The organism is Nonomuraea sp. NPDC050310 (genome assembly GCF_040655795.1).
Classification (GTDB): Bacteria; Actinomycetota; Actinomycetes; order Streptosporangiales; family Streptosporangiaceae; genus Nonomuraea.
Window position 1 is genome coordinate 727,625 of the sequence record NZ_JBFAKP010000001.1, and the last position, 228,867, is coordinate 956,491.

The window sequence follows — 228,867 nt, forward strand, 5'->3', positions numbered from 1 at the left end:
GCCAAGCTCAAGGAGGGCGGGCTGACGATCGTGCCGCTGCAGCTCTACTTCAAGGACGGCCGGGCCAAGGTCGAGATCGGCCTGGGCCGCGGCAAGAAGGACTGGGACAAGCGGCAGACCCTGGCCGAGCAGCAGGCCAAGCGGGAGATGGCGCGAGCCGTACGCCAGCACAGCCGATGACCCGAGCCAAGCGCCTGCTGTCCGCGGCCGTCACGATGGTGGTCGCGGGCACGACGCTGTCCGGATGCCTGTCGGAGTCCTCGCCGCACGAGGCCATCCGCGACTTCCTGGTGGGCTGGAAAGAGGAGAACTACGACCTCGCGGCCGAGCGCACCAACGGCGACCCCAAGGCGGTGGCCAAGGCGCTGGCCGACACCAAGCTCGACCTCGACGCCATCTCCTTCCGCTTCCGCATCACCGGGGTGACCCGCACCGGCGACGACGCCAAGGCGTCCTTCAACGCCGAGGTCGACCTGGGGGAGAACAACCCGCTCTGGCACTACAAGAGCGAGATGCCGCTGCGGCTGATCGACGGGCAGTGGAAGGTGCTCTGGTCGCCCTCGGTGCTGCATCCGCAGCTCAAGGACGGGCAGCGCTTCGCCGTCCTGACCAGGTCGGTGGGGCGGCAGCCGATCGTCGACCGCGACGGCGCCTCGCTGCAGACCAACATGCCGCTGTACGTGGTCGGGGTGACGCCGGGGCAGCTCGGGGCCAACGCCGAGGCGGTCTGCCGGCAGCTCTCCCAGCTCACCGGCTACGCCGCCGACCGGCTGATCAGCCGGATCCGCTCGGCGCCGCCCAGCGAGTTCGTGCCGCTGATCACCCTCGGCCGCAAGCGCCACCAGCAGCTCAAGGACCAGCTCACCGGCATCCAGGGCATCAGGACCCAGGTGCAGGAGCAGCCGGTCGCCCCGGCCGACCCCAAGCAGATCGTCGGCCTGGTCAGCACGCTCACCGCCGAGGGCGAGCAGCAGCTCGGCGGGCCGCAGCGGGCGGGCGACTCGATGGGCCGCTCCGGGCTGCAGAAGGCCTACCAGGACCGGCTGACCGGCTCCACGGTCACCCAGGTGATCACGCTCGACCTCAAGACCGGCGAGAAGGCCGCGGAGCTCCAGGAGCTCCAGGGGCTTCGCGACGCGGCCGAGGTGCACACCACGATCGACTCCTCGATCCAGCGGGCCGCCCAGACCGCGGTCCAGGGCACCTCCGCCAGCATGCTGGTCGCCGTCGAGGCCTCCAGCGGCAACGTCCTGGCGGTCGGCTCCACCGGGCTCGACCAGATCAAGGACGGGCTGGCCGGCAAGTACCCCGGCGGCACGGCCATGTCGATCGTCGCGGCCAACGCCCTGCTGAAGTCGTCGGTGACGCCGAAGACGCGCGTGCCCTGCGTGGCCAGCCGCTCCGTCGGCGGCGCCCGCTTCGACTACACCGGGACCGTCACGCCCGGCACCACCTTCCAGCACACCTTCGCCCACGGCTGCGTGACCGGCCTGGCCGCGCTCGCCCGCCTCGTCGACGCCGACCAGCTCAAGCGCAGCGCCGAGGAGCTCGGCCTGGGCCTGCCCTGGAAGCTCCCGCTGGCCTCCTTCTCCGGCGCCTGGCCCGAGACCGACAGCGACGCCGGCAAGGCCATGGCCATCGCCGGGCAGAACGTCCAGGTCAGCCCGCTCTCGCTGGCGCTGGTCGCGGGCGCGCTGGCCTCCGGCACCTGGCATCCGCCCGTGCTGGTCACCAAGCCCGCCTCGCCCGACCCGGCCGGCGAGACCCTGCCCGACGAGCCCGTCCAGGCCCGGCCGATCGACCCCAAGGTCAAGGCCGCGCTGACCGCCATGATGCGCGCGGGCGTCGTCTCCGGTACGGCAGGCGCCGCCGGTACGGTCACCGGCGTCCACGGCATCCGCGCCGAGGTGCCCGGCAAGCCGATGACCTGGTTCGTGGGCTGGCAAGGTGATGTGGCGGTAGCCGTACTGGTGGAGAAGAGTGATCCCGCGGCCGTCGCGGGCCGCTTCTTCCAAGCCATCGGTAACGCTTCGTGAAACTCAGTGACCCAGAGCAACCGTTGCTGCGGGGCTGAGCGTCTTACCTCATGACTGAGCCGCTCGGGGGGTTGCGGTTCCAGTCACGGTGACGGGCCAGGGCATCATCTCGGGGGAAGCCCTGCCGTCAGGACCGGCTCGACCCTGCCGGTCGGCCCTCGGGGATGTGCGCGACTTGCCGCGTTCCCGGGGGCCTTCGGCCGTTTACCGGAATGCGAGCCGGGGTTCGCGTGTTGTAAGGTCAGGTGGAACACACACCCGGGGGTGATTGGTCTCGACTTTGACCTTGCAAGTCAGGAGAAGCGGGCCGAGGACGGCGGACATAACCTCGTAAATCCTGTGACCGCAAACAACAAGTGCCAACTCTAAGAGCACTGTGGCGGCGAAGTCCAACTTCGCCCTCGTTGCCTAACAGCAACCCACTGTCAGCCTGAGAATGCCTTCGGCTCAGGACCTGGCATCGCTAGAAGGCTCAACCGCTAGCCCCGGTCACGGGGGTTCGCGGAACATCTAACAGTGACTGAGCCCGTCGGTGATCCGCCTGCGGAAGCACCGGGGCCGAGAAAAGCGTCAAGCAGGCTGCGCCCGGAGAAGCCCTGGTTTGGGGTTGAAGGACGCGGGTTCGATTCCCGCCACCTCCACCAGACCAGACCGCCCTCTACCTGGAGAAACACTCCACGGTAGGGGGCGGTTTCGTGTCAGTGGGGGCACCAGGGGACCCCTGGGCCACGACCGCGCCCCGAATCCGAGCCGATCAGGCTCGGGGGTCGCCGCCGGCCACCCAGCCAGAGAACATAGCGGTCATGAGCCGCTTACCCGTGCGCTGGTCTCGCTCTCACGGATCGAGGCGGGCCGCCCGTCCTTCGGCCCGCTCAATCCGCAAAGCCGCCCAAAGGGCACGGTCCAGGCCGAGGGGCAGACTGCGGGATGTCCGCTGGAACGTTCAGTGGTGGGCGGCGCTCGCCACGGTTCTCGCCGGACTCATGTCCCTGCCCGCGCTCGCCATATCCGTGAACGCGCTCAGGGTCGCGGAGCAACAGAGGCTCGATTCACGCAGGGTCGCGGAGCAGCAGAGAAGCGATGCGCAACGTCAGAAAGCCGAGGAAGACGAGACGGTCAGGCGGGCGTTCGTCCAACGGATCATCTACGACGGTCACGACGGTGTGTTCTTCGACGGCGGCGACCTCGTCTTCACCAACGGCAACACCGCATTGGCCACCACGCGCATCCAGCTCAGGTTCACCCGCGACAAGGGCGCGGGCGAAGCCGCGAACTGGACCTACAGCCTCATGGAGTTCCGTGTGCCCGGCTGCACCGAGGCGACCTTCCGGATCACCAAGGGCCTCGAGGACGAGATTCAGACCGAGGGCATCACCTTCTCTGAGGTGGTGGCCGAGGATTATGCGTCGGTCCTCAATCCGCACGACAACCGTTGGTGGTACGTCCTAGGTTTTGCCGACCAGGTCCCCGAACCCCTCACGCCGGAAGACCATACATTCCAGCAAAATCAGTCCATGAGCGTCTTCACCGAGCCGGATCAGAGCCGGAAGCTCTCCGGATGCGCCTGACCGGCCGACCGCATCCACCGGTCGCCGGGAGCGGGCCCAACCGTGGATGGCTTGACTGCGCCGAGCGGCCGGCGACGAGGTCCATGAAGAACCTCGGTAGGTTCCGGAGGATCTTCAGCGCGCACGCCTCCGCCCCTTACCGCCACTGGCGGCGGTGGCTGAAGGCGATGAGGGCGACGACCAGATCGAGCGAGCCCATGCTGCGCGACCCCGCCGGCAGCCCACTGCCGGGCAGCCGGCGTGCCGGTGAGGTCAGGACACGGCTGGTGCGTAGTGGGCGTCCAGGGGCAGTCTCAGCCGCTCCTGGGCGGTCGTGCCGGAGGGGCGGCCCGGTGGAAAGGACCGCCCCCGCGTGTGATCAGTCCGCCTGGAGTTCGCCCAAGGTGACGGTGGCGGTGGCGGTGGTGCCGTCGGGCTTGGCGACTTCCACCTTGGCCTGGTCGCCCGGCTGGAGGCCGGCGAGGACCTCGGCGAGGGCGGCCATGGTCGGGGTGTCCGTGCCGTTGACCGAGACGATGACGTCGCCGGCGGCGATGCCCGCGGTGGCGGCGGCGCCGCCGGGGATGACGGAGTAGACCTGGACGCCGGCGGGCTGGCCGTCGGCGCCGAGGACGGTGGTGCCGCGGATGCCCAGGGCGGCCCGGTGGGTGTTGGTGACCTTGCCGTCCTTGATGATCTGCTGGGCGACGTCGGTGGCGGTGTTGCTGGGGATGGCGAAGCCGATGCCGGGGGCGGCGCTGTCGCCGAGGTCGGGGTTGGTGGCGGCCAGGGTGGGGATGCCGACGACCTCGCCGGAGAGGGAGACCAGGGCGCCACCGCTGTTGCCGGGGTTGATGGCGGCCGAGGTCTGGATGGCGTTGGCGATGGTGACGTTGGAGGGCTCCTGGACGGTACGGCCCAGGGCGGAGATGATGCCGTTCGTCACGCTGCCGGACAGGCCCAGCGGGTTGCCCATGGCGAGCACGATCTGGCCGACGCGGAGCTTGGAGGAGTCGGCGAAGCGGGCGGGCCGCAGGCCCCGGGGGTCGTCGACCTTGATGACCGCGAGGTCGCCGGCGCGGAAGGAGGCGACCAGCTTCGCGGCCCGGGCGGCTCCGCCGGTGGCGAGGGACACCTGCATCTCGGTGGCCTCGCCGACCACGTGGGCGTTGGTGATGATGTGCCCGGCGGTGTCGTAGACGATGCCCGAGCCCAGGCCCACGCGCGTGGTGATCTGCACGATCGACGGCAGGACCTGGGTGATCACCTGCTCGTAGGCCTTCTCGAGCGCGAGCGCGCTCTCCGGGGCCGGGGTGGCGCTCTCGGAGGGGGAGGCGGTGGCGGGGGTGGTGCTGGGGCTGGAGACGGGTGCGGGGGAGGAGCACCCGGCCAGCATCAGAGCGGCGGCAAGACCGGCGAGTATCGTCCTCATGCGCCGGTATCTTCCCTGATCAAGGGGAAAGATACGCCTCGCGGACGCTGCTGCGGCTGAGCTTGCCGGTGGGCGTGCGGGGGAGTTCGGCCCGGAACTCGATGACGCGGGGATGCTTGAGCCGGGCCAGGCGTCCGGCGCACAGGTCGAGCAGCGAGGCGGCGAGGTCGTCGCCGGGTGAGGCGCCCTCGACGGGCTGGACGAGGGCGACGACCTTGTGTCCCCATTCGGGGTCGGGGACGCCGATGACCGCGACGTCGGCCACGGCGGGGTGCTCGATCAGCACGGCCTCGATCTCGGCGGGGTAGATGTTGACGCCGCCCGAGATGATCAGGTCGGTCCTGCGGTCGAGCAGGAAGAGGTAGCCGTCGGCGTCGAGGTAGCCGACGTCGCCGGGGGTGTAGGCCTGGCCGCGCATGGAGGAGGCGGTCTTGGCCGGGTCGTTGTGGTACTCGAAGCGGTTGATCCCGCTGATGTAGACCAGGCCTGGCTCGCCGGGCGGCTGTTCGCGGCCGTCGTCGCCGAGGATGGTGAAGCGCAGGCCCTCGACCGCCCGCCCGACCGTGCCGGGGCGCTCCAGCCATTCCTGGGTGGACAGCATGGTGGCGACGGCCGCCTCGGTGGAGCCGTAGTACTCCCACACCACCGGGCCGACCCAGTCGATCATGGCTTTCTTGGTGGCCGGGGGGCAGGGCGCGGCGCCGTGGTAGAGGTGGGTGAGGCTGGACAGGTCGTAGCGGTCCCGGTCCGGTACGGCCAGCAGCCGGTGGAACATGGTGGGCACCATGAAGGCGTTGGTCACCCGGTGCCGCTCGATCGTCTCCAGGGTCTCGACGGCGTCGAACCGTTCCGGCACCACCAGCGAGTGCCCGTGGTGCAGGGCCATCATGGCCTGGCCGTACGGGGCGGAGTGGTAGAGCTGCGAGCAGACCAGGTGCACCCCGCCGAGCGGGAGGCCGAAGTGCCGCCAGCTCTTGCGCATCAGGATCGGGTGGAGGTCCTCGGGCGACAGCTCGAGCAGGCGGCGGCGCACGCCCTTGGGGCGGCCGGTGGTGCCGGAGGTGTAGAGCATCATGGATCCGGCCCAGCGCGGTTCCGGGGCGGTGTCGGGCCGGCCCTCGGCGAGGCCGGCGACGCTGTCGTGGCCGTCGCGGACGACGACCTTCGCCTGGCAGTCGCGGACCACGTAGTCGATCTCGTCCTCGGTGAAGTGCCAGTTCACCGGGACGTGGTAGGCGCCGATCTGGTAGGTCGCGAGCATGAGCGCGACCGCGTCGGGCCCGTTGCGCACCACGGTGACGACCGCGTCGCCCCGCCGTACCCCCCGGGCCAGCAGGCCGTGCGAGACGCGGTTGACCGTGGCCAGGAGGCGGCCGTAGGTCAGGTCGGCGTCGAGCAGGGCAGGTCGTCCAGGATCGGCTGCGGCGATCTCGTAGAAGCCCCTCATGGATCGGACCCTACAGAACAACGTTCTGTCGGCAAAAGGGTTCAAGGGGTGACGTAATCTCAAGCGCATGGGCGACCACGATCCCTACCACCCCTCGCACGAGGCCCCGACCACGCCGTTCCGCCGGATCGTGGTCCCTCAGGAGACCCCGCAGGCGCCCCCGCGGCCGGTCCCGGCGCCGCGGCCGCCGAAGCGGAAGCTCGGCGACGTCCCGATCCGGACGGTCTACCTGGTGGTGGCCGTCGTGGTGACGGTGCTCGCGGTCGTGGCCGTCTTCGCGCTCTTCTCCGGCGACCAGCCGGACAACCAGCCGATCACCACCGCCGCCGCGCCGCAGGCGACCGCCGCCGCGACGCCCGCGCCGACCGGGGTGGTCGCGGCCGAGCCGCCGGCGGAACTGGCGCTGCCGAAGCCCGAGGGCAAGGCCACCAAGGTCGTCGGCAGCTTCACCGACAAGAACACGTTGCTCACCTATCCGCGCCTGGGCAAGCCGTGGGACGCCAGGTCCTACAGCCCGTTCTCCATCGCCCAGCGGATCGGCGAGAAGGCCAGGCCGCACACGGTGATCGGCTCGGCGATGGTGCCGGTCGAGGTGAGCGCCAAGCCGAGCGGTGACGCCGACTACCGGGAGATCGCCTACCGGGCCACCCGCTGGGCCGCGCGCACGCACCTGCCCGACGGTGCGGTGATCGCCTGGACCGGTTCGCAGAAGCCGGCCAAGGGCAAGGGCTGGGTGCTCGGCTTCACCGCGACCTACCCCGGTGGCAGCTCGCAGGGCGTGGTCGCGGTCATCGAGGTCGGCAAGGCGAAGCCGGCGATGCTGCTGGCGACCGTACCGGACACCAGGCCCGATCAGCAGCCCGATCTGTACACGCTGGTCAAGGGGCTACGTAAAACATAGAAGCATCCTCTAGAATATCCTTCTAGGCTATGTCTGGGAGGACACGATGGCGATCGGGTTGAGCGAGGAGCACGAGGCGCTCCGCGAGTCGGTGGCGGGCTGGGCCGAGCGGCACATCACCCCGCGCGAGCAGGGGAGCGGCCGTCCCGGCTTCTGGGCGGGGCTGGCCGAGCAGGGCCTGCTCGGGCTGCACCTGCCGGAGGAGGCCGGCGGCTCCGGCTACGGCCTGCTGGAGACGGCCGTCGCCATCGAGGCGCTGGCCGAGCGGGTCGCCCCCGGCCCGTACGTGCCCACCGTGCTGGCCAGCGCCGTCATCCACGCCTCCAAGCGGCACGAGCTGCTGCCGGGCCTGGCCGACGGCACGCTGACCGGCGCCGTGGCGTTGCGCGGCGAGCTGACCGGCACCCGGGGCCAGGACGGCACCCTGGTGGTCTCCGGTACGGCGGAGCCGGTGCTGGGCGGTGACCTGGCCGACGTGCTCGTGCTCCCGGTGAGCACGCCGGAGGGCGAGGAGTGGGTCGCGCTCGACGCCGCCTCGGCCACCGTGACGCCGGTCAAGTCCCTGGACATCACCCGCGCCGTGGCCAAGGTGGAGCTGGCGGCGGTAGCCGTACCGGCCGAGCGGGTCCTGGACGGCGTCGAGGGGTCCGACGTCCTCAACCTGGCCGCGATCCTGCTGGGCGCCGAGGCGGCCGGGCTGGCCTCCTGGTGCGTCCGGGCCGCCGCCGACTACGCCAAGGTGCGCGAGCAGTTCGGCCGGCCGATCGGCCAGTTCCAGGGCATCAAGCACAAGCTCTCGCGCATGCTGGTCGCGCTGGAGCAGGCCCGCGCCACCGTGTGGGACGCCACCCGCGCGCAGGGCCGCGAGCTGGAGTTCGCCGCCGCGGTGGCCGGGGTCATGGCGCCGGACGCCGCCGTGCAGTGCGCCAAGGACGCGATCCAGACCTTCGGCGGCATCGGCTACACCTACGAGCACGACGCGCACCTCTACTTCCGCCGCGCGCTCACCATCCGCGCGCTGCTCGGCTCCTCCGCCGAGTGGTCGGCCTCGGTCGCCGAGCTCGCGCTCGACGGCGTCGCCCGCGAGATGGAGATCGACCTGCCGGAGGAGGCCGAGGAACTGCGCGAGTCGATCCGCGCCGAGCTGGCCGAGATCGCCGGGCTGAGCACCGAGCCGAGCGGCCACGGCAACCGCGGCAGCGACCAGAAGCGGGCGCTGGCCTCGCGCGGCTTCGTCATGCCGCACCTGCCCAAGCCGTGGGGCCGCGACGCCAAGCCGCTGGAGCAGGTGCTCATCCACCAGGAGCTGCGCGCCGCCAAGCTCAAGCTGCCGCAGATGATCATCGGCGCGTGGGTGGTCCCGTCCATCGCCGTGTACGGCACGCCGGAGCAGCAGGAGCGCTTCCTGCCCGGCACGCTGAGCGGCGAGATGATCTGGTGCCAGCTCTTCTCCGAGCCCGGCGCCGGCTCCGACCTGGCGAACGTGCAGATGAAGGCGGAGAAGGTCGAGGGCGGCTGGCGGCTCAACGGCCAGAAGATCTGGACGTCCGTGGCGCACGTCGCCGAGTGGGGCATCTGCATCGCCCGCACCGACACCTCCAAGCCCAAGCACGACGGCATCACCTACTTCCTGGTCGACATGAAGGCGCCCGGGGTCACCGTCCGGCCGCTGACCGAGATGACCGGCGAGAACCTGTTCAACGAGGTCTTCCTCGACGACGTCTTCGTGCCGGACGACCTGGTCGTGGGCGAGGTCAACGACGGCTGGCGGGTGGCGCGCAACACGCTGTCCAACGAGCGCGTGTCGCTGTCGTCCGGCTCCGGCGGGACCGGGTCGTCGGTGCCCGACCTGGTCGGCCTGGCCGGCCGGCTCGGACGCGAGCTCACCCCGGCCGAGCGGCAGGAGCTGGCCGCGGTGGTCTGCGAGGGGCACTCGATCAACGCGCTGTCGCTCCGGGTGACGCTCAAGCAGCTCGCCGGGACCGAGCCCGGGGCGGACGCCTCGGTGCGCAAGCTGCTGTCCACCTCGCACGCGCAGCACGTCTCCGAGTGCGCGGTGTCGCTGCTCGGCCCGGCGGCGACGATCGCGGCGGACATGCGGCTGGGCGACGCGGGCTACTGGAACCGCGCGGTCCTGGCCACCCGGGCGATGACCATCTACGGCGGGACCACCGAGGTGCAGCTCAACATCATCGGTGAGCGCATGCTCGGGCTGCCCCGCGACCCGGAGCCCGGCAAGTAACCGCGGGGAGCGGCTCCGGTGCTCGCCGGTCACCGGAGCCGCTACTCTGACCCGCTATGGGCAGGATTGTGCACGTCTGGGGGCCCGCGTTCCTGGGGCTCGCCCTGGGCGTCCTGGCCCTCTGGCCTGCCCTGGGTCCCGGCTTCGTGCTGCGCTACGACATGGTGTTCGTGCCGGACCCGCCGATCCTGCCCGACACCGGCGGCTTCCCCCGGGCGATGCCCAGCGACCTCGTCGTCGCGCTGCTGTCCGGGGTGCTGCCCGACCAGCTCGTGCAGAAGGGCATCCTCCTCGGGATCTTCGTCCTGGCCGCCTCCGGCGCCGCCGCGCTGGTCCCGGGCGAGCGGCTGCTGCCGCGCCTGGCGGCGGCGGCCTTCTACGCCTGGAACATCTACCTCGCCCAGCGCCTGCTCCTCGGGCAGTGGGCGCTCCTGCTCGGCTTCGCCGGCCTGCCGTGGGTCGTGCACGCGGCCGGCCGGCGCTGGTGGCACCTCGCCCTCGCCCTCCTGCCCGCCGCCGCGGGCGGCTTCCAGGCGATGCTCGTCACTGTGCTCACCCTGGTCGGGGTCGCCCCGCGCCGGCTCTGGCTGCCCGCCGTCCTCGCCCTGCCCTGGCTCGTCCCCGCGCTGGCCGCCGACGCCGCGACGGACCCGGCGGGCGTCGACGCCTTCGCGGCCCGCGCGGACGGCCCGTTCGGGACGCTCGGCAGCCTCCTGTCGCTCGGGGGCGTCTGGAACGCCGAGGCCGGCGTGCCCGGCCAGGACGGCTGGTGGCCGGCCAGCGCCCGGCTGCTGCTGGCCCTCGTGGGCCTGGCCGGTTTCGTACGGCTGCGCGGCAAGGTGACCTGGTGGCGCGGGCTGGCCCTGGCGGCGTCGGCGGGGCTGGTGATCGCCTGTGCTGGAGCCTTCGCGCCCGGCCTGGTCAAGGCGCTGATCGCCGGATGGCCCGGCTTCGGGCCGCTCCGTGACGGGCAGGCGTACCTCGCGCCTCTCGTGCTGGCGGCCGCCGTCGGGTTCGGCACGCTGGTGCCGCACTGGCTGGGGGTGCTCGCCCCGCTGCTGGTGCTGCCCACCTTCGCGCTGGGCGCCTTCGGGCGGCTGGCGGCGGTGGACTACCCGGCGGACTGGCTCGCCGTGCAGCGGATCGTCAACGCGGACCCGGCTCCCGGTGCGGTGCTGAGCCTGCCCTGGGGCGCGCACCGGGCTTTCGCGTGGAACGGGGGGCGGGTGGTGCTGGATCCGGCGACCAAGCTGTTCGAGCGGCGGGTGGTTTGGGACGACGGGCTGTCGGTGAAGTTGCCGGACGGCCTGCGGCTGCGGGTGCGCGGCGAGGACCTCGGCGAACGGCCGCCGATCCGCTACGTGCTGATCGCGGGGGATGAGAACAGGTTCCTCGCCCAGTACCCCGGGTGGGGTGTGGCTTACCGGGGTCAGGAGGTGGTTCTTCTGCGAGTTCCAGGGGGTACCCGAGGGTAACTTACTCTGTTACGGTTTGAGCAAGCCTATGGCGATGATTGGGAACACGTTCTAATCTCGGGCCCATCCCGCTTCCGATCTGGAGGGAGAACCAAGTGGTTCGCATCCTCGCGGCACTCATCATCGGGGCCGTTCTGGCGGTCGGAGCCTCGGCAGCGGTCGTCAATGTCGCCGCGCCGACGGCGGAACCGCCCAACCAGCCGTTGTACAACTACGGCTCCCGGTGATCTGAGCGCTCAGGCGACACCGGAACTCCCTGTTCGACACCCCACGGCGATGAGCTGTGTTCAGCCATGCCCGCATGCGCCCTACCCCCCGTGGAGCAGACGTGACGAGATCAGGCGGGCCCAATCTCGGAGACATCCGGGTCGCCGTGCTCAACTTCCGCGAGCCCCTGCAGAGCGTGGCGGGCGGCGCGGAGGAGTACGCCTGGCAGGTGGCCAGGTACCTCGCCGAGCAGGGCGCCGGCGTGCACTTCGTGACCAGCCGGGAGCGCGGCCAGGTGGCCGCCGAGCGGGTGGACGGCATCGAACTGCGCCGGATGGGCAACCGCTACCTGGTCTACCTGCTCGTCCCGCTGTGGCTGCTGCTGCGGCGCCGGCGCTTCGACCTGGTCGTCGACGCCATGAACGGCATCCCGTTCTTCGCGCCGCTCGTGGTGCGCCGCCGTACCAAGGTCATCTCGCTGGTGCACCACGTGCACCAGCGGCAGTTCTACGCCTTCCTGCCGAAGCTGGTCGCCCGCGTCTGCTGCTTCGTGGAGGGCCCGCTGGCCAGGCGGCTCTACCGGCGTTGCACCACGGTGACCGTCTCGGAGTCGTCCAGGCGGGGCCTGCGTGAACGGCTGGGCTGGATCGCGCCGATCCAGGTGATCCACAACGGGGTGCGGGTCGTCCCGTCCGGGGTCGAGCCCACCGGCGAGCCGGTCATCACCTACGTGGGCCGGCTGGTCGGGCACAAGCGGATCGAGCAGGTGGTCGAGCTGGCCGAGACCCTGCGGCCGCAGTGGCCCGACCTGCGGGTGCACGTGATCGGCCGGGGTCCGGAGTACGCGAATCTGGCCGATCTCGTCGCGCGGCGCTCGCTCGGCGACCGGGTGACCCTGCACGGCTTCGTGCCCGAGGAGGACAAGAACCGGCTGCTCGGGGAGTCCCTGCTGCACGTCATGCCCTCGGAGTGGGAGGGCTGGGGCCTGACCGTCATCGAGGCGGCCGGCCAGGGCGTGCCGACCGTGGCCTACGACGTCGGCGGGCTGCGCGACTCGGTGCGCGACGGGATCACCGGCTGGCTGGTGCGCGAGGACGACACCCTGGCCAACGTCGTCGACCGCTCGCTCAAGCGGCTCACCGACCCCGTGCTGCGGGAGGAGACCGCGCGGCAGTGCCGGCAGTGGGCCGACAGCTTCCACTGGGAGCGCACCGGCGAGGCCTTCGCCCACCTGATCGTCGCCGAGCTGGCGGAGGTGCGCGCCACCCGGCTGGCCAAGGTGTCGCGGCTCAGTGCTTCCTGAGCACGATCACCAGGTTCCAGGTGACCAGCTCGCGCAGTCCCGGGACGCCGACCACGAACTTGGCCCAGCGCGGCAGGTAGCGGGGGAGCGCGTCCACGACCACGGCGTCGGGACGGCTGCGCGCCCAGCGGAGCATCCGGGCCACGGAGACGGCGTAGAGGCTCTCGCCGAACACGTTCTTGGGACGCCTGCCCATCTTCCTGACATAGCGCCGGGCGGCCGTGTGCCCGCCGAGGTAGTGCCAGGGCGAGGTCTCGTGCCCGCCCCAGGGCGAGAGCCAGTTGGTGTAGGACAGGTACACCGTGCCGCCCGGCCGGGTCACGCGGAGCATCTCATCGGCCATCCGGATCGGGTCCGGCACGTGCTCCAGCACGTTGGAGGAGAAGCAGAGGTCCACCGAACCGGTGGCCAGGGGCAGGTCGAGCGCGCTGCCCAGGATCGAGTCCACCGGCATGCGGCCGTCGCGGGCGGTCATCTCGCCGGCGTCGCAGTCGACGCAGACCACCCGGGCCCCGCTGTCGCGCAGCGCGTCGGAGAAGTAGCCGGAACCGCCGCCCACGTCCACGATGAGCGTGCCCTTGAGCTCGGCGTAGGAGTCGAGCTGCGCGACGGTGTCCCGCGCGAGCAGGCCGTAGAAGAAGTCGGGATCGGTCTGTTCCTTGCGGAAGGCGCTGAACAGCCGGACCGAACGCGCCAGGGTCGCGCGGAAAGGGGTGGGCGAGGGCACGGCGAGAGCGTACTAGAACGTGTTGCGATTCAGCAGGCCCCCGCTTCTTTCCTGGCCAGTAACAATTGGAAGACGCGTCTGGTTCCGGCGGCGGAACGCGCTCTAGCCTCGGATCTGTCCAGATGAGGGGATATGACGACGTGGAACCGCGCTTCAGGCACTGGCTCAGGCTGTTCGCCGGATGCGTCGGGCTCCTCTGCGTCACCTTCTCCACCGCGCCCGAGCGGATCATCTCCGAGACCAAGCTCGACATGCCGGTCAACCCGCTGGGCTTCCTGGAACGGGCGCTGAGCCTGTGGGACCCGGCGCACTTCGGGCACCTGCAGAACCAGGCCTACGGCTACCTGTTCCCGATGGGCCCCTTCTACGCGGTGGCCGACTGGGCGGGGATGCCGGACTGGATGGCCCAGCGGCTGTGGATGGGGCTGGTGCTCTGCGCCGCGTTCGCCGGAATGATCTACCTCGGCCGGGCGCTGGGCATCGGCACGCCCGACACCCGGGCGCTGGGCGCCCTCGCCTACGCGCTGGCCCCGCACGCCCAGGCACTGATCGGGGTCAACTCCTCGGAGTTCCTGCCCAGCGCCATCGTCCCGTGGATGCTCATCCCGCTGGTGCGCGGCAGCCGGGAGGGCGCCGACGTCCGGCGCGCCGCCGCGCAGTCGGCCCTGATCTTCGTGCTGTGCGGCGGCATCAACGCCGCCGCCGAACTGGCCGTGCTGCTGATCCCGCTGCTCTACCTGCTCACCAGGAAGTCCGGGCCCCGGCGGCGCCGGCTGCTGGCCTGGTGGCTGGGCTGCATCGCCGCGGTCTCGTTCTGGTGGCTGGCCCCGCTGGTCATCCTGGGCCGCTACATCTTCTCCTTCATGCCGTTCACCGAGAACGCCGTCACCACGACCGGCGTCACCTCGCTGGCCAACACCCTGCGCGGCGCCGCCAACTGGCTGGGCTACCTGCCCGTCGACGGGCTGCCCTGGTGGCCGGCGGCCTTCGAGCACTCCACCCGCCCGTGGCTGATCCTGGCCACCGCCGCGGTGGCGGCGCTCGGGCTGGTCGGGCTGATGCGGCGCAGTATGCCGGAACGGACCTTTCTGGCGCTCCTGACCATCCTCGGCACCGCGATCATGGTCACCGGGCACGTGAGCGTGATCGCCAACCCGCTCGCGCCCGAGGTGCGCGACCTGTTCGACGGGGTGCTGTCGGCCTTCCGCAACATCCACAAGTTTGACGCGCTGGTCCGGCTGCCGCTCGCGCTCGGCCTGGCCCACCTGCCGGTGCTGATCGCCTGGCGGCTGCGCCGGCCGCTCACGTTCGTCGCGGCGGCGCTGGTGGGCGCCACGCTGATCCCCATCGCCACCGTGGGCCTGGCCGCCCGCGGCTCGATGCAGGAGATCCCGCCCTATTGGCGGGACGCGGCGGCCTGGCTCAACGCCAACACCGGGCGGCAGAGCGTGCTGGCCGCCCCGGGGTCCCGCTGGGGCGAGTACCTCTGGGGCCGGCCGATGGACGAGCCCATGCAGCCGCTGCTCAACGTGCGCTGGGTGAGCCGCACCATCGTGCCGTGGGGCTCGCCCGGCATGACGCGGCTGCTGGACGCCATCGACGAGCGGATCGCCACCGGGCGGGGCTCGCGCGGGCTGTCGCAGGTGCTCGCCCGGATCGGCGTGCGGTACGTGCTGGTGCGCAACGACCTCGACAAGTTCTCGATCCAGGGCGCCTGGCCGGCCCGCGTCCACCAGGCCATCGAGGACACCCCCGGGCTCAAGCTGGTCAAGGCGTTCGGCCCGGCGGTCGGCGACCCCAACGCGGGCAGCGCGTCCAACTGGTTCAACCAGCCCTACCACGCGCTGGAGATCTACGAGGTGGCCGAGGCCGCGCCCATCGCCGCCACCGTCCCGGCGGCCGAGCCGCTGCGCGTCACCGGCGGGCCCGAAGCGCTGCTGCACCTGGCCGACCAGGGCCTGCTCCAGAACGACCGGCCCATCCTCATCGGGGACGAGGGTACGGCGGAGCAGATCCCCATGGCCGACACGGTCGTCACCGACACCCTGCGCCGGCGCGAGGTGGCCTTCAGCGACCTGCGCTTCGCCGGGTCGCAGACGCTCGCCGCCGACGAGCCGTTCCGCCGCAAGGCGGCCCAGCACGACCTGCTCGACCCGGAGTGGAACAGCCACATGGCGGTGGCGGAGCTGGCCGGGCTGGCGAGCGTGACGGCCTCCTCCTCGGCCGCCGACATCACCTCGGTGCCCAGCGGGCGCGACCCGGCTCGCATGCCGTACGCCGCGGTGGACGGCGACAGCCGTACCGCCTGGTGGTCGGACGGGTGGAAGGGCGCGGTCGGCGAGTGGCTGGAGCTGAAGTTCACCCAGCCGATCATGCTGCCGCACGTCGAGGTGACCTTCAGCAAGCTGGTCGGCCCCGCGGTGACCGAGGTGGAGATCGAGCTGGACGGCGGCCAGAAGCTGCGCCACCCGGTGACGGCCACCACGGGCTCCCAGCTCATCCCGGTGCCGCCGGTGGTCACGCAGCGGATGCGCATCACGGTGACCAAGATCGCCTGGCCGCCGAGGAGCCCGGTCGGCACCCGGGTCGGCATCGTGGACCTGAAGGTGCCGAAGCTGCTGAGCTCGCGCTCCGTGGCCGTGCCGCTCCCGGCGACGAAGGACCGCGAGCTGCCGGACTACCTGCTGACCGGCGGCACCGGCTCGGCGCCCGGCTGCATGCGCGGCTCGTCGATCTGGACCTGCTCGCCCGAACTGCAGATCCGCGGCGAGGACGGTTACGGCTTCAGCCGGACGATCACCTCGCCCGCCGACAGCAGGCGCGAGGCCGAGGGGCTGGCCGTGCTCAGCGACCCGGCCGCCGCCGCCAAGGCCACCACCTTCCCGAACCTCTACCCGAAGATCAGGGCCTCCTCCACGCTGGTCGAGCACGGCGCCGCGCTCGGCGGCTCGGCGTTCGACGGCGACCTCAAGACCATCTGGTACGCGGGCGGCTTCGACACTCGGCCCAGCCTGACGATCGAGCTGGAGAAGCGGACCAAGCTCAACCGGATCCGGGTGCACTACGCCAACCTGCTGCTGGATCCGGCGCCCATGCGGGTGCTGCTGACCGCCGGCAACGAGACACGCACCGGCTACCTCGACGCCGAGGGCTTCTTCCGGTTCAAGGCGCTGGCCGCCAAGCAGTTCAGGGTGCAGTTCCTGCCCGCCCCCAGCCAGCGGGTCCAGATCGCCGAGCTGGAGATCCCGGGCGTCGTGCCCGTGGGAGCGCCCGACGAGCTGCCGATCCGGACGGTCTGCGGCGCCGGGCCGGTCCTGTCGGTGAACGGCGCGGAGATCCCGACCCGGATCGTCGGCGGGACCGTCGACGACATCCTGCAGGGCCGGCCGCTGACCTTCCGCACCTGCGCGAACTGGGGCCTGGCCGAAGGCAAGAACCACCTCGCCTTCTCCGTGCAGGACCCCTACCGCGTCACCGCGCTGCGCGTCCACGCGCCGATCGAGAAGCCCCGCCCGCCGGTCGTGCGCACCGAGGCGAAGGTCGAGAAGTGGACCCCGGACAGCCGCGTGCTGACCTACACCGCGGCGACCCGCTCCTACCTGGTGGTCAACGAGAACTACAACGCCGGCTGGATCGCGACGGTCGCGGGCAAGCGGCTGCAGCCGGTCCGGCTCGACGGCTGGCGGCAGGCGTGGCTGGTCGAGCCGGCCGACGCGGGCCGGGTCGTGATCACCTACGAGCCCGAGGTCGCCTACCGCGCGGCCCTGGCGGCGGGCGGCGCGCTGGTCCTGCTCGTGCTCCTGCTGGCCGCCTGGCGGGGCAGGCCGGCCGGCTCGCGGACCCTGCCGGCGATACCGCCCGCGAGCGTGCCGGGCAGGCTGGTGCCGCTCGTCGCGGTCGCGACCGGCCTGTGGGTGGGCGGGATCTTCGGCGTGATCGGCGTCGCGCTCAGCTACGCCCTGCTCGCCGGCATGCGGGCGGCGCCGGCCCGGAACCCCGACATGGCGCCGGGGGTGCGCCGCTGGGTGCACGCGATCTGCTCGCCCGTGACCGGCGGCGCCTTCCTGATCCTGGCCGGGTGCTCCATGGCCCTCGGCCACCTGCTGGCCGGCGGACAGCACCTCGACCTCGCCGCGGCGCTGCGCGACGCGGTGAGCCAGATGCTCTGCCTGCCGCTGCTCGGGCGGCTGGTGCTGGCCCTGCACGGCGAGCCCGAGCCGGCCGGACCACCCGATGACATGACGACGAAGCCCCTGGCCGCAGAGCTGGCCGAGCCGGTGAGGAGCCTTCGATGACCCTGGTCGTGACCACGCAGCCGCCCACCCTGCGCCGGGCCTCGGTGCCGGGCCGCTGGGTGTTCCCGCTGGCCCTGGTCCTGCTGGCCGGTCAGCTGGCCCTGCTGGGCTGGGTGGTCGGCGGCTCGTTCTTCAAGGAGGACGACTTCCACCTGATGGTCCGGGTCACCGAGCCGGGCGCTGGGGTGGGCATGCTCTTCGAGTCGCACGCCGGCCGGTTCATGCCCGCGGTCCTCGCGCTCGGGTGGCTGCTGGCCAAGATCGACGCCTACGGCTGGGTGCTGGTCACGGCCGTGGTCCAGGTGGTGCAGGCGGCGGCCTCGCTGGCGGTGCTGCGGATGCTGACGACCGCGTTCGGCCGGCGCCCGACGGTGTTGCTGCCGTTCGCGCTCTACCTGTTCTGGCCGCTCGCGCTGCCCGCCCTGACCGCGTGGGCCGCGGCGATGCAGACCGTGCTGGTCCATCTGGCGATCGCCTTGGCCGTCACGTCCTACCTGCTCCTGGTGCGCTGGGGCGGGCGCGGCCACGCGGCGGGCGTGGCCGGCTGGAGCCTGCTCGGCATGCTCGCCGACGGCTCCGCCCTGCTGATCCCGGTCCTGCTGCTCGCGCTGCACGCGATCTTCCTGGCCGGGGAGCGGGGGCGGGGCGCGCTGGTGGAAGCCGTCCGCTCGCGGCCGGTCTTCTGGGCCCTGTACGGCTCAGCCACCGCGGTCGTGGCCCTGCTGCACCTGACCTACCGGCTGGGAGCCCGGCCCGCCGGCCTGCCGTCGGGCTCGGACGCCTTCGCGTTCCTGGTGCGCGTGGCCGGGGAGACCTTCGGCGCCGGCCTGGCGGGCGGTCCGGTGCGCTGGCACTTCCTGCGCCCCGACTACGGCGTGGCCCTGCCCGAGCCGCCGGTGACCCTGGCCGCCTGGATCCTGGTCCTGCTCGTGGTCTGGGCTTCGATCCGCACCCGTGGCCGCCGCCCGGCCCTGGGGGCGTGGGCGATCCTCGCCGGATTCCTCCTGGTCTCGACGGTGGTGCCCGCGCTGCTGTGGACGGTGCCCGCCGCCGGTTCCTTCGCGGGCACCGAGACCCGGCTGGTGGCGCACCTCACGCCGGTGGCGGCGCTCTGCCTGGCGGCGGCCTTCCTGCCGTTCGCCGGCGAGCACCGCACGGGGGAGCGGCATCCGGCGGGACGGGTGCTGACCTCGACCGGCCTGGTCCTGGTCGCCGCGGTGACCGCGCTGTCGTGCTGGAGCGCCGCGGCGCTCGCCCGGGGGATGGACAGCTCCCAGGTGCGGACCTACCTGGCCACCGCGGAGGCGGAGCTGGCCAAGGTGTCGTCGGGCACGCAGATCTACGACGGCTACGTGCCCAGGTTCGTCATGTTCCCCTGGTTCGGGGAGGACCGGCTGACCTCGAAGGTGCTCGCTCCGCTGGCGCGGCCTGCCGTACAGGACGTCATGCGGGACCCGAAGCCGGCCGCCGCCCCGGTCGTCTTCGACGAGTCGGGACGCCTGCGGCCGATGACCGTCGCGCCGATCGTCGCCGTGCGCGCGCCCAAGCAGGGCTGCTACCGCTCGGTCAAGGGGCTGATCGACGTGCCGCTCGGCGCGGACCTGCCGCCCCGGACCTACACCGTGGCGATGTCCTACATCGCCAGCCGTCCCTCGCTGGCCGTGCTCTCCTTCGGCGGCCGGCAGGTGCGCATGAACCTGGAGCGCGGCGTGCGCCTGGTGCAGTTGCAGGTGCCCGAGGCGGGCGGCCCGCTGGTGCGGATCGGCGGGCTCACCGAGGGCACCACGCTATGCGTCAGCGGACTCAACCTGGGCAGCCCGATCCCGGTCCCGGGCCGCTGAGGGCCGGCCGAGGTAGCGCCCCAGCTTGTGGAAGGGCTCCTCCACGGCGTGGTAGGAGAGCACCGACAGCACGATCGTGCCGGCGGCGGCGATGCCCAGCACCTGCCAGAAGTCGCCGCCGAGGAAGAGCGTGTTCCCGATGACGAGGTAGTAGCCGTAGATCACGACGAACTGCCAGAGGAAGATCCCGTAGGAGATCTTGCCGAGGTAGCGCACGACCGGGTTGCCGAAGATCAGCGTGGCCAGGCCGCGGCGACCGGCGAAGGCCGAGGGCGCCACGAGGAACAGGCCGACCAGCGCCGACAGCAGGGCCTTGCCGGTGCCTTCCTGCGCGGGCGCGACGCCCAGGTGCAGCGGGCCGGTCATCGGGGTGCTGGCGACGGCGTAGGCGGCCACCGCCATCGTCCACGACAGCGGGGCGAGCCGGCTCACGCCCGAGCAGAAACGGGCGAGCCTGCCGTCCGGCTCCAGCTCGGCCCAGACCGCCAGCACCGCCAGCGCCATGCCGGGAGCGAACCACAGCAGGTAGCGCGGCAGGATCATGTTGATCTCCGGCGGCACGCCGGGCAGGTGCGCCACGAAGACCACGCCCATGGAGAGCGCCGCCATGACCAGGAGCGCGACCAGCAGCCGCACCGCCCGCGCGGCCACGCTCACCGCCCGGCCGGCCAGCCAGGTCAGGACCGCGCCGAGCAGGGGCAGCACCAGGTAGAAGGCGATCTCCACCGACAACGACCAGACCTGCTCGATGCCGCGGCCCTCGGCGCGCTGCCACCAGGAGTCCACGTCGTAGATCTGCAGGAGCAGCAGCCACTTGGCCCAGAACCACTGCGAGGCGCTGTGCGCCTGGTTGAACAGGGTCAGCGCGACGGCCGCCACCAGCCAGTAGGCCGGCACGATGCGGAACAGCCGGCGCAGCAGGTAGGCCCGCGTGTCCGGTGCGGCCGTGCCCGCCAGCGCCGCCCTGGCCCACGGCTTGTAGAGCAGCAGGCCGGACAGGGTGAAGAAGATGGCCACGCCGATGTCGCCCCGCGAGGCGAGCCAGGCGCCCCAGCCCTCGGTCAGGCCGGTCTTGGCGGCCACGTGGAAGACCAGGACGGCCAGGGCTGCGACGGCACGGACGCCGTCGAGGGCGTCGATGTGCTCACCGGCGGGCCGCTTCACCTTCGCCGGCTTCACCGGCTTCTCCGGCTTCTCTGGCCGCGTCGGTCGCGGCTCGGCGGCCTTCGGCGCCTCCGGCCGCTTCTCGGGCAGCGGCGCGAGCGGGACGCTCTCCCGCGCGGGCGCGGCGGCCTGCGCGGTCATGCTGCCCTGCACCCGGGAGAACGGCGCTTCCAGCAGGTAGTAGGTGAGCGTGGCGAGCAGGAGCGTGATCAGCAGGCTCAGCGGCAGCACGTACCAGAAGCCGCCGCTGAAGTAGGGGGTGCCGGTGAACCGGTAGATCGCCTCCAGGGCCACGAACTGCCACAGGAAGATGCCGTAGGAGATCTGCCCCAGGAACCGCATCACCGGCCCGCTGAGCCGGCGCGCGTACCCGGTCTGACCCGGCCGCGCGCAGACGAGCGGCGCGATCAGCAGGAAGGTGATGCAGGTGTGCAGGACCAGCCGCACCTCCTCGTGCAGCAGCGTCGTGTACGGATCACCGAAGCGGCCGACGATCGGTGTGGACAGCAGCAGGTAGCTCACCGCCGCCGCCACCAGGCACAGCGGGGTCGAGGCGGCGATGGTGTCCCGCAGCCGGCCGGCCCGCCGGGCGCCGGGCGAGTCGCCGTCCGCCCAGACCAGTAGCAACGCGATCCCCATGCCGACCGCGAAGAAGACGGCGTGGTGGGGCAGGAGCGCGTAGAGCCAGTAGATCCGCTCGGGATAGAACATGACGATCGCGAACAGGAACGACACCGCGCCCATCGCGAACAGCGCGGTCATCGCGCGGGCGGCCCGCCGGTCCCTGGTCTCGCCGCGCCGGGCGTAGCGGCCGATGAGCCAGGCGATGACCGGCAGCAGGAGGTAGAAGGCGACCTCGACGGCCAGGCTCCACATCTGGCCGAGCGCCGCGGGCCCCAGCCCGCCGTTGGGCCACTGCGCCGCCGGGTCGTAGATGTGCACCAGCAGCAACATCTGGACCCACTGCTTGACCGAGTAGCCGCCCGCCTCGGCGATCAGCGTCATCGCCACGATGACCGTCGCCCAGTAGCCGGGCAGGATGCGCAGGGCGCGGCGGCGCAGGTAGAGGCCCACGCCGGGCGCGGGGGTGCCGTCGACGATCCGCCGGGCCCAGGGCCGGAACAGCAGCAGCCCCGACAGGCCGAAGAAGACCGAGACCGCCAGGTCGCCGCGGGCCAGCAGGGCGCCGGTCACGCCGCTGACGCCGATGAAGCCGGTGATGCCGGCGGCGTGGTAGACGAGGATGGCCAGCGCCGCCACGGCCCGCAGGCCGGTGATGGCGTCGACGCGGGCTTCGAGCCGGGGCGCCGCCGGGGGCGCCGTCGTGGTCGCGGTCATCGCGGCTTCGCCCAGGCGCGTTCGATCCGCTTGCCGAGGATCCGGCCGGGGCGCTCCACGAGGTGGTAGGTCACCCACGCCATGGCCAGCGAGCCGATCAGGACCGGCAGCAGGACCGGGAAGAACGCCATGTCCAGGTAGGGCCGGCCGGTGAGGTCGTAGTACAGCCAGAGCAGCAGGATGTGCCAGGCGAACAGGCCGTAGGAGAGGTTGGCCAGCCAGACCATCGCCCGGTTGCCCAGCACCAGGTTGACCCGGGTGCGGCCGGGCGGCTGGAAGGCCACCGGGGCGATGAGCAGCAGGGCCATGAGCGTGTAGGCCAGCAGGCGGAAGGCGCTGTGCTGGATCTCCGGCCAGCCGCCCGGGACCTTCGGGCCGCCCAGCTCGGTGGCCGCCAGGCCGAAGATCAGGGCGGCGAGCGCGAAGCAGATGCCGGCGTTGCGCGCCAGCTCCGAGCAGGCACGGCCCACGCGCTCGGACAGCGGCGTGCCGGCTCGGGCCCAGACCCGCAGCACGCACAGCGCCATGCCCACGGCGAACCACGGGAAGTAGCGCGGCAGGATCCAGTCGAGCTGCATCGTGTAGCCCGGGAAGTGCACCACGAACAGGTAGCCGAACGAGGCGACGGAGAGCACGCCGAGCATGACCAGGACCCGGACCGCTCGCTGGTCCGGCGTGGGATCGCCGCGCCTGGCCAGCTTCGCCAGGCCCCACGCCAGCAGCGGCAGCACCAGGTAGAAGCTGAGGTCGACGGCGAGCGTCCACATCTGCTGCAGCCCGATCGGGCCGAGCTGGGCGCCCGGCCACCAGGGGCTGGGGTCGAAGAGGTGGACCAGCAGCAGCACCTTGACCCAGTCCCAGGCGTCCCGGATCTGCGGGAGGTTGTAGGCGACCAGGCAGGTGACCGCGACCAGCCAGTAGAGCGGGAAGATGCGCAGCAGGCGGCGGGTGAGGAAGGTCCGGGCGCTGGGCGGGCCGCCTTCGGTCAGCAGCGACCTGGCCCACGGCTGGTAGAGCAGAAGTCCCGAGATCGCGAAGAAGATCGCTACCCGCGCCTCGCCGCGGGCCATGAGCCAGGCCAGCGCACCGGTGCCGTACTGGAGCCCGACCACACCCGCCACGTGGAACACCAGCACGCCCAGCGCGGCCAGCACGCGCAATCCGTCGATGCCGTCCAGCCGTGCGGTGGAACGGGTATCAAGCTGGACCTGCATCAAGCTCCACCGGGGTGCGGGGGGAAGGTCGCATCAGGGTATCCCTAACCTAGAATCCGTTCCACTGTCGAGAAATAACAGGTGGGGCGCGGATGAGATCACCGGCGGGCATGGCCCTGATCGCTGCTGGCGCCTTCCTCGCGGGCCTCGCGCTCCTGCTGCCCGGCTACGTGGTGCGGGCGCTGACTGCGGCGCCGGCCGACCTGCGGACGACCTTCCTGATCCGGGCGGACGACGCCACCGTGCTCGACTCCGCCTACGGCCGGCTGCATCGCGGGGTCGAGGTGGAGGCGATCTCGGCGCTGGAGGGCGACGCCGACGCGGCCTCGGGCGACACGGTCGTCTGGAACAACGCCACGCTGCTGCGCCAGGGCGACCTGACCCTCGGCTACACCGAGCGGCGCTCGGCCTTCGACCGGTTCAGCGGCGAGTCGGTCAACTGCTGCGAGGCCCATGTCGGCGACCTGTCGGTGGTACGGCAGGCCGGACTGGCCTTCAAGTGGCCCGCCTTCACCCAGCCGCGCGCCTACCCGTTCTTCGACACCGTCACCCGCTCCGCGCTGCCCATGGAGTACGGGGGGAGCGAGGAGATCGACGGGCTGCTGGTCTACCGCTTCGTCCAGCAGGTGCCCGAGACCCGCACCGAGGCGGTGCCGGGCGGCGTGGCCGACACCAAGGGCCGCCGGCGCCCGGCGCACACGAGGGTGGAGCTGGAGCGGACCTTCTGGGTGGAGCCGGTGACCGGCACTCCGGTACGGCTGGCCGAACGCCGACGGCATACGATCGTCACCGACGACGGCGCGTTGCGGCAGCTCAGCCTGGAGGCCGACCTGGTCTCCGCGCCCGAGGAGGTCGCCGGGCGGGTGGCCGAGGTACGGGACAAGGTGGGCGTGCTGCGGCTGCTGGACCGGCCGGAGCTGCGCTGGTCGCTGACCGGCGCGGGCGTGCTGGCGATCGGGCTCGGGGTCGTGCTGGCGCTGCGCCGGAGGCGACCGGTCAGGTAGAACCTGTTTCGGTCACTATTTGGCATCCCCATCGTGACGCGGATCACTCTCGTGGATAACATTACCGGTCAGTAGAAACTCAGTTCCATTGCATCTCGGGCCCTCAGAACCCCCAGCAGGAGGATCCATGCGCCGGGTCGTGACAGTCGTACTCATCGGGATCGGGGCCTTTCTCATCGCACTCGCGGCCCTGATCAAGTTCTGGGCCGCGGATCAGCTCATCGCCTCCGGCGTCAAGGCCAACCAGTACGGCGTCTCCCAGCTCGAGGCCAAGGGCGCGCAGTACTTCTCCCGCCAGGACCTCAAGGTCCTCACCGCCGACCTCGACATCATCGTGACGACCCGCGGCGACGTGAAGGAGGCCACCGGCGAGCGGGTGGTCTGGGACGAGGCGATGGTCGTCAACGACCGCACCAACAACCGCCGCCTGATCGACCTGAGCGAGCGGCGCAGCGCCTTCGACAAGACGACCGGCGCCGGGATCAACTGCTGCGGCGTCAACGTCGGCAAGGAGCCGGTGCAACTGGAGGGGCAGATCTACAAGTGGCCCTTCAACGTGGAGAAGACCACCTACAAGGTCTTCAACAGCTCGGTGAAGAAGGCGCTGGACGCCAAGTTCGTCCGTGAGGACGTGGTCAACGGGCTGCCGGTGTACGTCTTCGAGATGACCGTCCCGGCGACCAAGACCGAGACGATGGTGGCGCCGGCCTCGGTGTTCAACGTCGAGGGCATCACCGGGGACATCCAGCTCGAGCGGTGGTACGAGGGCAAGAACACGTACTGGATCGAGCCGGTGACCGGGTCGCCGGTGCGCCAGGAGCAGCAGCGCCACGAGGTGCTCAAGGGCGTCGACGGGGTCGAGCGGGCCAAGGCCTTCGTGGCCGACGCCAAGATGACCGACGAGACGGTCAAGGGCCTGGTGGACAACGCTGCCAGCGGCAAGAGCCAGATCAACCTGCTGACCACCGTGATCCCGCTGTCGTTGCTGGGCGCGGGCATCGTGCTCCTGGCGGGTGGGATCCTGATCGGCCGGCGCCGCCGGGCCTAGCGGGCGCTTGGTCTGGGCCTAGCTAGAACGCGTTCCAGTTTGTATCGTCGGTCGCATGCGGACCCGTGTGACCGACCAGCTGGGCATCGAGTTTCCGATCTTCGCGTTCAGTCACTGCCGCGACGTCGTCGCGGCGGTGAGCCGGGCCGGGGGCATGGGCGTCCTGGGGGCGCTCTACTTCACCCCGGAGGAGCTCGAGACCGAGCTCGCCTGGATCGACGACCATGTGGACGGCCGGCCGTACGGCGTCGACGTGGTCATGCCGGCCTCCTACGAGGGGGCCGGGTTCGAGGCCGGGGAGCTGGTCGGCCGGCTCCAGGGCATGATCCCGGAGGGGCACCGGCGCTTCGTGGACGGCCTGCTGGCCGAGCACGGCGTGCCGGAGCTGTCCGGCGGCGAACCGGGCAAGGTCCTGCTCGGCTGGACAGACGCCACCGCCCGCCCCCAGGTCGAGGTGGCCCTGCGGCACCCGATCGCGCTGCTGGCCAACGCGCTCGGCCCCCCACCCGAAGACGTGGTACGGCAGGCGCACGAGCACGGCGTGCCGGTCGCCGCCCTGGCCTCCACCCCGCGGCACGCGATCAAGCAGGTCGAGGTGGGCGTGGACATCGTCGTCGCGCAGGGCACCGAGGCCGGCGGCCACACCGGGGAGATCACCACCATGGTGCTCATCCCGCAGGTCGTGGACGCGGTGGACGTGCCGGTGCTGGCCGCGGGCGGCATCGGCAACGGCCGCCAGATGGCCGCGGGCATGGCCCTGGGCGCCGAGGGCGTGTGGACCGGCTCGATCTGGCTGACCGTCGAGGAGGCCGACACCCCGGAGATGGCCCGGCGGCGCATCCTGGAGGCGACCTCGCGCGACACCGTGCGCTCGCGGTCGTGGACCGGCAAGCCGGCCCGGCTGCTGAAGAACGAGTGGACCGACGCGTGGGAGTCGGCCGGCTCGCCGGGCACGCTGCCGATGCCGCTGCAGTTCATGCTGGTCGCCGACGCGTTGCGGCGGATCGGCCGCTCCGACGCGGCCGAGCTCGCGACCTTCCCGGCCGGGCAGGTGATCGGGCAGATGAACCAGGTCAGGTCGGCCAAGGACGTGATCTTCGAGATGGTGTCGGAGTACGTCGAGACCATGGAGCGGCTGACCCGGCTCGGCGGCTAGCGGCCCTCGAAGCGCGCCGGGCGCTTCTCGGCGAACGCCCGCGAGCCCTCGCGGGCGTCCTCCGAACCGATCACCGGCCAGCCGAGCTCGTCGGACACCTTGAACGCCTCGGCCTCGGCCAGGCCCAGGGTGTCGCGGTAGGTGCGCAGGATGGCCTGGACGGCCAGCGGGCCGGAGGCGGCCACGTCCCCTGCCAGGTCGAGCGCGGCCGTCAGGGCCTGGCCGTCGGGCACGACCCGGTTGACCAGGCCCATCGCCAGCGCCTCGGCGGCGGTGATCGAGCGGCCGGTGAGCAGGAGGTCCATGGCGTGGCAGTAGGGGATCTGCCGCGGCAGCCGGATCGCCGCGCCGCCCATCGGGAACAGCGCGCGCTTGGCCTCGAACAGGCCGAGCGTGGCCGACTCGGCGACGACCCGCAGGTCGGTGCCGATGAGCAGTTCGGTGCCTCCGGCGACGGCGTAGCCCTCGACCGCGCAGACGATCGGCTTGGTCGGGACGTCCTGGCGCAGCAGGCCCTTCCAGTGGAAGTCGGGCAGGGCCGCGGCCCGGGCCTGGACCTCCGGGTCGGCGGAGGGCCGGCCCATGGCCTTGAGGTCGGCCCCGGCGCAGAAGGTGCCCTCGGCCCCGGTCAGCACGGCGACCCGGACCTCCGGCTCGGCCGAGACGTAGGCCCAGGCCGAGGCCAGGCCGACCAGCATGTCGGAGGACAGGGCGTTGCGGGCCTCGGGGCGGTTCATGGTGACGAGCACGACGTGGCCGTCGCGCTCGACTCGGCAGTGCGGGGTGCTGATCGGCAGGAGCTCCATGCGGCACAGCGTAAACAAGCGAGCGCTAGTTCACCAGCCGCCCGGGCTGAGCGTGGTCAGCTCACCAGGTGCGCATAGATGATGACGTTGTCCTCGTAGTGCCCGGTGGCCGGGTCGAACTCGCCGCCGCAGGTGATCAGCCGCAGCTCGGCCGCGTCGGCCGGGCCGTACACCTTCTGGGTGGGGAAGGCGTCCTTGTCCACCCGCTCCAGGCTGTCCACCGCGAACGTCGCGGTCGAGCCGTCGGCACGCGCGACCTCGATCGAGTCGCCCGGCTCCAGGGTGTGCGCCCGGTGGAAGACCGCGGGCTTGCCGTAGGCGTCCACGTGCCCGACCAGCACGGCCGCGCCCCGCTCGCCGGGGGTGGGCCGGTGCTTGTACCAGCCGACCAGGTCCGGCTCGCTCAGCGGCGGCACCTCGATCGTCTGGTCGGCGTTGAGCCCCACCGGGTCGATCGTCGCCGTCTTGACGCCGATCTTCGGGATGGAGATCGTGGCCGGCTCCGACTCGGGCAGCACCGCGGCCTCCTCGGTGAAGACCGCCGGCTCGGCCGCGGGACTGGCCGCCGCCACCGGCAGCTCGGCCGCGTGGGCCGGCTGGACGGGCGTGCCGCGCAGCGCCCCGGCCACCATCAGCAGCCCGCAGAAGACCAGCATCGCCGCGGCGACCTGGGTCAGTGTGCTCCTCATCTCGCTCCCCGTGGATGCCCCGAAAGGGGTACGGCTCGCGCGAGCCGTACCCCTTCCGAGTGAACTGCGGTGATCAGGCCTGCTCGGCCTTGCGGCGGCCGAACAGGGCCGAGCCGACGCCACCGGCGATCAGCAGACCGCCGAGCGCCACGCCGGCCAGCGGGCTGCCGGACAGGCCGCCACCGGTGGCGGCGCCACCCTGCGGCGTGAGGGCGAGCGACTGGGCGACGACCTTCGGCTTGACGGTCAGCTTCTCGGCGTCGGAGGCGCCGTTGACGTAGACCTTGAACCAGTACGTGCCCGGCTTGACGCTGGTGGGCACGTAGAACTTCTTGCCGCCGACGCCGTGGCCGTTGAGCTTGACGGTGAAGTGCTTGCCGTTCGGGTCCACGATGGTGGCGGTGCCCTTGCCGACGTGCTTGGTGAGCACGAGGGCGGAGAACTTGCCGCCGGCGTTGACCTTGTTGGTGCTCAGGACCAGGTCGACCTGGGCCTTGGGGGCCGGCTTGACGACGGTCAGGGTCGCGGTGCTGACCTTGCCGGCCACCGTGGCGAGCACGGTGTAGCGGCCCGGCTTGACGCTCTTCGGCGCGGTCAGCTTGACGCGGGCGGTGCCGTAGGCGTCGAGCTTGGCGTAGTGCTTCTTGCCGCCCGGGTCCTTGACGGTGACCCAGGTGCCCGGCTTGACGTTCTTCGTGGTCACGCCGGCGTAGTAGCTCTGGCCGGGGTGGACGAAGGGCGGCTCCAGGCGCAGCGTGACGCTGGCGACGGGGACCGGCGCGGCGACGACGGTGAGCGTGGCGGGCGCGCTGACCTGGCCCGAGGGCAGGACCGCGACGACCTTGCTCGCGCCCACGGCGGCGTCGGCGGGCACGTTGAGGACCGCGACGGCCTTGCCGTCCTTGACGGTGGCGGGGATCTCGCCGCCGGCCCACTTGACCTTCACCACGGTGCCGTCGGCGACGGCCTTGGTGGTGACGGAGGCGGTGGTGGACTTGCCCTGCACGACGGTGCTCGGGTCGAGCGTGAGGCCGACGCCCACGATCGGGGTGGCGCTCTCGCCGACGGTGATGCTGCCGACGGCCTTGCCCCAGCGGCCGAAGTCGGCGCGGACCTCGGAGTAGCCGAGCTTGGCGTCCTTGGCGATGGTCACGGTGACCTGGCCGCGGCCGACGCCGTTGCCCTGGTCCTTCAGCGGGACGTGGTAGACGCGCTCGAAGGCGTCGCCGCTCAGGATGGCGGTGCCCTCGCGCAGGTCGCCGGCGACGTCCACGACGACCTGCTCGCCGCGGACGACCTTGTCCTTCATGCCGATGCGCGGCTCGATCGAGGCCTTCTCGGAGACCTTGAGGTCACGCGAGTCCTTGCCGTAGCGGCCGGCGTCGGCGCGCACCGCGAAGGTGCCGCTGTCGGCCTGGGCCGGGACGGTGAAGGTGTACTCGGCGACCGCGTAGCCGTCGCTGTCGCCCTTGGCCTGCACCGGCTTGGCGCCGAACAGGTCGGAGCTGAAGATGACGTCGCCGGCGCGGGAGTCCACGTGGGCGCGGACGGTGACCTGGTCGCCGGCCTTCGCCTCGTAGGTGCTCAGGCCGAGCTTGAGCTCCTTGGCGACGTGGGTGACCTTCAGGTCGGCCGAGGCCGAGGTGTAGCGGGTGGCCGCGGTGACCTTGAAGGTGCCGCTGTCGGCCTGGGCCGGGACGGTGAAGGTGTACTCCGCGAAGCCGCGGTCGGTGGCGACGGTCTTCGTGCCGAACAGGTCGGAGCTGAAGGTGACCGTGCTGGCGAAGCGGCTGGTGTGGGCGCGGACGGTGACCTGGTCGCCGGCCTTAGCCTCGTAGGTGCTCAGGCCGATCTTGACTTCGGCGTGGCGCTCCTCGGCCGCCTGCTCGGAGGGCTTGTTCTCCGGGGTCTGGCCGTTGCCGGGCTTGCCGGTCTCGGGCTTGGACGTCTCAGGGGCCTTGGTCTCGGGCGCCTTCTTCTCGGCCGTCTCCGGCTTGGGCGTCTCGGGGGTGACCGAGGTCTGAGGGTCGGCCGGGACCGGCTCGGCCAGGGCGGGACCCGCGGTGAGGACGGCCAGGCCCAGGGCTCCGGCTACCGCGAGGGACTTGTTGAAGCGCATGTTCTCCCAATCGACGAGAACGGCGCGGGGTTCGTTGAGACCCCCGATCTCGGGAACACGCCGTCTCGCGGGGGCCATCCTCTCTCACAAATCACACCTTTAACGGCCAAAACGGACATAAGGTCAAGTTTCTTTGCCGTTTCATTACCTTTAGGGCACAAAGTGATCTCGTGGGTGATATCTAACCATGTGTCTGGGTCTATCAAGCGCTTGCTAGGGGAAGCGCCCCGGGGTTACGCTGCGACGGCGAACGAGAACGTGTTCTCGCTGTCGACGGACCGATGAGGGAGCTGCGATGGGCACGCTCGGATTCTGGAGACTCGCACAGGCCGACCCCGAGTGGGTCGCCGCAGTGGATCCCGACGGCGTCGAGCACCGCGCGGGCGACCTGCTGGCCAGGGCCAACCGGCTCGTCCACGGGTTGCGCGAGCTGGGCCTGCGGCCCGGCGACGGCTTCTGCGGGCTGGTGCCGAACGGGTCCGAGGGCCTGGTGCTCTACCTGGCCGCGCTGCAGGCCGGCTGGTACTACACCCCGGTCAACTGGCACCTGACCGGCCCCGAGATCGCCTACATCGTCGCCGACAGCGAGGCCAAGGCCTTCTTCGCCGACCAGCGCTTCGCCGCCGAGGCGGTCCGCGCGGCCGAGGTGATCGAGCCGCACCGGCGCTTCGCCTTCGGCGAGGTGCCGGGCTTCCGCCCGGCCGCCGAGCTCACCGCCGCCCAGCCCGCCACCCTGCCCGAGGACCGTACGGCAGGCGCGACCATGCACTACACCTCGGGCACCACCGGCAAGCCGAAGGGCGTGCGGCGCCGGCTCAGCGGCCTCGACCCCGACGACGGCGCCGAGCTGATGACCTTCCTGCTCTCGCTGTTCGGCATGACCCCCGGCAAGCCGAACGTGCACCTGGTGACCTCCCCCAACTACCACACCGCGGTCACCCAGTTCGGCGGCACCGCGCTGCACATGGGGCACACGCTGGTCTTCATGGACCGCTGGGAGGCCGAGGAGACGTTACGGCTGTGCGAGCGGCACCGGGTCACCAACTCGCACCTGGTCCCGACGCACTTCAAGCGGCTGCTCGCGCTGCCGCCTGCCGTACGGGACAAGTACGACCTGTCCTCGCTGCGCTGGATGATCCACGCGGCCGCCCCCTGTCCAGTGCCGGTGAAACAGGCGATGCTCGACTGGTGGGGCGACTGCGTCTACGAGTACTACGCGGCCACCGAGGGCGGCGGCACGCTGGCGACGCCGCAGGACTGGCGGGCGCATCCCGGCACGGTGGGCAAGGCGTGGCCGATCAGCGAGCTGCTCATCGTCGACGACGAACTGAAACCTGTTCCACCCGGCACCCCCGGCACCGTCTACATGAAGATGATGGGCGTCTCCTTCGAGTACAAGGGCGACGCGGCCAAGACCGAGGCCGGGCGGCTGGACGACTACTTCACCGTCGGTGACATCGGCTACCTCGACGAGGACGGCTTCCTGTTCCTCTGCGACCGCAAGGCGGACCTGATCATCTCCGGCGGGGCGAACATCTACCCGGCCGAGATCGAGAACGAGATCATGATCCACCCCAAGGTCGCCGACGTCGCCGTCTTCGGCGTGCCGGACGAGGAGTGGGGCGAGCAGATCAAGGCCGTCGTCGAGCCCGCGGCGGGCGTGGCCCCCGGGCCCGAGCTGGCCGCCGAGATCCTGGCCTCGCTGGACGGGCGGCTGGCCCGGATGAAGTGGCCGCGGACCATCGACTTCATCGCCGAGATGCCGCGCGAGCCCAACGGCAAGCTGCTCAAGCGCAAGCTGCGCGACCCCTACTGGGAGGGACACGGCCGTGCCATCTGAGGAGCCGCTGGTCGCCGAGCACGTCCTGGAGTTCCCCGGCGGCTACACCCGCAGCACCGGGCCGGTGATCGGGCGCTTCCTCACCGAGCTGCGCGAGCGGCGGCTGTACGGCGTGCGCACCCGCGAGGGCCGGGTGCTGGTGCCGCCGCTGGAGTACGACCCCGACACCGGCGAGGCGGTCACCGGCGACTGGACCGAGGTGGGACCCGCCGGAACGGTCACCGCCGCGTCCTGGGTCGCCGAGCCCCGCCCCGAGCACCCGCTCGACCGGCCCTTCGCCTGGGCGCTGATCAGGCTCGACGGCGCCGACACCGCCCTGGTGCACGCGCTCGACGCGGGCAGCCCCAAGGCGCTCAAGCCCGGCCTGCGGGTGCGGCCGGTCTGGCGCGAGCAGCGCACCGGCGACATCACCGACCTGGCGTGCTTCGTCCCCGAGGTCACGATGATCACCTCGGCGATCCCCGCGCGCTACCGCATCCGCGCGAGCGACTCGCTCACCCGCTTCCTGGAAGGCGTGCGCGACGGCTACTTCCTGGGCGCGCGCTGCGGCTCGTGCGCCAAGGTCTACGTGCCCTTCCGCACCTCCTGCCCGGAATGCGGTGTGGCCGTCGGCGAGGAGGTCCGCCTGCCGGACACCGGCACGATCACCACCTTCGCCATCAACAACCTGCCCGACCCGCGCGCCCCCGAGGTGCCGTTCGTCTCGGCCTACATCCTGCTCGACGGCGCCGACGTCCCGATGATCGCCCTGGTCGGCGGCCTGCCCGCGCACGAGGTACGGCAGGGCATGCGAGTGCGCGCCGAGTGGCTGCCGCCCGAGCAGCGCACCCTGTCGATGAGCAATGTCCGCTGGTTCGCCCCCACGGGCGAGGAAGACGTGGCCCTGTGATGCGAGAGGTAGCGATCGTCGCCTTCGCCCAGACCCGGCACACCCTCACCGACACCGGCCTGTCCGAGCCGGAGCTGCTGCTGCCGGTCCTCGACGAGGTGCGCGAGCGGACCGGGCTGCGGCGCTTCGGCTTCACCTGCTCCGGCTCCTGCGACTACCTGGCCGGGGCGCCCTTCTCCTTCGTCTCCGCGCTCGACGCGCTCGGCGCCTGGCCGCCGATCTCCGAGTCGCACGTCGAGATGGACGCCGCCTGGGCGCTGTACGAGGCGTGGGTCCGGCTGCAGCACGGCGACGTGGACACCGCCCTGGTCTACGGCTTCGGCAAGTCCACCCTCGGCGACCTGCGCTCGATCGCGACGCTCCAGCTCGACCCCTACTACCTGGCCCCCCTCGGCCTCGACCAGCTCTCGCTCGCCGGGCTCCAGGCCGCCGCGCTCGGTGCGCCGCAGGCCGAGCTCGACGAGATCGTCCGGCGGAGCCGTACCGACGGGCTGGCCAACCCGCACGCGCCCGACCTGCCGCTGGAGGGCGACGCCCCACCGGTCACCGACGGCGCGGCGGCGGTCGTGCTGGCCGCCGGGGAGGCGGCCAGGGAGCTGTGCGCGCGGCCCGCCTACCTCACCGGCCTGGCGCACCGCATCGAACCGCACTACCTGGGCATGCGGGATCTCGCCCGGTCGGCCTCCGCCGCCGACGCCGCCCGCGCGGCGGGGGTCGGCAAGGGCCACGTGGACGTGGCCGAACTGCACGCCTGCTTCGCCCACGAGGAGCTCATCCTGCGCCGCGCGCTCGACCTGCCGCCCGAGACCGTGGTCAACCCGTCCGGCGGGCCGCTGGCGGCCAACCCGGTGATGGCCACCGGCCTCATCCGGCTCGGCGAGGCCGCGCGGCGCATCCACGACGGCGACGCCACCCGCGTGGTCGGCCACGCCGCCGGCGGCCCCTGCCTGCAGCACAACCTCGTCGCGGTGATGGAGGCCGGCCATGGGTGAGCGGTGCGCGGTGATCGGCGTCGGGCAGACGCGGTACACCACCAAACGCCAGGACGTCTCGATGCCCGGCCTGGTGCGCGAGGCCGCGCTGGCCGCGCTGGAGGACGCCGGGCTGACCTTCAAGGACATCGACGCGGTCGTCATCGGCAAGGCGCCCGACCTGTTCGAGGGCGTGATGATGCCCGAGGCGTTCCTGGCCGACGCGCTCGGCGCGGCGGGCAAGCCGATGATGCGCGTGCACACCGCCGGCAGCGTCGGCGGCTCGACCGCGCTGGTCGGCGCCTCGCTGATCCAGGCCGGCGTGCACGAGCGGGTGCTGGTGGTCGCCTACGAGAAGCAGTCGGAGTCCAACGCCACCTGGGCGCTGTCCACGCACCTGCCGTTCAACGCCTCACTGGTGGTCGGTGCGGGCGGCTACTTCGCCCCGCACATCCGCGAGTACATCCGGCGCAGCGGCGCGCCCGAGCACATCGGCACCCTGGTCGCGGTCAAGGACCGGCTGAACGCGCTGAAGAACCCCTACGCCCACCTGCGCATCCCGGGGATCAACCGGCAGATGGTCGAGTCGACGCCGATGCTCTGGGAGCCGATCCGCTACCTGGAGACCTGCCCGTCCAGCGACGGCGCCTGCGCGATGGTGCTGGCCGCCGAGACCAAGGTGACCGGCACCCCGGCCTGGGTCCACGGCGCCGCGATGCGCTCGGAACCGATCTTCCGCGCCGGCCGCGACACGGTCAACCCGCAGGGCGGCAAGGACTGCGCGGCCGACGTCTACGCCCAGGCGGGCGTGAGCGACCCGCGCCGCGACCTCGACGTGGCCGAGGTGTACGTGCCCTTCTCCTGGTACGAGCCGATGTGGCTGGAGAACCTCGGCTTCGCCGCCGAGGGCGAGGGCTGGAAGCTGACCGAGTCGGGCGCGACCGCGCTCGACGGCGACATCCCGTGGAACGCCTCGGGCGGGGTGCTGTCCAGCAACCCGATCGGCGCCTCCGGCCTGATCCGGTTCGCCGAGGCGGCCCAGCAGGTGCGCGGGCAGGCGGGGGAGCACCAGGTGGACGGGGCACGGCTGGCGCTCGGCCACGCCTACGGCGGGGGCGCGCAGTTCTTCGCGATGTGGATCGTGGGGGGCAGGAAACCCTAGGCCCAAGGAGGAGCCGATGGAGTTCAACCACGCCGACCTGTTCGAGGGCCTGGCCGACACGATCGGCGACCGCGTGGCCGTGGTCTGCGGGATGGAGCGCCGGACCTACGCCGAACTCGACGCCGAGGCCAACCGGCTGGCGCACCACCTCCTGGCGCAGGGCGTCGGGCCGGGGCAGCACGTGGGGCTGCAGCTCTACAACGGCATCGAGTACATCGCCGGCATCCTGGCCGCGCTGAAGATCCGCGCGGTGCCGATCAACGTGAACTACCGCTACGTCGAGGCCGAGCTGAGCTACCTGTTCACCGACGCCGACCTGGTCGCGCTGCTCTACGACGCCGAGTTCGAGGAGCGGGTCTCCAAGGTCTCGGCGCCGCTGTTACGCCACCGGATCGTCGTCGGCGGCTCCTCCGCCACGGCCGTGCCGTACGGCGAGGCTCTGAAGGACCAGCCCTCGACCAGGGGCTTCCCCACCCGGTCCGGCCAGGACGTGTACATCATCTACACCGGCGGCACCACCGGCCTGCCCAAGGGCGCGATGTGGCACACCGAGGACCTGTTCATGGCCTTCGGCGGCGGCAACCCCTACGGCGAGCCGCGCGCCACCCCGCGAGAGGTGATCGACGAGGCGGTCAAGGCCACGCCGATGGTGATGATGGCGGCCCCGCCGCTGATGCACGGCGCGGCGCAGATGGCCACCTTCATCGCCTGGTGGATGGGCTCCACCATGGTCTACGTGCGCAAGTTCGACGCCGCCGAGGTCTGGCGGACGGTCGAGCGTGAGCGGGTCTTCACCATGAACATCACCGGCGACGCCATGGCCCGGCCGCTGGCCGAGGCACTGGCCGCCGGCTCCTACGACGTGTCGTCGTTGTTCGTGGTCAGCTCCACCGGGGCGATCCTGTCCGGCGCGGTGCGCGACCGGCTGCAGGAACTGCTGCCGAACGTGATGATCCTCGACAACTTCGGCTCGACCGAGTCGGGCTACACCGCCTCGGGCGTGGCGGGCTCCTCGCCGGAGAGCGGGCTGAAGTACCAGCCCAACTCGACCGCCCGGCTCGTGGTGCTCAACGAGAAGCTGGAACCGGTCGGGCCCGGCGAGATGGGCACCGTGGCCAAGTCGGGGCGGATCGCCTTCGGCTACTACAACGACCCGGCCAAGAGCGCGCAGACCTTCGTCACCGACCGCGACGGCACCCGCTGGCTGCTCACCGGCGACCTGGCCACCGTGCACGACGACGGCACGATCACCATCTACGGCCGGGGCTCGCAGTGCATCAACACCGGCGGGGAGAAGGTCTTCCCCGAGGAGGTCGAGGCCGTGCTCAAGGGCCATCCGGCGGTCTTCGACGCGGTGGTCACCGGGGTGCCGGACGAGACGTGGGGCACCAGGGTCGCCGCCGTCGTCGAGGCCAGGCCGGGCGCGGAACCCGGCGCGGCCGAGCTCGACGCGCACTGCCGGGAGCGGCTGTCCGGGTACAAGGTGCCGCGCAGCTACGCCTTCGTCCCCGAGATCGTCCGCTCGCCCGCGGGCAAGGCCGACTACCGCTGGGCGCGGAAGATCGTCGAAGCGTCAGCTCTTTGAGGCGGTGGCGAGGAAGGCGCCCATGCCCAGGTAGATGACGCCGCTGCCGATGTCGAGCCGGCGCCGGGCCCGCTGCGAGCTGCGCAGCCGCCCGGCCAGGCTGGACGACAACACCGCGAAGGCGCCGTCGGACAGCAGGCCGAGCCCGACCCAGAGCCCGCCGAAGACCAGCACCTGTGGCAGGATCGGCTCGGTGGTCGAGACGAACTGCGGCAGGAAGGCCAGGAAGAACAGGGCGGTCTTCGGGTTGAGCACGTTGACCACGAAGCCCTCCCAGAACAACCGCCGCTTGGAGTAGACCCGCAGCTCCGGGGTCTCGCCCGCGTCCTTGCGCAGCAGCGTGCGGACGCCGAGGTAGAGGAGGTAGGCGACGCCGAGGATCTTCACCACGGTGAAGGCGGTCGCCGAGGCGGCCAGGACCGCGCTGATGCCGAGCGCGGCGGCCACGATGTGCACCAGCGAACCGGCGTGCACGCCGGCCACCGAGACCAGCCCGGCCGCCCTGCCCTGCGTCACGCTCCTGGTCACGATGTAGACCACCGCGGGGCCGGGCACCAGCAGGATGCCCATCGTCATGGCGCTGAACAGCAGCAGGGTCGCGAAGTCCGGCATGCTCTCATGCTAGGGAGCCCGTCAACGGGTTATCGGCGGCCAGCGCCTCCAGCAGGGCGAGGGTGCCGGGCTGGTCGGGCGGCTCGCCGTACACCGCGGCCATGACGTGCCGGGTGGAGCCGGGTATGGCGGCGATGCCGACCTCCGGGTTGCGGTGCGCGCGCAGCGCCAGGCCGGGCAGCACGGTGACGCCCATGCCCGCGGCCACCAGCGCCTGCACCGCCACGATGTCGTCGCTGGTGAAGGAGATCGACGGCTCGAACCCGGCCTGCTCGCACAGGTCGAGCAGGTGGCTGCGGCAGCGGTCGCAGCCGGCGATCCAGGAGGCGCCGGCGTGCCGGGCCAGGTCCCCGGAGACCTCCAGGTCGGGGGAGACGAGGTAGCTGGGGTCGTCGAGGAGCGGGATGAGCCGCAGGTCGCCGGCCTCGGGCGCGGTGTCGTCGTAGCGGAAGATCACCGCGACGTCGACGCGGCCGGCTCTGAGCAGGCGCAGCGCCTCGGGCGGTTCGGTCTCGGTGAGTTCGAGGCGCAGGCCGGGGTGGGCGGTGGCCAGGCGGCGGGCGGCCTGCGGGACGAAGGTGCCCAGCGCGGAGGGGAAGGCGGCCAGCCGTACGCGGCCGGAGCGCAGGCCCACGTGCGCGGCGAGCTCCTCGGAGGCGGCGTCGAGGCGGGCGATGATCTCCGCGGCGCGCTCGGCGAGCAGGCGGCCGGCCTCGGTGAGCCGGATCCCGCGCCCGGCTCGCTGCACCAGCTTGGCCCCGGTCTCGGCCTCCAGCCTGGACAGGTGGTGGCTGACCGAGGGCTGGGAGTAGTGCAGGTCGCGGGCGGCGGCCGTGACCGAGCCGCGCCGGGCGACGGCGAGCAGGACGCGGAGCCGGATCACATCAAGCACATCTATATATAACCCCAAATACTTCTGTTGGACCTATGGGTGCGGCGCAGGGCACTGTAGGAGGGGAAGGAGAGTTGGCTCCATTCCCTAGGGGGAAACTATGAAAACCCTCGTGCGTCCCGGCCTCGACCACCTGGTCGACGGCATCCGCGAGATCGTCGCCCTCGGGCGGCCCCGGCGGGAGACCGCCTTCGCCGTGGCCGACCACCTGCGCGCCCACCTGCCCACGCCGGAGATCCTGACCGAGGACGAGCGGCAGGGGCGGGCCGACAGCTACCACTCCTTCCCGCTGCACACCGAGACGGACTTCTCCGTCGTCGCCGTCGTCTGGCGGCCCGGGCAGGGCACGGTGATCCACGACCACCTGTCGTGGTGCGCCTTCGGCGTGCTCAGCGGCAACGAGCACGAGACGCTCTACCGCGACCACGGCGACCACCTGGAGGAGATCGGCCGGGCCGACAACCGGCCTGGCGACGTCAGCGGCTTCGCGCCGCCCGGCGACATCCACTCGGTGCTCAACACCAGCGACGAGATCGGGATCTCCATCCACGTCTACGGCGCGGACGTCAGCGCCACCGGCAGCAGCGTACGCCGCGTCTACGACCTGCCCGTCCGCTGAGCCTCGACGCGGCGGCCGATCCGGTCCACGTCGCCGCGCTCGCCCGGCGCCAGCGGCGCGCCGACCGACTCCCGCAGCGCGCCGGCCTCCGCCAGCAGGCGGGCCGCCCGCTCGGTCTCCCCGGCCAGGGACCACGCCCCGGCCAGCCCTTCCTTCGCGAGGGCCACGGCTCGCGGATCGTTCGTCGCCTCGGCCGCGGCCAGGCCCTTGAGCTGCAGCTCCAGCGCCTGCTCGGCGTCCTCGCGCAGTTCGGCGACGAAACCCAGCTCGGCGAGGACGAACGCGGTGCCGGCCGTACCCCTGACCTGGTCGAGCCAGCCCAGCCACCGCCGCAGCCGCGTCTCCGCCTCGTCCAGCCGCCCCTGCCGCCGGGCCACCAGGCCCAGGCCGACCTCGGCGAACTCCAGCGCCGAGGCGTAGGACTGCTCGGTCGCCAGCCGCAACGCCCGCTCGTGCAGCTCGCGGGCCTTCGCGTACTCGCCGGTCAGCAGGGCGATCCGGCCCAGCCCGGCCAGCTTGAACGAGACGGTCGGCCACAACCCCAGCTCCTCCGCGTGCCGCAGCCCCTCCTCGCGCAGCTCCCAGGCCCTGGCGTAGTCCCCGGCGATCTCGGCCGGCATGCTCAGCGCGTCGGCCGCCTCCGCCTGCCCCCACCGGTCGCCCAGTTCGCGGAAGAGCGCCCGGCTCCGCTCCCCGTCGGTACGGCAGGCGCCCAGATCCCCCCGCGCCAGCGCCAGCCTGGCCCGGGTGGAGAGCGCCGCGGCCTCCGTCCAGGTGTCACCCGCCGCTCGAGCCCGCGCCAGCACGTCCTCCACCCGGCGCAGGGTGGCGGTGAAGTCGCCGTAGGCCCAGCGCACGTGCTCGACGAACCAGGCGGCCCGCGGCTCGGCGGTGGGCGCCTCGGCTCCGGGCGCGCCCAGCGCGACCGACAGGCCCATCAGCCACGCCGGGTCCCCGCCGGAAGCGGCCAGCGCGTCGCGGCCCTCGACCAGCCGGCCCCGCAGGTGCCGGTACCACGCCAGCGCGTCGGCCAGCCGCGGGTCGCGCACCAGCCGCAGGTTCGCCGCCTCCGCGTCCAGCCGCGCCAGCCACTCGCGCTGGTTCGGCCCGCGCAGCTCCGGCTCGGCCGTCACCGCGAGGCGGACGAAGTAGTCGTGGTGCCGCGCCCTGACCTTCTCCTCCTCGCCGGAGGCGGCCAGCTTCTCCCGCGCGTAGGCGGCGATCGACTCCAGCAGCAGGTAACGCGGCCCGGGCGCGACGCTCACCAGGGAACGCTCGACCAGCCTGGCGACCTGCTCGGCGCTCGCGCCCACCGCCTCGGCCGCCTCCAGGGTGCAGCCCCCGGCGAACACCGCCAGCCGGCGCAACGCGGCGCGCTCCGGCTCGGCGAGCAGGTCCCAGCTCCAGTCGATCACCGCCCGCAACGTGCGCTGGCGGCCCGGCAGCCCGCGGATCTCCGGAGCCAGCGTGGCGAACCGGTCGTCGAGCCGCCTGGCCAGCTCCGCCACCCCCAGCGCGCGCACCCTCGTCGCGGCCAGTTCGAGGGCCAGCGGCAGCCCGTCGAGCCGGCGGCAGATCTCGCTCACCTCCGGGCCGGGGCCGACGTTGGCCCGCGTGGTGAACAGCTCCACCGCGGCCTGCTCGGTGAGCGGAGGCAGGTCCACCAGCCGCTCGCCGGGCAGGCCGAGCGGCTGGCGGCTGGTGGCCAGGACGCGCAGGCCGGGCGCGGCGCCGAGCAGCGTTCCCGCCAGCTCGGCCGCCTCCTCGATCACCTGCTCGCAGTTGTCCAGCACGAGCAGCAGCTCCTTGCCGCGCACCGCCTCGGTCAGCGGGATGTCGTCGCGGATGCCGAGGGCGGCCGAGACCGCGCGGGCCAGATCGGCGGCCTCGCGGGCGGAGGCCAGCTCGACCAGCCAGACGCCGTCCGCCGCGCCGCCCGGCGGCAGGCCGGAGGCGGCGGCGAGCGCCAGCCGGGTCTTGCCCACGCCGCCGGGGCCGGTGACGGTGACCAGGCGGTCGCCGGCCAGCAGGGCCTGGACCCTGGCGACCGCCTCCGCCCGGCCGATCAGCGGGGTGAGCGGCGTGCTGAGGTTGGTGCGGGCGGGCTCGTGGCGGAGCATCTGCTGATGCAGCTCGGCCAGTTCGGGGCCGGGGTCGGTGCCGAGCTCGTCGGCCAGCCGTACCCGGAGGGACTCGAAGGCGGTGAGCGCCTCGTGCCGGCGGCCGGCGCGGTAGAGCGCCTTGAGGTGCGCGGCCTGCAGCCGCTCGCGGAAGGGGTGCAGCTCGGCCAGGTCGCCGAGCTCCACCGGCTCGCCGAGGGCCAGCCGTACCTCGGCCTGTTCCTCGACCAGGGTCAGCCGCAGCTCCTCCAGCCGGGCGGCGAAGGGCGCGGCGAAATCGAAGTCGGGCAGCACCGGGCCACGCCACAGCGCCAGCGCGTCGGCCAGCAGCCCGGCCCGGGTGGTCAGGTCGGCGGCCGAGCGCGCCTGCCGGGCCAGCCGCTCGAACTCGGTGCTGTCGAGCCACTCGGCGGCCACCCGGTAGCCGCCCGGCTCCCGGACCACCAGCTCGCGAGCGCCCAGCGCGCCCCGGAGCTGGGAGATGCGGGCCTGGAGCACCGAGGTGGCGTTGCGCGGCGGCTCGTGGCCCCACAGGTCCTCGATCAGCATCCCGGCGGGCACCGGCCGCGGCGCGTGCACGAGCAGGTCGGCCAGCAGGGCCCGGACCTTCGCGTCGGGGACGGCGAGCGGACGCCCCTCGGCCGTCCACACCGTCAACGCACCGAGCACCCCGAACCGCACCTCACCAGGCTAGCCGTAGGAAACCCGTAGCCCGTTCCTGGAGAGTCGCAGCATGACGAAGAAAGTGACGATCGCCGGTCTGGGCGCGATGGGTTCGACGATGGCCGCGGTCTACCTCGACCGGGGTTACGAGGTGTCGGTCTGGAACCGTACGGCGAGCAAGACCGAGCCGCTGGTGGCCAAGGGCGCCAAGGCGGCCGATTCGGCCGCCACCGGCGAGCTGATCGTGCTCAGCCAGGTGGACTACCAGTCGATGTACGACAGCCTGGGTGAGGCCGACCTGACCGGCAAGGTGCTGGTGAACCTGAGCTCGGACACCCCCGAGACGTTGCGCCGTGCGGCCGGCTGGGTGCGCGAGCGCGGCGGTGAGCTGATCACCGGCGGCATCATGGTCCCGCCGCAGGGCATCGGCCTGCCCGGCGCCTACGCCTTCTACAGCGGCCCCGAGCACCTCGTCGAGCAGCACCGGGCGGCGCTGGAGGAGCTGGGCGCGGTCAAGTTCATGGGGGAGGACCCCGGTCTGGCGATGGCCTACTACACGGCCAGCCTGCACATGTTCTTCTCCATCCTGGCCGCCTTCGCGCACGGCGCCGCGCTCGTGGGGGACATCCGCGCCTTCCTGCCCTTCGCCCAGGAGACCGCCACCGAGCTGGGCGGCGACGGCCCGATGGGCTATTTCAAGATCTTCGCCGACGAGATCGAGAAGGGCGTCTACCCGGGCGAGTTCAACAACATGCACATGATGGCCGTGAGCATGGAGCACATCGTCCAGGCCAGCAAGGACGCCGGCCTGGACCTGGCCACCCCGGCGGCGCTGAGCGACCTGATGAACCGCACCGTCGAGGCCGGTTACGCCGCGGACGGCCTGTCCAGCATCTACGAGGTGATCCGGCCGCGCAGCAGCTCCAGCACCATCGCGTGAACCTGCTCGATCGGGCGGTCGGGATGCAGCACCGACCGCTCGATCGACACGGTCAGCACCATGCCGAACAAGCCGGTCGCCGCCGTCTCCACCTGGCCCTCGGGCAGCTTGTCCCGCAGCTCGCGCACGTACACCCCGATCGCCTCGGCCCGCAGCCGGGCGATCGCCTCCTGCCAGGCCGACTGCCACATCTGGCCGAGCAGCACCCGGGCGAACGGGCCGTAGTCGGCGAAGAACCGGAGCTGCGCCATCACGGCGCCCTCCAGGTTCTCGGCCGCCGCCATCTCGGTGGCCAGCAGGCCGATGCCGTAGTCGAGGAGCTGCGCGAACAGCGCCTCCTTGCTGCCGAAGTTGTAGAAGACGGTGCCCTTGGCCACCCCCGCCCGCTCGGCGATGGCCTCGACGGTCGTGGCGTTGTAGCCCTGCTCGGCGATCAGGTCGATGGCCGCGGCGAACACCTTCAGCCGCGTCTCGGCCCGGCTCACAGAGCCAGCTCCGGATGCAGGCGCTTGAGCGACCAGGTGCGGCCCTTGTGCACGGCCAGGACCGTGAGCGCCAGGCCGAGGGCGAGGAAGGCGGAGAGCACCCCGCAAGCCTGCCACACCACGGTCAGCTCGCCGCCGCTGATCAACCGGCGCAGCGCGGCCACCAGCCAGCTCATCGGCAGCCACGGCGAGATGGTCTGGAAGAACCCGGGCGAGGTCTCGATCGGGTAGGTGCCCGCCGCCGAGGTGAGCTGCAACATCAGCAGCGCCAGCGCGGCCACCCGGCCGGGCGGCCCGAGCAGCGCGTTGACCGCCTGGACCAGCGCCAGGAAGGCCGCCGTCGCCAGCAGCAGGATGCCCACCACGCCCCACCAGTGCGCCGCCTCCAGCCCCAGCGCGAACTTCAGCACCGCGACCAGCACGCCGACCTGCGCGAACCCGAGCGCCACCGCCGGCGCCCAGCCCGCCAGCGCCACCCGGAGCGCCCCCGCGGTACCGGCCAGCAGCCGCGGGTTGAGCGGGCGCAGCACCATGTAGGCGATCATCGCGCCGACCCACAGCGCCAGCGGCACGAAGAACGGCGCGAACCCGGTGCCGTAGTTCGGCACCTCGTTCCGCACCGACTTGGCCAGCCGGACCGGGTCGCTCATCGTCTCGGTACGGCTGTCGCGCTCGGCCTGGTCGTAGTCGGGGATCTGCCCGGCACCGTCGCCGAGCCCCTCGGCCAGCTCCTTCGAGCCGCCGGCCAGCTTGTCCAGCCCCTTGTCGAGGCTGCTCGCGCCGTCGCCCAGCTTGCCCAGGCCGCCGCTCAGCTTGCCCACGCCGTCACCGAGCTGGTCGAGCCCGCCGGCCAGCTTGGCCGCCCCGGCCACCACCTTGCCCGCGCCCGCCTCCAGCTTGCCCGCCGCGGCGCCCACCTCGCCGACCTTGCCGTGCACGGTCGCCGCGCCCTCGGCCAGCTTGCCGAGCCCGTCGTCCAGGGTGTTGTACTGCTCGCGCAGCCCGTCCAGCTTGGGGCCGAGCTCCGGCGCGACCGCGGCGATGCGCCGGGCCTGCCGGGCCAGGTCCCGGGCGGCGGCGGGCAGGTCGCCCGAGCCGCTCAGCCGTTCCTCCAGCCTGGCGGCCTTGGCGGCGGCCCGCTCGGCCGAGTTCGCCGCGTCCCGCAGCAGGGACCGCACCTGCGGATCGGTCTCCGGGCCCAGCCCGTCCAGCGCGGCCCGGGCCGACTGCGCGGCCTCCTGGGCGCTGCCGCCCGCCTCGGCCGCCAGCCCGTCGAGCCCCGCCGCCAGCCGGTCGGCCAGCTCGGCCACCTGCTCGGCCGACTCGGCCGCCTGCGGGCCGTACTCGTTGAGGACCGGCACGTACTTGTCGGCGAGCTGGTTGACCTTGCCGCGCTGCGCGTGCACCTGCTCGTAGGCCTGACTGGTACCCGCCGCGAGCGCCCCCGTGCCCTCGCGGCGGAGCTTGTTGACGCCCTGCTCCAGCTCACCCAGCTTGTCCTGGAGCGTGGACAGTCCGCTGGTGAGCTGGCCGGCGCCGTTCTGCAGCTTGTTCACCCCGCTGGACAACTGCGCCGTCGCGCTGCTGGCCGACGCCAGGCCGACCTGCAGCCGGCCCGCGCCCTCCCCGGCCTTCACCGTGCCGTCCTGCAGCTTGCGCGCCCCGTCCGCCGCCTCCACGGTCTTGTCGTGGATGTCGCCGATGGAGATGAACACCTCGTCGAAGTAGCCCTGGATCGCCGTCCTGGCCGCCGCCGCGCGCACCTCGTTGAACACCGCGTCGGAGATCGACCCCATGATGTACGACCGGCCGGTGTCCACCGTCACCCCCAGCGACGCCGGGACCGCCCGGTCCGTGGACGGCGACTCCAGGCGGCTGCTGAAGTCCGCCGGGATGGTCAGGGACAGGTAGAAGCTGCCGTCCCTGACCCCGTCGGCCGCCTGCCGCGCGCTCACCTCGTGCCAGCCCAGCACCTCGCGCTCGCGCAACTCCTCGGCCAGTTCCTTGCCGTACTTGCCGGTGTCCTCCGTCACCAGCGCCACCGGCAGCCGGTCGAGGTGATCCTGCGGATCCCAGAACGACCACAGGTACAGGCCCGCGTACAGCAGGGGCAGCAACACCACCGCCGCCAGCGCCAGCCGCGTGATCCGCGCCCGGGTGAACCTGCGCAGCTCCCTCATGACAACTCCACCACCTGATCGGCCACACCCGCGACCTGCACACACGACACGACGACCATCAGGCCGCTTCCCTTTCGACCCAGCCCTCCGCGGGACCCCCGCTCGTCTTCGCCGGCGTCTCCCATTTCGGAGGCGGTTCCCTTGGCCACCCCTTGAGCCTTGGGGACGACACCCTGGACCTCGGGGGCCGCTCCGTGGGCTGCCGGCCCGTCTCCCGGCGCTGCCGCCGATCGTCCCCCTGAGGCCAGTTCCGTCAGCAGGGCCCACACCGCGGCCCGCCCACTCTCCGGCAGCCCCACGTCGACGTTGTCAGCCACGATCACCTTCGGCCGATCGAGCAAGGCCAGCGCCAGCCCCAGTCGCACCTGCCCCTCCCGATCCAGCTCCCCGACCGGCGTACGGTCACCCGCCGTGAACCCCACCCGCTCCAACACCTGCTGGTACGGCTGCCGCCCCCGCTCCCGCAGATGCTCCCGAACCGTCAACCGCCGATCGAAGTCAGTGACCCCATCCACCAGCGCCAGCGCCGCCACCTTCCGGATCGCCCGCCGCCGCTCCACCCCGGCCACCGACAACTGACCCGCCGACGGCCTCATCCGCCCGGCCAGCGTCAGCAACAGACTCGTCCGCCCGCTCCCACCCGGCCCCACCACCGCGGTGAGACTCCCGGGCTCCGCAACGAACGAGACCCCCTCATACACCCCAGCCACCGCCAGGTCCTTCGCGACGATCACTCCACGCACTCCTTTGAACTGACCAGTCAGTACAAAAGATAGCGCATAGGACACCACCGCTTCCCCGCCACCCCCTCCCAGTCGCCCGCCGCCGACGCCCCTGATCTCAGGGACGCCTCACGACGGCCTTGGGGAACCACGGCCCCCGCCTGCGCCTGGGGACCTCAGGCCACGGACCCCTACCTCCGTACGAGGCCTCAGCCTCCGTCTCGAGCCAGGGGCCAAATCTCGCCTCCGACCCGGGCCGCCCGTGCCGTCACCGCTGACCGACCCCCCAAAGGCCCCGCCGCCCCGGAAACAGCGAAACCCCCGGGGTCCGGGGCCGGAAGGCCCCGGCGGGGGTGTGGGGGGCTCGGCCCCCCACCGAGGGGAGCCCGAGCTCAAACGCGCGAAGCGCGCCTCAGACGAAGGCCGAAGTAGTTCAGGCGAGGGTCAGCGGAGTTCGCCCTCCAGCAACCCCATGAGCACCATGTCATGCCACTTCCCCGCCCGCCGGAAGGACTCCCGCGCAACGCCCTCCTGCACGAAGCCCACCTTCTCGTACACCCGCCGGGCAGCCACGTTCTCCGCCACCACCCACAGCGTGATCCGGTGCAGGCGCAGTTCGTCGAAGCCGTACCGGCACATGGTCCGCATGGTGTCGGTGGCGAAGCCGCGTCCCCAGTGGTCCTTCTCGCCGATCCAGATGTCCAGCTCCGCGTCGCCGATCTCGGGCTGGGCGTCGCGCAGCCGGACGGCGCCGATGAGCTTGCCGGTCTCGAGGGTCTCGGCCCCGAGCAGGGTGTTGCTGTAGGTGTTGGTCGGCCGTTCGAGGTGCCGCTTGGTGAGCTGGGCGAGGGATTCGGGCTGGCCTGCGCCCATGTACCGGATCACCTCGGGGTCGCTGCCCCAGCGCCAGAGGGCTTCGGCGTCGCCGGGTTCGAGGGGGCGCAGGCGGATCAGGTCTCCGGTCAGCATGGGGTTCTCCTCAGAGTCGGGTTGTCCCGGCATTCGTAGCAGGAGGGGATGCCGGGTTCCACCGAGTTTCCGTCCCGGCCCTCTGAACGCCGGAAGCCGAAGCGCTCGCCCTGGCCCCCCGAACCCCGGAAGCCGAAGCGCTCGGCCCGGGTCACCACGACCCGGGCCGAGCGCGACGACCGGAGGATCAGACGCCCAGCACCGAAGGCTGGCCGAGCTCGTGCAGGAAGAGCGCCTCGGCGGTAGCCGTACGACGGAGCTCTTCGAGGTCGACGCGCTCGTTCGGGGCGTGGATGTTCGCGCCCTCGTCCTCGGCGCCGAAGAGCAGGATCTCGGCCGCGGGGAACTGCTTGATCAGCGTGTTGACCAGCGGGATCGAGCCACCGGCGCCGACGTCGCGCGGGGTGCGGCCGAAGGCGCGCTCCATGGCGCGGTTGAGGGCGGAGCGGGCCTTGCCGCCGGAGTCGGCCTGGAAGCCGGAGCCGACGGTGAGGTCGCCGAAGGAGACCTGGACGCCCCAGGGCGCGACCTGCTGGAGGAAGCCCATCACGGTGTCGACCGTGGTCTTGGGGTCGCCGGACGGGGGGATGCGGACGGTGACGCGGGCACGGGCCAGCGGCTGGACGGCGTTGACCGCGCCGGAGACGGAGGGCACGTCGAGGCCGGTGACGGTGATCGCGTAGGAGGCCCACAGGCGGTCGGCCAGGGAGCCGGAGCCGACCAGGGAGACGCCGTCGAGGACGCCGGCGACCTGGCGGAACTCCTCCTCGGACGGGCCCTGCCCGAGGAAGGCGCCCCGGGGGAGGCCGGGCACGCGGATGTCGCCGTTCTCGTCATGGAGCGCGGTGAGCATGCGCATGAGCGCGGCGAGGGCGTCGGGGGCCGCACCGCCGAAGGAGCCGCTGTGCTGGGCGGTCTTGAGGGTGCGGACCTCGATGGTGAAGGCGGCCATGCCGCGCAGCGAGGTGGTGACCGAGGGGTCGCCGACCTTGGGGTTGCCGGTGTCGGCGACCACGATGGCGTCGGCGCGCAGGAGTTCGGGGTTCTTCTCGACGAAGGCTTCGAGGCGCTCGCCGGCGTACTCCTCCTGGCCCTCGATGATGACCTTGATGGTCACCGGGAACCGGCCCTGGAAGGCGCGCAGCGCGGCGACGTGCGAGATGATGCCGGACTTGTCGTCGGCGGCGCCGCGGCCGAAGAGCTGCCCGTCGATGAGGGTCGGCTCGAAGGGCGGGGTGTTCCAGGCGGCGGGGTCGCCGGCGGGCTGCACGTCGTAGTGGGCGTACAGCAGCACGGTGGGCGAGCCCGCGGGGCCGGGGGCCTCGCCGTACACGGCGGGGAAGCTGCCCTCGACCGGGATCTGCTGGACGTGGTGGAGCCCCACCGAACGCAGCAGCTCCTCCGTCACGGCCGCGGCGGCGAGGACGGGCTCCTCCGGGTGACCGGGAAAGGCCACGGAGGGGATGGCGACGAGGCGCTTGAGCTCCTCGACCGCCTGAGGCATCGCGGCGGCGACAGCGCTCTCGATCTGATCTGGTGTCACCGGACTACTCTCCCGGGGTCGTTGCGTGGGTACAGCTCATTGCATCACACACAGTTACCTGGCCTGCAAACCGGGCGTTGTACCCCGATAACCTACCTGCGGATTTCGTTGTTGTTACAAGTCGAAACTGCGAATACCTGACTTCTTGCAGAGTGTTGCCACGCTTTCGCTTGGCAATCCGCAGCTCAGCAGGCAAACTGTGAGCAGTCCGACACAAGGGAAGATACGTATGGACGTCCAGACGGCGGCCCAAGAGCATCTCTGGTTGCATTTCACGAGACACGGCGCGTACAGCAAGTCCGACATCCCGATGATCGTCCGGGGTGAAGGGGTGTACATCTACGACGATCGCGGCAAGCGATACCTGGACGGACTCGGCGGACTCTTCGTCGTGCAGGCCGGGCACGGCCGCACCGAACTGGCCGAGGCGGCCGCCAAGCAGGCGCAGGAACTGGCCTTCTTCCCCCTATGGTCCTACGCCCACCCCAAGGCGGCCGAGCTGGCCGCGCGCCTGGCGGAGCACACCCCGGGCGAGCTGAACCGGATCTTCTTCACCACCGGCGGCGGCGAGGCCGTCGAGAGCGCGTGGAAGCTGGCCAAGCAGTACTTCAAGATGACCGGCAAGCCGCTCAAGCACAAGGTCATCAGCCGCCAGGTCGCCTACCACGGCACCCCGCAGGGCGCGCTGTCGATCACCGGCGTCCCCGCCTTCAAGCAGATGTTCGAGCCGCTGGTCCCCGGCCGGGTCGCGGTGCCGAACACCAACCACTACCGCGCCGACGAGATCACCGGCGTGCCGGGGATGACGCCGGAGCAGTTCGGGATCTGGGCCGCCGACCGCGTCGCCCGCGCGATCGAGATGGAGGGCCCCGACACCGTGGCCGCCGTCTTCGTCGAGCCGGTGCAGAACGCCGGCGGCTGCTTCCCGCCCCCGCCCGGCTACTTCAAGCGGCTGCGCGAGATCTGCGACGAGTACGACGTGCTGCTCGTCTCCGACGAGGTCATCTGCGCCTTCGGCCGGCTGGGCACGATGTTCGGCGGGCAGAAGTTCGACTACGTGCCCGACATCATCACCTGCGCCAAGGGCATGACCAGCGGCTACTCGCCGATCGGCGCGATGATCGCGCACGAGCGGCTGTTCGAGCCGTTCAAGGCCGAGGGCGAGATGTTCGCGCACGGCTACACCTTCGGCGGTCACCCGGTGAGCGCCGCGGTCGCGCTGGCCAACCTCGACCTCTTCGAGCGCGAGGACCTGCTGGGCCACGTCACCCGCAACGAGCCGGCCTTCCGGCAGACGCTGGAGCGGCTGTACGACCTGCCGATCGTCGGCGACGTGCGCGGTTCGGGCTACTTCTGGGGCATCGAGCTGGTCAAGGACAAGACCACCAAGGAGACCTTCAGCGCGGAGGAGAGCGAGCGGCTGATCCGCGGCTTCCTCAGCCACGCGCTCTACGACGCCGGGCTCTACTGCCGGGCCGACGATCGCGGCGACCCGGTCATCCAGCTCTCGCCGCCGCTCATCGCGGGCCAGAAGGAGTTCGACGAGATCGAGTCCATCCTCCGAGGCGTGCTCACGGACGCCTGGAAGTTGTTGTAACCACCCCCCGCCCGGCACGACGGCGTGCCGGGCACGTCCAGGAAAGGACCCACACCAATGAAGATCGGTGTGCCCGCTGAGGTCAAGAACCACGAGTACCGCGTCGCGGCGACGCCCGCCGGTGTCCACGAGCTCGTCCGCCACGGCCACGAGGTGTTCGTCCAGCGCGGAGCCGGCCTCGGCTCGCACATCACCGACGAGGAGTACCTCGCCGCCGGCGCCAAGATCCTCGACACCGCGGACGCCACCTGGGGCGAGTCCGAGATGGTGCTGAAGGTCAAGGAGCCCATCGCCGAGGAGTTCCACCGCCTGCGCGGCGACCTCGTCCTCTTCACCTACCTTCACCTGGCCGCGGGCGCCGCCTGCGCCGACGCGCTGCTCAAGGCCGGCACCACCGGCATCGCCTACGAGACGGTCCAGGTCGGCAACGCCCTGCCGCTGCTCGCCCCGATGTCGGAGGTCGCCGGCCGGCTCGCGCCGCAGGTGGGCGCCTACAACCTGATGCGCTTCAACGGCGGCCGCGGCGTCCTGCCCGGCGGCGTGCCCGGCGTGGCCCCCGCCAAGGTCGTCGTCATCGGCGGCGGCGTCTCCGGCCTCAACGCCGCGCAGATCGCCGTCGGCATGGGCGCGGACGTCACCGTCCTCGACACCAACGTCGACCGCCTGCGCTTCATCGACGCCGTCTACCAGGGCCGGCTCAAGACGCTGGTGTCCAACTCCTACGCCATCGAGCAGGAGGTCCTCCAGGCCGACCTGGTCATCGGCGCGGTGCTCATCCCCGGCGCCAAGGCCCCGACGCTGGTCTCCAACGACCTGGTCTCCCGCATGAAGCCGGGCTCCGTGCTCGTCGACATCGCCATCGACCAGGGCGGCTGCTTCGAGGACTCCCGCCCGACCACGCACGCCGAGCCCACCTACAAGGTGCACAACTCGATCTTCTACTGCGTGGCCAACATGCCCGGCTCGGTGGCCAACACCTCCACCTACGCTCTCACCAACGCCACGCTGCCGTACGCGGTCAAGCTGGCCGACCTGGGCTGGAAGGAGGCCCTGCGCGCCGACACCGCGCTGGCGCTGGGGCTCAACACGCACGCCGGGCAGCTCACCAACGAGCCGGTCGCGGAGGCCCTCGGCCTGCCGTACGTGCCGGTTTCCGACGTGCTGGCCTAGCTTCCAGGCCAGGTACGGCAGGCCGTGGTTATATCCCCTTGGGGGGCGAAGACCACGAGGAGGCCGTCGATGGCTATCGGAATCAGCCAGATCACGCTGTACGTGAAGGACCAGGAGGCCGCGAGGCGCTTCTGGTCCGAGCAGATGGGGTTCGACGTCGTCATGGACCAGTCCTACGGCGACGAGCGCTGGGTCGAGGTGGCGCCGGCCGGCGGCGGCCCGCGCCTGGTCCTGTACAAGGAGAGCGCGGACTGGCCCTCGCTCTCCGGCGAGCAGCCGAACTACGTGCTGTTCGAGGCCGACGACCTGGTCAAGACGCACGAGGAGCTCGCCGGGCGCGGCGTGGAGTTCGTGACCGAGCCCAAGCAGGAGCCGTGGGGCTGGTCCTCGACGTTCAAGGACAACGAGGGCCACCTGTTCCACCTCGGCCAGCGCCGCTAGCCCGCCTCGCCGCGGGCTAGCGCACCAGCCGGGCGCGCAGCAGCCTGGCGGTGTCGAGCACGTGCTCGATCTCGGCCCGGCTCGGCCACGGCGCCGTGCCGGGCCGCAGCAGCGTGGCCCGTACCGAGGCGAGGTGCTCGACCGCGGCGGTGTGGACCCCGCTGCGCTCGGTCAGCCAGACCACCACGTCCGCGTGGTCGCGCAGGGGCCGGGTGAGCAGGTCCCAGGTGCCCAGGATCTCCGTCAGCTCGGGCACCGGCAGCGGCACCCCGTCGCGCCGGCCGGTCGCCGCCGAGGCCAGTTCGGCCCTGGCGCTCAGCTCCGGCTCCGCCAGCCGGTCCCAGGTGGGCGGCGGCGGATCGGCCAGCCACCGCTCGGCTTCGCCCGGGTGACCCGTCGCGCTCAGCAGCCCGCCCAGCTCCATCGCCGCCCGGTGGTGGCCCGACAGCGCCGCCTGTCGGAACCAGTGCTGGCCGCCGGCCAGGTCGCCGTTCTCCGCGATCAGCAGGAGGCCGAAGTTGAAGGCCGACTCGGCGTCGCCGCTGGCCGCCGCGCGGCCGAACCAGTGGCTGGCCCCGGCCGAGTCGCTCAGCTCCACGCACACGAACCCGGCCATGCGCTGGTCATCCAGCCGCCCGGCCGCCGCCGCGCGCTCGAACCACGCCAGCGCCGTGCGCAGGTCCCGGCGCGACAACGCGATCCCGCCGAGCTGCGAGGCCGCTCCCGGATGCTCGTGCTCGGCCGCCAGCCGGTAGTACCCCTCCGCGCCCTCCGGATCGCGGGTGGCCTGCAGGAACAGCCCCAGGTGGTAGGCCGCCTCCGGATGCCCGCCCCGGGCCGCGAACTCCCACCACCGCACCGTCTCGCCGCCGTCACCCGCCGCGTACGCCAGGAACCCCAGGTCGTGCGCCGAGGCCAGGTCGCCGTCGGCCGCCGCCCGCCGGTGCCACTCCCGGCCGATCGCCAGCTCCCCGGCGTCCTCGCAGATCAGCGCCAGCTTCCGCGCCGCCGTACGTGACCCGTTGTGGGCGGCCCGCTCGAACCAGATCCGCGCCGCCGCCAGATCGCCCCGCTGCTCCAGCAGCAAGGTGGCCAGGTTCAGCGCCGCCTCGATGTCGCCCATCCCCGCGGCCAGCTCGTACCACGTCACCGCCTCGTCGAGGCTGCCGTGCTTCTCGTGCCAGACGCCCAGGTTGAACGCGCTGTCCACCTGCCCGGCCGAGGCCGCCCGCTCCCACCAGTGCCGCGCCGCCGACCGATCCCCGCGCGCCGCGTAGAGCTTGCCCAGCCGATGCGCCGCGCCCGCATCACCCTGGTGCGCCGCCACCAGCAGATCGGGCTCGTCTCCGGACCGCGGCGCGGGCACCGCGGTCGCCTGCTCGAGTTGCCACCAGGACATGTCCCCTCCCGGGTGTGTAGGACAGGGTGACATGTAATCACTTCGTTGCGGAGGGTAATTGCGGTCTTTGCTGGGTCTGGCTTTCTGGTTGTCAGAGTTTCTTGTGGGCACCCTGTTATTTCTGACACCAGTGTTGACAGTTCCGGGAAAAGCCCGATATTGGCCGCAAATTGACTTTTCTCTGGAACGATCCCACCGAATGCACTCCTAAGGAAGGAATCCAGTGAGTCTCGCAGCACACGCGAGGCGCGGCATCGGGGGGCTCGTCCTAGTCCTGTCCGCCGTGCTCGCCGCCGGGGGCCTCGCCGCCCCCGCGAGCGCGGCCCCGGCACCTGTGGTGTTCGGTACGGCTGCCGCCTCGCCCAAGGTCCAGAGCGTGCCGTGCCCCGCCACCGTCAAACTCGCCACGGCGCTGAAGGTCAAGGCGCCGGCCACGCTGAAGTACCGCTGGCTCTTCAGCGACGGCGGCAAGAGCGTCGTCAAGACCTACCGCGTCGGCGGCAAGGGCATCAAGAGCATCCGGCTGACCACCACGCTGAAGGTCGCCGACAGCCTGCGCGGCTGGGGCGCGGTCGGTCTGGTCGCGCCGGTGAAGAAGGTTTCCAGGAAGGCGCACTTCGCGGTCACCTGCACCACCGGCGGAACCGGCACGCCCGACCCGATGACCGCCGTCGGCTACGGACAATGGACCGCTCCACCCGCCACGGGTCAGCCCCAGCAGGACAACCCGCCGGCCACTGACCCCAACCCGGTGCGCGGGATCACGCTGGAGGCCACGCCCAAGAGCTACGCCGGGCGCTGCCCGACGAAGATCGCGCTCAAGGCCGGCTTCACCTTCGCCGTCGCGCCCAAGCCGGGCGCCACCGTCACCTACCGGCTGATCGGTTCCGACGGCAAGGACTCCGACTGGAAGTCGCTCACCCTGCCGGCCGGCGCGAGCACCAGCCACCAGGCCGACCTCGGCCAGATCGAGGTCGCCAAGACCGGCTGGCAGCAGCTCGAAGTCGCCCAGCCCGACCAGATCAAGTCCAACCAGGCGCACTTCGCCCTGGTCTGCGGCGACCCCGAGGTCAGTGTCAGCAAGGCGGTCGCGCACCCGGGCGAGACGGTCACCGTCAGCGCCAAGTTCGTCGGCGCCGACGTGAAGAGCATCGCCTCCAAGGCCTTCGTCCCCGAGACCCACGCGGTCCCGGCGGGCAAGAAGGAGTACTCCTTCGAGGCCAAGGTCTCCACGCAGCTCGGCGAGCACGAGGTCAAGGCGCTCTTCGCGGACAACGACAGCGCCACCACCAAGATCAAGGTCGTCGAGGACCCGAACCCGGTGAAGGGCGTCAAGCTCGCCCTCGACCCGGCCGCCTACGAGGGCCGCTGCCCGGCCCCCGTCAAGGTCACCGCCACCTTCGACCTCGGCACCTATCCGGCCGCCCCGCTGACCATCGCCTACCGCGCGGTCGGCACCGAGGCCTGGAAGACGATCTCGGTGCCCGCCGGGCACAACGGCAGCCACACCGCCGAGCTCGAGCCCCTGCGCTTCGCCGAGAGCAAGAAGGGCGCCTACCAGATCGAGCTCAAGCAGGCCGACGGCGCCAAGTCCAACGCCGTCGCCTACGACATCGCCTGCGGCGAGCACTCCATCGTGCTGAGCAAGGCCTCGGGCCACCCCGGCGAGGAGGTCACCGTCACCGTCAAGGGCTTCGGCTCCGACGTCAAGACCGTCGTCTCCAAGGCGTTCACCCCCGAGACCCACCAGGCCCCGGCGGGCAAGCGCGAGTACACCTTCAAGGCGACGGTGTCCGCGGTCATCGGCGAGCACCCGGTCAAGGCCACCTTCGCCAACGGCGACGACGCCGGGACCGGCTTCACCGTCGAGGCGGTCAAGAACCCGGTCGCCCAGGTCGCCGTCGTCGTCGATCCCACGGGCTACCGGGGCGAGTGCCCGGTCACGCTCAAGGTGCGCGCGACCTTCAAGGGCATCCCGTCCTACGTCACGAGCATCCAGTACCGCCGCGTCGGCGCCGGCGCGTGGCAGACCCTCACCCTCCCAGCCGGCCACGGCGGGACCCACGTGGCGGACCTGCCCTCGCTCACCTTCACCTCGTCCGATGCGGGCAAGGTCCGGCTGGAGGTCAACCAGCCCGACGGCCTGAAGTCCAACGAGGCCGGCTATGAGGTCGTGTGCGGCAAGGCCGGCATCACCCTCGACAAGACCACCGCCCACCCCGGCGACAAGGTCGAGGTCAGGGTCGACGGCTTCCACTCCGACGTCAGGACGATCAGCTCCGAGGCCTTCGTCCCCAAGGACCACACCGTCTCGGGGACCAAGCGGGTGTACGAGTTCGACGCCACGGTGGGTGACAAGCTCGGCACCTTCACGGTGACGGCCAAGCTGGCCGACGGTTCCAGCGTCACCGCCTCGCTCAAGGTCGAGGCCGCTCCCATCAAGGTGACGGGTCTCAAGATCGAGTTCAAGGACGACGACGTGCGGGCCAGGTGCCCGGTGTCGCTGCCCATCTACGCGCTGTTCTCGGGGTTGCCGCGCGGATCGCAGACGCTGGAGTACCGCATCGTCGGCACCGCCACGTGGCAGTCCGTCACGGTGACCGGTGGACATGACGGCAAGGACCTCGTCTGGCTGGAGCCGCTCCAGGTGACCGCGAGCGGCAAGGGCAGCATCCAGATCGAGATCAAGGGCACCAGCGTGCGCTCCGACCAGGAGTCGTACGAGGTGACCTGCCTCGAGCGCTCGATCACGCTCAGCAAGTCCTCGGCCATGCCCGGCGAGAAGATCGAGGTCGAGGTGAACGGCGTCGACTCCAAGGTCGACAAGGTCGTCTCCCAGGCCCTGGACCCCTCGCCCAAGGACCCCACCTGGGAGGAGTACCGGTACTCCTACAACGCCGAGGTCAAGGAGATCGCCCCCGGCACTTACCCGGTGACCGCGTACCTGCGTGACGGCACCACGCTGGTCGCCCAGCTCACCGTGCTCAGCCCGGTCCACGTCAAGGGCGTCTCCTTGTCCGTCGCCCCGGACCTGCCGAGCAACGGCAAGGTCACCTGTGGGACCACCTTCCAGTTCAAGGCCACCTTCGACCTGACGGGCGCGCCCGCCGGCGCGTACACCATCCGCTACCGGTTCCCCGAGAACCACGCGGTCAGGGAGATCGCGGTCCCCGCCAACCACGGCACCTCTTTCACGGCGGTGGTCCACAGCATCACCATCCAGAGGAACGAGGGGTACAACACCCAACTGGAGCTCGTGGTCGACCAGCCCCGCCCCGTTTCTGACAGGTTCCATTTCAAGGCGCGGTGTGACTGATTGACGTGAAGGGTGGTCATTGACTCCGGTCAATGACCACCCTTCACTCTTTCCCCATAAATACCTCTAGTCACCTTTTGTCTGGAAGGATCGCTCCCCGGGGAGATGGGGAGATCTTCCGATGAGAGGGAAAGCAGTGAAACTCGCAAGTACGGCGAGGCGCGGCTTCACGGGATTCGCGATGGCTGTCGTCGCGCTCCTGGCCGCTGGGGGCCTCGCCGCCCCGGCGAGCGCGGCTCCGGCACCAGTGGTGTTCGGTACGGCTGCCGCCTCGCCCAAGACGCAGACCACGAAGTGCCCGGCCACGGTCAAGCTGTCGACCGCGGCCAAGGTGAAGGCCCCGGCGACGCTCAAGTACCAGTGGGTCTTCAGCAACGGTGACAAGAGCTCCGTGAAGACCTACCGCGTGGGCGGCAAGGGCATCAAGAACGTCCGTCTGCACACCGCCATCAAGGTTGGCGGCGACGCCCGCGGCTGGGGCGCGGTGCGCCTGCTCAGCCCGGTGAAGAAGGTCTCGAAGAAGGCCTACTTCGCGGTCACCTGCACCGGCGGCGGCGACAACGGCGGCGGCACCGGCCACGCGACGAGCGGCGGCTGGGTGCACCTGTCCTACGGCCACGTCGAGGAGCCCCCGGCCAACCCGGGCAACGGCGGCACCCCGCCGCCCGCCGAGCAGAACCACGTCAAGGCCGTGACCCTGCGGCTCGGCGCGGGCGGTGAGGAGAAGGCCGACCGCTGCCCGAAGGAGTTCGCCCTCGCGGCGAGCTTCGACATCACCGGCGCCCCGGCCACGGCGTTCACCATCAACTACCGCCTGCTGGCCTCCGACGGCACCGTCGGTGCGTGGGCGAGTACCTCCGTCCCCGCCAACCACGGCACGACGCACGAGGTCGACCTGGGCAAGATCAGCGTGAGCCAGAGCGGCTGGCGTCAGATCGAGGTCGCCCAGCCGAACGCGCTGAAGTCCAACCAGGCCGCGTACACCGTCGAGTGCGCCCAGCCGAGCATCACGCTCAGCAAGCCCGCCGGCAAGCCGGGTGAGACGGTGAAGGTCACCGTCAAGGGCATCGACGTCAACGTCAAGAGCATCACCTCCAACGCCTTCGAGCCGGCCGTGCACACCGTCGCGGGCAGCCACAAGGAGTACTCCTTCGACGCCAAGGTCGCCGTGCAGGCCGGAGCGCACGAGGTCAAGGCGGTCTTTGCCGACAACACCAGCGTGACCGCGACCTTCACCGTCGAGGTGGACGTCAACCCGATCAAGAGCCTCTCGATCGCGGTCGACCCGGTCAAGTACACCGGGCGTTGCCCCAAGCCGCTCGCCGTCACGGGCACCTTCGACGTCTCGGGCCTGCCGGCGGTGGAGTCCACCGTCCAGTACCGCCGCGTCGGCACGGAGGAGTGGCAGTCGCTGACCGTCCCCGCCAACCACGGCGCCACCTTCGTGGCCCAGCTCAAGCCGCTGACCATCCAGGCCACGGAGAAGGGCACGGTCAAGATCGAGGTCAGCCAGCAGAACAAGCTGGTCTCGAACGAGGTCGCCTACGACATCACCTGTGTCGGCCCGACCATCTCGCTGGAGCCGGACACCGTCCGTCCCGGTGAGCACGTGACGGTGACCGTGGACGGCGTCGACAGCGAGGTCAAGAAGATCGAGTCGAGCGCCTTCCGCGACTCGGACTTCCGCGGTGAGACCCGGGTGGTCTACCGGGTAGGGGTGTCGCTCGATGCCCGCAGCGGTGAGCATACGGTGACCGCGCGGCTGGCGAACGGCGAGGTGCTGACCGCCAAGCTGTCGGTCTACCGCTCGCCCGTGCGGAGCCTGTCGGTGGTCGCCGAGCCGGCCCCGTCCGGCACTCCCGTGGCCTGCCCGCACCGGGTGAACTACAAGGTGACCTTCAACCTCGCCGGGGCTCCGGCAGGGGCGTTGAAGATCAAATTCCGCGTCGCGATCTTCCCCGTCGACCTGGTGACGCCGTTCCGGGACCTGACCATCCCGGCGGGTCACGGTGACACCTACACCGCGGTGATCGACTCGGAGGACTTCTACTCCACGACCCAGCATGAGCAGTATCGGCGGGTCGAGGTGCCGGAGTTCCTCGGTGCCGAGCTGAGCAACGCGCTCAAGTTCAAGATCACCTGCAAGTGACGACCCGGGGGGACGGGTGGCGGTGCCGCCCGTCCCCTGCTGTTGACCGAACGGTTACCTGGGTCTGTCAGGATTCCGCCTTCAAGATCCGTTGGAAGAGGAATCCAGTGACCTTAGTGACCGCGGCCCGACGCCGGGCCGGGAGCGTTGCGGCCATCCTGGCCTTCGCCGCCGGCCTGCTCGCCGTACCGGCTCAGGCCGCCCCCACCCCGGTGGTGTTCGGTACGGCTGCCGCAAGCCCGAAGACACAGGCCGGGACCTGCCCCGCCACCGTACGGCTGGCCGTCTCGGCCAAGGTGAAGGCCCCCGCGACCCTGAAGTACGCCTGGACCTTCAGCGACGGCGACACCAGCGCCGTCAAGACCTACCGCGTCGGCGGCAAGGGCGTGAAGAAGGTCAGGCTCGCCACCACCCTCAAGGTGCACGGCGACGTCCGAGGCTGGGGCGCGGTGCGCCTGCTCGGCCCGGCGAAGAAGACCTCCGCCAAGGCCGCGTTCTCCGTCGACTGCCCCGAAGGCTCGGGCGGCTCGGGCGGCGGCGCCGACACGTGGGAGCCGGTGGGCTACACCGTCGAGGGCGCGACCAAGCCGGTCACCCCGCCGCCGGCCGGCCAGGGGCAGGAGCGTTCGCTCACGCTGAGCAAGTCCACCGCGAACCCCGGCGACAAGGTGACCGTGACGGTCACGAACACCGCCGCCGACGTCCGGACCATCACCTCGGCCGCCTTCACCCCGGCCGTGCACCCGGTCAGCGGGCAGAAGCGCGCCTACAGCTTCCAGGCCACCGTGGCGGAGGCGCCGGGTGAGCACGAGGTGCGGGCGGTCTTCGCCGACAACTCCTTCGCCACGGCGACCCTCAAGGTCGTCGCCCTGGAAGGGCCGGTGAAGAAGGCCACGATCGACGTCGAGCGGGTCACTGCGGCCAAGTGCCCGGTCACGTTCAAGATCCGGGGCACCTTTGAGGGGCTGCCGGCGGGAGCGCAGACCGTCCGCTACCGCTATGTGGGCACCGAGGCGTGGCAGAGCGTCGAGGTCCCGGCCGGCCACAAGGGCGCGCACACCGCCGTGCTGGAGCCGCTGGAGCTGACCGCGGAGACCAGCAAGGGCTTCGTCCAGGTGGAGATCGACCAGCCCGGCCGGCTGAAGTCGAACATCGTCTACTACCTCAAGTGCCACGGCTTCCAGGGTGGCCAGGTGATCGGCACCGCGACCGCCGACATCGCCCTCACGCCCACCGGTGGTCCCGTCGTGGAACTGGTCGCCGACGCGCTGCTGGAGTCGATCAAGTCCGTCTCCGGCGCCCAGATCGCGCTGGTCAGCCGCAGGTCCGTCGAGGCCGGGCTCAAGGCAGGACCGCTCACCATCGAGGACGCCCACGGCACGCAGCCGCGGGGCAACTCGCTCCAGGCTCTGAACCTGACCGGAGCCCAGCTCAAGAAGCTGCTCGGCGAGGCGACCGCGCAGACCGGGCCGCTGACCCCGTCGGCCGGAGTGCGGTACACGCTGACCGGCTCCACCGTCACCGAACTGACCATCAACGGGGTGGCGGTGACCGATGCCCAGGTGATCCGGGTGGCGGCCACGCACATCCTGATGTCCGGCTACGACGGCTTCCCGACCTTCCGGGAGGGCACGGACCGGTTCACCGGAGGCCTCGACGACGGCGGCGCGGTGGCGACCTACATCGCCCGCAACACCCCGGTCCAGCCGCCGAAGGGGGACCGCGTCACCCTCGTTCCGTGACGAAGCGGATGAACCCCTGGTACATCCCCATCGAGCACACATAGCGCAGGGTGCCCGCCCGCTGAGGCGGCAGCCGTACGGTCGCCGGGAGGGAGTGATCCGTCCCGGCGATCGTCACTGTCCGGGTGCAGCCCGGTTCGGCCACCTTGAACACCAGGTCCACCGGCTGCCCGGCCGGGGCGGTGACCAGGGCCGGACGGTAGCCGGTGGCGGTGGCCCAGACGACGATCGGGCCCCGCGCGGGCGGGGCGGCGGCGGCCGGGCGGGTCGAGCCGGGCCACCAGCCGCCGAGGCTGAGGCCGGAAGTGATGGTCCACAGGGCGACGGCGACCGCTGCCACGCCTGCCAGGAGGGCGAGGCGGGTCTGGGAGAGCTTGCGGAGGAGGAGGGCCAGGAGGGCGAAGGCGGGGGCGGTGCCCACGACGAAGCCGGTCATGACGGCGGCGCCGCCCACGGGGGAGGCGCTGGTGACGGCGACGAGTTCCATGCTCAGGGTGACGCCGCAGGGGATGAGGATGGTGGCGGCGCCCAGGAGGAAGGCGCCCCGGGTGCGGGTGGGTGTGGGGGTGCAGCCGGTGGGGTGGTGGTGCTTGGCGCGGTCATGGCGGATCAGGCGGAGGGCGAAGGCCAGGACGCTGAGGCCGGCGGCGACGAGCAGGACGGCGCGGGCGGTCGGGGGCAGGCGGATGGCGGAGCCGGCCCAGCCGAGCAGGGCGCCGGCCAGGAGGTGCGAGGTCAGGCGGCCGGTGAGGAAGCGGGCGATGACCTGGGGGGTGGCGGTGCTGGGTGAGTGGCGGTGGACGAGGCCGACGAGGAGGCCGCCCTGCAGGGCCGTACAGGAGGCTGTGCCGGCGACGAGGCCGGCGGCCAGGCCGCTGAGGAAGAGGGAGATCGGCTCCACCGGGCCTCAGTCCTGCGCGGGAGGGGGTACGGGGGGCTGCATCGGGTCCCTCGCTCTCGGGGGAGGTCTGGGCGGCGGTCTCGGGGGAGTTCGCAGTGGCGGTCTCGGTGGAGGTCTCGGTGAACGGGGAGGTCTCGGTGAACGGGGAGGTCTCGGTGGACCGGGAGGTCGCGGGCGAGGTCTCGGGGGAGTTGTCGATGGAGTCCTGGGGTGAACCTAACGCGATGCTCCGACAGCGGCCAGTAACACTTGTTTCACCCGCGGGGACGATTGATGATCAGCTCGTGATCGACAAAGAGACCGGCTGGTACTTCATGCACGCCTCGATCAAGGCCGTGGTGCTGCACGAGGGGCGGGTGTTGTTGTGCAGGAACCCGCGGGAGAAGTGGGAGCTGCCCGGCGGGTGGCCGGATCGGGAGGACGGCACGCTGGCCGAGGTGGTGCGGCGGGAGGTGCGGGAGGAGAGCGGGCTGGAGGTGCACGTCGGCCCGGTGGCGGGAGCGGAGATCTTCACCATCGGCCAGGGGAAGGTGTTGATCGTGGCGGTGCGGGCGACGGTCTCGGGCGCGGTGGAGCTCCGGCTGAGCGAGGAGCACAGCGCGGTGCGGTTCTTCCCGGTGGGGGAGCTGCCGGCGGACCTGGAGGACGGCTACCGGCCGCTGATCGAGGCGGCTACAGCCAGCCCGGCCTGACCAGGCCGGACTCGTAGGCGATCACCACGAGCTGCGCCCGGTCGCGGGCGTGGAGCTTCATCATCGTCCGGCTGACGTGCGTCTTGGCGGTGGCCGGTGACATGAACAGCTTGGCCGCGATCTCGTCGTTGGTCATCCCGGTGCCCACCAGGGCCAGGACCTCGCGTTCGCGGTCGGTGAGCTGGTCGAGGCCGTCGGTGGCGACGGGTTCCTTGGCCCGGGAGGCGTACTCGGCGATCAGGCGCCGGGTGACGCCGGGCGACAGGAGGGCGTCACCGGCGGCGACGACGCGGACCGCCTGGATGAGCTCGGTGGGCTCGGTGTCCTTGACGAGGAAGCCGCTGGCCCCGCCGCGCAACGCCTCGAAGACGTACTCGTCGAGCTCGAAGGTGGTCAGGATGACGATCCGCGGACCGGCGGGCATGAGGCGGGTGGCGGTGAGGCCGTCGACGCCCGGCATGCGGATGTCCATGAGCACCACGTCGGGGGTGTGCTCGGCGGCCAGCCGTACCGCTTCGGCGCCGTCGGCGGCCTCGGCGACGACGGTCATGTCGGGCTGGGCGTCGAGCAGCGCCTTGAACCCGGCGCGCACGAGCGCCTGGTCGTCGGCGAGCAGCAGTCTGATCATGTGTCCTCCAGGGGCGGCCGGGCGTCCACGCCGGACAGGGGCAGCCGCGCGTCGACGGCGAAGCCGGGTCCGGCGGGTCCGGCGGTGAAGTCGCCGCCGAGCGCGGTGACGCGTTCGCGCATGCCGGGGATGCCGTTGCCGCCGCCCTCGCCGGCGAGGACGGCGGGCGTGGTGCCGCCGGTGTCGGTGACGCGCACCCGCAGGGAGTCACCGTAGGTCAGGGTGACGGTGACCTTGGCACCGGGTGCGTGTTTGGTGACGTTGGTGAGCGCTTCCTGGACGATGCGGAAGGCGGCCCGGTCGACGCCGGGCGGCACGGGCCGGGCGCCTTCGCGCTCGAGGGTGACGTCGAGGCCGGAGCGGGCGATGAGCTCGTCGAGCCGGTCGAGCCCGGCGGTGGGGGAGCGGGGCGCGCCCTCGCGCAGCACGTTGAGGACCGAGCGCATCTCGCCGAGCACCTCCTTGGACGCGGTCTTGATCGTCGCCAGCGCGGTGCGCGCCTGCTCGGGGTGCTCGTCGATCAGGTGGAGCGCGGTCGAAGCCTGGACGTGGATGAGCGAGATGTTGTGCGCGAGCACGTCGTGGAGCTCCTGGGCCATGGTCAGCCGTTCCTCGCTGGCCTGCCGCCGGGCTTCCTCCTCCTCGACGCGGTGGAGCTCGCGGCGTTTCTCGCGGATGATGCGGGCGAGCTCGGAGGCGAGCATGACCAGCAGGATGAAGGCGGTGACGGCCAGGTTGTGGAACAGGTCGCGGCGGCCGATCACCCAGGCGTAGGTGAGGAAGGTGACCAGGGTGAGCCCGGCCAGGGCCCACGCCTGCAGCCGTTTGCGCTCGACCACGAGCAGGAAGGCGAACATCACGATCGGGCTCAGGAAGATCGGCCCGTACGGGTAGCCGCCCCACACGTAGGCGTAGGTCGCGGCCAGGGTGGCCAGCGTCGCGGTGATCGGGCAGTGCCGCCTCACCAGCAGCATGAGCGGCCCGACCAGCAGCAACGCGTAGGCGTAGGGGTCGAGCGGCTCGCGGAAATCCCTCTGTCCCCAGTAGGCGCCCTGGGAGGCCACCACCTGGACCACGGCGACGATCAGCGCCACCAGAGGGTCGTTCTTACGCACGGCCCCACGTTAGGCCACCGCTCCGACGAAAAGCATCCGCCCGGTGTGGGAGTGGGCCCTACCCCGGGGGGCGTACCTGAGTCATGGTGAGTGCATGATCCGACTCATCCTCGCCGGGACGCTGCTCGTCCCGATCCATCCCGTGGAGCAGGAAAAGGTCCCGGTTCAAGAGGGGTACGGCGGAGCCGTCGCCACCGTCGACCACGACGCGAGCAAGGCCGCCGTCGAGATCCTGCGCCGGGGCGGCAACGCGATCGACGCCGCGGTCGCCGCGGGCGCGGTGCTGGGCGTGACCGAGCCGTACTCGGCCGGCGCGGCCGGCGGCGGCTTCATGGTCATCTACCAGCGCGGCCGGGTGCACACCATCGACGGCCGCGAGACCGCCCCGGCGGCGATGACCTCGTCTTCGCTGGAGGGCATCCCGTTCGAGGAGGCCGTCACCAGCGGCCTGTCCGCGGGCGTCCCCGGCGCGGTGGCCCAGTGGGAGCTGGCGCTGCGGCGCTTCGGCACCATGAAGCTGCGCGACGCGCTGCGCCCGGCCATCGAGGTGGCCGAGAAGGGCTTCGTCGTCGACCAGACCTTCCACTCCCAGACCGCCGCGAACGCCGCGCGCTTCCGCGACATCGCCTCCACCGCCAAGCTCTACCTGCCCGGCGGCCAGCCGCCTCCGGTCGGCTCGGTCTTCCGCAACCCCGAGCTCGCCGACACCTACCGCCAGCTCGCGCGCCGCGGACCCCAGTGGCTGTACGGCGGGCAGCTCGGCCGCGAGATCGTCGCCACGGTCAAGAACCCGCCGGTCACCCCCGGCGCCACGCGCAACGTCCGCCCGGGCCTGATGGAGGTCGGCGACCTGCGCGACTACCGCGCCCTGCTGCGCGAGCCCACCCGCGTCGACTACAAGGGCCTTCAGGTGTACGGCATGGCCCCGCCCTCCTCCGGCGGCTCGACCGTCGGCGAGGCGCTCAACATCGTCGAGGCGCTGCCCAAGGTCGGCCTGCACGAGTACCTCGAAGCCTCCCGCCTGGCCTTCGCCGACCGCGGCAAGTACGTCGGCGACATCCCCGGCGTCCCGCTGCGCGAGCTGCTGTCCGACGGTTTCGCCAAGGAGCGCTCCTGCCTGATCGGCGAGCGGGCCATGGCCCACCCGGCCGCCCCGGGCTCGCCCGACGGCTCCTACTCCGGCTGCCCGGCCCCCGCCGAGACCGCCACGCCGGTCGCCGACGAGGGCCCGGAGACGACGCACCTGGTCGTCGCCGACCGCTGGGGCACGGTCGTGGCCTACAACCTCACCATCGAGTCCACCGGCGGCAACGGCATCGTGGTGCCCGGCCGCGGCCTGCTGCTCAACAACGAGCTGACCGACTTCACCTTCGGGCCCGCGCCGGGTGACCCCAACCTGCCCGGTCCCGGCAAGCGGCCCCGCTCGTCGATGGCGCCGACCATCGTGCTCGACGAGGGGCGGCCGGTGCTCGCGGTCGGTTCGCCGGGCGGGTCCACCATCATCACCACCGTGCTGCAGATCCTGCTCAACCGCTACGAGTTCGGGATGAGCCTGCCCGAGGCGCTCGCCGCGCCGCGCGCCACCCAGCGCAACACCGAGCAGACCCAGGCCGAGCAGGCCTTCCTCGACCAGCACCGGGCGTCGCTGGAGGCGCTGGGCCACAAGCTGGTCCTCAACCCGGAGATCGGCGCGGCCACCGCGCTGGAGTTCCTCGGCCGGGGCCGCGTCCAGGCGGTCGCCGAACCCACCCGGCGCGGCGGCGGCAGCGCCCTGGTCGTCCGGCCCGCCCGTCCCTGATCCCGCTCCCCGGTACGGCGGGGCGGCCCGCCGTACCGGGGTCAGCGGATCAGCTCGTAGGCCTCGCTCCTGACGCGCCGGGTGCGGGCCCAGTACTCGAAGGTGAAGCCCGGCCACAGGGTGCGGTTGACGCCGTGCTCGTCGAGGTACCAGGAGTCGCAGCCGCCCTCGGTCCAGACCCGGCGGCCGAGCCGGGCCTGCAGCCGCCGGTTGTACGCGCGCTGATGGCCGGGCCGCACGTCGAGCGCGCGGGCGCCGGTCCTGGCCAGCAGCCGCAGGCACTCCATGACGTACCGCACCTGAGCCTCGATCATGAAGACCACCGAGGTGTGGCCGAGCCCGGTGTTCGGCCCGAGCAGGAAGAACAGGTTGGGGAAGCCCGCGGTGCTGACCCCGTGGAACGCCTCGGCGCCCTCGCGCCAGGCGTCCTGGAGGCTGAGCCCGCCGCGCCCGGTGATGTGCTGCTCCCTGAGCTTCTCGACGACCTTGAACCCGGTGCCGTAGACGATCGCGTCCACCTCGATCCGCCCGCCGGTCCCGGTGCGCAGGGCCGTGGGGGTGATCTCGGTGATGCGCTCGGTGTGCAGGGTGACGTGCGGCCTGGTCAGCGTCGGGTAGTAGTCGCTGGACAGCAGGATGCGCTTGCAGCCGATGGTGTAGCCGGGGGTCAGCTTCGCGCGCAGCTCCGGGTCGGGCACCTGCGCCGCGAGGTGGTTGAGCGCCAGGCGCTCCTGCGCCTTCATCAGCCGGGGGTCGACCGTGAAACCGAGCGCGCGGGTCTCCAGTGCCCAGTAGAGCGTGTTGCGCAGGGCACGGGCGGCTCCGGGGAGGGCGAGAGTACGGCGGGCCCGCTCGGAGAAGGCGAAGTCGGGCTTGGGCTGGATCCACGGCGGGGTGCGCTGGAAGACGTGGAGCTCGGCGGCCTGGGCGGCCAGGCGCGGGACGAACTGGACGGCCGAGGCGCCGGTGCCGATGACCGCGACGCGGCGGCCGGCGAGGTCGGCGGTGTGGTCCCACTCGGCGGAGTGGAAGGCGGGGCCGGCGAACGACCCCCGCCCCACGATGTCCGGAAATTTCGGGATGTGGAGGGCGCCTAGGGCGGACACCACCGCCTTCGCGCGTAACGTCTCCCCGTCGGCGGTGCCGATCGACCACTCCCGGGCCGCGTCGTCCCAGTCGAGCGTGACGACCTGCTTGCCGTACCGCAGGTGGGGCTTGATGCCGTACTTGTCCACGCAGGCCCGCAGGTAGTCCCAGATCTCGGCCTGCGGGGAGAACATCCGCGACCACGAGCGGTTGAGCTCGAAGGAGAAGGAGTAGAGGTGCGAGGGGACGTCGCAGGCGCAGCCGGGATAGGTGTTGTCGCGCCAGGTGCCGCCCAGGTCGGCGGCCTTCTCCAGGATCAGGAAGTCGTGGAAGCCGGCTTCCTTGAGCTTGATCGCCATGCCGACGCCGGCGAAGCCGGACCCGATGATCACGATGCCCGGTCCCGCCACGTGCCCTCCCGCTATTGGACTTGCCGTCCAAGGTAATCGGCGGCCCGGGAGGGCTCAAGGGGTGCGGCTCAGCGCGCCACAGGCTGCCCGTGGCGCGACCGAGCGGTAGGTCACTTCAGCAGGAGGTAGGCCCCGACCGCGACGATCGCGATGAACAGGACGACCGCCAGGATCGGCAGCAGAGGGGATCGGCGCTTCGGCTGCTGGGCTGCTTCGTTCTCCACCCGGTGCGCGAACGCGCGGAACTGCTGGGTGTTGCCCGCGGGGTCGATGTGCTGGTCAGACATGCCCTGAACTCTAGCTGGGGGCCTTGGTTGATTTGTACCTTTTGATCGAATTTCGCGATCGGGGCTGGTGGGGAGACCGGTCCTGCCGGGAGATACCTTTGAGGCATGCTCCGAACCCTCCTGTCCCCCCGGCTCTGGGGTCTGCACCTGGTGGTCATCGGGGCTGTTGCCGCCTTCATCCTGCTCGGGCGCTGGCAGCTCGGCGTCTTCGAGGAGTCGGGCCGGCCGCACGCGAGCGCCGACCCCGCGCCGGTCGCGGTGGAGGAGCTGGTCAAGGCGGGCGCCACGTTCAGCGAGCCCGGCCGCCGCGTCGTCGCCTCGGGCGCCTACGACGCCGGACGGCAGCTCCTGGTGCCCGACCGCAAGCCGGACGTCGACGCCGTCGGCGGGCGGGCCGCCCGGGGCGCGGGTTTCTGGGTCGTGACCCCGCTGCGGCTGGCGGACGGCTCGCTCGTGCCGGTGGTGCGGAGCTGGGTCGCCCAGCCCGCCGCCGCGCCGCCCGTGCCCGCCGGGCCGGTCAAGGTCGAGGGGCGCACCCGGCCGCCGGAGCCCACCGACAGCGTGCAGCGCACCGCCAGCTCGCTGCCCGCCGGGCAGGTCTCCACGGTCACCCCGGCCGAGCTGATCAACCTGTGGCCGGGGGAGAGCGTGCGCAACGGGTTCGTGGTCGCCGTCGACTCGGGGATCAAGATCCCCTCGCCTCAGGTGGGCGGGAGCGTCACCTGGCGCAATCTGGCTTATGCCTTGAACTGGTGGATATTCGCAGTGTTCGCCGTGTTCATGTGGGTTCACTACGTACGCGAAGCCGTACGGACATCGAGAGGACAGCAGTGGAGTCAGCCCTCAAGCCCTTCCGAGTACTCGCCTACATCGTCGGCGTGATGCTCCTCGTGCTCTGCGTGGGCATGGTGCTGAGGTACATCGTCGGGGTGGACTGGTGGCCGTCGCTGATCATCGCGCAGGTGCACGGCTTCCTGTACATGATCTACCTGGTCGCGACGATGAATCTGGGCATGAAGGCCCGCTGGAGCTGGCCGAAGATCCTCGGCGTCATGCTCGGCGGCACCGTGCCGTTCCTGTCGTTCTACGTGGAGCGCAAGGTCACCGAGCAGGTGCTGGCCACCGCCTGAGCGGTGGACGGGCCGATGGTTGGACAGGACCTCCCGCGGACGGGAGGTCCTGTGTCAACGGCCGATGCCGCGGCGGCGAACTCGCTTGAGCCGCGCGCGCTGGGACGGGTCGAGCATGAAGTAACCGACCACGGGTGCGGCGATCACGCCCAGGAAGACGAGGGTGGTGATCCACCCCCAGCCGAAGACGATCAACGACAGCAGGACGGCGGCGCCGGCGCCGATGGCGTACTTCTGAACGGGCGACATCTCAACTCCTAGGGACGCGGGCCCTTCCCATTGTGCAACGCCGAACCGCTCATGGCGGTTCCAGGCCGCGATATATCTCATCCGGATCAGTTCGGGCGCCTTCGGCGAAGTCGGCCTCGAAGCCCGGCGGTATGGCGGCGGTGACCCGGTCGATGTCGAGCTGCTCGATCGGCGAGGCCGGAACCTCCCACTCGGCCTTGGCCTTCTGCGCCGTGCCCAGGCAGCGGGCCGCCTCGCCGTACCGCCCGGCCAGGGCCAGCGCGCCGGCGAGCCCGATGAGCGCTCCGGCCATGTCGCGCCGCGCCTCCAGCCGCCTGCCGTCCTCGTAGCCGGCCCGGTGCAACTCCAGCGACCGTACGGCGTCGCCGAGCTCCTCGGCGACGAAGCCGAGCTCGGTCAGCACCATGGGGTGGTGCACCGCGCCCGGTTCGAGCAGCTCGCCCAGCCGGCGCTCGGCCTCGGCGTGCCGGCCGCCGCGGCGGGCGGCGAAGGCCAGCACGACCTGCGCGAAGTCGTGGCCGAGCTGGAAGCCCTGCTCCACGGCCAGCGTCAGCGCCCGCTCGGCCAGCTCGACGGCCTCCTCGTGGGCGCCGCGCTGCAGGGCGATCCAGCCGAGCCAGCACTGCCGCTCGGCGACCTGGGGCCACAGCCCGAGCTCCTCGGCCAGGGCCACGCTCTCGTGCGTCAGCCGCATGGCCTCGGCGTAGTCGGCGGCGATCTCCGCCCGCGCCGCCTGCCATTCGACCGCCTGGAGCAGCCCCCACCGGTCGCCCAGCCGCGCGAACAGCTCGGCGGCCCGGGCGGCGGCGGCCTCCAGGGCGGGCAGGTCCACCCGCACGTGCGCGTCGCGCGCCTCCAGGATCAGCGCCGCCGCCTCACCCCACTCGTCCCCCAGCTCACGGAAGTCCGCGGCCGAGAGCGCGGCCGAGCCGGAGTCCTCGGCCGCGACCAGGTTGAAGCCGTTGAACGCGGTGAACCAGCGGGCCCGCAGCCGATCGCGCGGCCCCTCGATCTCCTCGTACGGCACAGCCGCCCCGGCCTCGCCCTGCGCGGCGGCGAACCCCGCCTGCCAGGCCAGCGCCCGCGCCACCGCGTCCGGCGTCCCGCCCCGCTCCAGCGCCGCCGCGATGGCCCGCCGGGCCTCCCCGAGCCGCCCGCGCAGGAACCAGTACCAGCCCAGCGCGTCCACCAGCCGCAACGCGTGCGGCCCGGCCAGCGCCACCCGCAGGTTGGCCGCCTCGGCGTCGAGCCGCGCCAGCCACTGCCGCTGCTCGCTCCCGCGCACCTCGGCGCGTTCGGCGAGCGCGGTGTAGTACTCGGCGTGGCGCTGCCGTACCTCCTCCAGCTCGCCCGCCTCGCGCAGCCGGTCGGCGCAGAAGGCGGCCACCGACTCCAGCAGCCGGTAGCGCGGCCCGGCGGGGCCGTGCACGACGGTCACCAGCGAGCGGTCGACCAGCCGGACGAGGTGGTCGAGCACGTCCACCCCGCACACCGCCTCGGCCGCCTCCAGCGTGCAGCCGTCCACGTGCACGGCCAGCCGGCGCAGCACGGCCTGCTCGGGCTCGCCGAGCAGGTCCCAGCTCCAGGCGATCATCGCGGTGAGCGTCTGCTGCCGGGGCGGCGCGCCGCGGTGCCCGGTGGCCAGCAGCCGGAAGCGGTCGTCGAGCCGCGCGACCAGGCCGTCCACGCCGAGCGCGCGGGCGCGGGTGGCGGCCAGTTCGAGCGCGAGGGGGATGCCGTCCAGGCGGCGGCAGAGCAGGGCGAGCGCCTCCGACTCCGGCACCCGCGCGCGGGCGGTGAACAGCCGCATCGCGTCCGGCAGGTCGAGCGGCGGCACGCTCCACACCGCCTCGCCGGGCAGGCCCAGCGGCTCGCGGCTGGTGGCCAGCACGGTGAGCCGGGGCGCGGCGCGCAGCAGGGCGCGGACCAGGTCGGCGGCCTCGTCCACGAGGTGCTCGCAGTTGTCCAGCACGAGCACCATGTCGCGCTCGCGCAGCGCGGTCTCCAGCGGCACGTCGTCGCGCAGCCCGAGCGTGGCGGCGACGTGCGCGGCGAGGTCCCAGGTGTGGTCGAGACCGGCCAGCTCGACCAGCCACGCCGCGCGGGCCGTGGCGCGGGCCGCCTCGATCGCGAGGGTGGTCTTGCCCACTCCTCCGGAGCCGGTCAGGGTGACCAGCCGGTCGCCGGCCAGCAGCTCGCCCACCTCCGCCAGGGCCGTCTCGCGGCCGACCAGCTCGACCAGCGGGGCGGGCAGGTTGGGCGTGGGGGCGGTGCGCGGCGCGGCCGGCGCGGGGGAGAGCGTGGGGTCCTGGCGCAGGATCGCCTGGTGCAGCGCGGCCAGCTCGGGGCCGGGGTCCAGTCCGAGCTCGTCGGCCAGCCTCTCGCGCAGGTCCTGGTAGGCGGCCAGTGCCTCGCCCTGCCGCCCCGCGCGGTAGAGCGCGGTGATCTGCACCGCCCGCAGCCGCTCGCGCAGCGGATGCGCCGCGACCAGCTCGCTCACCTCGACCGACAGGCCCAGCTCCAGCCGGGCCTCGGCGAGCGCCTCGTGGCAGCTCAGCCGCTGCTCCTCCAGCCGGGCGACCGCCGCCCGCGCGAACTCCTCGTCGGCGAAGTCGGCCAGCGCCGGGCCGCGCCACAACTCCAGCGCCCGCTCCAGCAGCTCGGCCCGCTCGCGCGGATCGGCGGCGGCCTCGGCCTTGGCCACCAGGTCGGCGAAGTCGGCGGTGTCGAGCGAGCCGCCGTCGACCAGGTAGCCGGGCGGCCGCGAGACGATCAGGCCCTTGTCGCCCAGCGCGGCACGCAACTGCGAGACCCGCACGTGCAGGCTGGCCCGGCTCAGCGCCAGATCCTCGGCCAGCCGGTCGGCCGAGACCACCCGGCCCGGCGTCAGCAGCAGGTCGGCCAGCAGGGCTCGCACCTTCTGCCCCGGAATGGCGACCGGCTCGCCGTCGTCACCCCAGACGGCGAGCGGACCCAGCAGCCCAAAGCGCATGTAGGCCACCTTAAGACTTCGGTAAGGGCACTCGGTCAGGGTGAAGACATGGAAGAGCTGCGGATCGCGGTCATCATCGCGAGCACCAGGCGCGGACGGTTCGGCCCCACGGTGGCCGGCTGGTTCGCCGCCAAGGCGCGCCGCCGGGTGACGGTCGACCTGATCGACCTGGCCGAGACGCGGCTCCCCGAGACGCTGGAGGACACGGCCCCGCCCGCGGTGGCCGAACTCGGGCTCCGGCTCGGCGAGGCCGACGGCTTCGTGATCGTCACCCCCGAGTACAACCACAGCTTTCCCGCGCCCCTGAAGACCGCGCTCGACTGGTACTTCGACGAGTGGCACGCCAAGCCGGTCACCTTCGTCTCCTACGGGAGGGAGACCGGCGGGCACCTCGCGGTGGCGCAGCTCCGGCAGATCTTCATCGAGCTGCGTGCCGTACCGATCAGGGAGACTGTCTCCCTGCCGAACTACTGGGACCTGTTCGCCCCCGACGGCGGCTGGCCCCGGGCGGGAGCCGACTGCGAGCTCGCCGCCAAGACGACCCTCGACCAGCTCATCTGGTGGGCCAAAGCCCTCCGCACCGGAAGGACGACCTCATGAGGAAGATCATCAACTCCACCTACGTCTCGCTCGACGGCGTGCAGAGCAACCCGCACGAGTGGTCGCTCAAGTACTTCAACGAGGAGGCCGGGGCCCTGGCCTACGAGCAGCTCTTCTCCAGCGACGCCATGCTCATGGGCCGGCTGACCTACGAGGGCTTCGCCGAGGCGTGGTCGGCCCGCGCCGGGCAGGACGAGTTCGCCGACCGGTTCAACTCGATGCCCAAGTACGTCGCCTCGACCACGATGGACAAGGCCGACTGGACCAACACGCAGGTCCTGGAGGGCGACCTCGTCGAGGCGGTGCGCGGGCTGGAGGGCACCATCCTGATGTACGGCTATGGGCCGGTCGCCCGCACGCTGCTGGAGAACGGGCTCCTCGACGAGCTGCGGCTGTGGGTGCACCCGGAGATCGTCGGGCGTGGTGGCCTCGACGGGCTCATCTACCACGAGGGCAGCGCCGGGCAGCTCGAGCTCGCCGAGGTCAAGACCTTCAGTAACGGGGTGGTCGTGCTGTGCCTGCGTCCGAAGGCTGAGAGCTGATCAGTCTCAGCTCCTCGCGCAGCGCCTCCGGAGCGGGGCGCTGCGCCGGGTCGCCGGCCAGCAGCCGGAACAGCAACGGCGCCAGGCCCTCCGCCCTGGTCAGCGGCGCACCGGGCGACGGCGGCCGGCCTTCCACGGCGGTGTACAACGTCGCGCCCAGCGACCACAGGTCCGAGGCCGGGCCCATCCGGCCCTCCGGCGGCGTGTACGGGCTGTTGCCCAACTGTGGCTGCGGGGGCGCGAGCGAGGCCCGGCCCTCGGCGTCCAGCAGCACGCTGGCCGGGCGGACGTCGCCGTGCTGGCCGCCCTGCGCGTGCAGGCCGGCCAGGTGCTCCAGCAGCGCCAGCCCCACCCCGGCCACCTCCGCGGGCGGCAAGGGGCCGTCGGCCCCGATCAACTGATCCAGCCGCACCTCCTGGGACTCCACCTCGGGTACGGCAGGCGGCTCGGGCATCGCCAGCGGCGCCGCGGGCGTCCCCAGCACCGGCGCGGGCGGGTCCATGACCGGCGCGGGCGGGCCCATGGCCGGGGCGGGCGCGCTCACCACAGGTGCCGGGGCGTCGTTCCGCTTGCGCCGGAACCTCCCGAGGAGCCCCCGCTTGGGCGGCTCGACCAGGTCCGTCCTCGGCCGCTGCTGCACCGCCGCCTCCTCCCATGCGGGCGGCGGCGGCCCGACCGGCCCGGGCAGTGGCGGCGGCGGGGGCGGCGGAGCAGGGGGCTGCGGCAGAGCCAGGTTGTTGAGCACCACCCCCACCGTCTCCGCCGGCACCTGCCCGTCCAGCATGTCCCGGATGAGCGTCCGCAGCGGATCCCCACCGGCGGCCGGCTCGTTACCGGGCGGCCGCCCTTCGAGCGCGAAGTGCAAGGTGGCCGCCAGCGACCAGAGGTCGGCCGACGCCGGGAGCCCGGGCCGCGGCCCGCACAGCCCGGTGAGCACGGCCCGCCCGGTGGTGGTGAGCAGCACGCTGCCCGGGTTGACCCGCCCGTGCACCAGCCCGGCCCCGTGCGCGGTGGCCAGCGCGTGGAAGACCTGCAACCCCATCCGCGCCGCCTGCGCGACGGGCAGCGGGTGCCGGGAGGCGACCGCCGCCTCCAGCGACCCGCCGGAGACGAACTCCATCACCACCCAGCCCTCGTCCAGCACCTCGTGCACGGGGACGAGCGAGGGGTGGCGCAACCCGGCGGCGGCACGCGCGTCGTGCACCGCGTTCTGTCGCAGTTCCGGCGGAACCCGCAGCTCTTTGACGGCCACGTCCCGATGCAGCGCCTCGTCGAAGGCCAGCCGTACGGCACTGTCCGTGTCGCCGAGGGGGTTCAGTAGCCGATAACGCCCGGCCAGCTTCATGAAAGTGAACGATATCTGGAGTTCGACCGGCATAGCCATCGAGTGTTGTGGTTTGCGAAGGTTGCCATTAGTGTCGATCTCCAGCTCGACCAGGACAAAAGCCCTTAGGAGGTGAGGACGCCGTGTTTTCCGCAGTCTCCCGGCGCTCCCGCCCCAGGGAGCGCTCCTAGCCTTCAGGAGCAAGTCCCGTGACCGATCTGGTCTTCCGCCCTCTGCGTGACGAGGGCGAGTTCAAGCTGTTCTCCGCGATCACCGCTCCGCTGCCCGTGACCGGCGTCGGCGTGCGCGCCAAACCGTTCGAGGACCTGCTGGAGGAGTACCGGCCCGACTGGCTGTGGCTCGCCCAGCGCGGCGACGAGGTGGTCGGCCGCGCCGCCTTCTGGGGTCCGGCCGGGGCCGAGCACCCGTGGGCGCTCGACCACTTCGACTTCGACACCGTCGAGACCGGCGCCGCGTTGCTCGTCGCCGCCTACGCCGCGCTGGTGGGGCCGGACTACGTGCATCCGTGGGGGTCCAAGCGTCCCGAGTACAGCCTGTTCCTGCCGCCCGACTGGCGCGAGCGGCCGGACGCGTTCGCCGAGGCGAGCGTCCGCATCGAGGCCGCCGAGCGGGCCGGCCTGACGCTGCTGGTCGAGCGGCTGGCCGAGCGCTGGGAACCGGAGTGGGGGCTGCCGCCCCGCTCCGCCCGGCTCACCTTCGAGCCGGTCGGCCCCGGCGACGAGCCGCTGCGCGGGCTGCTGGAGCAGATCGTCAGTGGCAGCCTCGACGCCTACGACCTGCGCGACGTGCGCGAGCTGGGCGTGGAGGGCGCGGCCGGGCACGCGCTGGAGTCGCTGAACGACATGGACCCCGGGCGGAGCCGCTGGCGGTACGGCTACGACGCCGCCGGGGACCTGGTCGGCATGGTCCTGCCGGTGGACAACGGCCGCTTCGCCACCATCGGGTACATCGGCGTCGACCGGCGCCACCGGGGCCGGGGCTACGCCTTCGACCTGCTGGCCGAGGCGCTGCACCTGTTCGCCGCCGAGGGCCGGCCGTACGTGCTGGACAACACCGACGTCGGCAACCACCCCATGGCCGCCACCTTCGCCCGCGCAGGCTACCGGGTCACCGGCCGCCGGATGATCTTCACGTGACCGCCGGGTCCGTGCCGTTCAGCCAGGCCTGGTGGGCGGCGTGGACCCGCTTCCACAGCAACGCCTTCTCCTCCTCGGTCGCGTCCTCCAGGGTGAGGCCGAAGACGTCGGCGAGGGCGGCGAAGTAGTCGGCGGCGGTCTCCAGCGTCGTGCGATGGGCGCCGTGGCCGAGCCGGGTCAGGACCAGCCCGCGCAGGTTGTCCACCCCGGCCCGGTCGCGGCGCTGGACCACGGCAGTGCGGACGAAGCCCGACTCGGGCGAGGTGGTGAGGTGCTCGTGCATGGCCGTGAAGGCCGACATCTCCGTCTCCTCCAGGGCGAAGTCCATGCCGGCGAAGCTGCCGCTCGGGTCGTGCTCCAGCCGCCAGCCGCCCGGCGCGACCACCGAGGGACGCATGCCGTACTCGAAGGGGCCCTGCCGGTAGCGGCCCTCCGCCAGCGGCAGCGGCTCGTGCAGCGCGTCGCCGAGCCCGAGGTCGGCCAGGTAGCGGCCCTCCGGCAGCTCGACGGTGAGCACGAGGTGGTTGCCGGTGATGGCGGGCGGGGCGTCGGCGGTGTGCACGCCGCCGACATGCCGGCCGACCCGGAAGCCCATGGCCGTGGCCAGCGCGGCGAAGGCGCCGTTGAGGTGGTAGCAGTAGCCGCCGCGCCCGCTCACGATGCGCGCGGCCGACTCGGCCGGGTCGATCCCGGTGGGGCGGCCCAGCCAGATGTCGAGCACTTCGTACGGCACGCGTTCCACGTGGGCGGCGTGCAGGGCGGTCAGGGTCTCCAGCGTCGCCGGAGCGCCGAGCAGGTCGGGGCGGCCGAGCCGGCGAAGGTACGAGGGGATGTCCACTGCCCCAAGTCTGCACGAGATGTGCACAACCGGGGCATGCCTTTCTGCACGCCCCGTCTCTACGCTCTAGACCTGTGAAACGGGTTCTGCTGGTCGAAGACGACGAGACGATCGCCCTGGCGGTACGCGACCGGCTCGCGGCCGAGGGGTTCGACGTGCGCGTCGCGGGGGACGGCGCGGAGGCCGTGGCGGAGTACGGCAGGTCCGACCCCGACCTGGTCATCCTCGATCGGCTGCTGCCCGGCCTGGACGGCCTGGAGGTGTGCCGCCGGATGCAGGCGGCCAGGCCGGTGCCCGTGCTGATGCTGACCGCGCTCGGCGAGGAGACCGACGTGCTCGTCGGCCTCGGGGTCGGCGCCGACGACTACCTCGCCAAGCCGTTCAGCATGCGCGAGCTGGTCGCCCGCATCCACGCGCTGCTGCGCCGGGTGGAACGGGCCGCGCAACTGGCCGTCGAGGACACGGTGATCCGGGTCGGCGAGGTCGAGATCGACACCGCCGCCCGCCGGGTCTTCGTGGCCGGGACGGAGGCGCAGCTCACCAGGACCGAGTTCGACCTGCTGCGCCGGCTGGCCGAGCGGCCCGGCCAGGTCTTCGAGCGCGACCGGCTGCTGTCGGACGTGTGGGGCTTCTCCGAGGCCGCCGCCACCCGCACGGTGGACAGCCACGTCCGGGCGCTGCGCCGCAAGCTCGGCCCCGACGTGGTCCGTACCGTCCACGGGGTCGGCTACGCGCTGGTGCGCCGGTGAGGCCGCTCGACTTCCTGGGCCGGATCAAGGTCAAGCTCGGCCTGCTCATCGTGGCCGCGCTGGCCGTGGCCTTCTTCGTCTACGAGGTGCTGCTCACCGACCTGGCGCGCGGCTGGCGCATCGCCGTCGCCGTCGCGCTCGGGCTGGCCATGGTCCAGGTGCTGGCCTGGGGGATGACCCGGCCGCTGCGCGAGATGGCCCGGGCCGCCCAGATCGTCGCCAAGGGCCGCTACGACCTGCGCGTGCGCGCGACCTCCCGCGACGAGGTCGGCGAGCTGGCCCGCGCCTTCAACGCGATGGCCGCCGACCTCGGCGCGGTCGACCGGCAACGCCGCGAACTGGTCGCCAACGCCAGCCACGAGCTGCGCACGCCCATCACCGGGCTGCGCGCCGTCCTGGAGAACGTGATCGACGGCATCTCGCCGCCGGAGGCCCTGCGCACCGCGCTCGCCCAGACCGAACGGCTCGGCCGGCTGGCCGCGCAACTCCTCGACCTGTCGCGCCTGGAGTCCGGGGCACGCCTGATCGAGGAGGACGAGGTCGAGCTGGCCGCCCTGGTCCGCCAGGCGGTCGAGGAGGCCGCACCGGCGCGCGAGGACGTCCGGGTCGAGATGGCGGTGCCGCGCGGGCTCGTGGTCCTCGCCGACCCCGACCTGCTCGCGCAGGTGCTGGCCAACCTGCTGGACAACGCCGTACGGCACAGCCCCGCGGGCGGGGTCGTGACCGTGCGCGCCGACGAGCGGGAGCTCGTGGTGGCCGACGAGGGGCGGGGGATCCCCGAGTCGGCCAGGGCCAGGGTGTTCGAGCGCTTCTCCCGGCTGGACGCCGCCCGCGCGGCCGACGCCGGGGGCGCGGGGCTCGGGCTGGCCATCGTCAAGGAGATCGTCGAACTGCACGGCGGCTCCATCCACATCGGCGACGGACCGGGGTGCCGGATGGTCGTCGCGTTACCGGGGAGGCTTGTGATGGCACTCGACGGACCGCAGGACGCGGAGCTGGGCAAGCAACCCTCGCCCACCGAACCCCCAGCAACCGACCCCGGCCCGGCATCCCCGGCCACCTCCCCTGCCGCGTCGGCGGCCGGGTCGTCGGCCGCGTCCCCAACCGTCTCGGCGGCCGCGTCGCCGGCCGGGGAACCGGTCGCGGCCGGGTTGCCCGCCGGGGCGGCCCCGACCACCCCCGCGGTCGCCCCTTCCGCCGCCCAGCCCGCCGATCCCTCCACCGGCCCCTCAGTCGGCCCCTCCACCGGCCCCTCCACTGAGCCGTCCACCGGCCCCGCCGTCGGCCCGGTCCCTGCCGGCTCTCCCACCGACCTGGTGACCGTCCCGGCGGGGGTCGGGGCGGCCACCGGGCCGGGGCCGGACGTGCGGCCGGCCGGGCCGGACGAGGCCGGGGCCGGGGCGGAACCGCGGGTCCCGGGGGTCCCTGGGGTCCCTGGGGGTCCTCGGGTCGCGGGGGTGCCGGGCGGGCCGGGCAGTCCGTCGGTTCCGGGTGTCCCGGCCGTGCCGCCGGTGCCGGTGTTGCGGGCGGGCGAGACGCCGGTGCCCGGGCTGGCGCGGGTGGTGTTCGGCGGGCTGCTCGGGTCGGTCGTCGGCTTCATCCTCGGCATGGTCGCCGCCGTCTTCGCCGTAGTCGCGATAGACGAGGAGGGCGCCGGCGCCGTGGCGCTGGTGCTGGTCACGCTGGGGGGCGCCGTGGTGGGCGCCGCGGCGGGAGCCTCCAGCAGGGCCAGGGTCTACCAGCAGGCCACCACCCCGCCCCCACCCCCCGGCCAGCCGCTCCCGCCGTACGTGCCGCCACCGCTGTTCCCCCGCCCCGACCTGCCGGACACCCCGCGCTGGCTGCTCCCGGCGGCGGCGGGGGCGGGCGTGTTCGGCGCGATCGCGCTGCCCGAGTCCCAGGCCGGCCTGGGCTTGGTGCTCACCTTCCTGGTCCTGGCCGGCGCGGCGGTCCCCGCGGCGCTCAAGCGCATGACCCCCTGGACCGCGGCACTGGGCGCGGTCGCGCTCGCCCTGGTCGCGGTGGCCGCCTGGCGGGACGCGACCTGGTACGTGCTGCCCGCGCTGGCGCTGGGCTGCGCGGTGGCCGCACTGGCGATCTCCGGCGCCGGGGCGGGCTGGCTCGGCGTGATCAGGGGCGCCGCCGCGGCGCTGCTGTCGCTGGCGCCCGCGCCCTGGTTCCTGGCCGAGCCTCTGCGCCGCCCCGCCACCCGCAAGCGGTTGCTGCCCGCGGTGGGCGCGGTCGGCATCACCACCGTGCTGCTGCTGGTGTTCGGCGCGTTGTTCGCCTCGGCGGACGCGGTCTTCGCCAGCTTCGTGGAGCGGGTGCTGGCCACGCCGGAGTGGGCGGAGTCGATCCCGGGCCGGCTGGTCGTGTTCGTGCTGATCGCGGTCCTGCTCGCCTCGGTGGTGCTGGTCGCGTTGCGGCCGATCAACGACCCGGCCAGCCCGTCGCTCAAGCTGAAGCTCAGCCCGAGCCTGTGGATGCTTCCGCTGACCGCGCTCAACCTGCTGTTCGGCGTCTTCGTGGTGCTGCAGATCGCGGTGCTGTTCGGCGGCGCGGAGCGGGTGGTGCGCACGGCGGGGCTGACCTACGCCGAGTACGCCCGGCAGGGCTTCTTCCAGCTCGCCGTGGTCAGCTTCATCGTGCTGGCCATCGTCACCGTGGCCAGCGTGGTGGTGCGGGCGCGCGGCCGGGCCCGGCTGGTGCTCGCCGCCGAGCTCGGCACGTTGTGCGCGCTCACCCTGGTGATCCTGTTCTCCGCGCTGCACCGCATGGACCTCTACACCGAGGCCTACGGCCTGTCGCGGCTGCGCATCTCGGTGCAGGCCGCGATCTGGTGGCTGGCCGCGATCTTCGCGCTGGTCCTGATCGCCGGCGCGGTACGGCTGGCCGGCCGCGGCACGGTCTGGCTGCCGCGCACGGTGGTGCTGGTCAGCGCCCTCGGCCTGGTCGGGTTCGCCGCGGTCGACCCCGAGGCCCGGGTGGCGGAGTCGCAGGTGGCCCGCGGCGTCGACCGGGTGGACTACGGCTACCTGCGCGACCTGGGCGCCGACGCGGTGCCGGCGCTCGACCGGCTGCCGGAGCCGCAACGCTCCTGCCTGCTGCGCGAGATCGCCACGGGGGTGCGCAAGGCGCCGGAGTGGAACTCCTGGAACCTCGCCCGGGTGCGGGCGCACGACGTGCTGGTCAAGCGCCCGATCGTGGAGTCGGCCAGTTGCCCGTCCCGGTGATCGCCGGGTCACAGGCCGGTGGGGGTGCCCTCCTCGGGGACCAGGACCTCGGTGTCGGCGGTGAGCGTGCGCCCGCGGAAGTAGGCGGGCTCACGCAGCCAGCAGAGCATCATCAGCACCACTCCCACCGCCAGCGAGCCGATGCCGATCACGAAGACGCCGCCGACGCCGAGCAGGGAGGTCTCGCCGTACTCCGGGTCCCACATGTCGATCGCGCTCCGCACGAAGGCGGCCAGCATGATGATGCCGCCGAGCAGCGGGAAGATCCCCTTGAACCACAGGTCGCGAGCCGACCTGCGCAGGTCGCGGCGGAAGAACCAGACGCAGGAGAAGGCCACGATGGAGTAGTAGAAGGCGACCGCGAGGGCGAGCGAGGCCACCGAGTCGTAGAGCACGTTCTGGCTGATCAGCGACAGGCCCACGTAGTAGCAGATCGCCACGATGCCCATGACCGTGGTGGAGGACGACGGCGTGCCGTACTTCGGGTTGACCTTGGCGAAGCGCTGCGGCAGCGCCCGGTAGGCGGCCATCGCCAGCAGGCCGCGGGCGGTGGGCAGGATGGTGGTCTGCGTGGAGGAGACCGCCGAGATCAGCACCGCGATGACCACGATGATCGCCAGCGGGCCGAGCACCGAGTCGCTGAGCGCGGCGAAGACGTCGTCGGCGATGTCCTCGTTGCCCAGGCCGGTCGGCCCGTCCCCGGCTCCGCCGTACGCCAGGAGAGCGACGGTGGTCAGCGTGTAGACGCCGAGCAGGATCACCGAGCACAGCAGCGCGGCGCGGCCCGGCGTGTGGTGGCGGTCGGTGGTCTCCTCGTTGACCGCCAGGCAGGAGTCCCAGCCCCAGTAGATGAAGAGCATCAGCAGGAAGGCCTGGGTGAAGCTGGAGACCGAGTCGAAGGCGAACGGGTTGAACCACTCCCAGCTCGGCCGCACCGAGGTGTCCAGGGCGTCGCCGGCGTAGACCCGCCACAGCGCGACCACGCTGAACAGGATCAGCGCGCCGATCTGGATCGCGGTCAGCCAGCGCTGCATCTTCGCGCCGAACTCCAGGCTGCGGGTGCTGACCCAGGTCATCACCGCGATGCTGGCCGCGCCGATCACCGTCAGCGCGACCCGATTCCCGGCCAGCTCGTCCTGGCCGATCAGCCGCAGGCCGTACTGCGCGGCCACCTCGGCGACGTTGGCCAGGGCCAGGGTGCCGGACATCGCCACGCCCCAGCCGCCCAGCCACCCGACGACCGGGCCGAAGGCCTTGGCGCCCCAGGTGAAGGCGGTCCCGCTGTCGGGCACCGCCCGGTTGAGCTCGCGGTAGGCGAAGGCGGTGAACAACATCGGCACGAACGCGACGATCGCCGCGGCGGGCGCCTGCAGGCCGACGGCGATGACGACATAGCCGATCGTGCAGGCGATGGAGTAGGCGGGGGAGGTGGACGCGATGCCGATGATCGCGTTGTCCCAGAGGCCGATCGCGTCGTGGCGCAGCCCCTTGTCCGCCAAGGCTCCCCGCAGCCCCTTGTCCTTCAATCAGTCTCCCGGGTGGTTCAATCCTTTGCGTGACTTTTGACGTGGTCATCACCGGCGGGCGCGTGCTGGACGGCACCGGAGCCCCGGCCTTCAGGGCCGACATCGGCATCAACGGCACGCGCGTCACCGCCGTGGGGCGGCTGGAGGGCGCGGCGGCGGGCGAGGTGATCGACGCCACCGGGCGCTTCGTGGCGCCGGGTTTCGTCGACTGCCACGCCCACGGAGATGCGGTGGTGTTCGACCCCGAGGTCCAGCTCGCCGCGCTGCGGCAGGGCGTGACCACGTTCGTGCTCGGCCAGGACGGATTGTCGTTCGCGCCCGGCTCGGCGACCACCGTAGCCTATGCGACCAGGTACTTCGCCGCGGTGAACGGGTCGTTGCCGCGCCCGGAAGGGCCGCTGTCGGTGGCGGAACTGCTCGACGCCTACGACCGGGCGACCGCGCTCAACACCGCCTACCTCCTGCCGCACGGCACGATCCGCTACGACGTCATGGGGGCCTCGCCCGAGGAGCCGTCGCGCGAGCAGCTCGCCGCGATGGTCCGGCACGTGGAGACCGGGCTGGCCGAAGGGGCGGCCGGGCTGTCCACGGGGCTGGAGTACCTGCCGGGCCGCTACGCCGGCACCGCCGAGCTGGCCGCGCTCTGCCGGCCGCTGGGCCGCCTGCCGTACGTGACGCACATGCGCGCGTACGGCGTGCGAGCCGGGGTCGGCATGGCGGAGGTGGCCGAGATCGCGAAGGCGTCGGGCGTCGCCGCGCACGTCTCCCACCTGCACGGCCCGGCCGACGTGCTGCTGCCGCTGGTCGAGCGGGCGCTCGGCGAGGGCGTCGACCTGAGCTTCGACAGCTACCCCTACCTGCGCGGCAGCACGATCCTGGCGATGGTGGTGCTGCCGCCGTCGGTGCCCGCCGCCGAGGTGGAGCGGGCGATCGAGGTGCTGGAGTCCGACGGGCTCGACGAGCACTGGGCCTCGCTGGCCGACACCTGGCCCCGGCTGACCGTCTCGCACGCGCCCGGCTCGGAGTGGGCCGAGGGGCTGACCGTCCCGGAGGCCGCCGAGCGGGCCGGGACCACCCCGGCGGAGTTCTGCCGGCGGCTGCTGATCGACACGCGGCTGGAGGCGGGCTGCGTCTCCGCCCGGCCGGACGAGGGTCCCGAGGGCGAGGAGTCGGTGCGGCGTGTGCTGCGGCATCCGGCGCAGACCGGCGGCTCCGACGGCATCTACGTGGGCGGCCACCCGCACCCGCGCGGCTTCGGCGCCTTCGCCCGCTTCCTCGGCCGGCACGTGCGCGAGCTGGGCGACTGGAGCTGGCCGGAGGCCGTGGTCCACCTGGCCTCGCACCCCGCCCGGCGCTTCGGCCTGGACGGGCGCGGGCTGGTACGGCCCGGCTTCGTGGCCGACCTCGTGCTGATCGACCCGCGCACGGTCGGCGACGTGGCGACCTACGCCCAGCCGCGGGCGGTGGCGACCGGCGTGGACGACGTGCTCGTGTCGGGCACCCGGGTGCTGGCCGGGGGAGCCCTGACCGGGGCGACCGCAGGCCGGGCCCTGCGTTGATAAGGTCGGACGCGGACAAAAGGGGGTTTCGGTGGGGTCTGTTTTCGACGGGTCGTATGAGTTCCCCCTGATGGTCGTGCACCGGGCCGCGCTGGAGCACAACATCGCGACCATGGCCGCCTTCACCCGCGACCACGGCCTCGCCTTCGCCCCGCACGCCAAGACGCACCTGTCGCCGGAGATCGCCCGGATGCAGCTCGACGCGGGCGCGTGGGGGCTGACCGTGGCCACGCCGGCGCAGGCCCGCATCGCCCGGGGCTTCGGGGCCCGGCGGCTGATCGTGGCCAACCAGCTCGTCGACCCGGCCGGGCTCGACTGGGCGCGCGCCGAGCTGGAGCGCGACCCCGGCTTCGAGCTGTACAGCTTCGTGGACTCGGCCGCGAGCGTCGAGCTGCTGGCCGCCCGCGCGGGCGGGCGGCCGTACCGGGTGCTGGTGGAGCTGGGGCACGCCGGCGGACGGGCCGGCTGCCGGACGCTGGAGCAGCTCCTGGAGCTGGCCGCGCTGGTGCAGCGGACGCCCGGGGTGGAGCTGGCCGGCGTGGCCGGCTACGAGGGCTCGCTCAAGGACGCCGCGGAGGTGCGCAAGTACCTGGGCGTGCTGCAGGACGCGGTGGAACACCTGCGCGTGCGCACCCCGATCCTGTCGGTCGGCGGCAGCCAGTGGTTCGACGTGATCGCCCGCGAGCTGGTCACCACCCAGGCCCGCGTGGTGCTGCGCAGCGGCGCCTACGTCTCGCACGACGACGGCTACTACCGCGAGCGCACCCCGTTCAACCGCGTCGAGGGCGAGCTGCGGCCCGCGCTGGAGGTGTGGGCGCACGTGCTGTCCACGCCCGAGCCCGGCCTGGCGATCGTCGGCATGGGCAAGCGCGACGCGCCCTACGACGAGGGGCTGCCGATCCCGCGCCGCCCCGGCGTCGAGGTGCTGAAGATGCAGGACCAGCACACCATGGTGGCCGGGACGCTCCAGGTGGGCGAACTGCTCGCCTTCGGCATCTCCCACCCGTGCACCGCCTTCGACAAGTGGCGCGAGCTGCCGCTGGTCGACGAGGACTACCAGGTTGTCGGAACGATAAGGAGCCTGTTGTGAAGAAGGAACTGAGGACGACCGAGGGCGCGGCGCCGGTCGGCGCCTACTCGCAGGGACTCGTGGTGGGCGACTTCGTCTACACCTCGGGCGCCGGGCCGCTCGACCCGGTCACCGGCGAGGTGGTCGGCGACGACATCGAGACGCAGACCCACCAGACGATGCGCAACCTCGGCGCCATCCTCGCCGCGCACGGGCTCGGCTTCGACGACGTGATCAAGGCGACCGTGCACCTGCAGCACCTCAAGCGGGACTTCCCTGCCTACAACGAGGTGTACAAGTCGTACTTCAGCCAGCCGTACCCGGTGCGGACCACGGTCGGCTCCGACCTCATGGACATCCTGGTCGAGATCGACTTCGTCGCGCACAAGAGCGCGTAAGGTTCGCCTGTGGACAGTTCGGTGTACGTCTTCGCCGAGGACCTGCGAGGCGAGGGCACGGAGCGGGTGCTCGACCGCATCCGTGGGTACGGCGTGGCCGGCGTGACGGTCGGCGCGGTGCACCACGGCTCGCGGGACGTGACGCCGCACGGGCTGTCCAAGCTGACCCTGCGCCACGACGGGGCGCACTTCCCGCTGCCCGGCGACCTGTTCGCGGGGCAGCGGCTCCGGCCGCCGGCCGGGTACGCCGACGTCTTCGACGGGCTCGGCGAGGCGTGCCGGGCTCGCGGGCTCAAGCTGCACGGCTGGACCGTCTTCCTGCGCAACGGCAGCCTCGGCGCCGAGCACCCCGACGTGACCGTGCGCAACTGCTTCGGCGACCGCGGCTACCCGACCGACCTGTGCCCGGCCCATCCCGACGTGCGGCAGTACGCCGTCTCGCTGGCCCGCGCGGTGGCCCGGCTCGGGGTGGACAGCGTCGTCGCCGAGTCGCTGCACTACCGGCCGCTCAAGGCCGAACGCTCCTTCGTGCCGCTCGGGCCGATGGACGCCTACCTGATGGCGTTGTGCTTCTGCGACTACTGCATGAGCCGCGCCGCCGACCTCGGGGTCAACGCCGAAGGCGCGCGCGAGGAGTGCGCGCGCATCGTCGGCGGCGTCCTGGGCGGTGACCCGGCCGCGCAGGGCGAGGTGACCCGCGCAGCGCTCACCGCCTACGCCGGGCCCGAGGTGGTCGCCTACGCGCGGGCCCGCTCCGAGACGGTGACCTCGCTGGTCGCCGAGGTCTCCCAGGCGGTCGCCGCCGAGGGCAGCCGGCTGGTCTTCGTCGACTCCACCGGCTCGGTCAAGGGCTACCAGGACGGCCTGCCCACCCCCGGCCTCGCCGCGCACGACGCCTGGCAGTTCGGGGTGGACCTGGTCGCGCTCGGCGACCTCGTGCCCTCCTTCGCCGTGCTCGCCTACGCGCGGGACGCGGCCCGCGTGGCCGACGACGTGGGCGCCTACCTGCGTTCGGTCGGCAAGGACCGCGAGGTCAGGGCGGTGCTGCGGCCCGGCTACCCGGACAGCGACTCCGCCGACCGGCTCGCGGCCAAGGTGCGCGGGGTCAAGGCGGCCGGCGCCTGGGCGGTGGACTTCTACGCCTACGGGCTGATGTCCTTCCCGGTGCTCGACCGCATCCCGGCCGCGCTCATCTGACCGCCTCGACCAGCATCGGCAGGGCCTTCTCCAGCTCCCGGGTCCAGTAGGGCCACGCGTGCGTGCCGGGGCCGTACAGGTTCACGGTGAGTCGCACGCCGGCCTTGCGGGCGGCCTCGACGAAGGTCCGGTTCCGGCGTTCGATGACCGCTTCGCCGTCGTCGCGGCTGGTCGTGCTGTCCAGCGGGCCGGGCTCGCCGTTGCCGCACGAGACGTAGACCGGCAGGCCCTTCAGCTTGGCGGCCAGGGCGGTCGGGTTGCGCCGGGCGATCTCGGCGTCGTCGGCCCACAGGTCGCGCGACTGCTCCTGGGCGATGTAGTCGGCGTCGGACCTGGAGGCGTCCAGCAGGCCGGAGAAGGAGGCGGCGGCGCGGAACAGGCCGGGATGGCGGGCGGCGTAGGACAGCGCGCCGAACCCGCCCATCGACAGGCCCGCCACCGCCCGGCGGTCGGTCGCGCCGTACTTGCGCTCGATCAGCGGGAGCAGCTCGGTGAGGTGGAAGCTCTCCCACTTCGGGCCCTTCGCCCAGTCGCTGTAGAACCCGGCGCGGCCCCCTTCCGGCACGACCACCACCAGGTCGAGGTCCTCGGTGAGATCGTCGGCGTGGCCGCGGGAGATCCAGTCGACGCCGGTGTGGCAGCAGCCCTCCAGCAGCAGCAGGAGCGGATGACGGCTGCCCTCCCGCCAGCCCTTCGGCAGGAGCACCTCCACCGTCGCCTCGCCGCCCAGCGCCGGGGACTCCACCGTGAGCGTGCGCTGTCGGCCGTCGGCCTCCTCGCCGACCACCTTCAGCGCAGCCGGCGGCCTTTGGTGCGGCTCCTTTTGGTACGGCTCCGCCGCCGGGGCGCACCCGGGCAGGAACAGGACGAGCGCCAGCAGCAGCCGCTTGATCACGCGAGGATTGTCGCCCGTGCGGTCACCGGCGTCCAGCGAGTGCGGTCACCGCGCCCAGCCCCAGGTACACCACGCCGCTGAACAACCGCAGCCCGCGCGCCTTGGCGGCCAGTTTCGTGCCCAGCGCCCCCGCGGCGAAGGCGTAGACCAGGTCGGAGATCAGGCCCAGGGTGAAGAGGATCACCCCGAACACCGCGATCTGCGCCGCCGGGGCGCCCCGGCCCGGGTCCACGAAGGCGGGCAGGAAGGCCAGGAAGAACAGCGCCACCTTCGGGTTCAGCACGTTGACCAGCACGCCCTCCAGGAACACCGCCCTGAGCGGCTGCGCTTTCACCGCCTGCTCGCCGCCGCCGTCCCTGCCCGTCAGCGCCCTGACGCCCAGGTACACCAGGTAGGCCACCCCCGCCCACCGGACCACCTCGAACAACGTCGCCGACTGCCGGACCAGCACCGACAAGCCCAACGCCGCCGCCGCGACGTGCACCAGCGTCCCGCACTCCACCCCCAGCGCGCTCGCCACCCCCGCCCGCCGCCCCTGCGCGAGCGCCCTGGTGGTGATGTACAGGTGGTTGGGGCCCGGGATCAGGACCAGGGCGAGCGAGGCGGTGGTGAAGACGACCAGCGTCGACCAGGCGAACATCTACCCGACGCTAGGCCGCCCGCCGCCCCGAGGACAGATCCATTCCCCCTGCCCGTCCCCGGACCATTCCTATGTGGGGGCCCGCCACCCCTTGGTCCTCTACGCGGTCCGCACCCCCACGGCGGATCATGCCGCGCACAAAGCCCCCACCCAGCCACAAAATCCAGGTTGTCACCGGCCCATGGCATAGTGGCAGCGTGACCAGGGTTTTGATCGGCCGTTCCACGGAGCTGGACGCGCTAGTCCAGGTGCTGGACGCCGCCGCGTCCGGCACCGCCGGCGTAGCGCTCGTCGGCGGCGACGCGGGCATCGGCAAGACCCGCCTGGTCACCGAGCTCGCCCAGGAGGCCCGCGACCGCGGCTTCCACGTCCTGGTCGGCCAGTGCGCCGAGCTGGGCGACGCCCTGCCGTACCTCCCGCTCCTCGACGCCCTGCGCGAGCCGTCCATCCGCGAGGCGGTCGAGGCCAGGCCGATCCTGCGCGGGGAGATGCTCGACGGCGGCGCCTCCTCCGGCCTGACCCAGCAGCGCCTGTTCGGCTCCCTGCTCGACCTGCTGGGCGAGGTCCAGCCGGTGCTGCTGGTCCTGGAGGACCTGCACTGGGCCGACCGCTCCACCCGCGACCTGCTGATCTTCCTCAGCCGCATGATCCAGTCCGGCCGCGTCTGCGTGGTCGGCACCTACCGCACCGACGACCTGCACCGCCGCCACCCGCTCCGCCCCGTGCTGGCCGAGCTGCAGCGCCTGCCCACGGTGACCGCCCTGGAGCTGCGCCCGCTCGCCGCCGACGACATGACCGACTTCCTGTCCACCCTGGGTGAGGTACGGCAGGCGGTGATCAGCCAGGTCGTCGCCCGCGCCGAGGGCAACCCCTTCTACGCCGAGGAGCTCTTCGCCGCCGCGGCCGACGGCGAGTCGATGCCCGACACCCTGGCCAGCCTGCTCATGTCCCGGGTCGAGGTGCTGTCGGAGGAGGCCCAGCGCGTGCTCCGGGCCGCCGCGGTCGCCGGGCGCAAGGTGAGCGACGGGGTGTTGCGCGAGGTCACCGGCCTCGGCATCGCCGAGTTCGAGGAGGCGGTCCGCGAGATCGTCTCGCGCGGCCTGCTCCGCGTCGACGGCTACGGCTACATCTTCCGTCACGCCCTGCTCCAGGAAGCCGTCTACACCGACCTGCTGCCCGGCGAGCGTACCCGCGTCCACGCCGCCTTCGCCCGCCTGCTCACCGACCCGGCCGAGCTCGCCCACCACCACCTCGCCGGGCACGACCTGGCCGGCGCGCTCAAGGCCTCCGCCGAGGCCGGCCGGCTGGCCGAGCGGTACGGCGCGCCCGCCGAGGCTCACCGCCACTACGACCAGGTGCTCAGCCTGTGGGACCGAGTCCCGGACGCCGAGACTCTCGCCGGCGAGGACCGCCTGGCCCTCGCCCTGCGCAGCGCCGTCATGGCCTCCGACAGCGGCGACAACCACCGCGCCGTCGCCCAGCTCCAGGCGCTGCCGGCAACCTCCGAGGTGGAGGAGCGGCTGGCCTACTACCTCTACGAGCTCAACCAGGACGAGTCCGCCACCGCCATCGCCGAGAACGCCGTCCGCACCGCCCCCGACGACGGCCGCCGCGCCCGCGCCCTGTCCACCCTCGCCCGCTGCCTGTGGTGGGGCCCGAGGCACAGCGAGGCCCGCCCGGCCGCCGTCGAAGCCCTCGAAGTCGCCCAGCGCAGCGGCGCCCGCGAGGCCGAGGTCAGCGCGCTCATCACCCTCGGCGTCTACGAGGAGCTCGAAGGCGACCTCGAACGCGGGCTCAAGTACCTCGACGCGGCCCTCGACTCCTCCTCCGGCGACCTGGCCACCGACCTGCGCGCCCTGTTCATCCGCAGCCGCGTCTCCTTCGACCACGGCGACCTGTCCGGCGCCGCCGAGTTCGCCTCGCGCGGCATCCGCCTGGCGCAGGAGACCGGGCTCACCTGGAGCACCTACGGCACCGACCTGCGCTTCCTCCGCTTCCTCGTGCACTACGCGGCGGGCGAGTGGGACCACGCCCAGACCGTCGCCGCCGGCTTCGGCGCCCGGGTCGGCACGGTCCAGGAGGCGTTGCTGTCGTCCTTCGCGCTCTTCATCGAGGTCGGCCGCGGGCTCGACGGCGTGGAGGAGCGGCTCGACCTGCTCCGGCCCTTCTGGACCGACGACCTGATCGCGTACATGTCCCGGGGCATGGCCGCCGAGCACGCCCTATGGAACCGCGACCCGGCCACGGCCATGGAGCACGTCGAGGCCGTCCTGTCCTCGCTCACCCCGGCCGACCCCGGCATCATCCGCGTCGCCGCCACCGGCCTGTGGGCGCTCGCCGACCTCGGCCGCACCGACGGCGCCGACGCCCTCATCGAGGCGGCACGGCACGGCTACACCACCGGCCCGTCCGGCCGCCGCAACGCCATGGGACCCGAAGGCCAGGCCTGGATGGCCCGGGCCGAGGCCGAATGGGCCCGCCTCCACGGCCGGGACACGCCCGACCAGTGGCGGGGCGTCGTGGCCGCCTTCGACTACGGCTTCACCTACGAGGTCGCCCGGGCCCGGTGGCGGCTCGCCGAATCCCTCGCCGCCGCCGGTGACCGGGACGCCGCCCAGGCCGAATGGACCCTCGCCCGTGACGCCGCCACCCAGCTCGGGGCCCGGCCTTTGGCGACCGCGCTGGAGGAGTTCGGGCGCCGTGCCCGCTTCGTCGAACGGCCCGCCGGGGTGCTCACCGCCCGTGAGCTGGAGGTCCTTCGGCTGGTCGCCGAAGGGTTGCCCAACCGGGAGATCGCGGGGCGGCTCTTCATCGCGCAGAAGACGGTCAGCGTGCACGTGTCCAACATCCTGGCCAAGCTCGGCGCCTCCACCCGCACCCACGCCGCCGCCGAAGGCCGCCGCCTCGGCCTCCTTTAACTACTCGGCCCTTCGTCCGGCGCGCTTCGCGCGTTTTGGCTCGGACTCCTCTCATGGGGGAGCCGAGCTCCCCCAAACCCCCTGGCCGGGGCCTCCCGGCCCCCGGACCCCCGAGTCTGAAGCGGTGGCACACAGGTCCATCAGGGCAAGGAGCCGGACAGGGATGAGGTGCTCCGGCGATCTCATGCGCCCTACGTGGTGGCGGGCTCGAGGCGCGGGGCCCCGAGGACGGCCAAGATCTGCGGCTGGTCTGTTCATCTGGGGATGGGGCGGGCGTGAGGCGGATGAGCTTCGGGGGGAGTCCCGGTGATGAGGAGATCAGCGCGCCTACAGCGGGCGGCGACCTCCACGAGGAAACGGTCGCTCTTCATCGCGGCCCTCGTGCCGAGCGTGGTCGGCGGCGAGGCGCCTGCACCACTGACCGGTCCCTCGGGCCAGAGGCGCTGACGAAGCCAGTCCTCGCGAGAGTGCGGTGAGTTTGAGGTCGGCCGGGAGTCGGTATCGGTGAGCACTGCCCAGGAACCGAGAGAAAGGCCAGTGGCATGGCGAAGTTCGTGACCATCGGGTACGGGGATCAGGACGGCTACGACCGCACCGACGTGGCGGTACGGGACGAGGCGCACGCCCATGACGCACGCCTGATTGAGGGAGGGGCCACGGCGGGGATCGCTGGGGTGCCGGTGCAGGTGCGGAACCACGACGGGGCCGGGGTGAGGGTGGAGCGGGGTGCGTTCATGTCCTCGGAGCTGCCGGTGGCGGGGTTCGGGATCATCGAGGCCGACAGCCTGGAGGAGGCGATCGAGCTGGTGTCGAAGACGCCGTGCGCGGTGGCTCAGGGAGTGGTCGAGGTGTGGCCGCTGCAGGAGGCGCCCTGAGCGTGTTTGTAGTCGCGGAGTGAGCGGCTGGTACGGGACGGGGCGAAGTCCGGTGGTCGTGCGCCTTTAGATCCCTTGGCCCGCCGGTCGGCGTAGTCCTGGCGGGCAAGTTGGACAGCCAGTATTGACCGGTTTGGGCTCATCGGTGGGGCCACCGCACGATCGGCCACCGTTCCGGGCAGGGGGCCGCCCGGCTCGTGGGCGACGCGGTGCCTGGCCCGACGCACCCCCGAGAGGCCCAACACATCCCCGAGAAGCCCGACGCACCCGCAAGAAGTCCCACGCACCCCCAAGAAGTCCCACGCACCCCAAGAAGCCGATGCGCCCGTGAGAAGGCGGCGCCGGGGTTAGCAGCCCGGCGCGGCAGGTTGGCTTCCGATGGGGGCGGAGGTTGACCGCCTCGCGGGTGATCAGTGTCTGGCGCTCGTGGAGTCGGGCGCGGGCCGTGGCTCGGCGGGTTCGTTCCTCGCGTGCAAGGCGCGGGTGATGAGGGTGTCGAGTTCATGAGCGTCCGGCATGCCCAGGTCGTAGAGCAGGCGGTAGTGCAGCGGCCCGTACAGCAGGTAGAGAGCGACCTCCGGGTCGGCGTCGGGCGGGAACTGCCCCTGCTGCTGGGCAAGGCGCAGCCGGGCTCGGAACAGTTCGAGCTGGGGTTCCAGCAGGAGTTCACGGAGTTGGCGGGCGACGTCGGGGTTCTGGAGCCCTTCGGCGATCACTCCGGCCAGGGGCGAGGTGCGGGGCGGGTGGATCGCGGCGATGAGACCCTGCATCTGGGTGCGGAGGTCGGCGGCGAAGTCGCCGGTGTCGGGGTAGCCGGTGGTCTGCTCGGCGATCTCGATGAGCAGCTCGATGGTCACCATGGCCTTGGAGGGCCACCAGCGGTAGATGGTGGGTTTGCCGACGCCGGCGCGGGCGGCGATGGCCTCGATGGTGACGTCCGCGTACCCCTTCTCGGCGATGAGCTGGGCGGTGGCGTCCAGGATCGCGCGGCGGGCGCGGACGCTGCGCCGGGCCGGGTCGGGCGGGGTGGGGGCGGTCGGTTCCATGTCCGGAGTCTACCGCAGACGTGACGTTACGTTTCGTTTTGACAGAAGTGGTCTGCGTGATCTAGCGTCCAGAGACGTTACGGAACGTTCCGTAACGTTGAGATCTGAGGAGCAAGAAAATGAAGCACGGACGCGTGACCGCCAACGGGATCGACTTCTCCTACGTCGAGGAAGGGGAGGGCCCGCTGGCTCTGCTCCTGCACGGCTTCCCCGAGTCGGGGGCGGCGACCTGGCGGCACCTGATCCCGGCGCTAGCCGAGGCCGGATACCGGGCCGTGGCCCCGAACATGCGGGGCTTCGCGCCGACCGCGCTGCCGGCCGACGGCCGCATGCTGATCGCTGACCTGGTCGCCGACGCCAACGCCCTGCACGAGGTGCTCGGCGGGGACGGCGACGCGGTCATCATCGGCCACGACTGGGGCGGCGGCACCACCTGGGCCACCGCGGTGGCGGCACCGGAGCGGTGGTCCAAGGTGGTCGTCAGCGACGTGCCGCCGCTGCAGTTCTTCGGCGCGTACGCCGGGACCTACGAGGGCATCGAGGCGCTCAACCACTTCTGGTTCTTCCAGATGGACATGGCCGAGGGCATCCTGGCGGCCGACGACATGGCCTACATGTTCCAACTCATGCAGAACAAGTGGACGGCGCCCGGCTACGACGCCACGGAGGACTTCCTGGCCACCCGCAGTGCCCTCGGCGAGCCCGAGCGCCTGCGGGCGGCGCTGGACCTGTACCGGCAGAACTTCGGAACCAAGATCATGGGCACCCCGCAGTGGCAGGCCGAGCAGGGCGCGCTCTGGGGGCCGCTGCCGACGCAGCCCACGCTCTACCTGCACGGGACCGAGGACAACAGCGTCGTCCTCGATCAGGCCGACCTCGACGCCATCGGCAGGCTGCTGTCCGAAGGCTCGCAGACGGCCTTCATCCAGGGTGCCGGGCACCTCGTCCCGGCGGAGAAGCCCGCCGAGTACAACGCGCGAGTCCTGGAGTTCCTGAAGAGGTGAGCCCCCGTCACCGGCCTGCGAAACCCGGGAGCAGGCCGGTGACCGGCTCGCGCGAGGCCGATGGCCGAACCCGACCTGGAGGGCCGGAGACGCCTGCCGTACAGGAACAGGAGAGGGTCCTAGAGGGCGGGAGACGCCTGCCGTACGTCAAGAGTCGGAAAGGAGCCGTCGCCGAAGAGGACGCGGGCGGCGAGGGCGCGGCCCGGCGGGGTGCGGAGGAGGGCGACGGCGGCCTCGGTGGCGGTGGGGGAGCCGAGGGCGGCGAAGGTACGGCGGAGCAGGAGCCGGCCACGGAAGCGGCGGCGCAGGGCCCGGCCGTCGTAGCGGCGGAGGATGGTCTCGTCGCCGGTACGCAGGTAGGCGAGGGTGATCGCGGCGGCCCAGGCGGACATGCGGCAGCAGGGGTCCAGCCCGCCGGCGGTGAGCGGGGAGACGGCGCCGGCGGCGTCGCCGACGAGCAGGCCGGTGGGGCAGGCCAGCCGGCGGAGGACGCCACCGACCGGGATGGGCCCGCCACGGCGCTCGATCGGGCCGGTCGGAGCCGCCAGGCCGGGCGCGGTGGCGGCGAAGGACTCCAGTAACGGCCGCAGCCCGGCGCGCATGGCGTGCGGGTAGCCGGCGATGCCGACGTGCGCGTGGTGGCCGTCGTCGATGACCCAGCCGAGGTAGCCGGGGGCGTATCGGGGGTCGAGGACGCAGTGGAAGGCCGGGGTGGTGGTGCCGGTGGCGATGGGGTGCAGGAGTTCGGCGCCGACGAGGAGGTGCCGGTTGACGTCCAGGCCCAGGTCGCGGGCGACGGCCGAGCGGGCGCCGTCCGCGCCGACGAGGAAGCGGGCCCGCACCGGCTCGGCGCCGTCGAGGTGGACGAGGGTGCGCGGGAGCCTGGCGTCGGCTCCGCGGGCACCGGCAGGTCTGCGGCGGGGCTCTCGCGTGCTGCCCGTGTAGCGGACGCCCAGCAGGACCCGCGCCCCGGCGGTCTCGGCCGCGCGGTGTTCGTGCCGGTAGATCCCGGCCATGTCGGCCACGCGGTACTCGTCGCGGTCGCTGGTGAGCCGGATGGGGGAGCGGCGCGAGGGCGGGTAGAGGAGCACGTCGCGGATGCCGGGGCCGAGCAGGTGGCCGGGCAGGTCGAAGTCGTCCAGGGTGCGGCGGACGAAGATGCCCGTGGTCCGGATGCCGGAGGCCAGGGAGCGGCGGCGGTCGACCACCAGGACGTCGAGGTTGCGTTGCGCGAGCAGGCGGGCCGTCCGCAGCCCGGCGAGGCCCGCGCCGACGACCAACACGTCCACTGTCTGCATGGTCAGGACGATAGGAGGGATGCCCCGGCGAAGGGGCCGATGCACCGGACCTGACCAGGAGTTTCACACCGCCGCCACATCCTCTGCATCGTTTCGGGCGGCGACGGCACCGGGCATGAGTGCCATGCGGCTGACCTAATGTTGACGCTGCACACATTCCGGCTAATATAAGCGGTGTAAACATCGATCGAGGGGAAGTCACATGAAGGCGATCACGATCAAGGAGCCGGGCGGCCCGGAGGTGCTGGAGTGGACCGAGGTCGACGACCCGGCGCCCGCACCCGGCGAGGTGATCGTCGACGTGGCCGCCACCGCGCTGAACGGCGCCGACGTCGCCCAGCGGCTGGGGCTCTACCTCGTGCCGCCGGGCGCCTCGCCGTACCCCGGGCTGGAGGTGTCCGGCCGGATCAGCGCCCTCGGCGAGGGGGTGAGCGGCTGGCAGGTGGGCCAGGAGGTGTGCGCGCTGCTGACCGGCGGCGGGTACGCGCAGAAGGTCGCCGTCCCCGCCGGGCAACTCCTGCCCGTGCCCAAGGGGGTCGGGCTGGTCGAGGCCGCGGGGCTGCCGGAGGCGACGGCGACGGTGTGGTCCAACGTGGTCATGACCGCGCGGCTGGCCGAGGGCGAGACCTTCCTCATGCACGGCGGGGCCGGCGGGGTCGGGACGATGGCGATCCAGATCGCCAAGGCGCTGGGCGCGCGCGTCGTCACCACCGTGAGCGGCGCCGGCAAGACCGCCCGGGTGCGGGAGCTCGGCGCCGACACGACGATCGACTACCGCACCGAGGACTTCGCCGACTTCGGCCCCTACGACGTGATCCTGGACGTCATCGGCGGGCAGTACCTGGAGCGCAACGTGCAGTCCCTGAACGTCGACGGGCGGCTGGTGATCATCGGCATGCAGGGCGGCTTCGAGGGCAAGCTCAATCTCGTCGAGCTGGTCTTCAAGCGCAAGTCCGTGTTCGGCACCACCCTGCGGTCGCGGTCGGGCGAGCAGAAGGCCGAGATCGTCGCGGCGCTGCGCGAGCACGTCTGGCCGATGATCGAGGCCGGTGCCGTGCGCCCGATCGTCGACCAGATCCTGCCGCTGTCGCAGGCCGCCCAGGCGCACCAGCTCATGGCTGACTCACAGCACGTCGGCAAGATCCTGCTGGTCAACGAGTAGGTCGAGCAGGCTGTCGATCAGTACGGCCCGGCGTTCTGTGTGGTCGTCGAGCGCGATGAGGACCAGGCACAGGTCCAGCTCCGGCACCCGCGCATGCAGCAGGCGCAGCCCCGGCCACCCGCCTCCGTGGCGGTAGACGCGATGCCCGGCATGCGACCGCACCCCGATGCCGCAGGCGTAGTCGAGAGGCGTCCCGTCGTCGAGGCGCCCCGGCGTCTCGAGGAGCGCCGAGACGCCGAGCTCGTCGCGATTGAGAGCATGCCCCCAGCGCAGCAGGTCGAGGGCGGTGCTCCACACCCCACCGTCCCCCAGCGACAGCGGAGCCGGACGCGGCCGGACCAGCGGGGCGGCTCCCGGCCCCTCCGAGAAGCGGGTATCGCCCATCCCCAACGGCACGAACAGCCGATCCCGCGCTAGATCCGGCAACGGCTGACCCGCCGCCCGCTCCAACGCAGCGGCCAGGCAGACATACCCGGCGTTCGAGTAGACGTGCTCGACGCCGGGCCGGCGATCGAGAGCCGGAAAACGGGCCAGGGCCTGGAGGACCCCCGGCGAGGTCCGGTCCGCGACCAGGAGCGCGTCGACGGCCGAGTCGGCCGGCAGGCCCGCCGTGTGGTGGACGAGATGCCGGAGCCGGACATCATCCGCCCACCCCGGCAACTCGGGCAGCCAGCGTGACAAGGCGGATTCCGGATCCAGCCCGCCCTCCTGGACGAGCAGCGCGACGCAGGCGGCGGTCATCTGCTTCGACAAGGAGGCCGCGTAGGCGAGCGTCGCCGCCCCTACCGGCTCGCCGCGAAGCGTCGCCCCCTGGCACAGCAGCACGGGCGGCCGGTCACCGTGCCCGATCCCCACCACAAGCGGCTCATCGGGCCGGTAACCGGCATTGCCCACCACAGCAGCGAAGGACCACACGGAAGTGATCCTTCCAGGACCGGTGCCGGCAAAGCGAAGTATTGGCCCATCCCGGGGCTCGCCATGGCCGGCGGGCGGGGATCCCTTCCGCCATGGGTGTCGTTTCGCGGGGCTTCTCCGGCAAGCACTTCCACCGCCCCGGACCCGAGCTCGCCGGCCGCGTGCCGCCGGGGCAGTACCTCGCGTCCGGCTTCCCGGTGCTGACCGCGGGCGCGACGCAGCACGTGAGCACCGGCCAGTGGAGCTTCACCATCCGCGGCGGCACCACGGAAGCCCGCTGGACCTGGGACGACCTGCTCGCCCTGCCCGCCGAGGAGATCACCACCGACATCCACTGCGTGACCCGCTGGACCAAGCTCGACACCCACTGGACCGGCGTCCCGCTCGACACCCTGCTCGCCGCGGCGGGCGAGGTGCCGGAGTTCGCGCTGCAGATCAGCCACGGCGGCTACGCCACGAACCTGCCGGTGAGCGAGCTGACCGGCGGCAAGGCCTGGCTGGTCTATCGGTACGAGGGTGAGCCGATCGCCGCCGAGCACGGCGGGCCGGTGCGCATGCTGGTGCCCGCCCACTACCTGTGGAAGAGCGCCAAGTGGATCCGCGAGCTCTGGCTCAGCGCCGAGGACCGACCGGGCTTCTGGGAGCAGTCCGGCTATCACCACTTTGGGGACCCATGGCGGGAACAGCGGTATTTCAACGACTGACCTGGCTGCCCGCCACCGTCGCCGACGTCGTGACCGAAACCCCGCGGGCGCGCACGTTGCTGCTGGCGGTGCCGGGCTGGCCGGGGCACCGGGCGGGCCAGCACGTCGACGTACGGCTGACCGCGCCCGACGGCTACCAGGCGTCGCGCGCCTACTCCCTGGCCTCCGCGCCTGGCGAGGGCCCCGCGCTCACCGTGGTGCGGGTGGAGGACGGGGAGGTCTCGCCGTACCTCGTGGACGTGGCCTCGCCGGGGGACCGGCTGGAGGTCCGCGGGCCGGTGGGCGGCTACTTCGTCTGGGAGCCTGCTCCGCCGTACCGGCCGGTTTTGCTGGTCGGCGGCGGGTCCGGGGTCGTGCCGCTGCGCGCCATGCTGCGCCACCGGGCGCGGCTCGGCGACACCACGCCCATGCGGCTGCTCTACTCCGTGCGCGACCCGGCGAGCGTGATCTACCGCGACGAGCTGGTACGGCAGGCGGACCTCGTCACCTTCCACTACACCCGCACCGCCCCGCCCGATGCGCCGCACGCACCGGGACGGATCGACCGCGCGACGCTCGAACGGACGAGCCGGCCGGCGGCCGAGGAGCCGATCGCCTACGTGTGCGGCCCCACCGGCTTCGTCGAGCACGTCGCCGCCCTGCTGCTCGACCTCGGCTACCCGGCCCCCGCCATCCGCACCGAACGTTTCGGCTGACCCAAAACACGAAAGGCCCACTCCTCATGACAGAGCTGGACGCCAACTCGGCCGCAGGACCGCTGACCCTGCTCTTCGGCCGCGACGTCACCCTCGCCGTCGGCATCTGCGCCATGTGCGGCACCACCGGCCCGCTCGGCGAGACCGTGATGTACGGCCCGGCACCGGGCACGGTCCTGCGCTGCCCGCAGTGCTCGAACGTCCTGATGACCATCGTCGAGGCCCCGGACCGGCTGCTGGCCACCATGCCCGGCCTGCGGCTGCTGAGCGTGCCGACCGGGGGGACGAGCTGACATGGGCATCGTCTCCAGCGGATTCACCGGCCGCCGCGAAGCCGACCACCGGCTCCCGCCCGGCCAGTACGAGACGCACGACTTCCCGGTGCTGTCCGCCGGGCCGACCCCGTTCATCTCGCTCGCCGAATGGACCTTCACCGTCGTCAGCGAGCTGGGCGCGCGGCAGCGGTGGAGCTGGGACGAGCTCATGCGGCTCCCGCAGTCGCACCCCGAGGTGGACATCCACTGTGTGACCCGCTGGTCGAAGTTCGGCACCCGATGGACCGGCGTCTCCCTCGACCTGCTCCTGGCCGACGTCGAGACCGGCGCCGACTACGCCGTGGCCTACAGCCACGGGGGCTACACCACGAACCTCCCGCTGGAGGACCTGCTGGACGGCAAGGCCTGGATCGTCCACGAGTTCGACGGCGAACCGCTCAGCCCGTCGCACGGCGGCCCGGCACGGCTGCTCGTCCCGCACCTGTACTTCTGGAAGTCGGCCAAGTGGATCCAGGGCCTGCGCCTGCACACCGTGGACGAGCCCGGCTTCTGGGAGACCGCCGGATACCACAACTACGGCGACCCCTGGCGCGAGCAGCGCTACTGGGGCGACTGACGCCGCTGAAGCCCGGCCGGGCCGATCAGCGCGCCTTCTGCCCGCGCCCCTGCCCGGCCGCCGCCAGCTCCCGCACGATCCTGATCAGCTCGGCCGGATCGAACGGCTTGGTGAGGTAGGCGTCCACCCCGATGCCCAGGCCCCGCTTCTTGTCGTCGTCCTGCGCCCGCGCGGTGATGAGCACGACCTTGATGTGCCGTGTCTCGTCATCCGTCCGCAGCCTCGTCGCGGTCACCCACCCGTCGAGGTACGGCATCATCACGTCCAGCGTGATCACGTCCGGCCTCACGTCGAGCACCCGCTCGAGGCAGTCCTGCCCGTCCGTCGCGGTCTCGACCTCGAACCCCTCCAAGGTCAGATTCACCGCGATCAACTGACGGATCACTTCGTCGTCGTCAACGACCAGTACCCTGCCCAATGCCTCACCCACGGCCGCCAAGCTAACTCCTCCCGAGGGGGTCACGCGCGGTTTTCGAGGGATGTGGGCGGAGCTGTTTCATGCGGTGCAGAGTGGTGCGGGAAAGCTGATAGCCTTGTCACGCATCGCTCCCGTAGCTCAGGGGATAGAGCACCGGCCTCCGGAGCCGGGTGCGCAGGTTCGAATCCTGCCGGGAGCACCGCCGAACAGCCGGGTCAGATCTCATCTGGCCCGGCTTTTTGCATGGCCGGCCGGAGGACGTCTCACCCGTCGGGCCGGCAGGGGATCGGCCCTCGCCCGAGTGATGACGCCGCGCAAAGCCGGAACCACTGGGGCCTTGGCGAACGTGCGTGACTTCAATGAATTGCCGATTCGAACGTTCTGCCGCCATTTTCGAAAGACTGAGAAAACCCGCTCGCAGAGTGCTGTGAATATGCCTTGACGGATTTCCTTGTCTCGGGTGAAGGTGAAACGCAGATGATATGACCCCTGGCCGTCAGGATGAGGGTTGTATGGCGACGGGAACCTCCGCAGACCTGTTGAACGATCTCGACCGTAACGCTCAGTCCCTGTTCAAGCACGCCATCCTGAGTCACTATCTGGAGCCGTTCATCGCGATGACCGGTTCCACCGCCCGTGGTAGACGCGTGGTGGTCATGGACGGATTCGCTGGTCGAGGCCGCTATGACGATGGAAGCCCCGGCTCCGCCGAGCATATCCTGCAAGCCATTCTCCGACTCAAGGCGAGGCGAAATGTCTCAGCCTTTTTCGTGGAAAAGGACCCGAATCATTTCGCCGTGCTCGCCGAGGTCGTCGATGAATACGCCGCGCAAGGACTGGCGGTCACCGCATGGAATGGTCGTGCGGAGAACCATCTGGCGACCGTGGTCGCCGCCGCATCCGGAGTGCCGCTTTTCCTGTTCCTGGACCCCACCGGCGCCGGAGTGTCTTTCGAGCCGCTCTCGGAAGTGCTGAGAGCGCGACCGCACAAGGGTCCTGCCACTGAGGTGCTGGTCAACTTCAGCGCCGACCTGTCACGCCGTGTGGTCGGCGCGGTGGAGAGCGGCCGGAGCAATCAGCGAGTCATGGACGACTTCTGCGGTGGCACGTGGTGGCGGCAGACTGCCAAGGACGTCCTGTCCGCCGCTTCCGGTGACAGGCGTTTCGAAGCGGTCGCTGACGCCCTCGCCGCGGAGTACGCGGCACGGCTCAGCGAGGCGGGGCAGATGACCCCGGTGTGCGTTCCGGTGCGCCGTCAGTTGAGCCATCAACCCATCTACCACCTGGTGTTCTTCACCAGAAGTCCCTACGGGTTGTGGGTGTTCGCCAACGCGGTGGGCATGGCACGGCGTCAATGGCTCGCGCACCTGGACCAGCAGGTTCAGCAGCAGGCTACGACCGAGCCGCTGTTCGAGTTGCATGATCATGTAGCGCAGGCCGAACAGTGCAGAGCGATCGAACGATTGCGCGCCAACCTGCTGGTTCCGCTCCAGGACGTGGCTGCCTACAGACTGGTCACTCGGACGACTCAGGTCTTTGACGGGGTGTACGGCATCGCCACCGACGACATGGTCCGCACGGCCATGACGGAGCTCGAGGCGGCAGGACGCGTGCGACTCGGCCCCGGAAAGTTCGTACGGGACTGGTACGTGCGCCGTCCTTAGGGAGGGCTCAGCGAGCGGCCGGCGCAGGCATCTGGTCCCAGACGACCCCTTCCAGCTGGCGCCCGCCGGCCTTGGGGGTGTGGCCTCCCCACTGTTTGAAGAAGAACGGCACACCCGCGTCCAGGCATCGGTCGCGCAGATCAGTGACCCAAGCCGGGTGGATCGGGCGACGCCCCGGCCCGGATTCTCCGCCGACGATGACCCAGCCGACTCCGGCGAGGTCCAGGGTGGGCAGAGGCCCGAGCAGGGGTTCGAGCGACAGGAACCGTAGGGCCGAGGGGACGGTGCGCAGATCGTCGATGCGGTGGGTTTGGGCGTGGTCTTCGACCGATACCCCCATCCACACGTTCGGCGGCCAGTCCAGGAGCGGCGCCAGGTGGCGCAGCCGGCGGCTGCGTTTGGTGAGGATCTGATAGGTGTGCTGCGGAGTGGCGGCCATCACGTCGAACACCTGCCGGAGGTAACCCAGAGGAACGCGGGCATGGAACAGGTCGCTCATGGAGTTGACGAACACCATCCGCGGGCTGCGCCAGCGCAGCGGTTGGAGGAGCGTGTCCGGGTGGGTGGTGAGAGCGAACCCGGGGCCGGAGGTCCGCGGGTCGCCGTCGGCCTGATATTTGGCCGCGCCCATCGCCTTCAGGCGGGCGGCGAGGGTCAGTGCGTAGCAGTTGTCGCAGCCGGCGGAGATCCGATCGCAGCCCGTGGTGGGGTTCCAGGTCAGCTCGGTCCACTCGATGGACGTCGTTTGAGCCATGCGGTGGTGACCTCGTTTCGGTCGCGGCTCAGCCGGTGCTGCGACGCTTTCAGGTCTACCGCCGGCGGACCACCGATGCCAGGCGGTCAGCGAAATCGGCCCAGGTTCCCGTCTGTCATGAGCCGGACGGGCTTTCAGGGACACTGCTGGGACAACACCGGAAACCTGAGGAAGGCGGGCGTCCCCCATGAAGACCGCGATCGTCACCGGCGTGAGTCGCCGCATCGGCATCGGTTACGCGATTGCCCGGCGGCTGGCTGCGGCCCCCATGAATGTGTTCGTCTGTTCGTGGGAGCCGCATGATGCGGGTCAGGACTGGGGTGCTGATCCGCTGGGGGCGGAGGGGGTGGTGGCGGCGCTGCGGGAGGAGCTGCCCGAGGGGGCGGGGCAGGTGGAGCATCTGGCGGTGGATCTGGCGGAGCCGGGGGCGCCGGGCAGGGTGGTGGCGGCGGCGCGGGAGCGGTTCGGGCGGGTGGAGGTGCTGGTGGCCAACCATGCGCGAAGTGCCGAAGGCGGGCTGGGGGAGCTGACGGCGGAGGAGCTGGATCTGTGCTGGGCGGTGAATGTACGGGCGACGTTGTTGCTGGTGCAGGAGTTCGCGGCGCAGGCGGATCTGGAGGGCGGGCGGGTGATCACCTTCACGTCGGGGCAGCATCTGGAGCCCATGCCGACGGAACTGCCCTACAGCGTGACGAAGGGGGCGATCGAGCAGATGACGCGGAGTCTTGCCGCGCCGCTGTCCACGCGGGGGATCACGGTGAACTGCGTGAATCCGGGGCCGGTGGACACGGGGTACGCGTCGCCGGAGGACGTGGTGGAGCTGGCTCGGCGGCATCCGCAGGGGCGGTGGGGGACGCCGGAGGACACGGCCCGGCTGGTGGGGTGGCTGGCTGGGGAGGAGAGCGGCTGGGTGACCGGGCAGACGCTGGTCAGCGACGGCGGGTGGTCGATACGGACCGGGGTGCCGCCGAGGGCCTGACGAGTCACCAGGGGTCTTCAGGTGAGGGGGCGCTTGCCGTACACGAAGGAGTGGATGCGGAGGCCCGCCCAGACCAGGGCGGCGAGCACGGCCACCAGCACATACTCGATGGCGGGGATGCGCACTGCGACCAGCAGGGCGCCCATGAGCAAGGCCGCGATGACGTACACGCCGCCCAGGCCCCAGCGGATGCCGGCGCCCAGGCCGAGGCCGTGCATCTGGGTGATGACGAAGATGCCGAGGAAGCCGAAGAGGAACATCGCCCAAGGCCCGTCGGTGCTGAGGTAGGCGACCAGGGTGCCGTGCACGGCGACCATGAGTTCGAGGGTGAGCGTCCACCAACGGTTGGTGTGCGCGCGGGTGAGGAACAGGCTGCCCTGCACCAGCAGCAGGAACATGTAGAAGAAGCCGACCAGGTGCCCGGGCGTGGCGACGGCGGGGTGGTACCAGAAGGTGTAGACGGCGGCCCAACTGAACAGGTAGCCGTGGTAGCGCCGCACGAAGGCGACGACCTCGGTGCCGAGCGGGGCGGGACGGCCGAAGAACAGGCCGCGCCGCCGGTTCTCCATGAGCAGGACGGCGACCAGGAGCAGGATCACCGAGCCCTGCGAGCTGAAGATGGAGACGTCCTGGGCCAGGCCGTCGTAGAACAGGTGGGTCTGGAGCAGGTGCAGGAGGATGAATCCGGCGTTGACCGCGAGGGCGGCGACGTTCACCCGGTGCAGGCCGGAGGTGTAGGTGCGCACGCGCGTCTGGGCGTAGTAGATCAGGCCCCAGAAGGCGAGCTGGTGCAGCGCGTATCCGGCCCAGGCCGTGAAGCGGGTCCAGAAGGTCGGGTCGGGGAGCTTCCAGTAGTACCAGGCCGCGCCCCGGTCCGGGAGGAGGGCGACCGCGTCGAGGCGCGCACCCAGCAGCCAGATCGCCGCCGTGAACAGCGCGCTGGCGGCTACGCCGTACAGGAGGGTTCTCGACGAATTGCTCAGCATGCTGAACATTATGACTCTGGAACAATGGGCGTGTGGTCGAGGACATTCACTCCTGGCCGACCGGACGCCTGCTCTCGGTCGCCGCCCGCCTGGTGGAGGGCCGCTTCCACGACTTCCTCGTCGAGCACGGCTTGACCCACGCCGGGCTGATCGCGCTGCACCACCTGGAGGGCGGCCCGCTGACCCAGCGCGAGCTGGCCAGGCTCTGCCGGGTGACCGACCAGACCATGAGCCGCACCGTCGAACATCTCCGGCGCGCGGCATACGTGCGCAAGGAGGCCGACCCGCAGGACCGGCGCCGCTTCCTGGTGAGCGTCACCGCCGACGGCGAGAGCGTGCTGGAGCGCGCCCGCGCCGCCGAGCGCGGCTCGGACCGGCTGCTGGGCGCGGTCGACGACTACGAGCAGTTCCGAGCCCAGCTCATCAAACTGATCACCTTCGACTAGCCGGTGGCGAGGACCTCGTCCAGCCGCGTGGCCGCGAGGCGGGCCGCCTTCTGGGTGAGGCTCGGCTGGAACGAGCCGAAGAAGCCGTTGTGCGTCAGCCCGATCAGCGTGTCGCCGCGCCGGATGACCACGACGTCCTCGCCCATCGACACCTCCGAGCTGATCTCCGGGATGCGGCTGATGAAGCGGAAGGCGTAGACCGCGTCGCCGAGCTTGCCCACCGAGAGCCGCTGGAAGGAGCGCTTGGAGGCGCCGTTGTCGATCGTGCCGCGGCACTCGCGGCTCATGACCTTGGCCGCGGCCTCCAGAGCGTCGATCTGCTTCGGCTTGCCGGCGAGGATGACCTCCTTCACGCCCTCCGGCCGCTCGTTGCGGGAGATCCAGGTGGCGGTCTTGGCACGGAAGAGCGGGGTGAGGGCCTTGAGCGCCGCTTTGCAGCCCTTGCTCTTGGAGTATCCGGCGCTCAGCACCTCGCGGTTGTGCGTCTCGTTGTAGCCGAAGTCGAAGCCGAAGTCCTCGGGGACGAGCAGCGCCGACTCCAGTTGCTCGGGGGTGGGTGGGGCGGCGAGCGCGGGAGCGGGTACGGCGAGCAGGCCGGCGCTCGCGACGAGGGCGGCCAAGGCCGCACGCTTGATGATCACCGGCTCAAGCTAGTGGAAACGTCACTTTTGTAGCTAGAGGTCCGCTCCCGCTAGGCGGAGGGCGTACGTGGCGTAGGTGTCCGCGATCTCCTCCGGGCTGTACGGCAAGCCGTCCTCGTACCAGCTGGCCACCCGCATCCCCATCCCGCTGATCGCGGTCACCGCGAGGAAGGCGTCGTCGAGGTCGAACACCCCCGCGGCGATGCCCCGGTTGAGGATGTCGGTGAGGAGTTGCCGCCCGTCGGCCCGCAGGAGCAAAGCCTGGGAGGCCATGTCGGGCGAAAGGGCGTGAAGCTCGTTGTTGGCGACGACGGCGAGCAGCGGGTAGCTGGCGTGGGACAACACGTGCGCCCGGACGACCGCGCGCAGGTGGCTGACGGGGTCGGGCCCGTGGGCGGCCATGAGCTGGGCGTGGTGCGCCTCGTGTCCGATCCGCACGAGCTCGGCGAGGATGTGCTCCTTGGTGGGGAAGTGCGCGTAGAGGGTGGCGGACCGGATCTCGCAGGCCAGCGCGAGTTCGCGGATGGAGGTGCCGTGGAAGCCGCGTTCGGCGAAGAGCAGCAGCGCCGCCCGCAGGATCCGGCCCGAGGTGCCTTCCAGCAGTACGTGCGGCGGCAGCCGTACCTCGGAGGCGGCGATCCGCCCCTCGGCTGCCGATCGATCGTTCGTCACGCCCTCATTCTGCCGTGAGGTCGGCCTGGTTCGTCTCGCGCAGGGCGAGGGCGGACACGAGCGAGACGAGCATCGACGCCGCGACGTAGGCGGCGACCGCCCAGGGTCCGGCCGCGGCGAGCAGGGCGGTGGCGATGAGCGGGGCCAGGCCGCCGCCGAGCACGGCGCCGATCTGGCCGGCCAGGGAGGCGCCGCTGAAGCGCACCGACGTCGGGAACTGCTCGGCGATGAAGGTGATCAGCGGCGAGTAGAGGATGGTGACGAAGCCGAACATCACCGCGAAGGCGGTGTAGATCAGGCCGGTGGAGCCCGTCCCGAGCAGCCAGAAGAACGGGAAGGCGAACAGGCCGGTGAGCGCGGAGCCGGTGACCACGAGCGGGCGGCGGCCGAGGCGGTCCGACAGCTTGCCGAACAGCGGTCCGAGCACGATCACCACGACCGAGCCGATGGCCACCGCGACCAGCGGCACCTGGGTGGGCAGCTTGAGCGTGGTGGTGAGGTAGGAGCCGGCGAAGACGAGCAGCACGTAGAAGACGACGTAGAAGCCGAAACCGGTGCCGGTGCCGAGCAGCACGGTGCGGGTGTGCCGGCGGAAGACCTCCAGGATGGGCGCGCGGTGCCGCACGGTCGAGCGGGTGAAGGCCGGGCTCTCCGGCGCGGTGGCGCGGATGGCCAGGCCGACCACGACGAGCAGCGCCGAGACCAGGAAGGGGATGCGCCAGCCGTACGAGAGGAAGTCGGCCTTGTCCATGCCGGCGACGATCATGATCGCGATGGTGGCGAGGAGCAGGCCGGCGGGCCCGGCGGCGGGGATGAAGCTGCCGACGTAGCCACGCCGGTGGCGCGGGGCGAACTCGGTGGTCATCAGGACGGCGCCGGTGACCTCGCCGCCGTAGGAGAAGCCCTGCACGATGCGGAGCGCGATGAGCAGGGCCGGCGCCCACAGGCCGATGCTCTGGTAGGTGGGCAGCAGGCCCATCGCGGTGGTGGCGACGCCCGCCACCAGGAGCGTCATGACCAGCATCGACTTGCGGCCGACGCGGTCGCCGTAGTGCCCGGCGACGATCGCGCCGATCGGCCGGGCGATGAAGCCGATGGCGAAGCCCGCGAAGGCGACCATGGTCCCGGCGACCGGATCCGAGCTGGGGAAGAACAGGGTGTTGAACACCAGGCCGGACATGAAGCCGTAGAGCAGGAAGTCGTACTGCTCGATGACGGTGCCCACGAAGCTGCCGGCGGTGACGCGGAGGAGGGCGGGTTGTGGGGGATTCTCGATGATCATTTTATTCCTATCGATCGATCGGTAGGCGCGACTCTACCGATCGATCGATCGGGTGAAAAGGGCCTCAGAAGCCCTTGATCCGGACATCGGAGAAGGTACGGCTGCGCAGGCTCACGTCGAACAGCCACGCCCGCGCCTCCGCATCACCCATGAGCTGGGCGCGGAACCATGCGGTGGTCGGCCCGGCGAACGGGCCGGGGTTGCCGACGATGGTGAAGTGGTCGGCGCCCCGCACCTCGCCGTAGATCGCCGGGATGTGGTCGGCGTCGTTGTAGAAGGCCTTGACCAGCCAGGGCATCACGATGCTGTCCCACTGCCCGGCCATCAGGAATGCCGGAACCCGCACGTCGTCGATGTCGGCCAGCGGTCCGGGCTGGATCGGCAGGATCGCGTCCACCCGCGGGTCGGCGCCCACGACGATCGCCGCCGCACCGCCCTGCGAGTGGCCGGCCGCGCCGATGTGCGCCAGGTCCACCTTGCCGTGGAAGGCGCTCGCCGGGTCGGCGTCCCGCCGGGTCAGCTCGTCGATGCCGGCGCGCATCGAGATGCCCAGGTTGGACATCGGGGTGTTGGCCGCCGAGACGATGAAGCCGTGGCTGGCCCAGCGCAGCAGCAGGTCGCGGTAGACCAGCGGGGCGCCGCCGGTGCCGTTGCCCCACACGATCACCGGGTGCCGGCGCGGGCTTTGTGCGATGTCCCGAGGGAAGTAGAGCGTGTTGACCGCGCCGATCTCCACGTCCGTGGCGTACGGCCCGGCCGCGCCGTAGTCGACGGCGGCGTGCGCCGGTGCGGGCGCCACCACCGCGGCCAGCACGATCGCGAGAGCGGGGAGCAGGTGTCTGAACATCTGGAGCCTCCAGGCGTTGGGGGGTTGCTCGCATCCTGGAGAATGCGGAGCCCGCCGTCTTTGCGCACTTGGGGCAATGATTGACGGCTCGGTTTGGGCGATGTGACGATCCGCGGATGGGCGACGACCTTCACACCCGGCTGGCCCCGCGAGTCAGAGAGCTCACCGCGGCCGTCGTGGCGCGGTGCGCCGCCGAGGTGCCCTTCTACCGTGACCTGCCCAGAGAGGCGCTCGACGGCGAGGTGACCCGGTCGGTCACGGCCGTCTTCGGGCTGCTGCTGCGCTCGGTGCGCGACCCCGGCTCGGTCGGCGCCGCCGACCTCACCCGGATCATCGAGTGGTCGGCGCGGCGGGCCGAGGAGAGCCTTCCGCTGGAGGCCGCGCTGACCGCGTACCTCATCGGGGCCGAGGTGTGGTGGGCCGCGCTCACCGAGGTCGCCGAGCCGGAGGAGCTGGCCGCCGCCGGGGCCGGGCTGCTGGGCTGCCTGCACACCGCGGTGCCCGCCGTCGCGCTGGCCCACGTGCAGGCGCAGGAGGACATCCGGGGCGAGGACCGGCGGGTACGGCGGGCCTTGCTGGACGCCCTGCTGGAGGGCCTGCCGTACGCCGGGCTCGCGGAGGCGGCGCGGGTGGAGGTCGGCGGCGAGCACGACGTGGTCGTGCTGGAGTTCGGGCGCGCGCCGCAGCCGCGGCTGGTGCAGTCGGCGCTCGACGCCTACGCGGGCACGCTCGTGCTCGCCGACCCCGCCGCGGGCCTGGCCCTCCTGCCCGTACGGCCCGGCGGCTCGCTGGAGGCGTTGCGCCGGGACTGCGGCGCGACCCTGGCCGCGGCGGCCCGCGCGACGGAGCCCGCGGCGATCCCCGCGGCGGCCGAGGAGGCCCGGCAGGTGCTCGACCTCGTGCGCCGCCTGGGCCGGCCGCCCGGCCTGTACCGCTTCGACGACGTGCTCCTGGAACACCAGCTCGCCCGGCCCGGCCCGGGCCTGACCCGGCTGGCGGCCAAGCTGGACGCGCTGGAGGAGCACCCGTACCTGCTGGAGACGCTGCGTGTCTTCGTCCACCACGGGCACAACCGGCGCAGGACCGCGCTCGACCTGCACGTGCACCGCAACACGCTCGACTACCGGCTGCACCGGGTCACCGCGCTGACCGGGCTGGACCTCGCCGTCCCGGCCGAGGCCCGGCTCCTGGAGGCAGCCCTCACCGCGCGCGAGCTGGCTCCGCCTAGAGCCAGACCTTGAGCTCCTCGGCCCGCGGGTCGTGCATCACCTCGCTCCGCCGGTCGAAGATCATCACCGGCCGCGAATCGTCCCACGCCGGCCAGCCCGGATCGCCGTCCCGCGCGAAGCCGACCCACGCCCGGTGCATCTCGTCGGCCAGGTGCTGCGGCGCGTCCGGGCCGGCGAGCTCGACGTTGTGCCGCAGGGTGTCGAAGACGAAGCCGATCTCCAGCCCGTGGCAGGCGCCCAGGTCGAGCACCGGCGAACGCCAGGCGAACTCGTACACGTGCGCCTTCGGCGAGCGGGAGGCCAGCTTGGCGAGCGGGCCGCGCAGCAGGAAGTCGTTGGCCATCTCACCCAGCAGCTCGCCGGGCAGCATGCCGGGCCGGGAGGAGCGGTAGAGCTTGGCCACCCGGCCGGGGATCTTGAGCTTGAGCATCGCCAGCCGCAGCGCCACCGCGCCGATCTTTTGGACCACCCCGGTCGGCACGAACCACAGCCGGTACTCCTCCCGGTTGTAGCCCAGCAGCAGCTCGACCTCGGGCATGACCACCTCGCCGGTGACCACCTCGCCGTCGGCCACAATGCTGAAGCCCGGCCCGCCGCCGATCGGGTTGGACTTCGAGGTCACCTCGACCTGCGCGTCCAGCAGCCGCTCCCGATCGACCGCGGCGAACGCCTCGGCCGTCGGCGCGACGCCCAGGACCTTGGCCATCAGCGCGACGATCCGCCCGCCCTCGGCGCGGCTGACCGTGTGCGGCGGCCCGCTCTGCAGCGCCGCCCGCCGGAACAGGCCCCTCGCCCGCGGGCTGGTCAGCAGCGCCGCGATGCTGATCGCGCCCGCCGACTCGCCGAAGACGGTCACGTTGGCCGGGTCGCCGCCGAAGGAGGCGATGTTGTCGCGCACCCACTCCAGCGCCGCGAGCTGGTCGAGCAGGCCGCGGTTGTCGGGGGCGTCGGGGAAGGAGCCGAAGCCCTCGATGCCCAGCCGGTAGTTGATCGACACCAGCACGACGCCGTCGCGGGCGAACGCCGAGCCGTCGTAGAGCGGCAGGCTGTTGGAGCCGTTGCGCAGCGAGCCGCCGTGGATCCACACCATGACCGGCCGCGCGCCGTCGTCGGCCGCCGGGGTCCAGACGTTGAGGTGCAGGCAGTCGTCGCCGGGGCGGTCGGGGTCGGGGATGATCTCGTCGAGCGGGGGACGATAGGGGCGCTTCGCGGCGGTCGCGCCGTACTCCAAGGCGTCCCGCACGCCGTCCCACGGCTCGACCGGCTCGGGCGCGCGGAAGCGACGCCTGCCGTACGGCGGGGCGGCGTAGGGGAGGCCGAGGAAGGTCGCGATCCCGTCCTCGCTCCGGCCACGGACCTTGCCCTGCCGGGTGATCGCGATGGTGTCCATGCCGCCGATCCTACCGATCGATCGATCGGTAGCCTAGAGGTCAGCCCGCGGCCAGGGTGGCTTCCAGCCGCGCCGCCAGCGCGGTGTTGCGCCGCCCGCCGATCCGCTCCACCGCCAGCTCCAGCGCCTTGCGCTGGCCCACCAGCACGACCCAGGACTTCGCCCGGGTCACCAGCGTGTAGAGCAGCCGCCGCCGCAACATGATCCCGCCCGCCTCCACCACCAGCGGCGCGACCACGAACGGGTACTCGCTGCCCTGCGCCCGGTGCACGCTGATCGCGTAGGCCTGGGTCAGGTCGTCGAGCTCGTCGAAGCCGTAGCTGACCGTCTCGCCGTCGTCGATGCGCACCTCGACCGTGCGCTCCTCGGCCGAGATCGCGGTCACGACCCCCGTCTCGCCGTTGAAGACGCCCTTGTCGTAGTTGTTGCGGATCGGCATGACCCGGTCGCCCACCCGGTAGACGTTGCTGCCCGCCCAGTGCTCGGCCTTGCCCTCGGCGGGCGGGTTGAGCCGTTCCTGCACCATCCGCCCGAGCTCCGCCGTCCCGGCCAGGCCCTTGCGCATCGGGCACAGCACCTGCACGCGGGCGGGGTCGACGCCCTGCTTGCGCGGGATCGCCTCGGTGGCCAGCTCCACCACCCGGTCCGCCGCCCGCGCCGGATCGTCCACCTCCTCGAACCAGAACCCGCCGCCGCCGGGAAGGTAGGGGAGCTGCCCGGCCCGGATGTCGTGCGCCGCCCGCACGATCGAGCTGCCCTCCGCCTGCCGGAAGACGTGCGTCAGCCGTACCCGCGGGACCTCGGCCACCCGCAGCAGGTCGGCGAGCACGCTGCCCGGGCCGATGCTCGGCAGCTGGTCGCTGTCGCCCACCAGCAGCAGGTGGCTGCCGGACGGGATCGCCGAGCACAGCCGGACCGCCAGCCCGAGGTCGAGCATCGACGCCTCGTCCACCACGACCAGATCGGCCTGCACCGGAAGCTGGTCGAACAGCGCCTCGGGGTCGGGTTCGAAGCCCAGCATGCGGTGGACGGTCATCGCCGGCAGCCCGGTCAGCTCTGACAGCCGCTTGGCCGCCTTGCCGGTCGGCGCGGCCAGCGTCACCGAGCCGCCCATCGCCCGCACGGTCGCGGCGATCATCCGCACGGTGTGGCTCTTGCCGCAGCCCGGCCCGCCGGTCAGCACCGACACCGTGCTGGTCAGCGCCATGTTCACCGCGGTCTGCTGGTCCTCGTGCAGGCTCGCGTCGTCCTCGAACAGGCGCAGCCGCAACGTCGAACGGGCCCGCAGCAGCCGGGTCAGCTCGGCGGCCAGCTTGACCTCCCGGCCGTGCAGCTCCTTCAGGAACACCGCGTCCGGCTCGGCGACCACGCGGTGCTCGGCGCGCAGCGCGTCGAGCTGCGCGCGCACGGCCTCCTCGTCCTGTTCGAGGAGCTCGACCGTCTGCGTGACCAGCGCGGTCGGCGACAGGTAGCAGTGCCCGCCGCCGCTGGCCGCCGACTCCAGCCGGTCGACCAGCGCCGCCTTGATCCGCTGCGGGCTGCTCTCCGGCACGCCCGAGCGCAACGCGATCCGGTCGGCGGTGGCGAACGCGATGCCCCGCACCCGGCCCACCAGCCGGTACGGGTCCTCTTTCAGCACGGTCTCGGCGTCGGCGCCGAACACCTGGAAGATCTTCGCGGCCAGCAGCGGGCTCACCCCGAAGCCCTGCAAGGTCACCATCAGCGCGGCGATCGAGCGCTGCTCGCGCCACGCCTCGACGATCTGCTGCTGCCGTACCGGACCGATGTTGACCACCTCGACCAGCCGCTGCGGCTGGGTGTCGATGACGGTCAGGCTGTCGGCGCCGAAATGGTCGACGATCGCGTGCGCCAGCCGCGGCCCGATGCCGCGGATCAGACCGGAACCCAGATAGAGCTGGATGGCACGGACCGTCGACGGCATGACCCGCTCACAGGCCGTCACGGTCAGCCGCTGTCCGAAGCGCGGGTGTTCCTCCCACTCGCCGGAAAGCTCCAGCCGCTCGCCCGGCTGCACCCCCGCCAGCGCCCGGCCCGCGGCGACGAACGACTGCTGCCCGTCGACGCTCACGCGGGCGACGGTGTACTCGTCCTCCCGCACGTAGACGAGCTGTTCGACGGAGGCCTCCACGGAAGAACAGTACGGCACGCGCCGGGTGTGAGCGCTCGCCTCCTGGGCATGAAGCGCGCATGAAAACGCGGTTAACCTGTGGGGCCCTGGCCCTGGGACTGCTGCTCACCGGATGCGCCAAAGGCACCGGCGGGCAGAACGCACCGCAGGCGGCCGGCAGCTTCGACCCCGCCGCCAAGCACACCGGCACGCTGACCGTCATGGGCTTCGGCGGCGTCGACGAGATCGCCACCACCCGCAAGGACCTCGCGCAGGCCGCGCTGGGCGGCGCGCAGGTCAAGCTGGTCGAGGGCGACCTCGACCTGCAGCAGTTCCTGTCGTCGGTCGCCTCCGGCACCCCGCCGGACCTGATCAACGCCAGCCGCGAGCAGATCGGCACCTTCGCCTCCCGCGGCGCGATCATCCCGCTGACCGCCTGCATCGCCGGCGAGAAGATCGACACCAGCATGTACGGCAAGGCGGCCCTGCAACAGGTCACGCTCGGCGGCCAGGTCTGGGCCATCCCCGAGTTCAACCAGCCGCAGCTCACCATGGCCCACGCCGGCCTGCTCAAGGAGGCGGGCCTGACCGTCGCCGACGTCAACGGCTCGAACTGGGAGGCCATCACCGCCGCGGCCGGCAAGCTGCACCAGGCGCCCGGCGGCAAGCTGAAGGTCATCGGCTTCGACAGCAAGCTGCCGGAGTTCCTGCCGCTCTGGGCCAAGGCCAACGGGGCCGACCTGCTGTCGGCCGACGGGCGCACCGCGCAGCTCAACCACCCCAAGGTCGTCGAAGCGCTCACCTTCGCGGCCGGCATCTACACCGCCCAGGGCGGCTTCGCCAAGGTCAAGGCGCTGCGCGACTCGGCCGACTTCTTCGGCAAGGGCAACCAGTTCGCCGAGAAGCAGCTCGGCGCGATGCCGATGGAGCACTGGTACCTCAACGTGCTCAACAACATGTCGCCCAAGGAACCGCTGGCCTTCGACGCCTTCCGCGACCGGCAGGGCAAGCCCCTGGCCTACACCAACGGCAACGCCTGGGCCATCCCCAAGGGCGCCAAGAACGCCGCGGCCGCCTGCCGCTTCGCCAAGACCATGACGCTCGTCGACACCTGGAAGGCCGCCGCCGACAAGCGCCTGGCCGCCCGCAAGGCCGAGAACAAGGCCTTCACCGGCCTGCTCACCGCCAACACCCGGGCCGACGAGGCGGTCAAGACCATGGTGACCAGCGCCGGCGAACCCTGGGACTCCGGCGTGCGCGCCATGTACGAGGCCAACGCCGCCAGCTTCAGCATGCCCGCCAACCCGGCCGGCGAGGAGTTCAAGAAGGCCTGGCAGGACGCGGCCAACCGGGTGCTCAACGGCCAGGAGACGCCCCAGCAGGCCCTCGACCGGGCGCAGCGGGAAGCGCAGACCGCGCTCGACCAGGCGTGGGCGAGCTGGGCGAAACGAACCGACTGAGATGCGCGAGACCAGAGCGGCGCTGCTCTTCATCAGCCCGTGGATCGCCGGCTTCCTCATCTTCACCTGCTGGCCCGTGCTCTACAGCGGCTACCTCTCGCTGACCGACTACGACGTGATCAACGACCCGAACTTCGTCGGGCTCGACAACTACCGGCAGCTCTTCGAGGACCCGAAGATCGGGCTCGCCTTCCGCAACACGCTGATCTTCGCCGCCCTGTCGGTGCCGGCCCAGCTCCTCGTCTCGGTGGCGCTGGCCCTGCTGCTCAACTCGGCCGTGCGCGCCTCCGGGCTCTTCCGCACGGTGTTCTTCCTGCCCAAGATGACGCCGCCGGTCGCGGTCGGCATCCTGCTGCTGATGCTCTTCAACGGGCAGAACGGGCTGATCAACAGCTTCCTCGGCGTCTTCGGCATCCAGGGGCCGGCCTGGACCACCGACCCGGCCTGGATCAAGCCGGGGCTGGTGCTGATGAGCCTGTGGACCGTGGGGGCCTCGGTCATCATCCTCTTCGCCGCGCTGCGGGCCGTACCCCAGGAGCTGTACGACTCCGCCCTGGTCGACGGGGCCGGCTGGTGGCGGCGGACCACCCGGATCACCCTGCCGATGATCAGCCCGACGCTCTTCTTCCTGGTCGTCGTGGACAGCATCAACGCGCTGCAGTCCTTCACCGAGGCCTACACCGCCTTCTTCGGCTCCGGGAACACCACCTACAGCAACGACGCCGCGCTGTTCTACGTGATCTACCTCTTCCAGCAGGCCTTCGAGTTCCTGCACATGGGGTACGCCTCGGCCATGGCCTGGGTGCTCTTCGTCGTGATCATGGCGATCACCGCGGTGCAGGTGCTGGTCAGCCGGCGGGTCGTGCACTACGAGGGGCCGCGGACATGAACGGCCGCGCGCTGCTCAAGACGCTGAAGTGGGGCCTGCTCACGCTGGTCTCCATCGCGTTCATCTACCCCTTCGTCTGGCTGCTCAGCGCCTCCTTCAAACCGCGCGGCGAGGTCTTCGACCACCGGATCATCCCCGAGACCTTCACCTTCGACAACTACCTCAAGGTGTGGCAGGAGGCGCCGATGGGGGTGTGGCTGCTCAACACCGCCTTCGTCACCGTCCTGGCCGCCGTCGCGGTCACCATCAGCAGCGCCATGGTCGCCTGGGGGTTCGCCTACTTCCGCTTCCCCGGGCGCAACCTGCTCTTCGGCATCGTGCTCGCGACCATGATGTTGCCCGGGGCGGTGACCATGATCCCGACCTACCTCATCTGGAACTCCCTGGACATGGTCGGCACCCTCACCCCGCTCTGGGCCCAGAACCTCTTCGGCAGTGCCTTCTACATCTTCCTTCTCCGGCAGTTCTTCCTCGGGCTGCCGCGTGACCCCTTCGAGGCCGCCAAGATCGACGGGGCCGGCAACTGGGTGATCTTCACTCGGCTGGCGTTGCCGCTCTGCCGGCCGGCGATCGTGGTCACCTGGCTCTTCGAGTTCCAGGCCGCCTGGACCGACCTCATGCGGCCGCTCATCTACCTCCGGGACTCCTCGACCTTCACCATCCCGCGGGGGTTGAAGTCCTTGCTGGACGCTTACGGCTTCGGCGGGGAGTGGCACTGGGAGATCGTCATGACCGCCAGCGTCATCGCCACGGTGCCCATGGTCGTGCTCTTCTTCCTGGGGCAACGGCACTTCATCCGCGGCATCGCCACCACCGGCAGCCGCAACTGACCCTTCTCGCGGTACGGCCCGCCACCGGCGACCACCACCGACCCGTCCGTCCCCCCGGCAGCCGCACGCAGTACGGCCCGCACCACCGGCGGCCGCCACCGACCCCGTCCGTCCCTACGGCAGCCGCACGCAGTACGGCCCGCACCACCGGCGGCCGCCGCCGACCCCGTCCGCCGGGATGGGACGGAATCTGCGGACATCTACCGACTCGCCCTACTATCTCCTTCCATGGAGCAAGCTGAACTGTTGGACCGGGTGCGCGAACTGCGGGCCGAGGGCAAGTCCCCCAAGCAGATCGCCCGGACCCTGGGCCTGGCCCCCGCCGCCGTCGCCCCGCTGGTGCGCGCCGTCGCCGCCGCCACCGCCCAGGAGACCGGGAGTACGGCCGGCGAACTCCTCGGCAGTTGGGCGAACGCCGGGTGGAGTGTCGGCCTCTCCTTCGACCCCGCCCTCGGCTGGACCGACGACCTGCCCGGCCACGAGGAGACCGGGGGCATGGTCAGCGTCCTCGTCGCCCGCCGCCACGGGTTCGACAAGGTCGCCGTCTGCGGCTACCTCGCCGACGTGTGGTGCCTGGGGGTCAAGGGCGCCATGGGGCCGCAGATCATGGACGAGCGTGAGTTCAGCCGCTTCCGTGAGTACTTCTTCGGCGAGTACGCCGCCTGGCAGACCGTTCCGCTCGACCTGGCCCGGCAGATCGTCCTGGGGTCGGTCGAGTACGCCAAGGGCTTCGGCTTCGAACCGCACGACGAGTTCACCCCGGAGGCCACGGCCCACCTCGGCGAGTGGGAGCCCCCGTCCGCCATCACCTTCGGCCGCGACGGCCGCCCGTTCTACGTGCCCGGCCCCCAGGACGAATCGCGCCGCATCGAACGCACCCTCGCCCAACACGGCTACGCCTGACCCAAGTCCACCCCGGCCGCGTAGCCCAGGAGCACCCGCACACCCCGGAGCACCCGCGCATCCCGGGGGACCCGCCACGGCCTGGAGGACCTGCCAAGGCCCAGACGACCGCGCACCCGTGGGAAGCCGCCACCCCTCCCCTGGAGGACCCGCACCCCTTCCCCGGAGGACCCGCACCCTTTCCCAGGAAGACCCGCACCCTTTGGGGCCCAACCAGCCCTCTGACCCGGTCAGCCCCGCCTCTGCTGCGGCCGACCGGGTCCGGTGAGCTAGAAGGGTCCTGTCAGGGCCGAAAGGCCAGCCCGTGCTCGGCCAGCGACTCCCGCAGAATACGGATCGCCTTGGGCCCAACCCCGTGCAAGGCCAGCAGATCCTTCTCGCTAACCCCGTTGAGCTGCTCGAGCTGGGTGTAACCGACAAGGGCAAGGGCCTGCGTGGCAGGGCGGCCGATCTTGGGCAGCGGCGTCATGGCCTCAGCGTGCCAGACCCCACCGACAGTCCGGCCGTCACGGAAGCCACCGCCGTTGAAAAGCCCGCGGCCCATGGGCAGCCTCCGCCAGCACCGTGGATACGGAAGCTCCCCACCGATAGGAAGCTCACCGCCGATACGGAAGCTCACCCCCGATCCCCAGCCGTGCCAACCGAGCCTCGATCGCCCACCGACTCCGCCCGAAAGCATCCATCAGCCCCGAAATACTGGCATCAGCAGCCGAGGCAAGCTCCCGCAAGCACTGCTCATCCTCCTCCGTCCACGGCTGGTTGGCGTTCGGGTGCCGGGCAGGACGACCACCCGCGGAGGCCGCCGCACCGAGCAGCCGCGAGAGAACACGCAACTCGCCCACAGGCACATGCCCGGACAGCGAGGCGATGGGCAGCCCGGCATCGTCAGAGCCGGTGACCTGGACCCGCAGGTCACCGCTGTCGGTGACATCGGCGCACAGGTCGTAACGACGTCCGTTCTCGGAGACGTGCAGGGCGAGAGCCTCGGCGGCCATGGGGACCTCCATCGGGTCGGGGGGTAGGAGCCACCACATCTATCAGCCGTCTGCGACAGAATCCGCACCCTGAGTAATCGCCGAGCCGCACCAGCGCCCTGAGTGATTGCCCGGCGGCATCCGCACCCTGCGTAGTCGCCCAACCGCACTTGCTACTGTTGTTGCGATCAAGTCGCAACAGGAAGAGAGGCGCAGGAGTGAGCGGTCCGCCCGTCACGGTCGAGGTGATCGTGCTGCGCGTGACCGAGGACGGCTGGGCCTACCGGCCGGAGTCCAAGCTCCTTAAAGACGGCGAATCGCCCTGCGACGTGGCCCGGGAGGTCGCGGAAGGCCCGGCGATCCTGCACTCGACGAGCTGGCGGCACGAGCCGGGCCGGGGCGTGATCCTGACCTATGCCGCCTACCCCGACCGGCGTCCGGGTGCCGGGGCGCGCGGGCTGGACGAGGCCGCGGTCGCCTTCGGGGAGAGCGCCGACACGCCGCGGCCTGCCGTACTGGCTCTGGGGAACGTGACCGCGCACGCCATCCGCCACCTGGCCTTCCTGGCCCGGACGGACCCGGCGGTCCGCGCGGCCGTCGCCGCCGACCCACCGCTGGCCGCCAGGCTGGCCGGGGCTCCCGCCGAGCCGGTCGCCCAGTTCTGAGCCCCCGCCCGACCGAGGGAGCGGTTTTGTCGGTGGGACCCGGCACACTGAGCGCCATGAATGTGGAGAGCATCAGGATCGTCGGCGCCCGCGAGCACAACCTCAAGGACGTCTCCCTGGAGATCCCGAAGAACAAGATCACCGTTTTCACGGGCGTCTCGGGCTCGGGCAAGTCCTCGATCGTGTTCGACACTCTGGCGGTCGAGGCGCAACGCCAGCTCAACAGCACCTTCAGTTGGTTCATCCGCAATCAGCTCCCCAAATACGAGCGCCCGCACGCGGACGTGGTGGAGAACCTGACGACCCCGGTGATCGTCGACCAGAAGCCGGTCGGCGGCAGCAGCCGCTCGACGGTGGGCACGATGACCGACATCCTGCCGGTGATCAGGGCGTTGTTCTCTCGCGCGAGCGGCCTGCCGGCGAACCTGTTCTCCTTCAACGACCCCACCGGTATGTGCCCGGAATGCGATGGTCTGGGGCGCAGCGTGGTGCCCAACGTCGAGCTGATGATCGACCGGGACAAGTCGCTCAACGAGGGCGCGATCCTGCTGCCCAACTACAAGGTGGGCGGTCCCGACTGGCAGGTGTACGGCCTGCGGTTCGACCCCGACAAGCCGCTGAGAGACTTCACCGAGGCGGAGCTGGCCGACTTCCTGCACGGCAGCGGCGGCAAGGTCGAGGTGTCGTTCAAGAACGGCAGCTTCGGGGTCAACTACGAGGGCTTGGTCACCAAGTTCACCAGGCAGGCACTCAAGCGCGACACGAGCCAGTTGAGCGAGCGCACCCGCGAGCAGATCCAGCGCTTCATCAAGGAGGGCGTCTGCCCGGCCTGCGAGGGCGCCCGGCTCGGCCCGGCGGCGCTGGAGGCGCGCATCGACGGGCGCACCATCGCCGACTGGTCGCGCCTGCAGATCGCCGACCTGCTGCCGCTCGTCCCGGAGGGCAACGCGGCGCGCACCGCGCTGGAGCGCGTGGCCGCGATCGGCCTCGGCTACCTCAGCCTCGACCGGCCCAGCGCCACTCTCTCCGGCGGCGAGGGACAGCGCCTCAAGCTGGTGCGGCACCTCGGCAACACGCTGACCGGGATGACGTACATCTTCGACGAGCCCAGCATCGGCCTGCACCCCCATGACGTCGGCCGCCTCAACGACCTGCTGCGCGAGCTGCGTGACAAGGGCAACACGGTCCTGGTCGTGGAGCACGACCCCGACGTCATCGTCATCGCCGACCACGTCGTCGACGTCGGCCCCGGCGCGGGCGTGCACGGTGGCGAGATCGTCTTCCAGGGCACCATCGACGAGCTGCGCCAGGCCGACACCAAGACCGGCCGGGGGCTCCGCCGTACAGTCGGGTTCAAGGAGCAGGTGCGCGTCGCGGACGGCAAGCTGCCGATCGTCGACGCCCGGCTGCACAACCTGCGCACCGTCTCGGTGGACATCCCCACCGGCGTGCTCACCGCGGTCACCGGCGTCGCCGGGGCGGGCAAGAGCAGCCTCATCGACGTCTTCGTCGAGACCTATCCCGACACCATCTTCGTCGACCAGTCCGCGATCGGCGCTTCGTCACGATCCACCCCGGCCACCTACCTCGGCCTGATGGACCCGATCCGTACCCTCTTCGCCAAGGCCAACGGCGTCGCGCCCGGGATGTTCAGCTTCAACTCCACCGGCGCGTGCGAGGAGTGCCAGGGCCGGGGCGTGATCATCACCGAGATGGCCTTCATGGACCCCATCACCACCCACTGCGCCTCCTGCGACGGCCGCCGCTTCAAGGAGTCCGTGCTCGCGCACACCCTGCGCGGCAAGTCCATCGCCGACGTGCTGGAGCTCTCGGTGGAGGAGGCGCTCGGGTTCTTCACCGAGAAGGCCCTGCTCACCAAGCTGCGGGCGCTCGCCGACGTCGGCCTCGACTACCTCAGCCTGGGCCAGTCCCTCAGCAGCCTGTCCGGGGGTGAGCGGCAGCGGATCAAACTCGCCGTCCAGCTCCACCGCACCGGCAGCGTCTACGTCCTCGACGAGCCCACCACCGGCCTGCACATGTCCGACGTCGACACTTTGCTCGGCCTGCTCAACCGCCTGGTCGACCGTGGCAACACCGTCGTCGTCATCGAGCACAACCTCGATGTCGTACGGCAGGCGGACTGGGTCATCGACCTCGGCCCCGGCGGCGGGAGGGACGGCGGCCAGGTCATCTTCACCGGCACCCCGGAAGACTTGCGCTCCTTCCCCGGCTCTCTCACGGGCCACCACCTCAAACTGGAGGCCTGACACAGCCGAAGCCCAGCCCCCCGGCCTCCCATCCACCCCGCCCATCCGGCTAGTCGGTCCCCCGGGCCGCCACCGCGCCGGCCCGCCACCACACCCGCTGGTCGGCCGCTCTAGCCAACGCCGCGGCCAGCCGAAGGCAGATGCGGTCGCTCGGCAACCACCCACCCGGCTGGCCCCCGGCCATCGTTGCGGCCAGCGGGAGGTGGGTTCGGTCGCTCGGTCACCGCTGCGGTCGGTGGGTGGGCGAGGCCGTGTCGCCAGGTCGAGCGGCTCGGCCACCTCCGCGCCCGGGCCCCGGCTCCCGGCGGTCACTCCACCGGGCCGCCACTGCACCAGTTAGTCGGCCCCCAGCCGTCGCCGCGGTCAGTCGGGACGCGGGTTCGGTCGCTCGGTCACCGCTGCGGTCGGCGGGTGGGCGAGGCCGTGTCGCCAGGTCGAGCGGCTCGGCCACCTCCGCCCCCGGCCCTCGACCCAGGGCCTCGACTCCCGGCCCCCCGACCCCGACCCCGACCCCGGCCCCGGCCCCTCGACCTCGGGCCGCGACGGCATCCGGCTAGCCGTCCCTCGGGCTGCAACGGCACCGGGCCGCCACCACAGCCGCTGGTCGGCAGCCCGGTCATCGCGTGGTCAGCCGTGGAGGTGGGACCGGTCGCTTGGCCACCACTGGCAGCGGGAAGGCGAGTTGGGTCGCCTGGTCGAGGGCTCGGCCGCTGCCCCACCCGGCTAGCCGGCCCCCGGCCATCGGTGCGGCCAGACGAGAGGTGGGGCCGATCGCTCGGGCACCGTCGCGGCCGGTGGGAAGGTGAGGCCGGTCGCCAGGTCAGGCACGTCGGTCGTCCCCGCGGGGTGACGCTGTCCACCGGGTGGAGCAGCTCCGTCATCCCGCGGGGTGACGCCGCCCTCCGGGTGGAGCAGCTCTGTCGCCCCTGCATGGTGATAGACCCCACCAGGTGGAGCAGCTCCGTTACCCCCGCGTGGTGACGCCGTCCACTAGGTGGAGCGGCGTGGCCACCTCTGGATCATGACGCCGCCCTCCAGGTCGAGCGGCTCGGCCACCCTTGCCGCGTGACATCGCCCGACAGGTGACGGAAGCGTAAGTGTCCGGTTAGTCCGGCGAGCCGATGACTTTTCGGCGACGTGAACGTCTACAAAGGCAAGGGGAGGTGAGGCCGATGCTCGGCGGGTACATCGGAACGCCGTGACGGGGGGACTCGCGCTACTGGAACGCGCGATCTCCTACACGCTTGGCAGTCTGGTGCTGGTGACGCCCGAGGCGTTCGGACGGGCGACACCGTGCCGGGGGTGGCGGCTGGTGGACCTGCTGGTGCACATGGACGACTCCCTGGCCGCGCTGAGCGAAGCCGCGGGGCTGGGGGAGATCGCCCTGGAGCCCCGCCCGGTGCATCGGGGCCGCCATCGTGCCCCTGAACCGCCCGCCGACCAGCTACCGCAAGGGGCCGGGGAGCCGTGGGACAACGGGTGGGTGCCGGATCCGGTGGCGAACATCAGGTTGCGGGCCTGCCGGCTGCTGGGGGAGTGGGCGTACGCGGGGGAGGAAGGCACGGTCACCGTCGGCGGGTGTCCGCTGACCGCGATGACCGTGGCGGCGGTGGGCGCGATCGAGATCGCGGTACACGGCTGGGACGTCGCCAGGGCGTGCGGGACGGATCGTCCACTGCCGGAAGGGCTGGCGGGCGAGCTGCTGGATCTGGCGCCGGTACTGATCGATGACGAGGATCGGCCGCTGCGGTTCGGGGCGAAGGTCGAGGTCAGCGTGGGGGCCGGCAAGAGCGAGGAGCTGCTCGCGTACCTCGGCCGACGATCCCGATTGCCTTGACAGAAAAATTTGTCGGTGGCATCGTGAGGGCATGTTCGACGTAGCGGTGATCGAGGATGCGCAGGCCGCGGAGGTCTCGCTGGACCCGGTGCGGGCACGACTGCTGGCCGAACTGGCCGGGGAGCCGGGGTCGGCGACGACCCTGGCCGCCAAGGTGGGCCTGCCGAGGCAGAAGGTCAACTACCACCTCCGGATCCTGGAGCAGCACGGGCTGGTGGAACTGGTCGAGGAGCGCCGGAAGGGCAACTGCACCGAACGGGTGCTCCGGGCCAGCGCCGCCTCGTACGTGATCTCGCCCTCGGCGCTGGCCGCGGTGGAGCCGGATCCGGACAAGGCGCCGGATCGGCTGTCGGCGCGGTGGTTGCTGGCGCTGGGCGCTCGGATGATCAAGGAGGTCGGGCTGCTGCTGACCGGGGCTCAGCGGGCCGGCAAGAAGGTCGGGACGTTCGCGCTCGATGCCGAGGTGCGGTTCGCGAGCGCCGGGGATCGGGCGGCGTTCGCGGAGGAGTTGGCGGCGGCTACGGCTGCGCTGATCAGCAAATATCACGACACGACGGCTGAAGGCGGGCGGCCTCACCGGCTACTGCTGGCCGTACATCCGCGAGCCGTACACCCGGCAGCGGAGCAGACAACAGCCGGGCGCGCGGCAGCCGGACCGCCGGAAGCCGAGTAGGCAACAGCCGGGCACGCGACAGCCGTACAGCCGGATGTTGTGCACACGACAGGCAAAGAGCCACAAGGCGGGAAATCCGCATGGAAGGAGCCAGCAGATGGCCAAGGAATTCGAGATCCGCAAGCAGGTGGAACTGCCCGCCAGCCCCGAGGAGGTGTGGGCGGCGATCGCCACCGGGCCGGGGCTGAGCTCCTGGTTGTTCCCGTTCGAGGTCGAGCCGGGCCAGGGCGGTGTGCTGCGCCTGGTGGTCCAGAACTACCGCGAGGAGTCGACGATCACCGCCTGGGAGCCGGGCGAGCGCCTGGTGGTCGAGGGCACGCCGGGCGAGGACGGCACGACGATGGCGTACGAGTACCTGATCGAGGGCCGCGACGGCGGGACGACCCTGCTGACCTTCGTGCACAGCGGCCACCTGGGCGACGGCTGGGGCGACGAGTACGAGGCCATGACCAGCCACGGCTGGGACCAGTACCTGCACACGCTCGACCAGTACCTCCGCTACTTCCCCGGCCGTCGCGCGGTCTACGTGCTGGCCGAGGGGCCCAAGGGCGGGGAGGACATCTGGCCGCGCTTCGCCGAGGCCCTCGGACTGAGCGAGATGCCGCAGCCGGGCGCGACGGTACGGCTGCCGCACGGGGAGGAGGGCGTCGTGGACTACGTCGTCCCGCCCGCTTTCTACGGGTTCTTCCTCGGTGTCCGCACCGGCGACGCGCTCTACCGCTTCCACGGCAAGCCCGACGGCGTGGACGTCGAGAACCGGTTGTTCGCCGCGGACGCCGATCAGAAGGAGGCCGAGCGGTACTGGACCGAGTGGCTCGGGCGCACGTACGCGTAACCGGCCAGCGCCGCCAGCGCGGTCAGGGCCAGCCCGTACGGCAGGGCGGCCCCGCCGACGCCGAAGCTGGCGGCGGCGCAGGGGAGCAGCACGGCCAGGGCGGTCTTGCGGTGTCCGAGCAGGAGCGCGACGACCGCCACCAGGCCGCTCAGGCCGGACCCGGTGAGGAGATCGGCCACCATCAGCGGGTCGAGCAGGCCGAGGCCGGCCAGGGTGCGCAGGGTCGAGTCGGGTAGCCAGGGGGTCCAGGCCCAGGGCATGGCCGGGTTCAGCAGGGGCGGGAGGGCGGCCAGTGCCGCCGCGCCCAGGACCAGGAACGGGCTGCGCTTCCCTAAGAACACCTTCAAAGGCTGACATGTCGCCACCGTGGCCCGCAGGCGAACGCCCGTTCTGGCCCGGCGGAGGCTCGGTGGCAGGGAACCACGGCCCCGGGTCGGGAACCGGGGACCTGCGGCGGGGGTTGGAGCCCGGAGCCGGGGGCCGGTCGGGGTGGTGGCGGGGTTGGTCAGGGGTGGTGGCGGTGGTAGGCGAGCAAGGTCAGCGTCCCGAGGAGGCAGGCTGCGGCCACCGCGCACATGACCACCGGGTAGCCCGCCGCCTGGGCGGTCGCCGCCGCCGCGAGCGGGGCGGTCGCCTTGGCGGCGAAGATGGGCAGCGCGGTGGCCCCGCTGATCGAGGCGTAGGCGGCGGTGCCGTACCGCTCGGCGAGCAGGGCCGGGCGGGCGATGGTGGCCACCCCGAAGCCCAGGCCGAACCCGACCACCGCACAGACCGCGCCCACCGGGCTCCGGCCGACCACCGGAAGGGCCAGTGCCGCCAAGCCCTGGACGGCGAAGACGGCGGCGGTGATGAGGGAGATCGGCCAGCGGCTCTGCAACCCGGTGGTCACCAGCCGCCCGGTGACCGACAGCACGCCGAGCAGGCCCGCGACGGTGGCCGCGAAGACAGGGGAGTGGCCGAGCGCGATCAGGTAGGTCACCAGGAGGACCGCCACGACCGCCACCGCGCCGGTCTGGGTGAGGAAGGCCGCGGTCAGCAACCAGAACGGCCGCCCCCGCACCGCCGCCCTCACCCCGACCTCCACGACACCGGCACCCGCCGAGCCACCCGCTTTCTCGTGGAGTCCGGGCGGTGGGGAGGGGGACGGCGGGTGACGGAGCAGAGGCCGGCGGGGAGTCGTGGGGAGGAGGGCGTGCAAGGGCACCGCGGTCACCCCGTAGCCAACGGCGAGCACGACCAACGCCTGCCGCCAGCCGTACCGCTCGACGAGCACCCCGGTGAGCGGCAGGAAGACGGTGGAGGCGAAGCCCGCCACGATGGTGACCGCGAGCAGGGCACGGGAACGACGGGCGGCGTCGAACCAGGCGATGACCACCGCGAAGGCCGCCTCGTACAGGACCATCGCCGAGGCGAGCCCCAGCACGACACACACCAGGTAGAGCTGAAGCGGGGACCGCACCTGCGACCAGGCGAGCAACGCGACGGTCCCCAGGAGCGCGCCGACGGTCATGACCCCCCGCCCACCACGCCGGTCGAGCAGCCGCCCGACGACCGGGGCGGCCAGGCCGGAGACCAGCACGGACAGGGTGAGCCCGACGGTGAGCTGGGCGACGCCGGTGCCCAGGTCACGAGCCATCGGGGTGAGAAAGACCGAAAAAGCGTAGTAAAGGACGCCGAAGCCGATGGTCTGGGTCACCGCCAGAGCGGCGACCAGCCTGACGTCGGTGGTCCGCACATGAAGGACCTCCCCCCGGAAATGCCGAAAAATCGTGACTATCGTCACGGTATGAGCAGCTCGTATGTCGTCACCGGAGGCGCCCAAGGAATCGGCCAGGCCATCGCCCGTCGCCTCCCAGGCACGGTCGTGGTCATCGACACCGTCCCGGCCGAGGGCCTGTCGGTGCTCGGGGACGCGGGCGACCCCCACATCGCCGAGCAAGCCGCCGACCTGGCCGAGAAGCACGCCCCCCTGGCCGGCTGGGTCAACAACGCGGCCGTCTTCAAGGACGCCAGCCTCCATCTCGCCCCGCCCGAGGAGGTGCTGGCGCTCATCTCCGCCAACCTGCGCCTGGCGGTGACCGGCTGTTCGGTCGCGGTCCGGCGCTTCCTGGCCGCCGGCCGGGGCGGGGCGATCGTCAACCTCAGCTCGCACCAGGCCGCCCGGCCCGTCCCCGGCGCCCTGCCGTACGCGACGGCCAAGGCCGGGATCGAGGGGCTGACCAGGGCGCTGGCCGTGGAGTACGGCAGGCGGAACATCCGGGTCAACGCGGTCGCCCCCGGCACCGTCGCGACCGAGCGGTACGCCGGCCTGCTGGACGAGCGGGGGACGGAGGCGGCCGCCGAGGTGGCCCGGCTGCAACCGCTGGGCCGTGCGGCGGAGCCGGGCGAGGTGGCCGACGTGGTGGCCTACCTGCTGTCGGAGGCGGCGAGCTTCGTCACCGGCGCCGTGCTCCCGGTGGACGGCGGCCGCGCCGCCCTCGGCCTGGACCCCGAGGCCCGTCCAGGCCCCTGAGCAGGTGGACAGCGGCATCGAAGAAAAGATGAAGGCCCGGCTCGCATGCACGAGCCGGGCCTTCGGAGCGCTTCAGCCGGTCAGAACCGGCCGGACGCGGTCAGGTCAGCGGTGGTGGTACCAGCGGACCACGCGGACGTAGTCGTAGTTGCTGGCGGAGCCGTTGAGCTCGTCGTCACCGTCGAACACGGCCTTGAAGGTGCCGCTGCGGTAAGCCTTCGTCTTGGCGTAGAACTTACCGTTCTCGTCGGTGTCGGTGGAGGTCACGTACTTCCAGCCGCTGTGCCCGTTGGCGCGGTAGTAGATCTCGACCTCGGCGTCCTCGACCCCGCCCCACGCGTCGTCATGCGCCTGGAGCCGGCCGGAGAAGTAGATCTTCTTGCCCTTCTTCACCGTGCCGGGGTCGGCCGAGAACCGCTTGAAGCGGGTGTCGAGCTTGCTCTTCGGGACCTCCAGGGCGAAGGTCGCCTTGTCGCTGTCCTTCTTGCCCGTCTCGTTGTCCGTGCCGACGGCGGTGGCCAGCCACTTGCCGGCCGGGTCGCCCGCGTTGAACGGAACGGAGAAGACCCACTTGTCCTGAGTGATGTTCCTCGCGGACAGGGTGCGAGCCTGCGCGTCCTTCGGCTTTACGGACACCTCGACCTTGTCGACATCGGGCGAGGTCTCGACGGTGATCTTGACTACGATCTCACCGGTCTTCGGGACGACGACCGGGTTCGGTGCGATGTCGACGATCTCCACGGAGGGATCGGTCGCGGCGTTGGCAGCTCCGCCCGTAACGAGCAGGGCGCCGCCCACCACGGCGGATGCCAGTGCGGCAGTCATCTTCTTCATGAGGGTGCTGATTCCTCTCCCCGTACTGCGGGCCGGCCGGGACTGCCGACCCTCTATCTACTTTGAGGCAGAAAATTGGGGAAAGGTTGACGGAAGTGACAGGAAGTTTTTGATCATTCGTCTGACCTGGGGGAAGATCTCAAAAATCCGTAACCCTCATTTCGGACGTCCGTAAGCAGGCCCACCGGCTTAAAGATCGTTCCCATCTGGGCTTTCCCCTGGTTGGCGCGCTCCAAGGCCCGCTCATGGCCCGCGCAGAGGCCGAATCGTGACCGCAAGCGAGTGCAAGAACTTGCGTGCACCGCCGTACCATTTGCGAGTGACCAGACGACTCGCAGAGGTGGCCAAGAAGGTCGGCGTGAGCGAGGCGACCGTGAGCCGGGTGCTCAACGGCAAGCCCGGCGTCTCCGAAGCCACCAGGGAGGCGGTGCTCACCGCCCTCGACGTGCTCGGCTACGAGCGGCCCACGCAACTGCGCGGCGACCGCGCCCGGCTGGTCGGCCTGGTGCTGCCCGAGCTGCAGAACCCGATCTTCCCCGCCTTCGCCGAGGTGGTCGGCGGCGCGCTGGCCCAGCAGGGCTTCACCTCGGTGCTGTGCACCCGCACGCTCGGCGGGGTGACCGAGGCCGAGTATGTCGACCTCCTCCTGCAGCAGCAGGTCTCCGGCGTGGTCTTCGCCGGCGGCCAGTTCGCCCAGGCCGACGCCGCGCACGCGCACTATGAGCTGCTGCAGGAGCGCCGGCTGCCGACCGTCCTGATCAACGCCGCCGTCGAGGAGCTGCGCTTCCCGCAGGTCTCCTGCGACGACGCGGTCGCCGCCGAGATCGCCCTCGCCCACCTGCGCGCCCTCGGCCACGAGCGGGTCGGCATGGTGCTCGGCCCGCGCGACCACATCCCCTCGCGCCGCAAGTACCGCGCGGTGCGCGACTCGGTCGACCCGGCCCTGGTCGAGCACTCGATGTTCTCCCTGGAGGGCGGGCACGCCGCCACCACGCGGCTGCTCCGGCGCGGTGTGAGCGCCGTCGTATGCGCCAGCGACGTGCTCGCGCTGGGCGCGGTCCGGTCGGTACGGCGAGCCGGCCTGTCGGTGCCCGGCGACGTCTCCGTGATCGGCTACGACGACTCGGCGATGATGAACTGCACCGACCCGCCGCTCACCACCGTGCGCCAGCCCATCGACGCCATGGGGCGGGCCGCCGTGGAGCTGCTCGTGGCCCAGATCGACAAGGCCGAGGTGCCCGCCGAGGAGCTGCTGTTCGACCCCGAGCTCGTGGTGCGTTCCTCCACCGCCCGCGCCCGCTGACCCCTGCTCCGCCAAGCGCCTGCCGGATTCCGGCAGGCGCTTTCGTCATGTCACGCAAACGGCTTGCGCGAGCCGTACTTCCGCAATGAAGTCGTTATTTTGCAGTGCACAGTCAAGATATTGCGTTCACCTGTCGCCAAGCCTATGGTGAGGGCTCCCCCTGCCAGAAAGGTCGCGCCAATGAACAGACCGTTGAGGTTCGTCCTCGTGGCCGGACTCGGGCTGAGCGCCGCCGCGTGCGGTTCCAGCAGCGAGCCGGCCAAGCCCGCCGCCCAGGGCTCGGCGGGCGCCGCCGCGCCGGTGTCGATCACGGTCGCCTGCCAGCCCGCCAAGACCGCCCCGGCGCAGCGCAAGGCCTGGGACGACGACGTGGCCGAGTTCCAGAAGATGTACCCGAACGTCACCGTGAAGAGCACCGACCAGCAGCCGTGCTTCGACCCCAAGACCTTCGGCCCGAAGCTGGCCGGCGGCCAGATGGAGACGGTCTTCGTGGTCCCGGTGACCACGTACCAGCAGGTCATCAGCCAGGGCCAGGCCCTGGACATCACCCCGTACACCGGCGAGATCAAGACGTGGGGCGACCTCCGCCAGGACGTCAAGGACCTGGTCACCAAGGACGGCAAGGTGTACGGCGTGCCGAACGTGCACTACAGCGTCGGCCTCGTCTACAACCGCAAGCTCTTCACCCAGGCCGGCCTCGACCCGAACAGCCCGCCCAAGACCTGGCAGGAGGTGCGCGACGCGGCCAAGAAGATCGCCGCGCTCGGCCCCGGCCACGTCGGCTACGGCGAGTACTCCGGCGGCAATACCGGCGGCTGGCACTTCAACCAGGCCATCTACGGCCGCGGCGGCGAGATGGTCAACGCCGACGGCAAGACCGTGGCGTTCAACTCGCCCGAGGGCAAGGCCACCCTGCAGTTCCTCAAGGAGCTGCGCTGGACCGACAACAGCACCGGCGCCAAGCTGCACAACGGCTGGGAGGCGCTGATGCAGGCGATGGGCGGCGGCAAGGTCGGCATGATGCTCGGCGCGCCCGACGTGGTGACCGATGTGGTCAATAAGTTCAAGGGCAGCAAGGAGGACTACGGCATCACCGGCTTCCCCGAGGCCAAGTACTCCCTGTCCGGCGGCGAAGCGTTCATGATCAACCCGAAGGCCACCCCCGAGGAGGCCAAGGCCGGCCTGGCGTGGGTGAACTTCCAGTACAACACCGTCGGCAAGGGCCGCTTCAACTTCGAGCGCGGCAAGGCGATGGGCAACCCGGTCGGTGTGCCGGACAACGACGTCTTCGGCGCCTCGCCCACCGGCCAGGCGATCCAGGCCGAGCGCAAGAAGTGGGCGACGCTCCCGGTCGAGAACTACCAGACGTACGTGGACGCCTCGGCGACCATCCAGCCCAAGATGGAGCCGCCGCACGCGCAGGAGCTCTACGCCATCCTCGACGTGGCGATGTCCGCGGTGCTGAGCCGCCAGGACGCCGACGTGGACCAGTTGCTGGCCGACGCCGAGACGAAGGCCAACGCGATGCTGGCCGCCAAGAGCTGATGCGGCTCAAGCAGAACCTGACGGCCTACGGCTTCCTGTGCGCGGCGCTGGCGTGCTTCGCGGTCTTCGCGTGGTGGCCGATCGTGCAGGAGTTCGTCCTCAGCTTCCAGAAGACCAACCTGGTCGATCCGCCGGAGTGGGTGGGCCTGGACAACTTCAGGACCGTCGTCCAGGATCCCGCCTTCGGCGAGGCGTGGCTGAACACGCTGAAGTTCACCGCCCTGGCGTTGCTGTGCGGGTATGTGGTCCCCTTCGTGGTGGCCCTCGTCCTCAACGAGCTGCGGCACGCCAGGGCCTACCTCCGGTTCGTGGTCTACCTGCCGGTCATGCTCCCGCCGATCGTGGCGGTGCTGCTGTTCCGGTGGTTCTTCGACCCGGGGCCCGGCCTGTTCAACCAGCTTCTCGACGGCGTGGGCCTGCCCGCCCTGGCCTGGCTCGACTCGGCCGACACCGCCCTGATCTCCCTGGTCATCGTCTCGACCTGGATGAACATGGGCAGCGCGACGCTGATCTACCTGGCCGCCCTGCAGAACATCCCCTCCGACCTGTACGAGGCGGCCGAGCTGGACGGGGCGGGCATCTTCCGCCGCATCCGGCACGTCACCATCCCGCAGACGCGGCTGATCCTGCTGCTCATGCTGATGTTGCAGATCGTCGCGACGATGCAGGTCTTCATCGAGCCGTACATGCTGACCGGCGGCGGTCCGGAGAACGCGACGCTCACCGTGGCGTACCTGATGTACCAGTACGCCTTCGTCTACGGCGGCAACTACGGCGCCGGCGGGGCGCTCGGGATGATGCTCATGATCGCTCTGCTCGCCTTCGCGGCGGTGCAACTGCGCCTGACGCGCGAGGAGAAGGTGTGACATGGCGGACCTAGCCGTCCCGCGGCGGGCGAGGCGCCGGCGGGTGAAGAGTCCTAAGAAGATCGAGGTGCAGTTCCGCACCATCGTCTCGCCGCACCAGCTCAACAGCCGGTGGGGCCGGCGGATCTACTGGGCGGTCCTGGCCGCCACCGTGGTGCTCTTCACCTTGGCCTTCGTCTTCCCGCTCTACTGGATGATCACCGGGGCGATGAAGACGCCGGAGGAGCTGGCGCAGATGCCGCCCACCCTCATCCCCGCAGATCCCGATTTTTCGGCATTCGCGGAGGCGTGGGAGCTCTTCGACATCGGCCTGCTGCTGAAGAACACCGCCTTCTACGCGCTGGGCGGCTGGCTCTTCACCATGGCGGTGGACGTCAGCGCCGCCTACGCCCTGTCCAAGCTGCGGCCCATGTTCGGCAACGTCATCCTCGGCGCCATGCTGGCGACGCTGATGATCCCGCCCATGGTCGTGCTCATCCCGACCTACGTGACGATCGAGAGCCTCGGCCTGCTCAACAACCCGTGGGGCCTGTGGTTCCCCGCGGCGGCCAACGGGTTCAACATCTTCCTGCTCAAGCGCTTCTTCGACTCGATCCCGCGCGAGCTGGTCGAGGCGGCCCAGATCGACGGCGCCGGGCCCGTGCGGGTGCTCCTGTCGGTGATCCTGCCCGTCTCGCGGCCCATCCTCGGCGTCGTCTCCATCTTCACCGTGGTCAACGCCTTCCGCGACTTCGTCCTGCCCTTGCTGGTCATGTCCGACAGCGAGAACATGACGCTCAGCGTGGGCCTGTCCCAGACCGCCGGCGCGGTCGGCCAGAACGCCGTGATGGCCGGGCTCGTCCTGGCCGGAATCCCGACGATCATCGTGTTCTTCATCTTCCAGCGACACATCATGGCGGGACTCACCGCCGGAAGCCTCAAGGGGTAGTCAATGCCGCAAACGTGGTGGCGGGGGGCCGCGATCTACCAGGTGTACCTGCGTAGCTTCGCCGACGGCAACGGCGACGGGATCGGCGACCTCGCCGGGCTCCGGGAACGCCTGCCGTACCTGAAGGAGCTGGGGGTCGACGCCGTCTGGCTGAACCCGTGGTACGCCTCGCCCATGGCCGACGGCGGATACGACGTGGCCGACTACCGCCGGATCGCCGCGGAGTTCGGGACGCTGGCGGAGGCCGAGGCGTTCATCGCCGAGGCCCACGCCCTCGACCTGCGCGTGATCATCGACATCGTGCCGAACCACGGCTCCACCGAGTCCGACTGGTTCAAGGAGGCGCTGGCCGACCCGGCCAAGCGCGACCGCTTCCACTTCGCCGACACGCCGCCGAACGACTGGCAGTCCATCTTCGGCGGCCCGGCCTGGACGCAGGTGGCCGACGGGCAGTGGTACCTCCACCTGTTCGCCGCCGAGCAGCCCGACTTCAACTGGGCCAACCCGGAGGTGCACCAGGAGTTCCTCGACGTGCTGCGCTTCTGGCTCGACCGCGGCGCCGACGGCATCCGCATCGACTCGGCGGCGTTGCTGGTCAAGTCGGAGGAGGCCTGGGAGGACGTCGACGGCGTGCACGACATCTACCGCTCCTGGCGCGAGCTGTCCGACAGCTATCCCGGCGACCGGGTGCTCATCGGCGAGGTCTGGCTGCCCGACCAGGAGCGTTTCGGCCGCTACCTGCGTGACGACGAGCTGCACACCGCCTTCAACTTCGACTTCCTGGCCTGCCCGTGGGACCCGGATGCGCTGCGCCGCTCCGTCGACGCCGCCCTCGCGCTCGGCGCGCCGGCGAGCTGGGTGTTGTCCAACCACGACGTCACCCGCCCGGTGACCAGGTACGGCAGGGCCGACACCTCCTTCGCGCACGGCGGCGCCCTGCACGGCGTGCCGTCCGACCTCGCCCTCGGCTACCGCCGGGCCCGGGCCGCCGCGCTGCTGGCCATGGCGTTGCCCGGCGGCGTGTACGTCTACCAGGGCGAGGAGCTGGGCCTGCCCGAGGTGGAGGACCTGCCGGAGGCCGCCCGCCAGGACCCGATGTGGTTCCGCTCCAAGGGCGCCAACCCCGGCCGGGACGGCTGCCGCGTTCCCTTGCCCTGGTCGGGGGACGAGCCGCCCTTCGGCTTCGGGACCGGCACGCCCTGGCTGCCGCAGCCGGAGGAGTGGCGCAAGCTCACCGTCGAGGCGCAGACCGAGGACCTCGGCTCCATGCTCACCCTCTACCGCACCGCGCTTCGCCTTCGCGCCGGCCTGCTCGGCGACGGCACGTTGAGCTGGCTCGACCTCGGCCCGCGGGTGCTGGCCTTCGCCCGGGAGTCGGGGGTGACCTGCGTGGTCAACTTCGGTCCCGATCCGGTACGGCTCCCGCCGCACAGCCGGCTCCTCCTGGCCAGCGGGCCGGTGGACGGCGGTGTGCTGCCTTCGGACACGACGGCCTGGCTTCTGGCGTAACCTTGTCTCTGTAGGAGACAATGTTTTTGGCTGGAAGGGGCGGCTCATGGCTGACCGCTATCTCGGCATGCTCGGACTCGCCGAAGCGCTGGGCGTGAGCCGCCACGCGGTCCACAAATGGCGTGCTCGCCACCCCGCGGGGTCCGAGCACGCCTTTCCCGAACCCGACATCGACCTCGACGGCGCGCCCGGCTGGCGGCCCTGGCGGCTGAGCGAGATCTCCGCCTGGCGTGCCAGCCTTCCCGGCCGTGGGGTCGGCGGCGGGCGGCCGACCCTTGCGCGGCAGGAGTACCTTCGGGAGGCCTACCACCGCGGCTTCGACCGCGAGGAGGCGCTCCGGGCGCTCGCCGTGTTCGCGGCGGACTTCCCGGAGATGAGCGAACCGGAACTGTGCGCCTGGATCGTCTCCAAGTGGCGCTGACCTTCCGCCTCCCAGTCCCCGCCGCCTGACCCAGGAGCCCCCGTGAGCCGCCTCAGCCCCCAGCCGCCGGACACCCCCGAAGCCCGCGCCCTCGTCGACCGGCTCACCACCGGCCCCCGCGGCACCTCCGTCTTCGCCCCGGACGGCAGTCTGGTCGGCCCCTTCCCGGCCATGCTGCTGAGCCCGCCCGTCGGCGACCCGCTCCAAGCCCTCGGCGCCGCTCTCCGCTACCACTCCAGCCTCCCCGACCGGGCCCGCGAACTGGCCACCCTGGCCATCGCCACCCACTGCCGCAGCCCCTTCGAGGCCGCCACCCACCGCCGCCTGGCCTCCGCCCTCGGCTGCACCACCGCCCAGCTCGACGCCGTCGAATCCGGCGGCCCGGTGGGCGACGAGTACGAGGACGCCGTCCTCACGGTCACCCGCGCCCTGCTCACCACCGGCGACCTGGACGACGAGCAGTACACCCTGCTCACCGAACGCGAGATCTTCGAACTCACCACCCTGGTCGGCTACTACAGCCTGCTCGCCCTCCAGATGCGCGTCTTCCGCGTCTGACCTCCTGGAGAAGCTGCGGGGTCGGAGGAGGGAGGAGCGCTCCTCTCCGAGACACCGGTAACGGCCGCAGGTTGCCGTGGGCAACCGCGGTGCCTCGGTGGGGCGAGCTGCCAGAGGACCCCAGCCACAGCAGGACCGGGGGCAGGCGGGGAGGGTCAGGCGGAGTCGCGGATGATGAGTTCGGTCGGGAGGATGACCGGTTCGGCGGTGCCGGTGTGGAAGAGGCCGAGCAGCAGGCGGACCATGGTGGAGGCCTGCTCGGCGACGGGGTGGCGGATGGTGGTGAGGGGCGGGTCGGTGTACTTGGCCGCCTCGATGTCGTCGAAGCCGACCACCGCGACGTCGTCCGGCACGCGGCGGCCGGCCTGGCGCAGGGCCTGGAGGGCGCCGACGGCCATGAGGTCGTTGGCGACGAAGACGGCGTCGAGCTGGGGGTCGTCCCGGAGGAGCTGCCGCATGGCGACCGCGCCGGACTCGCGGGTGAAGTCACCGACGGCGACGATCGAGCGGGCGTCGGAGTCGCCCACGACCCGGCGATAGCCGGCCAGCCGGTCCTGGCCGCCGATCATGTCGAGGGGCCCGGCGATGGTGGCGATGCGGCGCCGGCCCAGCGAGACGAGGTGGCGGACCGCCGCGGAGGCCCCGCCGATGTTGTCGTTGTCGACGTAGGGGATGTCGATCGGTACGGCAGGCCTGCCGTACGAGACGACGGGCACGCGCATGCGCGCGATGGCGGCCGGCAGGGGATCGGCGCCGTGCATGGAGATGAGCATGACCCCGTCGACATGCCCCCCGGCGATGTACCGCTCCACCCGGGCGTGCGACTTGGCCGACCCGGCCAGCATGAGCACGACCTGCTTGTCGGCGGCTTCGAGCTCGACGCTGGCCGAGCGGATGACGGTGGCGAAGAGCGGGTCTTCGGAGAAGACCCGGGTGGGCGGCTCGGAGACGACGAGCGCGACGGAGTCGGTGCGCTGGGTGACCAGGCTGCGCGCCGCCGAGTTGGGGACGTACCCGAGTTCTTCGACCGCGCGGAGCACGGTGTCACGGATGTGCGGGGCGACCGTGGTCTGCCCGTTGACGACGCGGGAGACGGTGGCGCGGGAGACGCCCGCCCGGGCGGCCACCGCCTCCAGGGTCGGCCGCTTCATCCCTTGATCCCTCCGGCGAGGAGTCCGCGGACGAAGTAGCGCTGCATCGAGAGGAAGACCACGAGAGGAATGATGACAGAGACGAAGGCGCCGGAGGTGAGCCGTTGCCATTCGTCGCCGCGGGTGCCGGCCATCTGCGCCAGCCGTACCGTCATGGGAGCGGATTCGGCGGTGCCGCCGGCGAAGATGAGCCCGACGAGCAGGTCGTTCCAGACCCAGAGGAACTGGAAGATCGCGAAGGTGGCCAGAGCGGGCGCGACCAGCGGCAGGACGACCCGGCGGATGATCGCGCCGTGCGTCGCGCCGTCGACCCGGGCGGCCTCGATGAGCTCGCCGGGCAGTTCGGCCATGAAGTTGTGCAGCAGGAAGACGGCGAACGGCAGGGCGAAGCAGGTGTGGGCGAACCAGACCTGGACGAAGCGTCCGCTGTCGCCGAGGTCCCAGGCGGGCAGCACCTGCAGCCCGAAGATCTCCACCCCCTGGGAGAAGAAGGACAGCAGCGGGACGAGCGCCATCTGGAGCGGCACGATCTGCAGGGCGAAGATGCCGATGTAGATCCAGTTGCGCCCGCGGAAGTTCAGCCACGACAGCGCGTAGGCGGCGAAGGCGGCCAGGGCCAGCGGGAAGAGCACCGAGGGCACGGTGATGACGATCGAGTTGATCAGGAAGCGGAACAGCTGCCCGGAGGAGGACGAGGTGCCGAAGAGCACGTCCTGGTAGTTCTCCAGGGTGAAGGACGGGCTGCCGAAGAAGGTCCACCAGCCGGTGGACTTGATCTCGTCCTCCGGCCGGAAGGACGACAGCAGCAGGCCGAAGGTGGGGGTGGTCCAGAGGACCGCGATCAGCAGGGCGGCCAGGCTCGCGGTCCTGGTGGCCAGGCGGCTGCGGACGCGGACGGTTGAGCTGCTCATCGGGTCCTCTGCAGTTTCCTCTGGTACCAGACGATCGGCATGACCAGCACGAACAGGAAGACGGCCAGGGCCGCGCCCTTGCCGGTCTCGCCGAAGCGGAAGGCGTTGTTGTACATGTCGACCGCGATCACGCTGGTGTCGAAGTTGCCGTTGGTCATCGTGCGCACGATGTCGAAGAGCTTGAGCGTGCCGATCGCCTGGGTGACCAGGACGACCAGGACCGCCGGGCGGATCGACGGCAGCGTGACGCGGAAGAACATGGCGAACGGGCCCGCGCCGTCCAGCCGGGCGGCCTCGATGATCTCGGACGGGATGCCCTTGATCGCCGCCGACAGCACCACGGTGGCGAAACCGGCCTGGATCCAGATCAGGACCACCATCAGGAAGAAGGTGTTCAGCGGCGGCTCCTGGAGCCACTGCCTCGGCTCCATGCCCAGCCAGACGACGATCTGGTTGAGCAGGCCGATCTGGTCGGCGTCCTCGGGGCGGTAGGTGTAGACGAACTTCCAGATGATGCCCGCGCCGACGAAGGAGATGGCCATGGGCATGAAGACCAGCGACTTGGCCAGCGCCTCGAAGCGCGAGCGGTCGACCAGCACGGCGTAGACCAGGCCGATGCTGGTGACCAGCACCGGCACGAGCACCACCCACAGCAGCGTGTTGCGCAGCGTGAGCAGGCCCTCGGGCTGGGTCAGCATCCAGAGGTAGTTGTCCACGCCGACGAAGCGCCGGCTGTCGCCGCTCATGAACGACAGCAGCGCGGTCCGCACGGTCGGTACGGCGAGGCCGATGGTCAGCAGCACCAGGGCGGGGGTCAGCAGGATCAGCCCGGGCCGGGAGGAGAACCGGTCGAGCAGCAGCAGGATCAGGCCGACCACGGCGAGGAAGGCGACGACGCCGAGCAGCAGCACTACCAGCTTGGGCTGCTCGGCGCCGAAGTCGAAATCGTGGTTCATCGACTAGTCGGTGGGCCAGGACTTGTCGATGGCGTCGAGCGCCGACTTGGTGTCCTTGCCGTTGATCCAGGCGGTCATTTCCTTCCAGAAGGTGCCCGCGCCCACGGCGGCCGGCATCAGGTCGGAGCCGTCGAAGCGGAAGACCGTCTGCGGGTCGGCCAGGATCTCCATCGACAGCTTGTCGATCGGGTTCTGGGCGTTGGCCAGGTCGACGCCCTTGCGGGCGGAGACGTAGGTGGCCAGCTTCATCCGGGCGTTGGCGAAGTCGGCGGTGGCGAGGTACTGCTGCATCGCCTTGACCTCGGGCCGGTCGGTGAAGGCGGCGACGAACTCGCCCGCGCCGAGGACCGGCTTGGAGCTGGTGTCGTTGCCGGGCAGGTAGAAGGCGAAGACGTCGCCGTCCTCGGCCACCTTGGTGCCCTCGGGCCAGAAGTTGGCGTAGAAGGAGGCCTGGCGGTGCAGGCCGCACTTGCCGGTGGTGATCGGGACGCCGCCCTCCTGGAAGGCGGTGGAGGCGATCGACTTGACCGGGCCGTAGCCGCCGTTGACGTACTTGTCGTTCTTCAGGATCGCGCCCACCTTGTCGACCGCCGCGACGACCTTGGGGTCGTTGAACGGCAGCTTGTGCGTGACCCACTGGTCGTAGGCGTCTGCGCCGAGGTCACGCAGGATGATGTCCTCGATCCAGTCGGTCGCCGGCCAGCCGGTGGCGTCGCCCGACTCGATGCCCGCGCACCAGGGCTTGATGCCCTTGGCGGCGATGGTGTCGGTCAGCGTCATGAGCTCGGCCCAGGTCTTGGGGACCTGCCAGCCGTTCTCGGTGAACATCTTGGGCGAGTACCAGACGAACGACTTCACGCTCGCGCCCAGCGGGGCGGCGTAGAAGGTGCCGTCGACGGTGCCGTACTTCTTCCAGTCGGGCGACCAGCCCTCGTCGGTGAGCTTGGTGACCTCGGGGGAGGCGGGCTTGAGCTTGCCGGCCTTGGCGAAGCGCTCCAGGAGGCCGGGCTGGGGGAAGAAGGCCAGGTCGGGCGGGTTGCCGCCGTCGACACGGACCTGGATCTGCGCCTCGAACTCGCCGGTGCCCTCATAGGTGACCTTGATGCCGGTGCACTCGGAGAACTGCTTCCAGGTCTCCTGGAACAGGTCGGCTTCCTTGTCGCGGATGGGGGAGTAGATGGTGACCTTGGTGCCCTCGTGCTTGCCGTACGTCTCGTAGGGCTTGCACTCGGCCGAGACCGGGGCGGGTGCGCCGCCGGTGGCGGCGGGCTTGTTCTCGGGGGTACTGCTGCCGCAGCCCGTCGCGACGAGGGCGAGGCCTATGGTTCCGACCAGGAGTGGGCGCTTCGACATGGGGTGAGCCTCCATAAATGTGGGAGCGCTCTCTAAGCTGTTAAACCCGTGTAACGATGTCAATACCGGGATGATTACGGAGAGCGCTCCCATGTGCTTACACTGCGTTGGCGCTGACGGCGTCCCTGTACCAGAGGGCGCTGTCTTTCGGGGTTCTGGTGAGCGTGCCGTAGTCCACGTGCACGATGCCGAAGCGTTTGCGATAGCCCTCCGCCCATTCGAAGTTGTCCAGCAGCGACCAGACGAGATAGCCGCGCACGTCCGCGCCCTCGCCGATGGCGTCGTGCACGGCCCGCAGGTGGGTGCGCAGGTAGTCGAGCCGGTCGGCGTCGTGCACGCGGCCGTCCTCGACGGTGTCGTCGAAGGCCGCGCCGTTCTCGGTGACCATGAGGCCGACCTCGGGGTAGTCGCGCCCCAGCCGGACCAGCAGCCGCGACAGGCCGCTGGGCACGATGGGCCAGCCCATCGCGGTGGCCGGCCCGTCGACCGGGCAGAAGCGCACGCCCTGCGAGCCCGGCCAGGCCGGGTCGGCGGGCGTGCCGGGAGCGGCCTCGACGACGGTCGGGTTGTAGTAGTTGATGCCGACGAGGTCGATCGGCTGGTTGATCAGCTCTAGGTCGCCGTCGCGGACGTGCGGGGCGTGCGCGGCGACCAGTTCCTCGGGGTAGCTCCCGCGGAGCGCCGGGTCGAGGAACTGCCTGGTGAGCAGCGCGTCGATCCGCGCGACCGCCTCCGCGTCGGCCTCGGACACCGGCGCGGCCGGGTCGTGCACCTGCGCGGGGGTGAACACCGGCGCGCTGTTGATCACCAGCATGATCCGCTCGGCGCCGGCCTCGCGCAGCACCTTCGTGCCGAGCCCGTGCGCGAGCAGCAGGTGGTGGGCCGCCCGTAGCGCGTCGGCGGGCTCGGCGCGCCCCGGCGCGTGCACGCCGTTGCCGTAACCGAGGAAGGCGGCCACCCACGGCTCGTTCAGCGTCGTCCACTCGCGCACCCGGTCGCCCAGCTTGTCGTGGACGGCCTGCGCGTACTCGGCGAAGCGGTAGGCGGTGTCCCGGTTCGCCCAGCCGCCGCGATCCTCCAGCGCCTGGGGCAGGTCCCAGTGGTAGAGGGTGACGTAGGGCGTGATGTCGCCGGCCAGCAGCTCGTCCACCAGCCGGTCGTAGAAGCCCAGCCCCAGCGGGTTGACCGCGCCTCCGCCGTCCGGCTGGACGCGCGGCCAGGCCACCGAGAACCGGTAGGCCCCCAGGCCGAGCGAGCGCATCAGCGCCACGTCCTCGCGGTAGCGGTGGTAGTGGCCGGTCGCGGTCTCGCCGGTGTCGCCGCCCGCGACCTTGCCCGGTGTGGCGGAGAAGGTGTCCCAGATCGACTGACCGCGCCCGTCCTCCTTGGCGGCCCCCTCGATCTGGTAGGCGGCCGTGGCGGCGCCCCAGACGAAACCGGCGGGAAAAGTCCTCATCGATGCAGCCCCCGAAATGATCAAGGAGAGAGCGCTCTCTCGCATGAGAGTGGCGCACCGGAGGAATCCTGTCAACGGTGGAGAATGCTACGGAAGCACGCGGCCGAGCAGCCGGGCGTACATCCGCTCCGGGCTCGGGTCCTCGGTCAGGAAACCGGGGAGCATCCCCAGGTCGACCGCGAACGGCTCTAACCGCGCGTACAGCGCGTCCATGTCGGCCGGCCGGTCCTCCGGCTTCTTCTCCAGCAACGCCCCCAGCAGCTCCGCGAGCTCACGGGAGATTCCGGGTACAGCCGGCGGCAGCTCCTTGACCTGCTTCTCGAAGACCACATAGTCGGTCGGGCCGGTGAAGATCGGCTCGCCGGTGAGCATCTCGTGCAGCACGCAGCCCAGCGAGTACAGGTCGCTGCGCGCGTCGGAGACGCCCTCCTGGATCTGCTCGGGCGCCATGTACGCGGGCGTGCCGAGGATCTGCCCGATCCGGGTGAGCTGCGGCTTGCCGGGCGGCAGGTTCATGTCGGCCTCGCGCAACATCGCCAGGCCGAAGTCGAGCACCTTGACGCTGCCGTCCGGGCAGAGCATGAGGTTGGTCGGCTTGAGGTCGCGATGCCAGATCGACAGCGCGTGCGCGGCGGCGAGGACGGCGGCGGCCTGGGCGGCGATCGCGCACGCCCACGGCACGGGCAGCGGTCCGTGCTCGCTCACCACGTCGGCGATGGTGACGCCCTCGATGAACTGCATCACCTGGAAGAGCCGCTGCTCGTGGGTGCCGAAGTCGTAGAGCACCGGCGCGCCCGGGTGTTCGAGCCGCGCCAGGATGCGGGCCTCGCGGATGAAGCGCCGCTCCAGCTCCTCGTCGGGGTCGCTGTGGAAGCGCAGCAGCTTCACCGCGACGCGGCGGTCGAGATGGCGGTCGTGGCCGGCGTAGACGGCGCCCATGCCGCCCTGGCCGAGGGGAAGGTCGTCGAGAACGTAGCGGTCTCCGATGACCATCTCTCCCCCTCCCCAGTCGTTCCCGGCAAAACTACACCGTCATGGGCGCAGGTGGCCTTCCGTCAACCCCTCGAAACCCAGGCGGACAAGTGTCTGCCCAAGAGAGGCGCTTTCACGCTGCGCGTCCTCCATCGCGACGAGCGCGCGGAAGGCTTCGCCGTAGCGGCGCTGCTCCTGGAGCGGCACCCGCGGCAGGCGGGTACGGCGGGCGTCGAAGCGGCTGGAGCCGGTGCTGGCGCGGCTCCCAGCGGCCCGCAGGAAGCCGGCGAGGAAGTCGGGGTCCACCCGGTCCGGATCGACCCGGTAGAGCGTCAGATGCGGCCCCAGGAAGGCGCCCGGCGCGGTGATCACGCGGACGCTGGAGTAGGAGGCGACCACGTCGCCCGGCTCGACCGCGACCAGTTCGGCGCCGGGGTCGACGCGGCCCGAGGGCGGCGTGCCGTACAGCAGGTCGTCGGCGGTCAGGACGGGCAGCTCGCCGCCGGTGAGCGCCAGTCGCGGCGGGGCGAGCAGGACGGTGACCAGCCCGGCCTTGACCAGGTCGCCGACAGTGGTGGACGGGTGCTCGTCCGGTCGGTCGAGCACTTCCAGGTCAGGCGGAGGCACGCTGGTGGCCAGGAAGCGCGCGCGGGTCTCGGCGAAGCGCCGGCCGACGTCGTCCTGGCGCCGGTGGCGGGCCGGGGTGAGGTCCACGTCGTCGGTGAGCAGGTCGATGATCCGCACGTTCTGCTCGTGCTTGGCCAGGGCCTCGGCGACGGTCGCGGCGTCGCCCTCGGTGAGCAGCACCTCCGACGGCGGCCGCTCGCCGGCCCGGGGGCGGCGCAGCACCCACAGATCGACCGCGCCCAGGCCGGCCACGGCGCGGAGCGCGCCGGCGCGCAGCAGGTTGGCGCGGATGCGGCGACCGGCCTTGCGGCTGGCCGCGGCGGGCGGCATGAGAATGGCGACCAGGCCGCCGGGCCGTACATGGGTGAGGCAGTGCTGGACCCACGCCAGCTCGGGCTCGCCGCGCGGCGGCACGCCGTACTCCCAGCGGGGGTCGCCGGTCAGCTCCTCGTAGCCCCAGAACCGCTCGCCGAAGGGCGGGTCGCAGATCACCCCGTCAGCGCGTTCGCCGGGGAAGCCGTCCTGGCGCATGGCGTCGCCGGCCACGATCTCGGCCTCGATCCCGCGCAACCGCAGCCGGGCGGCGGCGATCCGGGCGGAGGTGGGGCTGAGCTCCTGGCCCAGCGCGCGCTGCGGCGCGGCGGCCAGCAGCAGGGTGCCGACCCCGCAGGCCGGGTCGAGCAGCGTGCCCTCACCGACGACGCCGAGCATGAGCGCGGCGAGCTCCTCGCGGGTGACCGAGAGCTGGCGCGAGTGCGCCTCCAGGTAACGTTCGCAGAGCGTCTCGTAGGCCCGCGCGGCGCCCTGCTCGGCGGCGAGTTCGCTCACCAGGGCCGCCACGTCCGGCTGCAAAGCGTGATCTTGGCCGGTCAGGAGCGCCCCGGCCTCGGCGAGCACGTCGCCGAGGTGCAAATCTCCTGCCGCTTTCAGGCGTTGCCACACCCGGTCGGCGAGCGATACCTGGTAGGACTTGCCGTAACGGCGAAGCCATCCCTCGATCTGGCGCAGCGAGAACAGGGGCTGGCTGGCCGTCCCGCCGATGGGCTGGGGGAAGTCGTCGTGGCGACGCCGCCAGTTGCTGACCGCGGCCCGGCCGACACCGGCGAGCCTGGCGATGTCGCCGGCGTTCACGGTGTCGTAGGCGGGATCCTGGTCCATGAATCCACCGTAGCACGCTTGTGAAGTCTTTCAACCAATGATTTACTGGTGTCCATGAAGCACAACATCCGCTATGCCGCAGGATCAGACGTGGGCCGCCGCAGGGAGCAGAACGAGGACGCGGGCTACGCGAGCGCGCGCCTGCTCGCGGTGGCGGACGGCATGGGCGGCCACGCGGCGGGTGAACTGGCCAGTTCCGCGGCCATCGCGGTGATGCGCGAGCTCGACACGAAGCTGCCCGAGACCGGGGCCGACCTGGAGGCCGCGCTGGAAGGCGCGATCCACGAGGCCGGACGCCGGCTCGTCGAGCTGGCGGAGATCGACCCGGCCCGCCGCGGCATGGGGACCACTGTGACCGCTCTGCTGTGGGACGGCTACGCCTTCGCGCTGGCGCACCTCGGCGACTCGCGGGGCTACCTGCTGCGCGACGGCGCGCTCTACCAGATGACCAAGGACCACACCCTGGTGCAGTCGATGGTGGACGAGGGGCGGATCACCGAGGATCAGGCGGCGGTGCACCCGCGCCGGTCGATGGTGTTGCGCGTGCTCGGCAGCGAGGGCAGGGCGGAGCCCGACATGGCGCTTCGCGAGGCGCAGCCTGGAGATCGCTACCTCCTGTGCTCCGACGGGCTCACCAACGTGCTCGGACCGGAGACCCTGCACGAGGTGCTGACCACGTTGGCAGACCAGGCCGCCGCCGTCCAGCGGTTGATCGATCTGGCCAACGACGGCGGCTCGCCCGACAACGTGACCGTGATCGTGGCCGATGTGGTGGCGCCCGGGGAGGGCGACGAGACGGTCTTCCGGGTGGGCGCCGGCGCCTGATCCGTCACACCCGCGGTATTTCACCTCAGAGATTGACAACTTCGGGATGTCCGGCGCAGGTCGGCGAAGCGGCGATTACAGTCCATCGATAGCCGCTCGTTTCTCTTCTTCGCAAAGGGAGTCGTCCTGGATCCGATCGGTGAAGATCTCCTCGAAGTGGTGCGCCCCGAACTCGGTTACCGGGAGAAGGGCGGCCAGCACACCAAGTTCGGCGAGTGGTACGCGGATCGTCTCAACGACTCCCAGTACCGCAACGCGCCCTGGTGCGACATGTTTCTCGCCTGGGCCGCCGACAAGGCGGGGGTCGCGCAGTATGTCGGGCAGTTCGCCTGGACCCCCTCCCACGCCGCCTGGTTCATCAACCAGAACGCCTGGTCGGCCACCCCGGAGCCGGGCGCGCTGGTCTTCTTCGACTGGCAGGGCGGCAAGTCCTACAAGGGCATCGACCATGTCGGCATCGTCGAGCGGGTGGCGGGCAAGAAGATCCACACGATCGAGGCCAACGTCGACCGCGTCTGGCTCAAGCGCAAGACCCGCACCGACGAGAAGGTGGTCGGCTACGGCTTACCCCGCAAGGTCAAAGAGGCCCTCCAGGCCCCGCGTACGGTTCCCAGTGCCGACGCGCAGAGCCCGCTGGAGACGGTCAAGGTGCTGAGCGAGCGCGACGCGCCCGAGCCGTTCCTCGCCGGGCCGATCATCCCGCTGACGCTGCTGCTCGGCATGGTGCTCAGTATCGTGGTTGGAGCGTTCCGGTTCACCGGCCGCCGCGGCGTTCACCGCCGGCCGATCGCCGAGCCGGCACCCCTGCCGACACCGGTTCGACTGCACCCTTACGAGAAGCGGGAGAAGGCGGGAGCTGGGAAATAGTAGGACGTCCTAGTATCTTTCGTAGCGGCACCTCACGAAGGAGTGACAGGACGTGCACGTACTGGCCCACCCCGTACGGTTCGTGACCGCAGCGGCGCTGTTCGACGGCCACGACGCCGCGATCAACATCATGCGGCGCATTCTCCAGACCCAGGGCGCGGAGGTCGTGCACCTGGGGCACAACCGCTCAGTCCAGGACGTCGTGACCGCCGCCATCCAGGAGGACGTGCAGGGCATCGCGATCAGCTCCTACCAGGGCGGCCACGTCGAGTTCTTCAAGTACCTCGTCGACCTGCTGCGCGAGCGCGGCGCCGGGCACATCAAGGTGTACGGCGGCGGCGGCGGGGTGATCGTGGCCGAGGAGATCGCCGAGCTGCACGCGCACGGCGTCACCCGCATCTTCTCCCCGGAGGACGGCCAGCGTCTCGGCCTGCCCGGGATGATCAACCAGCTCATCGCCGAGTGCGACGAGCCCCTGGTCGAGCCGCCCGCGGTCGAGGCCGTGCTCTCCGGCGACCAGGCCGCCCTGGCCCGCGCGATCACCCTCATCGAGACCGGTATCGCCTCCGACGAGCTGCTGAGCGGCCTGCGCTCGGCCGGGCGCAGCGCCCCCGTGCTCGGCATCACCGGCACCGGCGGCTCCGGCAAGTCCTCGCTCACCGACGAGCTGCTGCGGCGCTTCCGGCTCGACCACGACGACAAGCTGCGCATCGCGGTCATCGCGATCGACCCCACCCGGCGCAAGGGCGGCGGCGCGCTGCTCGGCGACCGCATCCGGATGAACGCGCTCGGGCCGCAGACCTACTTCCGCTCCCTGGCCACGCGCGGCGCGGCGGCCGAGGTGCCGCCGCACCTCGACGACGTGATCACCGCCTGCCGGGCGGCCGGATACGACCTGATCATCGTCGAGACGCCGGGCATCGGCCAGGGCGACGCGGGCATCGTGCCGCACGTGGACGTGCCGATCTACGTGATGACCCCCGAGTTCGGCGCGGCCTCCCAGCTCGAGAAGATCGACATGCTCGACTTCGCCGAGGCCGTCGTGATCAACAAGTACGAGCGGCGCGGCGCCGAGGACGCCCTGCGCGACGTGCGCCGCCAGCTCGTCCGCAACCGCGGCGCCTTCGGCGTCAAGCCCGACGACATGCCGGTCTTCGGCACCATCGCCGCCCGCTACAACGACGCCGGGGTCACCGCGCTCTACCAGCACCTCCGCGGCCTGCTCGCCGAGCGGGGGCTGCCCGCCGGACCCGGCCTGCTGGCCCCCGTCGAGGGCCGCACCTCGCAGACCGCCGCCGCCATCGTGCCGCCCGCCCGGGTGCGCTACCTCGCCGAGATCGCCGAGACCGTGCGCGGCTACCATGACGAGACCGCCGCCCAGGCGGCCATCGCGCGCCGCCGCCAGCAGCTCGCCGCCGTCCGCGACCTGCTCGACGCCGGTACGGCAGGCGAGGTCGAGCGGCTGCACGGCGTGGCCGAGAACGAGCTGTCGGAGGAGAGCCGCCGCCTGCTCGCCGAATGGCCCGCGTTGCGCGAGCAGTACAGCGCCGAGGAACTGGTGGTGAAGGTCCGCGACCGGGAGATCCACACCCCGCTCTGGCGCGAGACCCTCAGCGGCAACCGCATCCCGCGCGTGGCCCTGCCGCGCTTCGAGGACCACGGCGACCTGCTGTCCTTCCTGCGCCGGGAGAACCTGCCGGGCCGCTTCCCGTTCACCGCGGGCGTCTTCCCGTTCAAGCGCGACGACGAGGACCCGACCCGGATGTTCGCCGGCGAGGGCGACCCGTTCCGCACCAACCGCCGCTTCAAGCTGCTGTCGGAGGGCCAGCCGGCCACCCGCCTGTCCACCGCCTTCGACTCGGTCACCCTCTACGGCAACGACCCCGACCTGCGCCCCGACATCTACGGCAAGGTCGGCACCAGCGGGGTGTCCATCGCGACCCTCGACGACATGAAGGTCCTCTACGACGGCTTCGACCTGAGCGCGCCCAACACCTCGGTGTCGATGACCATCAACGGGCCCGCTCCGACCATCCTGGCCTTCTTCCTCAACGCCGCCCTCGACCAGGCCGTCGAGCGCTTCCAGGCCGAGCACGGCCGCGCGCCCTCCGACGCCGAGGCCGCCGACCTGCGCGCCCGCACCCTGGCCACCGTCCGCGGCACCGTGCAGGCCGACATCCTCAAGGAGGACCAGGGCCAGAACACCTGCATCTTCTCCACCGAGTTCAGCCTGCGCATGATGGCCGACATCCAGGAATGGTTCATCGCCAACGGTGTGCGGAACTTCTACTCGGTCTCCATCTCCGGCTACCACATCGCCGAAGCCGGGGCCAACCCGATCAGCCAGCTCGCCTTCACCCTGGCCAACGGCTTCACCTACGTCGAGGCCTACCTCGCCCGCGGCATGAAGATCGACGACTTCGCGCCCAACCTGTCGTTCTTCTTCTCCAACGGCATGGACCCCGAGTACTCCGTCCTCGGCCGGGTGGCCCGCCGCATCTGGGCGGTGGCCATGCGCGAGAAGTACGGCGCCGCCGAACGCTCGCAGAAGCTGAAGTACCACATCCAGACCTCGGGCCGCTCGCTGCACGCCCAGGAGATGAACTTCAACGACATCCGCACCACGCTGCAGGCGCTCATCGCCATCTACGACAACTGCAACAGCCTGCACACCAACGCCTACGACGAGGCGGTCACCACCCCCTCGGCCGAGTCCGTACGGCGGGCCATGGCCATCCAGCTCATCATCAACCGGGAATGGGGCCTGGCCCGCAACGAGAACCCGCTCCAGGGCTCCTTCATCATCGACGAGCTCACCGACCTGGTCGAGGAGGCGGTCCTGCGCGAGTTCGAGCGCCTGTCCGACCGCGGCGGCGTGCTGGGCGCGATGGAGACCGGCTACCAGCGCGGCAAGATCCAGGACGAGTCGATGGTGTACGAGACGCGCAAGCACGACGGCTCGCTGCCGATCATCGGCGTCAACACCTTCCGCGGCGCGGCCGAGGAGGCGCCCCGCAAGCTCGAACTCGCCCGCGGCACCGAGCAGGAGAAGCAGTCGCAGCTCCAGCGGCTCACCGGCTTCCAGGAGCGCAACCGCAGCGAGGCCCCCGAGGCGCTGCGCCGGCTGCGCGAGGCGGCCATGTCCGACCGGAACGCCTTCGAGGTGCTGATGGAGACGGCCAGGGTCTGCTCACTCGGGCAGATCACCGACGCCCTCTTCGAGGCGGGCGGGCAGTACCGGCGGAACGTGTAGCTACTCCTCGCTCCACACCTGCCACGACCCGGTCGGGACACTCACCCCGATCGGGTCGGGCAGCACCACGGTCTCGCCCAGCTTCCACGCTTCGGTGTGCAGGTAGGCGCCGGCGGCTGCGTCGGGGATGGAGTGCAGGGTGACCTGCGCGACCTTCGGATCGAGGTCGATCAGCAGGTAGTAGGGGATCTCGGCCCGGGCGTAGCCGCACCACTTGCCGCGGCCCGACGTCTTGCCCGTCGGGGGCCGGTCCTGGACGGCCGTACTGGGCGAGGTCACCTCCACGACCAGTTCCACCTGGTCGGGCACCAGGTGGCGGAGGTTGGCGTTCCAGGCGTCCTCGTACAGGTCGACGTCCATGACGACGAGGTCGGGGATGTACCCGTTCTCCTCGGCCATGAAGGCCAGGCTGTTGTTCTGGACGCAGCGCCACCGGTAGCCGGGGTCCTTCACCAGCTCGCGGTCGAGCAGGTTGGAGAGCTGCTGGAGGATGCCGCCGTGCCGGAAGCGGGGGGCTGGGGACACGATGATCTTCCCATCGATGATCTCGACACGGGAACCGTCGTCGGGGATGTGAAGGTAGGCGTCGAGCTCGCCTGACAGCCACATCTGGAACGCCGTGTCGGGAAGCTGCACCCGGTGCGGCGAGACGTCGGCGATGGTCATCCTCTGTGACTCCTCCCTCACGCGATGCTCCCGTTCATCGTAGGGACCGGCCTTCCTCAGCGTACGCCGAACGCCGGAAGGCCCCTGGCCGCTAGGCTGGGCGATCCCGGCAAAGGAGGTCGAATCCGTGCTCCGGCGACTCGTGGTACTCCTCGCGCTTGCCGTACTGGCGGCCGGCTGCGGCGGCTCCTCGTCCGCGACGGGCGAGCAACTCGCCGCGGACGGCGAGAAGATCATGGCCTGGAAGGACTGGGTCGCCCCGAAGATCACCGCACGGGCCGACGCCGACCAGCCGTGCGACGGCGGTTCCAAGCGGGTGTTCGCCGCCACCGCCGGGATCGCCTACGCCGAGGCCGACCCGGACAACCGGCTCGACAGCCTGCAGACCCTGGTCAGCGACCGGTTCACCGAGGTGGGCTACACCCCGGCGACCGCCGCCGACCAGGCGGACAGGACCGACTCGCGCACCCTCACCTGGACCAAGGAGGGCCTGACCTTCACGGCGGTCCTCACCCCCGGCGCCGGGGACGAGGTCGCCGTGCAGGTCAAGGGCGAGACCGCCTGCGGCTAGGCCCGGCGGCTCACTTCTTCTTCTCGTACTTGGTCTTGGCCTCGGCCTCCGCCTCGCGGCTGCTGCCCGTGGCGGAGGCGATGTCCACCTTCTTGTCGAAGGTCGAGCCGTCGCCGTCCACGTCGTTCTTGTCCATCCAGTCGGAGATCTGGACCAGCTTGTCGGCGGCGTTCTTGTCCTTCATGAGCTCCTCGATGGGGATGGGCTTGCCGTCCTTCATCAGCTCGGGCGGGAACGGGTGCTCGGTGGGGTAGCCGGCCTCCAGCAGGATGTAGGCCAGCTCGTAGCGCTGGATCACCGTCGCCGCGTCCCGGCCGTTGTTGAGCTTGGCCACCCGGGTGGCGTCCTGGTCGCCCTCCACCCACGAGTCCAGGCCCTTGCCGGTGGCGAACTTCAGCGCCTCCCAGCCGACCAGCACGGCCCCGCGGCCGCCGGGGATGCGGTCGATCACGCCCACGGTGAGCAGGTCCTTCATCAGGCCGCGGAACTTCTTGTCGCTCTCGTCCATGTCGCCGCGGACCTTGGCGGTGGCCGCGTACTCCAGCCCGGCCAGGTTGCCCATGACGCGCGAGGCGAGCTGGAAGTAGCCGGGGTCCTTGCCGGTCCTGGCGATGGCGTCGGCGTCGGCCCGGGCGGCCTCGGTGAGCAGCTCCCTGCGGAAGGCGCCCATCTCCACGTCGAAGTCCTGGGTCGCCTGGTCGTGGTCGACGAAGGTCTTGAGGAAGTTGTAGGTGTCCTGCTGGCTCAGGTAGAAGCTGGGCGTCAGGCCGGGCACCTTGGAGAAGTTGGGCGGCTCCTGCCGGCTGGAGCCGCGGCCCAGGGCGTCGTCGAAGCGCGCCCCGGTGGCCAGCTCGTGCTTGTAGGAGACGCCGAGCTTCGACAGGGAGTCCTTGAGGCTCCAGTTGACCTCCGGGCCCTTGGCGCCGGCGGCGAGCATGAACTCGAAGGCGAACTGCGAGGCGCCGGGGGAGTGCTTGCCCGGCTGCTCGTCGTGCACGCCGGAGCCGGCCTCGACGGCGCGGCCGAGGGCGTCGCCGACGTCGTCGTTCATCCGCGAGTAGCCGAGCAGCGCGTCGAAGGTCTTGCGGTAGTCGCCCGGGTTCATGCCCCAGAGGGTGTCGCGGGCGGCGACGGGGTCCTTGCCGAGCAGGTTGAGGGCGAGCGCGACGTTGTCCTCCGAGACGGCTCCGCCGTACCCGCGGGAGGTGGCGAAGCCGCCGCGGAAGTCCTGGTCGGGGTTCTTGGCGAAGTCGTTGAGGGTGGCGCCGGCGACGGCCTTGACGACGTCGGTGGGGAACTTGCCGTACTGCAGGAGGGCGAGCTTGTTCCAGGCGTCGGCCTTGTTGCGCGGGTCGCCGGGGTCGGTGAGGAGCGTCTTGACCTTGTCCATGCCGGGCGTGGCGAGGTTCTGGGCGCTGAACGCGACGCCGAGGGCCTTGGAGAAGACCTCCAGGTCCTGGGCGGCGGTCTTGCTGCCGGTGGCGTAGAGCAGGCTCGGGAGCATGGTGAGCCGGTGGGGCGGGTCGAGGCTGGTGAAGAAGGCCGCCATGACCTCGGGGTCGGCGAGGTACTTCTCCAGCTCCTGGGCGACCTTGTGCATCTCCTCGGCGCTGGCGCCGTCGGTGCGGTTGAGGGCGTTGAGCCGGGCGGCCAGTTCCTTGCCCTTGGCCTGCGCCTCGGCGAGGGTCATCGGCGGCTCGGGCACGAAGGTCTTGCTCTCCGGCTGGGTGGCCCAGGGGTCGCGGCGTTGTTCGAGGGCGATGCCCAGGTCGAGGCGGCGCCGGGCCTCGGGGACGATCCTGGCGATGTCATCGCCGATGGTGGCGAGCTGGGTGAGCAGCGAGGTGTCGATCCCGAGGTCGCCGAAGTCGCGGGAGAAGCGGCCCTTGACCGCGCTCAGCGTGCTCGCGCCGGTGGACATGGCGCTCACGGTCATCTTGAATTGGCCGCAGTGCATGCCGCTGAAACCGGACATCAGATGTTCCCCTTGCGCATCCAGCGGAAGGTCTGCGCCTCCGATTCGGTGACCTCCGCGGGCTCCGCCGCGATGGCGGCGTCGATGGCGCCGAGCACGGACTCGGCCAGCTTGTTCACCCTGTCGCGCCGGCCGGTGACCTCGGGCGCCACCTTGTCACGCCACGGGCCGCTGATGACCTCGCCGCCGCCGAAGTCCTTGGCCGGCCGGTCCAGGGCGGTCTTGACCGATTCGTGCTGGGCCAGCCATTGGCCCCGAAGCTGTTTCAGCGCGGAGAGTTTGGGGTTGGGCACCATTTTGTCCCCCATGGTGGCTGCCTCCCTTCTGCATCCGGAGTGGCACCCGATCCTAGGGAGACATAAGTGCATCATTCCCGCGAATTGTGGATCCAGCGTGAAAGTGCCGTTCAACCGGCTCGCAACCGGCACCCGTCTCACTGGACCCGATAGGGGGTTACACCGATGGTGAGCGATGTGCGCCAGTCCGACGGGTGCCCGGACCTCGAGTTCACGCTCAAGGGCGGCGAGCACGCCCTGCACGCCGAAGGCGACCTGCGCGCCGGCCGGCGCTGGTTCGAGTCCGCCTACCGGGCGGCCGAACTCGGCGGTGACGGCGAGGGGCTGGCCCGCGCGGCACTCGGGCTGGGCGGCGTCTGGGTGCACGAGCACCGCACGGCCGCCGAGGCCGCGGCGGTCCGCGCCCGCCAGAAGCGCGCCCTGGCCGCCGTCGAGCCCGGATCGCCGCTGGCCCTGCGGTTACGCGCCCGGCTGTGCGCGGAGGAGGACTACCGCACCGGCCGGCACACCGCGATCCTGCACGTCCTGGCCCAGGCCCGGCTGGCCGGCGACATGGTCGCCGTCGCCGAGGCGCTCAGCCTCGCCCACCACTGCCTGCTCGGCCCCGCGTACGGCCCGCTCCGCCTGGAACTGGCCGAGGAGCTCATCGGCCAGGCCTCGCACACCGGACGGCACGGCGACCTGGTCATGGGCCTGGTCTGGCGGACCGTCGACCTCTTCCTCGCCGGCGAGCCGCACGCCACCCGCTCCCTGGCCGAACTCCGCGGCACGCTCAAGCGCCGCGAGCACCTGGCCGGCTCCTTCGTGGTCCGCGCCATCGACGTCATGCTCGCCATCCGCGCCGGCCGGCTGGCCGAGGCCGAGGAACTCGCCCTGGAATGCGCCGAGAGCGGCGCCGCCGCCGGCGACATCGACGCCACCATCTGGTACGGCGCGCAGATCCTGACCATCCGCTGGTTCCAGGGCCGGCTCGGCGAGCTCGTCCCCGCGCTGACCGAACTGGTCAACTCGCCCGACCTGTCCACCCTCGACTACTCCTACACGGCCGCCCTGGCGATGGCCGCCGCCGGCACCGGCAACCGCCGCCTCGCCTCCGGCCTGCTCGCCCGGCTGCGCGGCGGCGACCTGCCGAGCTCCAGCATCCTGCTCGTCTCTCTGTACGGCATGGCGGAGACGGCCTGCGAGATCGAGGACGCGGGGACCGCGGCACAGCTCTACGAGCGGCTGCTGCCGTACGCGAAGCTGCCCATGATCGTCAGCCTGGGTGCGACCTGCTTCGGCTCGGCGCAGCACGCCCTCGGGGTCGCCGCGCTGACCACGGGCGCGGTGGACCTGGCGATCCAGCACTTCCGGGCCGCGGTGCGCGACAACCTGGCGCTCGGGCACTGGCCGGCGGCGGTGCTGTCCCGCTGGCGGCTCGCCCAGGCGCTGGCCCGGCGGCACGGACCCGGCGACGAGAGCGCGCGACGCGAACGCGCCCAGGCCGAGGACGAGGCGGCCGAGCTCGCGATGGCGCTGCCGGCCGAGTCCACCCCGCGCGCGCACGTCGAACGGCGGGGCCGCCAGTGGCACGTCGAGCTCGGCGGGCGCGTCGCGCTGGTCGACCACAGCGTGGGGATGGGCTACCTGGCCACGCTGCTGGCCAACCCCGGACGCGAGATCCGCGCCGCCGACCTGGCCGGCGGGTCGGAGGACGGGGTGACCAACCAGCCCCTGCTCGACGGGCAGGCCGAACGCACCTACAAGGAGCGGCTCAACGAGCTGGAGAGCGACATCGAGGAACTGGAGGCGATGTACGACACCGAGCGGGCCACCGCGCTGCGGGCCGAGCGGGACTGGCTCATCGCCGAACTCGCCGCCGCCACCGGGCTGGGCGGGCGGGTGCGTAGCTTCACGGGCAGCGACGAGCGGGCTCGCATCGCGGTCGGCAAGGCCATCCGGCGGGCGCTGGCCCGCATCGCCGAGGCGGACCCCGTGATCGGGGCCGAGCTCAAGGCCGGCGTCCACACCGGCCTCCGCTGCAGCTACCGCCCCCGCTGACGCGCCTCGCGCCACCTTCGCCCCGCCTTCCACCCGTGGACTGTGCACGGCCCGCGCTCGCCTGCGGTTCCTGCCGCGTGGACGCCCGCCTCGCCTCCCGCACTCTGTCGCTTGGGCGGCTCGCCTCGGCTGCCGGTTTCTGTCGGCGGGGCGGCGTACGCTCGCCCTGATGATTACCACCCTGGCCGTCGAGAACTACCGCTCCATCCGCAGCCTGGTGCTCGAGCTCTCCCAGCTCACCGTGATCACCGGCGCCAACGGCAGCGGCAAGTCCAACCTCTACCGCGCCCTGCGCCTGCTCGCCGACGCCGGGCTCGGCGGGGCCGTGGGCGCGCTGGCCAGGGAAGGCGGCCTGGAGTCCACCCTGTGGGCCGGTCTGGAACACCCCGGCGGGGCGGTCCGCCGGGGCGAGCGCCCGGTCCAGGGCACCGTCCGCTCCGGGCGGATCAGCCTCAAGCTCGGCTTCGCCGGCGACGACCTCGGCTACGCCGTCGACTTCGGCATCCCGATCCCCGGCGAGAGCCTGTTCAACCACGATCCCGAGATCAAGGCCGAGTCCGCCTGGGGCGGCCCCATCCTCCGGCCCGCCACTCTCCTGGCCGAACGCCGCGGCCCTGTCGTCCGCCTGCGCGGCTCCGACGGCTGGGAGCACGTGCCGTACCGCCTCAGCCCCTTCGACAGCATGCTCACCGAGGTGATGGACCTCGACCTCGTCAGCGTCCGTGAGCGGCTGCGCTCGTGGCGGTTCTACGACCACCTGCGCACCGACGCCGCCGCCCCGGCCCGGCACGCCCAGATCGGCACCCGTACCCCCGTGCTCGGCCACGACGGCGCCGACCTGGCCGCCGCCCTCCAGACCATCAACGAGATCGGCGACGCCGACGCGCTCGCCAAGGCCGTCGAACACGCCTTCCCCGGCAGCCGGGTCGAGATCGTCCCGCTGGGTGGCGGCCGCCTCGAACTCGGCTGGCGCCAACACGGCCTCCTGCGCCCGTTGACCGCCGCCGAGCTTTCGGACGGCACCTTGCGTTACCTGCTCCTCGTCGCCGCCCTGCTCACCCCCCGGCCGCCCGCGCTCCTCGTCCTCAACGAGCCCGAGACCAGCCTCCACCCCGACCTCCTCACCCCCCTCGCCGACCTGGTGGCCACCGCTTCACGTACCACCCAGATCGTCTTGGTCAGCCACGCCCGCCCTCTCGTGGCCGCCTTGCGTGACCAGGGGGCACAGACGGTTGAGCTGGTGAAGGAGCTCGGCGAGACCACCATCTCCGGCCACGGCCCCCTCGACGGCCCCGCCTGGACCTGGCCCAAACGCTGACCCACCGCCTTCCAGCCCGGGGATGCCCCCTGTACGGCGAACACCCCGCACCCCCACCCCACCGATGCGGCGAGAGGCCGTGCGGGAGGGTGGTGATCCTGTGCGGCGGGCAGCCCGCCCGCCGCCCCACCGATGCGGCGAGAGGTCGTGCGGGAGGGTGGTGCTCCTGTGCGGCGGGACCCCGCCACCACCCCACCGATGCGGCGAGAAGCCGTGCGGGACGGTGGTGATCCTGTGCGGCGGGGACCTGGCCGCCGCCCCACCGATGCGGCGAGAGGCTGCGCGGGAGGGTGATGATCCTGTGCGGTCGCGAGCGGGGTGACTACAGAGTCCGGCTCAGCTCCGACGCTCGGGTCGGATCGCCGGTGTGCAGAGCGCGCAGTGCGGGCGGCGGGGGTGGACCCGCTGGTGGCGGCGAGGGCGGGGCGGCGATTCGGGAGGTGGGGTAGCCGGTGGCGGGCCACCGAGGGCAGAAGGCGACGCTGGGTGAGCAGGGGCGGGTGCAGGGGCGGACGCGGGGGTGTTGGCGGAGGCGGGATCGGGGTCAGTGGTGAGGCCGGGCGTTGCGGCGGCGCCCGGGTTAGCGCTGGGGCTGGGGGTCGCGGCGGGGTGGGCGGGGACGGGGTCAGAGGTGGGATTAGAGGTGGCGGGGCCGGCGGCGGGACTAAAGGGGGGCGTGGGGGCGGAGGCGGCAGGGTCGAGGGTGGGGCTGGAGGTGGCGGCGGGGCGGCGGGTGGGATCCGGGGTGTGACCGGGGTCGGGGGTGGTGGGGCTGGGGGTGAGGCCGGGGTTGGGAGTGGCGGTGGAACCGGAAGACGTGCGGGGGCCGGGGGCGGGACTCAGGGTGGGGGTGGAGCCGAAGGTTGAGGGAGCGCCGGTGGCGGGGCTGGAGTCGAAGGTTGAGGGAGCGCCGGTGGCGGGGGTGGAGTCGAAGGTTGAGGGAGCGCCGGTGGTGGAGGTGGAGCCGAAGGTTGGGGGAGGGCCGATATTGGGCGTCCCGAAGGTTGAGGGAGCGCCGACAGTGGGCGTGGAGACAACCAGGGGGGCAGGGAGGATGAGGGGTGGGCGGTCGGTGGGGTTGAGGGAGGAGTCGTTCGTGAGGATGGCCAGCTCCAACCGCCGAAGCTCCGCCGACGGTTCAAGCCCAAGCGCCTCGCAAAGGTGCCGCCGAGCGTCCCGGTACGAGGCGAGGGCCTCGGCCTGGCGGCCGGAGCGGTAGAGGGCAAGCATCAACTGCGCCCGGAACCGCTCCCGCAAGGGATGCTCCCGAACGAGCACGGACAGCTCCCCGATGAGCTCGGAGTGGCGGCCAAGGCGAAGGTCGGCGTCGATGCAGTCGCCATGAACCGCCAGCCGTTCCTCTTCCAGCCGGGTGGCCTCCTGATGAAGGACAGGGGTGGCGTCCAGGCCGGACAAGGCGGGGCCACGCCAGAGGCCGAGGGCGGCCCGGAGGAGGTCGCTGGCCCGGGCGAGCCGACCTGCCATGAGGGTCTGGCGCCCTTCGTGGGCGAGGCGTTCGAAGCGGCGGGCGTCGACGGCGTCGATCGGGGTGCGCAGGGCGTAGCCGTTGGTGCGGTGGACGATGACCTCGGCGGTGCCGAGGAGCCGGCGCAGGCGGTGGAGCTGGAGGCGGAGCCGCCGACCGCCCTGGTCGCCGGCGTCGGGGCCCCAGAGCGAGTCGATGAGCAGGTCACTGTGGACGACCGCGCCCGGGCGGCACAGGAAGAGCGCCAGCAGGGCCTGCTGCTTGCCTGATCGGACGGGCAGCACGCGGTCGCCTTCGCTGACTTCCAGAGCGCCCAAGATTCCGAATCGCAGCCCGAATTCCATGGTCGCTCCAGGAGGATGCGCAGTGATTTTTGACTAAAGGAGGATAAAGCCTGCCTGGGTGCCGCATTGGCTGATCGGCGAGAAACGGGCCTGGAACTCAAGTGAAACTCTCTGATCTCACACTGTCTTCATCATTCGGCTGCCTAGGTCGCTAATGGCGGCACGTAGGAGATAAATCCGTGAAAAAAGGCTATATAGCGTGGACCGCCCTCCCGATAGCACTCGGCCTCACGGCGTCGCCATTGCCGCAGAAGCCGCTTAAGCAAGAAAACGGGCAAACCCCAGCGCATGCCGCACCGGATCGGGGCGAGGTGGCCCGGCCCAAGGTGGAGAAGGGCAAGCCCCTGCCCAAGGCGACCGGCCTGGCCCCGGTGCCGGTCGACGGCCGGTTGAAGGCCGGGGCGGAGGCCGGGGCGGAGGCCGGGGCGGAGGGCGCGACCCGGTCTCTCGCCACCGCGGGCGAGGTCCAGGCGGCGCCGGTGACGTCGAAGGTGGGGCTGCGCGCCCTGGTGGTGGGGGTGGACGCCGACGACTTCGGGGTCGCGACGTGGAAGGCGGTCCTGGACCGGGTCGGCCTGCCGTACGACGTGGTCCTGACCAGGACCGAGGCGCTGCCCGAACTGCTGCGGGCGGACGGGGCGGGCCGGTACAACGCGATCCTGCTGACCAACAACGCGCTGCTCTACCACGACGGAAACGGTTACGTGAGCGGCCTGGACGCCCAGGAATGGAACGGTCTATGGGCCTACGAGCGTGACTTCAAGGTCCGCCAGGTCTCGCTCTACACCGCCTACGGCACCTACCCCGAGGACTACTGCCTGCGGCCGGGCAGCGAGGGCGGCAACCCGCTGACCGCGACGATGACCGGCCAGGGCGCGCCGATCTTCGACTACCTCAAGCCCACGGCGAGCATCCCGATCACCCTGTCGTACGTCTACAAGAGCACGATCCAGCCCGGCTGCGCCGCCGAGCCGATCCTGCAGTCGGGCTCGGACGTGCTGGGCGTCAAGAGCACGAGCGCCGACGGCCGCGAGCGCGCGGCGCTGACCTTCACCTCGAACCAGTACCTGCCGCAGGCCGACCTGCTCACCTACGGCCTGCTGCGCTGGGCGACGCGGGGCCTGATGCTGGGCGAGCGCAAGCACTACCTGAACGTCGACGTCGACGACTGGTTCTCCTACACCGACCACCTGCAGGCCAACGGCACGGTCAACAGCAACCCGGGCTTCCGGATCTCCCAGGCCGACGCGCAGAGCACGCTCAACCAGCAGAACGCCTTCCGCGGCGCCAACCCGCTGGCCGGCGCCTTCAAGCTGAACATCGCCTACAACGGCGAGGGCTCCAACCCCAACGGCCTGACGCTGTGCCTGCTCAACCTGGGCGGCGAGCCGCTGAGCAACTGGTCGAGGTGCAACCAGAGCGTGTTCACGTGGATCAACCACACCTTCACCCACCCGAAGATGAACACCACCGACTACGCGACCAGCCTGAACGAGATCAACCAGAACCTCGCCCGCGCCGGCCAGCTCGGCCTGGCGGTGGACAAGACGGTGCTGAAGACCGGCGAGTACTCCGGCCTGGGCGTTTACCACCCCGACCCGAACAACGACATCGACCCGCCCACCGACTACGGACTGAACGCCTCCAACCCGCACCTGCTCAAGGCGGCCAAGGACGCGGGCGTGAAGTACCTGCACGGGAACATGTCGTTCCCCAGCCACAGGCCGAGCTGCTTCAACTGCGGCACCTACCACCCGATGGAGCCCTCGCTCCTGGTCGTCCCGGACTGGCCGGTCAACATCGCCTACCACGTGACGACTCCGGCCGAGGAAACGCTCTTCTACAACTCCTATTACGGGCCTAACGGTAAATTCCCCTACTGGCCCACCGACCAGACGTATACCCAAATAGTCGGGCACGAGGCTGATGTCGCGCTTCAGCATGTGATGTCGGGATCTGTCTATGCGCACACCTTCCACCAGGGCAACCTGCGCAACTACGGCGGGAACAAGAACCTGACCTTCGACTGGCTCAACGCCGTCGCCGCCAAATACAAGAACTGGTACAACGTCCCCCTGCTCACCCCCGACTGGGGCGGCCTGGCCGGCTACGTCGCCGGCCGCAACGCGCACTTCACCGCCCTGTCCGCCGGCGCGGACGCCGTCCACGACCGCACCGCGGGCACGGTCACCTTCACCTCCCCGGTCAACGGCTCGGTCCTGGCCACCAACGCCGGCGGCACCGCCTACGGCACCGACAGGACCGCGACGATCACCCTCACCGCGAACACCCCTGTCACCGTCCCGGCGGGTGCGCGTCCGTGAAGGTGACCCTGGTCTCCGAAGGCACCTACCCCTTCGCGATGGGCGGCGTGAGCGTCTGGATGGACCAGCTCATCCGCGGCATGCCCGACCACCGGTGGGGCGTCGTGACGCTCACCGTGGACGGCGCCGAACGCCCGGTCTGGGAGCTCCCGGACAACCTCGACGAAGTCGTCTCGATGCCTTTGTGGCCGACCACCCCGCTCCGGCGCTCCACGCGGGCGCCGGAAACGGGGTTCCACGAGCCCTACGGCGAGTTCCTGCGCATGATCCTCACCCCGGCGGTGATGGGCGACGGCAGCAGGGAGTTCCTGGACATCCTGCGCCGCCTGTCCGCCTGCGAGGACCTGGTCGGCGCGCTGACCAGCGCGGAGGCGCTCACCCAGCTCATGGACTGCTGGTACTGGAACCGGCTCGACGGCATCAACCTGGCCGACGGCATCACCGCCTCGCACCTGCTGGGCCACATGCTGCGCCCGCTGGCCGCCGAGCCGATCCGCACCGACCTGACGCACGTGGCGATGAACGGCCTGAGCATGCTGGTCGCGATGGCCGCCAAGTGGCGGTACGGCACGCCGATCGTGCTCTCCGAGCACGGCGTCTACCTGCGTGAGCGTTACCTGCAGTACCTGACCGAGCCGGTGAGCCACCCGGTCCGCGTGCTGCTGCTGAGCTTCTTCCGCCGGCTGGCCGGCGCCTCCTACGCCATCGCCGACCGCATCGCGCCGCACTCCTCCTACAACAAGCGCTGGCAGGTGCACGGCGGCGCCGACCCCGAGCGCATCCACGTGATGTACAACGGCGTCGACCCGGCCGACTTCCCGCTCGCCACGAGCGAGCCGGAGCGCCCGACGCTGGTCTTCATGGGCCGGATCGACCCGCTCAAGGACCTGCACACGCTGATCCGCGCCTTCGCCATCGTCCGCGACAAGCTGCCCGACGCGGTGCTGCGCATCTTCGGCGGCACGCCCGAGGGCAACGAGACCTACCACGCGAGCTGCGTGGCGCTCATCGCCGAGCTCGGGCTGGAGGGCTCCGCCGTCCTGGAGGGCCGGGTGTCCACCCAGGTGGAGGCCTACCACGCCGGGCACGTCGTCGCGCTGACCAGCATCTCCGAGGGCTTCCCGTACACCGTGGTCGAGGCGATGGCGTGCGGGCGGCCGGTGGTCTGCACGAACGTCGGGGGAGTGGCCGAGGCGGTCGCCGACGCCGGGCTGGTCGTCGCGCCGCGCGACCACGTCGCGGTCGCCGAGGCGGCGATCCGCCTGCTGACCGACCACCACCTGCGCCACCGGCTGGGCGCGGCCTCGCGCGAGCGCGTCATGGAACGGTTCACCCTCCAGCAGTCGCTCGACGACTACCGACAGGTCTACGAGGAGCTCCTGCCATGAGCGAGGAGCTGGCCCGCCGGCTCAACCCGAAGCTGGTCCAGGCGGTCGAGCCGCTCCAGGTGGCCGCGGCCCTGGAGTCCGAGGGGCTGAACGACAAGATCGCCCGCGACCGGTACGGTCACCACGACGTCTTCTCCCTGGCCGAGGCGGTCTACGACCGCCTGGTGCGGGAGTCGGAGCCGCCACCGGGCGGCGTGCGGCGGCGCTCGCGGGCGTTCGCGCAGCTCAGCCACGGCCTGCTGTACGCGATGCCGGGCGCCCTGCTGCCGGCCGCCTCCGCGCTCGTCGGGGCGCGGTGGCTGATGCCCGGCCTGGTGCTCACCACCGGCGCGGGCTGGGTGCTGGGCGGCTGCCTGGCCAGATTCGGGTACGGCACGCCCGCCTCGGCCGGCACGGCGTTACGCCTCGGCCTGCTGCTGGGCGCCGGGATCGCCGCCGCGATCGGCCTGGCGTTGCAGGCCCCGCCCGCGCTGCTGGCGCTCTGTGTCGCCCAGATCACCTTCCAGCTCTGCTCCGGGATGTTGCTCATGCACCGGCGCGAGGGCGTCATGGCGGTGCTGATGGCGCCCGGCGTGCTGGCCGGGGCGCTGTACCTGGCGATCGGCGAGCCTGTGGCGGCCGTCCTGGCCGTGACCGTGGGCGCCGGGTGCATCGCCGCGGTGGCCTGCGCCGCCGTACTGCTCACCAGGGAGCAACGCGCACCGGTCCGGGTGCCGGCGGGACTGCCGGCCGGGCTGGCGCACACCGCGCTGACCGCGCTCTTCCTGCTCCAGGCGGAGGCGCGGTACGTGGTCGAACGGCCGGACCTGGCGGTGGCCGGGGCCGGGCTGGTGCTGGGCATGGGGGTGCTCGAGTACCGCGCGCACTGTTTCGAGGACGACGTCCGCGGGGTGACCAGGCAGGTCTGCTACCCCGTCGAGTTCACCAGGCAGGCCCAGCGCCTGCTGCTGCACGGGCTCGGCTGGTGCCTGGCCGCGCTGGTGGCGCTGTCGGCGCTGCCGTTCCTGTTCGTCGCCCTCACCCCGGAAGGGGTGGTGATGGCGCTCGCGCACGTCGTGCTCGGCGGCGCCTACTACCTGTCCTTCCTCCTGGCCAACCAGGGCCGGGTGGCCGAGCTGTGCCTGGCCCAGGGGGCGGCGCTGGTGCTGCATCCGGGCATCAGGCTGGCCGCGCCGCTGCCGGTGCTCTCCGACACCCTGCTCTTCCTGGCCGCCTGCCTGCTCTTCCTGTGCCTGCTGCTCGTCCTGACGGCCTCGCGGCTGCGGGACGTGTGGGCCTACCGATAAGGAGAACTTCCCCATGCACGTGGTCATCCTCGCGGGCGGAAAAGGCGTGCGCCTGCGCCCCTACACCTCGGCGCTGCCCAAGCCGCTGGTGCCGATCGGGGAGGAGTACGCCATCCTCGACATCATCCTGCGCCAGCTCACCGCGCAGGGCTTCAGCAGCGCGACGCTGGCCGTGGGCCACCTGTCGCCGCTGATCAGGGCCTTCGTGGGGGACGGCTCGCGGTGGGGGCTGCGGGTGGACTACACCGAGGAGGTCCAGCCGCTGTCCACCATCGGCCCGCTGTTCTCCATCCGCGACCAGTTGCCCGAGCACTTCCTCGTCATGAACGGCGACGTGCTCACCACGCTCAACTACGCCGAGCTGCTGGCCTCGCACAGCGGCTCCGGCGTGCCGCTGACGGTCGCGACCGCGCCCCGCGTCGTGAAGATCGACTTCGGCGTGCTGGAGGCCGGGGCCGGGTTCATCACCGGCTTCCGGGAGAAGCCGCTGCTGTCCTACCTGGTCAGCATGGGCGTCTACGCGCTGTCCAAGCAGTCGATCATGCATTACCCGGAGGGCATGGCCTTCGGCTTCGACGAGCTCGTCCTCGACCTGCTGGCCCGCGACACCCCGCCCGCGGTCTACGAGTTCGACGGCTACTGGCTCGACATCGGCCGCCCGGACGACTACGACGAGGCCAACGCGCGCTTCGACGAGTTCCGCGGCCTGCTGCTGCCGCAGGAGCCGGAGCCGGTCCGATGACCGCGATCCTGCTGCTCGGCGGCTCGGGTTTCATCGGCCGGCACGTTCGCGCGCTGCTGGAGGCCGACCCGCGGGTCACCTCCCTGACCTGCGCCGGCCGCGCCCGGCTCGACCTGCTGAACGCGGGCACCGCCGAGGTCGCGGAGCTGCTGCGGGAGAGCGGCGCCTCGGTGGTCCTCAGTTGCGTGGGCCGCCTGACCGGGCCCGCCGACCTGCTCCTGCGGGCCAACGCCGGGGTGGTCGCGCAGCTCATCGAGGCGATGGGCCAGGTCTGCCCGCGGGGCCGCCTGGTCCGGCTGGGCTCGGCGGCCGAGTACGGCGTGACGCCGCCCGGCACCACCGCCGGGGAGGACGACCCGGCCCGGCCGGTGAGCTTCTACGGCGTCAGCCACCTGGCCGGGACCGGCCTGGTCGGGAACGCCCCGGTCGAGGCGCTCTCGCTGCGCGTCTTCAACCCGGTCGGGCCGGGCGTCTCCGCCCAGAACGTGCTGGGCCGGGCCGCCGCGCTCTTCGCCGAGGCGGTCGCGACCGGCCAGCGTGCGGTCCGGATGGGCTCGCTCGGGGCGATGCGCGACTTCGTGGACGTGCGCGACGTGGCCGCCGCGGTGGTCGCCGCCGCCTTCGCCGGGCCCGCCGGGGTCTACAACGTCGGCAGCGGCCAGGCCGTGCCGGTGCGCCTGCCGGTGCGGCTGCTCGCCCAGGAGGCGGGCTTTTCCGGGGAGATCCTGGAGGAGGAGGACGAATCGGCCCGCTCGGCCGGCGTCACCTGGAGCCAGGCCGACATCGGCCGGGCCCGCCGCCTGCTCGGCTGGTCGCCGCAGATCCCGCTGACCGCCTCGGTGCGGGAGATGTGGCTGGAGCTGGAGGGCGCCCGGTGCGCGGCCTCCTCGCCCTGACCGTGGTCCTCGCCACGGCCTGCTCGCCGTCCGGCGCGGTTCCGGGCCCGGCCTCCGGTACGGCAGGCAAGCCGGTGCGCTCGTTCGCCTACCAGCTCCAGGGCTACCCCGGCGGCAGGCTCGACCACCTGGCGAAGGCGCCGCACGACCTGGCGATCATCGACCTGTCGCGGGACGCCACCGTCCCGGGCTACTTCGGCCGCGAGGAGATCGAGCGGCTTCGCCGTACCGGCAAGAAGGTCCTGGCCTACTTCGAGATCGGCTCGATCGAGGAGTTCAGGACCGAGTTCCCCGCCACCGACGGCCTGCGGCTCAACCGCTGGGACGAGTGGCCGGACGAGCACTTCGTCCGCTTCTGGGAGCCGGCGTGGTGGGACCGGGTGATCCGCCCGCGGGTGGACCAGGCGGTCCGGGCCGGGTTCGACGGCGTCTACCTCGACACCCCGCTGGCCTACGAGGAGATCGACCTGAAGCTGGTGCCGGGGGAGAGCCGGGCCTCGCTGGCCCGGCGGATGGCCGACCTGGTCATCCGGATCTCCCGGCACGCACCCGGCCTGCTGGTCTTCCCGCAGAACTCGCCGGAGCTGCGCGAGCAGCGCGGCTACACCGAGGCCATCGACGGCATCGGCATGGAGGACCTGTTCTTCCGCGACGACCGGCCCTGCACGGAGGACTGGTGCGCCGAGAACCTCGCCGGCGCGAAGGCCCTGCGCGAGCTCGGCAAGACCGTGCTCGCCACCGACTACGCGACCTCCCCGGCCAACGTCCGTGCCGCGTGCGCCAAGTACGCCGAGCACGGCTTCGCCGGCAACGTCACCACGCTCGATCTCGATCACATAGGGAGACCCTGCAATGCCTGAAGTCGTAGGTGTCGTCGGCCTGGGCTACGTGGGCCTGACGCTCACCGCCGCCCTGGCCCGCAAGGGCTACGTCGTCCACGGCGTGGACGCCAATCCGGCGGTCGTCGAGGCGCTCTCGCACGGCCGCATCCACCTGTTCGAGCCGGGCGTCGAGGAGGTCTTCGCCGAGCACCTGGGCAAGACCGTCTTCATCGGCTCGGCCCTGCCCGACGTGCCGCTGGACGCGGCGATCCTGTCGGTCTCCACCCCGGTGTCCGGCGGCTCGCCCGACCTGGCCAACCTGGAGGCCGCGGCGCGCTCGGTCGGCGCCGCGTGCGGCCCGGAGACCCTCGTGGTGGTGCGCAGCACCGTGCCGGTCGGCGCCAGCCGCGGCGTCGTGCTGCCCCACCTGGCCGAAGGCGCGCGGCTGGTCATGGCGCCCGAGCGCACCATCCAGGGCCAGGCGCTGCGCGAGCTGGTCGAGCTGCCGCAGGTGGTCGGCGGCCTCGACGAGGCGTCCCTGGCGGCGGGCGTCGCGCTGTTCGAGGGGCTGGCCGACCAGATCGTCCCGGTGTCCTCGCTGGAGGCGGCCGAGCTGGTCAAGCTCTCCAACAACTGCCACACCGACCTGATCTACGCCTACGGCAACGAGCTCGCCCTGGTCGCCGAGCGGCACGGGCTCGACCCGCTGGAGGTCATCCGCGCCTGCAACCTCGACTACCCGCGGCCCGACCTGGCCAAGCCCGGGTACGTGGGCGGCGGCTGCCTGTCCAAGGACCCGTACATCATGCTCGCCAGCGGGGGCTCCGACCTGGTCCGCGCCGCCCGCGCGCTGAACGAGCGGCTGCCCGTGCACGTCGCCGAGCGCCTGGTGGCGCAGGTGCGGGAGGTCTTCGGCAGCACGGAGGGCATCCGGCTGTCGGTGCTCGGCTGGGCCTACAAGGGCTGGCCGGCCACCGACGACATGCGCGGCACCCCGATCGAGGCGATGCTGCCGGTCTTCGCCGCCGCCGGGCTGATCGTCCAGGGCCACGATCCGCTCGTCCCCGAGGAGGTGATCAGGCAGTACGGCGGGCAGCCGATGAGCCTCGACAAGGCGATCTCCTCGGCCGACGCGCTGCTGGTGATCAACGACCATCCCGACTACCGGGAGCTGGCGGTGGACTGCTCGCGGATCCGCGTCGTCTTCGACTCCTGGCGCATCCTCGACGAGGCGGCGGTGCGCGCCCAGGGCGCCCGCTACGCCGGGATCGGATACGCGCGATGAGGGCCCTGCTGCTGGGCGGCGCCGGCTTCATCGGCCTGCACCTGGCCCGCCGGCTGCTGGCCGACGGGCACTCGGTCACCATCGCGGACGACTTCTCGCGCGGCAGGCACGACTTCACCGACTTCACCGACATCCGGTCCTGCGACCTGACGGATCCGGCGTCGTACGCCGACCTGGACCCGGCCGGGTGGGACCACGTCTACCTGCTGGCCGCCGTGGTCGGCGTGCGCAACGTCGAGGCCGACCCGTCCCGGGTGCTGCGGGTCAACTCGCTCGTCGCCCTCCACCTGCTCGACTGGATCCGGCCCGGCCAGCGGCTCTTCTTCGCCTCCACCAGCGAGGCCTACGCCGGAGGCGTCTCCACCGGGCTCGTGCCCGTCCCCACCGCGGAGGACGTGCCGCTGGTCATCGAGCAGGTCGCCGCGCCGCGCTTCAGCTACGCCATCAGCAAGACCTTTGGCGAGGCCGCGGTCCTGCACAGCAAGGCGAGCGCGGTGGTCGGGCGCTTCCACAACGTCTACGGGGCGCGGATGGGGGTGGACCACGTCATCCCGGAGCTGTCGCTGCGGGCGATGCGGGGCGAGGACCCGTTCGTGCTGTACGGGGCCGACCAGTCGCGGGCCTTCTGCCACGTCGACGACGCGGTCGAGGCGATGGTGCGGCTGATGGCCTCGCCGTACGAGGGGGTGGTGCACATCGGCAACCCCGAGGAGACGAACATCGGCGACCTGGCCAAGCTGATCCTGCGCATCGCGGGGGCGGACCCGGCCGTCCGGGAGGTGCCCGCGCCCGCGGGCTCGGTCGCGCGGCGCTGCCCGGACATCTCGCTGCTGCGCGAGGTCACCGGCTTCGTGCCCCGGGTCGGGCTGGAGGACGGGGTGGCGCGGACCTTCGCGTGGTATCGCGAGCACGTGTTCCAGGAGGTCTCGTGAGGGAACCGATCTGCTTCTACTACGGCGACGGCGAGCTCGACCGGCTCTCCCGCTTCGAGAAGGTCGTCCTCCAGGCCGACTTCTACAGCCCCGCCCAGCTCGGCCACCTGCGCGGGCGCGGCGTGCACACCCTGGGCTACCTGTCGCTCTCGGAGGACGTCGGCCCCTCGGCCCCCTGGCAACGGGCCGAGCGCAACCCCGACTGGGGCGGCGCGTTCGTGCACGTCGGCGACCCCGGCTGGATGGCGCATGTCGTCTCCCAGGCGCGGGACGCGATCGGCCGCGGCTTCGCCGGGCTCTTCCTCGACACGCTCAACCTGGAGCAGACCTACCCCGAGGACCTGCCCCACCTGCTCACCCTGATCGCGGCCATCCGGGAGGAGGCGCGGCCGGACTACCTGCTGGCCAACCGGGGGTTCGGGCTGTTGCCGCAGCTCGCGGCGCTGGTGGACGGCATCCTGTTCGAGTCGTTCTCGGCCCGGTGGGTGGACCTGGAGACCTACGCGCCCTGGCCGGACGACGTGCTGTCCTTCCACGGCGTGGTGGCCGAACAACTGCTGGAGTACGACCTCGACCTGTACGCCCTGGACTACGCGGACAACGAGGAGCTCACCCGGTTCGCCCACCAGCGGGCGCAGGAGTTCGGGATGCTCTGCTTCGTCAGCGACCGGGCGCTGTCGAGGGTGTGAACCGGCCGGTGGCGGACCCCGTCGGACTCCGCCACCGGCCTCCGTCCTACGGCTTGCGGCCGATCGCGCCGTGCGCGTCGATCGGCGTGACCTCCTCCGCGTCCTCCTCCAGCCGCCAGTGCGAGATCGGCGCGAGGCCCGGCTCGACCAGTTCCAGGCCGGTGAAGAACTCGCCCATCTCGGCGAGCGAGCGCAGGTGGTACGGCACGGCCCCGCTCTCGGCCAGCTTCTCGCTGCCCTCGGCCACCGCGTCGCCGGTCGCCGTGCCGTCCCACAGGACCAGGTGGCTGCCCGACGGCAGCGCGCCGACGACGCGGTCCACGATCGACCTGGCCGCCTGGTGGTCCTCGACGTAGCCGAGCACGCCCATGAACATCACCGCGATCGGCTTGGTGAAGTCGAGCACGTTGTGCGCGTCCTCGACGATCAGCTCGGGCTCGTTGTAGTCGCCGTCGAGGTAGGCGGTGACGCCCTCGGGCGTGGTGTTCTTCAGCAGCGCCCGCGCGTGCACCAGCACCAGCGGGTCGTTGTCGACGTAGACGATGCGCGAGTCCGGGGCGAGCCGCTGCGCGATCTCGTGCGTGTTCTGCATGGTCGGCAGGCCGGTGCCGATGTCCAGGAACTGCCGGATGCCCGCCTCGCCGGCCAGGTAGCTCACCGCGCGGGTCAGGAACTTGCGGGACTGCTGCGCCATCCGGACGATGTCGGGGTACACCGCGGCCACCGCGTCGCCGGCGGCGCGGTCGGCCTCGAAGTTGTCCTTCCCGCCCATCCAGTAGTTCCAGATCCGGGCGGCGTGCGGGATCTCGGGGTGGATCCTCGCTTCGAGGTCCAGGCGCTCGTTCGGCATGGTCGGTGGCTTTCTGGGTTGTTCGCGCAGGGATGTTACGAAGATCGTAAGCCGCGGCACCGTTTCGGACCGCCGAATCCATATAAATGCCCACAGAACGGTTTTGGAACGATCCATATGCGAGCTCGCGCGAAGCCGCCTAGCCTTCCCCGGGTCCGGGATCGCCGCCGCGAAAACCATGGCCACGGACGCGGTGGCGCTCCCTCTGTCCAGCCTCGAAAGCCCATGAGGAGAACCATGACGATCCTGGTGACGAGCGCGACCGGCACCGTGGGACGGCACGTCGTGACGGAACTGCTGAAGGCCGGGCAGCCCGTCCGCGCGCTCACCCGCCGTCCCGAGACCGCCGCCCTCCCGGCCGAGGCCGAGGTGCGCGGGGGCGACCTCGACCGGCCCGACACCCTCCGCGCCGCACTCGCCGGGGCGGAGCGGCTCTACCTGTTCCCGGTCCCGGAGACCGCGGCCGAGGTCGTGGCGCTCGCCGTCGAGTCCGGCGTGCGCCGCATCGTCCTGCTGTCCGGCGCGGGCGCGGACGACGACGCCTTCGACACCGGCTACCGCGTCGTCGAGGCGGCCGTCCAGTCCTCCGGCGTGGACTGGACCTGCCTCCGTCCGGGCGAGTTCGCCGCCAACTGGCTCGACTGGGCCCCGGCGATCCGCGCCACCCGCACTCTGTCCCGGCCCTACGCCCAGGCGGTCACCCAGCCGACCCACGAACGCGACATCGCCGCCGTGGCCGCCGCCGCCCTCCTCCAGGACGGCCACGAAGGACGCACCCACACCTTCGCCGGGCCCGAGGCCCTGACCGTCGCCGCCCAGCTCGACACCATCGCCAAGGCGCTCGGCGAGCCCATCCGTCTCGACGAGCTCGACCCCGCGGCGGCCCGGACCCAGTGGATCTCCGACGGCTACCCGCCCGAGGTCGTCGACTGGCTCTTCGGCCTCTGGGCCACGCCCGCCTCGCTCAACACCGAGTGGGCCGAGGTCGTCCCCGCCCTCACCGGCCGCCCGGCCCTGACCTTCGCCGACTGGGCGAACGAGCACGTGGCCGCGTTCAGATAGCCCGCGTCCTGACGCCGAGTGGCGCGGCCCGCCGGACCGCGCCGCTCCTTTCTCGGGGCCGCTTTCAGAACGTCAGCACCACCTTCCCGCTCAGCCCGCCCTGGTGGAACCGCTCGTGCGCGGCCCGCACCTGCTGCAGGCCGTACTGCGAGTCGACCCGGACCCGCAACCCACCGCCGTCCACCGCGGCCGCCAGCAGCGCGAGGCCCAATCCGTCCTCCCGAACCTGATGGACCGTGGTGCGCACCCCTCGATGCGACAGATCGGGCACCATCCCGGCCTGGGTGGCGATCGACGCATACCGCCCACCGTCGGCGACAGCATCCACCACGAAAGCCCCGAACGTATCGAAGACCGCGTCATACCCGCCCGCCCGCAGCTCGCTGACGTCGGTCGTGGCAGACCTGGCCCCCAACCCCTGCACCACCGCCACCTGCTCCGGCCTCGCCACCAGCCCGTCCACATGCGCCCCGCGCGCGGTCGCGAGCTGTACGGCCAGCCCGCCCACCGCCCCCGCCGCCCCGGCCACCAGCACCCTGTCGCCTGGCCCGACCTCCAGCCAGTCGAGGGTCTGCAACGCCGTCAGCCCCGGCAGCGGCAGCCCCGCCGCCTCCGCCAGACTGATCGACCCCGGTGCCCGCGCGATCGACCCCGCCGCAACCGCCACCAGGTCCGCCCATGTCCCCCGCCCGGTCTCGAGCTGGTGCACCATCCCGAACACCCGCTCGCCCACGGCCAGCCCGCTCGTCCCCGGCTCCACCACGACCCCGGCCAGTTCCCAGCCCAGCGTCATCGGCACCGGCGGCGTCCCCTCCCCGATGCCCCCGCTCCGGGTCTTGTCGTCCACGGGGTTGACGGCCGAGGCCACCACCCGCACCAGCACCTCCCCGTCCCCGGCGACCGGCTCCGGCACCTCCACCAGCCTGAGCTCGTCAAGCCCGCCGAAGCGGTCGATCTGTACGGCCCGCATGTCCAGCCCCCACTTGTTGGATGAGCATCCAACAATAACCCCGCCCCGCGATCACCTCCTCAGCGCCCACAGGGCGACCACCATGAGCAGGGCGACCAGCCCGCCGCACACCATCACGGCCGAGACGGAGAAGGCGTCGACCACCCGCCCCCCGAGGAACGCGCCGAGCGCGAAGGTCGCCTGGAAGGCCGAGGTGAAGACGACGGTGGCGGCTTCGGGCGCGTGCGGGGCGGCGGTCATGAACGACGCCTGCGAACACACCGGCACCCCGCCGTAGGCCACGCCCCAGACCATGAGCAACACCACGGCCCCGACGGCCGTGCCGCCGATCGAGGGCAGCAGCAGGGTGGCCGCCGCGATCAGGGCTCCCGCGGTCGCGTAGGCGGCTCGCAGGCGGGTGGCGGTGGCCTTGCCGGCCAGGAAGTTGCCGGCGATCCCGGCGACGCCGTACGCCAGCAGGACGGCACTGACCGCCGCCGGAGCCAGCCCGGTGACGTCCTGGAGGAAGGGCGTGACGTAGGTGTAGGTGCCGAAGTGGGCCAGCACGATGAGGAAGGTGGCCACCAGCGCGACGGCCGCACCCCGGCTGCGCAGCAGGTCGAGCAGCACGCGAAGGCTGGTGACCTGATGGGCCGGCAGGGGCGGCAGCAGCACCAGCAGCGCGACCAGGACCACGACCGCCAGCGCGGCCAGGACCCAGAAGGCGGTCCGCCAGCCCGCGAGGTCGCCGATGAACGTCCCGGCCGGAACCCCGAGCACCGACCCCAGCGGCACCGCGGAGAAGATCACCGCCGTGGCGGTCCCGACCGCGTGCGGCGGCACCAGGCGCCCGGCCAGTCCCGCCCCGATCGACCAGAACCCGCCGATGGTGAGGCCGACCAGCACCCGGGAGGCCAGCATGACCCAGTAGGACGTCGCCGTCGCGGCCAGTACGTCGGCCACGGCCAGCACCGCCATGAGCACGCACAACATCATCCGCCGGTCCAGCCGCGCGGTGGTTAGCGTGACGACCGGCGCGGCGACCGCCGCGACGATCCCGGGCAGGGACATGGTCAGCCCGGTCGTGCCGTCGGAGATGCCGAAGTCGGCGCCGATCGCGGTCAGCAGGCCGATGGGCAGGATCTCGCTGGTGACGATGGCGAAGATGCCGAGCATCAGCGCGGTGATCGCGAGCCAGTCGATCAGGGGCGAGCGGGTGCGGGCGAGCGTGGCGGTGGACATGGTTCCCGTTCAGGCTGGTGGGCGAGTGAGGCGGCACCCAGCCAAACAGCGATCGACCCCTCGCCACCGGCACGTTTCGGACGCGACCAGTGGCCGCCCTCGCCCGCTACCGGGAGCCGTCGGGCAGCCCGAGTGACCTGATCAGGTCCTTCATCTCGGCTCGGTACAGGTCGCCCGGCCGCAGGGCCTGCGGCCCGAGGTGCCCGTAGATCTCCAGCGCGACCAGCCCGTGCATGCGCCCCCACAGCCGCAACGCCAGGGCGAGCGCCGCCGGGGGCAGGTCGGGGAAGGCCTCCCGGACGGTGGCCACCAGTCCGGGGGCGAACGCCTCCCAGGCCACGTCGTCGTCCTGCACCGCCTCGGCGTACGGCCAGGCCGCGGCGGCCAGCCCGGTGAGCCCGAGGCAGGCCCGTTTGGCGGCCTTGGGCGCCGGCCCGCCCTCGGGCGGCTGGTAGCCGGCCACCGGATCGCCGTAGATCAGCCGGAAGCCCTGCGGGTTGGCCAGCGACCACTCGCGCAGTGCGGTGGCCCAGGCCAGGATCCGCCCGGCGACGTCCTCGTCCGGGAGCGCGTCGCGGGCGGCCTCCACATGGTCGACGAGCGCGCCGTACACGTCGTTGATCAGCTCGGTGATCAACGCGTCGCGGGTGTCGAAGTAGCTGTAGACGGCGCTTCCGCTCATCTCCAGGTCCCGGGCGATGGCCCGCAACGAGATCGCGTCCGGGCCTCCCTCGGCCAGGTGCCGCAGGGCCGTCGCCTTGATGTCGGCGGTCGTCTGCGCCCGCAACCGCGCCCGTCTCCCCAGAGTCTGCTGTCCCACGGTTGACATCGTACAGCGCTCCGATACAGTGCGGCGTATGAAAATTGTGCACTGCACGGAAATCGTTCGGTGCACAATGCTAGCTGTCTACCAGGGAGAATGACGTGGCGAACGTGGTGCTGTTCGATCGGCTGGGCGGTCCCGAAGTGCTCCGGCTCGCGGAACTGCCGCTGCCCGAGCCGGGCGAGGGCGAGGCGCTGGTCCGCATCGACGCGATCGGGCTGAACCGGGCCGAAGCGCTGTTCCGCTCCGGCGGGTACTACTACCAGCCCACCCTTCCCGCCTCCCGCCTGGGCAGCGAGGCGGCCGGCCTCGTGGAAGCGGTCGGCCCCGGGGTGACGGACTTCGCCCCGGGCGACCAGGTGAGCGTGCTGCTGGTCGGCATGGGGATGTCGGAACACGGCGTCTACGCCGACCGCGTGGTCGTGCGGGCGGAGGCCCTGCTGCCGCGGCCCGCGTGGGTGGACGCCCCCGTCGGGGCCGCGACCTGGCTGTCCCACCTGACCGCCTACGGCGCGCTGCTGGAGGTCGGCCGCCTCCAGCCCGGCGACCCCGTGCTCATCACCGCCGCCTCCAGCAGCGTCGGCACCGCGGCCATCCAGGTCGCCGGCCAGATCGGGGCCGTGCCGATCGCCGTGACCCGCAGCTCCGCCAAGACCGAGCGCCTGCTCCAGGTCGGGGCCGCGCACGTCATCGCCACCGATCGCGACGACCTGGCCGAGCGCGTCCGGGACCTCACCGGCGGCAAGGGAGCGCGCGTCGTGTTCGACTCGGTCGGCGGACCCGGCCTCACCGCCCTCGCGGAGAACGTCGCCGAGGACGGCGCGCTCATCGTGTACGGCTGGCTGGACCCGCGCCCGGCGCCCCTGCCCATGAACTGGCCGCTCAACGTGCACGGCTACGGGGCGCACCACGTCACCCGCGACCCCGCCCGGATGCGCCGGGCCACCGCCTTCATCACCGCCGGTCTGCGCACCGGCGCGCTCACCCCGGTGATCGACCGCACCTTCGACCTGCGCGACATCGCCGAGGCCCACCGTTACATGGAGACCAACGGCCAGACCGGCAAGATCGTCGTCACCGTCCAGCACTGAACCCGACCGTGCAGCACTGAACTCGGAGGAACCCCCTGATGAGCACCACGCCCGCGGACACCATCCAGCGCCTCATCGACGCCATCAACGAGCGCGAACCGGCCCGCCGCCGATCCCTGATCGAGCAGACCTTCACCCCCGACGGCGCCTACACCGACCCCGACGACGACGTCCAGGGCTACGACGCGCTCGACGCCCTCTTCGACCGGCTCCAGCACCAGGCACCACCCGAGCTGCGCTTCAGCCTGCTCGGCCAGGTCGACGCCCACCACCACCAGGCCCGCTTCACCTGGCAGTACGGGCCCGCCGACGCACCGGCCGCCCTGGCGACCGGCGGCGACGTCGCCGTCTTCCACGAGGGCCGCATCCACCGCCTGTACGCCTTCTTCGACCAGCCCTGATCCCTCGTCTGTGCGTGTTCCTTGCCACCAGGCGGGGCACCCGAGCAGCCGGCCCCTCCCCACATCCCACCTCGCTGCCTTGCGGAGATCACCCCACCCCTGGGGGTCCGGGGCCGGGAGGCCACCGGTGTGGGGGAGCTAGGCTCCCTCACGAGGGGAGCCCGAGCCCGAACGCGCGTAGCGCGCTGGAACGAAGGACCATGCCGGTGCAGGACGATCTGGGCAATGTCGTGAAAATTCCGGCCGAAGTCCGGCGGGTGGTCTCGCTGGTGCCGTCGCTCACCGAATCGGTGGCGGACACAGGACTGCTGGTCGGGGCAACGGAGTGGTGCACACATCCCCAAGGGCTGGACGTCACCCGGGTGAAAGGGACGAAGAACCCGGACGTGGCGAAGATCGTGGAGCTCCAGCCCGACGTGGTGCTGGCGAACTTCGAGGAGAACCGCGAGCCCGACCTGCAAGAGCTGAGGGAAGCCGGGATCGCGGTGTGGGTGACCCGCATCCGCACCGTGGAGGAGGCGTTCCAGTCGCTCGGCCGGATGTTCACCGACGCCTGCCGTACCGAAAAACCAAGGTGGCTGGGTGAGGCGGAAGCGGTGTGGGCGGAGGTCAGGCCGGAGCGGCGGCGGACGGCGGTGGTGCCGATCTGGCGCAGGCCGTGGATGGTGGTGGGAAGCGGCACGTTCACCGGTGACGTGCTGCGCCGGCTCGGGGTGGACAACCTGTTCGAGGAGCACGAGGAGCGGTACCCGAAGGTCCCGGTGGCCGAGATCGCGGCGATGCGGCCGGATCTGGTGGTGCTGCCGGACGAGCCGTACTTCTTCACCGCCGACGACGGACCCGAGTGTTTCCCCGGCCTGGACACCGCGCTGGTGAGCGGACGGTTGCTCACCTGGTACGGCCCGTCGCTGGTGCAGGCGCCGGCGACGCTGCGGGCGGCGCTCGGCACCTGAGCGGCACGTCGGACGGAGACGGGGGCACGCATGGCAGCCGGTTAGGCGGGTAGCCAGAGGCGGGTGCGGCTCGAAGACTGGTTCCTGACCGAAGAGGAGCGAGGCAACCCCGCGACCAAGCTGGACGCCTGGTCCACGGGGAATCTGGTACGCCCGCTCATCCACGGCGCGACCTACTTCAAGGAGCTGAAAGCCTGCATAGACGCCCTGGAGAAGGACGACCTGCTGCTGTTCTCCGACTGGCGAGGCGACCCCGACGAGCGGCTGACCGACGACGGGCCGGGCGTGGCCAAGGTCATGGCCGAGGCGTCGGAGCGCGGCGCGCTGGTACGGGGCCTGATCTGGCGCTCGCATCTGGACAAGCTGCGCTTCTCCGCCGAGGAGAACCGGCATCTGGGTGAGGAGCTGGAGGAGCACGGCGGCCAGGCTCTGCTGGACACGCGGGTGAGGCCGGGCGGCTCCCACCACCAGAAGTTCCTGATCATCAGGCACGATCGCCGCCCCGAGGACGACATCGCCTTCGTCGGCGGCATCGACCTGTGCCACAGCCGGCGCGACGACGCCGAGCACCACGGGGATCCGCAGGCCGCGCCGATGCCGAAGGTGTACGGCGAGCGTCCGCCCTGGCACGACGTGCAGGTGGCGATCAGGGGCCCGGCGGTGGCCGAGGTGGAGAAGGTGTTCTGCGAGCGCTGGGAGGACCCGGCGCCGGAGACCCGCCAGCCGATCAGGCGGCTGCGTGACCACCTGGCCCGCATGGACGACGTGCCGCCGCTGCCGAAGCCCGGGCCGCCGCCCGAGCCGGTGGGGACGCATGCCGTCCAGTTGCTGAGGACTTATCCCGCCAAACACCCGCCTTACCCCTTCGCGCCGGAGGGGGAGCGGAGTGTGGCGCGGGCTTACCACAAGGTGCTGCGGCGTGCCGAGTCGCTGGTCTACCTGGAGGACCAGTACCTGTGGTCGACGGAAGTGATCGAGCCGTTCGCGCGCGCGCTGGAACGGAACCCGGGGCTCAGGATGATCATCGTGGTGCCCCGCTATCCGGACCAGGACGGCTGGCTGGCGGGGATCGCCAGCGAGATCGGCCGGGCCGACGCGCTGGAGCGGCTTCTCAAGGCGGGAGGTGACCGGGTGGCCGTCTACGACCTGGAGAACCGGGCCGGGGTGCCGATCTACGTGCACGCGAAAGTGTGCGTGGTCGACGACACCTGGGCGACGGTGGGGTCGGACAACGTCAACCTGCGTTCGTGGACGCACGACTCGGAGCTGAGTTGTGCGGTGCTGGATCACGACTTCGCCCGAGGGCTGCGGCAGTTGCTGGCGGCCGAGCATCTGGAGGCCGACCGGCCGCCGGAGGAGATGTTCGAGGCGTTCGCCGAGTCGGCGGAGCGGCTGGAGGCGTGGCACCGGGGCGGGCGCAGGGGCGCGAGACCACCCGGACGGCTTCGGCCGCATCCGAAGGTCGAGCTGACGAGGTGGCGGCGGACGGTGGTGCTGCCGCTGTACAAGCTGGCGGTGGACCCCGACGGCCGGCCGCCGCGCCTGCGCCGGGCGGGTGAGTTCTGATGGCAGGACAGCAGACCGCCAAGAACCCGTGGGCCAACCTGGCCGTGGACCTGACCGTCGCCTCGCTCGTGGTCGCACTGGTCAGCGTGCCGTTCCTGCTGATCGCCGTCCTGGTCAAGGTGACCTTCGAGCCGTTGCACGGCCTGGACCAGACGGTGGCGGCGAACCTGCACGCCTACGCGCTGGCCAATCCGGACCGCACCGAGTTCGTGTGGTGGTGGAGCGAGATCTTCGGCCCCTGGCCGTGGCGCATCGCGGTCCTGCTGCTCGCGGCCTGGGCCGGGTGGCGCGGGGCGACGAGGGTGGCGTTGTGGGCGATCACCACGATCACCGTGGGCGGGCTGCTCGGCCTGCTGCTGAAGATCATCACCGATCGGGCCCGGCCCGAGTTCCCCGACCCCGTGGCGTTCGCGCCGGGGGAGTCGTTCCCCTCCGGGCACGCGTTGAGCGCGACCCTGGGCGCGGGGGTGATCGTCCTGATGCTGCTGCCCTTCATGTCACGGAAGATCAAGATCGTGGCCTGGGCGCTCGCCGCCTTCCTCGCCCTGTCCGTGGCCTACACCCGCATCGCGCTCGGCGTGCACTGGGTGAGTGACGCCGTCGGCGGGGTACTGCTGGGCATCGCCGTCATCGCGGCGACCACGATCGCCTTCGAGCGCTGGCGCCGGGAGCGGGGCCGCCCGCCCGCCGACCCGCACCTCGAAGGTGTCGAACCTGAGATGACCCGGAAGTGAGGCATGGCCACATATTTACGAGAATTCGGCAAGACTCTGCTCGCCCCGCTGATCGCCCTGGCCCTGGTCACCTTCGCCGTGGGCAAGGCCGTGCTCGCCCTGGGGCTGTCCTCCGCGGAGTCGGGCCTGATGCGCGATCTGGCCGCGGCGCGCAACGGCGACCTCAACGCCCTGTCCGACCTGGGCAGCAGCCTGTCGGACACGCCGTACATCGTGGCCGGGACGGCGATCCTGGCGATCGTCTTCCGGCTGGTGTTCAAGCGCTGGCTGGAGTCGCTCTTCCTGATCGCGGCGGTCTGGTCGCAGTCGCTGGTCTTCCTGGCCACGACGCAACTGGTCGGCCGCGACCGGCCGCCGGTCGAGCACCTCGACCCGGCGCCGCCCACGTCGAGCTGGCCCTCGGGCCACGTCAGCGCGGCGGTCTGCTTCTACGCGGGCGTGGCCATCGTGCTGACCCTGCACACGCGCCGCTCGCTGCACGCGCTGTGGTGGGTGCTCGCGGTCGCCGCGACGCTGGCGGTCGCGCTCTCGCGCCTGTACCGGGGCATGCACTTCTTCAGCGACGTGCTGGGCGGTGTCGTGCTGGGCACGGTCTGCCTGGTCGTCGCCACCCGGGCGGTGCTGCTCAGGAGAGAGCGAGCGCGGCGTCGACCGTCTCCGGTGCCAGCACGTGCTCCATCACCATGACGGCGGTGCCGATGATGCCGGCCCGATCGCCCAGCGCGCTGGTGACGATGTTGAGGTTACGGGTGGTGTACGGCAGGCTCCGCCGGTAGACGCTCTCGCGGATGCCGGTCAGGTAGTGCTCGCGCGTCTCGGCCATGTCGCCGGCCAGCACGAGCACGCCGGGGTTGAGCAGGCTGACCGCGGTGGCCAGCACCACGCCGAGGGTCCGGCCGGCTTCCTGGGTGCGCGCGATCGCCTCCGGGTCGCCGGCGTGGACCAGGCGGACCACGTCCCGGCTGGAGTCCAGCCCGAGGTCTCCGGCCAGGGCGTGGCCGGAGGCCAGGGAGGCCACGCAGCCGCGTGAGCCGCAGGTGCAGACCCGGTCGTCGGTCTCGCGCAGCCGTACGTGGCCGATGTTGCCCGCGCCCTCGTCGACGCCGCGGTAGATGCGGCCGTCGAGGATGAGGCCGGCGCCGATGCCGGTGGAGACCTTGATCAGCAGCAGCGAGCGCGTCTTGCGGTGCACCGACCACCACTCGCCCAGGGCCATCGCCTTGGCGTCGTTCTCCACCAGGATCGGCACGTCGAACTCGGTGCGCAGGGTGTCGCAGATCGGGTGGTCGTCCCAGCCGGGCATCAGGAAGGACCTGATCACCCGCCCGGAGGTGTGGTCCACCGAGCCGGGCAGGTCGAGACCGATCGCGCACACCCGCGACCGGTCACGGCCGGAACGGTCGAGGAGCCGCTGGAACGCCTGCCGTACCCAAGTCATCACCTGCTCGGGCCCTCGCTCGATGCGCATCTCGGTGAACTCCTCCGCCAAGGGCCGCGCGGCCAGGTCGGTCAGCGCGGCCCTGGCGTGGCTGGCGCCCAGGTCGGCGACGAGCGCCAGGTGGGTGCCCGCGTCCACGTCGAGCACGCTCGGCGGGCGCCCGCCTGCGGAGGAGGCCACTCCCGACTCGTGGATGTACCCGGCCTCGATGAGCCGGTCGACCCGGTCGGTGATGGTCGAGCGGGACAGCCCGCTGTACTCGATGAGCTCCTTGCGCGTACGGCAGGAGCCCTCCCGGATCAACTGGAGGACCTGGCCTGCCGTCAACATCTGAGGGTTATCCCTTCTCTGCTCCCGCGGTCAGCCCCTCGGTCAGGAGCCGCTCACTGGCGAAGAACACGATCACGATGGGCAGCGTCAGAACCACCGATCCTGCCATGAGAACGGTGGTCGGAATCTCGATACTGCCCGCAAGCTGAGAAAGACCCAGGCTGACCGTCCACCGGTCGCGCCGCTCGACGAGAAAGAGCAGGGCGAACAGGAACTCGTTCCAGGCGATCATGAAGGCGTAGAGCCCGGTCGCCATCAGCGCGGGTTTCGACAGCGGCAGCACCACCCGCCAGATGGTGGAGATGCGCCCGCAGCCGTCGATGGCGGCGGCCTCCTCCACGCTCGGCGGGACGGTCTCGAAGTAGTTGCGCAGCATGTAGACGGTCACCGGCACGGTCTGCGCGATGTAGACCAGGATCAGCCCCGGCAGCGAGCCGCGCAGCCCGATCATCGTGAAGAGCACGAAGAGCGGGATGGCCAGGATGATCGCCGGGAAGAGGTAGACCGCCAGGAAGAGGAAGTGCACCTGGCGGCGGCCGAAGAAGTTCAGCCGGGCCACCGCGTAGGCGCCGGGGATGGAGATCAGCAGGGTCACCGCGACCGAGGCGACCGCGACGATGGCGCTGTTGGCCATGAAGGTGAGGAAGCCCTGCCGGGTCAGCACGTCGTGGTAGGTGGCGAGGGTGAAGCTGCGCGGCAGGAGCGAGCCCGGGTCGAGGATCAGCTCCTGGATGTCGCGGATGGACAACATCACCATGTAGAAGAACGGGAAGGCCGTGGCCAGGAAGAGCACGGCGATGGTCAGCGGCTTCAGCACCCGCAGGACGCCGCGCTCGACGCTATCCCTGCTCATCGGCCCTCCCGAAGAAGCGCAGGTAGATGACGAGGAAGACGACCAGCACCACGGCCAGCACGATGGCCTGCGCGGCGGAGGCGCCGATGTCGTCGCGGGCGGTCAGGAAGTTGTAGACCCGCACGCTGACCACCTCGGTGCCCGCGCCGCCGCCGGTGAGCAGGTACACGTCGTCGAACTTGGTGAAGGTGAAGACGAAGCGCAGCACGCTGAGCAGCGCCACGATCCGCCAGAGCTGCGGCATGATCACGTATCGGAAGCGCTGGGTCGGCGTCGCCCCGTCCACGGTGGCCGCCTCCTCCAGCTCGTGCGGCATCGCCTGCAGCCGGGCCAGGATGAACAGGAAGGCGAACGGGAAGTACCGCCACGCCTCGAAGGCGATCACCGTGAGCAGCGCGACCGGCACCTCCAGCCCGAGGAAGGTGCCCTTGGCCTGGGTGAGGAAGGCGATCGGCTCGTCGAGCCAGCTGTTGACGATGCCGTACTGCGGGTTGAGCATGACCTCCCACAGGAAGGCCACCGCCACCACCGGCGCGACGTAGGGGATGAGGATGGCCGCGCGCACCGCCGTCCGGCCGGGGAACCGGTCGCGCAGGGCGAGCGCGGCGACCAGGCCGATCGCGATCGACAGCGCGGTGCCGGCCACGGTGTAGGCCAGCGTGTTGCCCAGCGCGCCCCAGAAGCCGGGCTCGGCCAGGACGTAGCTGAAGTTCTCCAGGGTGTAGTTGCCGAACAGCCCCGCCTGGCGGATGTTGATCAGCCGGACGTCCTGGAAGGCCAGCATGATCGCCCACAGCAGCGGGAGCACCACCACGACCAGCGTGATGATCAGCGTGGGCGAGATGAGGGCCAGGCCCGCCCGGCCCTCCTGCTCGCGCAGTGTCCGCCCCCGCCGCGGCGGGCGGGGACGGGCGGTGGTGGCGCCGGTCACTGGCGGATCCCGCGCTTGATCGTCTCGACGTCGGTCTTGGCCTGGTCGGCCGCGGCCTGGGCGGTCAGCGAACCTTCGACGATGCCGCTGAGCGCCTTCGGCACCGGGAGCTCGCCCATGGCCGCGCCGACGAGCTTGCCCTGGCCCTGCGGGATGCCCCAGCGGGCGATGGTGTCGGGCGCCTTGCGCAGCGCGTCGAGCACGTCGGCCGGGTAGATCTCCGACAGCGGCTTCTTGCTGTCCACCCCGGCGGGCAGCTTGTCCCACTTGGTGGCGAAGCTGGTGCGGGTCGGGAACTTGCCTTCCGGCGCCATGCCGAGCCAGCGCTCGTAACCCTCGTTCATCATGAACGCCACGAACTTCTGGGCGGCGTCCTTGGAGGCGTCCCGGGTGATCGCCCACGAGACGATCTCGCCGTACTGCGCGGGGGCCGCGCCGTCGGGGCCCTTCAGCGCGGTGACCACGCCGGTGTTCTTGGCCAGCCACTCCTTGTCCGAGCGGCACTCGGCGCACGAGGGCAACGCGTCGTTACGGAGCGAGGCGAGCTCGTCGAGGATGAAGGAGGACCAGATCGTCATCGCGGCCTTGCCGGAGAAGTAGGTCGCGCGGGTGGAGTCGACGTCCTGCTTGCCCTTGACCGAGTACTGCGTGCCGAGCTTGGAGTAGAAGTCGAAGGCCCGCACGCACGCCGGGCTGTTGAGCGCGACGTTCCCGGACTTGTCGACGAGCTCGCAGCCGTTGGCCAGCGCCACGTGCTCGAAGCTCTGCGCGGTGAAGGAGTCCTTGGGCGCCACCGCCAGCGTGATCCCCGCGACGCCGCCGGTGTTGAGCTTGGCCGCCGCCGCCTCCATCGCCTCGTAGGTCTCCGGCGGCTCCAGCCCGGCCTTCTCGAACAGGTCCTTGCGGTAGAGCACGAGCTGGGCCCACGCGTCGCTCGGCACGGCCAGCAGCTTGCCGTCGCTGGTGTTCAGCTCCAGCGCGCGGGCCGAGAAGTCGCCCCGGCCGAGCTGGTCGACGACCTTGCCGGGGGTCTCGGTGTCGAGCAGGTCGTTGGCCTCCAGCTCGCGCACCGCCGACAGCGGCAGGGCCCCGATGACGTCGGGGAGCTTCCCGGCCGCCGCGGCGGCGGTGATGGACTGGCTGAACTGGTCCTCGGCCATGCCGACCAGCTCCACCTTGATGCCGGTCTTCTGGGTGAACTCGTTGACGATCTGCTGCTGGACCGCGATGCGGTCGGCGAGGTTCTCCTCGGTCCAGACGGTGATCTGGCTGGCCTGCGACCCCTCGGGCTCCGCGTCGCCGCCGCACGCCGTGGCCGCGAGGGCCAGGAGTGCGGCGGAGAGGACGGCGGTCACCTTGTACGGCATGGCACGCTCCTCCGGTTGTGCAGACGGGAGCGCCCAGAGAGAGGGACGGGCCCTCCCGAATCAACGGATGAGCCCGGACCTACCCTCTGATGAGCGGCCGCAACGTGTGGTAGGCGATTCCGAGACCGGTTTGCACCCGACTCGTGCTCCCGCTCCACACCGGATCCTCATGTTCCACAGAGACCACACCGTCGTAGCCGCCCTCCTGGAGGGTGTCGATCAGCCGGGTCCAGTCGACGCTGCCCCGGCCGGGCACGCGGTAGCGGAACCAGCCCTTGGAGCCGTCGATCGGGCCGTAGAAGCCGTAACGATCGATCTTTCCGGGCAGTATTTCCGTGTCTTTCGCCTGGACGTGCGAAATATCCGAAATGTACGGCTTCGCCGCGGCGATCGGGTCGATCCCCAGCGCGACCAGATGCGACGGGTCGTAGTTCAGCTTGAGCCCGAGTCCGAACATCCATTCCCACAGTTCGGGGGAGTAGGCGAGGTTTCCCGGATAGCCGTCGGGGTGCCACGACTTCATCGGGCAGTTCTCGATGACGATCTCCACGCCGTGCCGCCGGGCGTACTCGGCGAGCGGGCCGAGGAGGTCGGTGCCGCGCTTGAGGTTCTCCGAGACCGGCAGCGCCGGATCGCGCCCGACGAAGGTCCCGACGGTGGGGCAGCCGAGCGCCGCCGCGGCCTCGACGCAGCGCTTCACATGCTCGTTGACCTGCGGATCGATGAGGTTGTTCTCGTAGTACGCGAGCGACGACAGGGTCAGTCCCGTGTCGTCGAAGATCTTCGCGACACGGGCTTGTTCCGCGTCGTCGAAGGCGTCTGCTCTGATGTGATTTCGGTCATCCGTTGCCGGCCATGCCGCCACTTCCAGGGCCTCGAAACCCTGGTCGACGGCCCACTGCGCGATGTCGGAAAGGTTGCTTTCCGGAAGACACGCGGTGAGGAACCCCAATTTCATTTGTCGCCTCCTATCTAAGCCGTAGACTTACGAGGGCCAATCACGCCACTATCGCATGCCAAGAAGCGCTAAATACTCAACTTTTGATTGATCAAAAAGCGTAAGTGTGGGGAATGCACGTCATCACGATTGAAGAGCCTGGCGTCGTCGGCCTCCGCGTGGAACGGTCCGGTGCGCTTCAGCCGGGCTGCGTGCGGGTCCGCACTCGCTATTCAGGCGTTTCGGCGGGGACAGAACTCACCGCCTACCGGGGCACCAACCCCTACCTCAGCCGGAAGTGGGACACCGAGCGACGGCTGTTCGTCGAAGGCCAGACCCACGCCTACCCGCTGGCCGGGTGGGGCTACCAGGAGGTCGGCGAGGTGGTCGAGGCCGCCCCCGACGTGACCGACCCGCCGGTCGGCAGCCTGGTGTGGGGCGTGTGGGGACATCGGGCCGAGGCGGTGCTGCCCGCCGACCGCCTGGCCGGGCACGTGCTGCCGCCCGGCGTCGACCCGCTCGTCGGGGTCTTCGCCCGCGTCGGCGCGATCGCGCTCAACGCGGTCCACGCCGCCGACATCCACCTGGGCGACCAGCTCGCCGTCTTCGGCCAGGGCGTCATCGGCCTGCTCGCCACCCGCCTGGCCCGGCTCAGCGGCGCCCGCGTCATCGCCGCCGAGGGCATCCCCGCCCGGCTGGAGCTGGCCAAGGCCTTCGGCGCGGTCGAGACCTTCGACGTGGCCACCGGAGCCTCCTGCGCGGAGTTCGTCCGCAAGCGGATCACCGGCTGCGACACCGCCATCGAGCTCAGCGGCAACGTGCGCGCCCTGCACGAGGCCATCCGCACCGTACGGCAGGGCGGCCGCGTGGTGGCGGCCGGCTTCTACCAGGGCGACGGGCTCGGCCTGCGGCTCGGCGAGGAGTTCCACCACAACCAGGTGCACCTGGTCTCCAGCCAGATCGGCGGCGTCGCCTCCTGGCTGTCCCACCGCTGGGACGTCGAGCGGCTCCAGCGCACCTTCATGGAGCTGGTCTACCGCGAGGAGGTGGACGTCGCCCGGCTGGTCACCCACGTCCTGCCCGCCACCCAGGCCGCCGAGGCCTACGAACTGCTCGACCATCATGCGGCCGACGTGCTGCAGCTCGTGTTCAGCTTCCCCGACCCCCCGGACGACGACTGCCCAGAAGAGTCCCAACACCAGGAGGTCACGTGAGGCTCGCCGTACAGGAACAACTGCTGCCCGGGCGGACGCTGCAGGAGAAGTTCGCCTTCGCCGTCGACGCCGGCTTCGACGCGATCGAGCTGAGGGGCAAGGGCGACTTCCACTTCGCCAGCCGGCTCACCGAGCTGAAGCGGGCGCTGGCCGACGGGGTGGTCATGCCCACGGTCTGCGTGGACATGCCGCACTTCATCGGCGACTTCGACCCGGCCAAGCGCAAGGACGCGGTGCAGCAACTGCGCTCGCAGCTCAGCGTGATCGGCGAGCTCGGCGGCATGGGCGTGATGACCCCGGCCTCCTGGGGACAGTTCTCCCGCCGCCTGCCGCCCTTCGAGCCGCCGCGCAGCGCGAGCGAGGACCGCGAGGTGCTGGCCGAGGCGCTGGCGGTGCTGGGCGAGCACGCCCAGCGCAACGGCGTGCTCATCATGCTGGAGCCGCTCAACCGCTACGAGAACCACATGGTCAACACGCTGGCCGAGGCGGTCTCCTACTGCGCGATGGACTCCATCCGGGTGGCCGGCGACACCTACCACATGAACATCGAGGAGGACGACCCCTGCCGCTCGCTGGTGGAGGCCGCGCCGTACCTCGCGCACATGCAGATCAGCGAGTCGAACCGGAACCAGCCCGGCACCGGTCACCTCGACTGGGCCGCGCAGCTCGCCACGCTCGACGCGGTCGGCTACGACGGCTACCTCGCCCTGGAGTGCCGCCTGCGCGGCGAGCCCGAGATCGTCCTTCCCCAGACAGCCTCCTTCATCAGGAAATTCCTATGATCTTGAGAGACGCGGTGCGCGTCCTGGTCGCCAACTGGGACGGCTCCTACACCGTCCCCTCGCGGCGCCTGTACCCCCACCAGTGGAGCTGGGACTCCGCCTTCATCGCCATCGGCAACGCGCGCTGGTCGCCGCGCCGGGCCCGGGTCGAGCTGCTCAGCCTGTTCGGCGCGCAGTGGCGCGACGGCCGGGTGCCGCACATCGTCTTCAACCCGGTCGTGCCCGAGGGCGCCTACTTCCCGGGTCCCGACTTCTGGCAGGTCCGGGCGCCTTCCGGGAGCGCCACCTCGGGGCTGGTGCAGCCGCCGGTGCACGCCCTGGCCGCCTGGCGGGTGCACCAGGCCGCGCCCGACGCCGCCTTCCTGCGCCGCATCTACCCGCGCCTGGTCGCGCAGCAGGAGTTCCTGCGCTCGGCGCGGCGTTCGGCCGACGGCCTCATCTCGATCGTCCACCCCTGGGAGTCGGGGATGGACAACAGCCCGGCCTGGGACCAGCCGCTGGCCGCGGTCGAGGCCGCACCGATCGGCTCGGCCCGCCGCGACCTGGCCCACGTCGACCCGGCCGAACGGCCCACCGACCGCGACTACGAGCGCTACGCCGCGCTCGCCCGCGCCTACCGCGACACCGGTTACCGCCGCGCGGGCGCCTTCGAGGTGGAAGACCCGCTCTTCACCACCGCGTACGGCGTAGCCGAGTCGTGCCTGGCGAGGATCGCCGCCGAGATCGGCGCCAACCCCGCCCCGCACGAGGCGGAGGCCGCCGCGACCACGCGGGCGATGGTCGAGCACCTCTACCACGACGGCCTGTTCCACGCCCGCTACGCCGGAACCGGGTGCCTGATCCGCTCGCACAGCGCCGCCGGCCTGGTGCCGCTCATGCTGGCCGATCTGCCCAAGGAGATCGCCGGCGCGCTGATCGGCACCGCGCTCGACCGCTTCGAGGTCAAGGGCGGCCTCATCCCGAGCTACGCGCCGGGGGCGCCGGAGTTCGACGCCGCCCGGTACTGGCGCGGGCCGAGCTGGATCAACCTGACCTGGCTGATCTGGCAGGGCCTGCGCGAGCGCCGTCCCGACCTGGCCGCGCTGGTCGCCGACGGCATGCTGCGCGCGGTCGCCCGGGCGGGCTTCCGCGAGTATTTCGACCCGTTCACCGCCGCCGGGCACGGCTGCCGCGACTTCAGCTGGTCAGCGGCCCTCGTCCTCGACGTCGCGGCTGAGCACGGCCTGGACGGTGTGGCGGCGCCGGGCGGCCAGGTCGAGCAGGAACTCGGGCGCCTGGCCGAAGCCGAGCACGTCGGTGACCACGTGCCGGCGTAGCTCCTCACCCCTGGACCGCAGCAGCTCCAGCGTCTCGGCCGAGAGCCGCTCGCGGTCCCAGGAGTGGGCCAGGCCGCGCGGCACCCGGCCGATCTGCGCGCAGCGGACGGCCAGGCCGTTGTGGTGGAACTCCTCGCCGAGCCGGACCTCGTCCGCGCCGCCGGGGTAGAAGGCCAGGTCGATCACGGTGCCCTGCGGGCGGAGCAGCTTCAGCGCCAGGGCCAGCGCCCTGGCCTGACCGCGGCACTGGAAGACCACGTCGGCGCCCCGGTCGTCCTTGGTGTGCCGCCAGCGCAGCTTGAGCGCGACCAGTTCCTCCTCCGTGACGGTCATGGTGGACAGGCCCAGCGCCCGCGCGACCGCCAGCCGCTCGGCGGTCTCGTCCACGACCACCACCTCGGCCGCGCCCTGCTGGACCGCGAACAGCGCGACCAGCAGGCCGACCACGCCGGCCCCGGTCACCGCGACCCGCCGGCCGCGCACCCCGTCGCCCAGCTCGCGCACGTCGGGCCCGTACAGGTCGTGCGCGGCGTGCAGCAGGCCGTTGGCGCAGATCGGCCCCATGTGCGCGACGTAGATGCCGAGCAGCGGATCGAGGTCGTCGGGCAGCTCGACGAACCGCTCGTCGGCGGCGCTGGCCAGGTGCTCGGTGCGGTGCCCGTAGGTCATGGCGACCAGGGCGCCCTCCTTGACCGCGTCGGTGGCGCTCTCCACCACCCGGCCCACCTGCATGTAGCCGAAACCGCGCACCGGGTACGGCGTCGCCGGCTCACCCGCCCGGAACAGGCCCTGGACCGGGTCCCAGGAGCCGAGCTGGAAGGGGTTGGTGCCCTTGACGAAGGTGAGCTCGGTGCCCGCGGAGATGCCGCTGTAGACCGTCTCGACCCGGAACTGGCCCGGCTCGGCCGGGGGCAGCTCGCGTTCGACCCAACTGATCACGCCCGGCCCGTCGACGCTCAGCGTCTCAGCCATCGAGCGCCCCCTTTCCGAAACCGTCCAGCGTCACCGGTTCACCCCGCCGGGCCGACTCGGCCACGGCCAGGGCCAGCCGGTGCGTCCGCAACGCCTCCTCGTACGGCACGCGGATGTCGGCGCGCTCGCCGCGCACCGCGTTGACGAACTCCCGGTCCACCGCCTGCTTGGCGGCGCCGGAGTCCTCGCGCACCACTTCGCCGTTGACCACCAGCCGGGTCTCGCCGATCTCCAGGGCGATGCCCTCGGCGTGCACCTCCAGGCCGGCGCGGTGCTTGTGCTCCAGCAGGCAGGTGGTGGCCAGCATCCCCGCCGCCCCGCTCTCGAAGCGCAGCACGGCCGCGGTGGCCCAGTCGACGCCTTCGCGCGCCGCCGGCACCGCGTGCACCATGGCCACCTCGCCGACCAGGACGCGGGCCAGGTCCAGTACGTGGACGGCCTGCTCGACGATCTGGCCGCCGGACAGCTCGGGGTCCAGCCACCAGCCCACCGGGGGCACCTTGTCGAGCCAGTGGCCGAGTGCCAGCCGTACCTCCCGGCCGGCCAGCCGGTCGGCGGCCTCGGCGAGGACGTCGAGGTAGCGCCAGTGGTGCCCGACCGCGGACGGCAGGCCGCGGCGGGCCAGCTCGGCGGCGATCTTCTCGCCGGTGGCCAGGTCAAGCGCCAGTGGCTTTTCCACAAATATCGGCAGATTGCACGACAGGGAGTCAAGTTCGGGGTTACCGTGCGCGAAAGGAGGCACACACACGTAAACCGCATCAAGACCGCCGGCATCCAGCAGGTCGGCATGGCCGCCATAGGCGGGGGCGCCATGTTTCGAGGCCAGAGCCTCGGCCTTGTGGGAATCGGGGTCGGCGATCCCCACGATGCGCACGTCGGGGAAGCCGGAGAGGACGTCTGCGTGGCGGGCGGCGACGTTTCCGGCACCGATGAGGCCGATTCGGGCTTTTTCGAGGGGCATGGTCGGCATATCCCACGCTGGGGGCCAAGCAAACGAGATGTTCTAAATGCGCAGGCTCGGGCAGGGAAAGGCGGCCATACACAGGAGGCTTCATGCAGACAGATTCCCTGGCGCGGGCCAGGCAGTGGCTGGAACCCCACACCAGCCGGGCCGCCGACTGGCCGGTCGAGACGCTGTGCAAGGCCAAGGGCTCCACCACGGTCAGCGTCGTCCTGCCCGCGCGTGATGAGGAACGCACCGTCGGCGAGATCGTCCGTACGATCCGCCGGGACCTCCCCGAGCTGGTGGACGAGGTGCTGGTGGTCGACTCCCGCTCCACCGACGCCACCGCGGCGGTCGCCGCGGCGGCCGGGGCGAAGGTGGTCCACCAGGACGCCGTCCTGCCCGCGCTGCCGCCCATGTCGGGCAAGGGCGAGGCGTTGTGGAAAGGCCTGGCCGCCTCCACCGGCGACCTGGTCGTGTTCATCGACGCCGACCTGCGCAACTTCGAGGCGCACTTCGTCTCGGGCCTGCTCGGCCCGCTGCTCACCGACCCGTCGGTGCACTTCGTGAAGGGCGCCTACGAGCGGCCGCTGCGGGGCCGGCGCGGCGAGGGCGGGCGGGTCACCGAACTGGTGGCCCGGCCGGTGCTCAACCTGTTCTGGCCCGAGCTGGCCGGCTTCATCCAGCCGCTGGGCGGGGAGTACGCCGCCCGGCGCGAGGTGCTGGAGCGGGTCCCGTTCGTCACCGAGTACGGGGTGGAGATCGGCCTGCTCATCGACCTGCTGGACCTGGTCGGTCTCGACGCGATGGCCCAGGTCGACCTGGGCAGCCGCGAGCACGGTCACCAGTCCACCGCCGCGCTGGGCCGCATGTCCGGGCAGATCCTGCTCACCGCCTGGTCGCGGCTGGAACGGGAGGGCCGCATCGTCGCCTCGGAGGCGCCCGCCTCCACGCTGTTGCAGTTCACTCCTTCCGGCAAGGAGCGCCCGGCCGAGGTGTCGGTCGCGGAACGCCCCTCGCTGGCCTCGGTGAGGACGGCCATATGAAGATCCTGATGAACGCCGGGCCGTGGCTGCCCGTGCCGCCCGCCGGATACGGCGGGATCGAGAACATCGTCGCGACCCTGGTCCCGGAGCTCCGGGCCAGAGGGGTCGAGGTCGTGCTGGCCACGGTCGGCGGCAGCACGATCGAGGTGGACGAGGTGCTGCACGTCTTCGACGAGGGGCAGTTCGCCCATCTGCAGAAGCCGTACAACCAGGTGATGGGCCTGGCGCACGCGCACCAGGCCGGCGTGGTGGCCGAACTGCGCCGCCGCGACGACATCGACCTGGTGCACGACCACCTCGAAGTGGTCGGCCCGGCGGTGCTGTCGGCGCTCGGCACCCACCGGGTGCTGCACACCCTGCACTGGGACCTGCACAAGCACCCCGACCTCTACGGGAACTGGCCGCGCGGCATCGCCGTCAACGGCGTCTCGCGCTCGCAGCTCGCGCGGGCGCCGCAGTCGCTGCAACGGGCCTCGCTGGGCGCGATCTACCTGGCCACCCCGCTCGCGGGAACGGTCCCGCCGATGGAGCGCAACGACCATCTGATCGTCATGGGCCGGGTCTGCGGGCTCAAGGGCCAGCACATCGCCGCCCGGCTCTGCCAGAAGCTGGGGCTCGGCCTGGTGCTGGCCGGGCCGGTGAGCGGGCTCAACGACGCCGCCGAGCTGGAGCAGGTGCTGGGCGACCCCGAGCATCCGCTGCACGGCCATCCGGACGTCCGCTACCACGCCGAGGAGGTGGCCCGCTATCTCGACGGCGACCTGGTGCGCTGGGTGGGCGGCGTCGCCGGCGAGGAACGCGACCGGCTGTACGGCTCGGCCCGCGCCGCGCTCTTCCCCATCCAGTGGGACGAGCCCGGCGGCACCGCGGTCGTCGAGGCGATGGCTCTGGGCGTGCCGCCGATCGGCCTGCGCCGCGGCTGCCTGCCCGAGCTGATCGACCACGGCCGGACCGGCTTCCTGGCCGACACCGAGGAGGAACTGGCCGAACTGGTGCTCCGGGCCGACGAGATCGACCCGGAGGAGTGCCGCCGCGAGGCCCGGGCCCGCTTCTCGCCCGGCGTGATGGCCGAGCACTACCTGGAGCTCTACGAGCGGCTCATCGGCCAGGCCCGGCCGCGCAGGAGCGGCCAGGAGTGAGCGCTCAGGTGTAACCACGCGGCAGCACGGCCACCGGGCAGACCGAGGCCCGCACCACCTTGGTCGCCGCCTCGCCGAGGAAGACCCGGTGGGCCTGGGCGTCCTCGCTGGCCGCGCAGACGAGGATCTCGCCCGGGAGCCAGTCGAGTGACTTCATCGCGGCGGGCACGTCGAAGCCCTCGGCGAGCTCCGCCTCGGCCTCGACGCCGGCGCTCTCCCAGGCCAGCCGTACGGCCAGGGCGAGGTCGTCGCGGAGCGGGCCGGGCTCGCCGGTGCGCAGGTCGAGGGTGACCAGCCGGAGCGGGACGCCCAGGCGCAGGGCCGCCTGGGCGACCCGCTCGACGGCCTCGTCGGCCTGGGGCCGGCGCACGTACATCAGGGTCAGCCGCTCGGGCTCACCGGGCGGCTCGTACCCCTCCGGGGCGAGCATGACCGCCTCCGGCGACAGGTGCAGCAGGTGGTCGGCGACGCTGCCGACGGTGATGCGCCCCTTCTGCCCGCCCGCCGCCGAGCCGATCACGATCAGGTCGGCCTTGATCCGGCTGGCCAGCACCGCCAGGCCGCGGCCGGTGCCGCGGCTCTCGAAGGTCAGGTACTCCGCCGGGACGTCGCCGAGCAGTTCGGCGGCGTGGGCGACGTTGGCCTGCGCCTCGACCGCCAGCCCGGGGCTGCCCGGCGGATAGATCGAGGCCACCGTGAGCTCGCCGCCGGTGACCAGCACGATCGCCGCGGCGAGGGCGAGGGCTTGCCGTCCCTCGGGGGTGTCGGCGTACCCGACGACGATGTGCGATCCGATCACAAACGCCTCCGTACCCCATCTGACCAGGGAATATTCGAAAAGAATCGGTGGTTTTCACTATACGGAGGCGTTAGACGTTGAAGATCACACTTGACACTCAGATCCCCGGTTCCCACGGTCTGACCACCCTTCGTGAGGCGGTCACCAACCTACGCACCCGCGACCTGGCGTGCCACGTCGACCCCGAGGTGCTCGACATCAAGCTCGCCCACTTCGCGCAGTGCGTCGAGTACGGCTTCACGCCGCTGCGCAGCGAGATCATGGCCGCGTACTACGTGGCCAGCCGCGACGAGGCCGAGGCGGCCTTCGAGCGCGGCCTCATCACCGAGAGCGAGCTCTGGCAGCGCCGGGCGGACGTGTCCCGCCTCGTCCTCGGCGCCTAGCCCGCCCGGCCGCCCGGCGGCGGATCGCATAGGCGGCCCGCCCGGCGGGCATGGACACGGCCATGCGTGTCCTCACCCTCAATCTCTACAGTCACCACGCGTCCTGGCCCGAGCGCCGCAAGGTGCTCACCGACGGGCTGGCCGACCTCAACCCCGATCTGGTGGCCTTCCAGGAGTCCTTCGTCGAGGACGACCTGCTCCCGCCCGGCTACCACTACTTCCACCAGAGCGCGCGCGAGAACGGCGTGGGCTGCACCATCGCCAGCCGCTGGCCGCTCGGCACCCCGCACGAGCTGGAGTTACCCGAGGCCGAGCCGGGCGAGTTCGCCGGCTGGGCCGGGCTCGTCGAGGTCCAGGGGCCCGAGCCGCTCTACTTCGTCAACCACAAACCGTCCTTCCGGCTGGCCGATGAGTGGCGCCGCGAGCGCCAGGCGGTGGCCACCGCGCGGCTGGTCGAGCGGGTCGCCGGTGACGCCCCGGTCGTGCTGGCCGGCGACTTCGACGCCGTCCCCGACTCGGCCGCCCTGCGCTTCTGGCGCGGGCTGCAGTCGCTGGACGGCATGAGCGTGGCCTACCGCGACACCTGGGAGTGGATCCGCGGCGCCGCGCCCGGCCACACCTTCACCCCGGTCAACCCGCTGGTCGTGCGCGGCAACTGGCCGCTGGAGCGCGGCCGGCGCATCGACTACGTGTTCGTGCGCTGCACCGGCAACGGGCCGTCGCTGCGCATCAAGGCCTGCCGCCGGGTGTTCACCGAGCCGGTCGGCGGCATCTGGGCCAGCGACCACTTCGGGGTGGTGGCCGACCTGCTCCCGCTCAGCTCCACGTGAAGCGCTCCAGGAAGCCCCGCTCGCCGCGGGCGTACTCGTCGAACGCCTGCCGTACCGCGTCGAGGTCGGCGACCTCGGTACGGCGCAGCAGCCCCTCCTTGTACTCAAGCTCGTACCCGGGCGAGACCTGCAGGAAGTGGCTGCCGAAGACGACCAGCGCGGTGAACGGGTTGCCGGCCGACAGCGTGCCGAGCACGTCGTGGACGAGGCCCAGGTCGGGATCGACCACGATCATGCCGTCCCCGGTGTGCAACTGGAGCTCCGGGTAGACGCCGCGCGGGGCGAGGTTGTGCACGAGGTCGCGTTGCGGGTCGTAGCAGACCAGCCCCGCCGAGCGCGCCTCGGCGAAGACCCGGTTGGAGATCTCGTCCATCTCCTCCGGCTCCATGGCGACGAGCACCGCGTCCGGGTAGGTGGTCGCGTGCTCGGGAAAGGCCTTGGCCAGCGCGAGCAGGCCGGGATCGGCCGGCTCGCCGGGGGTTCCGGCGAGGATGGTCCGGTAGGCGATCCTGGCCCGCTCGCGCGGGATCGGCTCTGCTTCGCGCCAGACGGTCAACTCAACGCTCATCGGCACATTGTTACAGGTCACGCGGGGGGTTTGTCGGATTCGGGAACCAGCTCGACCGTGCAGAAGGCGCATCGCCTGGCTTCCACGGGGATGTCGCTGCGACACTCCGGGCACTTCTTCTCGGTGGCCTCCTTGTTCCGGTCGAACAGCGAGACCAGCCGGGTCATCGGCATGACGATGAGCCAGTAGACGACCGCCGCGATGATCAGGAAGGTGATCAGGTGGTTGAGGAAGTCGCCGTACTTGAAGACGCTGCCGTTGACGGTGAAGGAGTACTGCGAGAAGTCCGGCTGGCGCCCGCCGGTGATCGCCCCGATCAGCGGCGTCACCAGGTCCCTGACCAGCGCCTGGACCAGCCCGCTGAAAGTCGCGCCGATGATGACCGCGATGGCCAGCTCGACGATGTTGCCGCGTAACAGGAATTTCTTGAAACCGCCCATGAGCATGCCTGATTGCCTCCAGCGGGATGGTCAAACCCGCGGTCGTGCGTAAACATGGGGCTGAGTGGCAAGGGAGCTCTGCATGATGGAGATCTGGCCGGGAGACCCCTACCCTCTCGGCGCCACGTATGACGGAGCGGGCACGAACTTCGCCCTTTACACCGAGGCGGCCGATCGGGTCGAGCTTTGCCTGTTCGACGAGCACGGGCAGGAGACCAAGGTCACGCTGACCGAGTGCGAGGGGTTCGTCTGGCACGGATACCTGCCGGGCGTCGGCGCGGGCCAGCGGTACGGCTACCGCGTCCACGGCCCCTACGACCCGGCGCGCGGCGTGCGCTGCAACCCGGCCAAGCTGCTGCTCGACCCCTACGCCAAGGCGATCGAGGGCGGGGTCGACTGGAACGAGGCGGTGTACGGCTACCGCTTCGGCGAGCCCGACAGCCGCAACGACGCCGACTCGGCGCCGTACGTGCCGCGCTCGATCGTGATCAATCCCTTCTTCGGCTGGGGCCACGACCGGCCGCCGGCCACGCCGTACCACGACACGGTGATCTACGAGGCGCACGTGCGCGGCCTGACCATCCAGCACCCGAAGATCCCCGAGCACATGCGCGGCACCTACGCCGCCCTGGGCCACCCGGAGATCGTCGAGCACCTGACCAAGCTGGGCGTCACCGCGCTGGAGCTGATGCCGGTGCACCAGTTCGTCACCGACCACCACCTGGAGCAGAAGGGGCTGAGCAACTACTGGGGCTACAACTCCCTCGGCTTCTTCGCCCCGCACAACCGCTACTCCAGCCAGGGGCAGCGCGGCGGCCAGGTGCTGGAGTTCAAGGCGATGGTCCGCAACCTGCACGAGGCCAACATCGAGGTCATCCTCGACGTGGTCTACAACCACACCGCCGAGGGCAACCACCTGGGGCCCACGCTGAGCTGGCGCGGCATCGACAACCAGAACTACTACCGGCTGGTCGACGACGACCCGCGCTACTACATGGACACCACAGGGACCGGCAACAGCCTGTTCATGCGCAGCCCGCACGCGCTGCAGATGATCATGGACTCGCTGCGGTACTGGGTGACCGAGATGCACGTCGACGGCTTCCGCTTCGACCTGGCCTCCACCCTGGCCCGCGAGCTGCACGCGGTCGACCGGCTGAGCGCCTTCTTCGACCTCGTCCAGCAGGACCCGGTGCTGTCGCAGGTCAAGCTGATCGCCGAGCCGTGGGACGTCGGCCCGGGCGGCTACCAGGTGGGCAACTTCCCCTCCCGGTGGACCGAGTGGAACGGCCGCTACCGCGACACCATCCGCGACCTGTGGCGCGGCGAGCCGCAGACGCTGCCGGAGTTCGCCTCCCGGCTGACCGGCTCCAGCGACCTCTACCAGGACGACAGCCGCCGCCCCGCCGCCTCGATCAACTTCGTCACCTGCCACGACGGCTTCACCCTCACCGACCTGGTCTCCTACGACCACAAGCACAACGAGGCCAACGGCGAGGACAACCGCGACGGCGCCGACGACAACCGCTCCTGGAACTGCGGCGAGGAAGGCCCCGCGGGCCCGGCCATCGAGGCCCTGCGCGAGCAGCAGAAGCGCAACCTGCTGGCCACGCTCTTCCTGTCGCAGGGCGTGCCCATGCTCAGCCACGGCGACGAGCTCAACCGCACCCAGGGCGGCAACAACAACGCCTACTGCCAGGACAACGAGATCAGCTGGGTGGACTGGTCCGACGTCCGGGACAACTGGCTGCTCATGGAGTTCACCCAGCGCCTGGCCAAGCTCCGCCGCGAGCACCCGGTCTTCCGCCGCCGCCGCTTCTTCTACGGCCGGCCGGTGCGGGGACTCAACGACATCGCCTGGCTGACGCCGGAGGGCGACCCCATGACCGACGCCGACTGGAACGTCGGATACGCGCGCTCGCTGGCGGTCTTCCTCAACGGCGAGGCCATCACCGAGCCCGACCGGCGAGGGCGGCGCATCATCGACGACTCCTTCCTGCTGCTGTTCAACGCCCACCACGACACGATCACCTTCACCGTGCCCAAGGACTACGGGGAGCTCTGGCTGACCGAGATCGACACGGCCATGCCGTACAGCGTGGAGTCGCGGATCTGCCGCGCGGGCGAGGGCGTGCCGGTCAACGGGCGCTCGCTGCGGGTGCTGCGTCGTGTCTAGGCCGCCGATCTCGACCTACCGGGTGCAGCTCACGCCCGACTTCGGCTTCGCCCAGGTCGCCGAGCTGGCGCCCTACCTGCGCGATCTCGGGGTGAGTCACGTCTACCTGTCGCCGGTGCTCCAGGCCACGCCCGGCTCGCGGCACGGCTACGACGTCACCGACCATTCACGGGTGCGGGAGGAGTTCGGCGGGCTCAAGGGGCTGCGCGAGCTGGCCGAGACGCTGGCGGCGCACGACCTGGCGATCGTGCTGGACATCGTGCCGAACCACATGACCGTGCCGGTGCCCGAGTCGGGCAACGCGGCGCTGTGGTCGGTACTGCGGGACGGGCCGGCCTCGCCGTACGCGAGCTGGTTCGACATCGACTGGAACGGCGGGAAGGTGGCGATGCCCGTGCTGGGCGACGCCACCGAGCCGCGGGTGGACGGCCCGGTGCTGCGCTACCACGACCACGAGTTCCCGCACCCGGGCCACTACCGGCTGGTCGACTGGCGGCAGGGGCCGGGCTACCGGCGCTTCTTCGACGTCTCCTCGCTGATCGGGCTGCGGGTGGAGGACCCGGCGGTCTTCCTGGCCACGCACGAGGTGATCCTCTGGCTGGTCGACGAGGGGCTGGTCGAGGGGCTGCGGGTGGACCACCCCGACGGCCTGGCCGACCCGGCGGGCTACCTGGCGCGGCTGCGGCGGCGCACCGGCGGCCTCTGGACGGTCGTGGAGAAGATCCTGGTCGGCGAGGAGCGGCTGCCCGGCGACTGGGCCTGCGACGGGACGACCGGCTACGAGGTGCTCAACCGCATCACGCGGCTGTTCGTGGACCCGGCCGGCGAGCGGCCCCTGGTCGAGCTCTTCCACGAGCTGACGGGCTGGCCTGACGGCTGCCGCGACACGATGATCCGCGCCAAACGCGAGGTCGTCGAGCTGTTCTTCCAGTCGGAGGTCTCACGGCTGGCCCGCGCCGCCGGCGCCGACCCGGCCGCGGTCGCCGAGCTCCTGGTCGCCATGCCGGTCTACCGCACCTACGTGGTGCCCGGCCACGAGCCGCCGCCCGAGGCGGTCGAGATCGTCCGGCGGGCCGCCGCGACCTGCTCACCCGCCGTCCGGCCCTTCGCCGAACAGGTCCTGTACGGCGACGCCGAGACGATCACCCGCTTCCAGCAGACCACCGGCCCGGTGATGGCCAAGGGCGTCGAGGACACCGCGCTCTACCGCTGGTTCCCGCTGGCCTGCCTCAACGAGGTGGGCGGCGAGCCCGACCACTTCGCCCTCGACCCGGCCGCCTTCCACGCCTTCTGCGGCGAGCTGCCGCCGCACACCATGACCACCCTGTCCACGCACGACACCAAACGCTCGGAGGACGTGCGCGCCCGGCTCGCGGTCCTGTCGGAGCTGCCGGACGAATGGGCCGAGGCGGTGCGCGGCTGGTCCGCCCAGGTCGGCTCGGGCGACCCGCATCTCGACTACCTCGGCTGGCAGAACCTCATGGCCGCCTGGCCGATCAGCGCAGAACGGCTGGCCGACTACCTGCTCAAGGCGGCCCGCGAGGCCAAGACCCGGACCTCCTGGGTCAAGCCCGACCCGGCCTACGAGGCGGCGCTGCGCGAGTTCGCCGCCCGCGCGGTGGAGCTGCCGGTGGGCGAGTTCACCGCGCGGATCGACGCCCACGCGATGGCCAACTCGCTCGGCCAGAAGCTGGTGCAGCTCATGCTGCCCGGCGTGCCCGACGTCTACCAGGGCAACGAGACCACCGACTTCTCGCTGGTCGATCCGGACAACCGGCGGCCGGTCGGCTATCCGCGGACGCCGGCGGGGGAGTGGGACGAGGCCAAGCTGCTGCTCACCACCCAGGCGCTGCGGCTGCGCCGCCGCTTCGAGGCGGTTCTGCCGTACACGCCGCTGGCGGCGGAGGGGGCGGCGGCCGAGCACGCGCTGGCCTTCGCCCGCGGCCGGCGCGCGGTCGCGGTCGCCACCCGCCTGCCGGTACGGCTCGCCAGGAACGGCGGCTGGGGCGCGACGAGCCTGCGCCTGCCGCCGGGCACCTGGCATGACCTGCTGACCGGCGGCACGCCGTACACCGGGAAGATCCCTCTGGCCCATCTGCTCCACAGGTATCCGGTCGCACTCCTGGAGAATCATGATCTTTGAGGTCTGGGCGCCACGCGCCACGACGGTCGAGATCGACCTCGGCTCCGGGCGGCGGGCGCTCGGCCCCGCCCGCCCCGGCTGGTGGGCGGTGGAGGCGCCCGAAGCCGGCCACGGCACGGACTACACCTACTGGGTGGACGGCGAGGGGCCCTTCCCCGACCCGCGCTCGCTCCGCCAGCCGGAGGGCATCTTCGGCCCCAGCCGGGTCTACGACCACGGCCGCTTCACCTGGGAGGACCACGACTGGAAGGGGCGCGACCTGCGCGGCTCGGTGATCTACGAGCTGCACATCGGCACCTTCACGCCGGAGGGGACCTTCGCCGCGGCGGCCGGCAAGCTGGCGCACCTGGTGGAGCTCTGCGTGGACTTCGTGGAGATCATGCCGGTCGCGCCGGTGCCGGGCTCGCGCAACTGGGGCTACGACGGCGTCGACCTGTACGCCGTCAACGAGACCTACGGCGGCCCCGACGGGCTGAAGACCTTCGTGGACGCCTGCCACCGCGCGGGCCTGGGCGTGCTCCTCGACGTCGTCTATAACCACCTCGGGCCGTCGGGCAACTTCCTGCACCCGTTCGGCCCCTACCTGACCGGCACCCAGGGCAGCTACTGGGGCGAGGCGGTCAACCTGGACGGCCCCGACTCCGACGAGGTGCGCCGCTACTTCATCGACAACGCGGTGCAGTGGCTGCGCGACTACCACCTCGACGGCCTGCGGCTGGACGCCGTGCACGCGTTGCACGACCGCCGCGCCACGCACTTCCTGACCGAGCTGGCCGGCGAGGTGGACGCGCTGGCCTGCCACCTGGGCCGGCCGCTGACGCTGATCGCCGAGTCGGACCTCAACGACCCGTTCATGGTGGACCCGGCCGGGCACGGCATGACCGCCCAGTGGAACGACGACCTGCACCACGCCATCCACGCGGCGGTCACCGGGGAGAGCCACGGCTACTACGCCGACTTCGCCCGCCCCGAGGCGCTGGTCAAGGCACTGACCAGCGGGTTCGTGCACGACGGCGGCTACTCCAGCTTCCGCGCGCGCTCGCACGGGCGGCCCTTCACCGGCCCGGCCTACCGCCTGGTGGGCAGCGCCCAGAACCACGACCAGATCGGCAACCGGCCGCGCGGCGACCGCATGACGCCCGCCCAGCTCCGGGTGGCGGCCGGGCTGCTGCTGACCTCGCCGTTCACGCCGATGTTGTTCATGGGCGAGGAGTGGGGCGCGAGCACGCCCTTCCTGTTCTTCACCGACCACGTCGAGCCCGCGTTGCGCGAGGGCGAGGGGGAGCGGCGGCGGCGCGAGTTCGTGGGCTTCGGCTACGACTGGGACGCGCCGGAGCCGGGGGACCTGGAGACCTTCGAGCGCTCGAAGCTCGACTGGACCGAGCTCAAGGAGGAGCACCACCGGTCGTTGCTGTGCTGGTACCGCGACCTGATCGCGCTCAGGAAGGCCCTGCCGGAGCTCACCGATCCGCGGCTGGGTCTCGCCCGGGCCGAATTGGGGGAGGGCGGCAAGTGGCTGCGGATCACGCGGGGTCGGATCGGTGTGTGGGTAGATCTTTGTCAGGATTCGATAACACCTCCGCTGCCCGACGGAGCGGTCGTTCTCCTCGATGACAGCGACGTTTCCGCAGGTCCGGAGGGGGATCCTCGCTCGGGTCCCAGCGTGGTGGTCTATCGTCTCGTGGGGTGAGACGGGTTATCTGCGACTTATGTCTAGATATGCTGCGCATGTCGTCATACGCAGGTAAACATGCTTTCTGAGCGTATTGGCGGCTTCTTCTCCCGGGGGCGGGTTCGATGGTTGATCGGCGTGCGCCCCTGCATGACCCCGAAGGAGCATGTACGTGTCTTTTTCACGCAGGGCGGGGGGCGCCCTTGCCGTCGCGGTCAGCGCCGCGCTGGTTCTGAGCGCCTGTGGCTCGACCTCCGGCACCCCCGAGGCCAAGCCGTCTGACGCGGGCAGCAAGCCCGCGGCGAGCAACGCCACGGTGACCTTTGCCTTTGACCAGGAGATCAGCTCCTACAACGGCAACACCCCCGAGGACTACTCCACGAAGAACCACATCATCACTCAGCTCGTGCAGAGTGACATGTGGAAGTACTCCAAGAGCGGCGGCGTCGAGCCGAACACCGACATGGGCTCGTACGAGAAGGTCTCCGACAGCCCGCTGACGGTGAAGTACACCTTCAACCCGAACGCCGCCTGGTCCGACGGCAAGGCCATCGGCTGCACCGACGTGCTGTTCAAGTGGGCCGTCGCCTCGGGTGAGTTCCCCGAGTTCTCCTACATCTCGACCGACCCGTGGGACAAGATCGAGATGCCGTCGTGCAAGCCCGGCGACAAGGAGATCACCCTCAAGTACTCCAAGACGTACGCCGACTGGGCCGGCACCTCCGTGGTGGACATGCCGCCGCACGTCGTCGCCGAGCAGGGCGGCCTGACCGTCGACGAGATGCTCGCGGCGATCCAGGCCAAGGACCACGCCAAGCTGAAGAAGGCCGCCGAGTTCTACAACAAGGGCTGGATCTTCAACGGCAAGCTGCCCGACGCCAAGCTGATCCCCAGCTCTGGACCGTTCCAGTTCGAGAGCTTCGCGGCCGGCCAGAACGTCACCCTGGTCCCGAACCCCAACTACTGGGGCGAGAAGGCCAAGATCGGCAAGCTGGTCGTCCGCCAGATCTCCGGCCCCGAGCAGGTCCAGGCGCTGCAGAACGGCGAAGTCAACATCATCGAGCCGCAGGCCAACGCCGACGTGCTCACCCAGGTCCAGGGCCTGCCGGGCGTGAAGGTGGAGACCGGGTCGCAGTTCCTCTACGACCACCTGGACTTCAACTTCAACAAGGGCGTCATGAAGGACGCGAAGGTCCGCCAGGCCTTCGCGCTCTGCGTGCCGCGCCAGCAGATCGTCGACAACCTGGTCAAGCCGCAGGACCCGAACGCGGTCGTCATGCAGGCCCGCAACGTCGCGCCGTTCCAGGAGAACTACGCCGACACCGTCGCCGGCATCGGCACCCACGGCTACGAGAACGTCGACCTGGAGAAGGCCAAGAGCCTGCTCGCCGAGGCCGGCCAGTCCGGCAAGGTCAAGGTCAAGGTCGGCTACATCCAGCCGAACCCGCGCCGCGCCCAGACCGTCGAGCTGATCAAGGCCTCCTGTGACCAGGCCGGCTTCGAGGTCGTCGACTCCGGCTCCGAGAAGTTCTTCGACCCGGCCGGCGCGCTGGCCACCGGCGACTTCGACGTGGCCCTGTTCGGCTGGGCCGGCTCCGCGCTGGTCTCCGGCTGGCCGGCCGCCTACAAGACGCCCACCGCCTGCACCGCGGAGAAGAAGTCCAACAACAAGGGCTGCTACTCCAACCCCGAGGTCGACAAGCTCCTGGACCAGATCGTCAGCGAGACCGACCTGGCCAAGCAGAAGCAGCTCACCATCGAGGTCGAGAAGCTCCTGTGGAAGGACGTCGCCACCATCCCGCTGTTCAGCCACCCGCGGATGACCGCGTGGAGCGAGAACATCACCGGCGTGACCCCGAACCCCACCCAGGCTTCGGTCACGCTCAGCGCTCCCCAGTGGGCCGTCAACTAGTCCGCTAACTCACGCCGCGGGGCCGGGATCGAACCCCGGCCCCGCCGCGTAGGTCAACTGCCCGCCGAACGTCCCAGGCCACCCCCTCCACGGCCGGCGGGAGCCGCACTCAGGAGGACGGTGACCCCTTGCTCGCCTTCATCGCGCGCCGGCTGGCCACAGCCACGCTGGTTCTGCTCGTCGCGACGTTCATCATGTACGTCCTGGTCGCCCTGTCCGGTGACCCGCTCGCCGACCTTCGCGAGCAGAACACCCCGGAAGCCCAGCAGAAGATGGCCTTCCGGACCAAGAACATGCAGCTCGACGTGCCCGTCCCGCTGCGCTACCTGTCCTGGCTGGCCGGCGTGTTCCGCGGCGACCTGGGCATTTCCAAGAACGGCGAGGACGTCGCCAGCATGGTCGGCTCGGCCATGACCGCGACCCTCCAGCTCGTCGTCATCGCGACCGTCCTGGGCGCGGTGATCGGCATCACCATCGGCATCGTCTCCGCGCTGCGTCAGTACAGCGCCTTCGACCACGCCATCACCTTCGCCGCCTTCGTCTGCTTCTCGCTGCCGCTGTTCTGGGTGGCCACGATGCTCAAGCAGTACGTCGCGATCGAGTTCAACACCTGGCTCAAGGACCCGACGATCCCGATCGGCGTCATCGCCGCCATCGCGGTGCTCGCCGGGCTGCTGTGGGCCGCCGTCTTCACCGGCTCGGCCAAGCTCCGCCTGTCGGCCTTCGCGATCGGCCTGGTCAGCACCGGCGCGGTGCTGTTCTTCCTGTCCGAGACGCACTGGTTCGCCGACCCCGGGCTCGGCCTGCCGTTCATCGCGATCGTCTCGCTCCTGGCCGCCGCCGGGCTCGCGCTGCTGATCTCCGGCTACGAGCACCCCCGCCCGCTGTACGCGGCCCTGGCCGCCGCCGCGGTCGGCATCCTGCTCTACCTGCCGCTGCAGAGCCTCCTGGCCGACCCCAGCGTGCTCGAACTGCTCGGCTTCGCCCTGCTGACCGTCGTGGTCTGCGCGGCCATCGGGTACGGCGTGGGCGGCCTGCTGCGCCGCCAGGCGATTCCGCTGGCCATCGCCAGCGGCCTGTTCACCGCCGCGCTGATCTTCGTCGACCGCCTGCTCCAGGCGTGGGACAGCTACTCCGCGTCGGTCAACGGCCGCCCGATCGCCACCATCGGCTCGGCCACGCCGAACTACACCGGCGACTTCTGGCACGTCTCCCTCGACGCCGCCACCCACCTGCTGCTGCCGACCCTGGCGCTGATCCTGGTGGGCCTGGCCAGCCACTCGCGCTACAGCCGCGCCTCGATGCTCGAGGTGATGAACCAGGACTACGTCCGTACGGCTCGCGCCAAGGGCCTGCCCGAGCGCACGGTCATCGTCAAGCACGCCTTCCGTAACGGCATGATCCCCATCACCACGATCCTGGCGCTCGACTTCGCCGGAGTCGTCGGCGGCGCGGTGGTCACCGAGTCCGTCTTCGGCTGGAAGGGCATGGGCTCGCTGTTCACCAAGGCGCTGCACGAGGTGGACCCGCTGCCCGTCATGGGCTTCTTCCTGGTCGTGGGCATCTCGATCGTGCTCTGGAACATGATCGCCGACGTCGCCTACGCCTACCTCGACCCGAGGATCCGTCTGTCATGAGCGCAACCACCGAGACCCCGCACACCAGCGAAGCCCAGGGCATGGCCATCAAGGCCAAGACCCAGCGCCAGCTCGTCGTCCGCCGGTTCTTCCGCCATCGCGGCGCGATGGTGGGCATGGTGCTGTTCGCGCTGGTCTTCGCGCTGGCCTTCAGCTCCATCGGCTTCGGGCCGCTGCCCGGCTGGTGGAAGCACAGCTACGACGTGACCGGCACCGTGATCGCCGGCGGCCGGCCGACGCTCACCGTGTGGCCGTTCAGCCTCGGCGAGCACCCCTTCGGCCAGGACAACCTGGGCAAGGACTACTTCGCCCTGGTGATGCGCGGCGCGCAGATCTCGATCATCGTCGCCGTCATGATCGGCCTGGTCTCGACGCTCATCGGCACGGTCATCGGCGCCCTGGCCGGCTACTTCCGCGGCCGGGTCGAGACGCTGCTCATGCGCTTCACCGACGTGATGATCACCATCCCGACCCTGGTCATCGCGGCCGTGGTCGGCATGATCGCCGGCAACCTCGGCCCGTACTTCCTGGCCGCCATGCTCGGCGTCATCACCTGGACCGGCGTCGCCCGCCTGGTCCGCGGCGAGTTCCTCTCCCTGCGGGAGAAGGAGTTCGTGGAGGCGGCCCGCGCGGTCGGCACCCCGGCCAAGCGCATCATCTTCAAGCACATCCTGCCCAACTGCCTGGGCGTGATCATCGTCTCCGCGACGCTGGCCATCTCCTCCGGCATCCTGCTGGAGTCCGGGCTGTCCTTCCTGGGCTTCGGCGTGAAGTTCCCGGACACCTCCCTCGGCGTGCTCATCAACGAGTACCGCTCCGCGATGACGGTCCGCCCGTGGTTGTTCTGGTGGCCCGGCATCTTCATCATCGCGATCGCCCTGTCGGTCAACTTCATCGGCGACGGCCTGCGCGACGCGTTCGACCCGCGACAGAACAGGGTGCGTGGCTGATGAGCGACCTTCACATCGCCAAGACGCTGAGCGACGCCAAGCGGCCGAGCGAGACCGAGGTCCTGCGGGTGGAGAACCTGCAGGTGAGCTTCCCCACCGACGACGGCCTGGTCAAGGCGGTCCGCGGAGTCACCTACTCGGTGCGCGAGCGCGAGGTCCTGGGCATCGTCGGCGAGTCCGGCTCGGGCAAGTCGGTCTCCTCCATGGCGGTCATGGGCCTGCTGCCCAGGAGCGCCCGGATCACCGGTTCCATCCACTACCGCGGGCAGGACCTGCTCGGCATGTCCGAGCGCAAGCGGCGCGACCTGCGCGGCCGGAAGATCGCCATGATCTTCCAGGACCCGATGACCGCGCTCAACCCGGTCCACACCATCGGCGACCAGCTCGCCGAGGCGGTCCTGGCACACTCCCTGATCCCGCGCAAGCAGGCCCTGGCCCGCGCCAGGGAGATGCTCGACCTGGTCGGCATCCCGCAGGCCGAGGCGCGGCTCAAGGCCTACCCGCACGAGTTCTCCGGCGGCATGCGGCAGCGCGCGATGATCGCCATGGCGGTCATCAACAACCCGGACGTGATCATCGCCGACGAGCCCACCACGGCCCTCGACGTGACCGTCCAGGCGCAGATCCTGGAGAAGCTGCTGGAGGTCAAGGACGCGGTGGACGCGGCGATCGTGCTGATCACGCACGACCTCGGCGTCATCGCGGGCATGGCCCACCGCGTGCTGGTCATGTACGCCGGGCGGCCGGTGGAGGTGGGCGAGGTCGACCCGGTCTTCACCACGCCTCGCATGCCGTACACCGCGGGTCTGCTGGGGTCCATCCCGTCGCTGGAGAACTCCACCCAGGGGCGGTTGCGGCCGATCAAGGGCACGCCGCCCAGCCTCATCCACCTCCCGCAGGGCTGCCCCTTCTCGCCGCGGTGCCCGCTGGTCACCGAGGAATGCCGTACGGCGGAGCCCGAACTGGCCCCGACCGACCACGCCGGGCACCTCGCGGCCTGTCACCGCTGGCCGGAACTGGCCCGCGTGGCCGACCCGACCGTGTTCTTCAAGGGAGGCAACTGATGGCTCTGCTCGAGGTCTCCGACCTGGTCATGAACTTCCCGGTCAAGAGCAAGGGCTTCCTGCGCCGCACGGTCGGCCACGTCCAGGCGGTCAGCCACGTCTCCCTGCGGGTGGAGGCGGGCGAGACGCTCGGCGTCGTGGGCGAGTCGGGCTGCGGCAAGTCCACCACCGGACGGGCCATCCTGCAGCTCCACAAGCCCACCGCCGGCTCGGTCCGCTTCGACGGCAAGGAGCTGACCACGCTCAGCCCCAAGGGCCTGCAGGCGGTCCGCCGGGACATGCAGATCGTCTTCCAGGACCCCTACGCCTCGCTCAACCCGAAGATGCCGGTCAACGACATCATCGCCGAGCCGCTGAAGGTGCACGGGCTCTGGGACGCCAAGAAGGGCCCGGCCCGGGTGGCCGAGCTGCTGCGCCTGGTGGGCCTGTCGCCCGAGCACGGCAACCGCTACCCGCACGAGTTCTCCGGCGGCCAGCGCCAGCGTGTCGGCATCGCCCGCGCGCTGGCCCTGGAGCCCAAGCTGCTCATCCTGGACGAGCCGGTGTCCGCGCTGGACGTCTCGGTGCAGGCGGGCGTGGTCAACCTGCTGGAGGACCTCCAGGACAAGCTGGGGCTGGCCTACGTCTTCATCGCGCACGACCTGTCGGTGGTCCGGCACATCTCCGACCGGGTGGCCGTCATGTACCTGGGCAAGGTCGTGGAGGTCGGCCCGCGCGACGAGCTGTACGACCGGCCGATGCACCCCTACACCCAGGCGCTGCTGTCGGCGGCCCCGAGCGCGAACCCGGAGGAGGAGCGCCGGCGCGAGCGGATCATCCTCACCGGCGACGTGCCGAGCCCGCTCAACCCGCCCACCGGATGCCGCTTCCGCACCCGCTGCTGGAAGGCCCAGGACATCTGCGCCAGTCAGGAGCCGCCGCTCGCCGAGCAGGGCTCTGGACACCAGGTGGCCTGCCATTTCCCGGAAGTGCGGCAACACGGTGAGTAGTTCGTGACAATGTCCGGGTTTTGTGACACTTAGCCCTTCCCGACAGCGTTACTGACCGCGAAAAGTCCTGGTCAAGTGGACAAAATCCGCTTGACTGGGACTTTTTGTGTCTTGGTCCGGTGACCATCCCGTTATGTGGGACGTGGCGGACTGTTACATCCAGCCGATTAATCTGCGCGGTGTAGTCACGGAGCTGTCAAACGATTATCAAGTCGGCTCCGATGTCGGGCGGCGTTCGGGTGGCGACCCACCCTCCGTCCGTCAGGTGATCGGAGGGTGATGGGCAAGTTCCTGCTACGGAAGCTGGTCACACAGCTCGTGCTGGTGGTGATCGCGACCAGCTTCGCCTACATGCTGGCGGCTTCCACGCTCAATCCGCGGGTGAACTTCGCCAACCGGCAGCCGCCCGTCTCGGCAGAGGTCATCGAGGCCACGCTGAACGACACCAACCTCAACGACCGCACCCCCGTCTTCGAGCGGTACGTCCGCTGGGCGGGCGACGTGGTCCAGGGTGACTTCGGCAAGACCTTCATGGGCGGCAACGTCAACGACGAGCTGGGCCGCCGGGTGGGGGTCAGCCTCCGGCTGATGATCATCGGCACCGTCCTCGGCGCCACGCTGGGCGTGCTGATCGGAGCCTTCACCGCGATCAAGCAGTACGGCATAGCGGACCGGTTCTTCACCGGCGTCGCCTTCGTCATCCTCTCCACGCCCACCTTCGTCATGGCGACCCTGCTCATCCTGGTCACCACCATGGGCAACGAGTCGTGGGGGCTGGGCATCGAGTTCGTCGGCGAGTACTCGCCGGGGCTGACCGGCTGGGATCAGTTCACCAACCGGATCAACCACCTCATCCTGCCGACCATCACGCTGGCCGGCATCCAGATCGCGGTCTTCAGCCGCTACCAGCGCAACATGATGCTCGACGTGCTGAGCCAGGACTTCATCCGCACCGCGATGGCCAAGGGCCTGCGCAAGCGGACCGCGCTCTACAAGCACGCGCTGCGCACCGCGCTGATCCCGACCGCCACCTACTTCGCCTTCACCGTCGGCCTGGTCTTCACCGGCGCCACCTTCACCGAGTCCATCTTCGGCTGGCACGGCATGGGCGCCTGGCTGATCCAGTCGATCCAGAGCCAGGACGTCAACGCCGTCGCCGCGGTGGCCTGCTTCACCGGAGTGTGCGTGTTGTTCGCGGCCTTCCTGTCCGACGTCTTCGTCGCGATCCTCGACCCGAGAGTCCGGGTGAACTGACATGCGGACGAAGATGATCCTGCGTCGCGTCGTGCGCGACCCCCAGGCCATCCTGGGCCTGACGCTCCTGCTCGCGCTGGTGCTGCTCGCCTACGTCGGGCCGCACCTGGGCGCCTGGGAGTGGAACCAGAAGGACTTCCGCGCCTTCCGCAAGCCGCCGTCGGAGTCGCACTGGTTCGGGACCACGCAGATCGGCGGCGACGTCTGGGCGATCACCCTGCGCGGCATGCAGAAGTCGATCATCGTCGGCCTGCTGGCCGGCGTCATCGCCACCTTCCTGGCCGCGATCGTCGGCGCCGTCGCCGGCTACTTCGGCGGCTGGGTCGACCGCACCCTGATGTGGTTCACCGACCTGCTGCTCGTCCTGCCCAGCTTCCTGATCATCGCCATCCTCAGCCCCCGGCTGAAGGGGGAGAGCTGGCTCTGGTTCGTGCTGCTGCTCGCGCTGTTCGCCTGGATGCTCACCGGCCGCGTGGTCAGAGCGATGACGATCTCGCTGCGAGAACGCGAATACGTGCTGGCCGCGGTGTACGCGGGCGTGCCGACCTGGAAGGTCATCACCCGGCACATCCTGCCCAACCTGGCCTCGCTGCTGATCATCGACGCGACCCTGGGAGTCGGCGGCGCGATCCTCGGCGAGACCGGCCTGTCCTTCTTCGGCTTCGGCATCCAACCCCCCGACGTGTCGCTCGGCACCGTCATCGCCGACAGCGCCCGGCAGGTGGTGGCCTACCCGTGGATCTTCCTGCCCGCGGCCGGCCTGCTGATCCTGCTCGTGCTGAGCATCAATCTGGTCGGCGACGCCCTTCGAGACGCCATGGACCCGGGGAAGGCCTGATGAGCAAGAACACTGTGCTGGAGGTCGCCGACCTCTGCGTCACCTTCCCTGGCGACATCCAGGCCGTCCGCGGAGTCAGCTACTCCCTCGCCGGCGGCGAGGTGCTGGGCATCGTCGGCGAGTCCGGGTCGGGCAAGTCGGTGACCTCACTCGCGGTCATGGGCCTGCTCCAGGACAACGCCAAGGTCGACGGCTCGGTCAAGCTGCTCGGCGAGGAGCTGATCGGCCGCGGCGAGGCCCAGCTCGCCAAGGTGCGCGGCAAGTCGATCGGCATGATCTTCCAGGACCCGCTGTCGGCCTTCACGCCGGTCTTCACCATCGGCTACCAGATCGCCGAAGCCATCCACGTGCACCAGAAGGTGAGCAAGGAGAAGGCCTACAAGCAGGCCGTCGACCTGCTGGACCTGGTCGGCATCCCCAACCCGCAGCAGCGGGTCAAGTCCTTCCCGCACGAGTTCTCCGGCGGCATGCGGCAGCGCGCGATGATCGCCATGGCGATCGCGAACGACCCCGACGTGCTGATCGCCGACGAGCCCACGACCGCCCTGGACGTGACCATCCAGGCGCAGGTGCTGGAAGTGCTCAAGAAGGCGTGCCGGGAGACCGGGGCCGGGCTCATCATGATCACGCACGACCTCGGTGTGGTCGCGGGACTGGCCGACCGGGTCATGGTCATGTACGCCGGGCGGCCGGTGGAGACCGGGACCGTCGACCAGGTGTACTACAAGCCACGCATGCCGTACACGATGGGGTTGCTGGCCTCGATCCCGCGCGTGGACGAGAGCCACGGGCGGCGCGAGCCGCTCGTGCCGATCGAGGGCAACCCGCCCTCGCCCTCCAGCCTGCCCCCCGGCTGCCCGTTCGCGCCGCGCTGCCCGATGCACGTCAGCGCCTGCGACGACGAGGAGCCGGAGCTCGTGCCGGTCGGCGGCGGCCAGGCCAGCGCCTGCATCCGGGTGCACGACATCCTGCAGAAGAACCTGACCAGCGCCGACGTCTTCGTCCGCCCGGAGATCCCGCGCGACGAGCGCATCGAGATCCCGCGCGAGCAGCGGCCCACCGTCCTCGCGGTCGACGGGCTGAAGAAGCACTACCCCCTGATGAAGGGCGCGGTCTTCAAGCGCCGCGTCGGCACCGTGTACGCGGTCGACGGCGTCTCCTTCGACATCGCCGAAGGCGAGACGCTCGGCCTGGTCGGCGAGTCCGGCTGCGGCAAGACGACCACGCTGCAGGAGATCATGAAGCTCATGCCGGCGGAAGGCGGCAAGATCGTCGTCCTCGGCAAGGACACCGGAACGCTCAAGGCCGGCGGGCGCAAGACCCTGCGCGGCGACGTGCAGATCGTCTTCCAGGACCCGATGGCCTCGCTCGACCCGCGGATGCCGGTCTCGCAGATCATCGCCGAACCGCTGTACGCGCACGGCCGCAAGAAGGAAGAGGTCGAGGCCAAGGTCGCCGAGCTCCTCCGCCTGGTCGGCCTGTCGCCCGAACACGCCTCCCGCTACCCGCGCCAGTTCTCCGGCGGCCAGCGCCAGCGCATCGGCATCGCCCGCGCGCTCGCCCTGGAACCGAAACTGGTCGTCCTCGACGAGCCGGTCTCCGCGCTCGACGTCTCCATCCAGGCCGGTGTCATCAACCTGCTGGAGGAGCTCAAGACCCGTCTGGGGTTGTCCTACCTGTTCGTGGCGCACGACCTGGCCGTGGTCCGGCACATCGCCGACCGCGTCGCGGTCATGTACCTCGGGCGCATCGCCGAGATCGGCAAGGTGGACGAGGTGTACGCCAAGCCGGCGCACCCCTACACCCAGGCGTTGCTGTCGGCCATTCCGATTCCCGACCCGGACAAGGAACGGGCCAGGAAGCGGATTCTGCTCAAGGGAGATCTGCCGAGCCCGGCCGATCCGCCCTCGGGCTGCCGGTTCCGCACTAGATGCCCCAAGTTCGCGATCCTGCAGGAGAGCGAGCAGGCCCGGTGCATCAACGAAGAACCCGCCGTCTTGCGGGTGCCGCAGGATCCCGACAAGGATCACGCGGCCGCCTGCCACTACGCGCGGGAGATCGAGGTCGTCTGACCTCCCCCCATGAAGGAGAGAGTTGTGAAGGTGCGAATCACGGCGGTAGCCGGTGTCGCCGCCCTCGCGCTGGGTCTGACCGCCTGCGGTGGTGGCGGCACGACTCAGGGCGGCGGACAGGCCAGCACGCCGGCCGGGCAGCCGGCTTCCAGCCCCGCGGCCAGCGACGGCGCGATCAAGGAACTGCCGCCGCAGGACATCAACGAGCAGCCGCGTGAGAAGGTCAAGGACGGCGGCACGCTGCGCCTGGCCATCAACAACCTTGGGCCGCAGTTCAACCGTCTGCACGCCAACGGTGGTCTGGCCGACACCGACAACCTGGCCGACGTCCTGCTCCCGCAGGCGTTCGACTCCGACGGCTCGGGCAACCTCAAGCCGAACAAGGACCTGCTGGTCAGCGCCGAGCAGACCTCCACGAGCCCGCAGACGATCGTCTACAAGATCAACCCTGCGGCCAAGTGGTCGGACGGCAAGCCGATCACCGCCAAGGACTTCATCGCCCAGGCCAACGCCATGAGCGGCAAGGACAAGAAGTTCCAGGCGGGCTTCACGACCGGCTACGACCAGATCGAGTCGATCAAGCAGGGCGCCGACGAGCGTGAAGTCATCATGATCTTCAAGGCTCCGTTCCAGGCGTGGCAGGGTCTGTTCGGCCCGCTGATGTCCGCCGAGGACACCGGCACCCCCGACGCCTTCAACAAGAACTGGCTGAACAAGGTCGGCGTCACCGGCGGCCCCTTCAAGCTGGACAAGATTGACCAGACCGCCAAGACCTTCACCGTCGTCCGCGACGACAACTTCTGGGGCGACAAGGCCAAGCTCGACTCGATCGTCTTCCGTACCCTCGCGGTCGACGCCGAGACCGGCGCCTTCGCCAACGGTGAGATCGACTTCACCGACATCGGCCCCGACGCCGCCGCCCTCAAGCAGGCCGAGGCCGTCCCCGGTGCGGTCATCCGCCGCGCCGCCGGCCCCGACATCCGCCACATCACCCTCAACGCGGGCGGCAGCGAGATCCTGAAGGACCAGAAGGTCCGCCAGGCCGTCTTCATGGGCCTCAACCGCGAGGCGATCACCGAGTCCGACCTCAACGGCCTCGGCGTCCCGGTCAAGACCCTGGACAACCTGATCTACGTCAACACCCAGCCGGCCTACAAGCCGAACGCGGGCGAGTTCGGCACCTACAACCCCGACAAGGCCAAGGCCCTGCTCGAGGAGGCGGGCTGGAAGCTCGAGGGCGCGACGCGCAAGAAGGACGGCAAGGAGCTCGTGCTCCGCTACGTCATCGGCGCCGGCGTCCCGATCACCAAGGCCGAGGCCGAGCTGGCCCAGGCCATGCTGGGCGAGATCGGCATCAAGGTGAACATCGAGCAGGTCCCGCTGGAGAAGTTCTGGGACGACTACGTCTACGCGGCGAACTTCGACCTGTGCTCCTTCTCGCTGCTGGGCACCCCGTTCCCGATCTCTGACACGGTCTCCTCCTACAAGAAGCCGGAGATCAAGGACGGCAAGCCGGTCTACGTCAACAACACCACCCACTTCGGCACCGACGAGATCGACCAGATGCTCGCCACCGCCGCCAGCGAGCTCGACCCGGCCAAGGCCGCCGAGCTGGCCAACGCCGCCGACGTCAAGCTGTGGGAGCAGGCGCTGCGCATGACGCTGTTCCAGCGTCCGCAGATCAAGGCCGCCAAGGCGAACCTCGCCAACCTGGGCGCTCCCGGGTTCGCGGACTCGTCGGAGGTCTGGGAGAACGTCGGCTTCACCGAGTAACCTCCCTCCCTTCCGGGGTCTCCTGACCGGCCCCGGAAACCTGATCCCGGCCAAGCGAATCGCTTGGCCGGGATTTTCTTTTTTCTCCCATCGAGGTCACTCAGCGCCCCTCCGCCGCGCGGCCCTCTTTCCCCTTGTCCCCGCCGCACCGCCCTCTTTCCCCTTGTCCCCGCCGCCCTGCCCCACCCCTCTGCCACACCTACCCGCCGCCACGGCCCCTCCGCCGCGCTTCCCTGCCCTCCCCCCGACCTCCGCCGCCGACCCCTCCGATCCACCATGCCGCCCCGTCCCGCCTCGCCCCGTCCCGCCTTGCCCACTCCCGTCCCGCTCCGCCTCGCCCAGTCCCGTCCTGTCCCGCCTGAGGCCTCCGCTGCCTTGCTGCACACCCCCTTGCCGCAACCCACCCGAACCCCGTCTGGCCCACGCTCCACCCCGACGCCCAGGCGCCGGTCATCTAACCGCCGCTCCTACGCCAAGCCCACCCCGCCTGTCGGTCCCCACTTTCCGGTCACGCAACTACCGGTCATTCGCCCGGCTGCCACCCACCCCCCGGGCATTAACTCCGGGCCATCCACCGAGCTCCCGGGCCGCTCAACCCTCGGGCCGCTCAACCCTCGGGCCGCTCAACCCTCGGGCCGCTCAACCCTCGGGCCGCCCAACCCTCGGGCCGCCCAACCCTCGGGCCACGTCACCCTCGGGCCACGTAACCCTCGGGCCACGTAACCCTCGGGCCACGTAACCCTCGGGCCACGTCACCCTCGGGCCACGTAACCCTCGGGCCACGTAACCCTCGGGCCACGTCACCCCCGAGCCACGTCACCCCCGAGCCACGTCACCCCCGAGCCGCCCGACCCCGGCCTACGTAACCCCTGTAGGCCCCACCTACCCGACAAACCCCCACATCCCACCCACCCCACCCCCGAGTTATCCCCAGAACCCCATTCGGCCCCCCACCGCCGACCAAACCTTCCGCATCCTGCAGTCATGGCCATCACCTACAAGCTCCCCACCCTCCTGACCACCCTCTTCGTCGTGGCCCTGGACCGCCTCCCCGTAGCCGCCGACACCCTCCTCCCATGGCGCATAGGCCGCCCCTACCGCCGAGCCGCCCGCGACGCCCTGGGCACCCCGGCTCTCACCCTCACCCACCGCCGCAGCACCTGGCGCCCAGCCGGCCTCGACCTCCCACCCGACGACCGCCGCCTGCTCCGCCGCTCCCGCCACCACATCCTGGTCTCCACGACGGCGCCGCCGTACGAACAGCCCTTCCGCACCCAGGTCGCCCGAGCCACCGCCCGAGCCATCGCTGAGGAGTCCGGCGGCCTCGTCATCGACCCCCTGGCCGCCCGCGCCGTCTTCACCTGCGACGGCTGCCCCGGCGAACGCGCCGAGTTCCGCCTGGACGATGACTGGCTGGGCTGGGACATCACCGTCCAGGACCACGCCACCTGCCCACCCTGGAACCCCGCCGACAACCGCGCCTGCGCCTGCCTCCGCGTCACCTCCCGCGGCCTGCGCCGTTTCGCCCTCCCCGAGATCACCTTGGACGGCGCCGCCTGTGCCCACACCCTGTGCGCCATCACCCTCCTCCGCGCCGTCGCCGCTCGCCTCGCCGCCGACCACTTCGCCTACCTCGCCACCCACCCCACCGCCCGTTCCCGCACCATCGACGACCACCTCCTCGTCGACCGCGACCCCGTCCCCTTCCTGGTCCGCCTCACCCCCTACACCCCCACCACCAAGGCCCCCTACGCCTTCACCGACGAGACCCCCTACGCCTTCACCGACACCGCTCCCCAGGGCTCCACCGACGCCACCCCCCACGGCTCCACGGACACCGCCTTCTTCGGATCCACCGCCACCGCCCCCTCACCCCCAAGCCTCCGCGTCCACCCCACCCCCGGCGACACCGCCGTCACCTGCCTGAAGGTCGACCCTCCGAACACCTTCCCCGGCACCGTGAACGACTGGCTCTGCGCCACCCAACGCCTAGACCTCCCCATCCCTGCTCCAGCCACGGCCACCGCTGTCACGCTCACCCCTGCCACGCTCGCCGCAGCCTCGACCACCCCTGTCACGCTCGCCCCAGCCCCAGCCCCAGCCCCAGCCCCAGCCCCAGCCCCAGCCCCAGCCACCGCTGTCGCGCTCACCCCTGCCACGCCCGCCCCAGCCCCAGCCACCGCTGCCACGTTCACCGCAGCCCCGACCCCCTCCACCCCCTCCGCCGAGATCCCACCCATCACGCCGGCTTCCCTACCAGCCCCCGCTCCGACCTCAGCCACGGCCACACCCTTTCCACAAAACGCCACGGCCGTGCCCCTCCCACGAAACGTCGTCCCTCTCACTCCGGCCACGTTCCAACCTCCGCCCGCATCACCGCCCCTCGCCGAACCACCCACTTCAGCGGCCCGCCCCACCGCGCCCAGCGCTCTTCCACGCCTTCACCACCAACCCCCAAGCCCCTCCCGCTTCCGCCAGCCGTCTGACGGAACCCTGCACCCCCTCCACGTGGACGATGCCGCATGACCAGGCCCCGCCCACCCCTCCAGGCCCACCCGCCATGACGGCACGGGAAGCAGGCGCCGATGACCGCCCTCTTCGTCCACCTCCCCCTGACCACCACCCCCTGGCCCACCCCGCCTGGCTGCCCACCCCCTGGGCGTGCGGGAACCGAGGGATGCGGGGGAGGAGGCGGGGCCAGGCGAGCAGGTCAGGGCGAGCTGGTGACTGAGCGGAGGCGGGCCAGACGACGAGAACAGCGGCCGATCAACGGCGATCGGGTATGCCGGGGTGGGGCTCGGCAAACAGCGAAGGCGAGCCGAATGACGGGGCCGGTGGGCGAGCTGGTCGCGCGGCAGGAGAGGGAGCGCTCGGGGGAGGACGCGCAAGCCTGGGAGGGAACGAGCACACCTCAGGAGGAGTGAGCACACGCAGAGGAGGCGAGCACAGCTCATGAGGAGTAAGCGCACCGCAGACGGAGCGAGCACAGCTCATGAGGAGTGAGCACACGCAGACGGGGCGGGCACAGCTCATGAGGAGTAAGCGCACCGCAGAGGAACGAGCACAGCGCATGTGGACTGAGCGCAGCTCAGAAGGAGCGAGCACTGCTCATGAGGAGCCGGCACAGCTCAGCTGCACGGGCCCAGCTCAGTCGCACGAGCCCAGCTCAGACCGCAGGAACGGAAGCCCGCCCCAGGATGCGGCCGAGCACATCCTCCAGCACCCCCGCCGGATCACCCACACCCTCCGAGCTACGCCAAGCGATATACCCGTCGGGCCGCACCAGCACCGCCCCGTCGGGCCCAACGCCGTAGACGTGCTGCCAGAACCCGGTGACATCCACCAGCTCGTCATTGATGAGGTGCGGTGCCAGCCGTACCCCCAGCCGGTCCCGAACCTGCCGCCCTGCCTCAGCCCAGTCCCGCCCCCGCGGTCCAGCGAGAAGAACGAACCCAGCCCCGAAGAGGTCGAGCGTCGAGATCGCCCGCCCATCCCAGTCGAGCGGAAGATGAGGTGCTCGGCTACCCGGCCGAGCGGTCGGAGTACGCGGATCCTCGCGAAGGCCAAGGTCATCCCCAGGCTCAGCGAGGATCGCGGAGGAGTGAACCCGAAGCCCGAGAACAGCCGCGACCGGATCCTCAACCGGCTCCGGATAACCCACCCGCAGCGCAGGAGGCATCCGGAACCCGAGGTTCCCGAGCTGCGCATTGGCGGTGAACTCCCCGATGGGCCGCCGCTCAGCGTCATAGGTGTCGAGGAAGGAAGGATGAGCCTGTCCGGTGAGAACGAGCCAGAGCCGCCAGGCGATGTCGCACCCGTCCTGGAGCGCAAGGCTGCCGCCTTGGCCTCCGGTGGGCGGCATGGTGTGCGCGGCGTCCCCCGCGAAGAACACCCGCCCGGCCCGGTACTGCTCGGCCAGGACGTGCCCCAGGTCGAAGGTCGCGTGGTCGAGAAGGCGTACGTCGAGGTCAGGGGTCCCCGTGGCGATGCGGACGAGCTCCACGCAGTGCTCCGGGGTGAAGTCGTCCTCGGTCTGTCCCTCGGCGAAGTTGATGCCGACCACGTGCGCCCCGACGCCGGTGCCGGTGATGAAGACGCCGGTGAAGGTGTCGTTCCGGAGGTACCAGAGGGTGACCTCCCGGTCGCGGACCAGGTCGGTCAGGTCGGCCTCGAACATGATCGAGCGCATCCGCCCCAGCAGCCCCTTACCGATGGTGGAGACGCCCAGGCGCTCACGCAGGGGACTCCGCCACCCATCGGCCGCGATCACGTAGTCGGCCCGGACGATGGTGTCGACGTAGCTGGCGGACTCCGGGGAACTGGGCTCACCGGCGGAGCTGCTGGAGTCAGGAGAACTGGCCCCACTGAGGGGGTTGAAAGGGCTGGAGGGGCTGGCCGAGTCGCCCGAACTGGCTGAGCTGGCCGAGTTACCCGAGTCGCCCGAACTGGCTGAGCTGGCCGAGTCACCCGAGTGGCCCGAGCTGACCCAGTCGCCCGAGCTGGCTGGGCTGGCCGAGTCACCCGGGTGGGCTGAGTCAGCGGGGGTGGTCCGGCTGGTGGAGGTGGGCGATCCCTGGGCGGATGCGGATGCGGATGCGGATGCGGGTGCGGGCGCGGGGGTGGAGGGGACGGGGGAGACGAGGGTGCGGAGGGTGACGGTTACGCCGTCGGGGTCCTGGACCAGGGCGATGACCTCGGTGTTGAAGCGGAGGTCGGCGCCCAGTTCTTCGGCCTTGCGGCGGAGGGCGCGTTCGACCTCCGACTGGGGTGCGCCGGCGTCGCGGGCGGGGGTGAGGCGGGCTAGGGCGGCGATGTCCTGGGCTTGTTCCTCGTCGAAGAGGATGTGCGGGTTCGGGTCGCGCAGGCTGGTGGCGATCGCCATGCGCATGCTGTCGCCGCCGACCTTCGCGGCGATGGAGGCGAGTTGGTCTTCGATGCCCGGGATGGGGCGGAGGAGTTCCATGGCTCGCCAGTTCACGCCGAAGGCCTTGGGCTGGATTGAGGTGCTGGGGTGGCGTTCGGCCAGGATGACGGGGACGTCGCGCCAGGCCAGGGAGGCGGCTGCGCTGAGGCCGGCGTAGCCGGCGCCGACGATGAGGACTGGCACGTGTTCGTGGTGCATGACCGCCTCCTGGGTCGCGACATATCGTGTCTACTGGAATGGGCAACACGATATGTCGCGTACTGGAGCTCGTCAATGGATATTCGAAGTCGAATATTTGTCAGGCGCTGTGCTGGGCCTAGGGCTTCCAGGGGGGGTCGAACGCTGAGTGCCGCGTGTGGTTCGGCGGCTGCCCTGGTGGGGTGATGGCTCAGGCGGATCTGCGGGAGTTTGGAGGGATCGAGCCCGATCTTCAGGGCGATCAACCTGGGGCTCAGGACCCAAGCCGGGACTCGCAGCTCAGTTCCGGGAGGCAAGCGTTGGTCTCAAGGTGGGTGTTGCTCGGCCGCTGGGTTGGCGGGGCGAACCCCGGACGGCGGACGTCCCTGTGCTGAGGGCGATCGTGTCCTCACGCGTGAACGGGGGTGTCGCTAGGCCGCAGCTCCAAACGGGCTAGCCAGGCAGACCGGAGGCTCAACGGGGGGCTCGATCAGGGATCCACTACGGGCTCAGCCGGTGTGTGCGGTGTGTCTCGCCTGCCTTCGTGGGAGGTCGTCTGAGGGCTGCAGCTCTAGGGGGCGGTGGTGGTGGCCGACTGGCTGAGCGATCCGGGGACGGGGCGACGAGGTGGTGAGACGTATGGCGCAGGTGGCTCGGTGAGACGGGTGATCGGTGAGACGGGTGATCGGTGAGACGGGTGATGGGTGAGGCAGGTGATCGGCGAGGCAGGTGATCACTGAGACAGGTGATCGGTGCGGCGGGTGGCGGTGGCCGGCCGCGGCCGGTGCGGAGTGATGGGGTGACGGCGGGAGTCGGTGGGCTTGGTGGTGGGGGACGCGGGTTAGGCGGCGGGGGCCAAGGTGCGGGTTGTGGGGGTCTTGGGGTGGGGGCGGGGGGTGAGGAGGAGGGCGTTGTAGGTGTGTTGGGCTGTGAGGCACCAAGTGATCACCTTGGGGAGGGTTACCGCGAAGGCCAGGCCGATCAGGACGCACATGGGGGTCCAGAGGGTGTACGGCAGGGCCCAGCCGTACAGGGGGTAGGACAGGCCGGCTAGGGCGAGGGTCCACCAGGTGAGGGTGGTGAGCAGGCCGCCGAGGAAGACGATGAAGGCGGTTAGGGCGTAGAGGAGTTCGGCCCAGCGTTGGGGGGTGGTGAGGACGGTCAGGAGGCGGGGCCGGGGGTGGTGGCCGGGGGACTCGGGGCGGGGCGCTGTCTCGGGGTGGGGGGCTGTCTTGTGGCGGGGGGCTGGGGAGGGACGGGGTGTTGGGGGCTTGGTGGGGTGGGGTGCTTCGGGCTTGGTGGGGTGGGGGGTGAGGTGGGTGGTGGTTAGGAGGGTCGCGGCCAGGGTGAGGGGGGCGACGAGGGGGCCGAGGAGGCCGATGCCGGGGAGGAGCAGGGGGAGGAGGAGCAGGGCCGTGGTGGTGGCGAGGCCGAGGGTTGAGACGGTGAAAGCGGCGGCGGCTCGTGCTGTGCCGGTCAGTAGGTCTCTGGTGTCTTGGTAGATCGACTGCTGCCCCATGGTGTCCACGGTAGGGAGCTGGGGCGGGGGCCACCATCTCGCTAGCAACCGGTTGGGGGTAGGGAAAACCCCACCCCTGGACGTCGGGCCTGAGGGCGTGGCGGCGTTGGGCGGGGGCGCTGGCGATCGGCGGAGGGGGTGGTGCCGTGGACGGAGGAGTGCTGGCGTTGGGTTGGAGTGCGGTGGCTCTGGGAGGGGGCGTTGGGCGGGGTTGAGGGGCACTGGGTGGGGGCGTTGGGCGGGGTTGAGGGGGCTCTGTATGGAGGTGGGGGTCGTGGGGTGGGGCGGCGGTGGGTGGAGGAGGGGGGGTTGGGCGGGTGGGGGTTAGTCGGTTGTGAGGTGGCGTTCCAGGGATTCCAGTTTGGTGGTCATGGCGTCTGTTACGCCGGGGCGAAGGTCGGCCTTGAGGACGAGGCTTACGCGGGGGGCGACTTCGGCTACGGCGTCGACTGCGTGTTTGACGACTGCCATGACCTCGTCCCAGTCGCCTTCGATGGTGGTGAACATGGCGTCTGTGCGGTTGGGGAGGCCGCTTTCGCGGACGACCCTGACAGCGCGGGCGACGGGTTCGGCGACGGCCTCGCCGACGCCCAGGGGTGTGATGGAGAAGGCGATGATCATGGGGGTAATGGTACGGACGCGGGGGCGGTGTGGGGTGGAGGGGCGGCGCGTCGTGGGGTGCGCGTGGGTTGGGGGGCCGGATGTTGGGGCGGCCGCGTGCTGAGTGGGGGCAAGCGAAGAAGTCGGCGGCCGGAGAACGCGGTGGCCGGACAACGCGGAAACCCGAGAGCGCGGAGGCCGGGAGCGCGGCTGCCCGGGAGCTCAAGGGCCGAGGAAGAGCCCGGGACGCGAGGGCTTGGGGGCCTCAGATGCTGAGAGAGCTTGAGGTGCCGGGAAGCGGCGGGCGCATAAGAACGGCGGCCGGCTCAGAAGGGCGGCGGGCTCAGAAGAAGGGCGGCCGGCTCAAAAGGGCGGCGGGCTCAGAAGAAGGTCAAAAGGGGGTCAGAAGGGGGCGGGACGGGCTGAGGAGGAAGGGGGCCGAGTTGCCCGAGTTGGACGGGCAGAAGGCGGAGCGCTGCGCCTCAAGAAAGAGAGAGGCGCAGCGCGGCGAGCCTCAGTGGTCGTGGTCGTGCTCGTCGTCCTCGTCGCTCGGCCCGTCGGACGGCTCGACGCCCAGGACGGCCTCACGCGGTTCGACCTCGTCGATGTGCTCGACCAGGGCCAGCACGTGGTCGGGCTCGATGAGCCACTGCAGCGAGCTGGCGCCGGTGTCGTCGGAGGTGACCAGCTCGGCCTGCTCCTTGCGCTCCTCGTCGGTGAGGTCGGCCTCGGGGTGCCGGATCTCGGCCAGGGCGGCGGCCTGGAGGGCGTTCACATCGAGCACCTCGACGGTCAGTTCGACCGTGAGGCGCAGGAACTTCGGTTCATCACTCATGGTGAATGAGCCTAGGGCAGTTTCCATTCGACCGGGGCGGCGCCTTGCTGGACGAGGAGCTGATTGGCCCGGCTGAAGGGCCGCGAGCCGAAGAAGCCGTTGCGCGCCGACAGCGGGGAGGGGTGCGCGGACTCGATGCGGGGGACGTCGCCGAGCAGCGGGGCGAGGTTGCGCGCGTCGCGGCCCCACAGGATGGCGACCATGGGCTTGTTGCGGGCGACGAGGGCGCGGATGGCCTGCTCGGTGACCTCTTCCCAGCCCTTGCCGCGGTGGGAGGCGGGCTTGCCGGGGGCGACGGTGAGGACGCGGTTGAGCAGGAGCACGCCCTGCTCGGTCCAGGGGGTCAGGTCGCCGTTGCCGGGCGGCGGGTATTCGAGGTCGGCCATGTACTCCTTGTAGATGTTGACCAGGCTGCCCGGCAGCGGCCGCACGTCGGCGGCGACGGAGAAGGACATCCCGATGGGGTGTCCTGGTGTCGGGTAGGGGTCCTGGCCCACGATGAGGACTTTGACCTCGTCGAAGGGCTGGTTGAAGGCCCTCAGGACGTGGGGTCCGGAGGGAAGGTACTGCCTTCCCTCGGCGATCTCCTTGCGGAGGAACTCGCCCATCGCGGAGATGCGCTCGCTGACGGGCTCCAGTGCTTGGGCCCATCCGGCTTCAACGACTTCGTGCAGGGGACGACCGGCCATGGCCGTTCACCTTATCTCTGGTTGGTACGGCTTGCGCTGGGAACGGGGGTGCAAGCCGTACCAAAAAGATCACAGAGCGGGCTTGCCGGGTTGGAAGAGCCAGGCGTCGAAGAGGGTGTCGAGCCGGGCGCCGGAGATCTGCTCGGACAGGGCGAGGAGGTCGGCGGTGGAGGCGTTGCCGTACCGGTAGGTGCTCGCCCAGCCCTTGAGGATGGCGAAGAAGGCGGTGTCGCCGACCTTGGCGCGTAGGGCGTGCAGGGTCATGGCGCCGCGGTCGTAGACGGGGTCGTGGAAGAGGTCGGCCGGGCCGCCGGGGTCGGCGGGGGGCGTCTGCCAGAAGGCGTCGCCGGCGGGCACGGCGTAGGCGGCGTCGAAGGCGGCCTGGACGGTGCGGACGCCGCGCCGGTCGGCCCAGAGCCATTCGGCGTAGGTGGCGAAGCCTTCGTTGAGCCAGATGTCCTGCCAGCGTTCGGGTGTCACGGAGTCGCCGAACCACTGGTGGGCCAGCTCGTGCGCGAGCAGGTTGTCGCTGGGCACGCGCGGGTAGATCGGCCGGGTCTGGGTTTCGAGTGCGTAGCCGACGTTCGGTTCGTGGTCGACGATGCCGCCGGTGGAGCTGAACGGGTAGGGCCCGAACAGGCTGCTGAAGTAGTCGAGGACCGGTGCGTGGCGGGCGGCGAAGCCGGTGGCCTGGCCGGCGAGTTTGGGGTCGACCGCGGTGATCGTCCGGTAGCCGCCCAGGGTGGTGTCGGTGAGCTCGAACTTGCCGATCGAGACCGTGGTCAGGTAGGAGGCCATCGGCTGGCGCGCGTCCCAGACGTAGGTGGTGCGCCCGCCGCCGGAGCTGCGCGAGGTGAGGTCGCCGTTGGCGACGGCGACGCGGGTGTCGGGGACGGTGACCGAGAAGCGGTAGGTGGCTTTGTCGGTCATGTGATGGTTGCCGGGGTACCAGGTCATCGCGCCCTGCGGCTCGTTGGCGTTGTAGACGCCGTCGCTGGTGCGGATCCAGCCGTCGCGGGAGCCGTCGGGGTCGAGGACGTGGGTGGGTTTGCCGTCGTAGCGGACGACGGTGGTGAAGGTCTGGCCGGGCGCGAGCGCCGCGGTGACGGTGAGTTCGCTGCCCGACTGGGTGAAGGCGGCCGCGGCGCCGTTCACCGTCACCGAGCGGACGGTGAGGGTGTCGACCAGGTCGAGGTTGAAGGCGCTGAGGTCCTGGGTGGCGCGCGAGGTGATGGTCGCGGCGCCCTGCAGCGCGTTGGAGCTGGGGTTGTAGTCGAGGGCCAGGTCGTAGTGCTGGGTGTCGTAGCCGCCGTTGCCCTGCGTGGGGAAGTACGGGTCGCCCGCGCCGGGGCTGCCGGGCGTGCCCGCGACACCGGCGGAGGCGGGCGCGGAGGCCAGCGGGAGGCTCAGCAAGACAGCAGTGGATAAAGCAAGAAAGCGCTTCATGACACTTCTTTCGTTGGCTTGAGCGAATTGTGATACTTGCGAGCCCGCTGAGGAATAGCCGCCGTAGGATTTCCCGTCATGAGCGACCTGCCGCCCGACGTGGCCGAGGTGATCTCCCGCTACCTCGATCTGATCGACCGTGCCGCGCCCGGCCACCTGGCCGCCCTGTACCTCGTCGGCTCGCTGGCGCTGGGCGACTACCGGCCCGGATCCAGCGACGTGGACTTCGTCGCGGTCACCGAGGGCGAGGTGGACCCGGTCGGGCTGGCCGCCGTGCACGAGGCCCTGCGCCCGCCGATGAACGTGGACGGCGTCTACGTCACCGCCGCCGACCTGGCCGCCGACCCCGAGACCGTGGGCGAGCGCCCGCAGGCGTTCGAGGGCCGCGTCACCGTGGGGCCGGCCTTCGAGATCAACCCCGCCGTCTGGCAGACCCTCGCGCAGGGCCCGATCGTGGTCCGGGGCGAGCCGCCGCAGGTCACCGTCGACCCGGTACGGCTGGCCGCGTGGACCCGCGGCAACCTGGACACCTACTGGCGCCAGTGCCGCGACGGCGTGGCCGCCCTCCCCGCCGAGCTCGTCGACGACACCGTCGTGGTGTGGTGCGGGCTGGGCCCGGCCAGGCTGGTCCACACGCTGGAGACCGGCCGGGTGACCTCCAAGCGCGGCGCGGGCGAGTGGGCGCTCCGCACCCGCGGCGACAGCGCCATCCTGCGCGAGGCGCTCACCCTGCGCGGCGGCGGCCGGAGCGCCTACGAGGCACCCGCCGACCGGCAGCGCGACCTGGTGATCCACATGGACGTCCTCCTCGGCGGGGTACAATAGCCGCATGCATTACTACTTCCTCTGATGACGGCGAGCGCCCCACGGTCGGCTCGTCTCTCGGAGGAAGTGTGTCTTCTTTGTCGTTCATCCATGCCCACGAAGTGTCGATCGCTCGTGCCGGCAGGCCGGTTCTGACCGGCGTCTCCCTCACCGTCTCGCCCGGCGAGCGCCTCGGCGTCGTCGGGGAGAACGGCCGGGGCAAGACCACGTTGTTGCAGGTGCTGGCCGGTGTCCTGCCGCCCGACTCGGGCACGGTCACCAGGGCCGGCAGCCTCGGCGTGGCCGATCAGGAGATCCCGGCCGGCGCGGGCCGTACCGTCGGTGACCTGATCGACGTCGAGCTCGCCACCGTCCGCCGGGTGCTCGGCCAGGTCGAGGCGGCCGCCGCCGCGCTGGCAGCGGAACGGCCCGGCGCCGACCACGCGTACGCCGAGGCGCTCGCCGCGGCCGACGCGATCGGCGCCTGGGAGGCCGACCACCGCGTCGGGCTCTCCCTGGCCGCGCTCGGCGCGGTCGGCGACCGGGACCGGCCGCTGGCCGAGCTGTCGGTCGGCCAGCGTTACCGCATCCGGCTGGCCTGCCTGCTGGGCGCGGGCCACGACCTGCTGCTGCTGGACGAGCCGACCAACCACCTCGACGCCGCGGGCCTCGATCACCTGACCGAGCGGTTGCGTGCCCATCCGGGCGGGATCGCCCTGGTCAGCCACGACCGGGCCCTGCTCGCCGACGTCAGCACCGCGGTGCTCGACCTCGACCCTTCGCGGGACGGCCGGCCTCGCCTCTACGGCGGCGGCTACGCCGGCTACCGCGAAGGGCATCGGGCCGAGCGGGCGCGCTGGGAGCAGGAGTACCGCGCCCAGATGGAGGAACGCGACCGGCTGGCGCAGGACCTGTCGGCGGCGCAGGACCGGCTGATCACCGGCTGGCGGCCGGACAAGGGCACCGGCAAGCACACCCGCGCCACCCGGGCCCCGGCGCTGGTCCGCTCGGTGCGCCGCCGGCAGGAGGCCCTGGAGGCGCAGGTGCTGGCGGTGCCCGAGCCGCCGCAGCGCTTCGAGCTGCCCGAGCTCGCTCCGGAGCCGGGCGTGACGTTGCTCCAGGCCGACGGCGTGCGGGTGAAGGGCCGGCTCGACCGGCCGGTCTCGTTGCGGTTGCGCGCGGGCGGACGCCTGGTCGTCACCGGGGCCAACGGCGCGGGCAAGTCCACCCTGCTCGCCGTCCTGGCCGGCGCTCTCCAGCCCGACGAGGGCGAGGTACGGCGGAGCCGTACCGGCTGGCTGACGCAGGAGTCACCCCCGCCCACCCGCCGGACGGTCGCCGAGGTGCTCGGCGAGGAGGCCGGCCTGGGCCTGCTGCCGGCGGAGTCCCTGCGGAAGCAGGTGAGCGAGCTGTCGGTCGGCCAGCAACGCCGCCTGGACCTGGCCCTCCTGCTGGCCGCCCGGCCGGACGTGCTGCTGCTCGACGAGCCCACCAACCACCTGTCGATGACGCTGGTGGAGGAGCTCACCGAGGCGCTGGAGGCGACCGGCGCCGCGGTGGTCGTGGCCACGCACGACCGGAGGCTGTTGCGCGACACGGCCCACTGGCCGCACCTGGCGGTGTGAGCCGGGGCCGGGCGCCCGCCTGCCCCCTCGGAAGGCGGGCGCCCGGAGCCCCCTACTTGACCGAGCCGGCCATCATGCCCTGCACGAAGTACCGCTGGAAGGCGAAGAACAGCACCAGCGGGATCAGCAGGGACAGGAAGGCGCCCGGCGCCAGGATGTCGACGTTCGTCCCGAACTGCCGCATCTCCGACTGCAAGGCCTTGGTCATCGGCTGGGCGTCGGTGTCGGCGAAGACCAGGGCGATCAGCATGTCGTTCCACACCCACAGGAACTGGAAGATGCCCAGCGAGGCGATCGCCGGCTTGCCCAGCGGGAAGACCACCCGGGCGAAGATCTTCCACTCCGGCGCCCCGTCCATCCGGGCCGCCTCCAGCAGCGAGGACGGGATGCCGACGAAGAAGTTGCGCAGCAGGAAGATCGCGAACGGCAGGCCGAAGGCGACGTGGAACAGCACCACGCCGGGGATCGACCCGAAGATGCCGAGCCCGCCGTAGAGCGAGGCGATCGGGATCAGCGCGATCTGGATGGGCACGATGAGCAGGCCGACCACGATGAGGAAGAGCAGGTCGCGGCCGGGGAACTCCATCCACGCGAAGGCGTAGGCGGCCATCGCCGCGATCCCGATGACCAGGATGGTCGTCGGGACGGTGATGAGGACGGTGTTCCAGAAGGAGGCGGTGAACCCGGTGGCCAGCAGGCTGCTGTAGGCGTCGAGGGTGAGCTGCGCGGGCTGGGTGAAGACGGTCCACCAGCCTTCGGCGGCGTTCACCTTCTCGTCGCGCAGCGAGACGATCAGCAGGCCGAGCGTGGGCACCAGCCAGAACAGCCCGAGCAGGACCATCAGCACCTGGACGGCGCCGCTGCCCAGGAGGTCCACCAGCCGGCCGACCGGGCCCCGCTTGATCTCACCGGCCTGCTGGGGTGCGGTGGCGGTCACGACTGCTCCCTTCTGAACCGGCGGATGTTCATGATCATGAAGGGCAACACCAGGATCAGCAGGAAGATCGCCAGGGCACTGCCGAGCCCCTGGTTGCCGCCGCCGCCGAAGGAGACGCGCCACATCTCCAGGGCCAGCACCATCGCCTCGTCCTGCACGGAGGCGGGCGCGATGATGAAGACCAGGTCGAACACCTTCAGGGTATTGATGATCATCGTGACGAAGACCACCAGGAGCACCGGCGACAGCAGCGGCACGGTGATCCGGCGGAACACCTGCCACTCGGTCGCGCCGTCGATGCGGGCCGCCTCCAGCGCGTCACGCGGGATGGCGGCCAGGCCGGCCGCGATGAGGACCATGGCGAAGCCGGCCCACACCCAGACGAACGCGCCGATGATCGCGGGGGTGATGAGCGTCGGGCCCAGCCAGCTCAGCCCGTTGTAGGGCGCGGTGAAGTTGGACTGCGGCAGCCGTACCTGATAGGCGCCCGAGACGCCCTCGAAGGCGAAGGAGCCGTCGTCGGCGGTCGTGGTGGTGGCCACCACGGCGCCGTTCTGCACGGCCTCGACGGTCACGCCGGGCAGGCCCTTCTCCGAGGCGTCGATCTCGCCGTTGCGCCCGCCGCCGCCCGGGGTGAAGTCGAACCAGACCGCGCCGGAGGCCCCGGCCTTCGCCGGCTGCGCGCCGGAGGGCAGGTTGTCCTGCCGGATGCCGACGATCGGGATGAGCGCGGGGCTGCCGCTGGCGACGATGCCGCCGCCTTCGGCCTTGACCGTGTCGCTCTCGCGGGGCCGGGCGTTGGGGTAGCCCTGGGAGGCGGAGAAGGTGTCGTGCACGGTGGTGAGGATGGCGTTGGCCACCCCCTTGTCCGGGTCCTGCTCGTAGACCAGGCGGAAGATGACGCCGGCGGCCATCAGCGAGACGGCCATCGGCATGAAGACGATCAGCTTGAACGCGGTCGCCCAGCGGATGCGCTCGGTCAGCACCGCGAAGATGAGGCCGAGCGTGGTGACCAGGATGGGCGCGACGACCACCCAGATCAGGTTGTTCCTGATCGTGGTGAGCAGGTTCTGGTCGGTGAAGATCGTCGCGTAGTTGCCCAGGCCGACGAAGTCGGTCGGGAGCGTGCCGAACAGGCTGCGGTAGAGCGAGTAGCCGATCGGATAGATCACCCAGATGCCCAGCAGCACGGCCGCGGGCAGGAGGAAGACGTAGGCCAGGACGGGTGAGGGTCCCAGGCGACGCTTGGCGGAGGCTTGGGGGGTGGGTCCGGGGACGGGCCCGTCCGCGATGGGGGACGGGCCCTGCGGACCGGTTGACCGTTCAGTCACGGCTGGTCCTTCCGGAGGGGGTTATTTGGTCCAGGCCTTCTTGGCTTCCGCCTCGAGCTGTTCCTGGATGTTCTTGACGTCGCCGGGGTTGCGCAGCAGGTCCTGGAGGAGCTTCCACTCGCCCTTGCCGTCGGTGCCGCCGAAGGCGCTGGGCGCGAGGTCGGACATGTCGTAGCGGACGCTCTCACCGGCCGAGATGATCGTCTGGCCGAGCTGCTTGGTCAGCGGGTCCGGGTAGTTGTCCGGGGAGACGTTGCGGTTGGGCGAGAGGTAGCCGGGGAGCTTGGCCCAGATCTCGCCGCCCTCCTTGGAGGCGAGGAACTCCAGCAGCGCCTGCGCGCCGGGGGAGTCCTTCATGATCACCGCGATGTCGCCGCCGAGCACGACCGGGGCGGTCTCGCCGACCTTCGGGAAGGCGAAGGACTTGGCCTCCTCGCCGACCTTGGCGCCGGCCTCGACCGCCGAGACGGCGACGAAGTCGGCCTCGATCACCATGGCCGCCTTCTTCTGGCCGTAGACCTGGGTCACGCAGGTCGGGAAGTCGGTCTGGAGCGCGCCGGAGGAACCGCCGTTGACGTACTCCTTCTTGCTGAACAGCTCGGCCATCTTGGTCAGCGCGACGCCGACCGAGGGGTCGGTCCAGGGGATCTCGTGCTCGGCGAGCTGGTCGTACTTCTCCGGTCCGGCGCTGGACAGGTAGACGTTCTCGAACAGGTCGGTGAGCGTCCAGCCGGAGGCGCCGCAGAAGGAGAAGGGCGCGGTGCCGGAGTCGGCGATGGTCTGCGCGGTGGCCAGGAGCTCGTCCCAGGTGGTGGGCGGCTGGGCGCCGGCCTCGTCGAAGGCGGACTGGCGATACCACACCAGCGACTTGTGCGCCGCCTTGACCAGCACGCCGTAGAGCTGGTCGTCGGCCGAGCCCAGCTCCTTCCAGTACTCGGTGTAGTTGTCGTCGAGCTGCTTCTTGACCGCGTCGTTGAGCGGCTTGAGCGCCTTCTGGTCGGCGTACTGCTGCACCAGGCCCGGCTGCGGCAGGATCGCCACGTCCGGCGGGTTGCCGCTGGTGACGCGCGGGCCGAGGTAGGCGCCGGTGTCCTCGCCGGTGGAGGCGTAGGTGACCTCGGCGCCGGTCTTGTCGGAGAAGGCCTTCAGCACCTGCTGGAAGTTCTTCTGCTCCTCGCCGGTCCACTTGGCGGCGACCTCGAGCTTGACCCCTTCCAGGGTCTTGCCGCCGCCCGCGGCCGGCGCCGAGGAGGCGCCGCCGGCCGGTTGCGTGGGGGTGGTGGTGGGGGCGTTACCGCAGGCCGCGAGGGCGATCGCGAGTCCGGCGGCGGTAAGGGCTTTGCGCATGGTTCCTCACTGGGTTTTGAGAACCTCGGAGAGTTCCGCCTTCAGGGCGGCCGCGACGTCGGACGCGGACTCCGTGTACGGCGGGGCGAGAGCCTTGGCGACGTTGCTGGCGATCACCAGGCTCAACTGGTTGTAGTTGGCACTCGCCGGGCGGCGTTTGGCCGCGAGAATGCTCTCCTTCAGGGCCGGCAGGTAGGGGAATCGTTCGATCAGCCCGGGGTCGTCGTAGAGCTCGGTCCAGACCGGCGGGAAGGACCCGTCGGTGAGCACGCGGCGCTGGTTGTCCAGGCTGGTGAAGTAGTGGATGAACTCCTGGGCCGTCTGCGGGTGCTTGGAGTACGCGCTGATGGCCAGGTTGTTGCCGCCCAGGACGCTGGGCCCGGGCAGCCGGGTGACCGCGAACCGCCCGCGGACCGCCGAGCCCGGCGCGGTGGCCGGACCGTAGGCCGGCGGCCAGTTGCGGGCGAAGGCGAGGCGGCCCTCCTGGAAGGCCAGGCGGGACTCCTCCTCCTTGTACCGAAGGGCCTCCTCGGGGATCCACTTCTCGCGCAGCCCCTGCTGGAGCCGGCTGATCGCGGTCTCGACCGGGCCGGAGTCCGCGGTGACGCGGGTCCCGTCGGGGTCGAGAAGCTGGCCGCCGGCGGCCTGGACGGCTTCGGAGAAGTTGACGGTGAGTCCCTCATAGGCGAGGAACTGCCCCGCATAGCCCTGAATATCATGCTTCTTTTGGATTTCCAGAGCTTGTCTGCGCAGCTCGTCCCACGTCTTGGGCGGTTTCCGCACCAGATCGGTGCGGTAGAAGAGCAGTCCGGCGTTGCTCGTGTACGGCACCGCCCACAGCTTGCCCTCGTAGATCGCGGTCTCGACCACCGGCGGCAGGAACCTGTCGAGCGGGAAGGCCGCCCGTTCCAGGGGGATGATCCAGCCGCTGTCGGCGAACTCCGCGGTCATCGTGACGTCGAGCCCGAGCACGTCGTAGCGGTCGCTCTTGGCCTGCAGGTTGGCGACCATCTGCGCGCGTTGCTCGTCGGCGGCCTCCGGCAGCTCGATCAGCGACACCGTCTCGGCCGGGTGGGCCTGGTTCCAGCGGTCCAGCAGGGGTTGCAGGTACGCCGTGGTGTCGCGGCCGGTGGCGAAGGTGATCGGGCCCTTGCCGCCCGCGGTGGGACCGGCGCCGTCGCGCTCACCCGTCCCCGTGCACCCGGCCATCACCAGCAGGGCGACGGCCAGGGGAAGCGGGCGAAACACCGGCGACCTCCACATTACATACGTGTTAGGTAGATGCATTCATGTTATGCACACCCGTAAACTGGACGTCAACGGAAGGTCATGTAACGCCTGCATAACAGGGAGGCCCGCGTGCGGCTGCACCTTCTGGCCCTGCTCGCGAAGGAGCCGGCGCACGGCTACGAGCTGAAGCAGGCGCTGGAACTGACCTTCGGCGCCGCCTACCCCTCTCCCAACATCGGGCAGATCTACGTCACCCTCGCCAGGCTGGAGAAGGACGGCCTGGTCAGAGCGGTCGACGTCGAGCAGTCCAACCGGCCGAACAAGAAGGTCTACTACCTGACCGCCAAGGGCCGGGAGACGCTCACCGCCTGGGTGGAGGAACCCACCGAGGGCCCCCGGGTCCGCGACGAGTTCTACATGAAGCTCATCCTCGCCCCGCTCACCGGCATCGCCGACCGCATGGTCCTGATCGGCCGGCAGCGGCGGCACTACCTCGTGCTCATGCGCGAGCTCAACGAGCTGTGCGAGAGCACCGACCCGGCCAACCGGGTCGCGCTCCTGCTCATCGAGGGGGCCATGCTGCACCTGCAGGCCGACCTCGACTGGCTGCA

193 protein-coding genes, 1 tRNA gene and 1 other RNA gene (2 of these 195 only partly in view) are annotated in these 228,867 nt (G+C 71.2%); 114 read left to right on the top strand and 81 right to left on the bottom strand.

Annotation, left to right across the window (positions count from 1 at the left end; genetic code table 11):
- From smpB to AB0I67_RS03565, 4 genes are all read left to right on the top strand, one after another.
- Nucleotides 1-180 carry the 3' end of an SsrA-binding protein SmpB gene (gene smpB / locus AB0I67_RS03550; protein ID WP_357916932.1) on the top strand. The gene continues 288 nt to the left of window position 1, outside the view, so the window shows 180 of its 468 coding nt (coding positions 289-468); its start codon lies beyond the left edge, outside the window; the stop codon is at nt 178-180.
- On the top strand, nt 177-2,036 hold the full coding sequence (locus AB0I67_RS03555; protein WP_357916935.1) for a penicillin-binding transpeptidase domain-containing protein: 1,860 nt from the start codon (nt 177-179) through the stop codon (nt 2,034-2,036). Before smpB ends, AB0I67_RS03555 begins: the two co-directional genes overlap by 4 nt.
- A 260-nt stretch (nt 2,037-2,296) precedes the next feature.
- Nucleotides 2,297-2,680, top strand: a transfer-messenger RNA (tmRNA) gene (gene ssrA, locus AB0I67_RS03560).
- Between the two features lie 339 nt (nt 2,681-3,019).
- On the top strand, nt 3,020-3,604 hold the full coding sequence (locus AB0I67_RS03565; protein WP_357916938.1) for a hypothetical protein: 585 nt from the start codon (nt 3,020-3,022) through the stop codon (nt 3,602-3,604).
- 358 nt (nt 3,605-3,962) lie between these two features.
- On the opposite strand, the gene AB0I67_RS03570 is transcribed toward AB0I67_RS03565, so the two are convergent.
- Together AB0I67_RS03570 and AB0I67_RS03575 are read right to left on the bottom strand one after the other, a co-directional pair.
- The gene (locus AB0I67_RS03570; RefSeq protein ID WP_357916941.1) at nt 3,963-5,015 is read right to left on the bottom strand and encodes a trypsin-like peptidase domain-containing protein; all 1,053 of its coding nucleotides are present in this window, start codon (nt 5,013-5,015) and stop codon (nt 3,963-3,965) included.
- A 19-nt stretch (nt 5,016-5,034) separates the two neighbouring features.
- Entirely contained in the window at nt 5,035-6,462 is a 1,428-nt protein-coding gene (locus tag AB0I67_RS03575; RefSeq protein ID WP_357916944.1) for an AMP-binding protein, read from the bottom strand.
- A 67-nt stretch (nt 6,463-6,529) separates the two neighbouring features.
- On the opposite strand from AB0I67_RS03575, the gene AB0I67_RS03580 reads away from it, so the two are divergent.
- From AB0I67_RS03580 to AB0I67_RS03600, 5 genes are all read left to right on the top strand, one after another.
- On the top strand, nt 6,530-7,363 hold the full coding sequence (locus AB0I67_RS03580) for a hypothetical protein (protein ID WP_357916947.1): 834 nt from the start codon (nt 6,530-6,532) through the stop codon (nt 7,361-7,363).
- Between the two features lie 46 nt (nt 7,364-7,409).
- Nucleotides 7,410-9,605, top strand: a complete 2,196-nt coding sequence (locus AB0I67_RS03585; RefSeq protein WP_357916949.1) for an acyl-CoA dehydrogenase — start codon at nt 7,410-7,412, stop codon at nt 9,603-9,605.
- Between the two features lie 56 nt (nt 9,606-9,661).
- Nucleotides 9,662-11,080 (top strand): hypothetical protein, encoded by a 1,419-nt coding sequence (locus AB0I67_RS03590; protein WP_357916952.1) that lies wholly within the window; start codon nt 9,662-9,664, stop codon nt 11,078-11,080.
- Nucleotides 11,081-11,175: 95 nt separating this feature from the next.
- Nucleotides 11,176-11,307, top strand: a complete 132-nt coding sequence (locus AB0I67_RS03595; protein WP_357916955.1) for a hypothetical protein — start codon at nt 11,176-11,178, stop codon at nt 11,305-11,307.
- 101 nt (nt 11,308-11,408) lie between these two features.
- Complete coding sequence (locus tag AB0I67_RS03600) at nt 11,409-12,590, top strand: glycosyltransferase family 4 protein (protein WP_357916958.1); 1,182 nt, start codon at nt 11,409-11,411, stop codon at nt 12,588-12,590.
- On the opposite strand, the gene AB0I67_RS03605 is transcribed toward AB0I67_RS03600, so the two are convergent.
- Nucleotides 12,577-13,317 carry a class I SAM-dependent methyltransferase gene (locus tag AB0I67_RS03605; RefSeq protein ID WP_357916960.1) on the bottom strand — a complete coding sequence of 247 codons (741 nt, stop codon included), beginning with the start codon at nt 13,315-13,317 and terminating at the stop codon, nt 12,577-12,579. The genes AB0I67_RS03600 and AB0I67_RS03605 overlap by 14 nt on opposite strands.
- Before the next feature lie 122 nt (nt 13,318-13,439).
- Here AB0I67_RS03605 and AB0I67_RS03610 point away from each other — a divergent pair, with 122 nt between their 5' ends.
- Together AB0I67_RS03610 and AB0I67_RS03615 are read left to right on the top strand one after the other, a co-directional pair.
- Complete coding sequence (locus AB0I67_RS03610) at nt 13,440-17,612, top strand: alpha-(1->3)-arabinofuranosyltransferase (RefSeq protein WP_357916962.1); 4,173 nt, start codon at nt 13,440-13,442, stop codon at nt 17,610-17,612.
- Entirely contained in the window at nt 17,609-19,453 is a 1,845-nt protein-coding gene (locus tag AB0I67_RS03615) for a hypothetical protein (RefSeq protein WP_357916965.1), read from the top strand. The genes AB0I67_RS03610 and AB0I67_RS03615 overlap by 4 nt, the downstream gene beginning before the upstream one ends.
- Here the strand turns inward: AB0I67_RS03615 and AB0I67_RS03620 are convergent.
- Nucleotides 19,400-21,955, bottom strand: a complete 2,556-nt coding sequence (locus AB0I67_RS03620) for an acyltransferase family protein (protein WP_357916968.1) — start codon at nt 21,953-21,955, stop codon at nt 19,400-19,402. The genes AB0I67_RS03615 and AB0I67_RS03620 overlap by 54 nt on opposite strands.
- Nucleotides 21,952-23,169 carry an acyltransferase gene (locus AB0I67_RS03625; RefSeq protein WP_357916971.1) on the bottom strand — a complete coding sequence of 406 codons (1,218 nt, stop codon included), beginning with the start codon at nt 23,167-23,169 and terminating at the stop codon, nt 21,952-21,954. Before AB0I67_RS03625 ends, AB0I67_RS03620 begins: the two co-directional genes overlap by 4 nt.
- Before the next feature lie 92 nt (nt 23,170-23,261).
- On the opposite strand from AB0I67_RS03625, the gene AB0I67_RS03630 reads away from it, so the two are divergent.
- The 3 genes from AB0I67_RS03630 to AB0I67_RS03640 all read left to right on the top strand — a co-directional run bounded on the left by AB0I67_RS03630 (nt 23,262) and on the right by AB0I67_RS03640 (nt 26,377).
- Entirely contained in the window at nt 23,262-24,173 is a 912-nt protein-coding gene (locus tag AB0I67_RS03630) for a DUF3068 domain-containing protein (RefSeq protein WP_357916974.1), read from the top strand.
- Nucleotides 24,174-24,312: 139 nt separating this feature from the next.
- Nucleotides 24,313-25,221 carry a DUF3068 domain-containing protein gene (locus tag AB0I67_RS03635; protein ID WP_357916977.1) on the top strand — a complete coding sequence of 303 codons (909 nt, stop codon included), beginning with the start codon at nt 24,313-24,315 and terminating at the stop codon, nt 25,219-25,221.
- A 55-nt stretch (nt 25,222-25,276) separates the two neighbouring features.
- Nucleotides 25,277-26,377 (top strand): nitronate monooxygenase family protein, encoded by a 1,101-nt coding sequence (locus AB0I67_RS03640; protein WP_357916980.1) that lies wholly within the window; start codon nt 25,277-25,279, stop codon nt 26,375-26,377.
- Here AB0I67_RS03640 and AB0I67_RS03645 read toward each other — a convergent pair.
- The 3 genes from AB0I67_RS03645 to AB0I67_RS03655 all read right to left on the bottom strand — a co-directional run bounded on the left by AB0I67_RS03645 (nt 26,374) and on the right by AB0I67_RS03655 (nt 29,991).
- Nucleotides 26,374-27,183: a crotonase/enoyl-CoA hydratase family protein gene (locus AB0I67_RS03645; RefSeq protein ID WP_357916983.1), complete on the bottom strand. Its 810-nt coding sequence runs from the start codon at nt 27,181-27,183 to the stop codon at nt 26,374-26,376. The genes AB0I67_RS03640 and AB0I67_RS03645 overlap by 4 nt on opposite strands.
- Before the next feature lie 56 nt (nt 27,184-27,239).
- Complete coding sequence (locus AB0I67_RS03650; protein WP_357916986.1) at nt 27,240-27,872, bottom strand: class F sortase; 633 nt, start codon at nt 27,870-27,872, stop codon at nt 27,240-27,242.
- 73 nt (nt 27,873-27,945) lie between these two features.
- Nucleotides 27,946-29,991 carry a hypothetical protein gene (locus tag AB0I67_RS03655; RefSeq protein ID WP_357916989.1) on the bottom strand — a complete coding sequence of 682 codons (2,046 nt, stop codon included), beginning with the start codon at nt 29,989-29,991 and terminating at the stop codon, nt 27,946-27,948.
- A 295-nt stretch (nt 29,992-30,286) separates the two neighbouring features.
- Here AB0I67_RS03655 and AB0I67_RS03660 point away from each other — a divergent pair, with 295 nt between their 5' ends.
- The 5 genes from AB0I67_RS03660 to AB0I67_RS03680 are packed head-to-tail and all read left to right on the top strand — an operon-like array spanning nt 30,287 to nt 36,438.
- Nucleotides 30,287-31,831, top strand: a complete 1,545-nt coding sequence (locus AB0I67_RS03660; RefSeq protein ID WP_357916992.1) for an acyl-CoA synthetase — start codon at nt 30,287-30,289, stop codon at nt 31,829-31,831.
- Nucleotides 31,821-32,720 carry an OB-fold domain-containing protein gene (locus tag AB0I67_RS03665; protein ID WP_357916995.1) on the top strand — a complete coding sequence of 300 codons (900 nt, stop codon included), beginning with the start codon at nt 31,821-31,823 and terminating at the stop codon, nt 32,718-32,720. The genes AB0I67_RS03660 and AB0I67_RS03665 overlap by 11 nt, the downstream gene beginning before the upstream one ends.
- On the top strand, nt 32,720-33,712 hold the full coding sequence (locus AB0I67_RS03670) for a lipid-transfer protein (protein ID WP_357916998.1): 993 nt from the start codon (nt 32,720-32,722) through the stop codon (nt 33,710-33,712). Before AB0I67_RS03665 ends, AB0I67_RS03670 begins: the two co-directional genes overlap by 1 nt.
- Nucleotides 33,705-34,853 carry a thiolase domain-containing protein gene (locus tag AB0I67_RS03675; protein ID WP_357917001.1) on the top strand — a complete coding sequence of 383 codons (1,149 nt, stop codon included), beginning with the start codon at nt 33,705-33,707 and terminating at the stop codon, nt 34,851-34,853. The genes AB0I67_RS03670 and AB0I67_RS03675 overlap by 8 nt, the downstream gene beginning before the upstream one ends.
- A gap of 16 nt (nt 34,854-34,869) precedes the next feature.
- Nucleotides 34,870-36,438: an acyl-CoA synthetase gene (locus AB0I67_RS03680; protein WP_357917003.1), complete on the top strand. Its 1,569-nt coding sequence runs from the start codon at nt 34,870-34,872 to the stop codon at nt 36,436-36,438.
- On the opposite strand, the gene AB0I67_RS03685 is transcribed toward AB0I67_RS03680, so the two are convergent.
- Together AB0I67_RS03685 and AB0I67_RS03690 are read right to left on the bottom strand one after the other, a co-directional pair.
- Nucleotides 36,427-37,050, bottom strand: a complete 624-nt coding sequence (locus AB0I67_RS03685) for a LysE family translocator (RefSeq protein WP_357917005.1) — start codon at nt 37,048-37,050, stop codon at nt 36,427-36,429. The genes AB0I67_RS03680 and AB0I67_RS03685 overlap by 12 nt on opposite strands.
- A gap of 4 nt (nt 37,051-37,054) precedes the next feature.
- Nucleotides 37,055-37,942 (bottom strand): LysR family transcriptional regulator, encoded by an 888-nt coding sequence (locus AB0I67_RS03690; RefSeq protein WP_357917007.1) that lies wholly within the window; start codon nt 37,940-37,942, stop codon nt 37,055-37,057.
- A gap of 100 nt (nt 37,943-38,042) precedes the next feature.
- Here AB0I67_RS03690 and AB0I67_RS03695 point away from each other — a divergent pair, with 100 nt between their 5' ends.
- Entirely contained in the window at nt 38,043-38,561 is a 519-nt protein-coding gene (locus AB0I67_RS03695) for a cysteine dioxygenase family protein (protein ID WP_357917009.1), read from the top strand.
- Here AB0I67_RS03695 and AB0I67_RS03700 read toward each other — a convergent pair.
- Nucleotides 38,540-41,362 (bottom strand): BTAD domain-containing putative transcriptional regulator, encoded by a 2,823-nt coding sequence (locus tag AB0I67_RS03700; protein WP_357917011.1) that lies wholly within the window; start codon nt 41,360-41,362, stop codon nt 38,540-38,542. The two genes, AB0I67_RS03695 and AB0I67_RS03700, sit on opposite strands and share 22 nt — an antisense overlap.
- A gap of 52 nt (nt 41,363-41,414) precedes the next feature.
- Here AB0I67_RS03700 and AB0I67_RS03705 point away from each other — a divergent pair, with 52 nt between their 5' ends.
- On the top strand, nt 41,415-42,284 hold the full coding sequence (locus AB0I67_RS03705) for an NAD(P)-binding domain-containing protein (protein ID WP_357917014.1): 870 nt from the start codon (nt 41,415-41,417) through the stop codon (nt 42,282-42,284).
- On the opposite strand, the gene AB0I67_RS03710 is transcribed toward AB0I67_RS03705, so the two are convergent.
- The 5 genes from AB0I67_RS03710 to AB0I67_RS03730 all read right to left on the bottom strand — a co-directional run bounded on the left by AB0I67_RS03710 (nt 42,239) and on the right by AB0I67_RS03730 (nt 48,183).
- Nucleotides 42,239-42,769, bottom strand: a complete 531-nt coding sequence (locus AB0I67_RS03710) for a helix-turn-helix domain-containing protein (RefSeq protein WP_357917017.1) — start codon at nt 42,767-42,769, stop codon at nt 42,239-42,241. The two genes, AB0I67_RS03705 and AB0I67_RS03710, sit on opposite strands and share 46 nt — an antisense overlap.
- Nucleotides 42,766-44,949 (bottom strand): YhgE/Pip domain-containing protein, encoded by a 2,184-nt coding sequence (locus AB0I67_RS03715; protein ID WP_357917020.1) that lies wholly within the window; start codon nt 44,947-44,949, stop codon nt 42,766-42,768. The genes AB0I67_RS03710 and AB0I67_RS03715 overlap by 4 nt, the downstream gene beginning before the upstream one ends.
- Nucleotides 44,946-45,683 (bottom strand): ATP-binding cassette domain-containing protein, encoded by a 738-nt coding sequence (locus tag AB0I67_RS03720; RefSeq protein ID WP_357917023.1) that lies wholly within the window; start codon nt 45,681-45,683, stop codon nt 44,946-44,948. Before AB0I67_RS03720 ends, AB0I67_RS03715 begins: the two co-directional genes overlap by 4 nt.
- A 432-nt stretch (nt 45,684-46,115) precedes the next feature.
- A complete protein-coding gene (locus tag AB0I67_RS03725) occupies nt 46,116-46,640 on the bottom strand; it encodes a GNAT family protein (protein WP_357917026.1) in 525 nt (174 codons plus the stop codon).
- Nucleotides 46,641-46,827: 187 nt separating this feature from the next.
- On the bottom strand, nt 46,828-48,183 hold the full coding sequence (locus AB0I67_RS03730; protein WP_357917028.1) for a dipeptidase: 1,356 nt from the start codon (nt 48,181-48,183) through the stop codon (nt 46,828-46,830).
- A 229-nt stretch (nt 48,184-48,412) separates the two neighbouring features.
- Between AB0I67_RS03730 and AB0I67_RS03735 the strand changes: the two genes are divergently transcribed.
- From AB0I67_RS03735 to AB0I67_RS03745, 3 genes are all read left to right on the top strand, one after another.
- Nucleotides 48,413-49,780, top strand: a complete 1,368-nt coding sequence (locus AB0I67_RS03735) for an aspartate aminotransferase family protein (RefSeq protein ID WP_357917030.1) — start codon at nt 48,413-48,415, stop codon at nt 49,778-49,780.
- Between the two features lie 57 nt (nt 49,781-49,837).
- Nucleotides 49,838-50,950 (top strand): alanine dehydrogenase, encoded by a 1,113-nt coding sequence (gene ald, locus AB0I67_RS03740; protein WP_357917032.1) that lies wholly within the window; start codon nt 49,838-49,840, stop codon nt 50,948-50,950.
- 69 nt (nt 50,951-51,019) lie between these two features.
- Complete coding sequence (locus AB0I67_RS03745; protein WP_357917034.1) at nt 51,020-51,391, top strand: VOC family protein; 372 nt, start codon at nt 51,020-51,022, stop codon at nt 51,389-51,391.
- A 16-nt stretch (nt 51,392-51,407) separates the two neighbouring features.
- On the opposite strand, the gene AB0I67_RS03750 is transcribed toward AB0I67_RS03745, so the two are convergent.
- The gene (locus tag AB0I67_RS03750; protein WP_357917037.1) at nt 51,408-52,790 is read right to left on the bottom strand and encodes a sel1 repeat family protein; all 1,383 of its coding nucleotides are present in this window, start codon (nt 52,788-52,790) and stop codon (nt 51,408-51,410) included.
- Nucleotides 52,791-53,013: 223 nt separating this feature from the next.
- Here AB0I67_RS03750 and AB0I67_RS03755 point away from each other — a divergent pair, with 223 nt between their 5' ends.
- From AB0I67_RS03755 to AB0I67_RS03765, 3 genes are all read left to right on the top strand, one after another.
- Nucleotides 53,014-56,106, top strand: coding sequence for a hypothetical protein (locus AB0I67_RS03755; protein ID WP_357917038.1), 3,093 nt, complete (start codon nt 53,014-53,016; stop codon nt 56,104-56,106).
- Nucleotides 56,107-56,287: 181 nt separating this feature from the next.
- Complete coding sequence (locus AB0I67_RS03760) at nt 56,288-58,255, top strand: hypothetical protein (protein WP_357917040.1); 1,968 nt, start codon at nt 56,288-56,290, stop codon at nt 58,253-58,255.
- A gap of 107 nt (nt 58,256-58,362) precedes the next feature.
- Nucleotides 58,363-59,997 carry a 5'-nucleotidase gene (locus AB0I67_RS03765; RefSeq protein WP_357917042.1) on the top strand — a complete coding sequence of 545 codons (1,635 nt, stop codon included), beginning with the start codon at nt 58,363-58,365 and terminating at the stop codon, nt 59,995-59,997.
- Here AB0I67_RS03765 and AB0I67_RS03770 read toward each other — a convergent pair.
- On the bottom strand, nt 59,981-60,898 hold the full coding sequence (locus AB0I67_RS03770; RefSeq protein ID WP_357917045.1) for a sulfite exporter TauE/SafE family protein: 918 nt from the start codon (nt 60,896-60,898) through the stop codon (nt 59,981-59,983). The genes AB0I67_RS03765 and AB0I67_RS03770 overlap by 17 nt on opposite strands.
- A 284-nt stretch (nt 60,899-61,182) precedes the next feature.
- On the opposite strand from AB0I67_RS03770, the gene AB0I67_RS03775 reads away from it, so the two are divergent.
- Nucleotides 61,183-61,590 carry an NUDIX hydrolase gene (locus AB0I67_RS03775; RefSeq protein ID WP_357917048.1) on the top strand — a complete coding sequence of 136 codons (408 nt, stop codon included), beginning with the start codon at nt 61,183-61,185 and terminating at the stop codon, nt 61,588-61,590.
- Here the strand turns inward: AB0I67_RS03775 and AB0I67_RS03780 are convergent.
- Together AB0I67_RS03780 and AB0I67_RS03785 are read right to left on the bottom strand one after the other, a co-directional pair.
- Nucleotides 61,571-62,218, bottom strand: a complete 648-nt coding sequence (locus tag AB0I67_RS03780; RefSeq protein WP_357917051.1) for a response regulator transcription factor — start codon at nt 62,216-62,218, stop codon at nt 61,571-61,573. The genes AB0I67_RS03775 and AB0I67_RS03780 overlap by 20 nt on opposite strands.
- Nucleotides 62,215-63,333 carry a histidine kinase gene (locus AB0I67_RS03785; protein ID WP_357917054.1) on the bottom strand — a complete coding sequence of 373 codons (1,119 nt, stop codon included), beginning with the start codon at nt 63,331-63,333 and terminating at the stop codon, nt 62,215-62,217. The genes AB0I67_RS03780 and AB0I67_RS03785 overlap by 4 nt, the downstream gene beginning before the upstream one ends.
- 94 nt (nt 63,334-63,427) lie before the next feature.
- Between AB0I67_RS03785 and AB0I67_RS03790 the strand changes: the two genes are divergently transcribed.
- Entirely contained in the window at nt 63,428-65,131 is a 1,704-nt protein-coding gene (locus tag AB0I67_RS03790) for a gamma-glutamyltransferase family protein (RefSeq protein WP_357917057.1), read from the top strand.
- Between the two features lie 41 nt (nt 65,132-65,172).
- Here AB0I67_RS03790 and AB0I67_RS03795 read toward each other — a convergent pair whose 3' ends face one another.
- Nucleotides 65,173-66,627 carry an NAD(P)/FAD-dependent oxidoreductase gene (locus AB0I67_RS03795; protein WP_357917060.1) on the bottom strand — a complete coding sequence of 485 codons (1,455 nt, stop codon included), beginning with the start codon at nt 66,625-66,627 and terminating at the stop codon, nt 65,173-65,175.
- Between the two features lie 110 nt (nt 66,628-66,737).
- Entirely contained in the window at nt 66,738-66,914 is a 177-nt protein-coding gene (locus AB0I67_RS03800) for a hypothetical protein (RefSeq protein WP_357917063.1), read from the bottom strand.
- 105 nt (nt 66,915-67,019) lie between these two features.
- Between AB0I67_RS03800 and AB0I67_RS03805 the strand changes: the two genes are divergently transcribed.
- The gene (locus AB0I67_RS03805) at nt 67,020-67,796 is read left to right on the top strand and encodes an SURF1 family protein (RefSeq protein ID WP_357917066.1); all 777 of its coding nucleotides are present in this window, start codon (nt 67,020-67,022) and stop codon (nt 67,794-67,796) included.
- On the top strand, nt 67,796-68,044 hold the full coding sequence (locus AB0I67_RS03810) for a DUF3817 domain-containing protein (protein WP_357917069.1): 249 nt from the start codon (nt 67,796-67,798) through the stop codon (nt 68,042-68,044). Before AB0I67_RS03805 ends, AB0I67_RS03810 begins: the two co-directional genes overlap by 1 nt.
- A 54-nt stretch (nt 68,045-68,098) precedes the next feature.
- On the opposite strand, the gene AB0I67_RS03815 is transcribed toward AB0I67_RS03810, so the two are convergent.
- Both AB0I67_RS03815 and AB0I67_RS03820 read right to left on the bottom strand, forming a co-directional pair.
- Nucleotides 68,099-68,293, bottom strand: coding sequence for a hypothetical protein (locus AB0I67_RS03815; protein WP_357917072.1), 195 nt, complete (start codon nt 68,291-68,293; stop codon nt 68,099-68,101).
- 49 nt (nt 68,294-68,342) lie between these two features.
- Complete coding sequence (locus AB0I67_RS03820) at nt 68,343-71,285, bottom strand: BTAD domain-containing putative transcriptional regulator (protein ID WP_357917075.1); 2,943 nt, start codon at nt 71,283-71,285, stop codon at nt 68,343-68,345.
- 48 nt (nt 71,286-71,333) lie between these two features.
- On the opposite strand from AB0I67_RS03820, the gene AB0I67_RS03825 reads away from it, so the two are divergent.
- Together AB0I67_RS03825 and AB0I67_RS03830 are read left to right on the top strand one after the other, a co-directional pair.
- Nucleotides 71,334-71,885, top strand: a complete 552-nt coding sequence (locus AB0I67_RS03825) for an NAD(P)H-dependent oxidoreductase (protein ID WP_357917078.1) — start codon at nt 71,334-71,336, stop codon at nt 71,883-71,885.
- Complete coding sequence (locus AB0I67_RS03830; protein WP_357917081.1) at nt 71,882-72,427, top strand: dihydrofolate reductase family protein; 546 nt, start codon at nt 71,882-71,884, stop codon at nt 72,425-72,427. The genes AB0I67_RS03825 and AB0I67_RS03830 overlap by 4 nt, the downstream gene beginning before the upstream one ends.
- On the opposite strand, the gene AB0I67_RS03835 is transcribed toward AB0I67_RS03830, so the two are convergent.
- A complete protein-coding gene (locus AB0I67_RS03835) occupies nt 72,378-73,772 on the bottom strand; it encodes a protein kinase (RefSeq protein ID WP_357917084.1) in 1,395 nt (464 codons plus the stop codon). The genes AB0I67_RS03830 and AB0I67_RS03835 overlap by 50 nt on opposite strands.
- 188 nt (nt 73,773-73,960) lie before the next feature.
- On the opposite strand from AB0I67_RS03835, the gene AB0I67_RS03840 reads away from it, so the two are divergent.
- Nucleotides 73,961-74,908, top strand: coding sequence for a GNAT family N-acetyltransferase (locus tag AB0I67_RS03840; RefSeq protein WP_357917087.1), 948 nt, complete (start codon nt 73,961-73,963; stop codon nt 74,906-74,908).
- Here the strand turns inward: AB0I67_RS03840 and AB0I67_RS03845 are convergent.
- Complete coding sequence (locus AB0I67_RS03845) at nt 74,901-75,746, bottom strand: arylamine N-acetyltransferase (RefSeq protein WP_357917090.1); 846 nt, start codon at nt 75,744-75,746, stop codon at nt 74,901-74,903. The two genes, AB0I67_RS03840 and AB0I67_RS03845, sit on opposite strands and share 8 nt — an antisense overlap.
- A 74-nt stretch (nt 75,747-75,820) precedes the next feature.
- Between AB0I67_RS03845 and AB0I67_RS03850 the strand changes: the two genes are divergently transcribed.
- Complete coding sequence (locus AB0I67_RS03850; RefSeq protein WP_357917093.1) at nt 75,821-76,495, top strand: response regulator transcription factor; 675 nt, start codon at nt 75,821-75,823, stop codon at nt 76,493-76,495.
- Nucleotides 76,492-79,728, top strand: a complete 3,237-nt coding sequence (locus AB0I67_RS03855; protein ID WP_357917096.1) for a DUF4153 domain-containing protein — start codon at nt 76,492-76,494, stop codon at nt 79,726-79,728. Before AB0I67_RS03850 ends, AB0I67_RS03855 begins: the two co-directional genes overlap by 4 nt.
- Nucleotides 79,729-79,736: 8 nt before the next feature.
- Here the strand turns inward: AB0I67_RS03855 and AB0I67_RS03860 are convergent, their stop codons facing one another.
- Entirely contained in the window at nt 79,737-81,254 is a 1,518-nt protein-coding gene (locus AB0I67_RS03860; protein ID WP_357917099.1) for an APC family permease, read from the bottom strand.
- A 29-nt stretch (nt 81,255-81,283) separates the two neighbouring features.
- Between AB0I67_RS03860 and AB0I67_RS03865 the strand changes: the two genes are divergently transcribed.
- The 4 genes from AB0I67_RS03865 to AB0I67_RS03880 are packed head-to-tail and all read left to right on the top strand — an operon-like array spanning nt 81,284 to nt 85,477.
- A complete protein-coding gene (locus tag AB0I67_RS03865) occupies nt 81,284-82,813 on the top strand; it encodes an amidohydrolase family protein (protein WP_357917102.1) in 1,530 nt (509 codons plus the stop codon).
- A 31-nt stretch (nt 82,814-82,844) separates the two neighbouring features.
- On the top strand, nt 82,845-83,903 hold the full coding sequence (locus AB0I67_RS03870) for an alanine racemase (RefSeq protein WP_357917105.1): 1,059 nt from the start codon (nt 82,845-82,847) through the stop codon (nt 83,901-83,903).
- On the top strand, nt 83,900-84,280 hold the full coding sequence (locus AB0I67_RS03875; protein WP_357917108.1) for a Rid family detoxifying hydrolase: 381 nt from the start codon (nt 83,900-83,902) through the stop codon (nt 84,278-84,280). The genes AB0I67_RS03870 and AB0I67_RS03875 overlap by 4 nt, the downstream gene beginning before the upstream one ends.
- A gap of 9 nt (nt 84,281-84,289) precedes the next feature.
- Entirely contained in the window at nt 84,290-85,477 is a 1,188-nt protein-coding gene (locus tag AB0I67_RS03880; RefSeq protein ID WP_357917111.1) for a hypothetical protein, read from the top strand.
- On the opposite strand, the gene AB0I67_RS03885 is transcribed toward AB0I67_RS03880, so the two are convergent.
- Together AB0I67_RS03885 and AB0I67_RS03890 are read right to left on the bottom strand one after the other, a co-directional pair.
- The gene (locus AB0I67_RS03885; RefSeq protein WP_357917114.1) at nt 85,470-86,372 is read right to left on the bottom strand and encodes an alpha/beta hydrolase family protein; all 903 of its coding nucleotides are present in this window, start codon (nt 86,370-86,372) and stop codon (nt 85,470-85,472) included. The two genes, AB0I67_RS03880 and AB0I67_RS03885, sit on opposite strands and share 8 nt — an antisense overlap.
- 22 nt (nt 86,373-86,394) lie before the next feature.
- Complete coding sequence (locus AB0I67_RS03890; RefSeq protein WP_357917117.1) at nt 86,395-87,012, bottom strand: LysE family translocator; 618 nt, start codon at nt 87,010-87,012, stop codon at nt 86,395-86,397.
- A 197-nt stretch (nt 87,013-87,209) separates the two neighbouring features.
- Between AB0I67_RS03890 and AB0I67_RS03895 the strand changes: the two genes are divergently transcribed.
- A complete protein-coding gene (locus tag AB0I67_RS03895; protein WP_357917119.1) occupies nt 87,210-89,930 on the top strand; it encodes an AAA family ATPase in 2,721 nt (906 codons plus the stop codon).
- 542 nt (nt 89,931-90,472) lie between these two features.
- Nucleotides 90,473-90,805: a YciI family protein gene (locus AB0I67_RS03900; RefSeq protein WP_357917122.1), complete on the top strand. Its 333-nt coding sequence runs from the start codon at nt 90,473-90,475 to the stop codon at nt 90,803-90,805.
- Between the two features lie 410 nt (nt 90,806-91,215).
- Here AB0I67_RS03900 and AB0I67_RS03905 read toward each other — a convergent pair whose 3' ends face one another.
- Nucleotides 91,216-91,851, bottom strand: coding sequence for a TetR/AcrR family transcriptional regulator (locus AB0I67_RS03905; RefSeq protein ID WP_357917125.1), 636 nt, complete (start codon nt 91,849-91,851; stop codon nt 91,216-91,218).
- A 119-nt stretch (nt 91,852-91,970) separates the two neighbouring features.
- Here AB0I67_RS03905 and AB0I67_RS03910 point away from each other — a divergent pair, with 119 nt between their 5' ends.
- Complete coding sequence (locus AB0I67_RS03910) at nt 91,971-92,855, top strand: alpha/beta hydrolase (protein ID WP_357917128.1); 885 nt, start codon at nt 91,971-91,973, stop codon at nt 92,853-92,855.
- Nucleotides 92,856-92,974: 119 nt separating this feature from the next.
- On the opposite strand, the gene AB0I67_RS03915 is transcribed toward AB0I67_RS03910, so the two are convergent.
- Nucleotides 92,975-94,153: an NAD(P)/FAD-dependent oxidoreductase gene (locus tag AB0I67_RS03915; protein WP_357917131.1), complete on the bottom strand. Its 1,179-nt coding sequence runs from the start codon at nt 94,151-94,153 to the stop codon at nt 92,975-92,977.
- Between the two features lie 202 nt (nt 94,154-94,355).
- Here AB0I67_RS03915 and AB0I67_RS03920 point away from each other — a divergent pair, with 202 nt between their 5' ends.
- Nucleotides 94,356-95,315: an NAD(P)H-quinone oxidoreductase gene (locus AB0I67_RS03920; protein WP_357917133.1), complete on the top strand. Its 960-nt coding sequence runs from the start codon at nt 94,356-94,358 to the stop codon at nt 95,313-95,315.
- Here AB0I67_RS03920 and AB0I67_RS03925 read toward each other — a convergent pair.
- Nucleotides 95,277-96,230 carry a serine hydrolase domain-containing protein gene (locus AB0I67_RS03925; RefSeq protein ID WP_357917136.1) on the bottom strand — a complete coding sequence of 318 codons (954 nt, stop codon included), beginning with the start codon at nt 96,228-96,230 and terminating at the stop codon, nt 95,277-95,279. The genes AB0I67_RS03920 and AB0I67_RS03925 overlap by 39 nt on opposite strands.
- Before the next feature lie 92 nt (nt 96,231-96,322).
- Between AB0I67_RS03925 and AB0I67_RS03930 the strand changes: the two genes are divergently transcribed.
- From AB0I67_RS03930 to AB0I67_RS03945, 4 genes are read left to right on the top strand one after another with little or no spacing between them, the layout of a single operon-like run.
- Nucleotides 96,323-96,934: a molybdopterin-dependent oxidoreductase gene (locus AB0I67_RS03930; protein WP_357917139.1), complete on the top strand. Its 612-nt coding sequence runs from the start codon at nt 96,323-96,325 to the stop codon at nt 96,932-96,934.
- On the top strand, nt 96,904-97,629 hold the full coding sequence (locus AB0I67_RS03935) for a ferredoxin reductase (RefSeq protein ID WP_357917142.1): 726 nt from the start codon (nt 96,904-96,906) through the stop codon (nt 97,627-97,629). The genes AB0I67_RS03930 and AB0I67_RS03935 overlap by 31 nt, the downstream gene beginning before the upstream one ends.
- Nucleotides 97,630-97,655: 26 nt before the next feature.
- Nucleotides 97,656-97,922, top strand: a complete 267-nt coding sequence (locus AB0I67_RS03940) for a DUF6510 family protein (RefSeq protein ID WP_357917145.1) — start codon at nt 97,656-97,658, stop codon at nt 97,920-97,922.
- Between the two features lies 1 nt (nt 97,923).
- Entirely contained in the window at nt 97,924-98,520 is a 597-nt protein-coding gene (locus AB0I67_RS03945; RefSeq protein WP_357917148.1) for a sulfite oxidase-like oxidoreductase, read from the top strand.
- Between the two features lie 25 nt (nt 98,521-98,545).
- On the opposite strand, the gene AB0I67_RS03950 is transcribed toward AB0I67_RS03945, so the two are convergent.
- A complete protein-coding gene (locus AB0I67_RS03950; RefSeq protein ID WP_357917150.1) occupies nt 98,546-98,938 on the bottom strand; it encodes a response regulator in 393 nt (130 codons plus the stop codon).
- Between the two features lie 127 nt (nt 98,939-99,065).
- On the opposite strand from AB0I67_RS03950, the gene AB0I67_RS03955 reads away from it, so the two are divergent.
- Both AB0I67_RS03955 and tcmP read left to right on the top strand, forming a co-directional pair.
- Nucleotides 99,066-99,137, top strand: a tRNA-Arg gene (locus tag AB0I67_RS03955).
- Between the two features lie 313 nt (nt 99,138-99,450).
- On the top strand, nt 99,451-100,602 hold the full coding sequence (gene tcmP / locus AB0I67_RS03960; RefSeq protein WP_357917153.1) for a three-Cys-motif partner protein TcmP: 1,152 nt from the start codon (nt 99,451-99,453) through the stop codon (nt 100,600-100,602).
- 7 nt (nt 100,603-100,609) lie between these two features.
- Here the strand turns inward: tcmP and AB0I67_RS03965 are convergent, their stop codons facing one another.
- Entirely contained in the window at nt 100,610-101,356 is a 747-nt protein-coding gene (locus tag AB0I67_RS03965; protein ID WP_357917156.1) for a phage Gp37/Gp68 family protein, read from the bottom strand.
- Nucleotides 101,357-101,543: 187 nt separating this feature from the next.
- Here AB0I67_RS03965 and AB0I67_RS03970 point away from each other — a divergent pair, with 187 nt between their 5' ends.
- On the top strand, nt 101,544-102,335 hold the full coding sequence (locus AB0I67_RS03970; RefSeq protein ID WP_357917159.1) for an SDR family oxidoreductase: 792 nt from the start codon (nt 101,544-101,546) through the stop codon (nt 102,333-102,335).
- A gap of 17 nt (nt 102,336-102,352) precedes the next feature.
- On the opposite strand, the gene AB0I67_RS03975 is transcribed toward AB0I67_RS03970, so the two are convergent.
- Nucleotides 102,353-103,321 carry a hypothetical protein gene (locus AB0I67_RS03975; protein WP_357917162.1) on the bottom strand — a complete coding sequence of 323 codons (969 nt, stop codon included), beginning with the start codon at nt 103,319-103,321 and terminating at the stop codon, nt 102,353-102,355.
- 32 nt (nt 103,322-103,353) lie between these two features.
- Here AB0I67_RS03975 and AB0I67_RS03980 point away from each other — a divergent pair, with 32 nt between their 5' ends.
- Nucleotides 103,354-103,767: a MarR family transcriptional regulator gene (locus AB0I67_RS03980; protein ID WP_357917164.1), complete on the top strand. Its 414-nt coding sequence runs from the start codon at nt 103,354-103,356 to the stop codon at nt 103,765-103,767.
- Here the strand turns inward: AB0I67_RS03980 and AB0I67_RS03985 are convergent.
- The 4 genes from AB0I67_RS03985 to AB0I67_RS04000 all read right to left on the bottom strand — a co-directional run bounded on the left by AB0I67_RS03985 (nt 103,764) and on the right by AB0I67_RS04000 (nt 107,209).
- On the bottom strand, nt 103,764-104,408 hold the full coding sequence (locus tag AB0I67_RS03985) for a hypothetical protein (RefSeq protein ID WP_357917167.1): 645 nt from the start codon (nt 104,406-104,408) through the stop codon (nt 103,764-103,766). The two genes, AB0I67_RS03980 and AB0I67_RS03985, sit on opposite strands and share 4 nt — an antisense overlap.
- A 33-nt stretch (nt 104,409-104,441) precedes the next feature.
- On the bottom strand, nt 104,442-105,080 hold the full coding sequence (locus AB0I67_RS03990) for a TetR/AcrR family transcriptional regulator (RefSeq protein WP_357917169.1): 639 nt from the start codon (nt 105,078-105,080) through the stop codon (nt 104,442-104,444).
- Nucleotides 105,081-105,084: 4 nt separating this feature from the next.
- Nucleotides 105,085-106,362 (bottom strand): MFS transporter, encoded by a 1,278-nt coding sequence (locus AB0I67_RS03995; protein ID WP_357917171.1) that lies wholly within the window; start codon nt 106,360-106,362, stop codon nt 105,085-105,087.
- Nucleotides 106,363-106,426: 64 nt separating this feature from the next.
- Entirely contained in the window at nt 106,427-107,209 is a 783-nt protein-coding gene (locus AB0I67_RS04000) for an acetylxylan esterase (protein WP_357917174.1), read from the bottom strand.
- 116 nt (nt 107,210-107,325) lie between these two features.
- Here AB0I67_RS04000 and AB0I67_RS04005 point away from each other — a divergent pair, with 116 nt between their 5' ends.
- Entirely contained in the window at nt 107,326-108,450 is a 1,125-nt protein-coding gene (locus AB0I67_RS04005; protein ID WP_357917177.1) for a helix-turn-helix domain-containing protein, read from the top strand.
- Here AB0I67_RS04005 and AB0I67_RS04010 read toward each other — a convergent pair.
- Together AB0I67_RS04010 and AB0I67_RS04015 are read right to left on the bottom strand one after the other, a co-directional pair.
- Nucleotides 108,434-109,828 (bottom strand): carboxylesterase family protein, encoded by a 1,395-nt coding sequence (locus tag AB0I67_RS04010; RefSeq protein ID WP_357917180.1) that lies wholly within the window; start codon nt 109,826-109,828, stop codon nt 108,434-108,436. The two genes, AB0I67_RS04005 and AB0I67_RS04010, sit on opposite strands and share 17 nt — an antisense overlap.
- A gap of 40 nt (nt 109,829-109,868) precedes the next feature.
- Nucleotides 109,869-111,977 carry an ATP-dependent RecD-like DNA helicase gene (locus tag AB0I67_RS04015; RefSeq protein WP_357917183.1) on the bottom strand — a complete coding sequence of 703 codons (2,109 nt, stop codon included), beginning with the start codon at nt 111,975-111,977 and terminating at the stop codon, nt 109,869-109,871.
- A gap of 59 nt (nt 111,978-112,036) precedes the next feature.
- On the opposite strand from AB0I67_RS04015, the gene AB0I67_RS04020 reads away from it, so the two are divergent.
- The 4 genes from AB0I67_RS04020 to AB0I67_RS04035 all read left to right on the top strand — a co-directional run bounded on the left by AB0I67_RS04020 (nt 112,037) and on the right by AB0I67_RS04035 (nt 116,038).
- Nucleotides 112,037-113,416, top strand: coding sequence for a hypothetical protein (locus AB0I67_RS04020; protein WP_357917186.1), 1,380 nt, complete (start codon nt 112,037-112,039; stop codon nt 113,414-113,416).
- Between the two features lies 1 nt (nt 113,417).
- Nucleotides 113,418-114,305 (top strand): sugar ABC transporter permease, encoded by an 888-nt coding sequence (locus AB0I67_RS04025; RefSeq protein WP_357917188.1) that lies wholly within the window; start codon nt 113,418-113,420, stop codon nt 114,303-114,305.
- Complete coding sequence (locus tag AB0I67_RS04030; RefSeq protein WP_357917190.1) at nt 114,302-115,135, top strand: carbohydrate ABC transporter permease; 834 nt, start codon at nt 114,302-114,304, stop codon at nt 115,133-115,135. The genes AB0I67_RS04025 and AB0I67_RS04030 overlap by 4 nt, the downstream gene beginning before the upstream one ends.
- A gap of 228 nt (nt 115,136-115,363) precedes the next feature.
- Nucleotides 115,364-116,038 carry a helix-turn-helix domain-containing protein gene (locus AB0I67_RS04035; RefSeq protein WP_357917193.1) on the top strand — a complete coding sequence of 225 codons (675 nt, stop codon included), beginning with the start codon at nt 115,364-115,366 and terminating at the stop codon, nt 116,036-116,038.
- Nucleotides 116,039-116,321: 283 nt separating this feature from the next.
- Here the strand turns inward: AB0I67_RS04035 and AB0I67_RS04040 are convergent, their stop codons facing one another.
- Entirely contained in the window at nt 116,322-116,507 is a 186-nt protein-coding gene (locus tag AB0I67_RS04040; protein WP_357917196.1) for a DNA-binding protein, read from the bottom strand.
- Between the two features lie 127 nt (nt 116,508-116,634).
- On the bottom strand, nt 116,635-117,033 hold the full coding sequence (locus AB0I67_RS04045; protein WP_357917198.1) for a hypothetical protein: 399 nt from the start codon (nt 117,031-117,033) through the stop codon (nt 116,635-116,637).
- Nucleotides 117,034-117,230: 197 nt separating this feature from the next.
- Between AB0I67_RS04045 and AB0I67_RS04050 the strand changes: the two genes are divergently transcribed.
- From AB0I67_RS04050 to AB0I67_RS04070, 5 genes are all read left to right on the top strand, one after another.
- On the top strand, nt 117,231-117,677 hold the full coding sequence (locus AB0I67_RS04050; RefSeq protein WP_357917200.1) for a hypothetical protein: 447 nt from the start codon (nt 117,231-117,233) through the stop codon (nt 117,675-117,677).
- Nucleotides 117,678-117,733: 56 nt separating this feature from the next.
- A complete protein-coding gene (locus AB0I67_RS04055) occupies nt 117,734-119,944 on the top strand; it encodes an excinuclease ABC subunit UvrA (RefSeq protein WP_357917203.1) in 2,211 nt (736 codons plus the stop codon).
- Between the two features lie 1,198 nt (nt 119,945-121,142).
- Nucleotides 121,143-121,781, top strand: coding sequence for a maleylpyruvate isomerase family mycothiol-dependent enzyme (locus tag AB0I67_RS04060; protein ID WP_357917204.1), 639 nt, complete (start codon nt 121,143-121,145; stop codon nt 121,779-121,781).
- Nucleotides 121,782-121,812: 31 nt separating this feature from the next.
- The gene (locus AB0I67_RS04065) at nt 121,813-122,454 is read left to right on the top strand and encodes a helix-turn-helix domain-containing protein (protein ID WP_357917206.1); all 642 of its coding nucleotides are present in this window, start codon (nt 121,813-121,815) and stop codon (nt 122,452-122,454) included.
- A gap of 97 nt (nt 122,455-122,551) precedes the next feature.
- Nucleotides 122,552-123,289 carry an SRPBCC domain-containing protein gene (locus tag AB0I67_RS04070; protein ID WP_357917209.1) on the top strand — a complete coding sequence of 246 codons (738 nt, stop codon included), beginning with the start codon at nt 122,552-122,554 and terminating at the stop codon, nt 123,287-123,289.
- Here AB0I67_RS04070 and AB0I67_RS04075 read toward each other — a convergent pair.
- Both AB0I67_RS04075 and AB0I67_RS04080 read right to left on the bottom strand, forming a co-directional pair.
- The gene (locus AB0I67_RS04075; RefSeq protein ID WP_357917211.1) at nt 123,235-123,630 is read right to left on the bottom strand and encodes a hypothetical protein; all 396 of its coding nucleotides are present in this window, start codon (nt 123,628-123,630) and stop codon (nt 123,235-123,237) included. The genes AB0I67_RS04070 and AB0I67_RS04075 overlap by 55 nt on opposite strands.
- Before the next feature lie 164 nt (nt 123,631-123,794).
- Nucleotides 123,795-125,024, bottom strand: a complete 1,230-nt coding sequence (locus AB0I67_RS04080) for an MFS transporter (RefSeq protein WP_357917214.1) — start codon at nt 125,022-125,024, stop codon at nt 123,795-123,797.
- A gap of 51 nt (nt 125,025-125,075) precedes the next feature.
- Here AB0I67_RS04080 and AB0I67_RS04085 point away from each other — a divergent pair, with 51 nt between their 5' ends.
- Nucleotides 125,076-125,801, top strand: coding sequence for an SDR family oxidoreductase (locus AB0I67_RS04085; protein ID WP_357917217.1), 726 nt, complete (start codon nt 125,076-125,078; stop codon nt 125,799-125,801).
- A gap of 105 nt (nt 125,802-125,906) precedes the next feature.
- On the opposite strand, the gene AB0I67_RS04090 is transcribed toward AB0I67_RS04085, so the two are convergent.
- A complete protein-coding gene (locus tag AB0I67_RS04090; RefSeq protein WP_357917220.1) occupies nt 125,907-126,626 on the bottom strand; it encodes a hypothetical protein in 720 nt (239 codons plus the stop codon).
- 328 nt (nt 126,627-126,954) lie between these two features.
- Between AB0I67_RS04090 and AB0I67_RS04095 the strand changes: the two genes are divergently transcribed.
- The 7 genes from AB0I67_RS04095 to AB0I67_RS04125 all read left to right on the top strand — a co-directional run bounded on the left by AB0I67_RS04095 (nt 126,955) and on the right by AB0I67_RS04125 (nt 133,765).
- On the top strand, nt 126,955-127,938 hold the full coding sequence (locus AB0I67_RS04095) for a LacI family DNA-binding transcriptional regulator (protein ID WP_357917223.1): 984 nt from the start codon (nt 126,955-126,957) through the stop codon (nt 127,936-127,938).
- Nucleotides 127,939-128,118: 180 nt separating this feature from the next.
- Nucleotides 128,119-129,483 carry an extracellular solute-binding protein gene (locus AB0I67_RS04100; protein ID WP_357917226.1) on the top strand — a complete coding sequence of 455 codons (1,365 nt, stop codon included), beginning with the start codon at nt 128,119-128,121 and terminating at the stop codon, nt 129,481-129,483.
- Entirely contained in the window at nt 129,483-130,349 is an 867-nt protein-coding gene (locus tag AB0I67_RS04105; RefSeq protein WP_357917229.1) for a sugar ABC transporter permease, read from the top strand. Before AB0I67_RS04100 ends, AB0I67_RS04105 begins: the two co-directional genes overlap by 1 nt.
- Before the next feature lie 43 nt (nt 130,350-130,392).
- Nucleotides 130,393-131,277, top strand: a complete 885-nt coding sequence (locus AB0I67_RS04110) for a carbohydrate ABC transporter permease (RefSeq protein ID WP_357917232.1) — start codon at nt 130,393-130,395, stop codon at nt 131,275-131,277.
- 3 nt (nt 131,278-131,280) lie between these two features.
- Nucleotides 131,281-132,786, top strand: coding sequence for an alpha-amylase family glycosyl hydrolase (locus AB0I67_RS04115; protein WP_357917235.1), 1,506 nt, complete (start codon nt 131,281-131,283; stop codon nt 132,784-132,786).
- Nucleotides 132,787-132,832: 46 nt separating this feature from the next.
- Complete coding sequence (locus tag AB0I67_RS04120; RefSeq protein WP_357917238.1) at nt 132,833-133,207, top strand: hypothetical protein; 375 nt, start codon at nt 132,833-132,835, stop codon at nt 133,205-133,207.
- A gap of 42 nt (nt 133,208-133,249) precedes the next feature.
- Nucleotides 133,250-133,765, top strand: coding sequence for a carboxymuconolactone decarboxylase family protein (locus AB0I67_RS04125; protein ID WP_357917241.1), 516 nt, complete (start codon nt 133,250-133,252; stop codon nt 133,763-133,765).
- 155 nt (nt 133,766-133,920) lie between these two features.
- On the opposite strand, the gene AB0I67_RS04130 is transcribed toward AB0I67_RS04125, so the two are convergent.
- From AB0I67_RS04130 to AB0I67_RS04160, 7 genes are all read right to left on the bottom strand, one after another.
- The gene (locus tag AB0I67_RS04130; protein ID WP_357917244.1) at nt 133,921-134,916 is read right to left on the bottom strand and encodes a LacI family DNA-binding transcriptional regulator; all 996 of its coding nucleotides are present in this window, start codon (nt 134,914-134,916) and stop codon (nt 133,921-133,923) included.
- Nucleotides 134,913-135,827 (bottom strand): carbohydrate ABC transporter permease, encoded by a 915-nt coding sequence (locus AB0I67_RS04135; protein ID WP_357917247.1) that lies wholly within the window; start codon nt 135,825-135,827, stop codon nt 134,913-134,915. The genes AB0I67_RS04130 and AB0I67_RS04135 overlap by 4 nt, the downstream gene beginning before the upstream one ends.
- Entirely contained in the window at nt 135,824-136,783 is a 960-nt protein-coding gene (locus AB0I67_RS04140) for a sugar ABC transporter permease (protein WP_357917250.1), read from the bottom strand. Before AB0I67_RS04140 ends, AB0I67_RS04135 begins: the two co-directional genes overlap by 4 nt.
- A 3-nt stretch (nt 136,784-136,786) precedes the next feature.
- Nucleotides 136,787-138,136, bottom strand: coding sequence for an ABC transporter substrate-binding protein (locus AB0I67_RS04145; RefSeq protein ID WP_357917253.1), 1,350 nt, complete (start codon nt 138,134-138,136; stop codon nt 136,787-136,789).
- A 97-nt stretch (nt 138,137-138,233) separates the two neighbouring features.
- On the bottom strand, nt 138,234-139,592 hold the full coding sequence (locus AB0I67_RS04150) for a GH1 family beta-glucosidase (RefSeq protein ID WP_357917256.1): 1,359 nt from the start codon (nt 139,590-139,592) through the stop codon (nt 138,234-138,236).
- An 87-nt stretch (nt 139,593-139,679) separates the two neighbouring features.
- Nucleotides 139,680-140,585: a serine/threonine-protein kinase gene (locus tag AB0I67_RS04155; RefSeq protein WP_357917259.1), complete on the bottom strand. Its 906-nt coding sequence runs from the start codon at nt 140,583-140,585 to the stop codon at nt 139,680-139,682.
- Nucleotides 140,586-140,624: 39 nt separating this feature from the next.
- Entirely contained in the window at nt 140,625-142,349 is a 1,725-nt protein-coding gene (locus AB0I67_RS04160; RefSeq protein ID WP_357917261.1) for an N-6 DNA methylase, read from the bottom strand.
- A 54-nt stretch (nt 142,350-142,403) separates the two neighbouring features.
- Between AB0I67_RS04160 and AB0I67_RS04165 the strand changes: the two genes are divergently transcribed.
- The 3 genes from AB0I67_RS04165 to icmF all read left to right on the top strand — a co-directional run bounded on the left by AB0I67_RS04165 (nt 142,404) and on the right by icmF (nt 147,294).
- Complete coding sequence (locus tag AB0I67_RS04165) at nt 142,404-143,174, top strand: PP2C family serine/threonine-protein phosphatase (RefSeq protein ID WP_357917263.1); 771 nt, start codon at nt 142,404-142,406, stop codon at nt 143,172-143,174.
- 159 nt (nt 143,175-143,333) lie between these two features.
- Nucleotides 143,334-144,041, top strand: coding sequence for a CHAP domain-containing protein (locus AB0I67_RS04170; RefSeq protein WP_357917266.1), 708 nt, complete (start codon nt 143,334-143,336; stop codon nt 144,039-144,041).
- 52 nt (nt 144,042-144,093) lie between these two features.
- A complete protein-coding gene (gene icmF, locus AB0I67_RS04175) occupies nt 144,094-147,294 on the top strand; it encodes a fused isobutyryl-CoA mutase/GTPase IcmF (protein WP_357917269.1) in 3,201 nt (1,066 codons plus the stop codon).
- On the opposite strand, the gene AB0I67_RS04180 is transcribed toward icmF, so the two are convergent.
- Nucleotides 147,295-147,960, bottom strand: a complete 666-nt coding sequence (locus tag AB0I67_RS04180; protein ID WP_357917272.1) for a Uma2 family endonuclease — start codon at nt 147,958-147,960, stop codon at nt 147,295-147,297.
- A gap of 127 nt (nt 147,961-148,087) precedes the next feature.
- Between AB0I67_RS04180 and AB0I67_RS04185 the strand changes: the two genes are divergently transcribed.
- Nucleotides 148,088-148,531, top strand: coding sequence for a hypothetical protein (locus AB0I67_RS04185; protein WP_357917275.1), 444 nt, complete (start codon nt 148,088-148,090; stop codon nt 148,529-148,531).
- A gap of 10 nt (nt 148,532-148,541) precedes the next feature.
- Here the strand turns inward: AB0I67_RS04185 and AB0I67_RS04190 are convergent, their stop codons facing one another.
- On the bottom strand, nt 148,542-150,506 hold the full coding sequence (locus AB0I67_RS04190) for a hypothetical protein (RefSeq protein ID WP_357917277.1): 1,965 nt from the start codon (nt 150,504-150,506) through the stop codon (nt 148,542-148,544).
- A complete protein-coding gene (locus AB0I67_RS04195; protein WP_357917280.1) occupies nt 150,506-150,814 on the bottom strand; it encodes a hypothetical protein in 309 nt (102 codons plus the stop codon). Before AB0I67_RS04195 ends, AB0I67_RS04190 begins: the two co-directional genes overlap by 1 nt.
- Nucleotides 150,815-150,967: 153 nt before the next feature.
- On the opposite strand from AB0I67_RS04195, the gene AB0I67_RS04200 reads away from it, so the two are divergent.
- Nucleotides 150,968-152,842: a hypothetical protein gene (locus AB0I67_RS04200; protein ID WP_357917283.1), complete on the top strand. Its 1,875-nt coding sequence runs from the start codon at nt 150,968-150,970 to the stop codon at nt 152,840-152,842.
- A 169-nt stretch (nt 152,843-153,011) separates the two neighbouring features.
- Nucleotides 153,012-154,160 carry an AAA family ATPase gene (locus AB0I67_RS04205; protein ID WP_357917286.1) on the top strand — a complete coding sequence of 383 codons (1,149 nt, stop codon included), beginning with the start codon at nt 153,012-153,014 and terminating at the stop codon, nt 154,158-154,160.
- A 336-nt stretch (nt 154,161-154,496) separates the two neighbouring features.
- On the opposite strand, the gene AB0I67_RS04210 is transcribed toward AB0I67_RS04205, so the two are convergent.
- Nucleotides 154,497-155,990 carry a BTAD domain-containing putative transcriptional regulator gene (locus tag AB0I67_RS04210; protein ID WP_357917289.1) on the bottom strand — a complete coding sequence of 498 codons (1,494 nt, stop codon included), beginning with the start codon at nt 155,988-155,990 and terminating at the stop codon, nt 154,497-154,499.
- A gap of 311 nt (nt 155,991-156,301) precedes the next feature.
- On the opposite strand from AB0I67_RS04210, the gene AB0I67_RS04215 reads away from it, so the two are divergent.
- Genes AB0I67_RS04215 through AB0I67_RS04255 form a run of 9 tightly spaced genes read left to right on the top strand, consistent with a single transcriptional unit; the run spans nt 156,302 to nt 166,353 of the window.
- Complete coding sequence (locus tag AB0I67_RS04215; RefSeq protein ID WP_357917291.1) at nt 156,302-158,314, top strand: hypothetical protein; 2,013 nt, start codon at nt 156,302-156,304, stop codon at nt 158,312-158,314.
- Complete coding sequence (gene pelF / locus AB0I67_RS04220) at nt 158,311-159,702, top strand: GT4 family glycosyltransferase PelF (RefSeq protein WP_357917294.1); 1,392 nt, start codon at nt 158,311-158,313, stop codon at nt 159,700-159,702. The genes AB0I67_RS04215 and pelF overlap by 4 nt, the downstream gene beginning before the upstream one ends.
- Nucleotides 159,699-160,988, top strand: coding sequence for a hypothetical protein (locus AB0I67_RS04225; protein WP_357917297.1), 1,290 nt, complete (start codon nt 159,699-159,701; stop codon nt 160,986-160,988). Before pelF ends, AB0I67_RS04225 begins: the two co-directional genes overlap by 4 nt.
- A 13-nt stretch (nt 160,989-161,001) precedes the next feature.
- A complete protein-coding gene (locus AB0I67_RS04230) occupies nt 161,002-161,730 on the top strand; it encodes a sugar phosphate nucleotidyltransferase (RefSeq protein WP_357917300.1) in 729 nt (242 codons plus the stop codon).
- Nucleotides 161,727-162,626, top strand: a complete 900-nt coding sequence (locus AB0I67_RS04235) for an NAD(P)-dependent oxidoreductase (RefSeq protein ID WP_357917303.1) — start codon at nt 161,727-161,729, stop codon at nt 162,624-162,626. Before AB0I67_RS04230 ends, AB0I67_RS04235 begins: the two co-directional genes overlap by 4 nt.
- Nucleotides 162,605-163,486: an endo alpha-1,4 polygalactosaminidase gene (locus tag AB0I67_RS04240; RefSeq protein ID WP_357917305.1), complete on the top strand. Its 882-nt coding sequence runs from the start codon at nt 162,605-162,607 to the stop codon at nt 163,484-163,486. The genes AB0I67_RS04235 and AB0I67_RS04240 overlap by 22 nt, the downstream gene beginning before the upstream one ends.
- Nucleotides 163,479-164,732 carry a nucleotide sugar dehydrogenase gene (locus AB0I67_RS04245; RefSeq protein ID WP_357917308.1) on the top strand — a complete coding sequence of 418 codons (1,254 nt, stop codon included), beginning with the start codon at nt 163,479-163,481 and terminating at the stop codon, nt 164,730-164,732. Before AB0I67_RS04240 ends, AB0I67_RS04245 begins: the two co-directional genes overlap by 8 nt.
- Nucleotides 164,729-165,664, top strand: coding sequence for an NAD-dependent epimerase/dehydratase family protein (locus AB0I67_RS04250; protein ID WP_357917311.1), 936 nt, complete (start codon nt 164,729-164,731; stop codon nt 165,662-165,664). The genes AB0I67_RS04245 and AB0I67_RS04250 overlap by 4 nt, the downstream gene beginning before the upstream one ends.
- Nucleotides 165,661-166,353, top strand: a complete 693-nt coding sequence (locus AB0I67_RS04255; RefSeq protein WP_357917313.1) for a hypothetical protein — start codon at nt 165,661-165,663, stop codon at nt 166,351-166,353. The genes AB0I67_RS04250 and AB0I67_RS04255 overlap by 4 nt, the downstream gene beginning before the upstream one ends.
- A gap of 46 nt (nt 166,354-166,399) precedes the next feature.
- Here the strand turns inward: AB0I67_RS04255 and AB0I67_RS04260 are convergent, their stop codons facing one another.
- Nucleotides 166,400-167,203 carry an SAM-dependent methyltransferase gene (locus tag AB0I67_RS04260; protein ID WP_357917315.1) on the bottom strand — a complete coding sequence of 268 codons (804 nt, stop codon included), beginning with the start codon at nt 167,201-167,203 and terminating at the stop codon, nt 166,400-166,402.
- Between the two features lie 237 nt (nt 167,204-167,440).
- Here AB0I67_RS04260 and AB0I67_RS04265 point away from each other — a divergent pair, with 237 nt between their 5' ends.
- Entirely contained in the window at nt 167,441-168,265 is an 825-nt protein-coding gene (locus AB0I67_RS04265; protein ID WP_357917318.1) for an NAD(P)H-binding protein, read from the top strand.
- Nucleotides 168,266-168,329: 64 nt separating this feature from the next.
- Here the strand turns inward: AB0I67_RS04265 and AB0I67_RS04270 are convergent, their stop codons facing one another.
- The 3 genes from AB0I67_RS04270 to AB0I67_RS04280 form a co-directional block, all read right to left on the bottom strand.
- The gene (locus tag AB0I67_RS04270; RefSeq protein ID WP_357917321.1) at nt 168,330-169,235 is read right to left on the bottom strand and encodes an NADP-dependent oxidoreductase; all 906 of its coding nucleotides are present in this window, start codon (nt 169,233-169,235) and stop codon (nt 168,330-168,332) included.
- 51 nt (nt 169,236-169,286) lie between these two features.
- Nucleotides 169,287-170,456 (bottom strand): MFS transporter, encoded by a 1,170-nt coding sequence (locus AB0I67_RS04275; protein ID WP_357917323.1) that lies wholly within the window; start codon nt 170,454-170,456, stop codon nt 169,287-169,289.
- Between the two features lie 106 nt (nt 170,457-170,562).
- Nucleotides 170,563-171,276, bottom strand: coding sequence for a TetR/AcrR family transcriptional regulator (locus AB0I67_RS04280; RefSeq protein ID WP_357917325.1), 714 nt, complete (start codon nt 171,274-171,276; stop codon nt 170,563-170,565).
- Between the two features lie 104 nt (nt 171,277-171,380).
- On the opposite strand from AB0I67_RS04280, the gene AB0I67_RS04285 reads away from it, so the two are divergent.
- From AB0I67_RS04285 to AB0I67_RS04310, 6 genes are all read left to right on the top strand, one after another.
- Entirely contained in the window at nt 171,381-172,370 is a 990-nt protein-coding gene (locus AB0I67_RS04285; protein WP_357917328.1) for a zinc-dependent alcohol dehydrogenase family protein, read from the top strand.
- 38 nt (nt 172,371-172,408) lie between these two features.
- Nucleotides 172,409-172,771 carry a nuclear transport factor 2 family protein gene (locus AB0I67_RS04290; protein WP_357917330.1) on the top strand — a complete coding sequence of 121 codons (363 nt, stop codon included), beginning with the start codon at nt 172,409-172,411 and terminating at the stop codon, nt 172,769-172,771.
- Between the two features lie 206 nt (nt 172,772-172,977).
- Nucleotides 172,978-173,724, top strand: a complete 747-nt coding sequence (locus tag AB0I67_RS04295) for a helical backbone metal receptor (protein ID WP_357917331.1) — start codon at nt 172,978-172,980, stop codon at nt 173,722-173,724.
- Between the two features lie 63 nt (nt 173,725-173,787).
- Nucleotides 173,788-175,290, top strand: a complete 1,503-nt coding sequence (locus AB0I67_RS04300; RefSeq protein ID WP_357917334.1) for a phospholipase D family protein — start codon at nt 173,788-173,790, stop codon at nt 175,288-175,290.
- A complete protein-coding gene (locus tag AB0I67_RS04305) occupies nt 175,290-176,024 on the top strand; it encodes a phosphatase PAP2 family protein (protein ID WP_357917337.1) in 735 nt (244 codons plus the stop codon). Before AB0I67_RS04300 ends, AB0I67_RS04305 begins: the two co-directional genes overlap by 1 nt.
- 3 nt (nt 176,025-176,027) lie before the next feature.
- Nucleotides 176,028-176,711, top strand: a complete 684-nt coding sequence (locus AB0I67_RS04310; RefSeq protein ID WP_357917339.1) for a phosphatase PAP2 family protein — start codon at nt 176,028-176,030, stop codon at nt 176,709-176,711.
- On the opposite strand, the gene AB0I67_RS04315 is transcribed toward AB0I67_RS04310, so the two are convergent.
- The 5 genes from AB0I67_RS04315 to AB0I67_RS04335 form a co-directional block, all read right to left on the bottom strand.
- Entirely contained in the window at nt 176,650-177,792 is a 1,143-nt protein-coding gene (locus tag AB0I67_RS04315) for an ROK family transcriptional regulator (protein ID WP_357917342.1), read from the bottom strand. The genes AB0I67_RS04310 and AB0I67_RS04315 overlap by 62 nt on opposite strands.
- Before the next feature lie 7 nt (nt 177,793-177,799).
- Nucleotides 177,800-178,645 carry a carbohydrate ABC transporter permease gene (locus AB0I67_RS04320; RefSeq protein ID WP_357917345.1) on the bottom strand — a complete coding sequence of 282 codons (846 nt, stop codon included), beginning with the start codon at nt 178,643-178,645 and terminating at the stop codon, nt 177,800-177,802.
- Complete coding sequence (locus tag AB0I67_RS04325; RefSeq protein ID WP_357917348.1) at nt 178,632-179,576, bottom strand: sugar ABC transporter permease; 945 nt, start codon at nt 179,574-179,576, stop codon at nt 178,632-178,634. Before AB0I67_RS04325 ends, AB0I67_RS04320 begins: the two co-directional genes overlap by 14 nt.
- Nucleotides 179,573-180,943 (bottom strand): extracellular solute-binding protein, encoded by a 1,371-nt coding sequence (locus AB0I67_RS04330; RefSeq protein WP_357917351.1) that lies wholly within the window; start codon nt 180,941-180,943, stop codon nt 179,573-179,575. Before AB0I67_RS04330 ends, AB0I67_RS04325 begins: the two co-directional genes overlap by 4 nt.
- A gap of 79 nt (nt 180,944-181,022) precedes the next feature.
- Entirely contained in the window at nt 181,023-181,901 is an 879-nt protein-coding gene (locus AB0I67_RS04335; RefSeq protein WP_357917354.1) for a sugar phosphate isomerase/epimerase family protein, read from the bottom strand.
- A gap of 191 nt (nt 181,902-182,092) precedes the next feature.
- Between AB0I67_RS04335 and AB0I67_RS04340 the strand changes: the two genes are divergently transcribed.
- Nucleotides 182,093-183,094: a zinc-binding alcohol dehydrogenase gene (locus AB0I67_RS04340; RefSeq protein ID WP_357917357.1), complete on the top strand. Its 1,002-nt coding sequence runs from the start codon at nt 182,093-182,095 to the stop codon at nt 183,092-183,094.
- Nucleotides 183,091-183,876 carry a sugar phosphate isomerase/epimerase family protein gene (locus tag AB0I67_RS04345; protein ID WP_357917360.1) on the top strand — a complete coding sequence of 262 codons (786 nt, stop codon included), beginning with the start codon at nt 183,091-183,093 and terminating at the stop codon, nt 183,874-183,876. The genes AB0I67_RS04340 and AB0I67_RS04345 overlap by 4 nt, the downstream gene beginning before the upstream one ends.
- A 1,184-nt stretch (nt 183,877-185,060) precedes the next feature.
- Here AB0I67_RS04345 and AB0I67_RS04350 read toward each other — a convergent pair.
- Together AB0I67_RS04350 and AB0I67_RS04355 are read right to left on the bottom strand one after the other, a co-directional pair.
- Nucleotides 185,061-186,164, bottom strand: coding sequence for a zinc-binding alcohol dehydrogenase (locus AB0I67_RS04350; protein WP_357917362.1), 1,104 nt, complete (start codon nt 186,162-186,164; stop codon nt 185,061-185,063).
- A complete protein-coding gene (locus tag AB0I67_RS04355; RefSeq protein ID WP_357917364.1) occupies nt 186,157-187,134 on the bottom strand; it encodes a Gfo/Idh/MocA family oxidoreductase in 978 nt (325 codons plus the stop codon). The genes AB0I67_RS04350 and AB0I67_RS04355 overlap by 8 nt, the downstream gene beginning before the upstream one ends.
- An 83-nt stretch (nt 187,135-187,217) precedes the next feature.
- Here AB0I67_RS04355 and AB0I67_RS04360 point away from each other — a divergent pair, with 83 nt between their 5' ends.
- Complete coding sequence (locus AB0I67_RS04360) at nt 187,218-188,153, top strand: glucosyl-3-phosphoglycerate synthase (RefSeq protein WP_357917367.1); 936 nt, start codon at nt 187,218-187,220, stop codon at nt 188,151-188,153.
- Nucleotides 188,150-189,292 carry a glycosyltransferase gene (locus AB0I67_RS04365; RefSeq protein WP_357917370.1) on the top strand — a complete coding sequence of 381 codons (1,143 nt, stop codon included), beginning with the start codon at nt 188,150-188,152 and terminating at the stop codon, nt 189,290-189,292. Before AB0I67_RS04360 ends, AB0I67_RS04365 begins: the two co-directional genes overlap by 4 nt.
- Nucleotides 189,293-189,296: 4 nt before the next feature.
- Here AB0I67_RS04365 and AB0I67_RS04370 read toward each other — a convergent pair whose 3' ends face one another.
- A complete protein-coding gene (locus AB0I67_RS04370) occupies nt 189,297-190,091 on the bottom strand; it encodes a universal stress protein (RefSeq protein WP_357917373.1) in 795 nt (264 codons plus the stop codon).
- A gap of 77 nt (nt 190,092-190,168) precedes the next feature.
- On the opposite strand from AB0I67_RS04370, the gene AB0I67_RS04375 reads away from it, so the two are divergent.
- Nucleotides 190,169-190,474: a hypothetical protein gene (locus AB0I67_RS04375; protein WP_357917376.1), complete on the top strand. Its 306-nt coding sequence runs from the start codon at nt 190,169-190,171 to the stop codon at nt 190,472-190,474.
- A 62-nt stretch (nt 190,475-190,536) separates the two neighbouring features.
- Nucleotides 190,537-191,304 (top strand): endonuclease/exonuclease/phosphatase family protein, encoded by a 768-nt coding sequence (locus tag AB0I67_RS04380; RefSeq protein ID WP_357917379.1) that lies wholly within the window; start codon nt 190,537-190,539, stop codon nt 191,302-191,304.
- On the opposite strand, the gene AB0I67_RS04385 is transcribed toward AB0I67_RS04380, so the two are convergent.
- Together AB0I67_RS04385 and mscL are read right to left on the bottom strand one after the other, a co-directional pair.
- On the bottom strand, nt 191,291-191,872 hold the full coding sequence (locus tag AB0I67_RS04385; protein WP_357917382.1) for a hypothetical protein: 582 nt from the start codon (nt 191,870-191,872) through the stop codon (nt 191,291-191,293). The two genes, AB0I67_RS04380 and AB0I67_RS04385, sit on opposite strands and share 14 nt — an antisense overlap.
- Before the next feature lie 17 nt (nt 191,873-191,889).
- Nucleotides 191,890-192,312 (bottom strand): large conductance mechanosensitive channel protein MscL, encoded by a 423-nt coding sequence (gene mscL / locus AB0I67_RS04390; RefSeq protein ID WP_357917385.1) that lies wholly within the window; start codon nt 192,310-192,312, stop codon nt 191,890-191,892.
- A gap of 82 nt (nt 192,313-192,394) precedes the next feature.
- Between mscL and glgX the strand changes: the two genes are divergently transcribed.
- From glgX to AB0I67_RS04455, 13 genes are all read left to right on the top strand, one after another.
- On the top strand, nt 192,395-194,488 hold the full coding sequence (gene glgX / locus AB0I67_RS04395) for a glycogen debranching protein GlgX (protein ID WP_357917388.1): 2,094 nt from the start codon (nt 192,395-192,397) through the stop codon (nt 194,486-194,488).
- Nucleotides 194,481-196,631 (top strand): malto-oligosyltrehalose synthase, encoded by a 2,151-nt coding sequence (gene treY, locus AB0I67_RS04400; RefSeq protein ID WP_357917391.1) that lies wholly within the window; start codon nt 194,481-194,483, stop codon nt 196,629-196,631. Before glgX ends, treY begins: the two co-directional genes overlap by 8 nt.
- Complete coding sequence (gene treZ, locus AB0I67_RS04405) at nt 196,621-198,321, top strand: malto-oligosyltrehalose trehalohydrolase (RefSeq protein WP_357917394.1); 1,701 nt, start codon at nt 196,621-196,623, stop codon at nt 198,319-198,321. The genes treY and treZ overlap by 11 nt, the downstream gene beginning before the upstream one ends.
- Before the next feature lie 154 nt (nt 198,322-198,475).
- A complete protein-coding gene (locus tag AB0I67_RS04410; protein WP_357917397.1) occupies nt 198,476-200,215 on the top strand; it encodes an ABC transporter family substrate-binding protein in 1,740 nt (579 codons plus the stop codon).
- A 128-nt stretch (nt 200,216-200,343) separates the two neighbouring features.
- Nucleotides 200,344-201,852 carry an ABC transporter permease gene (locus AB0I67_RS04415; protein ID WP_357917400.1) on the top strand — a complete coding sequence of 503 codons (1,509 nt, stop codon included), beginning with the start codon at nt 200,344-200,346 and terminating at the stop codon, nt 201,850-201,852.
- Nucleotides 201,849-202,802, top strand: a complete 954-nt coding sequence (locus AB0I67_RS04420; RefSeq protein ID WP_357917402.1) for an ABC transporter permease — start codon at nt 201,849-201,851, stop codon at nt 202,800-202,802. The genes AB0I67_RS04415 and AB0I67_RS04420 overlap by 4 nt, the downstream gene beginning before the upstream one ends.
- The gene (locus tag AB0I67_RS04425; RefSeq protein WP_357917405.1) at nt 202,802-203,866 is read left to right on the top strand and encodes an ABC transporter ATP-binding protein; all 1,065 of its coding nucleotides are present in this window, start codon (nt 202,802-202,804) and stop codon (nt 203,864-203,866) included. The genes AB0I67_RS04420 and AB0I67_RS04425 overlap by 1 nt, the downstream gene beginning before the upstream one ends.
- A complete protein-coding gene (locus tag AB0I67_RS04430; protein WP_357917408.1) occupies nt 203,866-204,855 on the top strand; it encodes a dipeptide ABC transporter ATP-binding protein in 990 nt (329 codons plus the stop codon). Before AB0I67_RS04425 ends, AB0I67_RS04430 begins: the two co-directional genes overlap by 1 nt.
- Nucleotides 204,856-205,134: 279 nt before the next feature.
- Nucleotides 205,135-206,109 (top strand): ABC transporter permease, encoded by a 975-nt coding sequence (locus AB0I67_RS04435; protein WP_357917411.1) that lies wholly within the window; start codon nt 205,135-205,137, stop codon nt 206,107-206,109.
- Between the two features lies 1 nt (nt 206,110).
- Nucleotides 206,111-206,947 (top strand): ABC transporter permease, encoded by an 837-nt coding sequence (locus AB0I67_RS04440; protein WP_357917414.1) that lies wholly within the window; start codon nt 206,111-206,113, stop codon nt 206,945-206,947.
- On the top strand, nt 206,947-209,019 hold the full coding sequence (locus AB0I67_RS04445; RefSeq protein ID WP_357917416.1) for an ABC transporter ATP-binding protein: 2,073 nt from the start codon (nt 206,947-206,949) through the stop codon (nt 209,017-209,019). The genes AB0I67_RS04440 and AB0I67_RS04445 overlap by 1 nt, the downstream gene beginning before the upstream one ends.
- Before the next feature lie 24 nt (nt 209,020-209,043).
- Nucleotides 209,044-210,792, top strand: a complete 1,749-nt coding sequence (locus tag AB0I67_RS04450; protein ID WP_357917419.1) for an ABC transporter family substrate-binding protein — start codon at nt 209,044-209,046, stop codon at nt 210,790-210,792.
- Nucleotides 210,793-211,776: 984 nt separating this feature from the next.
- Complete coding sequence (locus tag AB0I67_RS04455; protein WP_357917422.1) at nt 211,777-213,318, top strand: hypothetical protein; 1,542 nt, start codon at nt 211,777-211,779, stop codon at nt 213,316-213,318.
- 640 nt (nt 213,319-213,958) lie between these two features.
- Here AB0I67_RS04455 and AB0I67_RS04460 read toward each other — a convergent pair.
- The 6 genes from AB0I67_RS04460 to AB0I67_RS04485 all read right to left on the bottom strand — a co-directional run bounded on the left by AB0I67_RS04460 (nt 213,959) and on the right by AB0I67_RS04485 (nt 220,949).
- Nucleotides 213,959-215,914 (bottom strand): FAD-dependent monooxygenase, encoded by a 1,956-nt coding sequence (locus AB0I67_RS04460; protein ID WP_357917425.1) that lies wholly within the window; start codon nt 215,912-215,914, stop codon nt 213,959-213,961.
- An 820-nt stretch (nt 215,915-216,734) separates the two neighbouring features.
- Nucleotides 216,735-217,412, bottom strand: a complete 678-nt coding sequence (locus AB0I67_RS04465; protein ID WP_357917427.1) for a hypothetical protein — start codon at nt 217,410-217,412, stop codon at nt 216,735-216,737.
- A 324-nt stretch (nt 217,413-217,736) separates the two neighbouring features.
- Nucleotides 217,737-218,033 (bottom strand): MTH1187 family thiamine-binding protein, encoded by a 297-nt coding sequence (locus AB0I67_RS04470; RefSeq protein WP_357917430.1) that lies wholly within the window; start codon nt 218,031-218,033, stop codon nt 217,737-217,739.
- A gap of 493 nt (nt 218,034-218,526) precedes the next feature.
- A complete protein-coding gene (locus AB0I67_RS04475; protein WP_357917433.1) occupies nt 218,527-218,847 on the bottom strand; it encodes a hypothetical protein in 321 nt (106 codons plus the stop codon).
- Between the two features lie 11 nt (nt 218,848-218,858).
- Nucleotides 218,859-219,536 carry a uracil-DNA glycosylase gene (locus AB0I67_RS04480; protein WP_357917436.1) on the bottom strand — a complete coding sequence of 226 codons (678 nt, stop codon included), beginning with the start codon at nt 219,534-219,536 and terminating at the stop codon, nt 218,859-218,861.
- A gap of 69 nt (nt 219,537-219,605) precedes the next feature.
- Nucleotides 219,606-220,949 (bottom strand): M1 family metallopeptidase, encoded by a 1,344-nt coding sequence (locus AB0I67_RS04485; RefSeq protein ID WP_357917439.1) that lies wholly within the window; start codon nt 220,947-220,949, stop codon nt 219,606-219,608.
- A 111-nt stretch (nt 220,950-221,060) separates the two neighbouring features.
- On the opposite strand from AB0I67_RS04485, the gene AB0I67_RS04490 reads away from it, so the two are divergent.
- Complete coding sequence (locus AB0I67_RS04490; protein WP_357917442.1) at nt 221,061-221,807, top strand: nucleotidyltransferase domain-containing protein; 747 nt, start codon at nt 221,061-221,063, stop codon at nt 221,805-221,807.
- A gap of 101 nt (nt 221,808-221,908) precedes the next feature.
- Nucleotides 221,909-223,411, top strand: a complete 1,503-nt coding sequence (locus AB0I67_RS04495; RefSeq protein WP_357917445.1) for an ATP-binding cassette domain-containing protein — start codon at nt 221,909-221,911, stop codon at nt 223,409-223,411.
- A 52-nt stretch (nt 223,412-223,463) separates the two neighbouring features.
- On the opposite strand, the gene AB0I67_RS04500 is transcribed toward AB0I67_RS04495, so the two are convergent.
- Genes AB0I67_RS04500 through AB0I67_RS04515 form a run of 4 tightly spaced genes read right to left on the bottom strand, consistent with a single transcriptional unit; the run spans nt 223,464 to nt 228,274 of the window.
- Nucleotides 223,464-224,315 (bottom strand): carbohydrate ABC transporter permease, encoded by an 852-nt coding sequence (locus AB0I67_RS04500; protein ID WP_357918379.1) that lies wholly within the window; start codon nt 224,313-224,315, stop codon nt 223,464-223,466.
- Nucleotides 224,316-224,344: 29 nt separating this feature from the next.
- Nucleotides 224,345-225,640, bottom strand: coding sequence for an ABC transporter permease subunit (locus AB0I67_RS04505; RefSeq protein ID WP_357918382.1), 1,296 nt, complete (start codon nt 225,638-225,640; stop codon nt 224,345-224,347).
- 60 nt (nt 225,641-225,700) lie between these two features.
- Complete coding sequence (locus AB0I67_RS04510) at nt 225,701-227,026, bottom strand: ABC transporter substrate-binding protein (RefSeq protein WP_357917448.1); 1,326 nt, start codon at nt 227,024-227,026, stop codon at nt 225,701-225,703.
- Nucleotides 227,027-227,032: 6 nt separating this feature from the next.
- The gene (locus tag AB0I67_RS04515; RefSeq protein WP_357917451.1) at nt 227,033-228,274 is read right to left on the bottom strand and encodes an ABC transporter substrate-binding protein; all 1,242 of its coding nucleotides are present in this window, start codon (nt 228,272-228,274) and stop codon (nt 227,033-227,035) included.
- A 111-nt stretch (nt 228,275-228,385) separates the two neighbouring features.
- On the opposite strand from AB0I67_RS04515, the gene AB0I67_RS04520 reads away from it, so the two are divergent.
- A protein-coding gene (locus tag AB0I67_RS04520; RefSeq protein WP_357917453.1) for a PadR family transcriptional regulator crosses the window boundary here: on the top strand, nt 228,386-228,867 show its 5' portion. It continues 25 nt past the right edge of the window; the window shows 482 of its 507 coding nt (coding positions 1-482); the start codon lies at nt 228,386-228,388; its stop codon lies off the right edge, out of view.

Coding starts and splice junctions, on each gene's coding strand:
- AB0I67_RS03825 (WP_357917078.1), top strand. CDS start 71,334: ATGGAAGAGCTGCGGATCGCGGTCATCATCGCGAGCACCAGGCGCGGA.
- AB0I67_RS03725 (WP_357917026.1), bottom strand. CDS start 46,640: ATGCTGACCGGAGACCTGATCCGCCTGCGCCCCCTCGAACCCGGCGAC.
- AB0I67_RS03735 (WP_357917030.1), top strand. CDS start 48,413: ATGGACGTCCAGACGGCGGCCCAAGAGCATCTCTGGTTGCATTTCACG.
- AB0I67_RS03760 (WP_357917040.1), top strand. CDS start 56,288: ATGGCTGTCGTCGCGCTCCTGGCCGCTGGGGGCCTCGCCGCCCCGGCG.
- AB0I67_RS03935 (WP_357917142.1), top strand. CDS start 96,904: ATGGCGGGAACAGCGGTATTTCAACGACTGACCTGGCTGCCCGCCACC.
- AB0I67_RS03905 (WP_357917125.1), bottom strand. CDS start 91,851: ATGGAACCGACCGCCCCCACCCCGCCCGACCCGGCCCGGCGCAGCGTC.
- AB0I67_RS04330 (WP_357917351.1), bottom strand. CDS start 180,943: ATGCCGTACAAGGTGACCGCCGTCCTCTCCGCCGCACTCCTGGCCCTC.
- AB0I67_RS04020 (WP_357917186.1), top strand. CDS start 112,037: ATGAAAACGCGGTTAACCTGTGGGGCCCTGGCCCTGGGACTGCTGCTC.
- AB0I67_RS03565 (WP_357916938.1), top strand. CDS start 3,020: ATGTCCCTGCCCGCGCTCGCCATATCCGTGAACGCGCTCAGGGTCGCG.
- AB0I67_RS03810 (WP_357917069.1), top strand. CDS start 67,796: ATGCTCCTCGTGCTCTGCGTGGGCATGGTGCTGAGGTACATCGTCGGG.
- AB0I67_RS03575 (WP_357916944.1), bottom strand. CDS start 6,462: ATGAGGGGCTTCTACGAGATCGCCGCAGCCGATCCTGGACGACCTGCC.
- AB0I67_RS04065 (WP_357917206.1), top strand. CDS start 121,813: ATGTTCGACGTAGCGGTGATCGAGGATGCGCAGGCCGCGGAGGTCTCG.
- AB0I67_RS04305 (WP_357917337.1), top strand. CDS start 175,290: ATGGCAGGACAGCAGACCGCCAAGAACCCGTGGGCCAACCTGGCCGTG.
- AB0I67_RS04245 (WP_357917308.1), top strand. CDS start 163,479: ATGCCTGAAGTCGTAGGTGTCGTCGGCCTGGGCTACGTGGGCCTGACG.
- treZ (WP_357917394.1), top strand. CDS start 196,621: ATGATCTTTGAGGTCTGGGCGCCACGCGCCACGACGGTCGAGATCGAC.
- glgX (WP_357917388.1), top strand. CDS start 192,395: ATGATGGAGATCTGGCCGGGAGACCCCTACCCTCTCGGCGCCACGTAT.
- AB0I67_RS03965 (WP_357917156.1), bottom strand. CDS start 101,356: ATGGCTCAAACGACGTCCATCGAGTGGACCGAGCTGACCTGGAACCCC.
- AB0I67_RS03685 (WP_357917005.1), bottom strand. CDS start 37,050: ATGCCGGACTTCGCGACCCTGCTGCTGTTCAGCGCCATGACGATGGGC.
- AB0I67_RS04290 (WP_357917330.1), top strand. CDS start 172,409: ATGAGCACCACGCCCGCGGACACCATCCAGCGCCTCATCGACGCCATC.
- AB0I67_RS04040 (WP_357917196.1), bottom strand. CDS start 116,507: ATGACGCCGCTGCCCAAGATCGGCCGCCCTGCCACGCAGGCCCTTGCC.
- AB0I67_RS03645 (WP_357916983.1), bottom strand. CDS start 27,183: ATGGAGCTCCTGCCGATCAGCACCCCGCACTGCCGAGTCGAGCGCGAC.
- AB0I67_RS04090 (WP_357917220.1), bottom strand. CDS start 126,626: ATGACTGCCGCACTGGCATCCGCCGTGGTGGGCGGCGCCCTGCTCGTT.
- AB0I67_RS03970 (WP_357917159.1), top strand. CDS start 101,544: ATGAAGACCGCGATCGTCACCGGCGTGAGTCGCCGCATCGGCATCGGT.
- AB0I67_RS04365 (WP_357917370.1), top strand. CDS start 188,150: ATGAAGATCCTGATGAACGCCGGGCCGTGGCTGCCCGTGCCGCCCGCC.
- AB0I67_RS04435 (WP_357917411.1), top strand. CDS start 205,135: ATGGGCAAGTTCCTGCTACGGAAGCTGGTCACACAGCTCGTGCTGGTG.
- AB0I67_RS04045 (WP_357917198.1), bottom strand. CDS start 117,033: ATGGCCGCCGAGGCTCTCGCCCTGCACGTCTCCGAGAACGGACGTCGT.
- AB0I67_RS04025 (WP_357917188.1), top strand. CDS start 113,418: ATGCGCGAGACCAGAGCGGCGCTGCTCTTCATCAGCCCGTGGATCGCC.
- AB0I67_RS04355 (WP_357917364.1), bottom strand. CDS start 187,134: ATGCCGACCATGCCCCTCGAAAAAGCCCGAATCGGCCTCATCGGTGCC.
- AB0I67_RS04470 (WP_357917430.1), bottom strand. CDS start 218,033: ATGATCATCGCCTTCTCCATCACACCCCTGGGCGTCGGCGAGGCCGTC.
- AB0I67_RS03650 (WP_357916986.1), bottom strand. CDS start 27,872: ATGAGGAGCACACTGACCCAGGTCGCCGCGGCGATGCTGGTCTTCTGC.
- AB0I67_RS04005 (WP_357917177.1), top strand. CDS start 107,326: ATGGGCGACGACCTTCACACCCGGCTGGCCCCGCGAGTCAGAGAGCTC.
- AB0I67_RS04140 (WP_357917250.1), bottom strand. CDS start 136,783: ATGAACCACGATTTCGACTTCGGCGCCGAGCAGCCCAAGCTGGTAGTG.
- AB0I67_RS04000 (WP_357917174.1), bottom strand. CDS start 107,209: ATGTTCAGACACCTGCTCCCCGCTCTCGCGATCGTGCTGGCCGCGGTG.
- AB0I67_RS04135 (WP_357917247.1), bottom strand. CDS start 135,827: ATGAGCAGCTCAACCGTCCGCGTCCGCAGCCGCCTGGCCACCAGGACC.
- tcmP (WP_357917153.1), top strand. CDS start 99,451: ATGGCGACGGGAACCTCCGCAGACCTGTTGAACGATCTCGACCGTAAC.
- AB0I67_RS03900 (WP_357917122.1), top strand. CDS start 90,473: ATGGCGAAGTTCGTGACCATCGGGTACGGGGATCAGGACGGCTACGAC.
- AB0I67_RS04155 (WP_357917259.1), bottom strand. CDS start 140,585: ATGGTCATCGGAGACCGCTACGTTCTCGACGACCTTCCCCTCGGCCAG.
- AB0I67_RS04200 (WP_357917283.1), top strand. CDS start 150,968: ATGGTGAGCGATGTGCGCCAGTCCGACGGGTGCCCGGACCTCGAGTTC.
- AB0I67_RS04085 (WP_357917217.1), top strand. CDS start 125,076: ATGAGCAGCTCGTATGTCGTCACCGGAGGCGCCCAAGGAATCGGCCAG.
- AB0I67_RS03580 (WP_357916947.1), top strand. CDS start 6,530: ATGGGCGACCACGATCCCTACCACCCCTCGCACGAGGCCCCGACCACG.
- AB0I67_RS04430 (WP_357917408.1), top strand. CDS start 203,866: ATGGCTCTGCTCGAGGTCTCCGACCTGGTCATGAACTTCCCGGTCAAG.
- AB0I67_RS04180 (WP_357917272.1), bottom strand. CDS start 147,960: ATGACCATCGCCGACGTCTCGCCGCACCGGGTGCAGCTTCCCGACACG.
- AB0I67_RS04260 (WP_357917315.1), bottom strand. CDS start 167,203: ATGCCGAACGAGCGCCTGGACCTCGAAGCGAGGATCCACCCCGAGATC.
- AB0I67_RS04210 (WP_357917289.1), bottom strand. CDS start 155,990: ATGGAATTCGGGCTGCGATTCGGAATCTTGGGCGCTCTGGAAGTCAGC.
- AB0I67_RS03920 (WP_357917133.1), top strand. CDS start 94,356: ATGAAGGCGATCACGATCAAGGAGCCGGGCGGCCCGGAGGTGCTGGAG.
- AB0I67_RS04270 (WP_357917321.1), bottom strand. CDS start 169,235: ATGCGGGCCGTACAGATCGACCGCTTCGGCGGGCTTGACGAGCTCAGG.
- AB0I67_RS03815 (WP_357917072.1), bottom strand. CDS start 68,293: ATGTCGCCCGTTCAGAAGTACGCCATCGGCGCCGGCGCCGCCGTCCTG.
- AB0I67_RS03655 (WP_357916989.1), bottom strand. CDS start 29,991: ATGCGCTTCAACAAGTCCCTCGCGGTAGCCGGAGCCCTGGGCCTGGCC.
- AB0I67_RS04145 (WP_357917253.1), bottom strand. CDS start 138,136: ATGTCGAAGCGCCCACTCCTGGTCGGAACCATAGGCCTCGCCCTCGTC.
- AB0I67_RS04440 (WP_357917414.1), top strand. CDS start 206,111: ATGCGGACGAAGATGATCCTGCGTCGCGTCGTGCGCGACCCCCAGGCC.
- AB0I67_RS03660 (WP_357916992.1), top strand. CDS start 30,287: ATGGGCACGCTCGGATTCTGGAGACTCGCACAGGCCGACCCCGAGTGG.
- AB0I67_RS03715 (WP_357917020.1), bottom strand. CDS start 44,949: ATGAGGGAGCTGCGCAGGTTCACCCGGGCGCGGATCACGCGGCTGGCG.
- AB0I67_RS03695 (WP_357917009.1), top strand. CDS start 38,043: ATGAAAACCCTCGTGCGTCCCGGCCTCGACCACCTGGTCGACGGCATC.
- AB0I67_RS04195 (WP_357917280.1), bottom strand. CDS start 150,814: ATGGGGGACAAAATGGTGCCCAACCCCAAACTCTCCGCGCTGAAACAG.
- AB0I67_RS04335 (WP_357917354.1), bottom strand. CDS start 181,901: ATGAAATTGGGGTTCCTCACCGCGTGTCTTCCGGAAAGCAACCTTTCC.
- AB0I67_RS04160 (WP_357917261.1), bottom strand. CDS start 142,349: ATGGACCAGGATCCCGCCTACGACACCGTGAACGCCGGCGACATCGCC.
- AB0I67_RS03670 (WP_357916998.1), top strand. CDS start 32,720: ATGCGAGAGGTAGCGATCGTCGCCTTCGCCCAGACCCGGCACACCCTC.
- AB0I67_RS03640 (WP_357916980.1), top strand. CDS start 25,277: ATGCGGACCCGTGTGACCGACCAGCTGGGCATCGAGTTTCCGATCTTC.
- AB0I67_RS04475 (WP_357917433.1), bottom strand. CDS start 218,847: ATGAGTGATGAACCGAAGTTCCTGCGCCTCACGGTCGAACTGACCGTC.
- mscL (WP_357917385.1), bottom strand. CDS start 192,312: ATGGGCGGTTTCAAGAAATTCCTGTTACGCGGCAACATCGTCGAGCTG.
- AB0I67_RS04510 (WP_357917448.1), bottom strand. CDS start 227,026: ATGCGCAAAGCCCTTACCGCCGCCGGACTCGCGATCGCCCTCGCGGCC.
- AB0I67_RS04010 (WP_357917180.1), bottom strand. CDS start 109,828: ATGGACACCATCGCGATCACCCGGCAGGGCAAGGTCCGTGGCCGGAGC.
- AB0I67_RS04320 (WP_357917345.1), bottom strand. CDS start 178,645: ATGAGCAGGGATAGCGTCGAGCGCGGCGTCCTGCGGGTGCTGAAGCCG.
- AB0I67_RS04230 (WP_357917300.1), top strand. CDS start 161,002: ATGCACGTGGTCATCCTCGCGGGCGGAAAAGGCGTGCGCCTGCGCCCC.
- AB0I67_RS04250 (WP_357917311.1), top strand. CDS start 164,729: ATGAGGGCCCTGCTGCTGGGCGGCGCCGGCTTCATCGGCCTGCACCTG.
- AB0I67_RS04420 (WP_357917402.1), top strand. CDS start 201,849: ATGAGCGCAACCACCGAGACCCCGCACACCAGCGAAGCCCAGGGCATG.
- AB0I67_RS04035 (WP_357917193.1), top strand. CDS start 115,364: ATGGAGCAAGCTGAACTGTTGGACCGGGTGCGCGAACTGCGGGCCGAG.
- AB0I67_RS03975 (WP_357917162.1), bottom strand. CDS start 103,321: ATGCTGAGCAATTCGTCGAGAACCCTCCTGTACGGCGTAGCCGCCAGC.
- AB0I67_RS04055 (WP_357917203.1), top strand. CDS start 117,734: ATGAATGTGGAGAGCATCAGGATCGTCGGCGCCCGCGAGCACAACCTC.
- AB0I67_RS03590 (WP_357916952.1), top strand. CDS start 9,662: ATGGGCAGGATTGTGCACGTCTGGGGGCCCGCGTTCCTGGGGCTCGCC.
- AB0I67_RS04115 (WP_357917235.1), top strand. CDS start 131,281: ATGCCGCAAACGTGGTGGCGGGGGGCCGCGATCTACCAGGTGTACCTG.
- AB0I67_RS03805 (WP_357917066.1), top strand. CDS start 67,020: ATGCTCCGAACCCTCCTGTCCCCCCGGCTCTGGGGTCTGCACCTGGTG.
- AB0I67_RS04425 (WP_357917405.1), top strand. CDS start 202,802: ATGAGCGACCTTCACATCGCCAAGACGCTGAGCGACGCCAAGCGGCCG.
- AB0I67_RS03705 (WP_357917014.1), top strand. CDS start 41,415: ATGACGAAGAAAGTGACGATCGCCGGTCTGGGCGCGATGGGTTCGACG.
- AB0I67_RS03680 (WP_357917003.1), top strand. CDS start 34,870: ATGGAGTTCAACCACGCCGACCTGTTCGAGGGCCTGGCCGACACGATC.
- AB0I67_RS03610 (WP_357916962.1), top strand. CDS start 13,440: ATGAGGGGATATGACGACGTGGAACCGCGCTTCAGGCACTGGCTCAGG.
- AB0I67_RS03915 (WP_357917131.1), bottom strand. CDS start 94,153: ATGCAGACAGTGGACGTGTTGGTCGTCGGCGCGGGCCTCGCCGGGCTG.
- AB0I67_RS04460 (WP_357917425.1), bottom strand. CDS start 215,914: ATGCACCACGAACACGTGCCAGTCCTCATCGTCGGCGCCGGCTACGCC.
- AB0I67_RS03940 (WP_357917145.1), top strand. CDS start 97,656: ATGACAGAGCTGGACGCCAACTCGGCCGCAGGACCGCTGACCCTGCTC.
- AB0I67_RS03630 (WP_357916974.1), top strand. CDS start 23,262: ATGAGATCACCGGCGGGCATGGCCCTGATCGCTGCTGGCGCCTTCCTC.
- AB0I67_RS04105 (WP_357917229.1), top strand. CDS start 129,483: ATGCGGCTCAAGCAGAACCTGACGGCCTACGGCTTCCTGTGCGCGGCG.
- AB0I67_RS04350 (WP_357917362.1), bottom strand. CDS start 186,164: ATGGCTGAGACGCTGAGCGTCGACGGGCCGGGCGTGATCAGTTGGGTC.
- AB0I67_RS03945 (WP_357917148.1), top strand. CDS start 97,924: ATGGGCATCGTCTCCAGCGGATTCACCGGCCGCCGCGAAGCCGACCAC.
- AB0I67_RS04385 (WP_357917382.1), bottom strand. CDS start 191,872: ATGAGCGTTGAGTTGACCGTCTGGCGCGAAGCAGAGCCGATCCCGCGC.
- AB0I67_RS04380 (WP_357917379.1), top strand. CDS start 190,537: ATGCGTGTCCTCACCCTCAATCTCTACAGTCACCACGCGTCCTGGCCC.
- AB0I67_RS04445 (WP_357917416.1), top strand. CDS start 206,947: ATGAGCAAGAACACTGTGCTGGAGGTCGCCGACCTCTGCGTCACCTTC.
- AB0I67_RS03555 (WP_357916935.1), top strand. CDS start 177: ATGACCCGAGCCAAGCGCCTGCTGTCCGCGGCCGTCACGATGGTGGTC.
- AB0I67_RS03820 (WP_357917075.1), bottom strand. CDS start 71,285: ATGCGCTTTGGGCTGCTGGGTCCGCTCGCCGTCTGGGGTGACGACGGC.
- AB0I67_RS03800 (WP_357917063.1), bottom strand. CDS start 66,914: ATGTCTGACCAGCACATCGACCCCGCGGGCAACACCCAGCAGTTCCGC.
- AB0I67_RS03620 (WP_357916968.1), bottom strand. CDS start 21,955: ATGACCGCGACCACGACGGCGCCCCCGGCGGCGCCCCGGCTCGAAGCC.
- AB0I67_RS04235 (WP_357917303.1), top strand. CDS start 161,727: ATGACCGCGATCCTGCTGCTCGGCGGCTCGGGTTTCATCGGCCGGCAC.
- AB0I67_RS03585 (WP_357916949.1), top strand. CDS start 7,410: ATGGCGATCGGGTTGAGCGAGGAGCACGAGGCGCTCCGCGAGTCGGTG.
- AB0I67_RS03830 (WP_357917081.1), top strand. CDS start 71,882: ATGAGGAAGATCATCAACTCCACCTACGTCTCGCTCGACGGCGTGCAG.
- AB0I67_RS04130 (WP_357917244.1), bottom strand. CDS start 134,916: ATGAAGCGGCCGACCCTGGAGGCGGTGGCCGCCCGGGCGGGCGTCTCC.
- AB0I67_RS03615 (WP_357916965.1), top strand. CDS start 17,609: ATGACCCTGGTCGTGACCACGCAGCCGCCCACCCTGCGCCGGGCCTCG.
- AB0I67_RS04205 (WP_357917286.1), top strand. CDS start 153,012: ATGATTACCACCCTGGCCGTCGAGAACTACCGCTCCATCCGCAGCCTG.
- AB0I67_RS04165 (WP_357917263.1), top strand. CDS start 142,404: ATGAAGCACAACATCCGCTATGCCGCAGGATCAGACGTGGGCCGCCGC.
- AB0I67_RS03930 (WP_357917139.1), top strand. CDS start 96,323: ATGGGTGTCGTTTCGCGGGGCTTCTCCGGCAAGCACTTCCACCGCCCC.
- AB0I67_RS03910 (WP_357917128.1), top strand. CDS start 91,971: ATGAAGCACGGACGCGTGACCGCCAACGGGATCGACTTCTCCTACGTC.
- AB0I67_RS04100 (WP_357917226.1), top strand. CDS start 128,119: ATGAACAGACCGTTGAGGTTCGTCCTCGTGGCCGGACTCGGGCTGAGC.
- AB0I67_RS03625 (WP_357916971.1), bottom strand. CDS start 23,169: ATGCAGGTCCAGCTTGATACCCGTTCCACCGCACGGCTGGACGGCATC.
- AB0I67_RS04120 (WP_357917238.1), top strand. CDS start 132,833: ATGGCTGACCGCTATCTCGGCATGCTCGGACTCGCCGAAGCGCTGGGC.
- AB0I67_RS04150 (WP_357917256.1), bottom strand. CDS start 139,592: ATGAGGACTTTTCCCGCCGGTTTCGTCTGGGGCGCCGCCACGGCCGCC.
- AB0I67_RS04455 (WP_357917422.1), top strand. CDS start 211,777: ATGGCCATCACCTACAAGCTCCCCACCCTCCTGACCACCCTCTTCGTC.
- AB0I67_RS03675 (WP_357917001.1), top strand. CDS start 33,705: ATGGGTGAGCGGTGCGCGGTGATCGGCGTCGGGCAGACGCGGTACACC.
- AB0I67_RS03745 (WP_357917034.1), top strand. CDS start 51,020: ATGGCTATCGGAATCAGCCAGATCACGCTGTACGTGAAGGACCAGGAG.
- AB0I67_RS04275 (WP_357917323.1), bottom strand. CDS start 170,456: ATGTCCACCGCCACGCTCGCCCGCACCCGCTCGCCCCTGATCGACTGG.
- AB0I67_RS04310 (WP_357917339.1), top strand. CDS start 176,028: ATGGCCACATATTTACGAGAATTCGGCAAGACTCTGCTCGCCCCGCTG.
- AB0I67_RS03750 (WP_357917037.1), bottom strand. CDS start 52,790: ATGTCCTGGTGGCAACTCGAGCAGGCGACCGCGGTGCCCGCGCCGCGG.
- AB0I67_RS04070 (WP_357917209.1), top strand. CDS start 122,552: ATGGCCAAGGAATTCGAGATCCGCAAGCAGGTGGAACTGCCCGCCAGC.
- AB0I67_RS04480 (WP_357917436.1), bottom strand. CDS start 219,536: ATGGCCGGTCGTCCCCTGCACGAAGTCGTTGAAGCCGGATGGGCCCAA.
- AB0I67_RS04190 (WP_357917277.1), bottom strand. CDS start 150,506: ATGTCCGGTTTCAGCGGCATGCACTGCGGCCAATTCAAGATGACCGTG.
- ald (WP_357917032.1), top strand. CDS start 49,838: ATGAAGATCGGTGTGCCCGCTGAGGTCAAGAACCACGAGTACCGCGTC.
- AB0I67_RS03780 (WP_357917051.1), bottom strand. CDS start 62,218: ATGATCAGACTGCTGCTCGCCGACGACCAGGCGCTCGTGCGCGCCGGG.
- AB0I67_RS04465 (WP_357917427.1), bottom strand. CDS start 217,412: ATGGGGCAGCAGTCGATCTACCAAGACACCAGAGACCTACTGACCGGC.
- AB0I67_RS04265 (WP_357917318.1), top strand. CDS start 167,441: ATGACGATCCTGGTGACGAGCGCGACCGGCACCGTGGGACGGCACGTC.
- AB0I67_RS04360 (WP_357917367.1), top strand. CDS start 187,218: ATGCAGACAGATTCCCTGGCGCGGGCCAGGCAGTGGCTGGAACCCCAC.
- AB0I67_RS04225 (WP_357917297.1), top strand. CDS start 159,699: ATGAGCGAGGAGCTGGCCCGCCGGCTCAACCCGAAGCTGGTCCAGGCG.
- AB0I67_RS04030 (WP_357917190.1), top strand. CDS start 114,302: ATGAACGGCCGCGCGCTGCTCAAGACGCTGAAGTGGGGCCTGCTCACG.
- AB0I67_RS04490 (WP_357917442.1), top strand. CDS start 221,061: ATGAGCGACCTGCCGCCCGACGTGGCCGAGGTGATCTCCCGCTACCTC.
- AB0I67_RS03790 (WP_357917057.1), top strand. CDS start 63,428: ATGATCCGACTCATCCTCGCCGGGACGCTGCTCGTCCCGATCCATCCC.
- AB0I67_RS03570 (WP_357916941.1), bottom strand. CDS start 5,015: ATGAGGACGATACTCGCCGGTCTTGCCGCCGCTCTGATGCTGGCCGGG.
- AB0I67_RS03890 (WP_357917117.1), bottom strand. CDS start 87,012: ATGTTCGCCTGGTCGACGCTGGTCGTCTTCACCACCGCCTCGCTCGCC.
- AB0I67_RS04315 (WP_357917342.1), bottom strand. CDS start 177,792: ATGTTGACGGCAGGCCAGGTCCTCCAGTTGATCCGGGAGGGCTCCTGC.
- AB0I67_RS03835 (WP_357917084.1), bottom strand. CDS start 73,772: ATGAAGCTGGCCGGGCGTTATCGGCTACTGAACCCCCTCGGCGACACG.
- AB0I67_RS03995 (WP_357917171.1), bottom strand. CDS start 106,362: ATGATCATCGAGAATCCCCCACAACCCGCCCTCCTCCGCGTCACCGCC.